Here is a 225,012-nt window from a genome sequence, read left to right on the forward strand (position 1 = left end):
GCGAGGGCGGTCACACCCCGGAAGTTTGCCGACTCCTCGTGCGCGGTAACGAATGTCCGATTTCCCGAACACCGTGCTCACAGCGCCGGAAAACCGCTGGTGCGTGGGACGAAACCTAGTGGCAACACAGCTGCTCCATCCGTTCACGTAGGTGAAACACGGCAGCTCTACGGATGAAACACCGAGTTAGGACCCTTCTGTTCAGGTCCATTTGCCGGAAGCGGCTGGGCCCGAGATGAGGAGGACATTAAGGTGGCTTTTCCACTTACCGGTGCACCGGATACCGGTGACACCGCTTGGATGCTGGCGAGTTCGGCGCTCGTGTTGCTGATGACGCCGGGCCTGGCTTTCTTCTACGGCGGCATGGTCCGGTCGAAGAACGTGCTCAACATGATCATGATGAGCATCAGCGCCATGGGCCTGGTCGGCGTTCTGTGGTCGCTGTACGGATACTCGACGGCCTTCGGCGACAACACGTTCGGCGTGATCGGTGACCCGACGCAGTTCTTCGGCCTGAAGGGCCTGATCGGCGGCAACTCCGTCGCCGAGGTCAAGGACGCGGCGGGCGCGGTCACCACCGACGCGGTGAACATCCCGCTCGCGGGCACGATTCCGGCGACCGTCTTCGTCGCCTTCCAGCTGATGTTCGCCATCATCACGGTTGCCCTCATCTCGGGTGCGGTCGCCGACCGCTTGAAGTTCGGCGCGTGGCTGGTGTTCGCGGGCATCTGGTCCACGGTGGTCTACTTCCCGGTCGCGCACTGGGTGTTCGACTTCGACGTCAAGGACGCCGACGGCAACGTCGTGCACGAGGGCGGCTGGATCGCCAACAAGCTGCTCGCGGTGGACTTCGCCGGTGGAACGGCGGTGCACATCAACGCCGGTGCGGCCGGTCTGGCCCTGGTGCTGGTGCTCGGCAAGCGCAAGGGTTGGCCGACCACCCCGTTCCGCCCGCACAATCTGCCGTTCGTCATGCTCGGCGCCGGTCTGCTGTGGTTCGGCTGGTTCGGCTTCAACGCCGGATCCGCGGTGACCTCCGGCGGCCTCGCTGGTTCGACCTTCGTCACCACCACCATCGCGACCTGCGCCGGGATGCTGGCCTGGCTGTTGGTGGAGAAGATCCGCGACGGCAAGCCCACCTCGCTGGGCGCCGCCTCGGGCATCGTGGCGGGTCTGGTCGCCATCACGCCGTCGTGTTCCTCGGTGAACGTGCTCGGCGCGCTCGCCATCGGCGTCGTCGCCGGCGCGCTGTGCGCCCTCGCGGTCGGTCTGAAGTTCAAGTTCGGTTTCGACGACTCGCTCGACGTGGTCGGCGTGCACCTGGTCGGCGGTATCGTCGGCACTCTGATGGTCGGTTTCGTCGCGGCGCCCGAGGCGGGTGCGGCCAAGACCGGCCTGTTCTATGGCGGCGGTTTCGATCAGCTGTGGCGGCAGGCGGTGGGTGCCGGTGTGGTACTTGCCTTCTCCTTCATCGCGACCCTGATCATTGCCTATATCGTGAAGTTCACCATTGGGCTGCGCGTGAGCGAGGAAGCAGAGTCGGTCGGCTTGGACGAGTCCGAGCACGCGGAAACCGCCTACGACTTCGCCGCTCTGGGTAGCACGGCACGTTCGGCCGTCAAGGAGGCATGACGAACATGAAACTGATCACCGCAATCGTCAAACCGTTCACGCTCGAAGACGTCAAGTCCGGTCTCGAGCAGGCGGGTGTGTTGGGCATGACCGTCAGCGAGGTCCAAGGGTACGGCCGGCAGAAGGGCCACACCGAGGTGTACCGCGGCGCGGAGTATTCCGTCGACTTCGTGCCGAAGGTTCGCGTCGAGGTCGTCGTGGACGATGCCTCCGTCGACAAGGTCGTGGAGGTGATCGTGGAGGCCTCCCGCACCGGCAAGATCGGCGACGGCAAGGTCTGGATCACTCCGGTGGAGGCGATCATCCGGGTGCGGACCGGCGAACGCGGCACCGACGCGCTGTAGCGGAAACGAGTCGAGCGGCGGCCCCGCTCCCACCGGAGCTCCCGGTCGGGGCGGGGCCGCGCGCATCAAATGGGCGGTGGGTTGTGGCTAGTCAGTACGAGCACGACGGTGATCCGAAGGTCACCGAACAAGGCAACGGCAAGGTGTCCAACGGGGCGGCCGACCTGGTCCGCGCGCGAACCCAACTGCTCGACGGCGGCCAGCCGCGCAATCCCCGGCTGGACGCGCAGTCGCTGCGCCAGGCGCTGGTCGACCTCTATGAACTCTGGCTCACCAGCAAGGGCGCCGAACTGGGCATCGCCCCCGACAGCGGTCTGGCCGTGGTGGCCGTCGGCGGCCTGGGGCGCGGGGAGATGCTGCCGTACTCCGATCTGGACCTGGTGCTGCTGCACGACGACGTCGACCCGGCCCGGGTGGCCGAGGTCGCCGACCAGCTCTGGTATCCGCTGTGGGACGCGCACATCAAACTCGACCACAGCGTGCGTACCGTTCCGCAGGCGCTTCGGGTGGCCGCGGACGATCTCATCGCCGCGCTCGGCATGCTCGAGGCCAGGCACATCGTCGGCGACCAGGAACTGAGCAATCTGCTGATCGGCGGGGTGCGCCGGGAGTGGCGCACCGGCATCCGCTCCCGCTTCGAGGAGCTCATCGCCCAGGCCAAGGCCAGATGGGAGCGCAACGGCGAGATCGCGCACCGCGCCGAGCCCGACCTGAAGAACGGGCGCGGCGGCCTGCGCGACATCCAGCTGCTGGACGCGCTGGCCATCGCCCAACTCACCGACGCCATGCCCGGATTGGGGCCGGACGTGCCCGGCGGCGGATTGAAGCAGGCGCACCGTCGGCTGCTGGACGTGCGCACCGAACTGCACCGTGTGGCGGGACGAGCCCGCGACCAGCTGCGCGCACAGGACGCCGACGAGATCGGCGCTGCCCTGCGCATCGGCGATCGGTTCGATCTGGCCCGCACACTGAGCGATTCGGCCCGGACGGTCAGCTACTCCGTGGACGTCGGGCTGCGTACCGCGGCCAACGCACTGCCCCGCCGGGGATTGGCGCGCCTGCGCCGGATGCCGGTGCGCAGGCCGCTGGACGAAGGCGTGGTCGAGCACGCGGGTGAGGTCGTGCTGGCCAGAGACGCCCGCCCGCAGCGCGACCCCGGGCTGATCCTGCGCGTCGCGGCGGCGTCGGCGCAGACCGGCCTGCCGATGTCGGCCACCACCCTCAACCGGCTCTCCGAGGACGCTCCCGAGCTACGCGAGCCGTGGCCCAAGGACGCCCTCAACGACTTGCTGGTCCTGTTGGGCGCGGGCCGCGGCACGATCGACGCGATCGAGGCGCTGGACCGGACGGGATTGTGGGGCAGGCTGCTGCCGGAATGGGGCGCCGTGCGCGACCTGCCGCCGCGCGATGTCCAGCACATCTGGACCGTCGACCGGCATCTCATGGAGACGGTCGCCTACGCGGGCGGGCTGAGCACCCGGGTCGCCCGCCCCGACCTGCTCGCCCTCGGTGCGCTGCTGCACGACATCGGCAAGGGTCGCGCGGGCGATCACAGCGTGGTCGGCGCGGAACTGGCCACCCATATCGGCCGCCGCCTCGGACTGTGGCCGTCGGACGTGCGCACGCTCAGCGCGGTCGTGCGCCATCACCTGCTGCTGCCGGAAACCGCGACCCGGCGCGATCTGTCCGATCCGGAGACGGTGCGGTACGTCGTCGAGGCGCTCGACGGCGATCCGCAACTGCTGGAGCTGCTGCACACCCTGGCCGAGGCGGATTCGCAGGCCACCGGTCCCGGCGTGTGGGGCGACTGGAAGGCGTCGCTGATCGGCGAACTGGTCCGGCGCTGCCGGTTGGTCATGGCGGGCGACCAACTGCCGACACCGGAACCGATCGCACCGGAATTGGTCGAGAAGGCCAGGGCGGGCGGTGTGCACGTCGATCTGCAGCCCGGCGAGAGCAAGCACACGTATGTGGTCACCGTCATCGCGCCCGACAGCTCCGGGCTCCTGTCCGACGCCGCGGGCGTGCTCGCGCTGCATTCGCTGCGCGTGCTGTCGGCCGCGCTCGGCGTCGAAGGCGCCTCCGCGGTGGACACCTTCGTCGTCGCGCCCAAGTTCGGCGATCCGCCGGACCCGGGGCTGTTGCGCCAGGAATTGATCCGAGCCACGGCCGGCGACCTGGATGTGGCGGCTGCGCTGGCCAAACGCGAGCGCGAGGCGGGCACGATCGGCCGGAGCCGGTACGCGCAGGCCCAACCCCGGGTGATCTGGTCGGACACCTCGGTACCGGGGCAGGTGATCCTGGAATTGCGCGCCGAGGACCGGGTCGGCTTGCTCAGCCGCCTGGCCGCGGAGCTGGCCGGCTGCGGAGCCGACGTCCGTTGGGCCAAGGTGGTCACGATGGGGTCCGCGGTGGTCGACAGCTTCTGCCTCGAGCTGGGCGCCGAGGACAGCCCCTCGCGCCGCGAAACGATCGAGAAAGCGCTTATCGCGGTGGTTCCCAGAACCGCGCCGAAACCGCCTGCTGACGGTGCTCGAGACTCGGAAAATGGTGATTAGCAGCACTTTTATCCGGTGATAAATCTGTTGCGCAATATTTGCTGCATCCCAACTCTCGTCTCGCGACCTGACCCTACGATCTAGAGCGTCCGGCTATCGCGAGCACGAGGGGAGCAGGTCGATGGCAATTGAAGTCGTTTCGGCATCCACGATGACGAGTGACGAGACCGCGCACATGGCGCGCTGCGTCGGCGGCGACCGGTGGGTGGTCTCCTGGCTTCCTGGTCGCACGCTGACCGGGCGACAGGCGGTTACCGCGATGACGATCGCCTCCACGGTCGCCACCTCGCCCATCCCGAGCAGGGCCGAGTGGGCCGTTCTCGACGGCCTGGCCCTCGAGCTGGGCCTGACCGCCAACGAGGCGGTCTTCATGGTGGCCGAGGAGAACCACGACTACCGCAAAACGGCCAGGCCGCGCCGTCGCGTGCTCGACTAGCGAGCCCGCCGCGCCGGGAAGGACGCACCGCCTGCGCGAACACGCGGGCGATCCCATTACCCTGGGAGAGAATGTGACGTCCCCCGAGATCAGGAGCGCGATCGGTGTTCGAATCCCTGTCCGACCGGCTTACCGGTGCCCTCAAGGATCTGCGCGGTAAGGGGCGTCTGTCACCGGCCGACATCGACGCCACCTGCCGCGAGATCCGCCTGGCCTTGTTGGAGGCCGACGTCGCGCTGCCCGTGGTCCGCGGGTTCATCGGGCGGATCAAGGAGCGCGCCAAGGGCGCGGAGGTCTCCGCGGCGCTGAACCCCGCCCAGCAGGTCGTGAAGATCGTCAACGAGGAACTCATCGGGATCCTCGGCGGCGAGACCAGGCGGCTGAACCTGGCCAAGAACCCGCCGACGGTGGTCATGCTGGCCGGTCTGCAGGGTTCCGGTAAGACCACGCTCGCGGGCAAGCTGGCCAAACTGCTGAAGGGGCAGGGCCATCAACCGTTGCTGGTGGCGTGCGACCTGCAGCGCCCCGGCGCCGTCACCCAGCTGCAAGTCGTCGGCGAGCGCGCGGGCGTGCCCGTCTACGCGCCGCACCCCGGCACCTCGATCGGTGGCGGTGAGAACCCGCTCGGCATCTCCGCCGCCGATCCGGTGAACGTGGCGCGCGGGGGTGTCGAAGAGGCGCGGCAGAAGCAGCACGACGTCGTCATCGTCGACACCGCGGGCCGTCTCGGCATCGATGAAGAGCTCATGCGCCAGGCCGCGGGCATCCGCGACGCCGTGCAACCGGACGAGACCCTGTTCGTGCTGGACGCCATGATCGGCCAGGACGCGGTCAACACCGCCGAGGCGTTCCGTGACGGCGTCGGCTTCACCGGCGTGGTGCTCACCAAGCTCGATGGCGACGCCCGCGGTGGTGCGGCGCTGAGTGTCCGCGAGGTCACCGGCGTGCCGATCCTGTTCGCCTCGACCGGTGAGAAGCTCGAGGACTTCGACGTCTTCCACCCGGATCGCATGGCCAGCCGCATCCTCGGCATGGGCGACGTGCTCACCCTGATCGAGCAGGCCGAGCAGGTCTACGACGCCAAGCAGGCCGAGGAGGCCGCCCGCAAGATCGGCAGCGGCGAGCTCACCCTCGAGGACTTCCTCGACCAGATGCTGGCCATCCGCAAGATGGGCCCGATCGGGAACCTGCTCGGCATGCTGCCGGGCGCGGGCCAGATGAAGGACATGCTCGCCCAGGTCGACGACAAGCAGCTGGACCGGGTGCAGGCGATCATCCGCGGTATGACCCCGGCCGAACGGGCGAACCCGAAGATCATCAACGCCTCGCGCCGCCTGCGCATCGCCAACGGTTCCGGTGTCCAGGTCTCCGAGGTCAACCAGCTCGTCGACCGCTTCTTCGAGGCCAAGAAGATGATGACGATGATGGGCCGCCAGATGGGGTTGCCCGGCGCCCGTCGCGGCAACGCGAAGAAGGGCAAGAAGGGCAAGAAGGGTGGTCGCGGCCCGACGCCGCCGAAGGTGCGCGGTGGTTTCCCCGGGATGGGCGGCATGCCCGGCCTGCCCGCGGGGATGCCCGACCTGTCGAACATGCCTGCCGGTCTGGACCAGTTGCCGCCCGGCCTGGAGGGCTTCGATCTCAGCAAACTGAAGTTCCCGAAGAAGTAGGCCACTTACGCCGCCCACGCTGTTCGTGGGCGGCGTGCCTGTGTGCCTCGCCGGTCGGTCGCCGTGTGCGCGGCGTCGCTGCCGCGTGGCCGTGCTTCGCGCGAAATATCCGATCCGGGAGTCGGACACCAGGTTGGCGGCCGCCGACGAATTCCAGGAGGGTGCGGTGCATCTGCGTGGTGTGGTTCTTCCCGAAGGCGAGGTGCGCGACCTCTGGGTGCGCGACGGCCTGGTGTCGTTCGAGCCCGTGCCCGGAGCCGAAACGCTGTGCGGCTCGGGCTGGATCGTGCCGGGACTGGTCGACGCCCACTGCCACGTCGGGATCCGGTACGGCGGGGGCCACGAGGACCACGCCGGCGCCGTCGCACAGGCCGAGACCGAGCGCGCCGCCGGTGCCCTGCTGCTGCGCGACGCGGGCTCGCCCATCGACACCCGGTTCGTCGACGACCGCGAGGACCTGCCGCGGATCATCCGCGCGGGCCGCCACATCGCCCGTCCGAAGCGTTACATCCGCGAACTGGGCATCGAGCTCGACGACGAACGTGACCTGCCGGAGATCGTCGCCGAGCAGGCCCGCCTCGGCGACGGCTGGGTGAAGATCGTCGGCGACTGGATCGACCGCTCGGTGGGCGACCTGCGGCCGTTGTGGAGCGACGCGATCCTGAAGGAGGCCATCGCCGCAGCGCACGCCAACGGTGCGCGGGTCACCGCACACGTCTTCGGCGAAGACGCGCTACCCGGCCTGATCGACGCCGGTATCGACTGCCTGGAGCACGGCACCGGTCTCACCGACGAGACCATCGAGATGATGGTCGAGCACGGCACCGCCCTGGTTCCCACCCTGATCAATATCGACACCTTCCCCGGTATCGCCGACAGCGCGGGCAAATTCCCCGTCTACGCCGCGCACATGCGCGATCTGCACCGGCGGGTGCGCGGCACGGTCGCCGCCGCGCACGAGGCGGGCGTGCCGATCTTCGCGGGCACGGACGCGGGCGGTTCCATCCGCCACGGGCGCATCGCCGACGAGATCGCCGCGCTCGGCGCCGCGGGACTGTCCCGGCACGACGCGCTCGGCGCGGCCTCCTGGCAGGCGCGCGAGTGGCTCGGGCGACCCGGCATCGAGGACGGTGCTCCCGCGGATTTCGTTGTCTACGAGGAGGATCCGCGTAGCCACCCCGAGACGCTCACCACGCCGTACGCCGTTGTGCTGCGCGGGCGCGTGTACGGCGGGCACGGTCCGGTCACCGGCCATAGATAACTCGGCGCCGCGGCTCACCCGCGCGTATCCGAAAGGGGCGTAAGGTCGGATTTCGTGACAATTCGCCTCGGATATCAGATGCCCAACTTCAGCTACGGCAAGTCGGTGCGCGAGCTGTTCCCCACGGTGATCGCGCAGGCCCGAGAGGCCGAAGCCGCCGGTTTCGACACGGCCTTCGTCATGGACCACTTCTATCAGTTGCCCGGCATCGGCACGCCCGACGAGCCGATGCTCGAGGCCTACACCGCGCTCGGCGGCCTGGCCACGGCGACGGAGCGAATCCAGTTGTCGGCGTTGGTCACCGGCAACACCTACCGCAACCCGGCGATGCTCGCCAAGACGGTCACCACGCTGGACGTGGTCAGCGGTGGCCGCGCGGTGCTCGGCATCGGCGCGGGCTGGTTCGAACTCGAGCACCGCTCCCTGGGCTACGAGTTCGGCACCTTCACCGACCGCTTCGAGCGGCTCGACGAGGCGCTGCACATCATCCAGCCGATGCTGCGCGGCGAGCGGCCCACCTTCCAGGGCAAGTGGTACCGGGTCGAGAACGCGATGAACGAGCCGCGCGTACGCGACGATCTGCCGATCCTGCTCGGCGGCAGCGGTGAGAAGAAGACCTTCGGCCTGGCCGCTCGCTTCGCCGACCATCTCAACATCATCTGCAACGCGTCCGAGCTGCCGCGCAAGATCGAGGCGCTGCGGGCGCGCTGCGCGGAGGTCGGCCGGGATCCGCGGACCCTGGAGACCAGCTACCTGTGCTTCGTCATGATGGACGAAGACGGTGACCTCGTGCGCAAGCAACAGCGGGATTACTTGAGCCGCATGGGTATCGACCTGTCGGCCCTGTCGGACGCCGAGCTCGCGCAGAGCCCGGCCGACCGCCAGTTCGTCGGCACACCGGACGAGGTTGCCGAACAGCTGCGGACCCGCGTTCTCGACCACGGCGTAGACGGTCTGATCATCAATATGGTGTTCAACGGGCACGAGCCGGGTGCGGTCGAACTCGCCGGGCGTACCTTCGCTCCCTTGGTGCGCTGACGAGCGCGAACCCGGCACGAATACCGTTGGCGCTGGTTATGATCGGGCAATGATAGCCCCTCCGTGGCGCGCGTCGTACGGTGTCGACGCGCCGTCGGTGCTGTTGTTGCTGGGAGTTCTCGCGGTCGGGTATCTTGCCGCCGCGCTGGTGGTGGCGCTGTTCCAGCAACTGCGCCCGAGCCTGCTGCTCCTGCTGATCGGCGTCGTGCTGGCCACGCAGTTCGGGCTGTTCCTGCAGGCGACCCGCCGGGGCAAGTTCCGGGTCTGGGCGCGCCTGCTCGACGACCTCGAACTGCGTGGCGACGAACGATTGCTCGACATGGGGTGCGGGCGCGGCGCGGTGCTGCTGGCCGCCGCGCGCCGCTTGCCCGCCGGGTGTGCGGTGGGCCTGGATCTGTGGTGCTCCGCGGACCACTGCGAGAACACCCCGGCCACCGCGGAGCGGAACGCGCTCGCGGAGAACGTCGCCGACCGGATCGAGTTGCGCACCGGCGACATGACCCGCATGCCGTTCCCGGACGGCGTGTTCGACGTCGTCGTCTCCAGCTTGGCGATTCACGACATCAAGACCGCCGAGGGCCGGGCGGCGGCGCTCCGGGAGGCGTGCCGCGTGCTGCGTCCCGGCGGCAAACTGGTCATCGTCGATATCGGCGACACCCGGGCGTACCGCGCCGTCCTGGCGGCGAACGGCGCGACCGCCCTCACCCTGCGCCCCGTGGGGTGGCAGATGTGGTGGGGCGGCCCCTGGGTCCCCACCCGTGCGCTCACCGCCACCGCTCCGGGCTAGCCGCATCGAGACGCCGAGCCTCACTCCATGGCGCGGGCGACGCCCGCGGCAACGAGTCGCAGCACCCGGAACACGCCGGGTACGACGTACTCGACGGCAGCCTCCTCGCCGGAGTTCGCTCGCGATGTCGCGGGTGATGCGGGCGGGTCGTGGCGGTGGCGTCGGAACAGTCGCATGCCTGGTTATGGCGGGTGGGCATCGTTGTGTGAACACGCACGCGATTTCTGGCGGGATCGTCCGGTCTGGCACAATGGACCACCGTCCTTCCGGACAAGTGTCAGCCCGTCTCCGGTTCCGTACCGCGCGGCGGTCACACACTCGAAAGCGCAAAACCGGGCTCGCAGACCATGCGGGTCGCCGAATTGCGTCGTGACCAACCAACGAAAGGCAGATCAGCAGTGGCTGTTCGCATCAAGCTCACCCGCCTGGGCAAGATCCGCAACCCGCAGTACCGCGTCGTCGTCGCGGACGCCCGCACCCGCCGTGACGGCCGGGCCATCGAGTCCATCGGCAAGTACCACCCGAAGGAAGAGCCCTCGCTGATCGAGATCAACTCCGAGCGCGTGCAGTACTGGCTCGGCGTCGGCGCGCAGCCGACCGAGCCGGTCCTCCAGCTGCTGAAGATCACCGGCGACTGGCAGAAGTTCAAGGGCATCGAGGGCGCCGAGGGCACCCTGAAGGTCAAGCCGGCCAAGCCGTCGAAGCTGGACCTTTTCAACGCCGCGCTGGCCGCCGCCGACAACGAGCCGGTCGCCGAGGCGGTCACCCCCAAGAAGAAGGGCAAGAAGGACGCCGAGGAGGGCGCCGAGGCTGCCGAGGCCGGCGAGTAATGAGCGGGCGATACCCGTCCATCCGATACCCGTCGCGAGCCGTGCGCAGATCGGCCCCGACGACGGGTGAGTTGCGTCGTGAGGTGATGGAGCAGTGAGCGCCGTCGTCGCCGATGCCGTCGAGCACTTGGTGCGCGGTATCGTCGCCAATCCCGATGACGTCCGCGTCGAGCTGATCACCGGCCGCAGGGGACGCACCGTCGAGGTGCACGTTCACCCCGATGACCTGGGCAAAGTGATCGGTCGCGGCGGACGTACCGCGACCGCGCTGCGCACCCTCGTCGCCGGTATCGGCGGCCGGGGCATCCGGGTCGACGTGGTCGACACCGACCAGTAGATGGAACTCGTCGTCGGGCGGGTCGCCAAGTCGCACGGCGTGCGCGGCGAACTCGTCGTCGAGGTGCGCACCGACGAGCCGGAGGCGCGTTTCGCGCCGGGCGTCAGGTTGCGCGGTCGGCTGCCGCGAGCGGCGGAGGTTCGCGAGTTCACCGTGGAGTCGGCCCGGGAGCACTCGGGCCGGCTTCTGGTGTTCCTGTCCGGTGTGACCGACCGCACCGCTGCCGACGCGCTGCGCGGCATGCTGTTCGTGGTCGACAGTGCCGACCTTCCGCCTTCCGAGGATCCGGACGAGTTCTACGACCACGAACTGGAGGGGCTGGAGGTACGGCTCACCGACGGCACCGTGGTCGGCTCCGTGCGCGAAGTGCTGCATTCCGCGGCGGGTGAGTTGCTGGAGGTGCGGGCCGCGGACGACGGGCGGGAGATCCTGATACCGTTCGTCACCGCCATCGTGCCCACGGTGTCCCTCGCCGAGGGCGTGATCGTGATCGATCCGCCCGAAGGTTTGCTCGACCCGGAATGACACGGTGGGCGTCCGACCGCGCGTCGCTCGCCCCGGCCGACGACCTGCGGCCCGGCGGCGCTAGGAGACAGTCATGAAACTCGACGTCGTCACGATCTTCCCCGAGTACCTGGAGCCGTTGCGCACGGCACTGCTGGGTAAGGCGATCGACAAGGGACTGATCTCGCTCACGGTGCACGACCTGCGCCGTTGGACGCATGACGTGCACAAGTCCGTCGACGATTCCCCGTACGGGGGTGGGCCGGGCATGGTCATGAAACCGACCGTGTGGGGCGACGCGCTCGACGAGGTGTGTCCCGATGACGCGCTGCTCGTGGTCCCCACGCCCGCAGGGGTGCCGTTCACGCAGGCCATGGCACACAGCTGGGCCGCCGAGCGGCATCTCGTCTTCGCCTGCGGCCGCTATGAGGGCATCGACCAGCGCGTCTTCGACGACGCCGCCCGCCGCGTCCGGGTGCTAGAGGTCAGCATCGGCGACTACGTGTTGATCGGCGGCGAGGCGGCCGTGCTGGTGATGACCGAGGCCGTGGTCCGGCTGCTGCCCGGTGTCCTCGGCAATCAGCAATCACATCAAGAGGATTCGTTCTCCGACGGGTTGCTCGAAGGTCCCAGCTACACCCGTCCGGTCTCCTGGCGCGGGTTGGACGTCCCGCCGGTCCTGCTGTCCGGCGACCACGCGAAGGTGGCGGCCTGGCGGCGCGAGCAATCACTCGCGCGGACCCGCGAGCGTCGTCCGGACCTGCTCGCGGACCACGGCACGGCCGGACCCGAGCGATAGACCGGAATCGCGTCGCTCGGCGCCCGGGTGGCACGTGCCGACCCGTAGGCGGCGCGGACCCCGGCCGCGCGATCCGGACGGTCGCGGGTCCGGCTGGGTTGTTCCCACAGTGCGCGGGCACGGGGCGGATCGCGGCCGAACGGGGTCCGGGGATGGTTCGAGGTGCCTGCCCAACCCGGTCGGCAGTGCTGCGCGAAGCGTGCGCTGGAGCGGGTCCGTCGCGCACTACGCTGAGTGAATGCCGGACACCCGCTCCGCGCTGCTCGATTCCGCGATCCGGCTGCTCGACGCGGGTGGCGTCGAGGCGGTGACCCTTCGCGAGGTCGGGCTCGGCGCGGGTGTGTCGCACAACGCCCCCTACAAGCACTCGCGAACAAGGAAGCGCTGCTCGCCGCGATCGCCGCGCGCGAATTGACCGAACGCGCGGCCACTCTGGCCGAACTCTCGCACAGCGGGCCGCGACTCCCGCCGCCGTACTGCGCGCAGTGCTGCACAGTTACATCGAGTGGGCACCGCGCCGTTCGCAGCGGCAGCCGGGCGTCGCGGGCCGTGCTCGGGCCTTCCCTCGGTGGACTGCAGCGGGGATCGTCAGGGCAGCAGACCATGGCGGCGGGCGGCCACCACCGCCTCGTGCCGGGAGTGGGCGTCGAGTTTGACCATCGCGTTGCGAAGGTAGCTCTTCACGGTCTCCGGGCCGAGTGAGAGTCGTTGCGCCGCTTCCTGGTTGGTGCAACCCAAGGCGATCTGGGACAGCACGTCGAGTTCTCGGCGGGACAGTTTCGGGCCGTCCGGCCGCGGGTCGCCGGTCATGACCCGGGTGAGGCGCTCGCATACCGCGTGCAGGCGTCCGCGCAGCCGATCGTCCTCGGTCGAGCGCGCCATGCCGCGCAGTTCGGCGTGGATGTCGCGGAGTTCCTCCGTGATCGCCGGTGCCGCGGCCGCCGACGGCGCGGTGGCCTCCAGCATACGCAGCCGACGGTCGACCTCGTCGCGAACGGCGATCTCGGTGGCCAGGCGGCGCCCGGCCTGCACGACCAGATCCGCGGTGCGGTCGCCCAGCGGACTCGCGCCGCGCGTCGCGGCGTAGAGCACCGCGCGGGAGCGCTGGTCCACCACCACGGGCACGGCGAGCACGGAGCGGATGCCCTCGCCGGAGACCGGCCCGTCGTAGTCGTGGGTGATCGAGGAGGCGCGGCGATAGTCGGAGACCGCGGCGGGCCGTCCGGAATCCATCACCCGTCCGCCCAGCCCGGAAGCCCGCACGACGGCCAGACCGCGCAGGCCGTTGGTCAGCGTGCCGACGAATTCCGACAGCAGCAGCGCGTCGCCGTGCACTTCGCCGCCGAACGCCACCGGCACGCCCGCCGCGCTCGCCACCCAGCGGATCTCGGCGCGCAGCGCGTCGCTGTCGCGCGGACGCAGCAGTGCGGTGTGGGTCACGAGACTCACCCCTTTTCGGGGGTAGTGGGCAGCGGGATGTGACCCACATCCTATTGCACACCCGGGTTGAGCTGGATCACAGAACGAGGAGAACTGAAGATGGGCACCGATCTGAATCAGCGGGTGCGCGAACTGCTGGACTGTTACGACCGCGCCGACGCGTCGGCGGCGGACCTGCTGTGTGATCGGCACCCGGCCGACCGGGTCGCCTTCACGATCGTCGAGGCCGACTTGTCCTCGACCGACCTCACCTACGGCGAACTACGCGAACGCTCCGCCCGCTTCGCCGACGCACTCGCCGGACTCGGCGTCGAACCCGGCCACCGGGTCGCCACGCTGATGGCGAAATCCGCGGACCTGGTGGTCGCTCTGCTCGGGATCTGGCGCCGGGGTGCGGTGCACGTTCCGCTGTTCACCGCCTTCGCTCCGCCCGCGATCGCCCTGCGGTTGAACGCCAGTCGCGCCTCGGTCGTCATCGCCGATGCCGATCAAGCGCCGAAGCTGGCGCCGGGACCCGATCTGCCCGACGATCCGTCCTGGCGGCTGATCGTCACCGGAGCGGAGGCGCCCGAAGGGGCGCTGCGGATGGACGAGTTGCTCCACGCTCATACGGCCACCTCTCCGCAGGCTCAGCCGATCGCGGTGGGCGGTGACGGACTGCTCGTCCAACTGTTCACCAGCGGCACCACGGGCACGCCCAAGGGCGTCCCGATTCCGCTGCGCGCGCTCGCCTCCTTCCACGCGTACCAGGAATTCGCGCTGGACGTCCGCCCCGACGACGTCTTTTGGAACGCCGCCGATCCGGGCTGGGCCTACGGGCTCTACTACGCCATCCTCGGCCCGCTGGCCACCGGCATCCGTAGCATCCTGCTGCACGCGGGCTTCTCGGCACCGCTGACCTGGCAGGTGCTGGAGACGTTCGGCGTCACCAACTTCGCCGCCGCCCCGACGGTATATCGAGCGTTGCGCGCCGACGGTGCCACGCCGCCCGTGCATTCCCGATTGCGCCGCGCCTCTTCGGCGGGAGAACCGCTGACCCCTGAAGTGGTCGCGTGGTCCGTCGAGTACCTCGGTGTCCCGGTGCGCGACCACTACGGCCAGACCGAGCACGGCATGGTTATCTGCAACGCCTGGCACGAAGACCTGGACACCGAGACCCCGGCCGGATCGATGGGTCGCTCGCTACCCGGCTGGACCTGCGCCGTGCTCTCCGACGACGCCGACACGATCGCTCCCACCGGCGAATTGGGCCGGGTCGCGATCGACACGGAACGCAGTCCGCTGCTGTGGTTCCTCGGCTACCTCGACGCTCCGGACCGCACCGCGCAGCGCTACACCGCCGACGGCCGCTGGTATCTGACCGGTGACGCGGGCTCACAGGACGCGGACGGCTTCTTCCGCTTCTCCTCCCGCGACGACGACGTGATCATCATGGCCGGCTACCGCATCGGCCCGTTCGAGGTGGAGAGCGTTCTGGTGCTGCACGAGCAGGTCGCGGAGGCGGCGGTGGTCGGCATGCCGGACGAACTGCGCGGCGAAGTGCTCGAGGCGTTCGTCGTGCTGCGTGACGGCGCCGTCGGCGGTGCCGAGTTGGAAGCCGAGCTACAGAGCCTGGTGAAGCGAAAGTTCGCGGCGCATGCCTACCCGCGCCGGGTCCACTTCGTGGCGAGCCTGCCGAAGACGCCCAGCGGCAAGGTGCAGCGGTTCGTGCTGCGGCAGGGCGGTGCCCGATGACTTCGGCCATGTTGCCCCTGCCCAGCTACGCCTCGGGCGTGTCGGACGTCGCGCTGCTCGGCGACACCATCGGCGGCAATCTCGATCGCGCGGTGGCGGCGTTCCCGGACCGGGAAGCCCTGGTGGACCTGCCGAGCGGACGGCGCTGGACCTATCGCGCTCTCGGCGCCGCGGTCGACGCCCTGGCCTGCGGCCTCGCCGCACAGGGCATCGGCAAGGGCGACCGGGTCGGCATCTGGGCGCCGAACCGCGCGGAATGGTTTCTGGTGCAGTACGCCACGGCGAAAATCGGCGCGATCCTGGTCAACATCAATCCGGCGTACCGCACCAGTGAACTGGAGTACGTGCTGTGCCAGGCGGGCGTGCGAATGCTCATCGCGGCCGAGCGGTTCAAGTCCTCGGACTACGTGGCGATGATCGAGCAGGTCCGGCCGAACTGTCCGGCGCTGACGCAGGTGCTCGTGCTGGGCACACCGGGGTGGGAGGCGCTGTCGGGCGCCGAGATCGACACCGATCGGCTCGTCGAACTGGGCGCGCGGCTTTCCGCCGACGACCCGATCAACATCCAGTACACCTCGGGCACAACCGGTTTCCCGAAGGGCGCCACGCTCAGTCACCACAACATCCTGAACAACGGCTATTTCGTCGGGGAACTGTGCGGATACACCGAGCAGGACCGGATCTGCGTCCCGGTGCCCTTCTACCACTGCTTCGGCATGGTGATGGGCAATCTGGCGAGCACCAGCCACGGTGCCGCTATCGTGATTCCGTCGCCGTCGTTCGATCCGAGAGCGGCCCTGGCGGCGGTCGAAGCCGAGCGCTGCACCTCTCTCTACGGTGTGCCGACGATGTTCATCGACATGCTCGCCGCGCTGGACTCGGCCGCCGCGGACCTGTCCACGCTGCGCACCGGGATCATGGCGGGCTCGCCGTGTCCGGTCGAGGTGATGAAGCGGGTGATCGACCGGATGGGCATGCGCGAGGTCTGCATCTGCTACGGCATGACGGAGACGTCTCCGGTCAGCACCCAGACCCGGCGCGACGACGGCATCGAACGGCGCACCGCCACCGTCGGCCGGGTCGGGCCGCACCTGGAGGTCAAGATCGTCGATCCCGCAACGGGTCTCACGGTGCCGCGCGGCGAACCCGGCGAGCTGTGCACCCGAGGCTATTCGGTGATGCTCGGGTACTGGGACGAGCCGGACAAGACCGCCGAGGCCATCGACGCCGCCCGTTGGATGCACACCGGCGACATCGGCGTGATGGACGACGAGGGCTATGTGGCCGTCACCGGCCGGATCAAGGACATGGTCATCCGGGGTGGCGAGAACGTCTACCCGCGGGAGATCGAGGAATTCCTCTACACCCATCCCGACATCCTGGACGCGCAGGTGATCGGTGTGCCGGATCCGAAGTACGGCGAAGAACTGATGGCCTGGATCCGGATGCGCGAGGGCGCAACGCCGTTGGACGCCACGGCCGTGCGCGACTTCGCCGCCGGCAAGCTGGCGCACTTCAAGATTCCCCGCTACGTGCATGTGGTCGAGGAATTCCCGATGACGGTCACCGGCAAGGTCCGCAAGGCGCAGATGCGGGAACTGTCGCGGCGGCTGCTCGGCCTGGACGACAGCTGAGACGAGGGAGGTTCACCTGGGTGTGGACCGCGTGTCAGGCGGCGACGGTAGTGTCTCCGACGTGACGACAGCGCCCGAGACTGCCAGTGCAGAGTCCACACCCGCCGTGCCACGCTCCGACACCGCGGGCCCAGCCAGCGTGAACCGTCGCATCGCCGAGGAACTCGCGGTGCGCGAGACCCAGGTGCGCGCCGCCGTCGAGCTGCTCGACGCGGGCTCGACGGTGCCGTTCATCGCCCGGTACCGCAAGGAGGTCACCGGCGGCCTGGACGACGCGCAGCTGCGCGTGCTCGACGAGCGTCTGCACTACCTGCGCGAACTCGACGAGCGCAGGGCCGCGATCATCGAATCGATCCGGGGCCAGGGCAAACTCGACGACGCTCTGCATCGGCAGCTCCTGCTCGCCGAGACCAAGGCCCGGCTCGAGGACATCTACCTGCCGTACAAGCCGAAGCGGCGCACGAAGGCGCAGATCGCGCGTGAGGCCGGGCACGAGCCGGTGGCCGACGCCCTGATCGAGGATCCGAACACCGACCCGGCGCAGTACACCGCCGAGCAACTCGACGGCGCGCGCGCCATCCTGGTCGAACGTTTCGCCGAGGACGCCGATCTGGTCGGCGAGTTGCGCGAACTGATGTGGAACCGCGGGCAGGTCACCTCGACCGTGCGCGCGGGCAAGGAGGAGGCGGGCGCGAAGTTCGCCGACTATTTCGAGTTCAGCGAGCCGTTCGACAAGCTGCCCTCCCACCGCATCCTGGCGCTGCTGCGCGGCGAGAAGGAGGAGGTGCTCACCCTGCACCTCGAACCGGACACCGAGGAGCCGCAGCCGGGCGAGCGCACCGTCTACGAGGGTCGTATCGCCACTCGCTTCGGCATCGCCGACCGGGGCCGCCCCGCCGACTCCTGGCTGCTGGACACGGTGCGCTGGGCTTGGCGGACCAAGCTGCAGGTCAGCCTCGGCATCGACACCAGGATGCGGTTGCGGCAGGCGGCGGAGAAGGACGCGGTCGACGTGTTCGCCGCGAATCTGCGCGATCTGCTGCTCGCCGCCCCCGCAGGCACCCGCACGACGATGGGTCTGGACCCCGGCTACCGCACCGGCGTGAAAGTGGCGGTGGTCGACGCCACCGGCAAGGTGGTCGCCACCGAGGTGATCTACCCGCACAAACCGCAGGGCCAGACCGAGAAGTCGCTCGCGGTGCTCGGCGCGCTGGTGGCCCGATTCGGCGTGGAACTCATCGCCATCGGCAACGGCACCGCCTCGCGCGAGACCGACGCCCTTGCCGCCGAACTGATCTCGCGCATCCCGGAGAACAAGCCCACCAAGATCGTGGTCTCCGAGGCGGGCGCTTCGGTGTACTCCGCCTCGGCCTACGCCTCGCAGGAGCTGCCCGAGCTGGACGTGTCGCTGCGCGGCGCGGTGTCGATCGCTCGCCGGCTGCAGGACCCGCTGGCCGAACTGGTGAAGATCGATCCGAAGTCCATCGGCGTCGGCCAGTACCAGCACGACGTGTCCGAATCGCTGCTGGCCCGTTCGCTGGGGGCGGTGGTCGAGGACGCGGTGAACGCGGTCGGCGTGGACGTGAACACCGCCTCGGTGCCGCTGCTGTCGCGGGTCTCCGGCATCGCCGGGTCGGTGGCGGAGAGCATCGTGGCGCACCGGGATCAGAACGGCCCGTTCCGCAGCAGGACCGCGCTGCTCGACGTCCCGCGGCTGGGCCCGAAGGCGTTCGAACAGTGCGCGGGCTTCCTGCGCATTCGCGGCGGCGACGATCCGCTGGACACCTCCGCGGTGCACCCGGAGGCGTATCCGGTGGTGCGGCGCATCCTCGAATCGACGGGACGCGGCATCGCGGAGATCATCGGCAACACCACGGCGCTGCGCTCGCTGCGCGCGGGCGATTTCACCGACGAGCGCTTCGGTGTCCCGACCGTCACCGACATCATCGCCGAGCTGGAGAAGCCGGGGCGCGACCCGCGTCCGGAATTCAAGACCGCTGAGTTCGCCGCGGGCGTGGAGAAAGTCGCCGACCTGAAGCCGGGCATGGTGCTCGAGGGCGTGGTGACCAACGTGGCCGCCTTCGGCGCGTTCGTCGACGTGGGCGTGCACCAGGACGGCTTGGTGCATGTCTCGGCCATGTCGCACAACTTCGTCAAGGATCCGCGCGAAGTGGTCAAGTCCGGCGACGTCGTGAAGGTGAAGGTGCTCGAGGTGGACGTCGCGCGCCAGCGCATCGGTCTGTCTCTGCGCCTGGACGACGAACCCGGCACGCCCGCCAAGGGCGGCGACAACCGGCAGCGCGGTCAAGGCGGCGGCCGGTCCGGTGGAGGCGATCAGCGGCAGCGGCAGAATGGTCAGAACAGGCAGCAGGGCCAGAACCGCAACCAAGGACAGGGGCGTGGCGGCAATCAGCGCAGGAACGCGCCGGCACCGAGCGGCGCGATGGCGGACGCCTTGCGCAGGGCGGGTTTCGGCCAGTAGCCCGGTCCGCGGGAGGAAGTAGCGGCCATGCGACGGTGGCTCCACGAGGACGTGATCGCCCAAGGGCGGCTGCCGTTGCTGTGCTTCCTGCTCGGATTCATCGTCGGATTCCTGTTCATCCGCCTCAGCGTCCGGCTGATCCGCGCGCGCGTGCGCTGGTGGCCGGGCAACCTGCGGGCTGGTGACACGCACATCCACCACATGGTGTTCGGGGTGATCCTGCTGCTGTCCTCCGGCCTCGGCATGGTCGCCCAGTACGAGAGCGCCGACACCGCCACGGGCAGCATCCTCGCCGCGCTGTTCGGCGTGGGCGCCGCTCTGGTGCTCGACGAATTCGCGCTGATCTTCTATCTGCGCGACGTGTATTGGGAGGAGCAGGGGCGGACATCGGTGGACGCGGTGTTCGTCGCGCTCGCCGTGACAGGATTGCTGCTGCTGGGCTTCCATCCGCTGTGGCTGCTGGACATCAACGATTTCCGGCGCGATCCGAGCCTGGAGGTCCGCTCCTTCGTCGTCGTGTTCGCCGTGGTCAACCTCGCTCTCGCCGCCATCGTGATCGCCAAAGGGAAGATCTGGACCGGCCTGTTCGGCATGTTCTTCCTGCCGTTGCTGGTCGTCGGTGCGCTGCGGCTGAGCCGCCCTGGCGCGCCCTGGGCGCGCTGGCGTTACGGTGACCGCAGGCGCCTGAGGTACCGGGCCATCGTCCGGGAACGGCGATACCGTCGCCCGGTCATCCGCGCCAAGATCTTCGTGCAGGATCTGGTCGCCGGAAAACCGGACGTCGAGCACGTCCGCAAGGCGGCGGAGGCGGAACTCACCCGCACGGTCGTGCCCGCCCCGCCCGCTCCGCACCGCGACCATTCGTTCTGGCACGCCGACCACGGCTCGCCGCGTACGCCCGGCCCGTCGCCCGCCCAGGACGCGATCTCCGGCGAACAGAACCGCTGACGAACGCTCAGCGGAGGGAAGGGATCGGCCGGGCAACGTGCCGTGCGCGGCGGGGGATGATCGGTTCCGCGTGCGATTGCCGGGAGCCTCTGTGTCGCGTAATCCGTAAATGGTTCTGTCGCAGGCAATTTTCGATCGACGGTGGCTATGCGTATACGTATACTGCGTTCATGTTGGATCCGCTCAGCCTTGCGGTCGGCGCCGGCCTCGTCGGTGTCGGCTGGGTATGTGGTCGATTCGTGCCTCGGCGAGGCCGGGCGGGGAAGGAGCTTCGCGCACGCTGCGGTTGTGGTCACGACCTGGCACTGCACGACCGCTCCTCGGGCGCTTGTCACGCCGAGATCTCCCGCAAAGGCATCCACGGCCTGCGCGAGTGGGTCGGTTGCAACTGCCGCCGCTACACCGGCCCGATTCCGCTCGAAGAAGTGTTCGCCTCGCCCATACTCCCGCCGGAGTCGTGAATCGATCGCACCGCCTCGGGCGTAACGTGAAGAGACCGCCGACTCGCCACCACCAGGGTCGATTTCTTCCACGGCGCGCCGATCTGGCACAATGCTCAGGTTGCCCTGGGTGGTTGTCGACCCGGCGCATCCCATTGATCGGAGCATGAACCGGCCGAGCACGCCAAGTGCCGCCAGGGTCCTCTGTTCGCGCGAAACCATAAGGATGGAAATGAACACCCTTGACTTCGTCGACGAGAAGTCGCTGCGCAGCGACGTCCCCGAGTTCCGGCCGGGCGACACGCTGAACGTGCACGTGAAGGTCATCGAAGGCTCGAAGGAGCGCATCCAGGTCTTCAAGGGCGTCGTGATCCGTCGCCAGGGTGGTGGCATCCGCGAGACCTTCACCGTCCGCAAGGTGTCGTTCGGTGTCGGCGTCGAGCGCACCTTCCCGGTGCACAGCCCGAACATCGACCACATCGATGTCGTGACCCGCGGTGATGTCCGCCGCGCCAAGCTGTACTACCTGCGCGACCTGCGTGGCAAGGCCGCCAAGATCAAGGAAAAGCGCTGAGCTAGCTTTTCGGCACAACAGATCTTCCTCAGCCCGGCATCGGACCTCGGTTTCGCTGCCGGGCTAATCTGTTCGGCGTGGCAGACGAAAGTGGGTCGGTATCGGTGTCCGAATCGGGCGACGAGAGTACGCGGGCGGGTCGCGCCAAGCGGCGATCGAAGAAGAAGCAGCGGCCGTTCTGGCAGGAATTGCCGATCCTCATCGTGATCGCCGCGGTGATCGCCGCGCTGATGGTTACCTTTGTCGGTCGGCCGTACGTGATTCCCTCGGAGTCGATGGAAACCACGTTGCACGGATGCGCCGGATGCACCGGCGACCGCATCTACGTGCAGAAGCTGAGTTACTACTGGGGTGACCCGCAACCGGGCGACGTGGTCGTGTTCGTCGGCCCGCCCTCGTGGAACACCCGCTACCAGTCGATCCGCTCGGACAATCCCGCGGTCCGTGGCGTGCAGAACTTCTTCTCCTTCTTCGGCTTGGTGCCGCCGGACGAGAACGATCTGGTGAAGCGCGTCATCGCGGTCGGCGGCCAGACCGTGGAGTGCTGCGACCCGCAGGGGCGGGTCATCGTGGACGGCAAGCCGCTGGACGAGCCGTACGCCCGGTACCTCGCCCCGTACGTGCCCGGCCAGCCCTACAACGCGTCCGGCGGCCGCGAGTTCAAGCCCGTGAAGGTGCCCGAAGGGCATCTGTGGGTGATGGGCGACAACCGCAACCAGTCCGCCGACTCCCGCGCCCACATCACCGACGAACTGCAGGGCACCATCCCCGTGGAGAACGTCCGCGGCAAGGCGGTGTTCAAGATCTGGCCGCCCGGACGGATCGGTCCGGTGCACTCGGAGAATCCCCAGCAGAACTGATCACGCGAGGCGCTGGATAATTGAACGGTGGGGCAAGGTCGAGTGCCGGTGGGTAACGGTTGGCCGCCGCGTGTGGTGATGCGCAGGGCCGGAGGATTGCGCACGCTCGAGGCGGCGTTGATCCGCAGTGGTCTGGGGCCGGTCGCGGGTGTCGACGAAGCGGGGCGCGGCCCCTGCGCGGGACCACTGGTGGTGGCGGCGTGCCTGCTGGCCCCGAAGGCCTACGACAGGCTGGCCGGCCTCGACGACTCCAAGAAGCTCACCGAGGCCACTCGCGAAGAGCTGTATCCGGTGATCGTCCGTCTGGCACTCGCTTATCAGGTCGTCGTGATCCCGGCCTGGGAGATCGACTCGATCGGCATCCACGTCGCCAATATCGAGGGGATGCGCCGCGCCGTGGCCGGGCTCCGGCGCACTCCCGGCTACGTGCTGACCGATGGGTTCCGGGTGCCCGGCATACCGGTGCCTTCGCTGCCGGTGATCGGCGGCGACGGTGCGGCGGCCTGCATCGCGGCGGCCAGCATCCTGGCCAAGGTCACCAGGGACCGCATCATGGTCGAGCTGGACGGGCGGTTCCCCGGCTACGGATTCGCCGCCCACAAGGGCTACAACACGCCCGAGCACACCGCCGCGTTGCAACGTCTCGGCCCGAGCAGCGAGCACCGGCGCTCCTGGCGCAACGTGCGCGAAGCCGCCGGGTTGCGCCCAGTCGCGGCGGCGGCCGATGTCGCGGACGCCGTACTGGCCGAGGGCTTGGACGAAGCGCTGTCGGAGCAGTTTCCGAACGGGCGTACGGCTGGCCGAGTAGCTACCGACGCAGCGCATGCGCGATGATGTCACCACACGACGCGATGCGGCGAGAAGGAGGACGTCCCACCCGATGAGTGCCGAGGACCTCGAGAAGTACGAAACCGAGATGGAGCTCTCGCTGTATCGCGAGTACAAGGACATCGTCGGTCAGTTTTCGTACGTGGTGGAGACCGAGCGCCGCTTCTACCTGGCCAATTCCGTGGAGCTGCGGCCGCAGAACGCGGACGGCGAGGTGTACTTCGAGGTGCGGATGAGCGACGCGTGGGTCTGGGACATGTACCGCCCGGCCCGCTTCGTCAAGCACGTCCGGGTCATCACCTTCAAAGACGTCAACATCGAGGAGCTGGAGAAGCCGGACCTGCGCTTGCCCGAGTGAGCCCGCCCGGCGTTCTGCACAGCGACTCGGTTATCAACAGGTTTTCCGATTCCCCAGGTCGGCGGCGCTGACCTGATCCGGCTGCGGCGCACGCTGGCCGGGTGACGGACAAACAGGCGCTCGGCGCGCACGGGGAGGAACTGGCGGCGCACTTTCTGCGCGCCGCGGGGATGGAAATCGTCGCCAGGAACTGGCGGTGCCGATACGGCGAGCTCGATCTGATCGCCCGCGACGGGGATGTGACCGCGTTTGTCGAGGTCAAGACCCGCTCCGGGTTGGGCTACGGCACACCCGCGGAGTCGGTCACCTTCGCCAAGCGGCAGCGGATCCGGCGGCTGGCGCTGCTGTGGCTGGCCGAGCAGGAGGGGCCGTGGCGGCGCATCCGGTTCGACGTGGTGTCGGTGCTGGTGGCGCGGGGGCGTACGCCGGTCATCGACCATCTCGAGGCGGTGTTCTGAATGGCGCTGGGGCGGGCGCACTCGGTCGCCGTCACCGGCGTGGACGGTCTGCTCGTCGAGATCGAGGCAGATATCGGACAGGGCCTGCCATCGGTCCACCTGGTCGGGCTTCCCGATACCGCGTTGCAGGAGTCCCGTGACCGGATCCGCTCCGCGGTGGCGAACTCGGGGGAGAAGTGGCCCGACGGCCGGGTGGTTCTCGCGCTGTCGCCCGCGACACTGCCGAAGCTGGGCAGCGTGTACGACTTGGCGCTCGCGATCGCCGTGCTGGACGCGTCCGGCTCGGTGCCCTCCGAACGGCTCGCGAAGACGGTGCTGCTCGGCGAACTCGCACTGGACGGACGGGTGCGGCGAGTGCGCGGCATCCTGCCCGCCGTGCTCGCCGCGCGCAGGGCGGGCTGGTCGACCGTCGTGGTGCCCGCGGTGACCCTGGCGGAGGCCGGGCTCGTCGAGGGCATCGGGGTCTTCGGGGCGCGCAGTTTGCGCGCGGTGGTGGCCTGGTTGCGCGGGGAAGGCGCGCTCGACGAGCCGGACGGCGACCTGCCGGACACGGTGCGCCACGGCGGCGATCTGAGCGAGGTGGTGGGGCAGGAAGAAGCCCGCTGGGCTCTGGAGGTGGCCGCGGCGGGCGGGCACCACCTGCTGCTCACCGGGCCGCCCGGCATCGGCAAAACCATGCTGGCCCAACGTCTTCCTGGGCTGCTGCCACCGCTCACGGAGACCGAGGCGCTGGAGGTCACCGCCATCCACTCCATGGCGGGCACACTCGCAGGCGATCACCCGTTGGTCACCGCGCCGCCGTTCGTCGCCCCGCACCACTCGACCTCGGTGACCGCGATGATCGGCGGCGGATCGGGGACCGCCAGGCCGGGCGCGGTCAGCCGAGCCCACCGCGGCGTTCTGTTCCTCGACGAATGTGCCGAGCTCGGCACGAAAGTGCTGGAAGCGATGCGAACGCCGTTGGAAGAAGGGGAAGTGCGCATCGCCCGGCGCGACGGTGTCGCGCGGTACCCGGCCCGCTTCCAGCTGGTGCTGGCGGCCAATCCGTGCCCATGTGCTCCGGCGCGCGACGTCGACTGCATCTGCGCGCCGCTGGCTCGCCGTCGCTATCTCGGCAAATTGTCCGGTCCGCTGATGGACCGGATCGACATCTGGGTGCGGATGCACGGGCAGTCCGGCGCGGCGTTCAGCACCGATGCGGCCGAGAGCAGCGAGGTGGTCCGCGGCCGGGTCGCCGTCGCACGGCGCGCTGCCGCCGCCCGGTGGCGCGAATACGGATGGCTCACCAACGCTGAGGTTCCCGGCCACATCCTGCGTCAACGATTCCGGTTGCCGCGCGAATCGCTCGCTCCGGTCGAGGCCGCGTTGCGTCTCGGTCGCATGTCCGCGCGGGGTGCCGACCGAGCCATCCGCGTCGCGTGGACCATATGCGATCTGCGCGGCGGCGAGCTGCCCTCGGCGCAGGACGTACTGTCCGCGTTGAACTTCCGTCAGCGGGGTGCGCAATGAGTGCGACAGTGCCGCCCGAAGGCGCGGCCGACCTGCCTGTGGCCGTCGATGTGCCTACCGCCGGGGATGTGGCTGGGGTCGTGGACGTGCTTGCGGGCGCGGACGTAGTTGCAGCCGATAGAGCGTGTGGGGCGGTCGATGTGCCTACTGCCGAGCGTGTGGCTGGGGTCGTGGATGTGCTTGCGGGCGCGAACGCAACTGCAGCCGACAGCGGGTGTGTGGCCGGCGATGTGTCCACCGCCGAGGACGGGCTTCGGGTTGCGGACGTGCTTGCGGGCGCGGACGTAGTTGCAGCCGATAGGGCGTGTGGGGCGGTCGATGTGCCTGCCGCCGAGGATGTGGCTGGGGTCGTGGATGTGCTTGCGGGCGCGAACGCAACTGCAGCCGACAGTGCGCCTGTGGCCGTCGATGTGCCCGCGGTGGTGGACATGCCTCGAAGCATTGATTTATCCGGCGTCGTGAATCTGCCAGCGATCGTCGGCGCCCCTGTGGTCTTCGGGGCAATGGCGGGGGCCCACATGCGCGCAGCCGCAGATTCGCCTGCAGTCGCCGAGGTGGTTGTTCCTTGTGTCGGACAGGCGCGTGAGGCCGTGGACGTGCCCGCGTCAAAAGATCTGCCTGCCCGGGCGGGTTTGTCCGTGGTTGTAGACGTGGCTGGGAATGCGGAAGGCCGCGACGTGGATGTGCCTGCCGTCGTCGAGGTGCCCGCGATGGTGGCGGTCTCTGGAGTCGGGGACTCGAGTGCAGGCGCGGATCGCTCTGTGCTCGCGGAGGTGGCTGCTACGGCGAACGTAGTACCGGTTGTCGAGACGCCGGCAGCGGCGGGCGTTCCTGGGGTCGTAGATGCGCCTGCGGTGGTTGGTGTGCCTGTGAGCGGGGCGGGATCGTCGTCCGGTGAATGCGACGACCCGCGGCTCGCGTGGGTGTATCTGTCGCGGGTGGTGCAGGGGCCGTGTGCTCCGCTGTCGGCGCTCATCGAGTCGGTCGGGGTTGTCGAGGCGGCCCGTGCCGTGCGGGAGTGCGCGTTGCCCGAGCCGCTTCGCGGGCCCACGGCGCAGCGGCGCGACATCGACCTCGCGGCGCGGGATCTCGAGACCGTCGAGCGGATCGGCGGGCGCGTGGTGACGCCGGACGATCCGGAATGGCCCGCATGGCGCATGCTCGGTCTCGCCCAGCTCGAGCCGGGCAAGGATCGCGACGGCGCGGTACCGCTGGTGTTGTGGGTACGTGGCCCGCGCTCGTTGCTGGAATCCAGTGAACGCGCGGTGGCGGTGGTCGGTGCGCGGTGCAGCACCGGCTACGGAAACCGGGTCACGGGGGAGATCGCGGGCGACCTCGCCGCGCAGGGGTGGACCATCGTGTCCGGAGCGGCGTTCGGTATCGACGGCATGGCGCACCGGGCAGCGCTGGCGGTGGAAGGCCCCACGATCGCCGTGCTGGCCTGCGGCATCGACCGGCCCTATCCGGTGCAGCACGAACGCCTGCTGGCCGATATAGCCGAATCAGGTTTGGTCGTCAGCGAATACCCGCCCGGCGTCACCGCACAGAAGCATCAGTTCCTGGCCCGGAACCGCTTGATCGCCGCTCTCGCCGACGGCGTGCTCGTCGTCGAGGCGGGCCTGCGCAGCGGCGCGCGCAACACCGTCAAATGGGCACGCCGCATGGGTCGTCCCGCCTTGGCCGTGCCAGGTCCGGTGACCTCGGCCGCTTCGGTGGGCTGTCACCGCATGATCCGCGACGGCGAAGCCCTGCTGGTGACCCGAGCCGAAGAAGTCGTCGACGAGGCCGGACCGTTGCGGCTGTCGATCCCCGTGGCTGCAGCGGGCGGCAATCCGGAGGATCAGCTGACCGGAGACGACGCGCTGGTCTTCACCGCGCTGCCGAGAATCGGCTCACGACTGCCACTGGAGGTCGCCCGGCAGTGCGGATTGTCGCTCCCGGTGGTCCGTGCGACTTTGTCCGCTCTCGAATTGGCGGGTCTGGTGTCCAGTGACGAAAGCGGTTGGCACCGAACGGTACGGGGTCGATGAGCGTGTTCGGCGCGGTCGCTTGCCATCCGGGCCACGGGTGGGGACGGTGGAGGCATGGAGGAACTGCCCGAAGATCTGGAAGCGCTGCTGACGGAGTACGGCAGGCATCTGCGGCTCGGGCGCAACCGCTCGGAGCACACGGTGCGCGCGTATCTGGGGGACGCGCGATCCTTGCTGGAGCATCTGTACGCGCGATCGGCGGATTCGGCGATTCGCGAACTGGACCTGATGTTGCTGCGTTCGTGGCTGGCCCGGCAAGCCGCCGCGGGTGCGGCGCGCACGACCGTGGCCCGGCGGGCGTCATCGGCGCGCACGTTCACGGCGTGGCTCACCCGGACCGGCCGGCTGCCTGTCGATCCCGGACTGCGTTTGGGGTCGCCGAAGGCGCATCGCGTGCTGCCCGCCGTACTCGGGCGGCAACAGGCGCTCGGTGCCATGGACGCGGCGGAATCCGGTGCCGCGCAGCGCGATCCGATGGCGCTGCGCGATCGGGCGATCGTGGAGTTGCTGTACGCCACCGGTATCCGGGTCAGCGAGTTGTGCGGGCTGGACATCGAAGACGTGGACCGCGAGCGGCGCGTGGTGCGGGTGCTCGGCAAAGGCAACAAGGAGCGCTCGGCGCCGTTCGGCACGCCCGCCGACGAGGCGGTAGGCAACTGGCTGCGCTACGGACGCCCCGCTTTCGCCACCGCGGACTCGGGTCGAGCGCTGCTGCTCGGCCGCCGCGGCAGGCGCTTGGATCAGCGCCAGGCCAGAACCGTTGTGCACGAGGTGGTCTCGGCCATCCCCGGCGCACCGGACCTGGCGCCGCACGGTCTGCGGCACACCGCAGCGACCCACCTCCTCGAGGGCGGTGCCGACCTGCGCGTGGTCCAGGAACTCCTCGGACACGCAAGCATGGCCACCACTCAGCTCTACACCCACGTCTCCATCGACCGTCTCAAGAAGGTGCACGACCAGGCTCACCCCCGCGCCTGACCCGCTCGTGGGGCGGTGGCGGCGACGGGGCGTAGTGCGTGCACGTTGGTTCCGCCGATACCCAAGTGATCGGTCCGGGTGAGGGCCGAGCGAACGAGTGCATGCAGCTCACCTTCGGCGACGCGGCGTCCATCGGCTTCGGCCCTTTGGGGTCACGCGGAGACGGCGGCATCTTGAAGGCGACGACAAATAGCCCGGCTGTCGACGCCAATCACGGCGTCGGCAACCGGTCGGGTGGCCGGGCACGCTGTCCTCCGGTACCGCCAGCGGGCGCGCACGTGCACAGTGCGCCCGGGCCCATGCTTTGGCCTGTTGGAGCGCGTGCGGCCCGTGGCGTGCCGCTGGGCCTGCCGGGAGGGCGGTGGTCCGTGTGTTGGCCTGCTGGAGCATGTGAGAGTGTGGGCGGCTCGTGGCGCGCCGCTGGGCCTGCTGGAGTGTGCGTGAAGGCGCGCGTCCGTGTGTTGGCCTGTGCTGGAGCGTGTGCGAGTGCTGGCGGCCCGTGCTGGCCATCCTGGAGTGTGCGTGGGGGGCGGCGGTTCGTGTGTTGGCCTGCTGGAGTGTCTGGGGGCGGCGGTTCGTGCGTAAGCCTGCTGGAGTGTCCGGGGGCGGCGGTCCGTGTGTTGGCCTGCTGGAGTGTCCGGGGGCGGCGGTCCGTGTGTTGGCCTGCTGGAGTGTCCGGGGGCGGCGGTCCGTGTGTTGGCCTGCTGGAGTGTGTGAGGGCGGCGGTCCGTGTGTTGGCCTGCTGGAGTGTGTGAGGGCGGCGGTCCGTGCTTTGCCCTGCCGAAGCGTGTGCGAGTGTGGGCGGCTGGTGCCCTTGGCTTGCTGGAGTGTGCGTGGGGGCGGCGGTTCGTGCGTGGGCCTGCTGGAGAGTGTGGGTGAGGGAGGCGTGGCCTGTGCGTTGGCCTACCGGAGTGTGGGCGGCCGATGCTCTTGGCCTGCTGGACTGTGCGAGTGTGGGCGGGGCCAGTGCCTTAGCCTGCCTGCCTGCCTGCCTGCCGGCGCGTGTGCGTGGGAGGCCGTGTGGGCTTTATCGAGTGAGCCGCATCCATTTTGCTCGTCGCGCCCCTGCGCAGTGCGGTCGCCGGTTCCGCCCAGGCGGCGCGCGCCGCCACTACGACACCCGGCACAGTCGCAGGCCGCGATCTCCCGGACAAGGGAGTGAGTGGACAAGCGACAACATCCGCGACCCGTCACGGGCTGACGTAGTAATGCACCCGCGCCTCTTGTCCACCCGAGGTATGCCAACCGCCGAGCCCGCTGTACACCTGCCGCCAACCGTGCCGCTCGTACATCGCAATCGCCGCCGCACTGTCGGAGGCCACGGTGAGTACAGCACGGTGCCCCAGGCTCGCGGCCATGCGCGCAGTCGCGGTCAGCAACTGCGAACCCACTCCAACCCGGCGCGCGGCCGGGACGACATACAGCCGGATCACCGAGACGACAGTCTCCGCGCCGACCGATTCGCGCACGACCTCCGGCATTCCGCCGCCCATGCCGAGTCCGGCGTGCCCGACCACCGCTCCGTCGTGTTCGGCAACAAGGGCCGCGAGGAGTTTGGGCGGCGAGAGCCAGCCTGCCGGGTTCGCAGGCCACACGTCCGGATACCGATCGCTGTCGTGGACGTGCCGCAGTGCCGCGGCGCAGGCGTCGAGATCACACTCGGTGCGCGGTCGAATGATGACGCTCATCTCGACCATTCTTACTGCCCCACGCTGGAGGCAGCATTATTCAGACCGATCGGTTGGATTTCCGTTCATTGTCGTGCACTGCGGTCCGGTACTGCCTCGCTCGCGCAGCGAAGTAGTCGAATACGCATGTGATCGGCGTTGAGAAAGGGCACCCTTGAGGTAGCGAATCAGTGCCCGCAGTTCACGGCGTACTTCGAGTGGGAAGACGAGCGATGTCTACGTCCAGCGGACCGGAGGCCCTGCGTCGCGAACTGTACCCACTGGTGGGGCAGTCCGCGTGGCGACGCTCGGCCATCGCTTCCGCCTCGCCGCAGCCCGCCGCACCGGACGGGGCGCGGGAGATCTCCCTCGACGGCGGCGCGTCCAGGATGACGATCGGGCGCTCCGTCGCCGCCGACATCATCGTGACTTCCGACCCGACCGTGTCCCGGCTGCACGCCATTCTCGAGCGGGTGGGCGGATGCTGGACCATCGTCGACGACGGATTGTCCAAGAATGGGACATTCGTCAATGGCGAACGTGTGGGCGGTCGGCGGAAGCTCGGTTCCGGCGACATGATTCGCGTGGGTCGATCGGTATTCGTCTTGCGGGTCGACGAGTCCTTCGACGAGGAAATGACTCTCGCCCATTCACCACTGCCGACCCGAAACTCCCTTACCCCGGCCCAGTACGTGGTTCTCGAGGCTCTGTGTCACCCGTACGACGCGCGCGACGCGTACTCGTACCCTGCCTCCAACCGGCAGATCGCGGACAATTTGTGTCTGAGTCTGTCCACGGTGAAGACGCATATGCGGGCGCTGTTCCGGATATTCCAGGTCGAAGCCTTACCCCCGAACCAGAAGAGGCTGTTCCTGGTCGAACGCGCTATCGAATTCGGCATCATCACCGACCAGGAGAGGTAAGGCTCCGGCTGGGAACGAAATGAAATCCGATCAGATCGGCTGAAAACCGGACCCTGCCCCGCCGCGTGCATTCACGTCCGCGACGACCGCGGTGATGTCGGCGCCGAGTTCCGGTCCGAGGCACGGCACCGCCAAGTAACCGTTGACCATGCCGACGAGCGTCGTTCCGACGACGAGCGGAGCGCCCGAATCTCCCTCGGCGACACATGTTTGGCTCCACGTCGAATTGCCGCCCGTCAACATATCGCCGTAGGCAGGCCCGCAGGTCCGGCCGGTGGTCCTGCCTTCCTTGCAGACGGTGTCCGGGAATCGAGCCGGCCCGCCCAGGCCGGTGATGGTGGTTCCGCCCACCTGGTTGACCGGCGTCACCTTCCCCGGATCGAATTCGATGACGGCGTAGTCCATGTCGTTGTTGGCGTAGACGATGGTGCCGAGGGTGCCGGCGTCGCGATCGTTCTCCGCGACGATGGCGGCATTCGCCCCACCACAATGCCCCGCCGTGAACCCGACCAGCCGACCACCGGAGTCGCGTCCGATCGTGGTCAGAGTGCAGATGTTCTGACCGCCGACGACGATGCCGGAGCCGCCACCCAGAACGGATGGCGTCGCGGCCTGCGCGGTCCCAGGTGCTCCGAACGGCGCTGTCAGCGCGGCGAATGCCGCCGCAGCGCCCACGAGTTTCCTGAACTTGGTCATCCGGTAATTCAACCGCACTTGTCCGTGCGTCACCGTCGATTCCCAGATGTTCACGTGGCAGGGATACGGCTCGAAACGAATTTCTTCATCGGGACGGGAATCGATGGTCAGAAGTGATGCGCCTCGGGTCTACGCCCGAGGCGCACTCGTGTTCGACGAGCTTATGACGAAACGCGATCAGGCGGCGCAAATGGCCACGGCAACCGCATTGGCCACCGGCGGAAGCAGCAACAGAGGAGCGCAGAAAATGCCCAGCGGCCAAATCAGGCCCAGTGTCGCGGGCTCGACCTGAACAGGTACCGGATGATCCGCCACTTGCACCGGTCCCGGTGCTACGTCCGGGGCTGCAGAAGCGAAACCTGACCCGAGGGCGATGATCGGTGCGAGCGCTACCGCCGCCGCCGTTACGCGCATTTTGTTCGTGATCATGATGTCTCCAGTGGTTGATTGCTTCACCAGCCCTCGTTTGTTGAAGGCCTCAGTGTGAACACACAATCAACTCTGCTCGGAGCAAGCGCGAGAGGCCATCAGCCTCCGGGTCGGAATCATTCATACCGGAGGAGGCGGAAAGACATCGGAATCGCTATTCTGCGCGAACCGAATGCGGCCGTCGAATCAGGCGGAGCCGCGCCGGACGGTGATCTCATCTGCCCGGCGCGGCCCGCCGAATCGATCAGCTGTGCGCGACTGCAGCGGGATCCGGCTGCTCGGCCGGTTGCGGACGCCGGGCGCGCAGCAGCACCGCGCCGAGCGCGGCGGCGGCGATGCTGAATCCGGCGCTGATCCACGCGCCCGTGGACATGGCGGCGGTGAAGGCGTCCTTGGCGGGCTCGACGTAGCCGAGCTGGAAGGCGGCGCCGATGGATTCACGCGCCGTGTCGGGCGCGTCGGCGGGCATGTTCGAGGTGAACACACCGGCCAGCACGCTACCGAGGACGGCGATGCTGATCGCCATGCCGACTTGCTGGATCGTGTCGTTCATCGCGGAGCCGACACCGGCGTGCTCCAGCGGAATGGCGCTCATGATGGCCGCGTAGGCGGCCGGACCCGCCAAGCCGCCGCCCACACCCATCACCAGCATGCTGACCAGCACCCAGAGATATCCGCTCCCGAGCGCGAGGATGCCGAAGGCCACTCCCATGACGAGCAGGCCGGACACGACGAGTGTCTTGTTGCTCAGCGTCTTGCCGAGCGTCGCGCCGAGGCCGTTGCAGACCGCGGCGGCCACGGCGTACGGGAGCAGCGCCAGTCCGGCCTTCATCGGGCCGTAGCCGAGTACGAACTGCAAGTACTGAGTGAGCATCAGCATGACCGCACCCATGCCGAAGACCATCAGCAACAGGGTGAAACAGGTACCGGTGAAATCGCGGCTGCGGAACACCGCCAACGGCAGCATCGGATGTGCCGAACGGCTCTCCCAGATGACGAAGGCGGTCGCCGCGACAGCGGCCAGCGCGAGCACGCCGAAGTTCCATTCCCGTTCGATGATCACGTAGACCGTGGCGCTCAGCGCCACGACGGACAGGACGACGCCGACGAGATCGACCGGTCGCTGCTCACCGGTGGTCTCCGGCATCAGCACGACGGCCGCGATGATCGCGAGCACCGCCACCGGGATATTGAGCAGGAAGACCGATCCCCACCAGTAGTGCTGGAGCAGGAAGCCGCCCAGCGTGGGACCGGCGACGATGCCGACCATGGAGACCGTCGACCACGCCGCCATCGCCGTGCGCCGTTCGTCCTCGGCGAAGCTGGTCATCAGGATCGACAGCGTCGACGGCATCAACAGCGACCCACCGACGCCCATCGCGACGCGGGCGGCCACGACCTGCCACGGTTCGGTCGCCAGTACGGCGGCCAGCGAGGCCATCCCGAACACGGCGAGCCCGGTGATCAGCGCTCGTCGCCTGCCGAACCGGTCGGACAAGCTGCCCGCGGTGAGCAGGAGCCCGGCGAAGACCAGCACGTAGGCGTCCAGGATCCACTGGACATCCGACGGTGTCGCGCCCAGTTCCCGGATCAGCGAGGGGATGGCGAGATTCAGCACGGTGCTGTCGAGCATCAGCACCAGCAAGGACAGACAGAGGACCCCCAGGACCCACCAGCGCCGGGGGTCTCGCACAATGTTCGATTCCACTCGCACAGCGTATGAGAAACTCGAACAGTGTGCGAGCGATTATAAGATCGTGTTGTGACCAAGCAGTTCGCGTCGGTATGGACCAAGCAGCCGCGCCAGCCCAAATCGCCCGGGCTGCGCCGCGAGCAGATCATCGCGGCGGCCGTCGAGATTCTCGACGCCGAGGGGCTGGAGTCGCTGAGCATGCGCAAGCTCGGCGCGAAACTGGGTGCGGGGGCGACCAGTCTCTACTGGCACGTCTCCAACAAGGACGAGTTGCTGGAATTGGTGCTCGACGAGTTCTGGGGTCTGGTCCGGACTCCGGAGCCCGAGGAGGCGTCCTGGCGTGAACTGCTGAACACCTTCGCCTACAACTTGCGCGCGTCCATCAGGGAGCACCCATGGATGGCGTCGCTGGTCGGGCAACTGCCGAGCATCGGCCCCAACTCGCTGCGTTTGAGCGATCGGCTGCGCCGCGCGTTCGTCCGGGCGGGTTTTCATGGCGTGGACATCTATCTGGCGAGCGGCACGGTGATGTGTTTCGTCTTAGGCCAGGTGATTCCGGAGATCGCATGGGACAAGGTGTCCGAGGGGATGGAGATCGACGCCGACGGCGTGCTGCGCGTGATGCAGGACGTGGCCGGCGACTATCCCGAGATGCTGGCGGACTATCGGGCGACCGTGCCGACCGACCAGGAGGCCGGGCGTGCGATGGCGTTCGACTTCGGCTTGCTCTGCGTCCTCGATGGCCTGGAAGCTCGCCTGCGCAACCTGCGGGAACCCGGGCAAGAGTCGCGGGCGGCGGGATCGCCCGTGGGTGACGCTGACCAAACGTGAAACAGGTTCTCGTTAGTTGAAACGGGCTGAGAATCGGGATTGTGCCGATAAATTGAAACGTGTTCTATAGACGTGATCCGGTACCGGATCGCGCATGGCCACGCGGCGCGCCCGAGCGCCGATGCGCAGAAAGGCGTCTGACGTGAGCACGCACACCGTTCTCGGCCGAGAGGTGCGCATGCCGGTCCGCATCCGGCTCGCGCACGCGTTCATGGCCACCTATCTGGTGCCCGCTGAACGGGCGCAACGCCTCATCGACTACTCCGGCTTGGGGATTCTCCGGCTCCCGGGCGGGCGGGCGATGTGCACGCTGGTCTTCGTCGACTACGTCGACGGCGATCTGGGTCCGTACAACGAGTTCGGCGTCTCGTTCATGGTGCGCCACCACACCGCGGGGGCGCCCTCCGGAATCGGCGACCTGCGGGCGCTGGTGACCGGGCAGGCCGGCGTGTTCATCCACAAGCTGCCGGTGGACGGCGAGTTCACTTTGGCCGCAGGGCGTGGCATCTGGGGCTTTCCGAAGGAACTCGCCGAATTCGTCGTCGATCACGACGGCCGGACGCCCAGCGGCGCGCTGCACCAGGACGGGCAGCTCATCGCCGATCTCACGGTGCGGCCGGGATTCGCGACCCCGAACGGTCGCGCCGCGGCGTCCTCGTTCGACGCCTACTCGCACATCGACGGCGTCACTCGCTGCACGCGCTGGGAGATGCGGCCTTCCGGCATGCGTGCGCGTTTCGGCGGGGCGGAGCTGACGCTGGGCGACCATGCGATCGCCGCGGAACTCCGGTCGCTCGGCCTGCCGCGGCGTGCGTCGATGTCGTCGTCCGTCTCGCGGCTGGCGATGACGTTCGAAGACGCGATCTCGATCTGACGTGCCTTCCGCATAACCACCCGGTCACGGGCGGGTGGGGTACGTGGACGGTCCGGCGCGGCTGCGGTTAGCCTGACTTAGCGGATAGTTTGCCAGCGCTCTAAGTTATGGAGTGTGCCCGTGATCGTCGCCGACCGGACCTGCGTCGCTGATGGGCGCTGTGAACAGCGGATATCGCACGATGTCGGGTGGCTTGCGCAAGTGATTTCCGGTACCGGATACGCGCCGAAACTCTGGTTGCTGAGTTATTCAGAAACGTTCGGGTCTTCGGCCTGCCGACCGGACCGCTCGATGGTCAGCGTGCTCGCCCGGACAAGATTCTCAGGACACGTGACGGAGTCGGTCGCGTTCCCGCCGCCGGTGATGGTGCGCCGCGAGCTGCCCCGATCCCCACTAGCGTGGTGTGTCGTGACCACCGTGCAGTCCGGCGTCCTCCTGCGCATCGGAACACCGCCTGGCGCAACGACATGCAGACCCGCGGGGCGCGAGCGGGTCGCCCTCGCGAGGCGCAGGTGGGCGGACGCCCGATGTCGTTCGACCCGAACCGAGGCGGCGTGACGCTCCCGAACCCGAACCCCGGAGCCGAAGGGGAAGAGGGTGAGGAGGAGCTCGACTACCGCTTCACGCTCGCCAACGAGCGCACCTTCCTGGCTTGGATGCGGACCTCGCTCGGACTGCTGGCCGGTGGCGTCGCGGTGCACACACTGGTTCAGTCGTTCCGGATCGCGGGATTGCGGCGCGCGATCGCGCTCAGCTGCCTGGTCTTGGCGGCGGTCGTCGCGATCGGCGCGTACGGGCACTGGCGGCGCATCGGCGTGGCCATGCGGCGCGGCGATCCGCTGCCGGAGACGGTGCTGGTGCCGATCCTGTCGGCGGGCATCGCGATCGTCTCGGTACTGGCGGCGGTGGCGGTGCTGCTGCGGTGAGCGCGCCACATCTATCCGCCGAACGCACCGCACTGGCGTGGCGGCGCACCGCCGTGTCGGCGATGGTCGTCGGCACGCTGTTCCTGCATCAGGCTCTCGGCAGCGGATGGCGTGCGGCCGCGGTCGCGCCCATCGGCGCCGCGATCGCGATGGCGGCGCTGACGGGGGCTTGTTATCTGCGCAACCGCGGTCTTCGCCGGGGCCGCTACGCCCACGGTGGTCGCGTCATCGCCGCGACGGCCACGGCCGTGGTCGTGGTCGCGCTGGCCGCCGCGGCGGCCGGTTCTCTCGAACCGCTGCCTTGACCGGGTAGCGGCCCAGCAAAGTTGGCCGAGACGACAGGAGGACGACAATGTGCACAGCGAGCGAGCCGAGCGGCTTCATCGTCGCGGAGCACGAGCGTGCGACCGCCGCGCTGCCATTCGCCGACACGACCGATCTGGCCGACGCCGATCGCGGCTTCATCGCCGCGCTGGAACCCGGGGTGGTCACCTCCGAAGACGGAACCGTCGTCTGGGACAACGACTCCTACTCGTTCCTGCGCGAATCCTGCCCGCCCTCGGTCCATCCGAGCCTGTGGCGGCAGTCCGGCCTCGCGGTGCGACAGGGGTTGTACGAGGTGTGCGCGGGCATCTATCAGATCCGTGGTTTCGACATCTCCAATATGACGCTGGTCGAAGGCGAGACCGGAATCCTCGTGATCGATCCGCTGATCTCGGTCGAGACCGCCGCGGCCGGTCTCGCGCTCTACCGCGCGCATCGTGGCGACCGCCCGGTGACCGGTCTGATCTACACGCATTCGCACGCCGACCATTTCGGCGGAGCCTGCGGCGTCATCACCGCCGAGGAGGTCGAGACGGGACGCTGCCCGGTGCTGGCGCCTGCCGGATTCCTGGAACACGCGGTGGCGGAGAACATCTACGCGGGCACGGCGATGGCGCGCCGTGCGGGGTACATGTACGGCGCCGTGCTACCGCGCGGTCCGCTGGGCGCGGTGGGCTCCGGGCTGGGCCAGACCACGTCGGTCGGCACGGTCACGCTGATCCCCCCGACCGTCGACATCACCGCCACCGGGGAAGAGAAGACGATCGACGGCATACGGATGGTCTTCCAGCTCACGCCCGGCACCGAAGCGCCCGCGGAGATGAATTTCCACTTCCCCGACCGTCGCGCGCTGTGCATGGCGGAGAACGCGACCCACACCCTGCACAACGTGCTCACGTTGCGCGGCGCGCTGGTGCGTGACGCGCATGTCTGGGCGAAATACCTGACCGAGGCGATCAACCTGTTCGCCCGTGACTCCGACGTCGTCTTCGCCTCGCACCATTGGCCGACCTGGGGCACCGACCGCCTGGTGGAGTTCCTCTCGCTGCAACGGGATCTGTACGGGTATCTGCACGACCAGACCGTCCGCCTGCTGAACCAGGGCTACGTCGGCGCGGAGATCGCCGAGCTGGTCGCCCTCCCGCCCGCCATCGAGGAGGCCTGGCACGCGCGCGGGTACTACGGCTCGGTCAGTCACAACGTGAAGGCTGTCTATCAGCGCTACATGGGGTGGTTCGACGGCAACCCCGCACATCTGTGGGAGCATCCGCCGGTCGAATCCGCTCGGCGGCACGTGGAATTCATGGGCGGTGCGGAGGAAGTGCTCCGCAAAGCGCGGGCCTCCTACGACGCCGGGGACTACCGCTGGGTGGCGCAGGTGGTCAACTATGTCATCTTCGCCGATCCGGACAACGACGCCGCGAAAGAATTGCAGGCCAGCACGTTCGAGCAACTGGGCTACGGCGCGGAGAACGCCACGTGGCGCAACTTCTATCTCAGCGGCGCCTACGAACTGCGCTACGGCTCGTTCGGCACGCCCACCAAGACGGAATCGGCCACCATGGTGGCGGCGCTGTCCGTCGACCAGATCTTCGACGCGCTGGCGTTGCGCGTCGACGGCCCGAAGGCGTGGAACCATCGGCTGGTGACGGACTGGATCCTCACCGACCAGGACCGCACCCATCGGCTCGAGTTGCGCAACGGCCGCCTCACCCACTTCGACGTCGCCCCGGGCATGTCCCTGCCGGAAGCCGATGCCACCTTCACGCTGGCCAAGGCAACACTGATCCGCGTGTTGCTGGCCGGCGACGACTTCGGCGTCGCCGCGGCCGCCGGCGACATCGTCATCGAGGGAGACGTCACCAAGCTCGCCGAACTGGTCGACATCTTCGACGCCCCGGACCCCGATTTCGCGATCGTCACACCATAGTTCGCGCTTTGCTCATCTCGCCTCGCGGCCGAAGAAATAGCCGACCACGATCCCGGCGAGGCCCGACACCGGCGCCAGATATTGCGTCAGTTCCTGTGCGGGCAGACCTTTGACGATGCCGAACATGACTCCGGCCACCGTGCCCGCCACCAGCGCGGCGGCGAGTCCTGCGCGGTAGCGCGCCTCCAGGATCTTGTTCTTCGCCTCCGCCTCTTCTTTGATCAGCTCGGTGCGGCGCGACTCCGCCTGCAGTTCATGGTCGCGCCGAGCTCGGTCGACGGCCTCGGTGTCGGCATAGGCCGATGCTTGGTATTCGCGCTTCGCCGTGATGTAGGTCATCATCTGGTCGAACGAAAGGGACTCGACGCCCATCAGTCGAGAAGATTCGATGATCTCCTGGATCTCGGCACGGCTGTCGAGTGCCTCGCCGTAAATGGGCGAGGCCGGATCGCTGTCCACAGGGAAATTCACAGGACCCTCGGCCATTTCGGGTTCGCCGGTCACCGGAACAGTATCGCCCCGTCGTCGCTGCCCTGCTGGTTGATCAAAAGTTCTGATACAAAGCCCTTTTCGGTTGTTCCGAACGTACGGCCGTTCCGTCATCGTTCAATCGGACGTCGGCAATGTCGCGAGGTATCGGCCCGCAACGAAGCGCTGGGTCAGCCGCATCACGGGTCCGCCGAGCCGGGTGTACCAGGTGGCTGGGCGGGAGAACGCGACGATCAGCCCGTACACCATGTCGTCGGCGGAGTCGTACTCGACCGCGAACAATTCTTCACCGGAGGCCGGGTGCCCGGGCAGGGTGCCGTAGGCGAAACCCCGCCGGTCGGGTTCGTCGAGGACGTACACCACCCGGCACGGAGCGGTGATCCCGAACGGCCCGACTCCGAGCCGCACGGTGACGGCGGTGCCGGGCTCGGCCGTCGGAGTATCGGCGGATCGGAAGATCCCGGTGCCCTTCTGCACGCGGTAGGCCAGAATCTGCGCCCCCGCCTGCTCGAACAGCGCGCGTCCCCGGCCGATGCGCCGCCGCAGCCGTAACCCGTGATAGCCCTCCGGCACGACACCCCGGGTCGCGCCGAGTTCGGAGTACGTGAACGGCTCCAGCCCATCCGCCATGTCCTGATCTTCGCCCTACGGCCTTCGGTCTCGCCACCTTCTGCCGCAGACACGCCGGTCCGGGGGCGCCGAGGCCGCCGACCGATGCGCTGCGACGCGGCGGATCGTCCGACGCTGGAACCAGGACGCACCGGCTTGAGCCGCAGGGGAGTGAGATGCAGAAGCCCGAGGGGGTCCAGATACTCACGGTCGCGGTGGAGACCGCCCTCGACGCGGGCTCCCCAGTGCAGACACACCGCCACGCATCCCAGGTGCCCCGACTCCAGCGTGCCGATCCGGGTACCTCGTCCGACCCGCCTTCCCACGGGGACTTCGGCGCGAACGGGCTCGTATGTCGTGCGCAGCCCGCCGGAGTGGTCGATGGAAACGACCGGCTTGTCGGCCACCGTTCCGGCGAAAATGATGATCCCCTCTCCCGCCGCGAGCACAGCTTGCCCCTCGGCGCCTGCCAGATCGATCCCCCGATGCCCCGGTAGCCAGTTCTGCGCGGGTTTGTCGAAGTGCCGAACCACCGCGGGGCGCGGCTGCAGGGGCCAGTCGAATCGCCCTTCGGGTCGGGCTGTCGCGGTCGGCGCCGCCGCGACGATTGCGGCGATGCCGAGAGCCAGCGCCGAAGAAGACCGCCTCCGCATCGCATTCGACCTGGTCATTCGCGCCGCGCCGGGAGGGCCGACTACGGCCCGCAGAGGGGTGCGGGCGGTGCGCACAGGTCGCTACCGGGGGCGGAACTCGTCTCATTCCGGTCGTCCTTACCGCCACCGAGTCCGGCTTGCCGGAAGGGCAGCGGCGCGCGACGCGGCAGGCCGGACAGAGACGGCAGGCAGACGGAGCCCGTGCAGGCCCCGAGCCCGGGTTTCGCGGCAGGCGTCTCGGCCCCGACCGGCGGCGCGGTCACAATGCCGAGCGCGAAGAACAGCGGAAGAAGAAGGGTTGTCGCGGTGGAGATCGGTTTCATGGCTCAACCCTTCCGCGGCTCCGGCGTCGCCGAGGGCTCGATCCGTGGAATGGGGATAACCCGCTCGACTGTGGAAAGCTGCCGTTCCGCCTGGTCGGAGGCTTCGGATCGGACCGATTTAGATCTGGTGCCCCGAGGTCGTAAACTGATCGAGCGGTCTGTGCGTGCATGGACCGACTTCGCGCGCCACCGTGCTTGTTCACAGCGGCGCTGTTCGAATCGAGCTCGAGACAATTGGGTTCGCGGCAGCGTGTTCGGAACAGGGAATCGCCGGCTGGTCCCCACCTTCGTGGTCGGGTCCGACGATTCGGTGGCGCCAGGGCAGCGGATCGCCGATTCGCTGCGTCAACCGGCAAGCGAAAGAGAGATACGGGAGCCATGGCTGTCGTAACCATGAAGCAGCTGCTCGACAGCGGCGCACACTTCGGACACCAGACCCGGCGCTGGAACCCGAAGATGAAGCGGTTCATCTTCACCGACCGCAACGGCATCTACATCATCGACCTGCAGCAGACGCTGACCTACATCGACAAGGCCTACGAGTTCGTCAAGGAGACCGTCGCCCACGGTGGCACCGTCCTCTTCGTCGGCACCAAGAAGCAGGCCCAGGAGTCGATCGCGGCCGAGGCGACTCGCGTCGGGATGCCCTACGTCAACCAGCGCTGGCTGGGCGGCATGCTCACCAACTTCTCCACCGTGCACAAGCGTCTGCAGCGCCTCAAGGAGCTCGAGGCCATGGAGCAGACCGGTGGCTTCGAGGGTCGCACCAAGAAGGAAATCCTCATGCTGACGCGTGAGATGAACAAGCTGGAGCGCACCCTCGGCGGTATCCGCGACATGCAGAAGGTGCCCTCGGCGATCTGGGTCGTCGACACCAACAAGGAGCACATCGCCGTCGGCGAGGCGCGCAAGCTGAACATCCCGGTCATCGCGATCCTGGACACCAACTGCGACCCCGACCTGGTCGATTACCCGATCCCGGGCAACGACGACGCGATCCGCTCCGCCGCCCTGCTGACCAAGGTCGTCGCCTCCGCGGTGGCCGAGGGCGTGCAGGCGCGCGCCGGTCTGTCCTCGGGCGACGAGAAGCCGGAGGCGGGCGCGGGCGAGCCGCTGGCCGAGTGGGAGCAGGAGCTGCTCGCGCAGGCCGCCCCTGGCGCCGAGGCCGCAGAGACCTCCGCCGAGGCCTGAGCGGACTCGTAACCAGCTGTTTCGGCGGCGATCACGAGCCAGTGCCATCGTGATCGCCGCTGTCAACATCCACACTTCTCCAAAGGAGGCTCGCCGAGAATGGCGAACTACACCGCTGCCGACGTGAAGCGGCTCCGGGAGCTGACCGGCTCCGGCATGATGGATTGTAAGAACGCGCTGGCCGAGACCGACGGTGACTTCGACAAGGCCGTCGAGCTGCTGCGCATCAAGGGCGCGAAGGACGTCGGCAAGCGTGCCGAGCGCACCACCGCCGAAGGCCTGGTCGCCGCCAAGGACGGCGTCATGGTCGAGATCAACTCCGAGACCGACTTCGTCGCGAAGAACGCGGAGTTCCAGCAGCTGGCCGAGCAGGTCGTCGCCGCGGCGGCGTCCGCCAAGCCGGGCGACCTGGACACGCTGAAGGCTCTTGACCTGGGCGGCAAGACCGTCGACGAGGCTGTGCAGGCGCTCGCCGCGAAGATCGGCGAGAAGCTCGAGCTGCGCCGCGTCATCTCGCTGAACGGCCCGGTCGCCACCTACCTGCACAAGCGTGCCTCCGACCTGCCGCCCGCCGTCGGCGTGCTGGTCGAGTACACCGGTGAGGGCGACGCCGCGGCCGAGGCCGCTCGCGCCGCCGCCATGCAGGTCGCCGCGCTCAAGGCCAAGTACGTGACCCGCGACGAGGTTCCCGCCGACCTCGTGGAGAACGAGCGCCGCATCGCCGAGCAGACCGCTCGCGAGGAGGGCAAGCCCGAGGCCGCGCTGCCGAAGATCACCGAGGGCCGGGTCAACGGCTTCTTCAAGGATGTCGTGCTGCTCGAGCAGCCGTCGGTCACCGATTCGAAGAAGACCGTCAAGGCTCTGCTGGACGAGGCCGGTGTCACCGTCACCCGCTTCGCCCGCTTCGAGGTCGGCGCGAACTGAGTTTCGCCGCACCTTCAGCGTGCAGGCCCCCCGCCGACCGAACGAACGCCGGTTGACGGGGGGCCTTCTGCTGCCGCTCCAACCGAATAAGGCAGGATAGATGCCGCTCTGCCTTGCTCTACGTCACAGGCGCCTGCCGTGAGCAACGAATCGCCGGAAGAACGACAATCCCTCGCCGAAGGAGACTGGAGACCCATGACGGACCCGGGGACCGATCGCCCAGGATATCGCCGGGTACTGCTGAAACTCGGCGGAGAGATGTTCGGCGGCGGGAAGGTCGGACTCGACCCGGACGTGGTGCAGACGGTGGCCGAGCAGATCGCCGAGGTGGTCGCCACCGGCGTCCAGGTGGCCGTGGTGATCGGCGGCGGGAACTTCTTCCGCGGCGCCGAACTCGAGGAGCGCGGCATGGAACGCGCGCGCTCGGACTACATGGGCATGCTCGGCACGGTGATGAACAGCCTTGCGCTGCAAGACTTTCTGCAGCAGCAAGGCGTGGACACCCGGGTGCAGACCGCGATCACCATGGGCCAGGTCGCCGAGCCCTACCTCCCGCTGCGCGCCAAGCGGCATCTGGAGAAGGGCCGCGTGGTCATCTTCGGAGCGGGCATGGGCATGCCGTACTTCTCCACCGACACCACCGCCGCGCAGCGCGCGCTGGAGATCGGCGCGGACGTGGTCTTGATGGCCAAGGCGGTCGATGGAGTGTTCACCGCCGACCCGCGCGTCGACGAGACCGCGACCATGTACACCGAGATCACCCACAAAGAGGTCATCGAGCGCGACCTCAAGGTCGCGGACGCGACCGCCTTCAGCTTGTGCATGGACAACCAGATGCCGATTCTGGTGTTCAATTTGTTGACCAAGGGCAATATCGCCCGCGCGGTCGCCGGTGAGAAGATCGGCACACTGGTTCGGTCCTGATACCCGCCGACCGCGGATCATGACATGACGACGCTGTGGAGGAAACGGTCGTGATTGAAGAAGCGCTCTTCGACGCCGAGGAGAAGATGGAGAAGGCCGTCTCGGTGGCGAAGGACGATCTCGGAACCATTCGCACCGGTCGCGCGAATCCGGGCATGTTCTCTCGGGTCGTGGTCGACTACTACGGATCGCCGACCCCGATCACCCAGATGTCCAGCATCACGGTGCCGGAGCCGCGCATGGTCGTGATCAAGCCCTACGAGGCGGCCCAGCTCGGGCCGATCGAGACCGCGATCCGCAATTCGGATCTCGGCGTCAACCCCACCAACAACGGGGACATCATCCGCATCTCGGTGCCGCAGCTGACCGAGGAGCGCCGTCGTGAGCTCGCCAAGCAGGCGAGAGGCAAGGGCGAGGACGCCAAGGTCGCCATTCGCAATGTCCGTCGCAAGGCGATGGACGAACTGGGCCGCATCCAGAAAGATGGCGAGGCGGGCGAGGACGAGGTCGGGCGTGCCGAGAAGGAGCTCGACAAGACCACCGCCAAGTATGTCGGCCAGATCGATGAACTGGTCAAGCACAAGGAAGCCGAACTGCTCGAGGTCTGACGCGGATCGGTCGGCAGGCGTGACCGGGCCCGGAGGAGGCCCAGTCACCGCGAGTGCCGCCCGTGACAGCGCCGAGGCCCGCCCGGGCGGGGGACGAACGGAACGACGAGTTGAGCGACGGGACAATCGTGGCCGAGAACGCCGCCGCGACCGGTGCGGCAGAGGAGCCGCCGGTGAACGGAACAGCCGATGCGATGCGACAGCACGCGCACGATGCTGGTGCTTCCGGTTATGAACCGTTAGGCGGTCCCGCGAATCCCGCCGCGGCGCACCCCGCTCCCGCCTCGAGTGGTTCGCGGGCGGGTCGCAATCTGCCCGCCGCGCTGGCCGTCGGCTTCGGCCTCGGCCTCTCGCTGATCGCGATCCTGCTGTTCGTGCCGAAGGTGTTCATCGGCGTCGCGGCGGCCGGGGTCGGCGTGGCCACCTGGGAGGTCGCCAAGCGCCTGCGCGAGGCCGATGTGCTCGTCCCGCGGATTCCGCTGATCGTGGGCGGCCAAGCGGTGTTCTGGCTGGGCTGGCCGTACGGCGCCAGCGGTGTCGCGGGCGCGTTCGCCGCGACCACGCTGATCTGCATGGCGTGGCGGCTGTTCGACCACGGCTTACGGACAGCTCCACGAAACTTCTTGCGCGACACCGCTATCACGGTGTTCACGCTGGCCTGGATTCCGCTGCTCGCCTCGTTCGCCACCCTGCTGCTGCTCGAGCCGGACGGCAACCTGCGGGTGCTGACCTTCATGATCCTGGTGGTCTGCTCCGACGTCGGCGGTTATGTGGCGGGCGTGCTGTTCGGCAAGCATCCGATGGTGCCCTCGATCAGCCCGAAGAAGTCGTGGGAGGGTTTCGGCGGCTCCCTGGTGTTCAGCGTGATCGGCGGTCTGCTCACGGTGACGCTCCTGTTGGACGCCAACTCGATGATCGGCGTCGTCCTCGGCGTCGGCCTGGTGCTGGTGGCCACTTGCGGCGATCTGATCGAATCGCAGATCAAGCGCGAACTCGGCATCAAGGACATGGGCACGCTGCTGCCGGGCCACGGCGGCATCATGGACCGCCTGGACTCCATGCTCCCCTCGGCGTTCGTCTCCTGGCTGGTGCTGTCCACGCTGCTGTGATCCGGCGCGTCAGACCTTCTTGGCCGCGCGGCGCAGCTGCAGGATGCGCACGCCGCCCACCGAGGCCATGACGAGCGCGCCGCCGATCATCGACAGCAGCACGGTGACGCCGAGTGGCAGCGAGAAGTCCCAGAAGAAGAAGTGCACTTGGACCTGCTCGAGGTTCTGCACGATGAAGATCAGCAACAGGACCAGGATCAAGACGCCTGCGACGAGTCCGGTCCAGGCGTAACCGGTGCGCGAGGCAAGAGACTTCTTGACCGGGACGGCGGGCGGAACGACCGGCGGGGCGCCCGGCGGCGTCGTGCGCTGACGCTGTGACAGGTCCGGATCCGGTTCCGGCGGGTGTTCGGCATGCGTGGACATATCTCGATCATGGCCGACGGCTATCACGCCCGCACGCATTTCCTCGGGACGAACCGGGCATGTCGAGACGTGCGTATGTGGTCGAGTGCGGGGGTGTCTGCCGCGGATGGGAGAATGGAACGATTATGACCGTCTCCCTGCCCCTGGTTTTCGACGCTCCGCGCCGTGGCATGCCGCCGCGTCATCTCGCCGACCTCGACGCCGATGGCAGGCGCGCGGCCATCGAGGAACTCGGCCTGCCGAAGTTTCGTGCCGATCAGATCGCCCGGCAGTACTACGCGCGATTGCAGGCCGATCCGGCGCGGATGACGGATCTGCCCGCCGCGGTCCGGGAGAAGATCGGCGAGGCGCTGTTCCCGCCGCTGCTCGACGTGGTCAAGCATGTCGCGTGTGACGAGGGGGAGACTCGCAAAACGCTCTGGCGTGCGGGCGACGGCACGCTGCTGGAAAGCGTGCTCATGCGCTACCCCGATCGCGCGACCCTGTGCATCTCCAGCCAGGCCGGTTGCGGCATGGCGTGCCCGTTCTGTGCCACCGGCCAAGGTGGGCTGAATCGCAACCTGTCCACCGCGGAGATCGTCGACCAGGTGCGTGCCGCGGCCGCCGCGCTGCGCGACGGGGAAGTGGCCGGTGGGCCGGGCAGACTGTCCAACATCGTCTTCATGGGCATGGGGGAGCCGCTGGCGAACTACAAGCGGGTGGTCGCGGCGGTCCGCCGGATCACTTCGCCCGCGCCGGACGGACTCGGTATCTCCCAGCGCAATGTCGTGGTCTCGACCGTGGGGCTGGCTCCGGCCATCCGCAAACTGGCCGACGAGGGATTGTCGGTGACGCTCGCGGTCTCGCTGCACACGCCCGACGACGAACTGCGCGACACCCTGGTTCCGGTGAACAACCGCTGGCCGGTCGCCGAGGTGCTCGACGCGGCCCGCTACTACGCCGACAAGACCGGCCGCCGCGTCTCGGTCGAATACGCGCTCATCCGGGACATCAACGACCATCCGTGGCGCGCGGACATGCTGGGCGAGAAGCTGCACAAGGCGCTCGGCTCCCGGGTCCACGTCAACGTCATCCCGCTCAACCCGACTCCGGGCTCCAAGTGGGATGCCAGCCCCAAGCCGGTCGAGCAGGAGTTCGTCCGCCGTGTCAACGCCAAGGGCGTGCCCTGCACGGTCCGCGACACCCGCGGCCAAGAGATCGCCGCCGCCTGCGGGCAGTTGGCCGCGGAGAACTGAAATACTCGGCTGCGCATGATGGGTGGCGGCATAGTCTCGCGCCGCCCATTGCAGGACCAGCGTTTCCCCGACGGAAGCGCTAGCCGCGGTTCTTCGCCGGACGGTTGGTGGCGGCGCGACGTTCGGCTTCCTTCGTCTTGATGCGCTCGTTCTCCGCGCGGACCGCGGCGTAGTTCTCCCGCTCGCGCACGAGCCACTCCGGCGGGTCGGCGAGCAGGGCGTCGATCTCGTCGACCGTGAGATGGTCGGAGACCCCGGCGCGGGTCAAGCCGGTGTTGGAGACGCCGAGTTTGCGTGCCACCACGTCGCGCGGGAACGGGCCGGTGCGGCGCAGTTCGGCCAGCCATTCGGGCGGATCGGCGCGCAGCGCGTCGAGCTGGGTGCGCGAGATCGGCGAGTTGCGGAACTCCTCGGGTGCGGCCGGAAGGTAGATGCCGAGCTTGTTCGCCGCCGTCAACGGCTTCATCATCTGCGGTTTCTTGTCCGGGCTCACCGACCCAGCTTACTGGGCGGCGCGGCGGGGCCCGACCGCGCGGTGGCATACGCTTCCACGAATGAGCCCGTTGGAGTCGATCGATGTCGTGCGCCTGCGCTGGTTCGTCGCGGTCGCGCAGGAGTTGCACTTCGCGCGCGCGGCGAAGTCGCTGCACATCTCGCGGCAGAAGCTCAGCCATACCGTCATCGACTTGGAAAACGAACTCGGCACAAAGCTTTTCGTGCCCGGCGCGCAACCGACCCAGCTCACCGACGACGGCCGCGAATTGCTGGAGCGGGCCCGCGAGATCATCGCGCGCGCCGAGTCGGCGGCGCAGCGGCACGAGCCGGAGGCATCGGCCGCCCTGCGGGTGGGTTTCGTGCCGGGCGTCACGGTGTCCAAATGGACCCGGATCTGGACCGAGCGGTTCCCGGACATCCCGCTCGAGGTGAGCGCGCTGGCGCAGGCGGATCAGGAGGCGGCGCTACGTGCGGGGAGCGTGGACATGTGCTTCGTCCGGCTGCCGATCGACCGCGAAGGCATGAGCGCGATCCCGCTCTACCGTGAGGTCCCGGTCGTGGTGGTGCAGAAGGAACACCCGCTGTCGGTGTTCGACGAGGTGCGCATGGCCGACCTGGCCGACGAGCGTCTCCAGGACACCTCGGACGTCGATGCGATCGGCGGCGCTCTGGAGCTGGTCGCGGCGGCCGGCGGCGCGGCGATCGTGCCGCACTCGCTCGCTCGCCTGCATCATCGCCGCGACCTCGTCTACCGTCCGATGCTCGACGTTCCCGACACGGAGGTCGCGCTGGCCTGGCCCGCCGGCCGCACCACGGATCTGGTCGAGGAGTTCGTCGGCGTCGTCCGTGGCCGTTCCGAGCGCAGTTCCCGCAGCCAGGCCCGAGCCGACAAGGACGAGTCGCGGAAGAAGCCCCCGGCCAAGAAGGTGGTCGGTCGTTCGGCCCCGGCCAAGAAGAAACCCGCCCGACGCCGCGGACGCTAGCGAGGGCGCGAACCCGGCCGGGTCCGCGCCGCCCGGCGATCAGCTCTTGCAGACTCGGTTCAGCTCGTCCGTCGCGGCGTCCATGCTCGTGACCTTGTCGTCGGTCAGAGCGCGGGCGTAGGCGGCGATGGCTTCCTTCTCCGCGCCGTCGGCCTGGATGGCCGAGAGCTTGGCGGCGAGGGACTGCTGCACGGTCGGGTCCAGGTTCCCGCCCGACTCGTCGATGGCGGCGTTGATCGCGTCGACGGCCGCGCCGCACGCCGGTGACTGGGCATACGCGGGCGCGGCGGGCGACAACAGCAGCGAGCCGAACGCACTCGCGGCGAGCAGGGCGGCCGAACAGATCTTGATCATTGCGTCCTAAGTAGTCGTGCGAACAGAAACCGAGGTCCGCGACCCGGCTGGGACGCGGACCTCGGACGCACACGGTACCGGGCCGCAGCCCGCCCGCGATACAGGACGAATGGAATTGTGCGAGAGGACTTTTCGGCTAGCGCGGCTTGCGCTGGAGCACCGAGTCGCGGATCAGGATGCCCGCGATCAGGACGGCGAAGCCGACGAGGAAGATGTCCTCGATCTTGCCCTTGTGGTTGCCGACCAGCATGGCCAGCAGGATCAGCGCGACGATCCAGCCCGCGATACGGAAGGTACGACGCGATTCGCCGCTCCAGCCCCAAGCGGCGGAGGGAACTTCGGCGGGATCCACGCGAGTGACGACGCGCTCGGTTTCGACGTGTTCGAGTTCCGTGGCGGCCACGATCGCTCCTTAGCTGTTACTTGTACCGATATTCCGGTACGCACTCGATGAGCTGCTGCCGCATATCGTGACATACGACGGTGCGTCGTTGTAAGTCGGCCCGCGCCGGTCGAACACGTTCCCCAGGTAGGACACAATGAAGGCGTGTCCGACATCGTGAGAGTCCTGCTGCTGGGCAGCACCGGATCCATTGGCACCCAAGCGCTCGAGGTGATCGCCGCCAATCCCGACCGCTTCGAGGTGGTCGGACTCGCCGCGCGCGGCGGCAACACCGAGCTGCTCGCCGCCCAGATGGCCGCCACGGGCACACGCAATGTGGCCGTGGCCGATCCGGCCGCGGCCCAGCGGCTGGACCTGCGGCTGGGCGGCCCGGGTGCGGTGACCGAACTGGTGCGCCGCACCGAGGCGGACGTCGTGCTGAACGCTCTGGTCGGCTCGCTCGGGCTGGAGCCGACCCTGGCCACCCTCCAGTCCGGTACGCGCCTGGCGCTGGCCAACAAGGAATCGCTGGTCGCGGGCGGCTCCCTGGTCACCCGCGCCGCGGTCCCCGGACAGATCGTCCCGGTCGACTCGGAGCACTCCGCGCTGGCACAGTGCCTGCGCGGCGGTCGCGCCGACGAGGTCGACCGGCTGGTGCTGACCGCCTCCGGCGGCCCGTTCCGCGGCTGGACCGCCGAGATGCTGGAGTCGGTCGAGCCCGCCGAGGCCAAAGCGCATCCCACCTGGTCGATGGGTTTGATGAACACTCTGAACTCGGCCTCGCTGGTGAACAAGGGACTCGAGCTGATCGAGACGCACCTGCTGTTCGGCGTGCCCTACGACCGCATCGACGTCACCGTGCACCCGCAGTCGATCGTGCACTCGATGGTCACCTTCACCGACGGCTCCACGCTCGCCCAGGCCAGCCCGCCGGACATGAAGCTGCCCATCGCGCTGGCGCTCGGCTGGCCGGACCGAGTGCCCGGCGCGGCCGCGGCCTGCGATTTCGGCACCGCGTCCACTTGGACGTTCGAACCGGTCGACAACGACGTCTTCCCCGCGGTCGAGCTGGCCCGCGCGGCCGGCGAGGCCGGCGGCAGTGTCACCGCGGTCTACAACGCCGCCAACGAGGTCGCGGTGCAAGCTTTCCTGGACGGCGCCATCCGTTTCCCGCAGATCGTCGGCACGGTGGCCGCCGCGGTGGAGGCGGCCCAGCAGTGGCGCGCGGAGCCGGAATCGCTCGACGAAGTCCTCGCCGCGGACACCTGGGCGCGGGAGTTCGCCGCCGCCCGGGTACGCGGCTGACGCCCTTCGGCGCCGGATCGGACGCGCGAAGCGACGGCGTCCTGGCACACTGAACACACAGGACAGAGCTTTGTCCCGTTAGGCGTACCTCCGCCTTCGCTCCGGCCATGCGCGAGTTGAAGACGGACTACGTCCGACAGCACCCATTAAAGTGGTCAGAGTGCTCGCGGCCAGGAGCGGACGCGCGCGTGCGGGATATTCGAGCTGCGCATACGCAGGAGGGCTGTAGAGCAAATGGTGTTCGCGTTGGGGTTCGTGCTGTTCGCGCTGGGCATCACGGTGTCGATCGCGCTGCACGAATGTGGGCACATGTGGACCGCCCAGGCGACCGGCATGAAGGTGCGGCGGTACTTCATCGGATTCGGGCCGAAGATCTTCTCGTTCCGCCGCGGCGAGACCGAGTACGGACTCAAGGCGCTTCCGCTCGGCGGTTTCTGCGACATCGCGGGCATGACGGCGCTCGACGAACTGCGCCCGGAAGAACTCGACCGCGCCATGTATCGGCAGGCCACCTGGAAGCGGCTGGTGGTGATGTCCGGCGGCATCGCGATGAACTTCGTCCTCGGCTTCATCTTGATCGTGGTGCTCGCTGTCGGCTGGGGGCTGCCCAATCTGAAGGAACCCCCCGCCACCGCGCTGGGGGTCATGAGCTGCGTGCCGCAAGGGAAGCCGGACGGCTCGTCCGAGTCCTGCACCGGCACGGGCCCGGCGCAGCGCGCCGGATTGCGGCGCGGTGACATCGTCAAAGAGGTGAACGGCGTCAAGGTGGACACCTGGCGGCAGTTCCAGGCCGAGACCCAGAAGCAGACCGGCCCCTTCACCTACCTCATCGAGCGCGACGGCAGCACCCTCACCATTCCGGTGACCCCGGAGCGGGTCGTGCGCTACCCCGAGGGCGGTGGCGAGGGCCGCGTGGTCGGCGCCGTCGGCGTGGCGCCCGAGCGCTACGACCCCGTGCAATACGACCTGCTGGGCGCTGTCCCCGCTGCCGCCGGGTTCACCGGCGACATGTTCCTGCGCACGGTCGACTCGCTGACCGAGATGCCCGCGAAGGTCTCCGCGCTGTGGAACGCGGTCACCGGAGGCGAGCGTGATCCGGAGACCCCGGTCAGCGTGTACGGCGCCAGCAAGATCGGCGGCGAGACCGCCGAACGCGGCCTGTGGAACGTCTTCATCCTGGTGCTGGCCAGCCTGAACTTCTTCCTCGGCATCTTCAACCTGCTGCCGTTGCTTCCCCTGGACGGGGGCCACATCGCGGTGGTGATCTACGAGAAGATCCGCAACACCATCCGCGGTTGGAAGGGACTCGCGCCGGGTGCGCCGGTGAATTACCTGAAGTTGCTGCCCGCGACCTATGTCGTCGTGGTGATCGGCGGTGCGTACATGCTGCTCACCCTGGCCGCCGACATCGTGAACCCGATCAAGCTGTTCTGACCGGCGCCGCCGATCAGGCGGTGTGACCGGCGACGTAGGGTGGGCGTCGCGCGCCACGGCTAGACTCGGCACCGAACCGGCCGGACACGACGAAAGTAGGCAGCCGAAGGTGACCAGCACAATCGGATTGGGGATGCCGACCGCCCCCGCGGCAGTGCTCGCTCCACGGCGTAAGACCCGCCAGCTGATGGTGGGCAAGGTCGGGGTGGGCAGCGACCACCCGATCTCGGTGCAGTCCATGACCACGACCAAGACGCACGATGTGAACGCCACCCTGCAGCAGATCGCGGAGCTGACCGCGTCGGGGTGCGACATCGTGCGGGTGGCCTGCCCGCGTCAGGAGGACGCGGACGCGCTGGCCACGATCGCCGCGAAATCCCAGATTCCGGTGATCGCCGACATCCACTTCCAGCCCCGCTACATCTTCGCCGCGATCGACGCCGGGTGCGCCGCGGTCCGGGTCAACCCCGGCAACATCAAGGAGTTCGACGGCCGGGTCAAGGAGGTCGCCAAGGCCGCGGGTGCGGCGGGCATCCCGATCCGCATCGGCGTGAACGCCGGTTCGCTGGACAAGCGGATGATGGAGAAGTACGGCAAGGCCACGCCGGAGGCGCTGGTGGAGTCGGCGCTGTGGGAGGCGAGCCTGTTCGAGGAGCACGGGTTCGGTGACATCAAGATCTCGGTCAAGCACAACGACCCGGTGATCATGGTGGAGGCCTACCGGCAGCTGGCCGCGCAGTGCGACTACCCGCTGCACCTCGGCGTCACCGAGGCGGGCCCTGCGTTCCAGGGCACGATCAAGTCGGCGGTCGCGTTCGGCGCGCTGCTGGCGGAGGGTATCGGCGACACGATCCGCGTCTCGCTGTCCGCGCCGCCCGCCGAGGAGGTCAAGGTCGGCGGGCAGATCCTGCAATCGCTGAACCTGCGCCCGCGCAAGCTCGAGATCGTGTCGTGCCCCTCCTGCGGGCGCGCGCAGGTCGACGTGTACACGCTGGCCAACGAGGTCACCGCGGGCCTGGAGGGCATGGCGGTGCCGCTGCGAGTGGCTGTCATGGGCTGCGTCGTGAACGGGCCCGGTGAGGCGCGCGAGGCCGACCTGGGTGTGGCCTCCGGCAACGGCAAGGGCCAGATCTTCGTCAAGGGCGAGGTCATCAAGACCGTTCCCGAGGCGCAGATCGTCGAGACGCTGATCGAAGAGGCGATGCGCATCGCCGAGGAGATGGGCGAGGACTCGGGCGCGGGCGAACCGGTCGTCACCGTCGGCTGAGGACGCGCCTAACCAGCGCTTTCGGCTTAGTCATACCGCATAGCGCCGGTTCGTGGCAGGCTGTCATCGTGCGGAGTCTGCTGGAGCCGGCGCGACGGGCCAAATACGCCCCTGCGCGGCAGCTCGCTAATCGGGATCTTGCTCAGGTGCTACGTGTGCTGGATGCGGATCCGGTCGCCTCGTGCATGGTCGCGGCACGCCTGCAAGAGTTCGGTTTGGACAACCGGTGCGGCCAAGGGGAGCTGTGGAGCAGGGGCGGCCCGTCGGAATCGCTGTGTTTCTCGGGTGCGAACCTGGTGCCGTTGCTGGGGGATCGTGGCGCACTGCGCGCGTTCGCCGACCGCGCTATGCGCTGGCCCCGCGTCTGTTCCTCGGTGGTCGGGCGCAGGGAACTGGCGTTGCCGCTGTGGGAGATGTTGACCGGGCACTGGGGTCCGGAACGTGAGCTACGCGGGGAACAACCGCTGCTGGCACTGGCCCAGCCACCAGTGGCCACGCCCGACGCGGAGGTACGCCGGGTGCGTCGCGACGAACTCGACCGCTACCTCTCGGCCGCGATCGCCATGTTCATCGAGGAGGTCGGCGTCGATCCGCGCGCGGGTGACGGCGGACGCGGCTATCGCCGCCGCATCCAGAGCTTGATCGAATCCGGCCGCGCCTGGGCTCGTTTCGAGGACGGGGAAGTGGTCTTCAAAGCGGAGGTCGGCTCGCTGTCCCGGCGCACGGGCCAGATCCAAGGCGTCTGGGTGCACCCGGATCATCGGGGGAAGGGGCATGGCACCGCGGGTACCGCGGCGGTCGCGAACGCCGTGGTCGCCTCCGGCCGCACTGCCAGCCTGTACGTGAACGACTACAACGCGATCGCTCGCCGCGCCTACAGCCGCGTCGGGTTCCGGCAGATCGCGACTTTCGCCACCGTGCTGGTCGACTGAGCGTGGCCGACTCCGCGGCGAATCCCGGAGTGCCGCAGGCGTTTGCCCATCAGTGACTATTACCATCGGTGCCGATGTCCACTCGGATGCTTCTCTCGGTCGCCGTCGCGGCCCTCACGGTGGCGGCCGCCGGTTGTGCGAGCAAGCCGCAGGGGCCGGTTCCCGTCGCGGACGCGTTCGTCAAAGCGTTCGCCGAGCACCGGGTCAGCGCCGCCGCCGACCTTACGAACCTGCCGGAAAAGGCAGACGCAGCATTGCGTTCCGCTTGGAATCAACTCCAGGCCGAACAGCTCACGGCGCGCACCGGTGCGGCGCGCGTGACCGGTGACACCGCGACCGTCGACTACACCTACGAGTGGCGGCTACCGAAGAACCGGACCTGGAAGTACTCGGGCCAGTTGCAGATGGGACGCAGCAACGGGCGCTGGATGGTCCGCTGGACCTCTTCCGACATCCATCCCAAACTCGGTGACACCCAGACCATGGCGTTGCGATCCGAGCCGCCGCCGCGGGCGCGGGTGAACGAGCAGTCCGGCAGCGACATCATGGTGCCCGGCAAGGTGTCCCGGGTCGCGTTCGTGGCGGCCGACGCCGCCGATCCGAAAAGTGTGGCCACCGTGCTCTCCGCCGCGCTGTACCGTTTCGACAAGTCGCTGACGCCGCAGTCGATTCTCGACGCGGCCGAGGCCGCGCACGGCGCCTACACGGTCGCGCTGCTCAACGATCTCGAATCCGCTGAGGTGACCACCGATCTGATCGGGTTGCCCGGCGTGACGTTGACCCAGCAGTGGGATCTGGTCGCCACCGATCGGGAGTTCGCGCCCGATCTGCTCACCCAGGTGCGTAAAACGGTGATCGCGGAAGTGGACGGCAAAGCGGGGTGGAGCGTGGTCACCTTGAACGCCAACGGCGCCGACACCGATGTCCTGATGGAGGTGCCCTCGCAACCCGCGCCGTCGTTCTCGCTCAGCGTCGACCGCAACGTGCAGAACGCCGCACAGCGTGCCGTGCAGGCGCGTACCGAGCAAACCATGATGGTGGTGCTGCGCCCGTCCACCGGCGCGATCCTGGCGGTCGCGCAGAACAAGGCCGCCGATCGAGATGGTCCCCTCGCGACGATCGGCCAGTATCCGCCCGGCTCGGTGTTCAAGACGGTGACCGCCGCCGCGGCCATGTCGAACGGCCTCGCGACCCCGGACACGGTGCTGCCGTGCCCCAGCCGAATTGTGATCGGGGAGCGGACCATCCCCAACTACAACCTGTTCACCGTCGGCAATGTGCCGATGTCCACGGCCTACGAGCGGTCCTGCAACACCTCGTTCGCCAAACTCGCCAGTGATCTGCCCGGTCCCGCGTTGCACGAGGCCGCCGCGAAGCTCGGTGTGGGACCCACGTATACGGTGGTGGGGCTGCCGACGACCACCGGTTCGGTGCCCGCCTCGGACGACCTGATCCAGCGCACCGAGGACGGCATCGGTCAGGGCAAAGTGGTGGTCAGCCCGTTCGGCATGGCGCTCATGGCAGCGACCGTCGCGCACGGCTCGGCGCCCGTGCCGTACCTGATCGCGGGGCGGCCCACCCAGGTCGATGGCGACCGTCCGCCCCTCGCTCCCGACGTCATCGAGGGACTGCGCACGATGATGCGCAAGGTGGTCCTGGGTGGTACGGCCGAGCGGATCGCCGATCAGGGCGAGGTCTACGGCAAGACCGGCGAAGCCGAAGTGGACGGCGGGTCGCACTCCTGGTTCGTCGGCTTCCGTGGCGACATCGCTTTCGCGACGCTGCTGGTCGAAGGGGGCAGTTCCGACAACGCCGTCGCGGTGACACGGGACATGCTGGCGGCGCTGCCACCCGGATACTGACGCATCGCCGCTCACACTGTCATTCACCGGAGGCCGGTCCGATCAGCAGATGCTCCAAGCTGACCGTGTGGTCGGAGTACTGGTCGACACCGATGACGGCGACGAAGTCGTGATCACCGGCACGCTGTTGCAGAGCCCCCCACGAGTGGGCCAGATACCACCCCGCTCCGGCGGTGCCTCGTGGACCCAAACCGCCGCAATGCATCCAGTAGCGGCCGGGATGCCGATCCGGGCTCGGGCGTACCCGGGCGACGACGCCGATGTTGCGGTCGTCGCCGGAGTCGTACCCGCTTCCGTCGGCCAGTCGCAGATGCACGGAACGGAAACCGTCCTCGGCGACGCTGTCGCGCACGGTGAACAGCGGACGCTCGACGGTGTCTAGATACAACCGCAGGCAGTCGTTGCCGGTCAGCCCGAAGCTGATGCACGGGCGGTCGCGGCGCGCGACGAGATCGCGGTCGCTGCGGACGTCGACCGGGATGCTGGTGTGGCGTTGCAGGAAGGAAAGCACATACAGCAATCCCCGCAGATCGTTCTCCGCCACCACCGACGGGAGGTCGACGTATCGGTTCCCGAACGCGCCGCCATGCTTCTGAAACACACGCTGCTGGCCGATGCCCGCCGCTCGAAGTGCTTGCGCGGCGGGCCGTGCCAACTCGAATGCCGAGTACACCAGCGTCGTTCCGTTGGTGATCATCTCGGCGCCGAGGAAAGCCTCGAGTGAGGCCTCGACGCCGGAGAATCCCGTCTCGTGCGAAGGGATGTCGACGGGTGCGGAGTTGGCCATCTGGAACAATCCCTCAACGGTCCAGCCCGGGAACATCCGCTCCAGCACTCGGCAGTGATAGTCGCGCGGCAGCCCGATCATGCGCCCGGACAACCACTGGTAATACTGCGCCTTCGCCGGCCCGTGCCCGGGCGGGATGGGCGGATCGAGCCGCGCCGCGCACCGGTCGTACGCGGCCAGAAAATCGTGATGACTCTTGAGATGCCGCTCCGCCAGCAGCATCTTGAGTACGGTCGCCAACGAAACCCCCTTAACCCCTGCAGCCTCCGTCCACGGTGGCGGAGACTCGTGTCGTAGTCGCTCGACCGCGACGAAGCTGGGCCGCCGGCAACAGCCTGCCGACGGCCCAGCCGCTTCAGCCGTCAGATGTAGGTGAACGCAAGACCATTACTGGTTCCTCCTGCAGTGGTGACGGTGAGTTGTACGGTGCCCGTTCCGGCGGGTGTGACCGCCGTGATCTGGAGCGCGGAGTCGACGGTGAACGACGCCGCCGGTGTGGCGCCGAAGTCGACGGAGGTTGCTCCGGTCAAATTCGTTCCGGCGATGACGACCGTCGTCCCGCCCGCCGCCGACCCCACGTTCGGCAGCGCCGTGATCAATGTGGGAACACCGAGGTAGGTGTAGGCGATTCCGTTGCTGGTACCTCCTGCGGTGGTGACGGTGACCTGTACGGTGCCGGTCCCCGCGGGTGCGACCGCGGTGATCTGCGTATCGGAGAGCACTGTGAACGAGGTGGCCGGTGTGCCGCCGAAGGTGACCGCGGTGGCGGTGGAGAGCCCCGTCCCGGTCAGGACGACGATCGTCCCACCGGCTTCCAATCCCACATTCGGCAGCACCGTGGTGAGGGTGGGGAGCGGAATGTAGGTGTAGGCCACGCCATTGCTGGTTCCGCCCGCTGTGGTGACGGTGAGTTGCACCGTTCCGGTTCCGGCGGGTGCGACGGCGGTGATCTGGGTGGCGGAGTCGACGGTGAACGAGGTCGCCGGTGTGGCACCGAAGTCGACCGCTGTGGCTCCGGTCAGCCCTGTGCCGGTGAGAACGACGATCGTACCGCCCGCTTCCACGCCCACATTCGGGACAGCTGCCGTCAGCGTGGGAACTGCGATGTAGGTGTATGGAAGGCCGTTGCTGGTTCCGCCGGATGTGGTGGCGGTGACCTGCACTGTACCGGTTCCGGCGGGTGCGACGGCGGTGATCTGCGTATTGGAGTCGACCGTGAACGAAGTCGCCGGTGTACCGCCGAAGTCCACCCCGGTGGTACCGGTCAGCCCGGTTCCCGTGATGACGACTGTTGTTCCGCCCGCGGCAGGTCCGATATTCGGGACCACCGTGGTGAGGGTGGGAACCGGAATGTAGGTGTAGGGCAGGCCGTTGCTGGTTCCGCCCGCTGTGGTGACGGTGACCGATACGGTTCCGGTTCCGGCGGGTGCGACGGCGGTGATCTGCGTATTGGAGTTGACCGTGAAGGAGGTCGCCGGGGTGCCACCGAAGGTGACCGCGGTAGCTGTCGACAACCCGGTGCCGGTGATGACGACCGTCGTCCCACCAGCTGCCACACCCGAATTCGGGACCACCGCGGTGAGGGTCGGGACCGCGACGTAGGTGTAGGCGACTCCGTTGCTGGTTCCACCGGGTGTGGTGGCGGTGACCGATACGGTTCCGGTTCCGGCGGGTGCGACGGCGGTGATCTGGGTGGCGGAGTTGACGGTGAACGAGGTCGCCGGTGTGGCACCGAAGGTGACCGCTGTGGCTCCGGTCAGTCCGGTTCCCGTGAGAACGACGGTTGTTCCGCCGGACACCGGTCCGACATTCGGGACCACCGTGGTGAGGGTGGGCACCGCGACGTAGGTGTAGGCGACTCCGTTGCTGGTTCCACCGGGTGTGGTGACGGTGACCGATACGGTTCCGGTTCCGGCGGGTGCGACGGCGGTGATCTGGGTGGCGGAATTGACGGTGAACGAAGTCGCCGGTGTGCCACCGAAGCTGACCGCAGTGGCTCCGGTCAGTCCCGTTCCCGTGAGAACGACCGTCGTTCCGCCCGACACTGGACCCACGTTCGGCACTACCGCTGTGAGGGCGGGAACGGCGATGTAGGTGTAGGCGACTCCGTTGCTCGTCCCGCCCGCAGTGGTGACGGTGACCGACACTGTTCCGGTTCCGGCGGGTGCGACGGCGGTGATCTGGGTCGCGGAGTTGACGGTGAACGAGGTCGCCGGTGTGGCACCGAAGGTGACCGCTGTGGCTCCGGTCAGGTTGGTTCCGGTGAGAATCACCGTTGTTCCGCCTGCGGCCGGTCCAGTGTTCGGGACCACCGTGGTGAGGGTGGGCACCGCGACGTAGGTGTAGGCGACGCCGTTACTGATTCCACCCGGTGTGGTGACCTTGACCGATACCGTTCCGGTTCCGGCCGGTGCGACGGCGGTGATCTGGGTGGCGGAATTGACGGTGAACGAGGTCGCCGGTGTGGCACCGAAGGTGACCGCTGTGGCTCCGGTCAGGTTGGTTCCGGTGAGAATCACCGTCGTCCCGCCGGTCACCGGCCCGGTGCTGGGGGCGATGCTCGTCAGCGTGGGCACCGCGGCGTAGGTGTAGGCGACTCCGTTGCTGGTTCCACCCGATCCGGTGACGGTGACCTGCACGGTGCCGGTCCCGGCGGGTGCGACGGCCGTGATCTGAGTCGGGGAGTTGATTGTGAAAAGCGTCGCGGTGCTGCCGAATCGCACCGACAGCGGGCCGGTGAACCCGGTACCGGTGATGATGACGCTGTTACCGCCCGCGGTGGGACCGGAAGTCGGCGAGATGGACGTGATCGTGGGGACCACGACATAGGTGTAGGGGACCGCGCCGCTGGTGCCGCCGGGACCGGTCACGGTGACCGGGACGATCCCCGTTCCGGCCGGGGTGACGGCCGTGATCTGCGTGTCGGAGACGACCGTGAAGGACGTAGCCGGTGTGCTGCCGAACGTGACCGCGGTGGCGCCGGTGAAGCCGGATCCGGTCAGAGTGACGGTCGTTCCGCCCGCGGTCGACCCCTGATTGGGAGTGATGCTGTTCAACGCGGGAACGGCGACATAGGTGTAGGGGAGCCCGTTGCTGGTCCCGCCCGAGTTGGTGACGGTGACCTGCACGGTGCCGACCGAACCGGCGGGGGCGACCGCAGTGATCTGGGTGGCGGAATCGAGCGTGAACGTGGTTGCGGTACTGCCGAATCGTACGGTGGTGGGACCGCCGAATCCGGTGCCCGTGATCGTGACGCTCGTACCACCGGTGGTCGGTCCCGATGTCGGGGACAGAGAGGTGATGGTAGGCATGGCGCTGCCTCCTTGTTTCCGTGGTGTTTGTTCCTCTGTCACCGGGGGCGCCGACAATTCCATGGCCCGGCTGGTTTCCATCTCACTCCGAGATACGGGGGCTGGCAACATGTCTGGAATCCGTTTTGGTCCGTTTTCGGATAGGTGCCGGCGTGTCTGTTTGCGAAGTGAACTACTTGGCACGCGTTGCGGCAGCGAAGTTTTCGGCGGCGACGCGACGCCGCCGATTATTCGCCGACGCGAAGCGGGTGGCCGGAGCGCGGAGAGCCGCGAACATTCGGCGACCACTGGAAAATGGCCTCGCGGTGTCCCGCTCGTCGAGCTCCTGTCCGCGTCACAGGAACAGTTCGGGCGGATCGTCGAATTCGATGCCCGCCTGCCGCACCCGGGTCACCATCTTCCGATCCCACTCGCGGTGTGCCCGCAGCGCCATGCGGAACTCGCCCATCTGCTCGGACATCTGCTGTGTCTGCGAAATGGCCAGGTCGCTGAGGACTTTCGCCGCGTCGGCCTTCGTCTTGGTCATGTTGGCGTCGACGTCGCCGCGCTTGAACCACGCCGTCACCGCCGCCGACAGCGCCGATGAGCTGGCGATGAGCACCAGCGCGGCGAAGAGCGGCGACTGCTGTACCAGGTTCATGACGCCTCCCTCACCTTCACCGCGTGCAACGTCCGCACGTCTTGCAGCACCTGGCGGCGCTTCCACAGGAACGCGACGCCCAGCGCGATCGGCAGCGGACCGCCGAGAAACGTGGCCGTGCCGAGGCTTCGGTTCTCGAGCTGCAACAGCAGCAGCTGCGCACCGAAGGCCACCAGGGACCAGCCGAGCGCCCCGAGACCGACCTGCTCGATCAGATACCCCCAGACGTGCCGGGCGAACAGACCGACCAGCGTCGTGGCGCAGCCGATCAGCATGAGAACCAGCCACAGTGTCCGGAGCCCCGACGGCATGGCCGCGGTCGCCGAATCAGGTGGCGGCCCGTAGACGCACTGCAAGAGCATCGAGGCGCCGAAGACAGCGCACAGCACCACCTCGAAGGGGTCGTGGCGGGTCTTCTCCTTGGTCGCTTTCATGCTGGTTCACCGCTGTCCGGTGGCGCCGGGCTGACCCGGTGGCGTGCCGACTCGACCGCGGGCAGGCCCAGCGCCGCCGCGATGATGGCGAGGACGAATCCGGAGAGGTCGGACGAGACAACGCCCTTGGCGACTCCGTACCCGATCAGCGCGACCAGCAGTGGGTACAACAATGCGCGGACGGGCTCGCTGTGCAGGAACGTGATTACTTTGTTCATCGGTTCTTTCCTTTCTTTCTTGCTGCGGCATCGACGGTGCCGCCGGCCGGTCTGGAAGCCCGATGACTGGAGAACTGTGCGCCGCACCCAGGTGTCGGGGTCCGTTGGGACACGGTCGCGAGTTCGGACCGTGTCGGTGTCGTGGAATCCACCCCGAGCGGGAACTAGTTGAACCCGTGTGCGGTGGAGGACGGTTCGTGATGCGATGCTGTCGCCCGCACCACCGCGATGCTGTCCACTCGAATGCCGGTCGCCACCGTGACACGAGAAGCCCGCGCGTGCCGTCCCGAAGACGGGGAGAGGAATGTAGGCATGGCGCTGCCTCTCTGTTTGCTGGTTCCTCCAAAGCGGGGGTGCCCGAAGCTGGTGTTGGATCGGTTAACTCCGTTATGCCCCAGGAACAGCGCGTCGGCAACGTGTAGGATGATCCGTTTTTGTCCGTTTTCCAGATTGTTGCCACGTGTTGACCAGCGCCGGGTACCGCGCCGGGAGCGCATCGTCGGGCCTTGCCCCGGAGTTGTTCTCGCCGACATGGCAGGCCGGGACTGTCGCCTTTGCTGCCGACTGTCCCTCCTGCGAACGGAATCCCGTCGCGCGCAGTCACTATCGGTGCCGGGCCGTTCCACGGCGCGTGGGCTACCGGGCACGTGGCCGGTGTCGGTCGCCGGTGTGAAGGAAGGATCCTGCTGTTGCGGGACGGTCTGCTCGAGAGGGACTGCGAGAAGCTCGCAGTGAATCAGGCGCTCAACGCGATCGGGCCGCCGCCGGATTCCCGGCGACGGCCCGTGGGCTGTCTCGATCAGACGTAGGTGTAGGTGACGCCGTTGCTGGTGCCACCCGAGCCGGTGACGGTGACCTGCACGGATCCGGTCGCACCTCCGGGAGCGATGGCGGTGATCTGCAACGCGGAGTCGACGGTGAAGGTCGTGGCGGTGCTGCCGAACCGGACGGTCAGCGGGCCGGTGAACCCGGTGCCGGAGATCGTGACGTTGTTGCCGCCCGATGCGGGACCCGAAGCAGGGGAGACCGCCGTGATGGTGGGCACCACGACATAGATGAAGGTGACCCCGTTGCTGGTGCCGCCCGGAGCGGTGACGGTGACCGACACGATGCCCGTGCCCGCCGGGGCGACGGCCGTGATCTGCGTATCCGAGTCGACGGTGAACGAAGTCGCCGGTGTGGTGCCGAAAGTGACGGCGGTGGCACCGGTCAGTCCGGACCCGGTGAGCGTGACCGACGTCCCGCCGGCGGTTGACCCCTGGCCGGGGGCGATGGAGGTCAAAGCCGGGACGGCGAGATAGGTGTAGGTGGCACCGTTGCTGGTTCCGCCCGAATCGCTGACCGTCACCTGTACCGCGCCGGCCGACCCCGCGGGAGCGACGGCCGTGATCTGTATGGCGGAGTCGATGGTGAAAGTCGTTGCGGTGGAGCCGAACCGCACGGTCAGCGGACCGGTGAACCCGGTGCCCGCGATCGTGACGCTGGTGCCTCCCGTGGTGGGGCCCGAGGTGGGTGTGATCGAAGTGATTGTGGGCACGGCGATGCCTCCTGGTTTCGTGGAGATTGTTTTCTCTACGCCGGGGGGAGGGCGCCCCGACTCACTCAGTGGCCCGGCTCTTTCCATTAGCGCCCACCGCCGCTACCTCGGCAATAAGTCAGCCACTCCGTTTTTGTCCGTTTTGAATCGGCGTGGGTTAGATGGCGCTCAGCAGAGTCCTAGTGGACCCAGCGACAGTTCCGAGGCGCCGGGGGCGCCACCGGTCTCCGACAGCATCTGTTTCGAGCCCGCTATCGTGGACCTCAACCGCGCTGTCGAGCGCGTTGCGTCGGAGGGGGATACGTTGACCGAGCGGAGCGGTGCCGGAATCGTCATGTGGGACAGGAGAGTCGGACTCGGCTGGGCTCCCACCGGCACGCTGGTTTGTCCTTCCCGTCGATCCGCGCAGGCAGGAACCGGAGCATGAACGGTCGGCCTCCACTGCTCCCGGCCGGTCCCGGGCGGGTTCTCGACGTCAAGGCCATCCTGGACGGAACCGTAGACATGAGCACCTACCGGCGCAAATACCTGGTCATCTGCGCACAGCCGCGACGCACTCTGGCATGGGACATGGGACTGACCAAGCCCGACCACAACGGAACCCTGTCGACTCTGACCGCCTGCATCGAATGGCTGGACGTGTACTTCGGCTGGGAACTGGTGAGCGTCTTCACCCGCCAGGTCGACAAGTACTACATCCACCACGCGATGCTGCGGCGTCGAGCCCCGCATCAGCAGATCTGAACCTCACTTCGCCGATCCCGCTGCGCTGTTCGGCGACCATGGTCGGTCGAAGAACGGTACAGCCGTCCGGCCCTACATCCTCCGGTCGGGGACGGTTCGTTCGGCGGCGATCCAGCGTCCGGTCGGCTTCATCGCCGCAAGGGCAAGAGCGATCAGCACGGGCGTCGCAAGGATGAGCAAAGCCGGTTTCCCCGTGTGGTCGACCATGGCGACGACGTAGATCACTCCGAGCACGGAATCGATGATCACAAGCACCCTACCGACTGTGGTGCGAAAGATCAGCAGGACCGCTCCGAGCACATAGAGGATGGCCGCGCCCCCGACCAACCCGAGGTTCAGGGCCATTTCGCCCGACCAGTACTTCCGGTTGTCGTATGCGAATGTGGCCCCAGAGAAGGTTCCGACGGCGCACATCAACCCAATGCTCAGTGTTATCGCAGCCGCGAAGATCGCGGTGGCGCCGCTGGGCGGGGGTGGTTCAGGACGGCCGAACCCCGGCGGCGGCAGCTCGCGGCTGACGCCGCCATACGGATACCCCATTGGAATCCCCCTTCTCTTTCGATCGGAAATCGCCTCACTGGTAGCTTCCACTGCCGAGTCGATCGCTACGACTTTGACACTCTTCTGGTCAGCTCGATGAGGAACTGAGCAGACTTATGTATGTCCTCATCCGTCAGATGCAGGATGCCATTCGCAGTTCGGGTTTCGGACTCAGTTATTCTCAGTTGACCATTCCAGTCTCCGATTCGGGTGGCAAAAACGACTTCGATACCGGGATTCTTCGTATCTGTACGCATATCCTGAACCCAAATCGATTCATTCAGTTCTGTCTTCTTCGTAAACCCTACGGCACGCTCAGTCGGGTCCAGGGCGTTCGGGGCATTCCGTAACGATATCCGGCCATTCGATCTCTGGCTCTCAGTGTTGATTACGGTGCAAATTCCGCCTGGCGAAATCGCTTCATTCAATCCGAAGAGCGGCACCGAATTCGTGCCAACTGCGCCCAGTTGTTTACCGAAGAAAGTCAGCAGCGAATCGCACAGACCGCCCTGTGTCATGGTCGTCAGCGGCTCCGGGTGCGGCGGCGAAGGTGAAGGTGAGAGTGACACGGAGCAGCCGGTTGTCAGCGCAGCAGCGATTGCGGCCACCGTAATAAATCGAAAGATCCCGATCATAGTTGGAGCTTCCCATCAGTTTTCAAGCCTGGTCTCGCTGTTCTTGAACTCCAGTGCCCAAGCCGTCGATACTGGCAGTCAATTCGAAGCGTGGACGAGTGGTGGGATCGTCACCGCGGCGCTCGCTCTACTTATAAGTCGCGAAACAGGATTCGTTTGCAATGGACGGTCACCGACTTTCCGGGTGGGCGGCTTCGAGGCGTTGGAGGACGGGGTGATCCAGACTCAGAAATGGCTGGCCCGGCCGGCGGGGTGGGTGGTCGGTGATGTCGTCAACCTTTCAGTTTTCGGATCATGTCGACGAGAAGCCGTGCGCCGACTTGGGTGCCTTGATCGTCACCATTCTTGAATCCCAATTTCCCCTCCCACCCGTCGATGTCGGCGATCAGTTCGAACCAGGGGCGTGCAGTGGCAGGATCCGCATAGTCTGGTATGGGCTTTGCAATTTCCGTGACACGAACCCCATCAACGGTCAAAGTTCGGGATGAATGCTCCACCTGTTGCGGGGACGTGATCGCATCGGCGGAATGCAGAAGAGAGACGTAACCCAAATAATTTTGGTCGGACGTCCGATAACTGCATCCATTGCCGAAACTGATCTTCTCGGTCATCGGCTTGGTGGCATCGACGCTGACTTCGATTTTATTGGCATCATATCTGGTGGCGAAGAACTGTCTCGGAAAATCGCACAGTTCCTGAATCGAATGGCTGCTCTCTGGCGTTATCTCTTTCTCTGGATGCGTGTGCGGAAGTAGGCCGCAGCCGGAAAGTAGCATCATCGGCATCGCGACCGCTGTAAGCCCAGATAGTTTCACAGTGCGGCCCACTCCGGTCCGGGGATTTCTGTGTCGAAATCTCTCGAGGAGCTCTGTGGCCATCGGTTGTCGTGAAAACCCTTCTGATTGGCTGTGGATTCCTGTATTCGGTTGATATTCTGTTTCTCGGTCAACAATGCCGCGAAGAGTTTCTTCCCGTAATCGACCGCTTTCTTGATGATTCCGCCAAGGGCGTCGATTGCCTCCGCGATTCCCCATGGTGCAGCGATACCTGTTGCGATCTTGGATATAGCCATGCCGAAGTCGACCAAGAATTCAACTATGTCCTGAACTATCGTCGAGTAGAACTCCCAGGCTGAATTCGCTACCATGCCTAGACTGTCGGCGACCTTATCGCAGATTGCTTTTGCCGAATCCATGGCGGTGTCCTGAAGCGTGCGTGCCGCGCCGTATCGAAGTGCGGCCCCACCCTGCCAGTAGCCCAGAACGTTGCCCTTATTGACTTCGTTGTTCTGGGCTTCACCGATCTTGGCTTTCAGCACAAGCCATTCTTCGCTCGTTTTTAAGAACGCGACGGGTGCTCGCATGCCTTCGATAGCATCGTGCAGGTTCGCCAGCAGTTCGCGAATCTTTGCCTTGATTTCCTCCTTATGTTCTTGCATGTAGCCTGTGAGGTCGTCGTGGGTAATCGCCCCGTAGGCGGCTCCGACGGCTCCGGTGATCGGTGAGAGGAGGAATGGGGTTCCTACGGCTGCTCCTTCCAGTGCCGCTGCTGCAGTCGCGGCCTTATCGAACGCGTCGTCAACTTTGGCGGGCTGGTTTCGTATCTCCTCGACCTTGTCGGCGAATTGGTCGAGTACAGTATTGATCTCGTCGAGACTTTTTGTAACTCCCACGATTATCCCTCGTCGAGTTTGATCAGAACGTTTGCAAAGTTTTGGTCGTGCTCCGCATACACTTTGGCAACGTGCGCGAGGACGTCTCCGATCGATTGTGTCTCAGCACGTCCCTCGGTCAGTCTGTCCTGCATGTATTGCGCGGCTGCGACCTGGGCGGTCCAAGCCTCCTGATACAAGGCCCATACGACTTCTCTATTACTGTCTCGGATTTCCTCTGCCTTTTGTGCGGCATCATCGAGGTGATCGGATGCACGTACCCAAGCATTGGAGGCGAAAACCAGCTGATTGAGATCCACCGAAAAATCGACCATCAGATACTCCTCATTAGGTACTTCTTGTACTCTTCGAGCTCGTATTCGAGTTCGTCGTCGGAGCGCTGGCCCCATGACCCATCTTCATGGAACTTTGGACGCTGACGGCGTATTTGGTCAGCGCAGTCAAGGATATCGTGGGCGATATACGATGGACTGACAGTTGCCGCCCAGTTGGAATCGATATCGATCCTGCTGATACGAGAGATGCTTGCTGTCACCGTAACAGAATGCGATCCGAAATCGGTCCATGGGCCCCGGCCAATGAATACGTCATGCCCCCGGAGAGCTCGCTCTACCGTCTCGAATTCTGTAAGCGTCTGTGTATCCAGCAGTGTGATCATTTGCGCACGACGAGAGGGGGATGCGCTCAGTGCGGCGAACTTGCCCTGGGCGATGATAGGTGCATCGTGGCGCCAGAGGGCGATGTAGTAGCAGGTCATCGCGGCGGCGGAGAGATCCGGTGGATCCAAGCGGGCGTGCAGGTTCCGGTCCGCGTCGACGGTGATGGGAAGGCGACCGTCATCCAGATTCATCGTGAAGAAACCCGCACCGATCAGGCGAATATCCACCTGCTCAGTCACCAATCCCACCTCGCATCGGGGGCATGTGCACTTCAGTCCTCACTGCGGCATCCTCTCCTCGGTGCTGTCGGTCGACCTACAGCGGTTCTCTGTACTACTTGGACGTCGGGTGACCGGGTTCGGTTCCAGTGGATCGCTACCAGTTTTCGGGGCGGGCGGCGGCGAGGCGTTGGAGGGCTTGGTCGATCCAGGTTGTGAAGTGGGTGGTCAGGTCGGTGGGGGTGGTGGGGCGGACGGTGATGTGGTCGGTGCGGTGTTCGGTGTAGCGGCCGTCGGTGGAGATGTCGTGCCACTGGAGGACTTTGGTGGGTTTGGTGTGGGTGTGCAGGGGGGCGGTGATGAGGACGGCGGTGCCGCCGCCGTCGACGGGGCGGCCGAGGAGGCGCTGGTATTGCTCGCGGGGGGTGTTGCGGGCGTTGTCCCGGAGGTAGGTGTCGCGGCGGGGGATCAGGTCGTCGGGGTGGAAGGTGGCGGGTTTCTCCGCACCGGGGGTGCAGGCGGGGATGGCGTTGACGAGACGTGCCGGGAGTTGTTCGGCGGGGAACATGCGGGCGCGGATCGGGCCGTGCTCGTGTTGGTTGCCCGCTTGGCTGAGGACGACGGCGCGGTAGCTGTCGCGGGCGCCGAGGATTCGGTACTCGCGGATGTCGTCGGGGCCGGTGCTGTTCTTGTGCTTGCAGGTGCCGCCGAGGATCTCGATTCGGAGATCGGAGTCGCCGAGGGTGTGGAAGGCCGCGGCGATCTCGTCCAGTTCGTCCGCGGTGTAGCGCTCCCATACGGCGGCGCGGTGGGCGGCGAAGTCGTCGCGGAAGGCGAAACGGCTGGTGTAGCGCAGTGGGCTGGGGATGCGATCGTGCGCGTCGCCGTACCAGAGAGCGGCGAAGTCGTCCGGTTCCCAGGTCCATTCAGCCATGTGAGGTCCAATCCGGCCGCGTCGGAGCGGCCAATATCCACGCACGCCCGCTACCAATGGCTGCGGGCGTGCGCCGAGTCGAGAAGTATGCGGCCGATCAGTCGGGCGTGCCGCCGATGACGCCATCCGGCAGAGTTCTCGGAGGCTCACCGAGCAGCTCGTCGGTGTTCTCCTGGGTGATCAGGTAGTCCGGTATTTTGTGCTCGGATTCGTCGTCCTTGCCGCCGCGAGAGCCGTGCGGCATCATGCCCGACGTTCCGCTCGTGCCTCGCAGACCTGAGGTGGTCCGCGCGGCGGCTGCCGGATTCACGGATGTGTTCGGCGTTCCCGGTGTGCCCGCGATGCTGCGGCCCGGTTGCGGCTGGTTCGTTGTGCCGGGCGTGCCGGGGCTGCCCGGTGTGCCCGGGCTGTGTGGGGTCGGGGTGCCCGTCGACGTGGTCTTAGTCGGGTCCGTGGTGGAGGCGGGCGTCGTCGACGTTGGGTCGACACCTGCGGGCTTGGTCGTGGTATCGGACGCCGTCGTGTCGGAGGATTGCTGATTCTGGGTCGACTCGTCGGTGGACTGCTGCTGTTCCTCGGTGCTCGCCGTATCGGGCTTGCCGTCGCCGTCCTTGTCGCCGGGAGTACCGGAATCGGTGCTGGTAGGACCGTTGCCGGAGTCGTTCGACGAGGGGCCCCCGCTACCGTCGCTGTGGTATCCGCCCGGAGGGGGCGCCGGGATGTCTACCGACGCGGTCGGGCCGACCGGAGTGGGCAGCACCGGAATCTTGCCGTCCATCTCGCTGAACGGTTGGACGTAGTATTCCTGCATCGCGACCCGCGCGGACTGCTCGGCCAGGAAGCGTTCGCTGGACAGATTCCAGCGCCTCGGATGGAAGATGCGATCCTCGAACGGGATATTGACGAGGTCGGGGATAGCCTTCTTCGTATCGGTGATTGCGGTGGCGGCGTCGCGAACGCGGTAGTACAGCTCCTCGAGTGATGTCGTCAGATTCTGCGCGTCGCTGGTGTATTTGGCGATGGAACTCTTGGACTGTTCCGCTGCGGGGCCGGACCAGGCTTGCGCAATGGAAGTCTGGATGGAGCGTGCGAAAGTTTCAACACCTCGCTCCCACTCGTTGCGAGCTTGCCAATATGTGTCAGCTTGCGTGAACGTGTTGGTGGGGTCGAGCGGCTTGAACGTGTCGTTGATGCGGGAGTGTTCCCAGCTGTCGGGGTGCTCACCACCGTTCGGGATGCGCTTGTTCTCGTAGCCGTTCATTTGTCGGTTCCATTCGGGAGCCTGGGCGGTGAGAACTGGACTCCGACGGGCGGGCGCTCGGGCAGGGTGGTGTTCAACCGGTTGAAATCTGCGGCAAAGTCACTGTCTACCTGCATGATTCGATCACGGGCGAGTCTATGCACCTCTTGGATGTCCTCGACGATCCGATAGTGATCTTCCATGATCTGATGGACGCTGTTCCGGTCCTCGGCCCCCCGAGCCTTCTTCTTGAATCTATCGACCAGGGTTTCTGCCGAGACCATGTCGGCGTTACCCTCGCCCAAGCCCCAGCGATCCTGCCCTGACACAAGTTCCATGGAAGCTTGGATTTTCCGAATGGAAATCTTGAAATACTCGCAGTCACGGTCTATGTAGATGAAGTCCTCTGCGGACATCTGGATACCTAGCTGGCCCTCTTGTGCGGCGTTCAAGATGTTGGCCATAGGCCGAGGCGGCTGCGCATTGTCGTCCCCCATGTACGGTTCCCTCCCGGTCAAATCGATCGCTTCGACGTATGTCAAACAGTGGCAGGCATTGTCGGCACTACCTTCTCCGCCAGAGTTTTCGCGAGCGCGCAGGAGTCGAGTTGGCCGGTCTTGCGATTCGACGGTGGGTTGCTGAGGAAGAATTCCAGGCTTCCGCCCTTCATCTCCACATTGATCGTGCATACGGCGTTGAGGTGCTCCTCGACCTGCCGTGTCGAGATCGCTCGGCGACCGCCGATCGCGTATTCGCGGGTATCTGCGAACTTCTTGTCCCGCACCATGTCAACGGTGAGATTCGTTGTGCGGATGGTCGGTACGTATCCATCAGGCTGCGCCCACATACAACCACGCCACTTGATTCCCCCCGATGCGTTGGCGTCCTTCTTATCCTTACTGCGCAGGTTCTCTGAATCGAGCACAGTTTGCGGGATGTCGGTGCACGGGTCGTAGCCAGTGGGTGCGTCAGGGGCGAAGCTCGGAAGGGCGGAGGAGATTCCGGTCGGTGAGGCATCATCATCGGCCGGACCACAGCCCGCCAGAACGAGTGCGGCACCGACGGCGAGGATGGTCAATTGCCGCGAAGTCCGCCCTGATGTCATTGGTTCCCCTCGCACCGGTTGTTCCTGGCCTCTCCAGGGCCGGACCGGCTCCTCCGCCCCCTGCAGTGAATGTTGACGCTACCGGCGGCGTTTCCGGGGTGCAAGCGACCTGACATGCATCACCTGCGAGGGACCCACCCTGGTTCAACGAGTGCCCCGGCCTCGCGCGAGCAAGAGGCCGGGGCATGGACGAGCGGCTGGGGTTACAACTGCGATGGGCCTAGTTCTCCGCTGGCTATGCGTGCGGTGAATGAGTCCCACCCGCGTGAGTTGAACACTAGAGCCGGTCCGGCGGCATTCTTCGAGTCGCGTACACCCACCGAGCCTCCCCGCAGGAACGCGACCTCAACGCAGTCTTTCTCGGCACTGCTGTAGCTGCTCTTGAACCAGTTGGCATCGGATAGGCTGGCGTTCACTCGGCGTACTCCTTCGCGATCTGGTCGATGAGAGTCCGGCTTCGCTCCTGGTCGAGTGCCGATCGCTGGATACCGGCGTACGTCTGGCGATACCGCCGGATCTCCTCGGGCTTCTCAAGATACAGGTCGCCCGTGAGCCCCTGCATGTAAACGACTGGCGGCTCGGCGAGGTGGGCGGTCGGGTGCTTGGGGAAGTCGAGCATTACAAACGAGCCGGCACCCAGGCCCGCGTACGCATGCGCTGCCAGGGGGACTACTCGCACTGAAACATTCGGTCGCTCACCGACACTCATCAGATGTCGAAGCTGCCGCTCCATGACTGAAGGACCGCCGATCGCGCGTCGGAGTGCGGATTCATCGACAACAGCCTCCACGAGTACAGGGTTGGAGTCGTCGTCCACGCGAGCCTTTCGCTGCCTGAACATCTCGATCCTTCGTTCGACTTCAGACCCGGGTATGGAGGGAAGGTCGACCCAGATAAGGGCCCGTCGATACTCATCGGTTTGCAAGAGTCCGGGCAGGAGGGTGGTCTGGTAAGAGACCAGACGCTTGGCAACTGCCTCCAGCTCCACAAAAAGGCTGAACTCCGCGGCGATGGTGTCACCGTATGCATGCCACCACCCCGTGTGTTTGGTCTCCTCGACCAGGTTGAGCAGGATAGCGGTGCGTTCTTCCGACGCGCCGTAGACCTGGCACAGCCGCTCGATGAACAGCGGATGCAGCCGGACCGGTTGCCCGGTCTCCATCCGCCAGAGGGTCTGCTTGCCCACGTCGATCGCGTCGCGGGCGTACTCCGCGCTGACGCCTGACTCGATCCGCAGCTCGCGCAGCTGCCGCCCCAGCATGCGGCGGGGGAGACTGGATCCGGTTGAACTCACGACGAAATCCCTTTCGTAGCCGAACTAGTGGTCGGGTACCTAACTGGAACCTTGTGGCGGGGGGCCTTGGAACCTGGGCCGTTTCCGCCCGATTCCACCACTGAGAACATTCCCGCCCAGCGATATCCGGTGCTTCACTGAACGCGCCCGGACCCAATCGAAGAAGTGCTGAAACCTTAACCGCGCCAACGGTTCCAGGTCCAGCGACCGGGATTTTCGCGTACCGAACTATGTGAATCGAGGCTGGCGAATGAATCATGCGGCATTCGCGGACACTCCCGCGTCCCGCTGCGCGTTTTACCGCCGCACCTGTGGGTTGCCCGCCGGTATACATCCGGAGATGGGCCGCATCGTCGTGAAGGCGGGCGTGGTGGGCGGGATCACGATGCCCGACAGGCTGGGGCAGCGCGTGCGCGACGACATGCTTTTCCGTGGCCAGGCGATCGGTCCGGTGATCGCGCATATCCGTTCTCGCCGATGGACTTTCCTGTGCCGGCCGGATCTACCCGACGACGTGCGGTTGTTCGCCGCGTTGTTCCGGATCGACGTTTCGATTGTGCCGTTCGGCAGTGAAATCGCGCTGCCGTCACCCGCCGACGCGAACGGCGTATTCCGCCGATGGGTGGTGGCGCCGCGGGACACGTTTCGTCCGTCCGGGATGGTGATCGTGAACTGCGTGCTGGCCCGCGCGGGTGGGAAAGGTGCGGTATGAGCGAAGGACTGCCGACGCGAAGTCAACTACTGCGCGCCTGTAGAGAAGACGTGCCGCCACCGGGACATCCCGTGCTGCTGCGGGCGCGCACCTTGGCTGACCTCCATATTCGCCGCATCCGGGTGGATGGGGAATGTAGTTGCGGCGGCGATGAGCGCCGGTCACGGCTGATTCGGGACATCGATCGCTGGGTCGAGGTTCGTTTGCCCACCGCGCGCGGCGGAGCCTATCTGCACACCGAATCGTTCGGCGAGGTGGTCGACCGCCTGGCGCGGCTGAGCGCGTACGCGCACGCGGCCATGGACGACGACCAGGAGTGGGACCTGTGGTTCGCGTGGGAGCGGCTGGCCGAATCGGCGGTCGCTTACGAAGACCTGGTCAGCGAGTTGAGCAGTGGGCGGCGCCGGTTGCCGAGCGCTTTCCGGCCCGGGTCAGTTCCGTAGCAGGGTGGCGGCGAGGTGATGTTGCAGTGGTTCGCCGACCGCCGCCATCCGAAGTGTGTAGTCGATGGTGTCGCCGGACAGGTGCAGCGATCGGCCGAGGGCGGTCACGAGTTTCGCCGTGCCGCTGCGCCCGAGGGCGGTGGAGTCCAATTCCATGCGCAGCGTGCCGTCCTCGACGGCGAGCGAGCCCTCGCAGATTTCCGTGATGCCGGTGGGATGGGCGAGGATCAATTCGACGCGGTCGGGGCGCGGGCAACGCAGATAGCCCGTCTCGGCGTGTAGCGGCCTGCCGTCGTCGGTGGCGCGGGTCTTCTGCCGGTAGGTGAGGAACGGGCGGCCGAGATGGCCGAACCGGATTTCCTCGACATAGCCGAACGGCTGAATGGTCGGGTATTCACCCTGCCCATTACCGCGCCACGTGCCGAGCAGTGGAGCGAGCGGAGCGATATCGGGGTGCAGGGCAATCGCAGGCTGGGGTTCGGCCACGGCGAACAGCCTAAACCCGTCCTCATCGAACCGTTCGGGTACTCCCGAATTTGCCGCAGGCTAAGGTTAGCTTCGCCTTATCACCAATGTGGCGTGGTCGGAAAGGAAACAAGAAGTTGAACGGACGCTGGAATGAGTCGCGCCGTGGCGGTACGCCCCGGTCGCGGACCCGAAGTGGTCTGCTGCGCGCGTCGGCGCTTGGCGTCGCGCTGGTCGTGGCGGCCGGCTGCTCGGACTCGAAGTCGGACGAGGTGCCCGCGCTCGACGGCAACAAATACGTCCAGACCAATCTCGCGGCCAACAACGCGGAGTACAAGGCGCAGTTCGTTTTCCCCGACCTGGTGAACGCCTGGGGGCTGGCCAACCGCCCCAAGGGCGCCGGTGGGCACTTCTGGGTCGGCGCGGGCGGCAAGTCGTTCCAGTTCGTCGGCGACGTGACCAAGTCCTCGGACGACAAAGTGCACAAGCTCTTCCAGGACCCGCTGAAGATCGTCACCATCCCCGGCGCCGACGCCGACACCTCGGACAAGAGCGCGGGCAAGACCACCGGCGTGGTGTTCAACCCGGCGCCGATCACCTCCGACCTGTTCGTCGTCCACGACCAGCCGGTGGAGGAGGAAGGCGGGCCGCTGAACGGTTCGGCGCGGTTCATCTTCGCCACCGACTCCGGCAAGATCTCCGCCTGGACCGAGCTGGGCTTCGAGGGCCGGATCGTGCGCCACGACGGCCCCGCCAACCTGGTCTTCGACGGACAGTCCCAGGGGATGCAGTTCTTCGGGATCGCGCTGGCTCCCTCCGGTGACAAGCTGCTGGCCGCGGATTTCGGCGCCGACCCGCAGGTGCGGACGTTCGACAAGAACTGGCAGCTGATCCCGACCACCGGCTTCGCCAACCCGTTCGCCACCGGCGACGCGATCGACCCGGCCGCGCCGGAAAAGGGCAAGAAGGCCAAGCCCGGCGATCCCGCGCCGTTCAACGTCTCGACCATCGGCAACCGGGTCTTCGTCGCCTATGCCACCACCCAGCCGGACGAGAAGGACGCGACCAAGTTCGATGCCGGTGAGGAGGACTCGCTGGACAAGGACAAAGAGGGCGGCAAGCCGGACAAGGGCAAGCTCGCCGAGTTCGACGCCAACGGCAAACTGGTGCGGATCATCGACGACGGCAAGCGCCTCAACGCCCCGTGGGCGGTGACGATCGCGCCGGACGGGTTCGGTCCGCTCAGCGGCAAACTGCTGGTCGGCAACTTCGGCGGCGCCGGGCACGTGCTGGCCTACGACGACACCACCGGCAAGTTCGCCGACTACCTGCGCGATGCCGACGGCAAGCCGGTCGCCATCGAAGGACTGTGGGCGCTGATGTTCGGCAACGGCGAGAGCCTCGGTGACGCCGACTCGCTGTACTTCACCGCGGGGCCGGACGACGAGAAGGACGGTCTGTTCGGCAAGCTTCGCTTGAAGTAGCCGCACTTCGCAGCAGCCCGCACCGAATCGGTGCGGGCTGCTCGCGCTTCAGCGGCCTCCGTTCGGGGCCGAGGCCCGGGGTTCGGTGCGCCGTTCGCGGATAGCCGACTCGACTTCGTCGACCGCCGTTCGGATCGTCGCCCCGTAGCCGTCGTCGGCGAGCGTGTGCAGACGTGTGCGAGCGGCATCGATTTCGCGCTGTGCGGCGTCGAACGAGCCGAGCCTGCGATAGTCGTCGGCGAGATTGAGGTGCAGCGACGGGTAGAACGCGGTCACCCGCAGTGATTCGTCGAAGGTTCGAGCGCGAGCGTCCGAAAGGCTGTCGGCGGCGTCCAGTGCGCGGATGTCCCAGGTGAGCGCTTCGGCGGCGTCGTCGTACAAGTCGGCCAGGTAGTGGGCGAGGGTGCACCGGTGCAGTGGGTCGCCCTGTGGGCCGAGCGAGGTCCATACGGCGAGCAGAGCTTCCCGCGCGTCGTCCGGACGGCCTTCGCGGCCGAGTGCGACGGCGCTGGTGATGGTGTTCATGGTGTGGTCGTGGGCCGGGTTCATTCGGATCTCCTTCAGGTGGGGGATGGATGCGGATCGTTTCGTGTGCGAGGCCGGATGGCCGGTTTCGGCGTCGGGCGGCCGATCGATCGGAAGTAGTGGCGGGCGCTTGCGATCCCGAGAAGGGTGATCGATCGGAAGTGGTGGCCGTGGGCGGGGCACCTGCGATTCCGGGATGGGCGATCGGATCGCGGTGCCGACAGGGCGGGAGGGACGCGGTTGTACGTGCCGCGCAGTGGTTTGCGCGGGTGATAGCCGTCGGCGCGGACGACTTATTCGGAGGTGTCGTGGTGGAGAGACCGGACCGGCATGGCCAGGGTGGTGAGGTCTCCGTCGGTGGCGGAGCGCAGCACCACCGGCTGATCGGCGGCGATGATGTCGAGCATGAGGTCGGGGCCGAGCGCGGTGTGGACGGCGGGCAGCAGTGTCGCGGGGTCGAACGACAGTGTGACGGCGGAGCCGGTCACCTTCGCGGGCAGGCTCTGCACATCCCCCGGCGCCGATACCGAGATTTCGGTCGGATCAATCGCGAATTGCAGTGCTTCATCCGATTTCTCGAGAACCCGCAGCATCAGATGCCGGGCGACGACCACTCTGGTGCGCACCGGTCCCAATCCCGCCAGCAAGGCGCGGTGGTCGGGGAAGGGAGCGTCGATGACTGCCAGTCGGTGTTCCGCGCCGCCTCCCGTCAGAAGCAGCCCGCCGCCGGACGGTGCGGCGACGACCTCGTCCATGCCGCGCAATCGGTCGGTGATCGACTCGAGCCCGTTCGAATCGAGCACCACGGACCACTCGCCGCCGTGCTGCCGGTTCGCCACCACGGTGCGCGTGGACAGCCGGTAGCGATCGGTCGCGGTCAGGGTTACCGCGTTGGCGCTCGCTTCCAGCAGAACGCCCGCAAGCACGGGTATCTCGCGGGTACGGGCCACCGCGGTGCGGACCTGGTCGAGCGCCTCGGCCAGCATCGCCGCATCGATCGCCACCTGCGTGCCGAGCGACTGTTCGACCACGGCGGCGACGCGCGCGGCCTCGTCCGCTCGCCGCGCCAGTTCCGCGACGTGACGATCGAGCAGGTGTCGTGCCCGGTCGGTGTCACCGGCGAGGATCTCCGCGATGGTGTCCAGCGGCAGATCGATCGAGCGCAGCTGCCGGATGAGCACTGCCCGCTCCCGCTGCGCTTCGGTGTAGTAGCGGTATCCGGTCAGCGGATCGACTCTGGCCGGAACGAGCAGGCCGCAGTCGTCGTAGAACCGCAGCGCGCTCGCCGTGAGCCCGCTGGCCCGCGCGAGCACGCCGATCGTGATCAACCCTGTCGACTCCGTACTCACCACCCGGCCATCATGGAGCCTCAACCAACTCGAAGGTCAACTTCCCGGGTGGGTCAACCAACCGCAGTCCATGTGTTCCGCTGCTGGAACGCGATGCGCACGCCGCTGAGCTGTGGAAAAAGCGGAAGTTTCCGCAGCCCGCCAGGGCGCAGTGTCCGCGACTCCGCAGTGCTGTCGGTGTTGCCCGCCGCAAATCAGGTGGTGCACAACCGCAGGACGTGGCAACTGGACGGGCAGACCGAGGCGCTCGACATCCGGCCGCGTATGTGCGCCGGCCACGTGAAAGCATCGACGAGCTTCAGCACTTGCGGCAGGATCGCGATGAACAGATCCGGCATCGGCGGCCGGGTCTCCGCCTTCGGGCGGCGTCGCAAGGGTTTCGCGCGACTGGTCGAGGTAGAGCACACGGCCGTCGCCTGTCACTCGGACGTGCGCTGAAAGAGGGGGCCAGGGGTGTGGGAAAACGCGCCGGTGAACGGTTCCTTCGTCCTGACCATGCTGTGATTCGCGTCTCACGCATACGCCACTCGCAGAACCGCGAACCGTCGAGCCTGGCGCGAGTCAGTCGGCCCCGGCCTCGATGGGGGTCACGCGCCAGCGGCGCGACCAGTCCCAGACCGATCCGAGTGCCGTGCCGAGTTCGGCGCCCGCGGTGGTCAGTTCATAGGACTTGTCGGGGTTCTTCGCGATCAAGCCCGCGGATTGCAGGTGTTGCAGGCGCACCGAAAGCATGCTCGAGGAGCAGTTGCCCATGCGCCGCCGCAGTTCGAGGAAGCCGAGGCGGTCGGGTTCCAATTCCCACAGGATGCGCAGGATCCAGCGTTGGCCGAGTAAGTCCATCGTGGCCAGTAACGGCGCGTTCGCCGGGTCGTCCCGCCCACGCGGCGGCTTGGGTTCGTTTGCGCTTCTCATTTAGAACCAGCATAGTGGTTCTGAATCAGAAGCACTGGCCCGGGTGCCGGGCGGACCGAAAGGGTGACGGTGGACGAGAGGACCGGTCGGCGAATCGTTCTGATCACGGGCGCCTCCCGCGGGATCGGCGCGGAGACCGCCCGGGTGCTCGCGGCGCGCGGCGACCACGTCGTGATCAACTACCGGGAGAAGGCCAGGCGGGCCGACGCGCTGGCGGAGTCGATCCGGCAGGCTGGCGGCAGTGCCGCCACTGCGGGCGCTGACATCGCCGACGCGGATTCGGCCCGGGCGCTGGTCGCCGGGGTCGCCGAGGAGTTCGGCCGTCTCGATGTGCTGGTGCTGAACGCGTCGGGTGGGCTGGAGCGCGATGCCCGGCCCGACTACGCCATGGCCCTCAATCGTGACGCGCAGGAACGGCTTGTGCGGCTTGCCCTGCCGCACATGCCTTCCGGTGCGCGGATCGTTTTCGTGACCAGCCATCAGGCGCACTTCCACGGCCGCAAGCCCGTCCCCGCCGACTACGTACCCATCGCCGCCAGCAAGCGCGCGGGCGAGGACGCGCTGCGCGCCATGATCCCGGAACTCGATGCCATGGGCATTGCCCTGCACGTGGTCTCCGGCGACATGATCGACGGCACGATCATCGTCCAACTGCTGGAACGCCGAAATCCCGACGCCGTCGCCGCGCGCCGCGAGCACGGCGACTTGCCCACGGTCACGGAGTTCGCCACCGCGGTCGCCGATGCCACCACCGCCACCGCTGACCCCGGCCACACCATCTACGTCGGCGGTCTGGATTATCTCGACGCGCAAGAGATCACCTCCTGAAGCGATTCCGATCCGCAGGCGTGGCGCATTCCGGCCGTGGGCGGCAACCGGCCACGCCACGTGTCGATCCCGCCGGGGGATAGAAGCGCTCCGGTAGTGCCCGGGAGAACCATCCGGAACGCGCGCTTCGAATTTCGCACCAATCCCATCAGACGCCAGCGCCTCGAGTGCGGAGACGCCCTGCGGCGCGAAAGCTGAATTGCCAGAGTCGAAGCGCTTGCCCATGTGTGACGAGGTCGCCCTTGCGTTCGGCCTTGCCTCATGAAGAAGTGCGGCGGTGCAGTGCCGATCCGAGCGCATGCGGGCGCGTAATTCGGTGGTGAGTTCCCGGTGCGGCTCGGACGATCGAGTGATGGTGGATTACCAGGGCACCGCTCTGCGGATCGGATGGGCCGAGGCGCCGGAGCCGGTACGGGCGGAAGTAGAGCGCGTACTCGGAGACGCCGTCCACACTGCCGAGGATCAGCGCGGAGGGTTCAGCCACGGTGTGGCAGCGCGCTTGCGCACCGTCGGCGGTGGTGCTGCCTTCGTGAAGGCGATCGAGGCGGAAGACGGTCTCGCGGTGATGTATCGGCAGGAAGCGCGGATCGCGGCTCGGCTCCCGGCGACGGTGCCCGCACCGCGATGCCGGTTCGCGACGGAGATCGCGGGGGTGGTTCGTCGCGGTTTTCGACGATGTCGAGGGAGCGTTTCCCCGACTCGGCGAGCCGGGGGAGTTGCGAGACACTCTCGAGCTGGTGACGCGATTGGCGACGGAGCTGACTCCGAGTCCACTGGCTGATGTGCCGACGGTTGCGGAAGCCTACGAACCGGAGCTGACCGGCTGGCGAACGTTCGTGACGGAAGGGCCTCCGGCGGACTTGGACAGTTGGTCGCTTCGTCACCTGACGAAATTGGCCGAGCTGGAAGCCGCGTGGCCGACGGCCGCGGAAGGAAACACTCTGCTGCACACGGATCTTCGGCCGGACAACATGCTGCGACGGCCCGATGGTGCGGTGCTGGCGGTCGATTGGGCGTGGGCTTGCCGGGGCGCCGCGTGGATCGACCTCGTCGCCCTCGCGCCGTCGATCGCGGCCGCCGGTGTGGATCCGGATCCGATCATCGCCACCCATTCAGTGACTCGCGACGTGGACCCCGTGGCGGTCGACGCTTTCGTCTGCGCGCTCGCGGGGTATTGGGCGGCGGCTTGCCGGAAGCCGGGTCCGCCGCGTTCGCCGCGGTTGCGTGAGCATCAGTCGAGGTTTGCCCGGCTCGCCGGAGCGTGGCTGGCGTGTCGTCTCGGCTGGCAATAATCCCAGGAGGTATGGCTCTATCGTCGAAAAACGCAAGGTCACTGGATGTTTGCCGAAGCTTTGGAGGGTGGTGTGTGACCGGATAAATCGGTCAATGGGCGTGTCGCGTGCGCGGAAGTGATCGAATTCGACGCGACCCGGACCACTCTCGGTCACGCTGGGCGTATGTGGATGTTCGGGCAGTGCCGGGACACCGGCGAGGCAAGGCATCGAGGGCGCGACCGAGACGCGTCCACGCTGGTCGGAATGGGGGTCCGGAGAATGGAACAGGTGTCCGAGGCCCGGGTGATTCCGGGCAAAGAACTCCTGCTGGCTGCCTTCCGGGGCTTGCCGCACATGGATCATCCGATGCTGGAAGCGGCCGGAGAACTGGCTCAGCTGCACCAGACACGCGAACGCACTCCCGCGAGCCGGTGCGACAAACTCGACCGGCGTCGAGTGCAACTCGTGCGCGGCATCGACCGCTGGGTCACCCTGGCGACGCCGATCCCGCCGCCGGCCGCGCCCGAACACGCCGAGACCGTGGGCCACATCGTCGACCGGCTGGCCATGCTGGCCGCTCAGGCGTTCGTGGCGCTGGCGCACGCGCCGGAATCGGTCTTCTACGACGCATGGGTCCGAATCGACGAATTGGCCGACGGTTACCAGGATCTCATCGACGACCTGCGTGCCGGAGCCAGACGACTACCCGACGGGCGCTACGACCGCTGGTAGCTACCGACCCCGCCCGAACAGCCGGAACGAGCGGCGGCGCCGACGTGGCAGAGTCGCGTACACCATGGTCATGTCGGCGAAGACCTCCGCCTCCCGCTCGCGATCGGCGCCGAACTCGGCACGGCCGAGGACGTGTTCGATCGATTGCGGCGAAATCGAGGGTAGGACGACGGCCAACGAGGGCGGCAACGGATCGCCGCGTTCTTGGTCGTTGTGGTGACCCAAGAGCATGTGACCGATCTCGTGCAAGATGACGTGATCGGCGTTGCGGCCGGTCGCCGCGGCGTCGTAGACGATGATGTCGTCGTGCTTGCGTGCCACCCACAAGCCGCCTCCGCCGCAACCCGTGTCCGCCAACATCGCCTTGGGCACCGGATGCAGGCTGATCGAGCGTCCGCGATGGGCGGCCACCGCGGCCAGGTAAGCGGTCAGATTCCACGGGTTCGGGAGGGGCACGGTCCGGGTGGCATCGCCGAAACGGGCTTCCATGCTGGTCATCGGCGCCCACCTTACCCATCGGTCGGCGACTAGTCATCTGCGGAATCCGGGCATACCGACAAAAGGTGATCCGCGGCGGGACAACGCGATCGGTCACTCAGCGGATGACCCGCTGTCCAAGGGTTGTGCCCGCATGGCCCGAATGGCCAGGTAGTTCAGGCCCCACAGTGCGACCCCGATGGCCAGCAGCACGCCGGCGATGGCGTACTGCGCCGGATTGCGGTCGGTGAAGGGTGTGACGAGAAAGCCGCAGCTGAGCGCGCCGACGACCGGCAGCGGCGTCGGCGTCTTGAAGTGCTTGTGCGACACAGGGTCTCGGCGCAACACCAGCACCGCGACGTTGACCACCGTGAACACCGCCAGCAGAAGCAGGGCCGTGGTGCCACCGAGTTCGGGTACCTCGCCGACGAACAGGATCAACCCCAGCGCGAGCAGCGTGGTGAAGACGATGGCGGTGACGGGCGTCCGGCGCCGCTGGTGCACGCGGCCGAACGGCCGGGGCAACACGCCTTGACGGGCCATACCGTAGATCAGTCGGCTGGCCATCAGCATGTTGATCAGCGCCGAATTGGCGACGGCGAACATGGTGATGTAGGCGAAGATGTGGGTCGGGAAGCTCGGCGCGCCGACCTGGACCACTTTTAGTAGCGGCGTGTCGCCTTCGCCGAGTTGGTCTGCGGGCACGAGTGCGACCGCGCTGATCGATACCAGGACGTAGATGAGCCCGGTGATGATCAGTCCCGCGAGCAGCACCTTCGGGAAGATGCGGGTGGGCTCCTTGCACTCCTCGGCCATGTTCACCGAGTCCTCGAAACCGACCATCGCGTAGAACGCGAGCGTGGTGGCCACGATGACGCCGCCGACCGCGTTGCGCTCCCCGGTGTCGAATTCGACGATGCGGGAGAAGTCGCCGTCGCCCACGCCCAATGCCCAGCAGCCGATCCCGATGACGATCAGCAGCCCGGTCAGCTCCACACAGGTGAGCACCACGTTGAGCTTGACACCCTCGCTCACCCCGCGCAGGTTGATCGCCGCCACCACGGCCATGAACAGCAGCGCGATCACTGTCACCGCGGTGCCGCTGCCGAGATCCGGATCGAAGGCCTCGGCGAAGTTGGCCGCGAAAGCCCGCGAGGCCGTGGACGCGGAAGTGATGCCGGAACTCATCACCGCGAAAGCGACCATGAACGTGAGGAAGTGGATGCCGAACGCTTTGTGCGTGTAGAGGGCCGCACCCGCGGCGTGCGGGTACTTGGTGACCAGCTCCAGATAGCTGAGACCGGTGATGAGCGCGACCAGGAACGCCACCAGGAAGGGCACCCAGACCGCCCCGCCGACTTCGTTGGCCACCTTGCCGGTGAGCGCGTAGATGCCGGTGCCGAGGATGTCGCCGACGACGAACAACAAGAGCAATCCCGGCCCCATTACCCGTTTGAGTTCGGGCCCGGAGTCGGACGTCGGATCGGCTGTGACTTCGGACATGCGTCCTCCCCTCGGCAGTAGGGCGAGGGTACCCATTCCGATGCGGAATAGTCGTGCACCGGGCCGTATTTCGCCTGGATTTCACCTGCCAGGGGCGGGCTGCTAGCCCTCCCGATCCATCTGCCCCGCGGCCTCCACGATCATGGCCGCGGAGTCGCGCGGGCTCAGCGCCATGGCGCGCAGCTGGTCGAAGATCACGCCGAAGCGACGGATCTCGGAGTGGCCCTCGATCAGCTCGTCACCCGCGATGCCCTCCACATAGACCAGCTCGGGATCGGCGGGGTCGGGGAAGTCCAACAAGGTGAACGAACCCGCCATGCCGGGGTGCGCGCCCGCGTCGAACGGCAGGATCTGCAGGATCACGTTCTTGCGCTTGATCTCTTGCAGCAGTCGCTCGAGCTGCCCCCGCATCACCGCGGGCCCGCCGACGGTGCGGCGGATAGCGGCCTCGTCCAGGACGACCCAGAGTTCGAGCGGGTCGTCCTTGGTCAGGTTGACGGCGCGATCCATCCTCGCCTTCGCCCTGCTCTCCATGACCGACGCCTCCAGCTTCGGCATGGAGGTGTCGATCACGGCGGTGGCGTACTCGTAGGTCTGCAAAAGGCCTGGAATGAACGAGGTTTGGTAGTGCCGCGCGGACAACGCCTCGGACTCGAAATTGATGTAGGCGGCGTAGACCTCCGACACGCTGCCCTCGTAGGCGCGTGACATGCCGGGCTTCAGCGCGTCGGACAGCAGCTCCAGCGCGTCCTCGCGCTGCTCGTCGCCGATGCGGTAGAGGTCGAGCATCGCCATGAGGGTGCGCCGCTGCGGCCGCGCCTGCGCGGTCTCGATCCGGTACAGCGTGGTGACGTTGATCCCGGTCTTCGCGCTGACCTCTTCTTTGCTGAGCTGAGCGTTCTCGCGCATCTCGTGCAGCATCGCCGCCAGCCGCCGCAACCGGACGGTCAGTACGGTGCGCTTGCCTGCCATCAGTCCAACCCCTTCGGTGTGCGCACTTGCTGGAACGTGTTCTGACGTTCGACCTCGAATGCGGCCTGCGTGCAGCGGATCTGTGCCTGGTGTGGGCACAGCAACAGAGACTACCTCCCGTGATGCACCTTATGGTCGGTGTTTTCGTGTGCGTTTACGGCCGCTGGGCGATATCGCGGGGCGAATCGGACCGACCGCTCGGTTACGGGGGTGTGTGGAGACTCGCCGAGCTGTGCGGAGCCGCTTTCCGGGCGGTGGGAACGCCACGCTCGAACGTGATCGCCGGACGACGCCGCGCGTCCGTGCGGGCCGGGAGAGGCCCGGCTGCCGCGCCTGGGCGACGCAACGCGGCCGGTGTGGATTCCGGCTCGGGGCGTGGGCAATAGCGCTGACCGCCCGGTATCACGCCCATTGCGGATTAATTGCCAATGCATTCATACATATGAACTAAGTCCATAGTGTCGAGCTAGAGGGCCTTTTCGTGATGATGCCGAAAGTTTGCCACAATTTGGTTTCATCTCGTGTTCCCGGCCGTGGCCCTCGGGCGCCGATGGATAATGACCGCGTGACGAGGATGGACGACCTCGCGCTGAGAAGCGCCTCCGCGATCGAGAGCGTCATCGCGGGCACGCCGCAGAGCGTGGGCAGCTTCCGCTTCTGGTTCGAGGATCAGCGATGGGAATGGTCGGACGCGGCGGCCGCGATATACGGCTACACCGAGGGGAGTGCGCGACCCAGTACGGAGCTGTTGCTGGCGCACAAGCATCCCGACGACCGCGCTCTCGTCGCCGAGTCCATCGCCTCCGCCGTGCGAACCGGTGAGCCGTTCTGCGGACGTCACCGCGTCATCGACACCGCCGGGCGCACGCACCACGTCATCGTCGTCGCCGATCGCATGCTCGACGACCAGGAGTCGGTGGTCGGCACCGCGGGCTATTTCATCGACGTGTCCGGCACACTCGAGGAGAACCGGCAGGAGATCCTCGACGACACGCTGCCCGAACTGGTGCAATCACGGGCGGTGATCGAGCAGGCCAAGGGTGTGCTCATGGTGGTCTACGGCATCAACGCCGAACAGGCCTTCCGGGTGCTGCAATGGCGCTCCCAGGAAACCAACATCAAGTTGCGGACCCTGGCGCAACAACTGGTCGGCGAGGTTCCCGCGATGGGTGGCGGTCCTGCGGCGCAACGGGCGCGCTTCGACCATCTGCTGCTGACCATGCACGACGTCCTGGCGTCGAAGTGAGCGCCGTACCGGTGACCGATACCCGATAGGCGGCCCTACGGGGAGGTCGCGTCCGGCGACATCGGCACGGAGCACCCTGCGCGTCCCGTACCGGCCGCTTGCCTCCATGCGCCATGTCGACTCTCGAGCCGTGGCGCCGCGCTGCGGACCGAGCTCCCGTTTGCCGCGGTGTCGCCGTCGAATACGCGATTTACCAATGCCATTCAGGGCGCGAGTGTTGCGTGATCTTCGCCCTTCGACCGGTCCCACTACCGATAAGTCGGAGACAATTCATTAGAAGTAACCATAGTGGGAGGGAGTCGTTGTGGTCAGTGAGTACACATCGGCACTCGAGCGGGAAATCGTCGACATGCGCGGGCAACACGAGATGTTGCTGCGGACCGGGCGGCAGTGGTCGTTGCGCGCGATGTTCGGCACACCCGACTGGGACATCATCGACTACTGCCGCGACTTCCGGCCCAATCGGTTCGGGGAGCAAGCCTGTGCGGAGGTGGAACGTTTCTGCCGCGAGCACGGCATCTGGCTCGAGCCCGCGGGCCCGCACTACAACAGCATGACGCCCTATCTGCACCCCGGCGCCGTCAGCGCCGAGCGGATGACGATCATCGGCCTGTACAACGCGATCCTGTTCTGGCTCAACGACACTGTCGGCCGGGAGAAGTTCGGGCACCTCGGCGACGACGAACAGCGACAGGCGCGGATGGCGATCGATCGGCTGTGCGCGCTCCTGTGCACGGGGTCGGCACCGGCGGACGCCACCCCGTTGGAGACCTCGACCTCGGCGTTCCTCACGATGCTGTCCGCCCGCGCGGACGCGGACTGGCTCGATCGGTTCATCGAAGCCACCGTCGCGCACCTGCGGCCCGCGATCCAGGACCAGAACGCCCGGGCGCGCGGTGGGTTGCTCAGCGTCGCGGAGTACATCGATCTGCGGGCTCAGGTCTCGGGTATGTATCCGGCGATCGCGCTGTGCGAGTTCGGCCGGGACGACTATCTGCCCTGGGAGCTGATCCGGCGGACGGGGCTGGCCGGGGATCTCCTCCGGCTGCGGGTGCTGACCGTCGAGATCGGCGCGTTGATGAACGACGTGTTCTCCTTCGAGAAGGAGTGCATCGTCGATCTGGCGGATTTCAACTTGATCCCCGCGGTGTTGCTGAACCACCCCGGATACTCGCTGGAGGACGCCGTGCGGGGCGCCACGGAGATCGTGCGCGCGCGCCTGGCCGAGTTCCGGGAACTGTGCGCGGTCGCCACCGAACGATGCGATCGACTGGCAGCCGCGGACGCCGCCTTGGCGTCCACCGTCGCGACCCACCTCGCCGATCTGGTCGCCTGCGTCCAGGCGACCTGGGTCTGGCAGGTGAAGACTCTGCGGTACAAGGGGGCGTCGATCTTCCGGGAGAACGGGTTGCAGTTATAGCTCCACTCTCACCATTCCTGGGAATGCTTCCAGGCGGCAGTACTCGACGGTCTCGAACATGTGTGGATACGATGCGTCGGGGGCTATCTCCGGCCTGAATGGTGAGGGGGTTGCGGTGGAACAGATCGAACTCGCCAGGATGGCGAACATGTGGTGGCGCGCTCTGCAGGCCGTCGCCGGTGGGTCCGCGTCTGTACCGGACCCCGAGCTCGCGCTACTCGGGATGGTCGAGGAGCTGGCTTCCGGCTTGGAAGCCGAACCCTTCGACGCGAGCGTCGGCAGGCGTGTCGGCGCGTCGCTGGCCTCCGCGGGACTCGACGACCCGGCCGTGCCCAGTACGTCGGCCCAGGTCCTGTACGGGCTGGCCGAACAGGCGACGGCCCCGGAGGCCGGCCGACGGCTCGCGGCGCTGCTCGCGGAGGTCGGTCAGGGATACGAAGCCCAGCGGCGCGCGAACGAGGACGCGCACCGATCCGATGACGAGCGGTTCCGTGTGGTGTTCGACAACGCGGCGATCGCGATCGCCATCGGTGACACCGACGGTACGTTGCTGGATGTCAACCGGGGTCTGGCCGAGATGATCGGAGTCCCGGTGGAAAGCTTGCGCGGGGTGTCGGTCTACGACTTCGCGCACCCCAACGACCGCGAGGGCATCCGCACGCTGGTGTACGAGAAACTGGTCCCGGCCGGTGCGGGCACGGTGAAACTGGAACAGCGCATCCGGCGCGCCGACGACAGCTACGGGTGGGCGTCGTTCGCCATCACCTTCGTCAAGGGCGCGGAGGGGCAGAGCGATTACCTGCTCGCGGTCGGCGAGGACGTCACCGAACAGCACCGGATGCGCGAGGAACTGCACCGGCAGGCCCGGCACGATCCGCTCACCGGGCTGCCGAACCGGCGGCATCTCATCGAACGGATCGACGCGATGATCGACGAGGCGCGCAACGGGGATCGGGCGGGATTGTGTTTCGTCGACATCGACCGCTTCAAGCACATCAACGACCGCTACGGCCACGGCACAGGTGACCAGATATTGACCGCGGTCGCCGGACGCCTGCAGGACAGTGTCCGCGGATCCGGGTGTCTGGTCGCCCGCATCGGCGGGGACGAGTTCGTCGCGCTGATCCCCCCGCCCGCCAGCGATCACCGGGTGGCCACCGTGGCGAACAGCCTGCTCGAGGCGCTTGTCGACCCGATCACGGCCGGTGACCGGCGACTACGCATGTCGATCAGCATCGGCGCGGTCGTCACCGCGGTCGCGGGCGCGGACGCCGAATCGCTGCTCGACGCGGCCGACACCGGCCTCTACCGGGCGAAGGCCGACGGCAAGGGCCGGTGGGTGTTGCACATTCTGGACACCGACACTTCGCTCGGTCCGCAACCGGTGTTGTGAGCGGCGGAAGCGATCCACCGCCCGTCGGCGCGTAACTGTCGCGGCCGAGCGATGTCCGGCGTCCGCGTTCGCGCAGAGGTATCGCGGGCGGGGGGTGGCGACTCAGGCGGCCGATGGCGCTCAGCGGGCCAGCAACCTGCGCAGAAACGCGGGCGGGATCATCGGTCGTTCCTCGTCCCAGAGGCCTTCGCGCAGGTCGTAGTCCAAGCTGTGCAGCAACGACATGATCCAGGGCCCCTCGTCGAGCAGCGGCCGGATGAGACCGGCATCGGCGTACCGGACCACCACCGGGGCCAGCTCGTCCTTGGCCGCTTCGGTCTTTCCCGCCGCCGCGAGGCAGGAGGCGAGCAGCAGCGATGCCTGTGCCGCGGCGCGGGGACGTCGATCGGGGTCGATCGAATCCCGCAGCTGACGGGCGCGCGTGGACGCGGCGGTCACCCTTTTGGCGGCCCCCGAACGCAGCAGCATGCGGATAGCGGAGTCCTCACGCATTTCCGCGGCCATCGTGGCGATACCGCCCTCTCCGGCCGGCGGTTCGGTGACGTAGGTGGCCGTCAGGCCCAGCCGGACCTGCTCGTTGGCCACGCGGGTGGCCAGGCGCGGCAGCTTCATGGCCCGCGCCAACTCGGCGCCTTCGTCCAGCCGTCGCGCGGCGGCGGCCAGGTCACCGCGCAGGGCTTTGATCCGCGCGCCGGTGGCGTAGTTGGCCATCAGCAGGTCGACCGGGCCGCCCTCGGTGCCGAGCCTGCCCGCTTCGTCCAGCAGGCGCTCGGCCGCGGCGAGCTGGTCGCGTTCGTAGAGCAGCTCGCCGAGCAGGGCGCCGGCCAAGCGAGCGGCATAAGACCGCGGGCCCGACGAGGTGGTGGATATCTCGACCGCCGTGCGGAAGCTGTGTTCCGCCGTGGCGATGTCGAGTTGTTCCCTGGCCGCGATGCCGACCAGGCAGTGGCTGTACATCAAGGTGAACGTGCTGCGGTTCTTGCGATAGAAGGGGGTGGCCCAGTCGTTCCACTCCCGTGCCCGCTCGTAGTCGAACTTGGTGATCGCGGAAAACGCGGCGAGGTTGGCGGCCGCGCACAGCGCCCACGGCCCCAACGTGTCGGCCCGGGCCAGGCATTTGCCGACCACGGCGTCCAGTCCTTCCGGGTGGTCGCCGAAGGCGCGCTCCACGCTCTCGATGAGGTCGGCTTCGAGCGCGACATCGGGATCTGCGGCGGGGTCGTTCTCCAGCGACGCCCGCACCAGCCGTAACGCGGCATGCAGTTCGGTGGGCCGCCGCAGCAGCACGTGCGTCCAGGCGACACCGACCTGAAGCATGGGGCGGGCGGCGGCGATGCCGGGCGGGAGCTTGTCGAGCAGTCCCAGGAACGTGGCGAGCTGCCCGTCCTGTACCAGAGCGCGGGATTTCGCCTCGAGGAGGTCGACGGCCATGTCGCCGTCGTCGGCGGCCAGCGCGTGGTCGATGGCCTCGCTGAGCATCCTGTTGTCGCCGAACCACGAGGCCGCCTTGCAGTGCAGTTCGCGCACGCGCTCGGGATGGTCGCGCTCGAGGCGCTGGCGCAGGAACTCCGCGAACAGATGGTGGTAGCGGAACCATTCGCCGACTTCGTCGACGCGGCGCAGGAACAGGTTGCGGCGTTCGAGATTCTCGAGGAGGGCCTGCCCGTGCGGGTCCCCGGTCAGCGCCGTGGCGAGGCCGCCGGAGATCCGTTCGGGAAGCGAGGTGGCGAGCAGGACCTCGCGCAGTTCGGGCTCGACGGTGTCGAGCACGTTCTCGGCCAGGTACTCCGCGATGGCGTGATGACGCCCGGACAGGTGAGCGATCAGCGAGGCCGGATCGGGATGCTCGCGCAGCGACAGCGAGGCCAGTTGCAAGGCCGCCGCCCAGCCCTCGGTGTAGTCGCGCAGCTCGGCGCTCTCGGTGTCGGCCAGGGTGAGACCGGTCTGCTCGGTGAGGAAGGCCCGCGCCTCCCCGGCGTCGAAACGCAGTGCGGCGGCGTCGATTTCGACGAGTTGGTGACGAACGCGCAGGGTGCCCAGCGGCAGGCCCTCCAGCGATCGGCTGGTCAGGATGATCTGCAGGTGCCGCGGCCCCTGGTCGATCAGGTAGAGCAGGGCATCGACCGCGGCGGGGTCGGTGATCCGGTCCCAGTCGTCGATCACCAGGGCGAACCGCTCGTCGCGTTCGTCGATGGCGTTGATCAGCGTGGTGAGCACGTAGCGCGCCGCGCTGGTGTCGCCCTCTTCGAGGACCGGGGCAAGGCCGGGCGCCAGCGCGGGGCTCACGCGGTTGAACGCCTCGATCAGGTGGGTCAGCAACCACACCACGTTGTTGTCGTCGCGGTCGACGTTCAACCAGGCCACGGCCACTTTCTCGGTGTCGGCGAGACGCTTGGCCCACTGGGCCGCGAGCGTGCTCTTGCCGAACCCGGCCGGGGCGTGGATGACGGCGAGGCGGGGCCGCGGCTCGGTCTGCAACGCGTCGATGAGGCGCTCGCGCTGGACCAGCGGCCGGGTGGACATCGCCGGGCGGAACTTGGTCTCGGGTGTCGGCGGCGTCTTGGGGTGGGGAGTGGGAAAACGCGCTGTGGCGGTGAGCGGCCGCGTGCTGAGGTCTTCGGGCGCGGGCTGCTCGCCGGTGGGCAGGGTCATGTGCTCGACCGGCATGTCGTTACCGCGCTGGATCTCGCGCAACATCTCGCCGAAGGCGGCGGCCGAGGGCGGACGATCCGCGGGATTGTGCGCCATGCTGGCCTCGATGGCGGCCGCGACCTCGTCGGGGATGCCGTCGAGCCGCAGGTCCGGCAGCGGATCGGCGGAGATGCGCAGGAACTGCGCGACGATCTGCTCACCGGAACGTCGCTCGTAGGCCGCGTGGCCGGTGATCATGGCGAACAGCGTCGCGCCGAGCCCGTAGACGTCCGAGGCCACGGACGGAACGCCGGAGCGCAGCACCTCCGGGGCGGTGAACGCGGGCGAGCCGGTCACCACTCCCGTGGTGGTCTCGAAACCACCTTCGACGCGGGCGATCCCGAAATCGGTCAGTTGAGGCTCGCCGTAGTCGGTGAGCAGCACGTTCCCCGGTTTGATGTCGCGGTGCAAGATCCCGGCCCGGTGCGCGGTCTCCAGAGCGCCCGCCAGCTTGACGGTGATCCCGATCGCCTCGGGCAACGGCAGAAAGCCTTCCCGGCGGATACGGTTCTCCAGCGAACCGTGCGAGTGATACGGCATCACCAAGTAGGGGCGTCCGCTGCGGGTGGTGCCCACTTGGAGGATCGGCACGATGTTCGGATGCCCGGACAGGGCGCCCATGGCCTGCTGCTCGCGCAGGAATCGCTCGACGTTCTCCGGCTCCAGATCCGGCCGGGCGGTGAGGACCTTGACCGCGACGCTGCGGTTCAACGCCCGCTGCCTGCAGCGGTAGACGACGCCGAACCCGCCTTTGCCGATCACTTCGGGGTCGTCGAGACCCGCGCCCTCCAGTTCCCGCTCGATACCTGGAGGTCGATCGTGCTGTGCGGCGAACGGGTCCGAACCTGCCATGGCCCTGCTCTTGTCGGCTGTCTGTGGTCCTGCGGTAGATACCCAGTTTATGCCCAGCGAACCCTTTCCCTGGTTATTACGTCTGATATAGACCATGAGGTGGGAGCGGTATTATCGCCGGTTTCGGGGGCGGGCGCGGTGTGGCTGACGCGACTCGGCAATATCTGTCCGTCGCGATGGAAGTCGCTGTCTCGCACCGTTTGTCGCGAAAGTCCCTTTCCACGGCGCGCGTCATAGCGGGGGTGCCCGGGGCGCTATGACGTATGTCAGAATCCGCGCATGACCATCGACGTCTGGGCGCAGCATCCGACTCGGCGATTCCTCGCCCACGACATGTTCGCCTCGCTGCGGCGGTGGACCGGGGCCGTGATACCGACCGACGAGATCCCGCTGTCGTTCACTCTCGACGCGATGGATGCCGCAGGCGTCGACCGAGCGCTCATCTCGGCGTGGCACGCGCCGGAAGGCGTCCTCATCTCCAACGACGAGGTCGCGGCCTGGGCGGCCGAGGCGCCGGAGCGCCTGCTCCCCATCGCGTCGGTGGATCTGCGCAGGCCGATGGACGCGGTACGGGAGCTGCGCCGCCGCGTGGACCAGGGCTTCAAGGGGCTGCGGGTGCTCCCGTGGCTGTGGGAAGTGCCCCCGACCGATCGGCGCTTCTATCCTTTGTTCGCCGCGTGCGTCGATGCGGGAATCCCGTTCTGCACGCAGGTCGGGCACACGGGACCGTTGCGGCCGTCGGAAACCGGGCGCCCCATCCCGTACATCGATCAGGTCGCGCTCGACTTCCCGGAGCTGACGATCGTCTGCGGGCATATCGGCTATCCGTGGACCGAGGAGATGATCGCGGTCGCACGCAAGCACGAGAACGTCGTCATCGATACCTCGGCGTACACGACGAAACGCCTTCCCGCGGAACTGGTGTCGTACCTGAAGTCCGGTAGCGGCCGCCGCAAGGTGTTGTTCGGTACGAATTATCCGATGATCTTCCCGCAGCACGCGCTCGACGGCCTCGCCGCGCTCGGCCTGGACGACGAGACTCGCGAGCTGTATCTGGGCGGCAATGCCCGACGCGTTTTCGGACTGGCCGGTTGACCGACTAGCGCGGCGGCGTGTCGGCGGTGTGTTGCGCGGCGTTCCGCGGCTGGGGGCCATAGGATTCCCCGGCGCGCATCGTGAGGAGGTCGAATGCTCTGGGTTGTACAGGTGTTCGCCGTCGCGGCCGCCTTACTCCATGTCGGCATCTTCGTCATGGAGTCTGTGCGGTTCGGCGACCCCAAGGTGTACCAGGGGGTATTCCGGGTTTCCGGAGCCGAACTGCCCGCGGCGCGGCCGTGGGCGTTCAATCAGGGTTTCTACAACCTGTTCCTCGCGGTGACGACACTGGTCGGCGTGGCCATCCTGCGGACGGTGCCCGCGGCGGGATGGGCGCTGGTGCTCGCCGGTTGCGGATCGATGCTGGCCGCGGCGGTGGTGCTGGTGGCGCACGACCGCCGGTTCGCCAGGGGCGCGGTGGTGCAGGGCGCCTTGCCCGCGCTGACGTTGCTCGCCGCCGTGACCCAGCTGTGAACGTGGCCGCGTAGTCGGCGAGCGGCTGAGGAGCGGTGCGACGCTTCGGTATCGGCGCGCGTGGCAAGGCGCCCGGCGAGGGGCTTCCCACGTCGTAAGGAAGATCGACAGCGCACTGTCGGCTACCGAAGGTGCACGGCAGTGGGCGAATTCGTGCGCACGGGCCGGCGACCGGCCGAGCGGGCGGCCGGAAATGGGGAACGAGTGGTGGTGCTCGTCATCGCCGAACCGGCGCCGGAAGCGCTCGATCGGTGAGCCGAAAAAGGTTGCGACCAGTCTGCTCTGGGCCTCCGCGCGCCGTATGGAGCCCTTGACCGCAGAAATGCAGACGCAATCTTGCGTTCTTGCATCTGTACGTGCATGATCCAGCTAGCCTAGTTGTGACAACCCATCCGATGGCCGGGATAACCGAATCGAGAGCCAATTATGTTGGTACAAAGAGCGTTGGGGTCGGGTCAACTCGGAGTGCGGGGGTGAGCGCGCCGACGGTCGGCGCCTTACCGACCGCGCCGCAGTTGTTGTGCGCTTTCCAGGGACGGCGTTTCCAAGACCGGGAACTGCTGCGGTCCGCACACGCACTCGCCGAGCTGCACCAGCGCCGCGCGCAGGTGGTGGACGCCGCACTCATCGCCGAAATCGACTGTCGGCGACTCGAACTGGTCGACGACATCAACGACTGGGTCGCGCAGGAGATCCCGCAGCATCGCAACGGCGCGTCGTTGCACACCGAAAGCCTCGGCGCCGTGGTGGACCGGATGGCGCGTAGCTGGGTGGATGCCAATCAGGTCATCCACGTCGAGGGCGGGCGCAGCGACAATACCCATAAACATTGGTACCAACTGGCCGAGCTCGTCGACGGGTACACTGACCTGGTAACCGACGTGGCCGGTGGCCGCCGCCGTTTGCCCGAACAATGAGTTCGTCGCGACGGTGGTCTCGTCCGCGGTAGTGACACTGCCCCGCAGCGTCACTCGTCCGAATGGCGACGTCCCGGCGCCGAGTCCCACGACCGGCGGCTCCAGCCGGGCGCTCATGTCGCCGGCACAGTGACGGCGGGCGCAACGGGGCGCCCCGCCCGGCGTGCCGCGTGGTCGACTGGCGCGGCACGCCCGTGACGGATTCGCCTGCGTGGCAATTATTCAGCGACTGCGACTCGGTTGGCCGCGCGCGCTGCCCGGCGGGCGCGGCGCCGGCGCAGATAGCGACGGATCCGGCTCGCGCAGAAATACACCAGCGCCAGACCGATGACGAGCAGCACCGCCGCGATCACCGCCGCCGCCAGAGGGTGGAACACGGCCAGGGTGACCACACCCGCGACGGTCACGTCCTCGGCGGTGCTGACCACGATGTTGCTGGCGGGCTCGGGCGAGGTGTTGACGGCCATGCGCGTTCCGGCCTTCACCAGGTGGCTCACCAGCGCGGCGGTACCGCCCACCGCACCCGCGGCGAGCTGCGGCAGCGAACCGTCCTGTCCGGCCAGGAGAGCCGCGACCACGGCGCCCGCGATCGGCCGCACCACGGTGTGCAGAGCGTCCCAGAACGAGTCGAGATACGGGATCTTGTCCGCCACGGCCTCGATCAGGAACAACGCTGCCGCCGCGATCAGGACATCGGTGCGCTGCAACCCTTCCGGTACCGAATCGGTGAATCCGAACCGGCCCAAGATCCCGAGCAGCAGGACCACCGCGTATGCGTTGACTCCGCTGGCCCAGCCTGCGGTGAAGATGAGAGGTAGTGCGGACACGCGCCCACGGTAGGGGGACCGGGAGTGCAGTGTCGGCGGCGTGATCTCATTGCCAGGCTGCCGAGCTGAGCAAGGGGGTGGACTCCGCTGCCCGCAGCGGCTACCGGGTTGGGGGCGGCCCTACATGCTCGACTCAGAGGCAGTGCATGCCCATTCCGCACGATCACGGACCGGCAGGCTAGCCGAGGTCCTTGCGGCCCTGCTCGATGAAGTCGCTGACCAAAGAATCGAGCTTGTTGATGAAATTCATGAGCACCGTATCGAGGGCGGCGCCGTCGAGCTTCCGTTCATCGCTGTCGGAAGGGGCCTCGGCCCTGACCGTGTATTTCTGTACGAAGGGCATGTAGTGCTTGTCCAGCAATTCTTTGGTCTCTTCGGGAAATTTGGCCAACAGGTGGATCATGTCTTCGCTGGATGTCATGGAGGCGATATAGAGAGTGGACAGGAACTTGTTCATGCGCTGACTGAACTCAACTGTCGCGGAGCGGAAGCCGTCGAGGTTGTCCACGCGAAGGAGACCGGCCATCTTTCCCGTCTGCTCCACGAAATTGAAAGTGCTCGAAAGAAATTCGTAGTATGACTTTTGGCGATTCTCGCGAGTCACCTGTATCAACGCTAGTTGCTGGTCTCTGTCCGCCTTGTTGACCGTGACGTACACGGCCGCCGACGCCGACACGATGCTGGAGATGAGCGCAGCGCACAGGGCCGCTATGAGCGCGTAGCGTCCACTTCTGGTGGTCGCGTCCGCGTCGCGCGGGTGCACGTCCTCTTGCGCGGCCGACGCGGTCGTGGAGTTTTCATCGGCCTGGTCGGGGGGGATCTCGGGCGACGAAGCCGCTTCATTTCTGTCTCGGTGCGGTGGAGAAGCTGGTTCAGTGGCCATTTTCACTCCCACCGGAAGAGGGCTTTCGGTCGACAGATGATCTTATGTGGATGGAGGACGTGGTCGGCGGAATTACTCGCTCGGGTGTCACCTATGCCGACGTGCCGGGGATGGCTCGTTCCGAGGGTGTGCCCTATGAGCACGGTGCCGTGGTCCGGCCCTGTTCCCGCAGGCCCTCGGCACCGCTGGGGTCGGCCGATTACGCTGTTCGCTATGTCTGTCCGCACCCGCAAGCCTCTCGTCCCCGGTACGTTGTCGCCCACCCGTGAAGTCCCGCGCGCCATCGAGCGCCCGGAATACGCGTGGAAGAAGACCGCCAACGAGGGACGCGAGCCCTGGGTGCAGACCGCTGAGACGATCGAGAAGATGCGCATCGCGGGCAAGATCGCCGCGCAGGCGCTGGAGGAGGCGGGCAAGGCGGTCGCCCCCGGTGTCACCACCGACGAGCTGGACCGCATCGCGCACGAGTACATGTGCGACCACGGCGCCTACCCGTCGACCCTCGGTTACAAGGGTTTCCCGAAGTCGTGCTGCACCTCGCTGAACGAGGTCATCTGCCACGGCATTCCGGACTCGACCGTGATCGAGGACGGCGACATCGTCAACATCGACGTCACCGCCTACATCGACGGCGTACACGGCGACACCAACAAGACCTTCCTCGCCGGTGACGTCGACGAGGAGGTGCGCCTGCTCGTCGAGCGGACCGAGGAGGCCACCATGCGGGCCATCAAAGCGGTGCGTCCCGGTCGGGCGCTGAACGTGATCGGCCGCGTCATCGAGTCCTATGCCAACCGTTTCGGCTACGGCGTGGTGCGCGACTTCACCGGCCACGGCGTCGGCCCGACCTTTCACAGCGGGCTCGTGGTGCTGCACTACGACCAGCCCGCGGTGGAGACCATCATCGAACCCGGCATGACGTTCACCATCGAGCCGATGATCAACCTCGGCGGCATCGACTACGAGATCTGGGACGACGGCTGGACCGTGGTGACCAAGGACCGCAAGTGGACCGCGCAGTTCGAGCACACCTTGGTGGTCACCGATTCCGGGACCGAGATCCTGACCCTCCCGTGACCGGGGGCCCGGCCGTGCGCCGGAAGACCGGCCCGCGATGAAGGGCGCTCTGCTGGTCGCGGGCACGACCTCGGACGCGGGGAAGAGCGTCGTCGTGGCCGGGATCTGCCGGATGCTGGCGCGGCGCGGCGTGCGGGTCGCGCCGTTCAAGGCGCAGAACATGTCCAACAATTCCGTGGTCACGCTCGACGGCGGGGAGATCGGGCGGGCGCAGGCGTTGCAGGCTCAGGCGTGCGGGCTGGAGCCCAGCGTGCGGTTCAATCCCGTCCTGCTCAAGCCCGGCAGCGACCGCCGTTCCCAGCTGGTGGTGCGGGGCAAGGCGATCGGCACCGTCGGCGCCGAGGACTACTTCCGGCATCGGCGGGAATTGCGCGATGTGGTCGCCGCGGAACTCGCCGCGCTGCGCGCCGAATTCGACGTGGTCGTCTGCGAAGGCGCCGGATCGCCCGCCGAGATCAACTTGCGCGCGACGGATCTGGCGAACATGGGCCTCGCGCGCGCGGCGGGACTGCCGGTGCTGCTGGTCGGGGACATCGATCGCGGCGGCGTGCTCGCCCACCTGTTCGGCACCGTCGCCATCCTGGAACCCGAGGACCAGCAACTGATCTCGGGTTTCATCGTGAACAAGTTCCGCGGCGCGGTGGAGCTGCTACAGCCGGGACTGGAGCGTCTCACCGAACTCACCGGTCGCCCGACCCTCGGTGTGCTGCCGTACGCCGAAGACCTCTGGATCGACGCGGAGGACTCGCTGGGCACCCTCGCCGACGCGCCGGTGGGCCGCCCCCTGCCGCCGGTGGGCGAGGAATGGCTGACCGTCGCCGTGATCCGGCTGCCGCGCATCTCCAACTCCACCGACGTCGAGGCGCTGGCCTGCGAACCGGGCGTCGCGGTGCGCTGGGTGATCGAGCCGTCCCGGCTGGCGAACGCCGATCTGGTGGTGCTGCCCGGCAGTAAGGCGACGGTGTCGGATCTGCGGTGGTTGCGGCGTACCGGCATCGCCGACGCGCTGGTGGCGCGCGCCGCCGCGGGCGGGCCGATCCTGGGCGTGTGCGGCGGATACCAGATGCTCGGCACCCGCGTTCTCGACCGCGTCGAGTCCGGCGCCGGTGCGGTGGACGGGCTCGGGCTGCTCGACCTCACCGTCGATTTCGCCGAGCCGAAGGTGTTGCGCCGCAGCGCGGGGCACGCGGCGGGCGTCGCCGTGCGCGGTTACGAGATCCATCACGGCCGCGTCACGCACCGTGGCGACCCGGCGTGGCTCACGATCGACGGCGAGCCGGAGGGCAGCGTCCGCGGCGCGGTGTGGGGCACCCACCTGCACGGGCTGCTCGAGTCCGACGAGTTCCGCCGCGGGTGGCTCCGCGCGGTCGCCGCCGCGGCGGGCCGGTCGGGATTCGCTGTGGCCGAAGATGTTTCGGTCGCGGGGGTGCGAGCCGCGCAACTCGATCTGCTGGCCGACCTGATCGAAGCTCACCTCGACCTCGCCGCGCTCGAGCGCCTGGTCGCCGAGGGCGCGCCCGCCGGTCTGCCGATCATGGCCACCGACGTGGTGCTCGCGAGCGACCGTATCGGTTGACGGGAGGCACCCCGCGCCTTACCTTGCAGTAAGGAATTCGGCTCCAGGTAAGGCTGGGTCGAGCGAGTGCGGTCGGGTGCGAGGATGATGGCGGCGGAGAAGAGACCCAACAGCCGAGGGGCCAATGTGGTGTCGGCGACGGTGACCAGTAAGGGGCAGATCACCATCCCGATCGACGTGCGTGTGGCGATGGGATTGCGTACCGGAGTGCGGGTCGCCTTCGTCCCCACGCCCAGCGGCACCTACGAACTGGTGCCCGAAACGCGCACGATCAAGTCGCTGAAGGGCATCGTGGGCTGGTCCGGCTCGCCGATCGGCCTCGCGGAGATGAACGAGGCCATCGCGGGCAACGTGGTGGAAGGGAAGGCGCAATGATCGGCCTGGACGCGAACGTGCTGATCCGCTACCTCACCCAGGACGACCCGGAGCAGTCCGCCCGCGCCAATCAGGTGATCGACGGGCTCAGCGAGAGCAAACCCGGCTACATCACGATGATCGTGCTCGCCGAGATCCACTGGGTGCTGCGCCGCGGCTACAAACAGGATCCCGAAGCGGTCACCGACGTGTTGCTCGGACTGCTCGATTCCAGCGAGATCGTGGTCGAGCGCGCCGACACCGTGCGCCTGGCGCTGCGCCGGGCCGCCGACGGCGCGGACTTCGCCGACGCGCTGATCCAGCAGCTCGGCCAGGAGGCCGGGTGTGACCTGACCGTCACCTTCGACCACAACGCAGGTGAGCGGGCCGGGATGCGCCTGCTCGCCTGATTCCGCCACCCCGGACCCGCCGCCACGGCGCCGCGAGCCGTGTAGCGTGAATCGGCATGGAATCTCGGCAGATCACGGTGGGTGACCGGGCGTGGACCGTGCGGATCGACGGACCGGAATCCCGGCACAGCGTGCTGCTGCTGCCCGACGCGGGCGAGCCGGCGGACGTCTTCGATCGGGTGTGCGCTCGCCTGCACACCTCGGATCTGCGCACCTTCGCGGTGGAGTCGATCGACGGCCTCGACGCGGCCGGTGTGACCGCGATCCTCGATGAGCTGGGGTTGCCGTGGGTCAACGTGGCCGGATGCGGCGCGGGTGCCGTGCTGGCCTGGCAGGCGTGCGCACACGGCTTCGGCCGCTTCCAGAGCCTGGTCGTGGCCGATCGCGGCCACCCGGCGACTCCCGGCGCCGACGGAACGGTGGTGGATGCGTCCACCGGTCCGGTCGAGGTGCCCACCACGCTCTTGGTGACCAAGAATCTGCCGCGCTCGGTGGCCGACACGTCGGGGCGGTTCGTCTACGGCGAATTCCGGGTGGTCGAGGTCGACGTCACCGACGTGGCCACCGAAGCCGACCACGAGCTGGCCACCGAGATCGTGCTACGCACCAGCCTCTGGTGACTTCGCGCCCTGGTAGTCCGCGAGCCAGTCGAGCCAGCTGTCGAGCTCGCGGAACGCCTGGGCCAGCGGTTCCGGGCCGGACAGGAACACGTCGTGCTTGGCGCCGTCGATCGGCACCATGTTGGTGCGGTCGCCAAGGCAACCCGACCAGCGCTGGATCTGTTTGACGTCGAGCACCGCGTCGGCCACGGCCACGGCGGGACCGTACTGTTTGGCGAACTTGGTCATCCGGGAGCGCAGGATCAGGGAGGGCACCCCGATGTCCAGGCCCTGGTGCAGCCGCGCGTGGCCGTTGCGGATCGCGCGCAGCCAGCCGAGCCGGACCGGGAAGCCCTGCAACGGCTTCCAGTCCAGGTTGTACTCCCACTCACCGGACGCCGAGTGGTGCAGGCTGTCGCCGTAGGTGCTGATCTTGCCGCCGGGCAGCTGGACCATCTTCCGGAACCGTCCCACGGCCTTGATGATCGGCGTTCCGATGCTCCGGTAGTACGCGGGACCCTGCAGGTCGAACCACGGGCTGTTGAGCACGACGCCGGTGATCCCCGCGGCGGCCGTGCCCTGGGCCCGATTGAGCCGGTCCAGCCAAAGCGACACGACCAGGCCGCCGGTCGAGTGGGCGTTGAGCACGACGGGAGCACCGGTCTCGGCCCGGACGATCCGCAGCGACTCCGCCAGCTCGCGGTCGTAGAAAGCGAGATCCGTCACATAGTGGGGGGTCTGCCCTTCACGCAGCGACCGCCCGCATTTACGCAGGTCGAGAGCATAGAACTGGAACCCGCGCGCGGTGAAGTGCTCGGCCAGGTGCTCCTGGAAGAAGTAATCGGTGAAGCCATGGACATAGAGCACCGCGCCCGCGGTCTGCTCGACGTCGCCGGACGGGACGTAGCGCACCAGCGTGGCGACCACCTCGCCCTCGCCGTCGGGGTCGGGACCGAGGTCCAGCGTGCGCTGCTGATAGCGCGGGCCAAGGACGTCGGGGCGCCAGCCTGCGCCATCCGGGGAGGTGCTGACCGGCTCGGCAAGCGACTGTTCGTTCGTCACGCGACCAATCTATTGGACAGTGTCGAACGCGGACAGTCCGCGGCCGCCGCCCGGCCGCCGAAGTGACGACCGTCTCTGTCGCATTCCGCACATTCCGCAGGTTCGCTGCGGGGTGGCGGCGTGGTGAGGTGCACAATTGGGCTTAGGTGAACGGCGGGTAACCTGACTCCCGCCATGCCGTTCGGAACCGGCGGACGCCGGAACCGAGCCACAACTACACCGTGCCCAGGCTGGTCCACCCGCCCGGTGGGCCCGCGCAGACAAGGAAGTCGATCTACCCGTGCCGAACGCTGCCATGACTGAAAAGACCGATGTAGTACTCATCGGTGCCGGCATCATGAGTGCCACCCTCGGCGCGCTGCTGCGGCAGCTGCAGCCGGACTGGTCGATCTCCCTGTTCGAGCGGCTCGACGCCGCCGCCGCGGAGAGCAGCGATCCGTGGAACAACGCGGGCACCGGACACTCGGCGCTGTGCGAGCTGAACTACAGCCCGCAGGCGCCCGACGGCTCGGTGGACATCACCAAGGCCGTCGACATCAACGAGCGCTTCCAGGTCTCCCGCCAGTTCTGGTCCTACGGCGTGGAGAACGGCATCCTGCGCGATCCGTCCGCCTTCATCAACCCCATCCCGCACGTCAGCTTCGTGCACGGCGCCGACAACGTGCAGTACCTGCGCAAGCGGTACGAGGCGCTGGCGCCGCACCCCCTGTTCGAGGGTATGGAGTACATCGACAGCCCCGACGAGTTCTCCCGCCGCCTGCCGCTGATGGCGCGCGGGCGCGACTTTTCCGATCCGATCGCGTTGAACTGGACCGACGGCGGCACCGACATCGACTTCGGCTCGCTCACCCAGGAACTGCTCGCCTACCTCGGCGCCTCCGGCGCCGACCTGGCCTTCGGGCACGAGGTGCGTGACCTGTCCAAGCAGTCCGACGGCTCCTGGCTGGTCACGGTCCGCAACGTACGCACCCGCGAAAGTCGCACGCTGATCAGCAAATTCGTCTTCGTCGGCGCGGGCGGCGGCGCGCTGCCGCTGCTGCAGAAGGCGAATATCAAGGAAGCGAAGGGCTTCGGCGGGTTCCCGGTGAGCGGTCAGTTCTTCCGCTGCGTGAACCCGGCGCTGATCAACCAGCACGAGGCCAAGGTGTACGGCAAGGCCGCGGTCGGCGCTCCGCCGATGTCGGTGCCGCACTTGGACACTCGCGTCATCAAGGGCAAGCCGGGCCTGCTGTTCGGCCCGTACGCGGGCTGGACGCCGAAGTTCCTCAAGGACGGCAAGAACACCGACCTGTTCAAGTCGGTGCGGCCGAACAACATCTTCTCGCTGCTCGGCGTCGGCGTCACCGAACTCGGCCTGACCAAGTACCTGATCAGCGAGCTGCTGAAGTCGGAGGCGGGCAAGGTGATCACGCTGTCGGAGTTCATCCCGCGCGCCGAGGCCAAGGACTGGGAGCTGATCACCGCGGGCCAGCGCGTGCAGGTGATCCGGCGCAAGGGCGCGGGTGGCGTGCTCGAGTTCGGCACCGCCGTGATCGCCGCCCAGGACGGCACGATCGCCGGTCTGCTCGGCGCGTCCCCGGGCGCCTCCACCTGCGTGACCGCCATGCTGGACGTGCTGCAGCGGTGCTTCCCGCAGGAGTACGCCGAATGGACGCCGAAGCTGAAGGAGATGGTGCCCTCGCTTGGCGTCAAGCTCTCGGAGGACCCGGCGCTGTTCCACGAAGTGTGGGATTGGACCTCCAAGGCGCTCAACCTCGTCGACGGCGGCGACAACACGCCGAGACGTGCAGGGGTCGCGGCGAACGCCTAGGTTGTGATAGCAAGGCGCGATGATGTCAACGGTTGCTCTCAAACGCTCCTGGGCGCAGGATCTCGATACCGCGACGCTCTACCAGCTGTTGAAACTTCGCGTCGAAGTCTTCGTCGTCGAACAGAAGTGCGCGTACCCCGAACTGGACGGGAAGGACCTGCTTCCCGAGACCCGGCACTTCTGGCTCGATGACGAGGGCGAGGTCATCGCCACGCTGCGGTTGTGCGAAGAGCACCGCGACGGTGTGAAGAGCTTCCGCATCGGCAGGCTCTGCACCGCGGTCCCCGCTCGCGGACACGGGTACACCACGCGACTGCTGCAGGCGGCGCTGGCCGAGGTGGGCTCGGCGACGGTTCGCCTGAGCGCGCAGAGCTACCTGATCGACCTGTACACCAAGCACGGCTTCAAGGTCGACGGCCCGGAGTTCGAGGAAGACGGCATCGCGCACGTGCCGATGCGCAGGGGAGGCGAGTAGCCACTCCGTCCGCCATTCGCACCCGCTCCGGAAGTCTCCGGGGCGGGTGCGGCGCTTTCGGGGCCCGCCCGCATCGGTTCTGAATCGAAGGGCCCTGTCGGATGTGTGCGGGCGCGCCCTTAGAGTTGGGGCGTGTCCCTGTCCCATGCCGAAACAGTGCCTACGTCCGATCAGCGCGGCCGAACACTTTCCACCTCGGACGGTGAGGCGGGATTTCCCTTCTCGGCGGTGGTCGGGCAGGAACGGCTGCAACTGGCGCTGATTCTCTGCGCGGTGCATCCCGGTATCGGCGGCGTGCTGGTGCGCGGCGAGAAGGGCACCGCGAAATCGACCGTGGTGCGCGCGCTGGCGCAGTTGCTGCCGCCGGTGGTGGACGAGACCGGCGCGCGGCCCGCTCGCTTGGTGGAGTTGCCGGTGGGCGCGACCGAGGACCGCGTGGTCGGCTCGCTGGACTTGGAGCGGGTGCTGCGCGACGGGGAGCAGGCGTTCCGTCCCGGCCTGCTGGCCGCCGCCCATCACGGTGTGCTGTACGTCGACGAGGTCAATCTGCTGCACGACCATCTGGTGGACGTGCTGCTGGACGCCGCGGCGATGGGCCGGGTGCACATCGAGCGCGACGGTGTGTCGCATTCGCACCCGGCGCGATTCGTTCTGGTAGGCACCATGAATCCAGAAGAGGGCGAGCTGCGTCCACAGCTGCTGGACCGATTCGGGCTGACCGTGTACGTGGCCGCCTCCCGGGACGTGGACGTGCGGATGGCGGTGGTGCGCCGCAGGCTGGACTACGAGGCCGACCCGGCCCGATTCGCCGCCGGGTACGCCGAGGCCGACCAGGCAGTGGCCGAACGGATTCTTGCCGCTCGCGACCGGCTGGGACAGGTGGCGCTCGACGATGTGGAGCTGCGCCGGATCGCCGCGCTGTGCGCCGCGTTCGACGTCGACGGCATGCGCGCCGACCTGGTCGTCGCGCGCACCGCGACAGCGCACGCCGCATGGCGCGGCGGCGACGCGGTGACCGAGGACGACGTGCGGGTGGCCGCCGAACTGGCGTTGCCGCACCGGCGCAGGCGCGATCCGTTCGACGAGCCCGGCATCAGCGAGCAACAGCTCGACGACGCCATGCGCGACGCCGCCGCGGAGGCGCAACGCGAACAGCCGTCGTCCGCGCAGCAGGACGCCGGGGAGGCCGACGGTGCGGTGACGGACGACGAAAGACGGGCTCGTCCCGGGGACGACCCGGACGACCCCCTACCGCCGGAGGGTCCGGGCGGAGGCCATGAAGACCCGTCGCCGCCGGACGGTCCGGGTGGCGGGCGCTCGGGTGAAGGTCGTACCGGCACACCGGTTTCCGCTGGTGCGCGGACACCGCGCTGGGAAGTGCCCGGAGTCGGCGATGGCGCTCCGGGGCGCCGCTCACGCGCGGAATCCCGGCACGGGCGAGCGGTGCGTTCCAGCACCGACACCTCCTCTGGGCTGCACCTGCTCGGCACCGTGTTCGCGGCCGCGCCGCATCAGCATGCGCGCGGGCGGGTCGCCGGGCCGTTGCGGCTGGCCGCCGAGGACCTCCGTGGTGCGTATCGGGAAGGCCGCGAAGGGAATCTGGTCGTGTTCGTCGTCGACGCCTCCGGCTCGATGGCCGCCCGCGACCGGTTGTCCGCGGTCACCGGCGCGGTCGTCACGCTGCTGCGCGATGCCTACCAGCGCCGCGACAAGGTCGCCGTCGTCACCGTGCGGGGTGCCGAGGCCGAACTCGTGCTGCCGCCCACCTCGTCGGTCGACATCGCGGTGCGCCGGTTGTCCGGGATGCGCACGGGCGGGAAGACGCCGCTGGCCGCGGGCCTGCTGAAGGCGCGCGAGATCGTGCTGCGCGAGCGGGTGCGGGATCCGCGCCGCAGGCCCATGCTGGTGCTGCTCACCGATGGTCGCGCCACCGGCGGCGCGGACCCGGTTCCCCGCGCCCGCGCCGCGGCCCGCTTGCTCGCCAGGGACGCGGTCACCTCGATCGTGGTCGACTGCGAACGCGGCATGATCCGCCTCGGTCTCGCCGCGGATCTGGCTCGCGACCTGCGCGGCGGATATCTGCGGTTGGCCGAGCTGACCGGCGATGCGGTCGCCGATGTCGTGCGGTCGAGTTCCGCACGCCCGAGTGGTGCGGTTCGAGCGGCGTGACCACGACTTTCGATCGGCGTGTCCGCTACGTGCCGCTCGGCGGCACTCGCCTGGTAGGCGGCGCGATCGGTCGAGCGAGCACGCGCCCGTTCGGTCCGGGCCGGTTGTGTGAGGTCGTGGCTTCCGACCTGGACACGCTGTAGGTCGAGAGCAAGGAGATTCGATGCCCAAGGGTGTTCCCGAGACCGTTCCCGACGACGGACTGACCACGCGGCAGCGGCGCAACCAGCCGGTGCTCGCCGTGCACACGGGGCCGGGCAAGGGCAAGTCGACGGCCGCGTTCGGGATGGCGCTGCGGGCCTGGAACCAAGGTTTCGACGTCGCGGTGTTCCAATTCGTGAAGAGCGCCAAATGGAAGGTCGGGGAGGAAGCCGCCTTCCGCGCTCTCGGCACACTGCACGAGCAGACCGGCGCGGGCGGGCCGGTCGAATGGCACAAGATGGGCGAGGGCTGGTCCTGGACCCGCAAGCAGGGCACCGAAGACGACCACGCCGCGGCCGCGCTGGCGGGCTGGCAGGAGGTCGCCCGCCGCCTGAGAACCGAACAACACCGCTTCTACGTCCTCGACGAATTCACCTACCCCCTCAAATGGGGCTGGGTGGACACCGCCGAAGTAGTCGAAACCCTCCGCACCCGCCCCGGAAACCAACACGTCGTCATCACCGGCCGCGACGCCCCCCAACCCCTCCTCGAAGCCGCCGACCTGGTCACCGAAATGACCAAACTCAAACACCCCATGGACGCGGGCCGCAAAGGCCAACGAGGCATCGAATGGTGATCTCCGCGAGTGGCACATGGCTGCGGCGAATCGCGAGAGGGCCGCACGAGGGTGTGCCACTCGTGAAGCGGAGGCGGGGATGAGAGCCGTTGTGGTGGCGGCGCCGGCGTCGGGGAGCGGGAAGACGACGGTGGCGACCGGTTTGGTGGGGGCGTTGCGGCGGGTGGGGCATCGGGTGGCGCCGTTCAAGGTGGGGCCGGATTACATCGATCCGGGATATCACGGGTTGGCGGCGGGGCGGCCGGGGAGGAATCTGGATCCGGTGCTGGTGGGGGAGGAACGGGTTGTGCCGTTGTACCGGCACGGCGCGTGGGGGTGCGATCTCGCCGTGGTCGAGGGCGTGATGGGGCTGTTCGACGGGCGGATCGATGAACACTGTTCCGGCGCGGTGGCGGAGGGTTCGACGGCGCAGGTCGCGGCTCTGCTCGGGGCGCCGGTGGTGCTGGTGGTCGACGCGCGCGGGCACAGCCAGAGCCTGGCGGCGCTGCTGCACGGATTCGCGACCTTCGACAGCGGCGTCCGGCTCGGCGGTGTGATCCTGAATCGGGTCGGCAGCGAACGGCATGAGCAAGTGCTGCGCGCCGCCTGCGATCGCGTCGGGCTGCCGATGCTCGGGTCGTTGCCGCGCCTGGCCGAACTCGAGGTGCCTTCCCGGCATCTCGGCTTGATCCCGGCCGTGGAACACGGTTCGGCCGCGACAGCGGCGGTGGCGGCGATGACGGACCTCGTCGCCGCGCATGTGGACCTGCACGCCGTCGCCGCACTCGCTCGCTCGTCGGTGGCGGGACCCGCGTGGGATCCCGCCGCGGCCGTGCGTGGGCTCGAAGGGATAGCGGACACCGCGGCGTCGCTCGGTGAAGCCGGTGACATGGCGGCGACGACATTTGTCGGCGGTGATCGGGACTCGCGCGTCTCCGCGGAGCCTGGTGGTATCTCGCGAGCCGACGAAAGCGCGGACGGCGCGATCGTCATCGGCGGACCCGCCGATCGGGAGGGTCCGCTGATCGCCGTGGCGGGTGGCCCGGCGTTCACGTTCGGCTATGCCGAGCACCGCGAGTTGCTGACGGCCGCGGGGGCACAAGTGGTCGTCTTCGATCCGCTGCACGACGAATTGCCCGCCGGGACAGCGGGAATGGTGCTGCCAGGTGGCTTCCCCGAGGAACACGCCGCGGAGTTGGCCGCCAATTCCGGCCTGTTGCGGGCGGTGGCCGAAGCTGCCCGCCACGGGATGCCGGTCCATGCGGAATGCGCCGGGCTGCTGTATCTGACCCGTTCGCTGGACGGGCACCCGATGGCCGGAGTGGTGGAGGCCGACGCCGCGTTCGGGCCGCGCCTGACGCTCGGTTACCGAGACGCCGTCGCGCTCGCCGACTCGCCGTTGTGGCGGGCCGGGGAACGGGTCCGTGGGCACGAATTCCACCGCACGCGCCTGGTGTCCGCGCCGCCACGGAATCCGGCGTGGGGATGGCGCGGAAGCGCGGGAGAGCGCGTCCAGGAAGGGGCGCTCAGCGGCAACGTGCATGCCTCGTACCTGCACACACATCCGGCGGGGAATCCCCAGGCGGTGCGGCGATTCGTGACGGAGACAGTGCGTTTCGCGAGTTCCCGTGCCGTCCGCTGAGGTAGTCGTCGGCATCGGCCTGCGACCGCGCACTTCGGCCCGCACGATTCGCGCTGCCCTGCACGAAGGCGTGGGCGACCATCGGATCGTGTGCCTCGCCACCATCACGCGGCGCTCCGCCGAACCCGGACTGCGCGCGGTCGCCGCTGACCTCCGGGTGCCGCTACGGTCCTACTCCGTCGACGAACTGGCGGCGGTCACCGTCCCGAACCCGGGAGACCGGACGCGTGCCGCCATCGGCACGGCCAGCGTCGCGGAGGCCGCGGCGCTGCTCGCCGCCCAAGGCGGGCCGCTGGTGCTGTCCAAGCGCGTCGTGCACGGCGTGGTGCTCGCGGCAGCGCTGTACGAGCGGTAGAGCCGTTCGACCATTACAGGGACTGACTTCCGCGCGATCGCCGCATGGATGCCCGCGGGCCGTCTCCTGGGCTCCCAACCGAGCGATGTGCACCGACCGCACCTCGTCAGCCACGCTGCGCCTGCGCGGCCGACCGCGCGAGTGGAACTCACGGATCGCGAGGTCCGCTCGCGTCTCGACGTATGAACGACCTCTGGACGGGGTCATCGGGATGGTCGCCCGCGGGCCGGTTACTGCGCGAACGCGGCGCTGGCGTCGCTGAACACTCGCTCCTGGCTGACGATCCCACGAGGTGCTCGGGATGCTGCTCCGGTGGCGAGGCGACCGCCGTCTCGGCCCGTTGACGCGGCGGCGCGCAGCACCACGCGAGGGCCGCTCCGGCCCCTGTTTCAGGGGGCGACCGAGCCCCAGTCGGCGAAGCCGGTGGGGTCGTGGCGGCCGATGCTGGCGTGCTCGAACAGGCCCCAGCCTTCGGCGTCGCCGCAGCGGGCGCGGGCGACGTGGTCGGTGACGCCGTAGGGGATGCGGGCGGCGATCCCAGGGTCGGTGAGGTCGTAGCGGCTGGAGGAGGACCAGTCGCGGCCTTTCCACTGGCCGTGCTGCCAGTCGGGATCGCCGCCGTAGCCGCACCCGACGTGCAAGGGAACGCCCGTGCCCGGCGTGATCTCGATCTCCAGGGGTTTGCCGTCCGGCGTGGTCAGCTCCAGTCGCGCCCCGACGGGAAATCTTGTGCCGGAACGATAGTCGATGGCGATGCGGGGCCAGCCGAGCTGTTCGGTGCGTCCGTCCGGCCAGATCCGGGTCGCGTCGTTGAGGGTGCGCCTGCCGTCCGGCTCTTCCTGCACGATGACCACGACGGCGAAGTCGTCGAACCGCAGCGGCACGTACAGCCACCAGAATCCGCCCGAGGGCTCGGCGGCCGCGCGTCCGGGCGGCTCGGTCTCGCCGACCGGGCGGATGCCCCACGAACGATCCCTGGTCCCGGTCCACACCGCCGGGTCGACCATGATGTCGTCGCCGTCCACGTGCAGCGTTCCCGCCCACGAGCCGACCTGCGCGAATCGGGACGCGTCGATGATCGGCCGGTTGCCCGCGAGGATCTGGTGCGGTTGTTCCTGCACGGCGGGGAAGGCCCCGGTCCAGGTCAGGTCGAAGCCGAGATCGTCGTGCTCGCAGACCACCCGGATGCGCCGCAGCGGTTCGATCACTTCGACGCGGTAGCCGCCGACGCGCTGGTCGAGGCTCCGGTCGCCGAGCGCGTCGGAGAAGCGCACCGCGCGCACCGTGTCGCCGCGCCGGACGGCGGCGTAGGCGTCGGTCACCCCGAGGTTGGGGTACACGCCGAGACCGGTGATCAGGAACGTGCCGCCGTCGCGGTCGTGCGCGTTGAAGTAGCTGCGGTCGTAGAAGTTCCGATCGCTACTGGCCACCCGGGCCAGCGACAGCGGGGTCTGGTGGATCGGGTACTCGTCCAAGGGCACAGGCATGATCAGTCCCATTCGTAGGTTCCGTCGAGCAGCGCTTCCAGGCTTGCCCGGTGCATGACGTAGTCGTCGCGGTCCGGCGTGTCGGTGTCCTCGCCGAAGTGGATCATCCTGCGTTTCACCCGCGCCATCACGATCGCGTGCCGCAGCGCGGCGTATACGAGGTAGAAATCGAGATCGCGCACCGTGTGACCGGTCAGCTCCTCGTATTTCGACACCACGTCGTCGCGGCGGAGGAAATCGGGGAGCCCCGGCTGCCCGAAGCGGGTGGCCAGGTCCTGGAAGAACCGGTGGATGAAGATCACCCAGCCCAGGTCGAGTTCCCGCGGCCCGAGGGCGGCCATCTCCCAGTCCAGCACCGCCACCGGGTCGAATTCGCGGTAGATGATGTTGCCCGGGCGGGCGTCGCCCCAAGTGAGCACATCCGGACCGGGGTCGGCGGGCCAGTGCTCCTCCAGCCAGGTGAAACTTCGCTCGATGAGCGGGATCTCGTAGCCGTCGTCCGCGAGCCCCCACCGGTACCAGGAGCGCTGCGCGGCGACGTGCCTGCGCAGCGAGTCACCCGGCCCGCTCAGCATCGGGAAGTGCGCCGCCGGGTCGGGGATGCCGTGGATCTTCGCGATCACCTCGACGGTGTTGTGGGTGAGCCGAAGGCGGTCGGCGGGATCGGCATCGAACAGCCAGCCGATGAACACGTACGGCGGGTTGTCCGTCGGCACCCTTCCGTCCACCCGGCGCATGACGAAGAACGGTGCACCGAGCGGCTTTTCGTCGTTCTCCAGCCAGCACAGGCCCGGCACCGGCACGTCGGTGGCCGCGGCGACGCCGGCCATCACCTGGTACTGGGTGGCCAGGTCGTAGGTCTCGAAGACCGGGAACGATCCGGTCTCGGGCGCCATCCGCGCCACGAACGACCCGCGCTCCGCCCGACCCCCGGCGGTCCATTCGGCGTCGAACAAAATCGAGGTGCTGGACATGCCGCCGGACTGCGGACGCGACAGATCCGAGATGCGCGGCAACTCGTCCGCGGCGACCTTCGCGTTCAGCCAGCGCGCCAAGTCCCCGGCGAGCGTGTCCAGGTCGCGTTCGCTGACGGTCAGCTGCTGTCGCTGTGCCGGGTCCGGATCGTCGGTCATCATTGTCCTCCTGACACGTGCGGCCCGGGTGCACCGCTGGCGGTGCGCCGGGATACGCGACTGTAACGCGTTCTAGTTATTGACGGGCCGGAACCGGGAACGAATCCCGGCGCCGCTCGGTGCGGCGGGCACGTAGGCCGAAAGAAGTACCCGGAAATCCAGGGTTTTCCCGGAGGTCATCCCATGACCTGGTCGGATACTTTCGGCTGGCCAATCTGTCGGCCTGCGAGGGGAGCGGTGTGCGTACCGTCGAAATGGAAGTCCTGACGAGCGGCGAGGCGCGAACCGGTGACGAGCGGCGGCCGTGGAGCCTGCCGACCCGGATCGCGTTCCGCTTCGTCTTCGCCTACTTCGGTCTGTTCTGCCTGCTGTTCGCCCAGATCCTCTTCGTCTTCACCGGGATACTGAGCAAGTGGCTGCCCGAGAGCGCGATCCTGTGGCAGATGCGCACGACGAGCCCGCTGGTCGGGTGGGTCGGCGAGCATGTCTTCGGGGTCGAAGCCGTCTTGCACGAGAATTCGGGCAGCGGCGACCAGGCCGCGATCTGGCTGCTGATCTTCTGCGAACTCGTCGCCGCGGCGCTGATCACGATCGTCTGGTCGATCCTCGATCACCGCCGCCGGGACTACACGGCACTGCGCAACTGGTTCCTGGTGTTCATCCGGCTGTGCCTGGGCGGCCAAATGCTCTTCTACGGTCTGGCCAAGGCGATTCCGTCGCAGATGCCCGCGCCTTCGCTGACCGCGCTGCTGCAACCGTACGGGACGATGAGCCCGGCGTCGGTGCTCTGGAACCAGGTCGGCGCCGCGCCCATGTACGAAATCCTGCTCGGTACGGCCGAGGTGCTCGGTGGCCTGCTGCTGTTCCTCCCGCGCACAGCGACGGCGGGCGCGTTGCTCAGTCTGGTGAGCATGGCACAGGTCTTCGTGCTGAACATGACCTACGACGTGCCGGTGAAGATCCTCTCGTTCCACTTGCTGCTGCTCTCGCTGGTGGTGCTGGCGCCGCAGGCCGGGCGGTTGGCGAACCTGCTCGTGCTGGAACGACCGTCCGAACCGGCCGCGCAGCCGCCGCTGTTCGGTTCCCGCCGCGCGAACCGGATCGCGGCGGCGGCGCAAGTGGCTCTGGGCCTGTGGGTGCTGATCGGCGGTGTGTACATCGGCTGGCACACCTGGCGCGAGTCGGGTGACGGCGCGCCGAAGCCCGCGCTCTACGGCATCTGGACCGTCGGCGAGTTCACCAGGGACGGGCAACCGGCGCCGCCGCTGCTCACCGACGAGGGCCGCTGGCGGCGGCTCGTCTTCGACCGCCAGGGCACGACCGTGCAGAAGATGGACGACTCGTTCGTGCCCGTCGTGGCGGTGGTCGACGAGGCCGCGCACACCATTGTTCTGTCGGAGGCTCCCCAGTCGGCAGGCGCTCCGCCCGCCCGCCTCGGCGCTTTCACCTTCGCCCGACCCGGCACCGACACGCTGTCGTTGACGGGTGAGCTGAACGGAACGCCGGTGACCCTGTCGCTGGACCGGATGGACCTGAATTCCTTCCCGCTGCGCGGCCGGGGATTCCACTTCGTTCAGGAATACCCGTACTTCCGCTGAAATCCCATACGGCCACGGCTCTTTTCGATACCTTCGGTCTGCATCGACTCGGACTGGAGGGCCGTCGTGACCGAAGCGATCCTGGATCGGACAGACGCCGCCGCTAGCGCGGAGGACGCCGGAGTCCGGCCGTGGAGCGGGGCGACCCGGGTGACGTTCCGTTTCGGCTTCCTGTACTTCGGACTGTTCTGCCTGGCGTATCCGTCGATCGTCCCGGAGTTCCTCGGACTGACGCGCGAATGGCTGCCGGACTGGGTGAACTACGGCGCGGCCCGCGCGCTGCGTCCGGTGGTGGAGGGGGTCGGGACGCGCGTGTTCGGCGCGTCCGTCGCGGCGAACACCGCTTCGATCAGCGGTGACCAGGCGTACTTCTGGGTGCTGGTGTTCGTCGTCCTGGTGGCCGCGGTGTTCGGAACCCTGCTCTGGAGCGTGCTGGATCGGCAGCGGCCGCATTACCGCGCCGTGCAACCGTGGTTCCTGCTGTTCGTGCGTTTGTGCCTGGCGGGGCAGCTGATCTCCTACGGCATGGCGAAGGCCGTCCCGACCCAGATGCCGCCCACACCGCTGAGTCGATTGCTCGAGCCCTACGGGAACTTCAGTCCGATGGCGGTGCTCTGGAACCACATCGGCGTGTCGCCGCAGTACGAGATCCTGCTGGGCTCGGCAGAACTGCTCGCCGGTGTGCTGCTGTTCGTACCGCGCACCGCGCTGGTGGGCGCCATGCTCGCCTTGGTATGCACGACACAGGTGTTCGTGCTGGACATGACCTACGACGTGCCCGCGAAAATCCTGTCGTTCCACCTGATGTTGCTGTGCCTGGTGCTGCTCGTTCCTGAGGCCGGGCGTCTGGCGAACGCGCTCGTGCTGGACCGGCCCACCGGGCGGTCGACGACACCGCCGTTGCTGCACTCGCCCCGGGCCCGTCGGATCGCGGCCGCGGCGCAGATCGCGCTCGGGGTGTGGCTGGTGTTCTCGAACGCCTACACCGGCTGGGAAAGGTGGAACGAAGAGGGAGCCGGGCGGCCGGAACCTCCGCTGTACGGCATCTGGGCGGTCACCGACTTCAGCGTGGACGGCAAACCGCTTCCACCGTTGAGCACCGATCAATTACGTTGGCAGAGAATCGTCTTCGACCGGGACGGGGCGACCGTGCAACGAATGGACGGTCAGTTGGTCCCGGTGCTCGCCATGGTCGATCCCGGCGCGCGCACGCTTGCCATGGCCGCGCCGCCGACGGCCGTCGGCGGGGGACCGCAACCGCTGGGCAGTTTCGGCTTCGACCGGCCCGCGCCCGAACGGCTGACCTTGACGGGCACGCTCGCCGGGCAGCCGGTCTCGGTGGCGCTGACCGCGGTCGCGCTCGAGGACTTCCCATTGCGCAGCCGCGGTTTTCATTGGGTGCAGGAATATCCGTATTTCCGCTGAGCCGCTCGCGGCTCGGGTCAAGCCTCGAGATCGTCGGCGAATCCGATGTCCTCGTGCCACAGCGCGGGATGCTCGGCGATGAAGCGGGTCATCAGGTCGATGCAGCGCCGGTCTTCCAGGACGGTGACGGCGACGCCGTGCCCGGCGAGCCATTCGTGCCCGCCGGAGAAGGTCTGCGACTCCCCGACCACCACCGAGCCGATGCCGAACTGACGGACCAGGCCGCTGCAATACCAGCACGGCGAGAGCGTGGTGACCATGATGGTGTCGCGGTAATCGCGACGACGTCCCGCCGCGCGGAAGGCGTCGGTCTCGGCGTGCATGCTGGGGTCGCCGGACTGCACCCGGCGGTTACGGCCACGCCCGAGCAGGGTGCCGCCCGCGTCGAAGAGGGCGGCGCCGATCGGGATCCCGCCCTCGGCGAGCCCGCGCAGCGCCTCGTCGTAGGCCACGTCGAGCAGTCGTGCCGGTGTCGGCTGCTTCATCGGTCCGCCTTTCCGAGCTGGACGACTACACCGCAACCTACCGCCGCGGACCGTCGAATCGCTTGTTACCGCTGGTCACAGTAGGTTTGCCCGGCCGCGCGGTCGTTGCGTCGTCCGTGCGGGCGTGCCGGTCGATTGCCGGTGCCCGACGGTCACGCCGTAGGCTCGAAACTTGTGCCGAACACGTCAGACGCAACGCAAGAGCAGCCCACCGGCGACCCGAACTACCTGGTCGGGCTCGATCTGCACGGACGGCGTGTCGTCGTGGTCGGCGGTGGGTCGGTGGCGCAGCGCAGGCTGGGCCTGCTGATCGCCTCCGGCGCGGACGTCCACGTCGTGAGTCGTGCCGTCACGCCCGCGGTCGAGGGAATGGCGAGCTCCGGGCAGATCACCGTCACGCTGCGCGATTACGCCGACGGCGACCTCGACGGCGCCTGGTACGCGATCGCGTGCACCGACGAACCCGAGACCAACGCGGCGGTGGTGGCCGAGGCGACCCGGCGGCGGGTCTTCTGCGTGCGGGCCGACACGGCACGGCTGGGCACGGCGGTCACCCCGGCCACCGCACGCTACGACGGGCTCACCCTCGGTGTGCTCGCGAGCGGGCAGCACCGGCGCTCGGCGGCCGTGCGCAACGCGTTGCTGGAAGCCCTGCAATCCGGTGTCGTGAGCGACGACTCGACGCCGATCGCGCCCGGTGTCGCCCTGGTGGGCGGTGGGCCCGGTGATCCCGACCTGATCACCGTGCGCGGACGGCGGCTGCTGGCCAGGGCGGATCTGGTGGTGGCCGACCGGCTCGCGCCGCCGGAACTGCTCGCCGAGCTCGGGCCCGAGGTCGAGGTGGTCGACGCCGCCAAGATCCCGTACGGACGGGCGATGGCGCAGGAAGCGATCAACAACGCGCTGATCGAAGGCGCGAAGGCGGGCAAGTTCGTGGTGCGGCTCAAGGGCGGCGACCCGTACGTGTTCGGGCGCGGGTACGAGGAGCTGGAGGCCTGTGTGGCCGCCGGGGTCCCGGTCACGGTGGTGCCCGGCGTCACCAGTCCCATCTCGGTGCCCGCCGCGGCGGGTATCCCGGTGACCCATCGCGGCGTCACCCACGAGTTCGTGGTGGTGAGCGGGCACGTCGCGCCGGATCACCCGGATTCGCTGGTGGACTGGCCCGCACTGGCCCGGCTGCGCGGCACCCTGGTGCTGATGATGGCGGTGGAGCGGATCGAACAATTCGCCGCCGCGCTGCTGGAGGGCGGTCGTCCGGCGGGTACCCCCGCCACCGTCATCCAGGAGGGCACGCTGCGCACGCAGCGCGTGCTGCGCGCCGATCTCGGCACGGTGGCCGCCCGGGTTCGCGCCGAGGGCATCCGCCCACCCGCGATCGTGGTGATCGGCCCGACCGCCGGTTTCTCCGCCGACGCGCTCGTTCCGCACGCCGACTCCGCGGCGGGCTAGCGTCCGCGGCGGTGCGGCGATCCGATTCCGCGAGACCATGGCCGCATCGACCGCCGCCCGTCCCGGTCGCGGTGGGAGGCCACCACCGTGCCGGTGGCCGCCCGCTGGATGCGCGCGTCGTCGCTCGCCGGGCCGGCGCCCGATCCTCCCCGCGACGTGCCGCACAGCAGGTCGCCCGGTCGACCGAGGGCCGGCAGTGGAGCGGACGAGCCGGAGACCTTTCGGCCCGCCCGGATCACCGGGCCAGCTCCCCGTCGTGCACCCGGCCGGGCCGGTGGGCGGACAAATACGGCAGCGGCATCAATTACAGTGACTCACTGTGCTTCGGAACCCCGCTGCGACGATGCAGTATCCAGTGACGCAGCGGGCCTTCGGGCTCGCGATCCTAGTCCTGAGCGGATTGCAGCTCATGGTCGTGCTCGACGGTACGGTCGTGATCTTCGCGCTGCCGCGGCTGCAAGAGGAAATGGGGTTGTCCAGCGCGGGCAGCGCGTGGACGGTGACCTCCTACGGGCTCACCTTCGCGGGTCTGATGCTGCTCGGCGGCAGGCTCGGTGACGCGTTCGGCCGCAAGCGCATGCTCGTGGTCGGTGTCGCGGTGTTCACGCTGGCCTCGCTGTTGTGCGGATTGGCGCAGAACCAGGCGATGCTGCTCGCCGCGCGGGCCTTCCAGGGCGCGGGCGCGGCCGTCGCGGCGCCGACCGCGTTCGCGCTCGTGGCGACGACCTTCGCGCCGGGCAAGGCACGCAACCAGGCGATCGCGATCGTCGGGTCGATGGTCGGCATCGGCTCCGTCGGCGGCCTCGTGGTCGGCGGCGCGCTGACCCAGTTGTCGTGGCGGTGGATCTTCCTGATCAACGTCCCGATCGGCGCGCTGATCATCCTCGGCGCGGCCTACAAGCTCGCCGACACCGAACATCACCGTTCGGCCCTCGACATCCCCGGCGCGGTGCTCGGCACCTTCGCCTGCGCGTCGATCGTGTTCGGCGCGACCGAGGGGCCGGAGATGGGGTGGGGGCACCCGGCGATCATCGGTTCGCTGATCGCGGGCGTCGTGCTGCTGATCGTCTTCGTGGCGCTGGAACGGCGGGTGGACGACCCGCTGCTGCCGTGGTCGCTGTTCGACAGCCGTGACCGCGTCGCCACCTTCCTGCTGATCTTCCTGGCCGGTGGCGTGCTGGGCGCGATGACCTTCTTCGTCGCCCAGTTCATGCAGAACGTCATCGGGTACGGGCCGCTCAAGGCGGGCGTCGCGGCGATTCCGTTCACCGTCGGCATCGGCATCGGCGGCGCGGTGGCCTCCAAGGCGGCGCTGTACATCGCGCCGCGCTGGCTGCTCGCGGGCGCGGCCGTGGTGCTCGGTGTCGGACTGCTGTTCGGCTCCACCCTCGACGGCGAGGTCATGTACTTCGCCACGCTGCTGCCGCTGCTGGTGGTGATCGGCTTCGGCGTCGGCATCGCCATGGTGCTCGCACCGCTGTGCGTGCTGGTCGGCGTGCCGCCCGCCAATATCGGCCCGCTGGCCGCGGTCGGGCAGATGTTCATGAACCTTGCCACCCCCGTGGCCATCGGCCTGCTCACCCCGATCGCCGCCTCGCGCACCCTCTCGCTCGGCGGCCGCACCGAGAAGGTGGCCGGGATGACGTCCGCGGAGATCGCCGCGCTCGGCAACGGCTACACCCTGGTGCTGTTCGTCTGCGCCTTCGCCGCGTTCGCGGCCGGGCTGGTCGCCCTGACCCTGCGCTTCACCCCGCAACAACTGGCCATGGCCCAGCACGCCCAAGAAGAAGCCCAGCAGGCCTGAACTCAGAACCTCCCAGCTACTCGACGGGGTGTCACGCGCACGATGACGCGCGGGCCGTCGTTGACGGAGGCGGGGTTGAAGTCCACGTACTTCTGTCCGGTGTACTTCGCCGACAGCTCGTTGGGCAGCGTCTTCTCCGGATCGGGCGTGAGGGTCGCGCTGCCCCGGATCTCCGCGTAGACGTACGGGTTGTCCGGCGGATTGATCAGCACGGTGATGCGCGGGTCGCGGGCGAGGTTCTTGCCCTGCTGGCGATCTGTCGTGGTGGAGAAGAGCAGGTCGTTGCCGTCGCGCTTCAGCCAGATCACGGTCAGGTGCGGCTGCCCGTTGGGGCCGATCGTGGCCGCGGTGGCGAAGACCTTCTCTTCGTCCAGGTACTTCTTCAGTTCGTCGGAGAACTCAGCGGTAGTGGTCACGCTCTGAGCGAACAGCGCCAGACGGCCCCGCATTCCCGTCGGCCGCGAAAGACGCTGTCACTAGACGGTGTGCCGGTCCGCCGCCGCCAACGCGTGGTCCAGAATCGCCAGCCCCTCCTTCGCCTCGGTCTCGGTGAGCACGCACGGCGGCACGACGTGCAGCCGGTTGAAGTTCACCAGCGGCAGCAACCCGGCCGCCCGGCATGCCGCGACCAGTTCGGTCATCGCCGGGCTCGAGCCGCCGTACGGTGCCAGCGGCTCGCGGGTTTCCCGGTCGCGGACCAGCTCGACCGCCCAGAACACGCCCAGGCCGCGCACTTCGCCGATGCTGGGATGGCGTTGCGCGAGTTCCCGCAGACCCGGTCCGAGCACGCGGGCGCCGATGTCGGCGGCGTTCTCCACGATCCGCTCCTCGCGCATCGCGGTGATGGTGGCCACCGCCGCGGCCGTGGCCAGCGGATGCCCCGAGTAGGTGAGCCCGCCGGGGTAGGCCCGGTCGGCGAAGGTCGCGGCGATGGCCGGACCGATCGCGACCCCGCCCAGCGGCACGTATCCGGAGTTCACGCCCTTGGCGAAGGTGAGCAGGTCCGGCACGACGCCGTCGAAATGCTCGAGGGCGAACCATTTCCCGGTCCGGCCGAAGCCACACATCACCTCGTCGGCGATGAACACGATCCCGTACGCGTCGCACAGGGCACGCACGCCCGCCAGGTATCCCGGCGGCGGGACCATGATGCCCGCGGTGCCGGGGACCGTTTCGAGCACGATCGCCGCGATCGTCTCCGGACCCTCGAACGCGATGGTCTGCTCGAGATGCGCGAGCGCGCGCTCGGCTTCCTCGGCCTCGGTGGTCGCGTGGAACTGGCTGCGGTACAAGAACGGTCCGAAGAAATGGACCACGCCGCTGTTGCCGTGGTCGTTGGGCCAGCGCCGCGGGTCGCCGGTCAGGTTGATCGCGGTCTCGGTGCCGCCGTGGTAGGAGCGATAACGCGAGAGCACCTTGTAGCGGCCGGTGTGCAGCCGCGCCATCCGCACCGCGTGCTCGACGGCGTCGGCGCCGCCGTTGGTGAAGAAGATCCGGTCGAGGTCGCCGGGGGTGCGCTCGGCGATGAGCCGTGCCGCCTCCGAACGGGCCTCGTTGACGTACTGCGGCGCGACGGTGCACAGCTTCGCCGCCTGCTGCTGCACGGCCGCGACGACCTTCGGGTGCTGGTGGCCGATGTTGGTGTTGACCATCTGCGAGGAGAAGTCGAGCAGTCGGTTGCCCTCGCCGTCCCACACGTAGCAACCCGCCGCCGCGGTGATCGTCATGAGGTCCCGATGCGCCTGCGCCGACCAGGAGTGGAAGACGTGCCTGCGATCGAGGTCGTTGGCCCGGTCGACCGCCGCCCGGGCCTTGCTTTCTGTCATCGCGTCCGCCTACCTGTTCCGGGGGAAGCCGAGGTTCAGTCCACCGTGGCTGGGATCGAGCCAGCGGGTGGTGACCGCTTTGGTGCGGGTGAAGAACCGCACGCCGTCGGCGCCGTGCGCGTGCGCGTCGCCGAACAGCGAGTTCTTCCAGCCGCCGAAGCTGTAGTAGGACATCGGAACCGGGATCGGCACGTTGATGCCGACCATCCCGACTTCGACCTCGTTGTGGAAGCGGCGCGCCGCGCCGCCGTCGTTGGTGAACAGGGCGGTGCCGTTGCCGTAGGGGTTGGCGTTGATCAGCGCCAGCGCGTCGTCGTAGCTGTCGGCGCGCACCACCGACAGCACGGGTCCGAAGATCTCGTCGGTGTAGACGCTCATGTCGGTGGTGACCCGGTCCAGAATCGTCGGACCGAGCCAGAAGCCGTCGGCCGCGCCGTCCGCATCGACGCCACGGCCGTCGAGAACCACCGTGGCTCCGGCGGATTCACCCGCCGCGATGTACTCGGCGACCCGGTCGCGGTGCGCCCGGGTGACCAGCGGGCCCATGTCGACGCCCCGGGTGCCGTCGCCGGTCTTGATGGTCCTGGCCCGCTCGGCGATCTTGCCGACCAGCGCGTCGCCCGCCCCGCCCACGGCGACCACCACGCTGATCGCCATGCACCGCTCGCCCGCCGAGCCGAACCCGGCGTTCACCGCGGCGTCGGCGGCCAGTTCCAGGTCCGCGTCCGGCAGTACCACCATGTGGTTCTTCGCGCCGCCGAGCGCCTGCACCCGCTTGCCCGCGGCGGTGCCGCGCTGGTAGACGTACCGGGCGATCGGCGTCGAGCCGACGAACGAGACGGCCTTGACGCCCGGGTTGTCCAGCAGTTCGTCGACCGCCACCTTGTCGCCTTGCAGCACGGTGAACACCCCCGCGGGCAGTTCGGCTTCGGCCCACAGCCGCGCCAGCCACAGCGACGGGGACGGGTCCTTCTCGCTCGGTTTGAGCACCACCGTGTTGCCCGCTGCGATGGCGATCGGGAAGAACCACATCGGCACCATCGCGGGAAAGTTGAACGGCGAGATGATCGCGACCGGTCCGAGCGGCTGGCGGATGGAGAAGATGTCGACCTTGGTCGAGGCGTTCTCGGTGTAGCCGCCCTGGAGTAGATGCGGTATGCCGCAGGCGAATTCGACTACTTCCAGGCCGCGGCTCACCTCGCCGACGGCATCGGCGACGACCTTGCCGTGTTCGGCGGTGATCAGCCGGGCCAGCTCCTCCTTGCGTTCGTTCAGCAGCTCACGGAACCGGAACAGGATCTGGGTGCGCCGGGTCAGTGAGGTGTCCCGCCAAGCCGGGAAGCCCTTCGCGGCGGAATCGATGGCCGCGCGGGTATCGGCGACGGTCGCCAGCGCGACCTGTCCGGTCACTTCGCCGGTCGCCGGGTTGGTCACCGGGGCCGTCGTCTCGCTGGTGCCCGCGAAAGCTTTGCCGTCGAGCCAGTGCGCGATGGTTTGCATGTCTCCTCGATTCGATCGGTGAGCATCGGCGGTGCCGTGGTTCCCGCCTGGACCGGATCGGGGGCGAGAACGCGGCCTGACTACCACTGTCCGGCATACACCCTTCTCGGTGTGCCGACGATCAGTAAGGAATTCGGGAGCGAGTATTACGATTCGTCAATGCTCCTCTCCGTCGCCGATGTGCTGGCGATGCCGGTGCTGCGTGCCGGTGAACCGGAGGTCGTCGGCGGGGGATCGCTGGCGCGGCCGGTGCGCTGGGTGCACGTGAGCGAGGTGGCCGACGTGGCGCCCCTGCTGGTCGGCGGCGAGCTGATCTTGACCACCGGGCAGCCCATGAGCCACGGCGATGCGGCGACGACGCGGTATCTGACCGCGCTGGCCGGTGCGGGCGTGTCGGGACTGGTGGTCGAACTGGGCGACCACGTGCCCGAGGTGTCGCCCGCTGTCGGGGCGACGGCCGACGCGCTGGGGCTTCCTTTGATCGCGCTGCACCGGGTGACCCGATTCGTGGAGATCACCGAGGCGGTGCACCGGGTGATCGTCGCCGAGCAGTACGCGGAAGTGGAGTTCGCGCGCACCGTGCACGAGACGTTCACGGAGCTGAGTGTGCGTCGCGCCGCGCTGGCCGAGATCGTGCAGACCGCGGCGGCGATGCTCGACGCCTCGGTGGTGCTGGAGGACCTGGCGCACCGGGTGCTCGCGCTGTCCGCGCGCCACGCGTCCGCCTCGGCGGTGCTGGAGAACTGGGAGGCCACCTCCCGCCTGCTGCCGGACGACTGGAACGCGGTGGCCGTCGGCCCGCACCCGCAGCGCTGGGGACGGTTGATCCTGCGCGCCGACGGCGTGCCGACCGCACGGGCGCGCATGGTGCTCGAACGCGCCGCCCAGACGCTGACTTTGCACCGCATGATCGAGCGGGATCGCTTCGGCCTGCACCGCCAGGCGCAGACCGGACTGATCGACGACTTGGTCAACGGCAGACTGGACGAGCGCGACGCCCTCGCGCGCGCCGCCGCGCTCGGGTTGGCTCGCCGTGCCGTCTACGTGCCGCTGGCCGTCGAGGTCGCCGCGGCGGCCGAGTCCGATCCGCTGGCGGGTCAGCGCCGCACGGCGGGCATCGTGGACGCGGTGACGCACGGGCTGGGGCTGGCCAAGGTGACCGCGCTGGTCGCCACCGAGCCGGGCGACCGGGTGTCGTTGATCGTCGCGCTGCCTCGGGCCGGTGATCCGGACGAGGCATTGGCCGCCGCGTGCGCCGCGATGCTCGGCGAGGTCCGGCGCGTCGACGGCGTGCGCGGAGTGGTGATCGGCGCGGGCGCGGTATCCGACACACTGCTGGACACCGCCCACGGCCTCCCGCACGCCGCGCACGTCGCGGAAGTCGCGCTCTCGCTGCGAACTTCGGCGTCTCGGCCGTTCTATCGCAGCGGCGACGTGCGGCTGCGCGGACTGCTGTCGCTGATCCGGGCGGAGCCGGGCGTGCAGCGCTTCGCCGAGACCGAGCTGAGCGCGCTGCTGCGCTACGACATCCGCCACGACGCGGATCTGACCCGCACGCTGCGGCAGTTCCTCGATCTCGCGGGCAACAAGACCGAACTCGCCCGCAGGCTCGGAATCAGCCGCCCCACCCTCTACGAACGGCTCGCCCGCATCGCGCGCATCCTCGAAGTCGATCTCGACGACGGCGAGTCCCGCACCTCCCTGCACACCGCGCTGTTGATCCGTGATCTGACGGCGGGTCCGGGTCAAGGGTGATCCCGGTCGCCACGCCGTTGTCGCGCGACCGCGGTTCGCGTGAGACTGGGCCCATGACGGTGGAGGAAGGTTTGCTGGCTCGCTGGATCGAGTTGGCGGGGGAACAGTTCGGCGCGGTGGGTTCGGAGCTGATCGATCGGTACCGGGAGCCGCATCGGCGGTATCACACGGTCGATCATCTGGCGGCGATGCTGTCGGTCATCGACGATCTGGCGCAGGACGCGCACGAGGTGGCCGCTGTTCGCTACGCGGCCTTCTTCCACGACGCGATCTATGCCGTCGATCGCGCCGACAACGAGGAGCGCAGCGCCGAACTGGCCGAAACGACGCTGTCCGCGCTGGGTGCGAGGGCCGAGTTGGTCGGCGAAGTCGGCAGATTGGTTCGCCTGACCGCGACCCACCGGACCGCAGCCGACGATCGCAACGGCAACGTGCTCTGCGACGCCGACCTGGCGATCCTCGCCGCCGACGCGTCGGGGTACGCCGCCTATACGCGGGCGGTGCGCGCGGAATACGCGCACGTCCCGGACGATCTGTTCCGCGCGGGCCGGGCGGCGGTGCTGCGGAAACTGGCCGAGCAGCCGCGGTTGTTCCGGACGCCCACGGCGCGGCGCCGGTACGAGGAGGCGGCCCGAGCCAACCTCGCGGCCGAACTCGCCGCGCTCACCACGGAACAGCCGGACGCGCTCAGGTGATTATCAGAAGTTCGGTGGCAGAGGCGATCTCGGCTCGCAACCCCGCTTTGGCCGCCACCCGTGCGACGCCCCGCACGTCGGCTGGTTCGGCTCTGGTGAGCACGAGGGCACGCGCCAGCAGACCCTTGTGGTGTTTGTTGAAATGACTCACCACCGTGCGCGACCCATCCGGATGCTCGGTGAGGACGTTGGCGGTGATCGCGCCGGGCACCCGCCCCAACTGCTGATAGGTGCCCGAGCGCAGGTCGACGACGAGTTCGCCCGCCGCCTCGGCGTGCAGCGCCGCCGCGAGCTCGTCGCGCCAGACGGCCGAAAGAGTAGGCAGCCCGGGTAGTTTCGAGCCGCCGGACAGACGGTACGCGGGAATCGGGTCACCGGCGCGGACCGCGCCGAACAACGCGGAGCCGATACCTAGCCGGGCATCCGCCTTGGCCCGCTGCGCCTTGGTGAACGAGCGCGCGTCGAGCGCGTCGTAGAGCACGCCGGTGTAACGCTCCAGCGCGGGCCGCGTCGGCGAGGTGCGCAGCGCGGCGTTGCGGGCGATCTCGCCGTCGGCCCCCTTGCCGAGGCCGAGCGCGTGCCGGGAGCGTTCCGGGTCGGCCGCCAGGCGCACCACTTCCTCGATCAGCCGGGCGCGCACCGCCGTGAGCTGCGGCATCGCCAGCGAGTCCAGGGTGAGCGGCGCCCCGGCGCCGCCGTCGGACTTGGTTTCGGAGGGAGGCAGCAGGACCAGCACGAACGAATACGGTAATGCGCTGGGACCTGCGTCCGGCCAGCGACTACCCTGTGCTTCCGTGATCACCCGCCTCTCCCGCCTGTTCCTGCGCACGCTCCGCGACGATCCCGCCGACGCGGAGGTGCCCAGCCACAAACTCTTGGTCCGTGCCGGCTACGTGCGCCGCGTCGCCCCGGGTGTCTACTCGTGGCTGCCGCTGGGCCTGCGTGTGCTGCGCAAGGTCGAGGACGTGGTGCGCGCGGAGATGGACGCGATCGGGGGGCAGGAGATCTCGCTACCCGCGCTGCTGCCACGCGAACCGTACGAGACCACCAACCGGTGGACCGAATACGGCGACGGCCTGTTCCGGCTGCGCGACCGCAAGGGCGCGGACTACCTGCTCGGACCCACCCACGAGGAGCTCTTCGCGCTCACCGTGAAGGGCGAGTACAGCTCCTACAAGGACCTGCCGGTCACGCTGTACCAGATCCAGACCAAGTATCGCGACGAGGAGCGCCCGCGGGCGGGCATCCTGCGCGGGCGCGAGTTCGTGATGAAGGACTCCTACTCCTTCGACCTGGACGAGGACGGCCTCAAGGCCAGCTATCACGCGCACCGCCAGGCCTACCAGCGCATCTTCGACCGGCTGCGGGTCAAGTACGTCATCGTGGCCGCCACCTCGGGCGCGATGGGCGGCAGCGCGTCGGAGGAGTTCCTGGCCGACAGCCCGGTCGGCGAGGACACCTACGTGCGCTGCCCGGAATCCGGCTACGCGGCCAACGTGGAGGCGGTGGTCACGCCCGCTCCCGAACCGCTGCCCATCGAAGGACAGCCCGAGGCGGTCGTGCACGACACCCCGGACACTCCCACCATCGCGACGCTGGTGGACTGGGCCAACGGCGCGGGCATCGCCGAGCGCTACGGCCGCCCCGTCACTGCGGCCGACACCTTGAAGAACGTGATGGTCAAATTGCGCCACCCGGACGGGAAGACCGAGATCGTCGGCATCGGCGTCCCCGGTGACCGCGAGGTCGACGACAAGCGCCTCGGCGCCTCGGTCGAACCGGCTGAGGTCGAGCTGCTCACCGAAGCGGACTTCGCCGAGAATCCGTTCCTGGTCAAGGGCTACATCGGCCCGAAGGCGTTGCAGGCCAACGGCATTCGGTACCTGGTCGATCCCCGCGTCGGCACCGGCACCAGCTGGATCACCGGCGCCGACGAGCCGGGCAGGCACGTCGTCGGCCTGGTCGCGGGCCGCGACTTCGTCCCGGATGGCACCATCGAGGCCGCCGAGGTCCGTGACGGCGACCCCTCGCCCGACGGGCGCGGCACCCTGGTGGCGGCGCGCGGCATCGAGATCGGCCACATCTTCCAGCTCGGCAACAAGTACACCGACGCGTTCGAGGTGGACGTGCTCGGTGAGAACGGCAAGCCGGTGCGGCTGACCATGGGGTCCTACGGCATCGGCGTCTCCCGCATGGTCGCGGTGATCGCCGAGCAGCAGCACGACGACAAGGGGCTGCGCTGGCCCGCGGCGGTCGCGCCCTACGACGTGCACGTCGTCATCGCGAACAAGGACGACGCGGCCCGCGCGGGCGCCGAAGAGGTGGTGTCCGGCCTGCACGCGCAGGGCTTGGACGTGCTCTTCGATGATCGCACCGCCTCGCCGGGCGTGAAGTTCAAGGACGCCGAGCTGCTCGGCATGCCGCTGGTGCTGGTGATCGGCCGCGGCTGGGCCGACGGCAAGGTCGAACTGCGCGACCGCTTCACCGGCGAGACCGAGGAACTGCCCGCCGCCTCCGCGGTGGAGGCGGTGGTGGCCAGAGTTCGCGGCTGACTCGTTTCCCCGAACGGCCCCCGGCAGAAAATGCCGGGGGCCGTTCGCTATCGGCACGAAGGCCGCAGGAGAATGCGCACGCGGGAACGGGGACGGTGTCCACCTACGCGACCGTAACCTGAATTCGCTGGTCACAGATCCGCAGACCTCGTCCACGCTGCTGTTACCCGCTGGTAAGTTAACCCGCATGACAAACACCGACGTGCGGTTGTTCAACCCCGCCACCTATGATCCGCAGCAGTTCGACGCCGAGACGCGGCGCCTGCTGCGCGCCACGATCGAGTGGTTCGAGGGGCGGGGCAAGCAGCGTCTGCTCGCCGACGACGCGAATGCGGTGTGGACCGCGGACTTCCTCGACTTCGTGAAGAAGGAGAAGTTGTTCGCCACCTTCCTGACCCCCGCGGCCTACGCGGACGGTGACCCGGACCGCCGCTGGGACGCCGCGCGCAACGCGGCGCTGTCGGAGATCTTCGGCTTCTACGGTCTGGCGTACTGGTACGCCGAGCAGGTGACCATCCTCGGTCTCGGCCCGATCTGGCAGAGCGACAACGAGGCGGCCAAGAAGCGCGCGGCCGCCGACCTGGCCGCGGGTGAGGTGATGGCGTTCGGTCTGTCCGAGCAGACGCACGGCGCCGACATCTACAACACCGACCTGGTGCTGACCCCGACCGAGCCGGGAAGCGCGGACGCCGAAGCCGGAATCCTCTTCCGCGCCAACGGCGAGAAGTACTACATCGGCAACGGCAACGTGGCCAGCATGGTGTCGGTGTTCTCCCGCCGCGCCGACCTCGAAGGCGCCGACGCGTACGTCTGGTTCGCCGCCGACTCCCGGCACGAGAACTATCGCCTGCTCGGCAACGTCGTGCACCAGCAGATGTACGTGAGCACCTTCCGGCTGGAGAACTACCCGGTGCGCGCAGAGGACATCCTGCACACCGGCCCCGAGGCGTTCTCCGCGGCGCTGAACACCGTGAACGTGGGCAAGTTCAATCTGTGCCACGGCGGGATCGGCATGGTCGAGCACTCCTTCTACGAGGCGATCACCCATGCGAACAACCGCGTCCTCTACGGCAACCCGGTCACCGAATTCCCGCACGTGCGGGCGAATTTCGTCGACGCCTACGCGCGCATCATCGCGATGAAGCTGTTCAGCGACCGCGCGATCGACTACTTCCGCGGCGCGAGCCTGGAGGATCGCAGGTACCTGCTGTTCAACCCGATGACGAAGTCCAAGGTGACCTCCGAGGGCGAAACCGTCATGACGCTGCTGCTGGATGTGCTGGCCGCCAAGGGATTCGAGAAGAACACCTACTTCGCCGAGGTGCAACGGCTGATCAGCACGCTGCCCCGGCTCGAGGGCACGGTGCACGTGAACGTCGGGCAGATCCTGAAGTTCATGCCCAACTATCTGTTCGACCCGCAGGACTACCCGGAGATCGGCACCCGGCAGGACGCGGCCGACGACGCGTTCTTTTGGCGCCAGGGCCCGGCGCGGGGTGCGGGCAAGGTGCGCTTCGCCGACTGGGCGCCGATCTACGACAAGCACGCCGACATCCCGAACGTGAGCCGGTTCTACGAGCAGGCGCAGGCGCTGCGCACGCTGCTGACCACGGCGGCACCGGACGCCGCGCAGCAGAAGGACCTGGACTTCATGCTGACCATCGGCCACCTGTTCTCCCTGGTGGTCTACGGCCAGCTGATCCTGGAGCAGGCCGCGATCACCGGCTTGGACCGCGACCTGATCGACCAGATCTTCGACTTCCAGGTCCGCGACTTCAACGGCTACGCCACCGCGCTGTACGGCAAGCCGTCGGCCACGCCGGACCAGCAGGGCTGGGCGGCATCCGCGTTGCGGCCGCCGGTCGCCGATCGCCCGCGCTTCGACCGGGTGTGGGCCGAGGTCGCGTCCTACGACGGCGCGTACGAGATGCGGCCGTAGGCCGGTTGTCGAGCGAACGGCGGCCCGGGGCGCCCGCGGCCGCCGTTCGCGTCGTCTCCTCTGCGGCGCATCAGATCTCGGGCAGTCGACCAGGTCGACGGGTCAGGCTTTGCCAGGAAACGCCACCGTGGGCGGATTCGCGCCGAGAATCGACTGCCACGCGGCCAGCCGGACGGCGGCCTCGGTGAGCGCTTCGACACCGGTGCGCCGGATGGCCATGGAGTCACCGCGCTCGACCACCGACCGCCAGGCCACGGCGGTGTCGGACTCGACCGTCACGGCCAGCTTGGCGGCCGAGATCGGATCGGTCACGGCGAACGGCACCGTGTAGGCCGCGTCCGGCGGCGGCACCGTCGCGCCGCCCAGAGCGAGGGCGTCCACCGTGGTGTCGCGGCGAGCCCGGTGCGCGGCGGTGTGCTCGGCGACCAGCCTGGTGCGCTCGGAGGAGGCGTAGGCGGCGATCACCCCGTAGGCGTACACCGCGCCGTATTCGGCGTTCAGCGCGCCGATGAGCGCTCGGCGTTCGTCCTCGGTCATGCCAGCAACACCCCCGTCTGCACCGCGCAGGCCGCGCTGATCGAAGCGAGCAGACCGGCCCGATAGCCGGTCAGGGCGCGGGCGAGTTCGGCCGCCGATTTCTGGGAGGCGGTGAGCTGCGTGCGCAGCGTCTCGACGCTCGGCGGCACGGTGGGCGGCACGGCGCTGCCCGAAGCCACGGCCGACGGGCCGGACGCACCGGCGCGGGTGCGGTGCGCCGGTTTGGTGCCGTCGGCGTAGACGCCGATCGCGCGGTCGATCTCGGTGCGCAAGGCGTCGGCGTGGGCGGTGCGCTCGGCCGCGATCGCCGCCAACGCGGCGTGCCGGTCGGGCGCGACGGCGATGGCCGCGGTCGCCGCCGCGGCGTCGGAGCGGGCCGCGACCTCTTGTGCGGCAAGCGGATCCGGCTCGTGGACCACGTCGTCACCGGTGCAGCCGACCAGCGCGCCGAGGGCGATCACCCCGGCCGTTCCGCCGCCGGCGAGACGTAGCGCGCTGCGACGATCCAGGGCGGCGCGGCGGGGCTCGTGCCGGTCGGAGGGCATGCCGGTAGTGCGCCCGGCACGCGGCGGGGCGGGAAGGCGGATGGGCACGGCACTATCGTGCCAGACTCGCGGGGCGTCGCCGGACGAGCATCGGCCGTGGCGTGCGGACTCCGAGACCGCTGGTCCTTTACACTCTCGTGGCGCGTTACGCTAGACCTTCGGTAGAGAAATTTCCCGCCGCGTCACAACTGAACCAGGAGCCGCCCACATGCCGATGCCGACCGAGGAAAGGGTGAGCCAGCTAGTAGCTGGTCTCGTCGAACGCCGAGGATTCGATCTCGAGGGCGTCGAGATCTCGACGGCGGGCACGCGCGTGGACGCGCAGGCTCGGGTGCAGGTGACCGTGGACCGCGACACCTCCGATCTGGACTCCCTGGCGACTCTGAGTACGGAGCTGTCGGCGCTGCTGGACGACGCGGGGGAGTTCGGCGAGACGCCCTACCTGCTGGAAGTCACGACCCCCGGGATCGACCGCCCGTTGACCGCCGACCGGCACTGGCGTCGGGCGCGCGGGCGGAAGGTGCGCGTGCGACTACGCGAAGGCGCACAGCCGCCGGAGGGGTCGGCGACCTTCGAGGCCAGGGTCGGCGCGCTCACCGGTGATTCGGTGGCGCTGGTGCTCGGCGGCAAACGCGACCCGCACCGGGTGACGGTCCCGCTCGCCGACATCGCCACGGCCGTCGTCCAAGTCGAGTTCTCCCCGCCGAGTGCTCGAGAGCTGGAACTCACGGGCGGAGTCGTTCCGGGGCGGCCCGCTCCGGGTGCGGACGACGCGGTGGCGGTCGAGGACGCCGCGCAGCTCCGAGGAACACCGAATGCACTGTCCGAATCCGTAACAGCGTCCGATTCGCCGACCGAAGGGATCGTGGAATGAACATCGAAATCGAAGCCCTGCGCGCGATCGTCGCCGACAAGGGGATCTCGATCGAGACCGTGATCTCCGCGATCGAGTCGGCGCTGCTCACCGCGTACCGCCACACCGAGGGCCATCAGCCCAACGCGCGCATCGACATCAACCAGAGGACCGGCGTGGTCCGGGTGATGGCGCGCGAGGTGGACGCCGACGGGAACGTGATCTCCGAATGGGACGACACCCCGGAGGGGTTCGGCCGGATCGCGGCGACCACCGCCAGGCAGGTCGTACTGCAGCGGCTGCGCGACGCGGAGAACGAGAAGTCCTTCGGCGAGTTCTCCACCCACGAGGGCGACATCGTCGGCGGTGTGGTGCAGCGCGACGCGCGCGCCAACGCCCGCGGCACCATCGTGGTGCGCATCGGCAGCGAACTGCACGGCGCGGAGGGCTTGATCCCGCCCGCCGAGCAGGTGCCCGGCGAGACCTACGAGCACGGCGACCGGATCAAGTGCTACGTCGTCGGGGTCTCCCGTGGGCCGCGTGGACCGCAGATCACGCTGTCGCGCACCCACCCGAATCTGGTGCGGCGCCTGTTCGCGCTGGAGGTGCCGGAGATCGCCGACGGCTCGGTGGAGATCGTCGCCGTGGCGCGCGAGGCGGGGCACCGATCCAAGATCGCCGTGCGCACCACGGTGCCCGGCGTCAACGCCAAGGGCGCCTGTATCGGGCCCATGGGACAGCGCGTGCGCAACGTGATGAGCGAACTGGCCGGCGAGAAGATCGACATCATCGACTACGCCGACGATCCGGCGACCTTCGTCGGCAATGCGCTCTCGCCGTCGAAAGTGGTTTCGGTCACTATCGTCGACCCGGAGGCAAGGGCGGCCCGCGTAGTGGTCCCCGATTTCCAGCTTTCCCTGGCGATCGGCAAGGAGGGGCAGAACGCCCGCCTGGCCGCGCGGCTGACCGGCTGGCGCATCGATATCCGCAGCGACGCCGCGCCCGACATGGGCGGATCCGTTCGGACGGAGGCGCATCGCAGTTGACCGGAGCCCGCCCGCGGAGTGCTCGGGATGACAGGTTCGTAACTTCCGCGGGGGAGGGGTTCGGCGTTCCGAGCGTGGCAGCGGTAGAGTGGTCCAAGGTTCAGTCCGAGTCTTCGGTTTCCATGCCCGACCGCACCACCGAGCAGCACCAGGCGCCCCGGCGCCGAGCGGCTCCGGTACGGACGTGTATCGGGTGCCGGAAGCGCGAGCTGGCCGTCGATCTGTTGCGGATCGTGGCTCGGGACCGTGAGACCGGAGACGGCTCCCACGTCATCGAGATCGTTCCCGATCCGCGGCGCAGACTTCCCGGACGGGGTGCCTGGCTGCACCCCCTTTCGGCTTGTCTGCGCGCGGCAGAGCGGCGCCGAGCGATCGGCAGAGCACTACGAGTGTCCGGACATCTGGATATCTCAGCCCTGGAGCATTACCTCGAGAACAGGCACGAGCACTCATGAGCACACCGTGAAGTACCAACGATGAACGTCCATCGGAGATAACCCGAGGTCGTGCGGGCCGCCGTCCCCAACGGTGGCGCTGCTCGGCCTCTCAGTGAGGAGAGCAGTGGCAGGCAAGGCCCGCGTGCACGAGTTGGCAAAAGAACTCGGTGTCACGAGCAAGGAACTACTCGCAACGCTCAAGGAGCAGGGCGAGTTCGTGAAGTCGGCGTCCTCGACGGTGGAAGCTCCCGTCGCCCGCCGGCTGCGTGAGTCGTTCGCGGCGAAATCCGCTCCGTCCAACGGCAACAAGCCGGGTGCACGCCCCGGACCGTCCGGTCGTCCGGCCCCCAAGCCCGCGGGCGGAGGCCCGCGTCCAGGTCCCCGTCCGTCGGCGCCCACTCCGGCGCCCACCGCGCAGGAGACCGCGGCCCCGGCCGCGCGTACCGGTGAATCCCCGGCCGTGAAGCCGGGCCCCGCCGCGCGTCCCGGACCGGCCCCGGCGCCCAAGCCCGCCGCCCGGGAATCGATCAACCCGCAGGCCGCCGCGGCTTCGGGCGCGAGCGCGAGTTCCGCGCCCGCCCCGGCCGGTCCGCGTCCGACGCCGGGCGGCCCGCGCCCCGGGCAGCAGCAGCAGCGTCCCGGCGGCCCCGGCCAGGGTGGACATCGCCCGGGTGGCGCGGCTCCCGGCCCGCGTCCTGGGCCGAAGACCCCGCGCGTCGGTAACAACCCCTATTCGTCGGCTCCCGAGCGTCCCGCGCCGCGTCCGGCCCCCGGTCAGGGTGGCCCGCGTCCCGGCCCGTCCCAGGGTGGACCGCGTCCCGGCCCCGCTCAGGGTGGCCCGCGTCCCGGTCCGTCGCAGGGCGGTCCGCGTCCCGGCCCCGCTCAGGGTGGCCCGCGTCCGGCGCCCGGCCCTGGTGGTCCGCGTCCCGGCGGACCGCGGCCGAGCCCCGGCTCGATGCCGCCTCGTCCGAATCCCGGCGCGATGCCGTCGCGTGCGGCGCGTCCCGGCGGCGCCGGAGGCCCCGGTGCGGGTCGTCCCGGTCGTCCCGGTGGCGCCGGTGCCGGTCGTCCCGGTGGCGGCGGTGGCGGTGGCTACCGCGGTGGCGGTGGCGGCGCTCCCGGTGCCGGTGCGGGTGCGCCCGGTGCCGGTGGTGCGGCCGGTGGCTTCCGCGGTCGTCCCGGTGGCGGCGGTGGCGGCGGCGGTCGTCCTGGCGGTCCCGGTGGCCGCGGTGGTGCGGCAGGCGCGTTCGGCCGTCCCGGTGGCGCGCCCCGGCGTGGCCGCAAGTCGAAGCGGCAGAAGCGGCAAGAGTACGACTCGATGCAGGCGCCCGCCGTCGGCGGCGTGCGGCTGCCGCGCGGCAACGGCGAGATCATCCGGCTCGCTCGCGGCGCGTCGCTGTCGGACTTCGCCGAGAAGATCGATGCGAACCCGGCCGCGCTGGTGCAGGCCCTGTTCAACCTCGGTGAGATGGTCACCGCGACCCAGTCGGTGAACGACGAGACCCTCGAGCTGCTGGGCAGCGAGATGAACTACGTCGTCCACGTGGTCAGCCCCGAGGACGAGGACCGCGAGCTGCTGGAGTCGTTCGACCTCACCTACGGCGAGGACGAGGGCGGCGAGGAAGACCTCGAACAGCGTCCGCCGGTGGTGACCGTCATGGGTCACGTCGACCACGGTAAGACCCGCTTGCTGGACACCATCCGCAAGGCGAACGTCCGCGAGGGCGAGGCAGGCGGCATCACCCAGCACATCGGCGCCTACCAGGTGCTCACCCACCTCGGCGACGAGGACCGGCTGATCACCTTCATCGACACCCCGGGTCACGAGGCGTTCACCGCCATGCGCGCCCGTGGTGCGAAGGCCACCGACATCGCGATCCTGGTGGTCGCCGCCGACGACGGCGTCATGCCGCAGACGGTGGAGGCGATCAACCACGCGCAAGCGGCCGACGTGCCGATCGTCGTGGCGGTCAACAAGATCGACAAGGAAGGCGCCAACCCGCAGAAGGTGCGTCAGCAGCTCACCGAGTACGGCCTGGTCGCCGAGGAATACGGCGGCGAGACCATGTTCGTCGACATCTCCGCCAGGCAGAACATCAACATCGATGCGCTGCTCGAGGCGGTCCTGCTGACCGCGGACGCGGCGCTGGACCTGCGGGCCAACCCGGACATGGACGCGCAGGGTGTGGCCATCGAGGCGCACCTCGACCGTGGCCGCGGCCCGGTGGCGACCGTGCTCATCCAGCGCGGCACCCTGCGGGTCGGCGACTCGATCGTGGCGGGAGACGCCTACGGCCGGGTGCGCCGGATGGTCGACGAGCACGGCGACGACGTCGAGGCGGCGCTGCCGTCGCGGCCGGTTCAGGTCATCGGCTTCACGTCGGTGCCCGGCGCGGGTGACAACCTGCTCGTGGTCGACGAGGACCGGATCGCCCGGCAGATCGCCGATCGGCGCAACGCGCGCAAGCGCAACGCGCTGGCCGCACGCAGTCGCAAGCGGATCAGCCTGGAAGATCTGGATGCCGCGCTGAAGGAAACCAGCGAGCTGAACCTGATCCTCAAGGGCGACAACTCGGGTACGGTCGAGGCCCTCGAAGAGGCGCTGCTCGGGATCCAGGTGGGCGACGAGGTGCGGCTGCGGGTGATCGACCGCGGCGTCGGTGGCGTCACCGAGACCAACGTCAACCTCGCTTCGGCGTCGAACGCGATCATCATCGGATTCAACGTCCGCGCCGAGGGCAAGGCGACCGAGCTGGCCAACCGCGAGGGCGTCGACATCCGGTACTACTCGGTGATCTACCAGGCCATCGATGAGATCGAGAAGGCCCTCAAGGGCATGCTCAAGCCGATCTACGAAGAGGTCGAGCTGGGGCGGGCCGAGATCAGGGCGATCTTCCGTTCGTCGAAGATCGGCAACATCGCCGGTTGCATGGTCACGTCGGGCTCGGTCAAGCGCAACGCCAAGGCGCGCCTGCTCCGGGACAACGTGGTGATCGCCGAGACGATGTCGATCTCGTCGCTGCGCCGGGAGAAGGACGACGTCACCGAGGTCCGCGAGGGCTTCGAATGCGGTATGACGGTCACCTACTCCGACATCAAGGAAGGCGACATCATCGAGGCCTACGAGCTGCGCGAGAAGCCGCGCGACTGATAGACCGAGACGAGTCCGGGCGCCGCGCGAAGTGCGCGGCGCCCGGCGGGTCTTCCTGACTGGGGAGGGTGTGGGTGTACCTGGGTGCACTGGAGTTCGACCTGCTGCTCGGCGATGTGCATTCACTGAAACAGAAGCGCTCGGTGATCCGGCCGATCCTGGCCGAATTGCAGCGTTTCGGTGTGAGTGCCGCCGAAGGCGGGGAACACGATCTATACCGTCGTTCGCTGCTGGGCGTGGCCATGGTCAGTGCGGGCATGGATCATCTGACCGAGGTGCTGGACAAATGTGAACGGCACGTCGCGGCCCGTCCGGAGTTACAGTTGCTGGCGGTGCGCCGCCGAATCTTCGGGCCCGAGGACTGACCGCGGCGCAGCGACGGAGCTCGGGTGGCGGCCGCGAGCCACGCTCCGACCGCCATCGAACAGAGTTGATAGTGAGGAGGAAACGGCCATGGTGGATCAAGCCAGGGCACGCCGACTCGCCAAGCGGATCTCCTCGATCGTCGCGACCGCGATCGAATACGAGGTGAAGGACCCGCGGCTGCGTTTCGTGACCGTGACCGACGCCAAGGTCACCGGCGATCTCCGGGAGGCGACGGTGTACTACACCGTGATGGGTGAAACCCTCGACGCCGAACCGGATTACGACGGTGCGGCGGCCGGACTGGAGAAGGCCAAGGGAGTTCTGCGCTCCAAGGTGGGCGCGGGAACCGGGGTGAAGTTCACCCCGACGCTGGCATTCGTACTGGACACCGTGCCCGACGCGGCACGGCAGATGGAGGAACTGCTCGCCAGGGCGCGGGCCGCGGACGACGAGGTCGCCAAGGTGGCCGCCACCGCCAGGCCCGCGGGCGACGCCGACCCCTACAAGATCGAACGCGACGCCGACGAGTGACATGCGGTAGTCGATGACGACGATGCGAGAAACGGCCGGCTTGGACACGGCCGTGGCGGCGCTCGACGCCGCGCGCTCGGTGACCATCGTCTGCCATGTGCAGCCCGATGCGGACACCATAGGAAGTGGTCTGGCGCTGGCGCTGGTGCTGCACCGGCGCGGCGTCCCGGTGCAGGTGTCGTTCGCCGAGCCGGCGGAATTGCCCGTATCGATGCGGTCGCTGCCCGGCGTAAGGCACCTGGTTGCGCCCGCCGAAGTGCGCGCCGAGGTCGACCTGCTGGTCGCGGTCGACTGCGGCAGCGCGGGCAGGCTCGGTGCGCTCGCCGACCGATTGTCCGATGCCGCAACGACACTGGTGATCGATCACCATCGGTCGAACACGCGGTTCGGAGCGATCAACGTGGTCGATCCCGCCGCGGAGTCCACCACGAGCCTGATCGCGCGACTGCTCGACGCGTGGGGTGTGCCGATCGATGCGGACGTGGCGCATTGCCTGTATGCCGGTCTGGTCACCGACACGGGTTCGTTCCGGTGGGTGCGGCCGGGTACCCACGAACTGGCAGAGCGGCTGCTGGCCACCGGAATCGACGGCGCGCATATCGCCCGCACCTTGATGGACACGCACCCGTTCGGATGGCTGCCCATGTTGGCGCGGGTGCTCGGGACGGCGCAGCTCGTCCCGGAGGCGCGCGGCGGCGTCGGATTGGTGTACGCGTTCGTGCGGCGCGACGACATCGACGATGTGCGTTCGGAGGAAGTCGAGAGCGTCATAGACATCGTGCGCACGACCGCCGAAGCGGGAATCGCCGCGGTGTTCAAGCAATCTCGTGTGGTGCCGGATCGGTGGACGGTATCGCTGCGCTCACGGGACAGCGGAGCGTGTGCGGGCGACGGGGTGGACGTCGCAGAGGTGGCCACGACACTGGGTGGTGGTGGGCATCGCTTCGCCGCCGGGTACACCGCACACGGCGCGCCCGAGGACCTGATCGGCGCGCTGCTGACCGCGCTCGGATGATCGTGTTCGATCATCGGCGAATGCCGGGTCGGCTCTCACCAAAACGTCCCGGTCCGACGGGTTTTCGAGTGCTGAGGCCGAATTCTTCGTCCGGACGGGTCCGCGGATCGACCGGGGCGGTGTGCGGATGCGGCGCACTCTCGGCGTGTGCGGGGCGCCCCGCGTTCGTGCCCGGTGCCCTGCGGGCGTTTGCCTGTCGAGTGGCGCTGGAAGTCGAGCCGGTTCGCCCGCCTCGCCATCCGAGCCTGGTTCGGCGTCGTGCCACACATCCGGAATCACCGGTGATGCGACCCTCTCCGCGACCGGAGCCGGACGCCGCCGAGTTTGTCGGTGGGCCGTGCCAAGGTGGGAGCCGGATCGCAACGACGGTGGTCTCGAAGGACGACATGCGGGGGAGGTGTTCGTGAGCGCGCAGGGTTGTAGTGGGGCGGATATCGGTGACCCGGTCCTGCGCGCGAGCGAGCCGGAAACCGTCGACCGGGCCGCCGCCGCCGGGCCCAAACGCATTCTCGGCCTCGCGTTGCCCACCCTCGGTGTGCTGGTCGCCGAACCGATCTACCTGTTGTTCGACCTGGCCGTGGTCGGCAGGCTCGGCGCGCTCGCGCTGGCCGGGCTCGCCGTGGGCGGGTTGATCCTCGCGCAGACGAGTTCGCAGCTGACCTTCCTGTCCTATGGCACCACCGCGCGCTCGGCGCGCCGTCACGGCGCGGGCGACCATCAAGGAGCCGTCGCCGAGGGCGTGCAGGCCACGTGGATCGCGGTGGCCGTCGGCGTCGCGATCCTGCTGCTGGTCCAAGCGTTCGCCGTGCCGGTGACCAGCGCCGTCGCGGGCAGTGGGGACATCGCGGCGCAGGCGCTGGACTGGGTGCGGATCGCGCTGTTCGGCGTGCCGCTGATCCTGATCTCCATGGCGGGGAACGGGTGGCTGCGTGGCGTCCAGGAGACGCGCAGGCCGTTGGTCTACGTCGTCGCCGGACTCGGGGTGTCGGCGGTGCTCTGCCCGGCGCTGGTGCACGGACTGTTCGGCGCACCGCGCCTGGGTCTGCCGGGCTCGGCCGCGGCGAACGTGGCGGGTCAGATCGTCACCGCGGTCCTGTTCCTGAACGCGCTGATCCGCGAGGAGGTTTCCCTCGCGCCGCATTGGTCGGTGATGCGTGCCCAGCTCGTCCTCGGACGCGACCTGATCGTCCGCAGTTTCGCCTTCCAGGCGTGCTTCGTCTCGGCGGCTGCCGTCGCCGCGCGTTTCGGCGCCGCGTCGGTGGCGGCCCACCAGTTGGTGCTGCAACTGTGGAACTTCCTGGCGCTCGCCCTGGACGCGCTGGCCATCGCCGCGCAGACGCTCACGGGCGCGGCTCTGGGCGCGGGTGATGCCACCGGCGCCCGAGGGATCGCCCGGCGCGTGACCCGCTGGTCGGAGATCTTCAGCCTCGGGCTCGCCGCCTGCTTCGCGGCGGGGGCGGTGGCGATCCCCGCGCTGTTCACCGATGACCCGGACGTGCTGGAGCGCGCGCACGTGGTGTGGTGGTTCTTCGTCGCGCTCATTCCGGTGGCGGGCATCGTCTTCGCGCTCGACGGCGTCCTGCTCGGAGCCGGTGACGCGGCCTACCTGCGCACCACCACGCTCGGAGCGGCCCTGCTCGGCTTCCTGCCCGCTATCTGGTTGTCGCTGGCCTTCGACTGGGGCGTCGCCGGAATCTGGTCCGGCCTCGCCGCGTTCATGCTGTTGCGGCTGATCGCCGTCGCGGGGCGGGCGCTGTCGGGCCGGTGGGCCCTGGTCGGCGCCGAAGTACCGAGGTGAGCGACACCCGGCTCGGCCGGTGCGCGCGAATCCGAAACGATGTGCCAAGGTAGGTGTGGTGATACCCAAGTTGATGGCGGTGAGCGACATTCATGTCGGGCACCAGGGGAATCGGCCGGTCGTCGAGCAGATCAAGGCGGACTCGCCGGAGGACTGGCTCATCGTGGCCGGCGACGTGGGGGAGAAGACCGAGGACATCCGGTGGGCGCTGGAGCTGCTGCGCCGCCGGTTCGCCAAGGTGATCTGGGTGCCGGGCAATCACGAGCTGTGGACGACGGCCAAGGACCCGGTGCAGATGGTCGGGGTGGCGCGCTACGACTACCTGGTGTCGATCTGCCGCGACCTGGATGTGTTGACGCCGGAGGATCCGTTTCCGGTGTGGCAGGGCGCGGGCGCGGAAGAGCACGGCGGAGCGGTCACGCTGGTTCCGATGTTCCTGTTGTACGACTACTCGTTCCTGCCGGAAGGAGCCACCACCAAAGCGGAGGGTCTGGCGATCGCGCGTGAGCGCAACGTGGTGGCCACCGACGAATTCCTGCTCTCGCCCGATCCGTACCTGACCAGGGACGCGTGGTGCCACGCCCGGGTACAGGTGACCAAGCGCAAGCTCGACGCGCTCGCCCCGGGCACCCCGATCGTCCTGATCAACCATTTCCCGCTGGTGCGGCAGCCGACCGACGTGCTGTTCTACCCGGAGTTCGCGCTGTGGTGCGGCACCGAACTCACCGCGGACTGGCACACCCGCTACAACGTGGTCTGCTCGGTCTACGGTCACCTGCACATCCCGCGGACCTCGCACTACGACGGCGTCCGATTCGAGGAGGTCTCGCTCGGCTACCCGCGCGAGTGGCAGCGCCGCGGCCTGCCCGAGCGATTGCTGCGCCAGATCCTGCCGACCCCGCAGTATCCGCCGGGCACGCTGAACAAGTGGGGCGGACACTTCCAGGTGACTCCCGAGATGGAAGCCGCCGCCGCGGAGATGCGCAGCAAAGCGCAGCAGCGGCGCGGGCTGGCGTAGTCCCACGCACATGGCGCTGCGATCCCACCCGGTGCGGCTCGACTACGCTCGTCGGTGATGATCGAGAACATTCTGCCCGCGAGTGTGGCCTCGGCCGAGTTGCTGGCGTACCCGGAGGATCTGCGGCCGCATCCGGCGGAGGAGCATCTCATCGCCAAGTCGGTGGAGAAGCGGCGCCGTGACTTCATCGGCGCGCGGCATTGCGCCCGCCTTGCGCTCACGCAACTCGGTGAGCAGCCGGTCGCGATCGGCAAGGGCGAGCGCGGCGCTCCGGTGTGGCCGCGCGGAATCGTCGGCAGCCTGACCCACTGCGACGGCTACCAGGCCGCCGCGCTCGGTCACAAACTGCGGTTCCGTTCCATCGGCATCGACGCCGAGCCGCACGCCACCCTGCCGGACGGCGTACTGGACTCGGTCAGCCTGCCGCCGGAGCGGGAATGGCTGAAGACCACCGAGTCCGAATTGCACCTGGACCGGTTGCTGTTCTGCGCCAAAGAGGCCACCTATAAGGCGTGGTTCCCGCTGACGCTGCGCTGGCTCGGCTTCGAGGACGCGCACATCACGTTCGAGATCGAGGACAGCTCCGCCGCTTCCGGGCGCGGCAGCTTCCATACCGAACTGCTGGTGCCGGGGCAGACCACCGACGGCGGCACGCCGCTGATCGCGTTCGACGGTCGTTGGCTGATCACCGACGGGTACATCCTGACCGCGATCGCGCACGTCTGATGGACGGACTCGGCGGGCTGCTCGTCATCGACAAGGCCGGTGGCTGGACCAGTCACGACGTCGTCGCGAAATGCCGGAAGCTGCTGCGCACCAAGAAGATCGGCCACGCGGGCACGCTCGATCCGATGGCGACCGGTGTGCTGGTGCTCGGCGTGGAACGCGCGACCAAACTGCTCGGCCTGCTCACCCTGACCACCAAGGCGTACACCGCGACCATCCGGCTGGGACAGGCGACCAGCACCGACGACGCCGAGGGCGAGGTGCTGGCCATGACACCGGCCGGTCATCTCGCCGACGCCGACATCGCCACGCGCACAGCCGAACTGACCGGGAACATCGAGCAGGTGCCCGCCACCGTCAGCGCGATCAAGGTGAACGGCGAACGTGCCTATGCCCGCCACCGTGCGGGCGAGGACGTGCAGTTGGCCGCCCGCCCGGTCACGGTGTCGCGGTTCGACGTGCTCGCGCGGCGCGATGTCGGCGATTTCGTCGACCTGGACGTGGTGGTCGAATGTTCCTCGGGTACCTACGTGCGCGCGCTGGCCAGAGACCTGGGCGCCGGGCTCGGCGTCGGCGGCCACTTGACCGCGTTGCGCCGCACCAGCGTCGGGCCGTTCACGCTCGAGCATGCACGCACCTTGGACGATCTGGCCGCCGCCGCTGAGTCCGGCGTGCCGCCACTGAGCCTCGATATCGATGCCGCGGTGCGAACGGCGTTCCCGCGCCGCGACATCGATGACAAGCAGGCCGACGATCTGCGCAACGGACGCTGGCTCGCTCCGGCCGGAATGCCCGGCGTCTACGCCGCCATCAATCCGGAAGGCCGCGCTATCGCCCTGCTCCGGGAATCCGGTAATCGCGCGTCCTCGGTGATGGTCGTCCGCCCCGCCAATCTCTGATCCCGGGCGATAGTGGTTGGCCACCTCGCGGCGCTCGCTCGGCACTGTGCAATGCTCGCACCTGCCCGTGCCGCAGGATTCGAGCCTCGTCTGCTGATTTCCGTGACCAGCTCCGGCCCGCCGAGGGCGTTCATCGCATAACCACCGCTGCAAGGAAATTCGCGCAGGAAAGTCGCCTGCGGCGGCCGTGGCCGGGTAGCGGGTCGCGGTGAGTCGGCGTTCAGGAGCCGATCTGGTGCCGGAGGCGTTGCACGGCGTCGTCCATGTGCTCGACGAGCAGAGCGCGGGCGCGCGCGGGGTCGCCTGCGCCGATCGCGTCGCGCAGGCCGATGTGTTCGCGGGACTGTTCCCGTAGGTCCGGATAGGTCGTCTGCAAGGCGCCCAAGCACATGCGCGTCTCGATCAGCAAGGTGCGAGCCGCGCGTACCAGCCGCGGACTGGCCGCACTCTCCACCAGCGCCTCGTGGAAGGCCTGGTCGGCCTCCGACACGCCGACCGCGTCGCCGCGTTCGGCGCACGCGATCATCTCCTCGACGCTGGGACCGAGCGCCTCGTAGGCGATCGGGCGGCGACCGTCCAGGATCAGCTCCAGTGCGCCGCCCTCCAGTGCCGTCCTGGCCCGGTAGATGTCGACGACGTCGTCGAGGCTCAGTTCGATGACGAAGATGCCGCGGTGGCGGATGCTGCGCAGCAGACCCTCGGACACCAAGCGCTGCATCGCCTCGCGCACCGGACCGCGCGAGACCGCGAACCGCGCCGCGAGGTCGGCCTCGCCGAGCTGCGACCCTGGCGCGAGACTGCCGCGCATGATCGCCTCGCGGAGCCGATCTGCGATCATCTCCGCGGTCGACTGCCGGTTCACCGGCTCGAAATCAACGACGGACATCGATCTGCCTTTCCGCGAACAAGGTCCCGAATCCGGGAACGACCGGCTCGGCGCCGGCCAGCCGCAGCCCTGCCCAGATCGTGACCTGATTGGCCGTCAGCACCGGTTTGCCCAGCGTAGCCTCCAGGTCCGGCAGCACCGCCACGGTGTGCATCGCGGTGTCGGGGATGAGCAGCGCCTCCGCGTCGGGATGGTCGTTGTCCGCCGCCAGCCGCAGCACCTGGGCCGGGGTGAGGGTGCCGACCTCGGCGGCGGTGTCGATCCCCGCGCTGGACATCGAGACGACGTCGATGCGCGCGTCGGCGAGGAACTCCACGAACAGCCGGGCGACCTCGTCGGGATAGCTGGCGGCGACCGCGACGGTGCGCAGTCCCAGCGTGTGCACGGCGTCGGCGAACGCGATGCTGGTGCTTGTCGCCGGGACGCCCGCGACCTCGGCCAGTGCGCGCACCTGATCGCGCGCGCCCTCGGGTCCGTAGACGAAACTGCCCGACGTGCAGGCCCAGACGATCGCGTCGGGGCGGTGCCGGGCGAGCAGTGAGGCGCCGAGGCGCAATTTCTCCGGGCTGCCCAGTTCGAGCAGTTCGGGGACGGCGTGCAGATCGGTGCCGTAGATGTGGGCCACCGGAAGGTGCGCGCCGAGCGCTGCCGCCGCGAGCGGGTAGTCGTCCTCGGCCGCGTGGTCGGGGTAGATGAAACCGACGGTGGGTGCGTGCATGTGATGTTCTTCCTTCAGAAAACGTTGAGCAGCCACTTGCCCGGGCCCATCATCGGGAGCTTCATCCGGCCGAGACATGCCCACATGGTGAGTTGGTTGGCGGTGAGCACCGGCTTGCCGAGGGCTTTCTCCAGCGGCTCGATCACGTCGTACGTGGGCAGGTTGGTACAGCTGACGAAGACGGCCTGGGCCTCGGGGTCGTCGGCGCCGACGATGCGTTCGGCGATCGTGCGATAGCTGACCTTCCAGATGCCGCCGCCGAGCCCGAGGTGATCGGAGCGGACCACCGTGCAGCCGGCTTCGGCGAGGAACTCGTGCAGCCGGTGGGTGAGGATCTCGTCGTACGGGGTCAGTACCGAGATCCGGGTGAGGTCCAGATGGCGGATCGCTTCGAGCAACGCGCCCGAGGTGGTGACCGCGTCCAGCGCCCCGGCACGGCAGATGGTGTCGCGCAACGACTTCTCGTAGGCGAGGCCTTTGATGAAACTGCCCGATGTGCACAGGTAGGCCACGACTTCGGGTTCCACGTGCAGGACGTTGCGGGTGGCCGCGGTGAGATGCGCCGCGTCGGAGACCAATTCGGCCATCTCCAGCGACACCGGAACCGGTTCGTAGGGGGTACGGGCCAGGTGCAGACTCACCTCCAGAGGCGCCCAGCGCCAGAGCTCTCGTTCGAGGGCGAGGTCGAACGGTGCGATGATCCCGATACCCCGTTGTGCAACGGGCCCTTCGAGGTCGGGAAAGCTCAAATCCACTACGGCCCCTCTCGCGCTCAGCCGGGACGACCTCCGAACACGATCGGATTGTTGACAATCATACGATGTGATCTTAGTGTGTCAATGTGGAACAGGGCCCGATTGTCGTCGTCCTGCACAGTGACAGTGTGCCCGACGACGAACGAATGGACCGAGTAGCAGGCCGCGCCACCATCCGGTACACCGAGGCGCCCGGGTTGGCGAACGCCCTGCGCGGAGCGGAGATCTTGTTCGTCTACGACTTTCGCACCCGGGCGCTGCCCGGCGCCTGGCATGCCGCCGACCGGCTGCGCTGGGTGCACATGGGATCCACCGGCGTCGATCCGGCGATGTTTCCCGAACTGCGGGCCAGTGACGTGGTCGTGACCAACACCAGAGGCGTCTTCGACGCCGCGATCGCCGAGTACGTGCTCGGGCAGATTCTCGGTTTCGCCAAGGACCTGTCCGGTTCGTTGCTGCTGCAACAACGGCACGAGTGGCGGCATCGGGAATCCGAACGGGTCGCGGGGTCGACGGCGCTGATCGTGGGCACCGGCTCGATCGGGCGTCATATCGCCCGATTGCTGCGCGCGGTCGGCATGACCGTGCGCGCCGTCGGCAGGCGGGAGCGCGCGGCGGACCCGGATTTCGGCGAGGTCACCACCGATCTGCACGCCGAACTGGCCCGCGCCGATTACGTCGTCGCGATCGCTCCGCTCACCGAGCGGACCAGGAACATGTTCGACGCCGCCGCCTTCGCCGCGATGAAGCCGCACGCCAGGTTTGTCAACGTCGGCCGCGGGGAACTCGTTGTGACCGACGATCTCGTCGCCGCGCTGCGCACCGGATCGATCGCCGCGGCGGCGCTCGATGTGGTGGACCCCGAGCCGCTCCCCGCCGATCACCCTCTGTGGGAACTGCCGAACGTCCGGATCACCCCGCACAACTCCGGTGACTTCATCGGATGGCGCACCGAGATCGTCGACGCGTTCACCGAGAACTTCGACAACTGGATCGCCGGACGTCCGCTGGACAACGTGGTCGACAAAAGGCTGGGGTACGTGCCCGGCTGAAGGAGCCCATCCATGAGCTACCCCGACAAGAACCAACCCACCGACCCGACCGCCATGACCGCGGTCGAGCTGGTCTCGGCCTACGCGGCGGGCGCGCTGTCGCCCGTCGAGGCGACCGAGGCGATCCTGCGCGCGATCGCCGATCGCGACGGCGCGCTCAACGCCTTCTGTCTGGTCGATCCCGATCGCGCGCTGGTGCAGGCGAAGGACTCCGAGGCGCGCTGGCAGTCCGGTCATGCCAGAGGGCTGCTCGACGGCGTGCCGATCTCGATCAAGGACGTCTTCCTGACCGAGGGCTGGCCAACCCGGCGCGGCTCCACGTCCATCGACCCGGCGGGACCTTGGCTGGTGGACAGTCCGGTGGCCGCGCGGCTGCGCGAGGACGGGATGGTCTTCCTCGGCAAGACCACCACCCCGGAGGTCGCGTGGAAGGCGGTCACCGACAGTCCGCTGGCGGGTGTCACGCGGAATCCGGCCGACCCGTCCACCACCGCGGGCGGCTCCTCCGGCGGCAGCGCCGCGGCCGTCGCCGCGGGCATGGGCCCGGTGTCGGTGGGCACGGACGGCGGTGGCAGCGTGCGCATTCCGGCCGCCTTCTGCGGCATCGTCGGGTTCAAGCCCACCTACGGCCGGATTCCGCTGTTCCCGGCCAGCCCGTTCGGTCCGCTGGCGCATGCGGGACCGATGACGCGCACCGTCGAGGACGCGGCGCTGCTGATGGACATCCTGTCGCTGCCGGATCCGCGCGATCCCACCGCGCTGGCTCCCACGCTCACCGCCTTCCGCGCCGAAATGCAGCGCGATGTGCGGGGATTGCGCGTGGCGTACTCACCTGCGCTCGGCTACGCCACGGTCGACCCCGAGGTCGCCGCGATCGTGGAAGCGGCGGTGACCCGGCTGGCCGACGCCGAACTCCAGGTGAGTGCCGCCGATCCCGGATTCGCCGATCCGCGCGAGGCGTTCGAGCTGCTGTGGGCGGCCGGCGCGGCCACCATGCTGTCCGGGTACCCGGAAGGTACGCGCGAACGGGTGGACCCGGGCCTGCGCGCGGTCTGGGAGCGCGGTGAAACCGTCACCGCCGTCGAGTATCTCGACGCGCGCAACGTCGCGGCCCAGATCGGCATCACCATGGGCGCCTTCCACAACGACTACGACATTCTGATCACTCCGACGGTGCCGATTCCCGCGTTCGAAGCGGGACACGACGTGCCACCGGGCAGCGGCCTGCACAGCTGGCCGGAATGGACGCCGTTCACCTACCCGTTCAATATGACCCAGCAACCCGCGATCAGCATCCCGGCGGGCACGACCCGCGCGGGTCTACCGGTCGGGTTGCAGATCATCGGCCCGCGCCACTCCGACGATCTGATCCTCGCGGTAGCCCGCTACGCCGAATTCGTGCTGGCTTCCTGAACGCGAATGGCCCCGCGGAAGACCGCGGGGCCACTCGTCACCGTCGCTCAGGCGCGGGCGAAGGCGAGCGTCTCGCCCTGCACACCGTGCAACCACAGCGTGTTGCAGGCCGCGGCCATCTCGGCGAGCCCCTCCTCGATGGTGGCGAACACATTGCCCGGCACCCACCCGAGGTCGCCGTTGATCAGCAGATTGTTGCGGCCGTAGAACAGCGCGAGATCGGTCGCCCCGCGCTCGTGCTCGGCCGCGGAACCGGGCTCGTAGCCGTAGGCCGGATTGCCGATCTCCCACGGCTCGAAGTCGAACAGGCACACATCGCCGGGGATGGGCGTGACCGTCGGATTCTCCCGATGCGGGGCCGCGCCGATGCGCGGGAGCAGGGTGTACACCTCGTTACGGGCGTACTTGGCGTGGAAGGCGTCGCCTTCCAGCGGCAGCGCGTTCCACACCGCGGCGCAGGTCTGCGGCGCTTCCTCGTCCAGCAAACGGGCGCGGCAGGTCACCGCGGCTTTGGTGAGCGTGATGGTGATGTAGCGGGCCATGCGGTCCTGCTTCCTGATCGGGCCCGCCGGGCGGGCACTGCGGACGGGTGGGGTGCGCGCTACAACTCGGCGAGCACCTCGGACCAGATCGCCAGAGCGTCCTCGATCTGAGTATCGGTCACGATCAGCGGCGGAATCATCCGCACCACGTTCATGTGCGCGCCGCAGGTCAACAGCAGCAGTCCCTTGTCCACCGCCGCGCGCTGGGCGGCCGCGGCGGTGGCCGTGTCGGGCTCGCCGGTGGCCGTGGTGAACTCGGCGCCCACGAGCAGTCCGAGGCCGCGGACGTCGCCGATCGCCTTGGTGGCGCTCTCGCGCATACCGCGCAGCAGTTGCGCCCCTCGGGTGGCCGCGTTGTCCACCAGCCCTTCGGATTCGATCACGTCGAGCGTGGCGATCGCCGCCGCGCACGCCACCGCGTTGCCACCGTAGGTGCCGCCCTGCGAACCCGGCCACGCCCGCGCCATCAGTTCGCGCGGCGCCGCGATGCCGGACAGGGGAAAGCCGCTCGCCAGGCCCTTCGCGATGGTGATCACGTCGGGCCGGACGCCGAAGTGCTGATGCCCGAAGAACTTCCCGGTGCGGCCGAAACCGGTCTGGATCTCGTCGAAGACCAGCAGGATGCCGTGCCGGTCGGCGCGTTCGCGCAGCCCGTGGAAGAACTCGGTGTTGCCGGGGACGTAACCGCCCTCACCGAGCACCGGCTCCACGATGAACGCGGCGGTCTCGGCGGGCGAGGTGAGCGTGGCGAACAAGTAGTCGAGTTCGCGCAGTGCGAAGGCGGTGGCCTCCCGCTCGCTCCAGCCATAGCGGTAGGCGGTGGGGAAGGGCGCGACGTGCACGCCCGGCATGAGCGGGCTGAACCCGGCCGAGAAGCGGGTGCCCGAGGTGGTCATGGTCGCGGCGGCCACGGTGCGGCCGTGGAAACCGCCGTGGAAGACGACGACGTTCGGCCGCCCGGTGGCCTGGCGCACCAGTCGCAGTGCGGCCTCGACCGCCTCACTGCCGGAGTTCGCGAAGAACAGCGTGTCCAGTCCTTCCGGAAGCACCGCGCCGAGCCGTTCGGTCAGCTCCAGCAGCGGCCGATGCAGCACGGTCGTGTACTGGCCGTGGATCAGCGAAGCGACCTGTGCCTGCGCGGCGGCGACCACTTTCGGATGGCAGTGGCCGGTGCTGGTCACGCCGATGCCGGCGGTGAAGTCCAGGTAGCGGCGTCCGTCGGTGCCGTAGAGGTAGCACCCCGCGCCGTGGTCGACGGTCACCGGAGTGGCCTGTTTCAGGATGGGCGAGAGCTCGGTCATGGTGGTTCGCCTCCCGGTGCGGGTGGGATGGAGGGCCATTGTCTATTGTCGGATTGTCGACAATATGCATAACATGGCCGCACGGGTCGCAGCAATGGCCGGACGCTGCGCGCTGCCGAAAGGAGCCACCGACCATGCTCACCGAAAGCGCGCTGAGCGCGCCCGAACGCGCCGCGATCGACACGGTGCCGCGCGGCTTGTTCATCCAGGGGCAGTGGCGGGCGACGACCCGCACGCTGCCGGTCTTCGATCCGTCGACGGGTGGACTGCTGTGCGAAGTAGCCGACGCGAACCCGGACGACGGTCGCGCGGCGCTGGACGCGGCGTGCGCGGCGCAGGCCGACTGGGCAGCCACCGCGCCGCGCGAGCGCAGCGATCTGCTGATGCGCGTGCATCGCGCGTTGCTGGCCGACACCGACCGCCTCGGGCTGATCGCGACGCTCGAAATGGGCAAGCCGCTGGCCGAGGCGCGCGGTGAGATCGCCTATGCCGCGGAGTTCTTCCGCTGGTTCGCCGAGGAAGCCGTCCGCCTGGACGGCGGGTACATGCCCGCGCCGACCGGCGGCTCGCGTTTTCTGGTGGCCCGGCAGCCGGTCGGTCCGAGCCTGCTCATCACGCCATGGAACTTTCCCGTCGCCATGGGCGCGCGCAAGATCGCGCCCGCGCTCGCCGCGGGCTGCACCTGCGTCGTGAAACCCGCGGAGCAGACGCCGCTTTCGATGCTGGCGCTGGCTCAGGTGCTGGCGGACGCCGGGTTGCCCGCCGGGGTGGTCAACGTCGTCACGACGGCGGATCCCGCCGCGGTGATGACTCCGCTGATCCTCGACGACCGCTCGCGCAAGCTGTCGTTCACTGGCTCGACGGCGGTCGGCAAGCAGTTGCTCGCGCAGTGCGCGCAGACGGTGATGCGCACCTCGATGGAACTGGGCGGCAACGCGCCGCTGCTGGTTTTCGACGACGCGGATCTCGACGAGGCGGTCGAGGGCACGGTGGCGGCGAAGATGCGCAACATCGGTCAGGCGTGCACCGCCGCCAATCGGATTCTGGTTCAGCGCGGCGTCGCCGAGGTCTTCGCGCGCAGGCTCGCCGAGCGGCTGGCTGCCCTGCCGATGGGCCGGGGCACCGAGCCGGACGTCGTGGTCGGCCCGCTGATCGATACCGAGGCCGTCGCCAAGGTGCAGCGCTTGGTCGACGACGCCCGCGCCCGTGGGGCCGGGGTGCTCACCGGAGGGGCGGCCTGGGACGGACCGGGCACTTTCTATCCCGCGACCGTCCTGGTCGACGTCCCCGACGACGCCGAGTTGTGCCACACCGAGATCTTCGGACCGGTCGCCGCGATCGGCGTCTTCGACACCGAGGACGAAGCCGTGCGCCGGGCCAACGACACTCCCTACGGGCTGGTGAGCTACGTGTTCACCGAGAATCTCCGGCGCGGACTGCGGGTGTGCGAGGCGCTGGAAACCGGGATGGTCGGCCTCAACCAGGGCGTGGTGTCGAATCCGGCCGCGCCCTTCGGCGGCGTCAAGGAATCCGGGCTCGGACGCGAGGGCGGGCTGACCGGGATCGACGAATTCCTGGAGACCAAGTACATCGGAGTGCGACTGTGAAGGAGTGCCAGTGAGCGAGTACCGCATCGCCACCATCCCGGGTGACGGGATCGGAGTCGACGTCACCGCGGCGGCGGTACGTGTGCTCGACGCCGTGCTGCCCGGTCTGGCATGGACCGAATTCGACTGGTCGTGCGAGAACTACGTGCGCACGGGCGCCATGATGCCGCCGGACGGCGCGCAGCGGCTCGCGGGCTTCGACGCGATCCTGCTCGGCGCTGTCGGCTTTCCCGGTGTGCCCGACCATGTTTCGCTGTGGGGCCTGCTGATCCCGCTGCGCCGCGCCTTCGGTCAGTACGTCAACCTGCGCCCGGTGCGCCTGCTGCCCGGCACGGAATCGGCACTGCGCGGCCGGACCGCCGACGATCTGGACATCCTCATCGTGCGGGAGAACTCCGAGGGCGAGTACTCGCGGATCGGCGGCATCCACAACGAGGGCCGCCCCGACGAATTCGTGCTCCAGGAATCGGTGTTCACCCGCACCGGATGCGAGCGAATCATCCGCTACGCCTTCGAGCGGGCCGCCGAGCGATCCGGGCGATTGTGCTCGGCGACCAAGTCGAACGGGCTCATCCATTCGATGCCCTACTGGGACAGTGTGTTCGAACGCGTCGCGACCGAGTATCCCCAGGTGCGGACGCGGCAGATGCACGTCGACGCGCTGGCCGCCGAAATCGTGCTGCACCCGGACCGGCTGGACGTGATCGTGGGCTCGAACCTGTTCGGCGACATCCTCTCCGACCTCGCCGCCGCGGTGACCGGCGGGCTCGGCTTGGCGCCGTCGGGCAACGTCAACCCCGAGCGCACCGGGCCCTCGATGTTCGAGGCGGTGCACGGCAGCGCGCCCGACATCGCCGGTCAGGGCATCGCGAACCCCGTCGCGCAGGTCCTCGCGGGCGCGATGCTGCTGGATCATCTCGGCGAGTCCGCCGCGGCGGCCGCGGTGGACCGAGCGGTGTGCGACGTGCTCGCCGCGGGGGAGGTCCGCACCCCGGACCTCGGTGGCACCTCGACCACCGACGAACTGGGCGACGCCATCGCTACCCGCGCGGCCGAGTTGGTGCGTCCCGCCCTCGGGGCCGACCTGGGCTGAGCCCGCGGCCGGAACCCTTGAAACCGGGGGTGTTCGGAAGCGGTCTGGGCGGGATCGTTTCGCCAGTTTTCGGGCCCGGGCTTCGCGGTGGTCATCCATCGCCGGGCTCGAGTCGTCGCGTGGCCGGCGGAGGGCTGCGTGACCCCGGTCCTGCGCCATGCCGTTACCCAGTGCGGCACCGATGGCACGCCCGGCAGCGTCCGAGCCCGACGCTGCCCGCCGCACCCGCTACCGCCGGTTCGGCGGAGTGGGCCTGATCTGTGGAGCCCCGGTCAGGCGGTGAGCCAGATGGCCTCGGCGGCGGGGCGCCCGAGGTCGGTCGGTGACTCGGTGGCGCCGATGCGGATGGCGATGGTGCCCGCGAAGTCGCGGCGTTCGACGACGGCGATGGCGGTGTCCAGGGCGATGCCGACCGAGTCGAAGTAGCGCAGCATGTCGGGATCGGCGTCGGAGATGCGCGCGACCCGGCCGGATTCACCGGCATGGAAGTCGCTGAGCTGGCGCGCGGGCGGGGTGGGCACCGCGCCGTCCACCGACGGGATCGGGTCGCCGTGCGGATCGCGATCGGGGTATCCGAGTTTGGCGTCGATCCGGGCCATCAGCAGCTCGGAGACCGCGTGCTCGAGCACCTCGGCTTCGTCGTGCACCTCGTCCCAGCCGTAGCCGAGCTCGTTCACCAGGAAGGTCTCGATGAGCCGATGCCTGCGCACCATCGCGACGGCGGCTCGGCGGCCCTCCGGGGTGAGGGCGATCGCGCCGTAGCGGGCGTGCTCGACCAACCCTTGGTCGGCGAGCTTGCGGACGGCTTCGGACACGGTCGAGGCCGATACGCCGATCCGTTCGGCGAGCAACTTGGTGGTCACCTTCTCCTGCGACCACTCCCGCGCCGTCCAGATGACCTTCAGGTAGTCCTGGGCGACCGAGGAGAGCACAGGCGCGATGGTCGCGGTACCGCCGTGCGCATCGCCCGGCGCCGGGGCGTCGGCCAACTCGCGTCGAGTGGCGATATCTCGTTTACCTGGCACATACCCGAGCTTAGGCACTGGCGCGCCGATACACACATCCTCGACCTGCCGTCGGCCGATCGACAGCGAATCGCTATTCGCCGTTCACCCATTTGGAAGCGGTGGACCGATGCCGGTCCGCCTGGGTCATACCGTTCTCGACAGATCCAGCGTGTTCCGATGCGCGGCCACGCCGTCGAATCGGCGACCGGCCAACCGGGCGGTCGCGGGCGCGCCGACCGGCTCGCCGGACAACTTGTAGAACGTCGCCGTGGCGCGTCCGGTGAACTCGTCGCCGGTCACGTCGAGTTCGAAGGCGACGATCCCTTTGCGGACTACGGCGGGGTCGGTGCGATCGACGGTGAACTCCAAGAAGGCGCCGGTGACCCGGTTGCCCGCGCCGTGCCAGGTGCCCATGCCGTTGCTGTCGCTCGTGGCGCGATTGCCGTGGTCGGGATTCGATTGCAGCATCGTGCCGCCAGGGTGGAACTGCATCACGTGGTAGCCGAACGGAGCGCCGTCGGCGCGAACCTCCCAGGTGCCGAGCACCGGATGCCGATCGCTCGCGCTGTGTTCGTCGCCGGCACGAGTTGGCCTCTGCGCGATCACGCTGCGCTGCCGCCTCCGGGCTTGACCACTCATGCCGTGTCCCCGCAGACGAACGCCAGTGCGGCGATGCCCCGATCGATGGCGTCGCGCGGCACGTTCGCGAAACTCAGCCGCATGGTGTTGCGGTGCTCGGTGATGTCGTCGGCGTAGAACGCGCTGCCGGGCAGGAACGCGACTCCGTGCCGCAGTGCCCGCGCCAGCAGCGCGTCGGCATCGAAACCCGGCGGCCCCTCGACCCACAGGAACATCCCGCCCTCCGGCTCGACCCACCGGAACCCAGCCGGGAAATGCCGCTCGAGCGCGACCGTCAACGCGTCCAACTTGGCCGAATAGGCGTCGACGACATGAGCGAGGTGCGCGGCCCCGTCCGGACTGCCGAGAAATTCGGCCGCAATCGCCTGGCAGTACGTCGAGGTCTGCATGTCGATGCCCTGCTTCAACGCGAGCACGGTCCGCAGCAGATCCGGGGGCATAACGGTGATCCCGACGCGGATCGCAGGAGCGAGAGTTTTCGACAGGGACGTGATGTACACCGAGTTGTCCGGCGCGAAAGACGACAACGCGGGCGGTGCCACACCGCGATAGCGCAGGTCGGTGTAGACGTCGTCTTCGATGACCAGCGTGCCGTGGCGGACGACGATCTCGGCGATTCGTTCGCGCCGATCGACGGGCATCGTCCGGCCGGTCGGATTCTGGAAAGTCGGCAGTAGGTAGACGAACGCCGCGTCGTATCGGGCCAGGGCTTCTTCGAGCGCTTCCGGAACGATGCCGAATTCGTCGGACGGCACCGCCACGACGGTCGCTCCGTGGCTGCGGAATTCCTTGACCGCCGGGCCGTAAGTGGGGGTTTCGACCAGAACCACGTCCTGCGGGTCGAGCAGCGCCAAACACACGTTGTGCAATGCGCCGGAGCCGCCGGTCGAGATATGCAGGCGCTCGAGCGTGCACTGAATATCGCGGCCGTGCAGAAGGTTTCGGGCTTCGTCCAACAGCGGAGCGAATCCCCGGGTCATGCCGTATTGGAGGACGGCGCTGCCGTATCTGCCGATGACCGTTTGCGCCAGCGTCGCCACGAGCTCGCTCGGCAGCAGAGCGGGATCGGGCGCTCCGACCGCGAAGGACACCACGTCGGGGCGGCCTGCCAGTGCCGCGAAGATATCGTCGATGGGACCGCTGGTCACCTCGGCCGCGCCGCGGCTGCGTTTGCCGACGGCCATGTCAGGCGCCGGCCTGCCCGCGCCGCCGCAGGCGGGCAACGGCTTCGGGCACGTGGGCGTCGTACTCCGGCGTCAGCACCACGTCGTCGTTGAACAGGGGATCGGTCCGCATTTCCACCGCGACCAGGTCCTCGGCATCGTCGAGGTTCACCGCCACGTGCACGACGCCGTCGGGGATGTAGATGAACTCACCGGGACCGTGGAAATAGGGCGTCAGTTCCGGGCCGATCAAGGTGGCCGCTCGCCCGCGCAGGCAAACGACGACGATCTCGCTGTGCGCGTGATAATGCGCTTTCGACATCGCTCCCGGGGCCATGTTGACCATGCCCGCCGAAATGCCGGTGGCGCCACAGGTTTCCGTGGTGATGCAAGGAATGAGGCGTTGTCGTTGCCGTCCGATTGTTTCGGCCGCATCGGACGGTTTGATCACACGCACGTGCTTGACTGCGCTTTTCATGGCTACTCCGGGGCATTCCGTCATCGACGAATTGGACGCTAGACCATTCCCGCTGCTGGTGAGACGAGCTTGCGGGCCCGTGGAAAACCCGGGGTATATCGGCGCTTTCGCGAATCCGTCCGGTTAGTTTCCGGTGCGCGAAGACTTCCGCGGCGATGTCGCCGACCCCGACGTAGCGGCCCCGTGGCGCGCCGTCGTGCGACGGCCACGGCGACCTGCCGGTTATCCCACCGCCGCGGTTGCGGCACGAGTCGTGCCGCGGTTCGGATGATCCGACCGGTTCGCGGCGCGGCCGCGCGGCGCACGACCTGCGCGCGGGGCCCCGGCGCGGTTCGCACTTCCACGTCGGCTCACGGCCGCGCAACCGTTGTGTGAGATCAGCACGCCCGAATACTGTTCGCTACCTGATTTGCGTAGGCTGCGCACTGTGCAGAGATGGCGAAGTCTCGACGAGGTGCCCGCGGACTGGGGGCGCTGTGTCCTCACGATCGGTGTGTTCGACGGTGTGCACCGCGGCCACGCGCAGCTGATCAGCCGGGCCGTGAAGTCCGCCGCCGCGCGCGGCGTGCCCGCGGTGCTGATGACGTTCGATCCGCACCCGATGGAAGTGGTCCGCCCCGGGTCGCACCCCGCGCAATTGACCACCCTGACCCGCCGCGCCGAACTGGCCGAGGAACTGGGTGTCGACGTGTTCTGCGTCATGCCCTTCACCCAGGAGTTCATGAAGCTGACTCCGGCGAGCTATGTCCACGACCTGCTGGTGGAGCGGCTGCACGTGGTGGAGGTGGTGGTCGGCGACAACTTCACCTTCGGCAAGAAGGCCGCGGGCACGGTCGAGACCATGCGCGAGCTCGGCAAGCGATTCGGTTTCGAGGTCGACGGCGTGACGCTGCTCGCCGAACACGCCGTGACCTTCTCCTCGACTTATATCCGCTCGTGCGTCGACGCGGGGGACATGGCGGCCGCCGCCGAGGCGCTCGGGCGTCCGCACCGGGTGGAGGGCGTCGTCGTACACGGTGACGGCCGCGGCAAGCAACTCGGCTTCCCGACCGCGAACGTCGCGCCGCCGATGCACGCCGCCATTCCCGCCGACGGCGTGTACGCCGGGTGGTTCACCGTGCTCGGCCCCGGCCCCACCATCGGCACCGTCACCCCGGGCGAGCGGGCCATGGCCGCCGTCTCGGTGGGCACCAACCCGACCTTCTCCGGACGCGCCCGCACGGTGGAGGCGTACGTGCTCGACGGCGAGGCCGATCTCTACGGTCAGCACGTCGCGGTGGACTTCGTCGAGCACATCCGGGGCCAGCGCAAATTCGACTCGGTGGACGAGCTCATCGAGTGCATGGGCCGCGACGTGGAGACCGCGCGCAAAATCCTCACCGCCGTCGACGCCCGCTGAGCGTCGGGAATTCCGAACCCGAGCGGATCGCTGTAGCGGCGGGTCTCGTGCTCGATCAGCGCGGGCGAGCGTCGTTGCCCGGATGGGACTCGGTCGGCCCGCGATTTCGGCGGGAAGATCCCGGTCCGGTAGGGTGGTCCCTCGGGTTTGCTGCGGTCCGCGGTGGCGCCCGCACCCGGGTAACCGGACATTCGAGCGCGGAACTGAGAAACAGGAGTGGATGCCCCATGGCACTGACCACCGAGCAGAAGTCGGCGATTCTCGCCGAGTACGGCCTGCACGAGAAGGACACCGGTTCCCCGGAGGCGCAGATCGCGCTGCTTTCCAAGCGCATCGCCGACATCACCGAGCACCTGAAGAAGCACAAGCACGACCACCACACCCGCCACGGCCTGATGGCGCTGATCGGTCGTCGCAAGCGGCTGTCGAAGTACCTGCAGGACAACGACATCAACCGCTACCGTTCGCTGATCGAGCGGCTCGGGCTGCGTCGGTAATTTTTTCCAGCGCCTGCGGCGCTGGGTGTTCGCGGCCCCTTCATGGCTCGCGTCCGGGCGACCGCTGCTGGCGACTTCGTCGCGGACGCAGCGATCGCTCGGACGCAAGCCGGGCCGTGAACCGCGCATGCTAGGTCTCGCTTCGCTCGAAAGACATGGTCGAGGCGAGTTGAGCGCGTGTTTTGCTGACGGTGCGGTCGTGTATGCCCGTCGTACGGGGCCGCGTTGTCGAGAGTTATCCGTCGGGGCTGCGGCGTCGGTTTGTTCGTTCGCCGTCTGGCGAGGTCGCGCCGATAGGTAGTTCACGCTCTGAACCCGCTGGTAGCCATTGCTCGTAGTGCTTTCGCTCTGCCCGATCGTGCAGGCCTACGTGCTCGTGAGGCGATCTGTCGTGGTTCATACGGACCCGACGCGGAACAGGTGGTTGTTGCGCCTGCCGCGTCAGAAATCAGGGGTATCGGTCCGGCCCTGCTTGCGCGGTTTCCGGCCGTGGCCACCGGGCAGCCGGTGCGCCGATGGACGGAGTGGTAGGCGGCTGCTCGACACGGGGGTGTCCGAGGCGGTCGCTGGTTCGGCCAACGGGGAGACGTACAATCGCACCGTTGGTTATATGTGTACAGGGGTGCGGATTGCCCCCGTCGCACGACAACATTGCACAGCCGTATGCACCCGTCGCGTGGCGTCGGTCTTCGGTAGTGGCCTATCGGCAGCGAGTTGGCGCCGTCGGGCTTCGATCGATGACCGCCTCCGCGTCGCCGTGTCCAAGGGGATTCGGCCGGGTGTGCGCGCCGCAGCCAGGAGGGTTGCCGCGCGTCCGTACCCGGTACGGCTGACGACAGCCGGATCGCGCCAGCGTGCGCTGGAGCCGGCGAAGACGAGAGGTTGAGAGAGAAGAATGACCGAAACAACTGAACGCAAGAGCTCGGCCGTCGAGGTCGAGCCGGGCGTGTTCGAATCCGTAGCGCTGATCGACAACGGCAGCTACGGCACCCGCACCATCCGGTTCGAGACCGGACGCCTCGCCAGGCAGGCCGCCGGTTCGGTCGTCGCCTACCTGGACGACGAGACCATGCTGCTGTCGGCCACCACCGCGGGCAAGCAGCCCAAGGACCAGTTCGACTTCTTCCCGCTGACGGTCGACGTCGAGGAGCGGATGTACGCCGCGGGCCGCATCCCCGGGTCGTTCTTCCGCCGCGAGGGCCGCCCCTCCACCGACGCGATCCTGACCTGCCGCCTGATCGACCGTCCGCTGCGTCCGTCGTTCGTCGACGGCCTGCGCAACGAGATCCAGGTCGTGGTCACCGTGCTGAGCCTGGACCCCAAGGACCTCTACGACGTGGTGGCCATCAACGCCGCGTCCGCGTCCACCCAGATCGCGGGCCTGCCGTTCTCCGGCCCGGTCGGCGGCGTGCGCGTCGCGCTGATCCACGACGGGGCCGGGTCCCAATGGGTCGCCTTCCCGACCACCGAGCAGCTCGAGGGCGCCGTTTTCGACATGGTCGTCGCAGGCCGTGTGGTCGACTCCGGCGACGTCGCGATCATGATGGTCGAGGCGGAAGCGACGGAGAACGTCATCGCGCTGGTCGAGAGCGGTGCGCAGGCGCCGACCGAGGCCGTCGTCGCGGAGGGCCTCGAGGCCGCCAAGCCGTTCATCGCCCGCCTGTGCCGCGCCCAGCAGGACCTGGCCGAGCTGGCCGCCAAGCCCACCGAGGAGTTCCCGCTCTTCCCGCCGTACGGGCAGGACGTGTACGAGGCCGTCGAGGGCACCGCGAAGCGTGAGCTGGGCGAGGCGCTGAGCATCTCCGGCAAGCAGGAGCGCGAGGAGAAGATCGACGAGATCAAGCTCGCCGTGCTCGACCGTCTGGCCGACGACTACGCCGGGCGGGAGAAGGAACTGGGCGCGGCATTCCGCTCCGTCACCAAGAAGCTGGTCCGCCAGCGGATCCTGTCCGACGGCTTCCGCATCGACGGCCGCGGGCTGGCCGATATCCGCGCGCTGTCCGCCGAGGTCGCTGTGGTGCCCCGGGCGCACGGCTCGGCGCTGTTCGAGCGTGGCGAGACCCAGATCCTGGGCGTCACCACCCTGGACATGGTGAAGATGGCCCAGCAGGTCGACTCGCTCGGCCCGGAGACCAGCAAGCGCTACATGCACCACTACAACTTCCCGCCGTTCTCCACCGGTGAGACCGGCCGCGTCGGTTCGCCCAAGCGCCGCGAGATCGGCCACGGCGCGCTGGCCGAGCGGGCACTGATCCCGGTGCTGCCCAGCCAGGAGGAGTTCCCGTACGCCATCCGCCAGGTCTCGGAGGCGCTGAGTTCCAACGGCTCCACCTCGATGGGCTCGGTGTGCGCCTCCACCCTGTCGCTGCTGAACGCGGGCGTGCCGCTGAAGGCGCCGGTCGCCGGTATCGCGATGGGCCTGGTCTCGGACACCATCACCAACGACCAGGGTGAGGAAGAGGTCCGCTACGTCGCGCTGACCGACATCCTCGGCGCCGAGGACGCTTTCGGCGACATGGACTTCAAGGTCGCGGGCACCCCCCAGTTCGTCACCGCGCTGCAGCTGGACACCAAGCTGGACGGCATCCCCTCGCAGGTGCTGGCCGGTGCGCTGAGCCAGGCCCACGACGCGCGCGCCACGATCCTGGACGTGATGGCCGAGGCCATCGCCACCCCGGACGAGATGAGCCCGTACGCGCCGCGCGTCACCGCGATCAAGATCCCGGTCGACAAGATCGGCGAGGTGATCGGCCCCAAGGGCAAGGTGATCAACCAGATCACCGAGGAGACCGGCGCCAACATCTCCATCGAGGACGACGGCACCGTGTTCGTCGGCGCGACCGACGGCCCGTCGGCGCAGGCCGCGATCGACGCGATCAACGCCATCGCCAACCCGCAGCTGCCGAAGGTCGGCGAGCGCTTCCTCGGCACGGTCGTCAAGACCACCGCCTTCGGCGCGTTCGTCTCGCTGCTGCCGGGCCGCGACGGTCTGGTGCACATCTCCAAGCTGGGCAACGGCAAGCGCGTGGCCAAGGTCGAGGACGTGGTGAACGTCGGCGACAAGCTGCGGGTGGAGATCGCCGACATCGACAACCGCGGCAAGATCTCGCTCGTGCCGGTCGAGGAGAACGCCGAGGAGACCGGCGACGACGCGGCCGATGCGGGTTCGGCCGGGACCGAGTAGTACTTGTCTCTGTGACGAAGAAGAAGACGACAACCCCTCTGCTCAGCACCGGGCAGGGGGGTTCGTCACTCGAGCTGCGGGCGGACTCGGACAGCGGCGTGCGGCGTACCGTACTGCCCGGCGGATTGCGGGTGGTCACCGAGCATCTGCCCGGGGTGCGCTCGGCGTCCGTGGGTGTTTGGGTCGGTGTCGGGTCGCGCGACGAGGGCCCGAGCGTCGCGGGAGCTGCCCACTTCCTGGAGCATTTGCTGTTCAAGGCGACGCCGACGCGGTCGGCCCTGGACATCGCCGAGGCGATGGACGCGGTCGGCGGCGAGCTGAACGCGTTCACCGCGAAGGAGCAGACCTGCTACTACGCGCATGTCCTGGACGACGACCTGCCCCTGGCGGTCGACATGGTCTCCGACGTGGTGCTCAACGGCTTGTGCCGGGCCTCGGACGTGGACGTGGAGCGGCAGGTGGTGCTCGAGGAGATCGCCATGCGCGACGACGACCCCGAGGACCTGGTCGGCGACTCCTTCTTGGCGGCGTTGTTCGGCGATCATCCGATCGGGCGTCCGGTGATCGGCTCGATCGAATCCATCGAGGGGATGCGGGCCGCGCAGCTGCGGTCGTTCCACCTGCGGCGTTACCGGCCGGACCGGATGGTGGTCGCGGTCGCGGGCAACGTGGAGCACGACCACACCGTGGAATTGGTGCATCGTGCCTTCGAGAACCGGCTCGACCTGGCGGCGGCGCCCGCCCGGCGGCGCGAGGGCCGGTTCCGCCCACACGGCGACCCGCAGCTGCACTGGAGCCATCGCGACAGCGAGCAGGCTCATCTGGTGTTCGGCGTGCGCGCCTTCGGGCGGCACGAAGGGGACCGGCGCTGGCCGCTGTCGGTGTTGAACACCGTGGTCGGCGGCGGGTTGAGTTCCCGTCTGTTCCAGCGCATCCGGGAGGAGCGCGGACTGGCCTATTCGGTGTATTCCAGCGTGGACACCTTCGCCGACACCGGAGCGTTCTCGGTCTACATCGGCTGCCAGCCGGAGAACCTCGGTCAGGTGGCGGCACTGGCCCGCGGCGTTCTCGAGGAAGTCGCAGCCGACGGCATCAGCGACGCCGAGTGCGCCCGCGCCAAGGGCTCGTTGCGCGGCGGGCTGGTGCTCGGTCTGGAGGATTCGGCCTCGCGTATGAACCGGTTGGGGCGCAGCGAACTCAGCTACGGCAACCACCGCACCGTATCGGAGACCTTGGCCCGCATCGACGCCGTCACGACCGAGGAAGTGTCGGCCGTCGCGCGGACCTTGCTGGCGCGGCCGTTCGCCGCGTCGGTCGCCGGACCGTACAAGCGCACCCGTGATCTGCCCGCTGCCGTCCGGCGGCTGGTGCCGAGCTGATCCGCACGCGGGCGCGGGGTTGCCGCTTGGCGGAGCATCCCCCGCCGCGATACTGTTTCGGCCGCCCGGCCGTCGGTTCTTCGCCGGAGGGCGCTGAACTCGATTGTCCGGGTGTCGGATCCGGCGATCTCTGGCAAGGAGTCGAGATGAACCGAACAAGTCGTGCCCTTCGCCTGCTCGGCGCGGTTTCGCTGCCCGTCGTCGTGCTGGCCGGGTGCGGCGGAACGGACGCGGACGCGGGCAAGCCGGGTGAGCCGACCGAGGCCGCACTGCGCACGGAAGCCACGAAGATGACCGAGGCGCTGGCGAGTCACGACTACGCCGCCGCGTACCGATTCCGTTCCGCGCGTTGCAGGCTCACGCTCAACGAGGACGACTACGTGGCGTCCATGGCGCAGCTGTACGACGGCCGGGACCTGAAGTCGAAGCCGTCGGAGATCACCGTCACCACGTCCGGATCGACCGGGACGGTCACGGTCAAGAATTTCGACGCCCGCGCCGCCCAGGACGACTCGAAGCCCAAAACCTGGACATTCGTCGACGGGCAGTGGCGCTTCGACAACTGCTGACCGCAGACCCGCTCGGCCGGGTCATTCCGGCCGGGCGCGGTTGGCGGCCGCCACGATCGTCGGCACCAGTCCGGGCAGAGCGGACTCGAGGTCGTCGGTGCGCAGACGCTGGCAGGTCTGGCCGTCGATGACCAGGCGCTCGATCACGCCCGCGTCGCGCAGGATCTTGAAATGGTGGGTGGCGGTCGACTTGTTGATCACCTCGTAGAGCGCGCCGCAGCGGACCGCCGTTCCCGCATTGCTGAGCCGGCGCACCATTTCCAGGCGCACCGGGTCCTGCAGCGCGCTGAGCACCGCGGGCAGGGTGGCCACCGGGGGCGCCTGCTGGTCCGCGTCTCGGACATCGACCATGATCTGGCTCACTCTCGGGTTTGATGATCGTCGTACCGGATGTATCGTCGACTGCTGTTCGATCATCATCAAACCTACCTGATCGGAGTTCCGATGGCAGCGACGATGGCGGTGGCCGTCGACGAGCAGACCTCACAGCGCTGGGCTTACGCCCTGGTGCTGGCGGCCAGCGGCGTGGCGCTGGGGGTTTCGGGCGTTCCCGCGCCGCTCTACGGCATCTATCAGAAACAGTGGCATCTCTCGCCGCTCACCACGACCATCGTGTTCGCGGTCTACGCGGTGGCCGCCCTTGGCGCGGTGCTGGTATCCGGGCGGATCTCCGATGTGGTCGGCCGGAAACCGGTGCTGCTCGGCGCCTTCGCCACAATGGTCGCCGGATTGCTGGTATTCGTGCTCGCCGACAGCGTGCCCATGCTGCTGCTGGCCCGTGCGCTGCACGGCGTCGCGGTCGGCTCGACCGTGGTCGCGGGCGCGGCCGCGCTGCTGGATCTGCGTCCGCACCGCGGCGCGCGGTCCGGGCAACTCAGCGGCGTCGCGTTCAACGTGGGAATGGCGGTGGCGATCTTGGGCTCGGCGCTGCTGGCCCAGTACGCGCCGCATCCGTTGCGGACGCCGTACGTCGTGATCACCGTCGTCTGCCTCGCGATCGGCGTCGGCGTGCTCGCGCTGCGCGAACCGCATTCGGCCCGGGTGGCCGGGCGCATCCGGATCGCGAAACCCGCCGTGCCGCCGGAGATTCGGGCCGACTTCTGGTTCTCGGCCATCGGCGTGATGGCGGCCTGGTCGGTGCTGGGCGTGCTGCTGTCGCTATACCCGTCGCTGGCCACGCAGCAGACCGGCATCCACAACTTGGTTTTCGGCGGCGCCGTCGTCGCCTCGACCGCCCTCTCCGGCGCCACCGCGCAACTGTTCGCGACCGGCGTGCCCGCTCGGCGGGCCGCGATCCTCGGCGACACCGGCATGGCGCTGGCGCTTGTGCTGACGGTGCCCGCGCTGGCCACACACAACTGGGTGGTGGTGCTCGCCGCGGGCGTCGCGCTGGGCGCGACCTTCGGACTCGGTTTCGGCGGATCGCTGCGCCACCTGTCGGATGTCGTGCCGCAACACAAGCGCGGCGAGACCATGTCGGCGTACTACTTGCTCGCCTATTCGGCCATGGCGCTGCCCACCATCGCGGCCGGTTGGGCGGCCACCACCTGGGGCCTGAGCACCGTGTTCCCGTGGTTCGTCGGTGTCGTCGCCGTCGCCTGCCTGATCGCGGCCGGCCTCGGCCTGCGCCGCGACCGGTCTGGGGTCGTACGGCCATAGCGGCGATTGGCTTTTTGCCACGAGTGTCCGCTAATGTTCTGTGTCGCATCACGGTCACCGCGATGCGAATGCGGATGTAGCGCAGCTGGTAGCGCATCACCTTGCCAAGGTGAGGGTCGCGGGTTCGAATCCCGTCATCCGCTCCACGAAATCACCCGGCCGCTCCGCTCCGCCGGGTTCACGCGATCACATCCAGTCGATGGTCACTCGCCATCCCCCGGTGGACCTGCTGTGCGGTACCGGCCAACCGGCGTAGAACGTGTATCAGTCGCCTGGTGAGCGGTTCCCCGGACTCGCGCGGGTGTGCACCGGTCTGTGGTCAGCGGTGATCGAGCAGATCATCGATATCGCGGACGACGTCTCGGGTCCGTACGCCCGCGACGAACGACACGTCGTGCGGGCAGCGGGGGAGTTCTTCGTCGGTGCAGTCGCGGTGGCAGAGCGGGCAGGCCGTGGTCCACGACATCAGCACCCGGTCACGGGCGCGGCCGAGCGGCCCGGCGTTGATCACGTTGCCGATCCAGAAGATGCCCACGGTCGGGGTACCGAACGCCCTGGCCAGATGACGGGGTCCGCTGTCGTTGCCCACGAAGATCGCACTGCGGGCCAGGACGCCGCACAGCGTGGGCAGCGGCGCGCCGATCAGCGTGCGGACCTGCCGGGTCCGCACGCCGTCGGACGATCGCGCGCCGATACGCCGGCGGAGGTCCTCGACGAGGTCGAGATCGGGCTCCGAGCCCAAGAGGACGACCGCCATGTCCCGGTCGAGGCAGTGACCGGCGACCTCGGCGAAGCGTTCCGGGGGCCATCGACGGCGGGGATCTCTGGCTCCGGGATGAACGGCCGCGACCGGCCCGTGCAGGCCGCGCAGGATCTCGGCGGCGGCGGAGCGATCCGCCGGCGTCGGCTCGAGGTGGGGTTCGAGCAGCACGGGCGCCGCGCCGGCCAGGCCGACCACCTCGAGCGCTCGCAAGGTCTCGTGCTGGTAGTAGCGGAACGGCAGCATGCGGGACAGGGGAGCGGCCCCTTCGGCGCGGGAACCCACCGTCCACCGTGGCCGCAAGCTGGTCAGGAAGGGATTCGACCACGCGCCTCCGCCGTGCAGCTGCACACCCAGATCGATCGGGCCCAACCGGTGCCCGCCCGCGCCTCCGTCGCTGCCCTCCCCGTCGACGACCACCACCTCGTCGACGGGGCCTGGCCGGTCGGCCAGCAGCGCGGCGTGCTCGGCGGAACCGAGCAAGATGATGCGGGCGCCGGGATACCTCGCCGCCAGCGCATGGATCGCGGGTAGGGCGAACAGCAGATCGCCGAGACCGCCGCCGCGCAGTACCGCGATGCGCCGCACATCGGGGAAGGTCTCGCCGAGCGAGCCGAGCACCGGACGAGAGGAGACGAGTTCCGCATCGATCGCGCTCGTCTGTCCCATGCGACCTCCTGTGGAGACGATCCGACGGCCCGGAACGAATGTCGTCGTTCTACCCGGGGTCCGACGGCACAAACCGCGCCGCATCCGAGACCGAATGTTTCGGCGCGGTCGGTCCGGGCATGTCCGCACGTGCGGGCTTCGCCGTGAGGCCCGGATCGGTAACTGCGCGTTCCATCCAATCGTCCTCGGCGAACGGAGACAGCAGTGCAGATCGTCACGGTGTCCGAGCACGCGGGCCCGGCGGCCGGATCCGGTGGCGACGGCCGTGGCGGGAGCGCCGCCGAAGCCCGGCACCTGTCGGCCGACTTCGGGTCTTCCCAGCTGGAGCAGCCGTGATGGCAGCGGGCGACCCGCTCGTCGTGATCGGCGACGCGCTGCTCGACATCGATGTCGAGGGCCGCGCCGACCGATGCAGCCCGGATACGACCGCTCCCGTCGTCGACGTCGCGCACCGGACGTTCCGCCCCGGTGGCGCGGGATTGGCGGCCCGGCTCGCCGCGGCGCAGGAGCGCGAAGTGGTGCTGATCGCGGGCTTCGCGGAAGACGAGGCGGCTGCCCGGCTGCGCGGGCTGCTGGACTCGCACGTGCGGGTCATCGCCCTTCCCCAGCGCGGTTCGACGGTCTGCAAGCAGCGAGTGCGGGCGATCGGCCCCTGCGCCCCGAACGGCCACGCCCGTGCCCGGCAGTCCCGGCGGCCCATCCTGATCACCAGAATCGACTCCGGCGCCGGGCAGGTCGGCGCCGACCTGCTTCCCGACGAGGCGGTCGCCGTGCTTGCGGCGGCGCGCGCGGTCCTGGTCTCGGACTATGGTGGCGGCGCCGCGGCCCACCCGCAGATCCGTGGGCTGCTGCGCGCCCACGCCGACCACGTTCCGATCGTCTGGGACCCCCATCCCCGCGGACCCGTACCGATCCCGGGCGCGGCCCTGGTCACCCCGAATCACGCGGAAGCGCTCACCCTGCTGTCCGGGCGGCTCGACGACGGACCTGACCTGTGGAGGCTCGCCAAAGGGTGGGCTGTCGGGGCGATCGCGGTGACCCTCGGAACGGAAGGGGCCCTGGTCTGCCTGCGCGCGTCGGGCAAACGCCTGCGCATCCCGCTTCCGTCCGTGGCAAAGGCGCCGGATGGCGCCGACACCTGCGGTGCGGGGGACAGCTTCGCCGTTGCCGCGGCAGCCCGCTTGGCCGAGGGGCGTGGACCGGAGAGCGCGGTGCGCCGCGCGGTGCTCGCGGCAGCCGAGTTCGTCGGGTCGGGGGCCGCCGCCGCGTTCTCGGAGACGGAAGCGGCGACGGTTTCCGGAGCGTCCGCCGCCTGGGACCGGCTGTGGACCTGATCCGCCTGCCTCGAAAACCTTGTGTGCCAAGCGATCACCCCGAAGTTCGGAAACCGAGTCCTGCCTCGCTTTTCCGGCGGTAACCGAACCTCCTCGTGCCCGAGCCCGACGCGGATGACATACTGGGTTCGCAGGTCACCGGCTGCCATCACGATGTGCGCGCGCCGGCCGTTGAGTCAACAGCGGATTCTCGGCCGAACGCGCCCGTGTCCGCGCGATCCCGTCGAAGGGATGGCGGCGGTGCCGTGGTGTCGCGGCCGCAAGCCCCTGTACCTCGGAGAGGCATTGCATTCATGACTCAACACGTGCAACCCCACATGTCCGACGTGCTCGCAGATAGCTCCATACCGTCGGACCAGCCCGCGGTGGGAAGCTTCCGGTTCTGGTTCGCCACCCGTCGCTGGGAATGGTCGGCCGAGGTGTATCGCATGCACGGCTACCGGCCCGGTGAGATCGAGCCCACCACGGAGTTGTTGCTGGCGCACAAGCACCCGGACGACCGCACGCACGTCGCCGAGATCATCGAGCGCGCCATCGACCGAGGGGAGACCTTCTCGAGCAGGCACCGGTTCATCGACCTGTCCGGTCAGGAACACACCGTGCTCGTCGTCGCCGACCGGATCCTGGACGACGCCGGCACCGCCGTCGGCACCTCCGGTTTCTACGTCGACCTCTCCGGCACCATCGCCGAAGCGCACCAAGCCATGCTCGCCGCGACCCTGCCCGGACTCTACGAGAATCGCGCGGTGATCGAGCAGGCCAAAGGGGTGCTCATGCGCATCTATCAGATCAGCGCAGATCAGGCGTTCCAAGTGCTGCGCTGGCGTTCTCAGGAGACCAACACCAAATTGCGATCGCTCGCCCAGCAACTGATCGCCGAACTTCCCCTCGTCCCGCCGCCACCTGCGGACCTGGTCGCCGCGTTCGACCACATCCTGCTCACCGTCCATCACCGGATACCGCCCGACTGATCGTGCGAGAGGCGGCCCCCCGGCGGTGCGGGCATTTCGTTTTTCGGACCGATGTTCCGTGGGACTTCGTCTAACGCGCTGACATGCACGTCGATGGCTGTCAGGCTCGAGCATGCGGTCTCGTGCCGACACCGGCCGCGGGAGGTGCGCATGACCTGTCAGTACGGCGTGAAAGGCATCCGGACCGCGGATGGTCTGCTCGTGGTGACGCACGGTGAACTGGACGCCGCGACCGCCGACGAGTGCTTCACCGCGATCATCGATGTCGTCGAAAACTACTGCGACACAACTGCGAATCTTACTTCGGTCGTGATCGACCTCTGCGAGCTGCGTTTCCTTTCCTGCGCGGGCGTCAGTATGGTGCTGCGGCTGGCGGGATGGGCTGCGCGATCGGGCATCTCGGTCGGCATGACCGTGCCCGAAGACGGCCCTGTGCGGCGCATCGTGGACGTCCTCGGAGTGGGACGGAGCGTGCCGGTCGTCGCGTGCCCGGCGCCTGCGGTACACGGCGGTGCCCACGACCCGCGTGAGTGCCGTACGTCCGGAGTTCCGCTCCGGCGGCGTCCGGCGCTGACCCGCGGTCCCGAGAACGCAGATCCACGCTGTCGGCCGTCCGATTTACGAATAAGACCGCCCACGAGCGCTTGAGGCAGCCGCCGGGCGGTACCCCGCGATCATCGCCTCGTTCACCACCGGTGAGCGCGTCGATCGCTGGAGAACGGGAATCGAGGAAGCTCATGTCATTGGCGACCGCGAACCACAGGACCGCCACACCCCGCCGGACGCGGCGCGGAACCGACAGCTACGACGGCATCGAACCGTGGCTGGAGAAACTGTCCGCGATGGACGAGAACGATCCCGAACGCTCGCGATTGCGGGAAGCGATTCTGCGGCGGTGTCTACCGCTCGCGGAGCACATCGCCCGTCGCTTCGTCGGTCGCGGGGAAAACTACGACGATCTGTACCAGATCGCGGCTGTGGGGCTGGTGCTCGCGGTCGATCGGTTCGACCCGGCGCGGGGACCGTCGTTCCTGTCGTTCGCGGTCCCCACGATCATGGGCGAGGTGCGTCGCCACTTCCGCGACCACAGCTGGGCGGTGCGGGTGCCGCGCCGGATCAAGGAGATCCAGTTGACCATCGGCCCGGCCGTGGAGCGGCTCTCCCAGCGCCTGGAACGGATGCCGACCGCTCTGGAGATCGCCGTGGAGTTGAACCTCGACCTGACGGAAGTCACGCAAGCGCTGCTGGCAGGCAACGCCTATTCCACGAACTCGATCGACGCCGTCGTCGAGGACGACGACACCGGCAGCACCTCGGTCCGGATCGCGGAGACCTTCGGCGAGGAGGACCCGTCCTACGAGTTGACCGACGAGGCCCTGGCGATCGCTCCGCTGCTCGCCGAACTGCCCGAGCGAGAGCGGCGCGTGCTGCACATGCGCTTTTTCGAATCGCGCACGCAAGCACAGATCGCCGCGGTGCTCGGCGTCTCGCAGATGCACATCTCCCGGGTGCTGGCGCGGACGCTCGCCGAGCTGCGCGAGCGCGCCATGCGGGACTGACCGCGGTCGCCCGGACTCGTCGCGGGCCGAAGGCCCCGCCGCGTCACGCGCTGAGCGTCGTGTGCGGGGGTCGGCCGTACGCGCCGCGATAGGCGGTCGCGAATCGTCCCGGGTGAGCGAAGCCCCAAGCTGCGGCGATGGAGGTCACTGTGTGCCCTTCGTCGGGCGAGAAGTCGCGCAGTTGTTCGTGCGCCCCGCGCAGGCGAAGCCGCCGCAGATACGCCATGGGCGTGGTGTCCAGATGGCGGCGGAACGCCAGTTGCAGCGCACGGGCGCTGACATAGGAGGCCGCGGCGATGTCGGCCACGCTGATGTCCTCGCACACATGTGCCTCGATGTACGCCACTGCGCGCCGCACGGTGTCGGGATGGGCGTCGTTGCGGTCGCTCGCCGTCGGATCCAGGTGTGCGGTGCTCGGCAGGGTGTGCAGCACGGTGGCGGCCAAGTACTGCACGGCGGTGGATGCGATCAGCGGCGCCTCACTGGCCACAGGATCCGCGGCGAGACCGCGCATATGCCCCAGCACGTCGGACAGATGCTTCGCCGCGACCGCGGAGACCGGGCGGTGACCCGTCAGGCGAACCGGCTCCAGGTCGTGCTCGGGGCTCGCGGCCGCCACCCGGGTCAGCAGCGCGGGATCGAACATCGTGATGCGGTAGCGGGCGTGGTGGACCACCCCGGAGTACGGCAGGTCCGGTAGCTCGAGCAGCCCGAGTTCACCGGGCCGGAAGAAGTCGGTGGTGCCGTCGGCATAGTTCTCTTCGATCGACCCCGAGTCCACCTCGCACAGGCAGATCTTGCCCAGCGGCTGAGCGTCGTACTTCATGTCGAAGCTCAGGTCGAGATCATCCAGGCTGACCGGACCGAGCATTTTCCGGGTGATGTCCGTGCGCACCGCCACACCGGTGCTGGTGCCGATCCGCATCCTGGTGTAGTTGGAATTGAGGAATTCCTCTGTGTCGCCCAAACTGTCGCTGTGGAAGGCCAATGACTCCATTGCTGCGACACTCCTGCTGTTTCGATAAGGCATCCCGCCCAGCACGTCGTAAAAGGTTTGTCGAGCGACTCCGCTTCGACGTACGGCCTGGTCACAACCGTGGTCGATTCAGGCGAGGCGCGTGGTTGGTGCCACCAACTGCGACGAGGCTCCGATCCCGCACGCACCGAGATGAGGTGAATACCCGCTCCGGCTGCGTTTCAACCGTCGGGAGACTCCTACTCTACCCGCCGCGCGGCGATCGCATCGGGCAGCTGGGAGGAGCACGGGCGGGTGGCGCGGGCATCGACGTGTTTCGTCCGCACCTCAGCGGCCACCCTGACCACGAAGGGCGCGGTGGCGTCCTTTGACAACGCCGTCCCGAGAGACGAGGAGGTCCTATGGTTTCGCAGGACACGATCGCGCAATTGCGCCAGGACATCACCACCGCCTCGGACGCGGGTGACGAGGCGAATGCCGAGCGCCTGCGCCGTGAGCTCGCCGAAGCGATCCGGGAAGCCGATAAGAGCGGCGAGACCGAGCAGCGGTGACGGATCGGCGGACGCGCAGGCCGGCTGCTGCCGGCCTGCGCGCCGATCATCCCGCGCTCTCCCGGTTCTCGAGGCCGACGGCGTCGGTGAGTTCGCGGCGGTGACGTAGGAGTTCGGGGTGCTCGGAACTCAGCTCGCGCATCAGATCGCCCAGCCCGTCGGCGATGGCGTTGAGCTTCTGCTGGATGGCGGCGTCGGAGCGGCTCTGGGTGTTCTGCAGCAACGCGACGAGCAGGAACGTGATGATCGTCGTCGCGGTGTTGATGACCAGTTGCCAGGTGTCGACGCTCGGCAGCAGGAAGATCGTCGGCGCCCACACCAAGACCAGGATCACACAGAAGACGAAGAATCCCGCTTTGGAGGCCAGTGCGCTGGCCGCTGTCGCGAAGCGGTCGAACACCGACAGTTTCCCCTTGATGTCCGACGGCATGGTGGCGGGCTTTCCGGCGACGGGGTTTTCAGTGCGCTGAGCCATGCGAATCCTCTCGAAAATGCCCGATCCAGACGGGCTTCGATTGACCTGACCGGACGGGTTCAAACGCCGTGTGCGGCGTGGCTGTGTCACCGATGCGCCGGCGCTTCCCCGCGAAACCCTTGCGGTTGTCGCTCATTCGTCCGGCTCGTCGCGCGGCGGCAAGTAGGGCTCGGCCTCCTCGGGGTGGCCGCCTGCGATGCTGCGCGCACGCGCGAGTTCGGCATCGAGTTCCGCCCCCAGCAGGATCGCGATGTTCGAGATCCACAGCCAGACGAGGAAGACGACCACGCCACCAAGAGAGCCGTAGACCCGGTTGTAGGAGCCGAAGTGGCCGACATAGAAAGCGAATCCCCAGGAGGCGCCCGCCCAGAGGAGAACGGCTATGGCGCTACCGGGCGTCAGCCAGCGGAATCCCGGCTGCCGCACGTTCGGCGCCGCCCAGTACAGCAGGGCGAAGACCAGACCGATCAGCGCCATCATCACCGGCCACTTGACGATTCCCCACACTGTGATCGTGGCGTGCCCGAGGCCGAGCCACCGTCCGATCTGCTCGGCCAGCGAACCGCTGACGACGACGCCGACGGTGCAGGCGCCCAGCAGGACCACCACCGCGGCGGTCAGGGCGACCCGCACCGGCACGGTCTTCCAGACGGGCCGCCCCTCCGCGATGTCGTAGATGGCGTTGGTCGCGCGCATGAACGCGCCGATATAGGCGGACGCGGTCCACAGCGCCGACGCCAATCCGAGCAACGCCAGCGGTCCGGCGGGTGCTTGCGCTTGCTCTATGTTGTTCACCGCGTCGACGAGCAGATCGGTACCGCTGCCCGGCGCGATCTCGCGCATGGTGTCGATCAGCGCCTTGGTGTCGTCGCGTCCCAGCATGCCCAGTCCTGCGGTCAACACGATCAACCCCGGAAACAGCGACAGCACGCTGTAGTACGTCAGCGCCGCGGCCCAGTCGGTGAGATTGTCCCTTTGGAACTCGCCGACCGACCGCTCGACCACGCCCCACCACGACCGCCACGGCAGATCCGCGGGCCCGCGCAGCCGGCGTCGCACCGCAAACCTCTTCTGCAATCCCTGCGCCACCCGCCTCACCTCCGCTCGCGACGGATACCCGGCAGGTGGGCTCCGAAACAGATTCGGAGGCAGTGATGTTCGATGATTTCGGCGCACTCGATGGGAGCTGGGCGCGGTGCGCGGAGGGCGGAAAATCCGTTGTTCCCCGTAGCACGGAACCGTAACGTCGCTCGAGTTTGTCCACCGATCGACCGAAGGAGACCCATCGTGGAACCCGTCACCGAACGCGACATCAGGTCGTCGTTCGTCAACTGTTCGAAAGGCGATGCCAAACGGCTGCCGGTACCCAAGGACCTGGACGAACGGCCCTGGGCGGATCTGGACTTCCTCGGCTGGAGCGATCCGTCTCTGCCCGGGCGCGGCTACCTGGTCGTCCCGCGGGACGACCGCTTGGTGGGCGTGGCGCTGCGCTATGCGACCGGCGGCACCGGCCGGGCGCAGATGTGCACGATCTGCCTGACCACCCATACCGGCGGCGGGGTCTCGCTGATGACCGCGCACAAGGCGGGCGAATCCGGCCGTAGGGGCAACTCGGTCGGCACCTACATGTGCACCGATCTCGCTTGCTCGCTGTACGCGCGCAACAAGAAGCGCCCCGCGCTCGGGAGCCGATACCGCGAGGACCTCACGCCAGAAGAGAAGATCGAGCGGGTGCGCGACAACCTGAACACGTTCCTGGCGAAGCTGTACGCCTGATTCTCGCGCCCATCCACCGGCAGCCCGTGCGCTGCCCGCCAGAACGGAGGTAGATGCCATGGGCCGACATTCGACAACCGCACTATCGAGCCACCTCGAGTCGCCCCACACCGCAACGGGACTCGGGGTGGCCGTGATTCCTCGCCGGTCGAGTCGGCCCGGTGCGCCCGGGTCGTCCCGTCCGGCGAGGAATCACCGCTCCGGAGATGCCGAGCGCATCAGCCCGTCGGTTCGTCGTGCGCGGGTTCCCACACCGCGCGCAAGCTGGGGGCGCCGGGGACCAGATCGGGCAGGTCGGGGATCGAGCCTGCCTCGGCGATGATCGGAGCGATGATCGCCGCGTGCTGTTCACGGGCCAGCCGAGCCGCCTGTTTGCCCGCTTCGGTGACCGAACGGCCCAGCTGTTCCGGTGTGCCGCGCAGCGCGGTCGGCGCGAACCGTACGTCGACGAGGACGCCCGCCGCGTCAACGGTCACCTCCACCGACTTGTCCGCCGACGCGGCCGTGCACCGCACGGCGGCCAGCTTGTCGCGCGCCTCCGACAGGTGGGTGCGCTGCTCGGCGAGCGCATCCAGGATGTGGTCCACCTGGTTGCGGATTCCGCTGTTGGCGGAGCGCAGCCCGTCGCGTTCCCACCGGTCCACCGGCACCGACCTCCTCGAGTCCACCCTGTTCCCGACCGTCGAACCGCGTCCGGGAACGAGGTCGAAATTGTCCGGCAGGCGGGACGCGAACGCATCGCGCGCATCCCGATGCTGGGAAGGGTCAGGTCGGTGCGGACTCGGTCTCGTGCACCGTCAGCCAGCGAACCGCGCCGGGGTCATCGGTGGTCAGCACGGCGGTCACCCGGCGGCTGGTGACGCTTCCGGCCGTCCGATGTGTCTCCAGGAATCGCACCACCGCGATGTCGCCGGAGCGCAGGAGTTCCTCGACTTCGGACACTTCGATCGCCAATCCTGGCAGAGCGTTTCGCGCGCCGCGGACACCCGCGAGCAACGCGCCGCGCCCGAGTACTTCGCCACCGGTCGTCACCATACTGAACCGCTCGTGCTGCGCCGCGGCGAATCGCTCGAACACCTCCGCCTGCGCTTGCGACCCGAGCCACGTGGCGAGGTCGGCGTGCAACCGCTCGACCGCATCCACCAGATCCACACCCATGCGCGGCATCGTACGCAGGCGGCGACCGACGTGGCGAGGAGCGGCGACCGTCCCATGTGCCCGGACCGCAGGGCGCGGTAGCGTCGGCGGCATGAAGATTCGTGGAGCGGTCCTGGAGCAGATCGCGGCGCAGGCGCCCTTCGCCGAGTCGGCGCCCATCACCGTGTGCGATCTGGAGCTGCGCGAGCCGGGGCCGGGAGAACTGCTGGTCCGGATCGAGGCGGCGGGGATCTGCCATTCGGACCTGTCCGTGGTGGACGGCAACCGGGTCCGGCCGGTGCCCATGCTGCTTGGCCACGAGGCCGCGGGCCGGGTGGAAGCGGTCGGTCCCGGTGACGGCGATATCGCGGTCGGGCAGCGTGTGGTCATGACGTTCCTGCCGCGGTGCGGTGAGTGCGCGGGGTGCGCGACCGACGGTCGCACGCCTTGCGTGCCCGGCAGCGTCGCCAACAACGCGGGCGAATTGCTCAACGGCGGCAGGCGGTTGTCCCGTGACGGCGCCGAGGTGCACCACCACCTGGGTGTGTCCGCTTTCGCCACCCACGCGGTGGTGGATCGCAGGTCGGTCGTGCCGGTCGAGGACGACGTGCCCGCCGAGGTCGCCGCCGTCCTCGGTTGCGCCGTGCTGACCGGCGGTGGCGCTCTGCTGAACTCGGCGCGACCCGGCGCCGGTGACCGGGTGATGGTCGTCGGCCTGGGCGGCGTCGGGATGGCGGCGGTGCTGGTCGCGGTGTCGCTCGCCGCCGAGGGACACGAGGTGATCGCGGTCGACACCGTGCCGGAGAAGCTGGCGCTCGCCCGGGAATTGGGCGTGCACGCGGCGTACACCCCGGCCGAGGTGGCCGAGCTCGGTGTGCAGGCCGAGGTGGTGGTCGAGGCGGCGGGCAACGTCCGTGCCTTCGAGACCGCCGTCGCCGCGACCGCTCCGGGCGGCACGACCGTGACGGTCGGACTGCCCGCTCCCGACGCCCGTGCCAGCATCTCGCCGTTGGCGCTGGTCGCCCAGGGGCGCTCCATCGTCGGCAGCTACCTCGGTTCCGCGGTGCCGTCGCGGGACATCCCCGAGTATGTCCGCATGTGGCGGGCGGGACGTCTGCCGGTGGAGCGGCTCGTCTCGGCGCACGTCGGGCTCGACGAAATCAACCGCGCCATGGACGAACTCGCCGCGGGCCACGCCTTGCGGCAGGTCATCGTCTTCGACTGACCCGGCGCGCCGCCGGAGCCCGCTCGACCGCGGCGTGCGGCGCGCGTTGCTCAACCGGCGGGCCGGTCCATCCGGTCGACGAATCGCTCCAGCAGGCGGGCGAACTCGGCGCGCTCGGCGGGGGTCCAATCGGCCATGGCGGCGGCCATGGCGGCGCGCCTGCCCGCTCTGGCCTCGGCCACCGCGTGGTTCCCGGCGGCGGTCAGGCGCAGGACCGAACGCCGTCCGTCGCGTTGATCGGCGACGCGTTCCAGCAGGCCGGAGGACACCGCCTGGGCTGCGAGGCGGCTGGCCCTCGGCTGATCCACGCCGAGCGCGGGAGCGAGCGCGCCGACCGTGTCGGCCGCGCCGTCGGCCACGGCGTCCAGCGCGCGGAACACCGCGACCGGAATCGCGCCGTCGCTCAGCGCACCGCGTGTCTGCCTGCGCCGGATCCGAACCATCGCCGCTTCGACGGCGACGGTGATCGCATCGTCCTCGTCCATTCGCTCACTTTGTCATGCCCGGAATTTATATGTAATACTACATGTAGTTGTTGACATGCATAGATTGGAAGTGGTCATGGCCGTTCATCGCCCCATCGGGTACTGGCTGGTGGAGCTCGATCGACTGATCAACTTGCGCTTCGACGAAGACCTCGCCTCGGATCGACTCACTCGCAGGCGCTGGCAGGTGACGCACTCGCTGGCCGACGGACCGCAGCGCGCCGATGACATCCGCCACGCGCTCGACACGTTCTGGACCGACGACTCCGAATGGCCGACCGAACTGGCCGGACTCGTCGCCGACGGGCTGGTCTCCGACGACGGGGGCGTGCTGTCGCTGACCGCTGAGGGCCGCATCACTCACGACCAGGCATTCGTTCGGATCGCCGAGCGTAGAAGGCAGTTCGCGGAGGGAATCAGTGACGAACAGTTCGCCGCGACCGTGCGGACCCTGCAGCGGATGGTCGAGAATCTCGGCGGCGCGCCGAACTCGGAGATCGGGGAACCGCAGCGGGCGCGATAGGCGGTTGCCGCCCTTTCGCGGGGCACTGTCGGGCGGCGGGCTCGCGGTGGGCCCGGCCCATTAGGCTGATCCCACCGGAAACGGAACGAGGAGGTGCGGTGGCCATTCGGGTCGGAGTGCTCGGAGCGCGAGGCAAAGTCGGACAGGCGATCTGCGCGGCGGTGACGGCGGCGGACGATCTGGAACTGGTCGCCGCCGTCGACAAGGACGATTCGCTCGACGGGTTCGTCGCGGCGGATACCCAGGTGGTCGTCGACTTCACCCACCCCGACGTGGTGATGGGGAATCTGAAGTTCCTGGTGGAGCACGGCATCCACGCGGTGGTCGGCACCACCGGTTTCGATGAGGCTCGCTTGGCGGAGGTGCGGAGCTGGTTGTCGGGTCGCCCAGAAGTCGGCGTGCTGATCGCGCCGAACTTCGCCATCGGCGCGGTGCTGACCATGCGTTTCGCCGAGCAGGCCGCCCGGTTCTTCGAATCGGTGGAGGTCATCGAGTTGCACCACCCCAACAAAGCGGACGCGCCGTCCGGGACCGCCTACCGCACCGCGGGCTTGATCGCCGCCGCCCGGGACGAAGCGGGCCTGAACCGCAGTCCCGACGCGACGACAACCGAGCTGGAGGGTGCGCGCGGCGCCGAGGTGGACGGGGTGCGGGTGCACTCGGTGCGGCTCGCCGGTCTGGTCGCCCACCAAGAGGTGCTGTTCGGCACGCAGGGTGAGACGCTCACGATCCGGCACGACTCGATCGACCGCTCGTCGTTCGCCCCCGGTGTGCTGCTCGGCGTGCGTGAGATCGCGAACCGCCCCGGCCTCACCGTCGGACTCGACCCGTTCCTGGACCTGTGAGCCGGCGGCGAGCGCCGCGGCGGGCTGGAGCGCGACCGTGAGCGGCTCGGAGCCTGCCGAGCGCAAGGGCAGCGGGGAAATCGTCAAGGTGGTCGCGCCGATCGCGGTGCTCATCGTGGTGCTCGTGTTCTATTTCCTGCTGCTCGGCCGGATCGCGTTCAGCCTGATCGGTTCGGGTGAGGTGGCGGCGATCGTGATCGGCGTCGGCGTGCTGATCCTGCCGCTGCTGGGCGTCTGGATCGTCGTGGCCACGGTGCGTGCGGCCCTGGCGCATCAGCATCTGGCGCGGCGCATCCACGACGAGGGCCTGGAACTCGACACCTCCGCGTTGCCGCGCCTGCCGTCCGGCCGCATCGAACGCTCGGCCGCCGACGAGCTTTTCGCGACGGTCAAGGCGGAGTGGGAGGCCGACCCGGACAACTGGCGCGTCTCCTACCGCCTCGCGCGCGCCTACGACTACGCCGGTGACCGCACCAGGGCCCGCGAGACCATGCGCCGCGCGGTCGCCTTGGAACGGCACGAGCGCGGCACCGACTGACGATCGCGCGGGCCGATACCATCGCAGGGTGGCCCGGTTGCTGATCATCCATCACACGCCGTCCCCGCACATGCAGGCGATGTTCGAGGCCGTCGTCTCCGGGGCCACGGACCCCGAGATCGAAAACGTGGAGGTGGTGCGCCGAGCCGCGCTGGCCGTCACCGCGTCCGACGTGCTGGCCGCCGACGGATATCTGCTGGGCAGTCCGGCGAACCTGGGATACATGAGTGGTGCGCTCAAGCACGCGTTCGACACGTTCTACTATCCGTGCCTGGACTCCACGCGCGGGCGTCCGTACGGCATGTATCTGCACGGCAACGAAGGCACCGAGGGCGCCGAGCGCGGGGTGGCGAGCATCACCACCGGACTGGGCTGGGAGCAGGCCTCCGCCGCGGTCGTGGTCTCCGGTCCGCCCGCCAAGGAGGATTTGCAGCGGTGCTGGGAGCTGGGCGCCACGCTCGCGGCCGGGCTGATGCCCTGATCCCCCGAATTCTGGTGTCTGACCATGGCGCACCATTGCCCGGCATACTGTCTGCGATGTTGTCGCGGTGGGGATGTGGACGAGTACCTCGGGATGGGAGAGCCAGGTGACCTGGGCCGAAGGGAGCGAGAACGCCCCGCGCCGAATCGGATTGGTCGAGGACCACGAATCGGTCGCGATCGGTCTCGCCGCGATGCTCGCGCGGGAAACGGATCTCGATCTGGTGCTGACCGCGGGCACCGTGCCGGAACTGCTGTCCGCCGCCGACGGCGCGCCGAAGCTGGATCTGGTGGTGCTGGACCTGCGGCTGGCCGACGGGTCCTCGCCCGAGGACAACGTGCGCGCCCTGCGTGACCGCGGCATCGAGGTGCTGGTCTTCACCGGCGCGGACAACGCCTTCCTGGTGCGGTCCGCCGCGCGCGCCGGGGTGCTCGGTGTGGTGCGCAAGTCCGAGGACGTGCCGACGGTCGTCGCCGCCGTGCGCCGTGCGGCCAGCGGCGAACAGGTGGTCACCACCGACTGGGCGGCCGCCATCGACGGCGATCCGCAGTTGTCCGACGTGGGCCTGAGCCCGCGCCAGGAGGAAGTGCTCACGCTGTACGCGTCCGGAGAGAAGGCATCCCGGGTCGCGCGGTTGACCGGCCTGTCCGAGCAGACGGTCAACGACTATCTCGGCCGGATCCGGCAGAAGTACGCCGACGCCGGTCGTCCGGCGCCCACCAAGACCGACCTCTACAAGCGGGCGGTGGAGGACGGGTGGCTGCCGGTTCCCGAGCGGCAGCCGCGCGGATGACCGCGTCCAGCATGCTGGACACTCCGTCGCACCCCCGTTCCCGCCCGCTCGACCGGCCGCGTGCGAGCCGTTGGCGTCGCGGAGTCGTCGCGCTGTCCAGGGAGAAGGTCTCCGAGGGCGCCGCCGATCGCATCCTGCGCCGGTTCGGTTTCGCCATCGGCATCGCCGGCGTGATCGCCGCGATCGTGGAACTGCCCGAGATCGCCGATCAAGGCCGTTTCGTGCCCGTTCAGTGGACGATCGTCGAGGTGGTGCTGGCGTTCGGACTGTTCCCGGTGCTCGCGGTCGTTTCGGTCGGTATGGGCCCGCGCGTGATCCAGCGGGTGGCCGGTGCGGCGGCGGTGAGTTTCCTCGGGGCGATGGCGGTGGTTCCGGTGGCGTACGCGGCGCCGAATGCCGAAGCGGCTTCGGTGTGGCTGTATCGGGTGTTGGCACTCGGCGTGCTCGCGGCCGTGCTCGCCTGGCGCCCACCGCTGGCCGTGGCCTACCTGGTGGTGGGTGCGGCGTTCAGCGCGCTGGCCAATCTGGTCGTGCTGCGGGAGACCACCGCACTCGCGCTGCTGGGCGATTTCGCCAGGGCGGCGGGACTGAGCGCGCTGTTCCTGTGGTGCGTGATCTATGCCAGGGCGGCGGCGGCCCGAGTGGATCGTGAGTCGGCGATCGAGAGCAGCCGCGCGGCGGCGGTCGCGGGCACGGCGGCCCGGGAACGGGAACGAGCGCGATTCGCCGCGCTGATCCACGACGCCGTGCTGTCCACTCTGCTGGATGCCTCTCGCACCGGGACCGAATCTCCGGTGCTGCGCCGCCAAGCTGAACGGACCCTGGAACAACTCGACGAGTGCCGGGGCGCCGAGATCGAACCCGACCGGCTGGACGCGCAATCCGCGATCGGGTTCCTGCGCTCGGCCGTGCACGAGGTGAACCCCGGTATCCGGTTCACCACGCGGCGCTGGGCCGGATTCGACGATCTGCACCTGCCGGTGGACGCCGCGAGCACGATCGCGGCCGCGCTGGCCGAGGCCGTGCGCAACAGCCTGCGGCACGCCACCGTCGTCGGGCGAGAGGTGCGCCGGACCGTCACTGTGACGATCAGCGCCGGCGGGATTCGCGTGGTGTTCCGCGACGACGGAGCGGGCTTCGACCTGAGCGCGGTGCCCGTCGATCGGCTCGGCATCTCGGTGAGCATCCTGGGCCGCATGCGTCAGCTGTCCGGCGGCGCCGGGTTCGTGGAATCCGAGCCGGGCGAGGGAACGACCGTGACGCTGGTGTGGGGCGGAAATGGCTGAGACGGAAACCGAATTCGGGTTGCGCGATCTGCTCGGGCTCCGCGACCGCGCGGCCTGGTTGTTCCTGGTCGTGCTCGAAGCGACCATCGTGCTGTACATGGTCCGGAACTTCTCGGAATCGCCGGTGGCCGCGGCGGTCGCGGCACTGGTCGTGCTGGCGCTGGCCGGTGTCGTGGTGATGGCGGCGCCCACCGACCCGCTGCCTTGGCCCGCGACCGTGTTCGTCGCCGCCTCCGGACCGCTGGCCACCACCCTGACCTCGTTCGATGTCGAGCACGGTTGGTCGAAGCAGGTGTGGACGGCGTTCGCCGCGTCCTACGTGCTGGCCGTGCTGGTGCTGCGCGGACGATCGGCCGCGGCCTGGCTCGGTGTCGCCGGCATCGGCGTGGTGATCGCCGTGGTCGGTGTGGTGGCGGGCCTGCGGGAGGGCGTCGTCGTCGGTTCGATCGTGCCGGTCGCCACGGTCGCCGGGGTTTCCCTGTTCGCGGCGATCATGCGGCCCACCCAGCGATCGCTGCGGCTGCTGCGCGACGAAGCGGCCATGCGCGCCGCCGCCGAAGCCGCCATGGCCGCGGAGAACTCCGAACGCACCCGTCAGCTGGCTCGGTTGGACGCGGTGGCGCGCCCGATCCTGGAACGCATCGCCGACGGCGACGAACTCACCGCCGCCGAGCGGGAACAGTGCAGGCTCCTGGAAGCCGAACTCCGCGACGGGCTTCGGGCCCCGCAGCTGGCCACCGACCAACTCAGCAGCGCCGCCCGCGGAGCGCGCTCCCGCGGTGTCGAGGTGATCCTGCTCGACGACGGCGGTTTCACCGGCGTCCCGCATCGGGTGCGCCAGCAGGTGATCGACGCCGCCACCAAAGAACTGGACGCCGCCAACGACGGTTCGGTCACCGTCCGCATCCTCCCGACCGGCCGCCGCATCCTGGCGACCGTCCTGGCTACCGCGTCGGACCGCGACCGCCGCACCGAGATCGACGCCACGGGCGCGGTCACGGTATCCACCTGACCTGTCGGTGCCCCATGGCATCGTTGTCGGTTATGCGGAAGATGGGTGCGGCGGCGGCGCGGCGAACGGCGTTGGCGGCGCAGGGCTTCGGGGCGCGCAAGCCCGGTCGGATCACGCGGCGGACGGTGCTCGGCGTGCTGGACCGGACGCAACTGCTGCAGCTGGATTCGGTGTCGGCGGTGGTGCGGGCGCATTACGCGCCGGTGTTCAGCCGGATCGGGCCCTACGACCGCACGCTCCTGGATCAGGCCGCGTGGAGCAACGGCTCGCGGCGGCCACGGTCGCTCGTCGAGTATTGGGCGCACGAGGCCGCGCTCATCCCGGTCGAGGACTGGCCGCTGCTGCGCTGGCGGATGCGGCGCTACGAGCACGGGCGCTGGTCCGGCATGCGCAAGGTGGTCGAGCGCAATCCGACCTTGGGCAAGGACATCCTGGACGTGATCACCGCGGTGGGCCCGGCCACCGCGGGTGAGGTGGAGCGTCACCTGGAGCTGGACAAGCCGCGGCCGAAGGGCTCCTGGTGGAATCTCAGCGATACGAAGATGATCTGCGAGCAACTCTTCGCGGCGGGCGCGCTGTCTGTGGCCACGCGTGTGGGGTTCACCAGGCACTACGACCTGACCGAGCGGGTGCTGCCCGCCGAGGTGCTGGCACGCGACGTCACCGAGCAGGACGCCGTTCGTGAGCTCGTGCTGCGTGCCGCCACCGCGCACGGCATCGGCACCGAAGCGGACCTGCGGGACTACTACCGCCTCCAACGCACCCAGACCGAACCCGCCATCGCCGCTCTGGTGGACGCGGGCGAGCTGATCCCGGTGGAGGTGGCGGGCTGGGGGAAACCGGCTTATCTGCGGGCGGGCACTCCCACGCCGCGTCGCATCGAAGGCGCGGCGCTGCTGTGCCCGTTCGACCCGCTCATCTTCTTCCGCGCCCGCACGGAGCGGATCTTCGACTTCCACTACCGCATCGAGATCTACACCCCGGAACACAAACGGGTGCACGGGTATTACGTCTTCCCGTTCCTGCTCGACGGCGAACTCGTGGGCCGCGTCGATATGCGGGCGGAACGCGCGAACGGCCGGTTGTGGGTGCCGGCCGCGTTCGCCGAGCCCGGCTACGACACTCCGGCCACCGCGCAGGCCCTCGGCGGCGCGCTGCGCGAGCTGGCGGACTGGCTCGAACTGGACGAGGTCGCGACAGGCGATCGCGGCAATCTCGCCGCATTGCTGTAGCGCGTTCGGGTCAGATGTCTCGTTTGGGCCCGTACCCGCGCATCTGATCGCGCAATGCTCCGTGGACGGCGCTCGACAGCCACGAGTTCAGGGACTGACCACTCTGTGCGGCAGCCTCTTCCGCACGCGCCTTCATCTGTTCCACCAGCCGCAGCGTGACCCTGCTGATGTCCCCGGTCATCTCCTCGAAGGAGGGGCTCTGCTCGCCCACCGTGCTCTTGCGCACATCGATGGAGGCGTCGGTGCCGTCGACCGAGACGTGCACCGTGCGGTCGCCGAGCGCGGCGCTGACCTCGGCGGCGAGGTCCGACAGCGCGGCGAGCAGCACCAAGCGGGCCGGGCCTTCCGTCGCCGCGGCCAGTGCGGCCGCCGTGGCCTGCGTCTTCTCGTCACCGAGCGCCGCGGCGGCGATCAGGCTCTCGCGCAGTTGGCCGGTGTATTTGTTCAAATCCATGATGTCAGTGTGATGTCATGAATGACATCGGGCAAGCGGCGAAATGACATCATCGCACCGTCGTCGATATGGATTCGCGTCCTTGTTGCGGCCTGATCGCCGACGACGGTGTCGAGGGCGTGTCCCCGACCGGGTAGCCTTTCTGACCATGAAGAACGGTGAATCGACGCCAACGGAGCTGCGTGCGTCCGGCACGGTAGGTGTCGCTATGGTGACCCCCTTCAGCGCCGACGGCAAGCTCGACGTCGATGCCGGGGTCGCGCTCGCGGCCCGCCTGGTCGACCGCGGCGTCGACCTGCTCGCGATCTCGGGAACCACCGGTGAATCGCCGACCACCACCGAATCGGAGAAGGCCGATCTGCTGCGCGCCATCGTCGACGCCGTCGGCAAGCGGGCGACCGTGATCGCGGGGGCGGGCACCTACGACACCGCCCATTCGATCGAGCTCGCGCGCAACGCGCAGCGGGCGGGTGCGCACGGTTTGCTCGTGGTGACGCCGTACTACTCCCGGCCCTCGCAGGAGGGACTGATCGCTCATTTCACCGCCGTCGCGGATGCCACCGATCTGCCGGTCACGCTGTACGACATCCCCGGACGGTCGGTGGTGCCGATCGCCAGCGACACCATCCGCAAGCTCGCCGAGCATCCGCGCATCGTCGCGGTCAAGGACGCCAAGGGCGACCTGAACATGGGCGCCGAACTCATCGCGAGCACCGGTCTGGCGTTCTACTCCGGTGACGACGCGCTCAACCTGCCCTGGCTGTCGGTCGGCGCGGCCGGATTCATCAGCGTCATCGGACATCTCGCGCCCGAACGGCTGCGCGCGCTGCTGGAGGCGTACACGGCGGGCGAGGTCGTGCGCGCCCGCGAGATCAACACCACGCTGCTGCCGCTGCACGCCGCGATGGCCAGGCTGGGCGGCGTCGCGATGAGCAAGGGTGGTTTGCGGCTGCTCGGCGTGGAGGTCGGCGAACCGCGCCTGCCGCAGCTGATGCCGACCGGTGAGCAGCTGGAAGCGCTCGCCGCGGACCTGCGAGTGGTCGGAGTGCTTTCGTGAGCGAGTCCCTACCCCGTCGCCGCCGTCGCGGCGCGTCCCGTCCCGCCGGAGCGCCCGCCCCCGCCGCACCGGCCGAGCAGACACCGCCGGAAACCGTCGCGCTGCCCGAACCGGCGCTCGACGAGACGACGGTGCCCGCCGTTCCAGCCGAGCGGCCCGCGCCCGTGCAGGCGCGTCGAGAGACCAGGACGCAGGATGCGGGATCCCGGCGAGCGGGCCGTGGACGGGGACAGTCCGGTGCGCGGCGGGTCGAAGAGCCTCCGGCGCAGGCGGATCCGATCGCCGCGCACGACCGGCTCGGCGCTCCGCCCGCCCTCCCCGAGAACGGCCTGCGCGTGGTCGCCCTCGGCGGCATCGGCGAAATCGGCCGCAATATGACGGTTTTCGAGTACGGCGGCCAACTGCTGATCGTCGACTGCGGCGTGCTGTTCCCGGAGGACCAGCAGCCCGGTGTCGACCTGATCCTGCCGGACTTCCGCCCCATCGAGGACCGGATCGCCGACGTCGTGGCCGTCGTGCTCACGCACGGGCACGAGGACCACATCGGGGCGGTGCCGTTCCTGCTGCGGCTGCGGCCCGACATCCCGGTCGTCGGCTCGAAATTCACCCTGGCGCTGGTCGCCGCGAAGTGCCGGGAACACCGCCTGCACCCGAAGCTCATCGAAGTGACCGAGGGGCAGCACACCGCGCACGGCCCGTTCGGCTGCGAGTACTTCGCCGTCAACCACTCCATTCCCGACGCGCTCGCCGTCGCCATCCGCACACCGGCCGGCGTCGCCCTGCACACCGGTGACATCAAGCTCGACCAGCTTCCGCTGGACGGGCGGCTCACCGACCTGGCCGGATTCTCCCGGCTCGGTGACGAGGGCGTCGATTTGTTCCTGGTGGACTCCACCAACGCCGAGGTCCCCGGCTTCGTCACGCCGGAGCGGGAGATCGGCGGCGTGCTGGACTCGGTGATCGGCAAGGCACGCGGCCGGGTCATCGTCGCGTCCTTCGCCAGTCACGTGCACCGCATCCAGCAGGTCGTCGACGTGGCCCAGAAGTACGGGCGGCGGGTGTGCTTCGTCGGCCGCTCGATGGTCCGCAATATGCAGATCGCCCAGGATCTGGGCTATCTCACCGTGCCGGAGGGCGTGGTCGTCGACCTCGACGTCGCCGCCACCTTGCCCGGCCATCGCTTGGTGCTGATCTCGACGGGTTCGCAGGGCGAGCCGCTGTCGGCGCTGTCGCGGATGGCGCGCGGCGACCACCGGCAGATCAACATCCGCCCCGACGACCTGGTGGTGCTGGCCTCCTCGCTCATCCCGGGGAACGAGAACTCGGTGTTCGCGGTGGTCAACGGCCTGGCTCGGCTCGGAGCCACGGTGATCACCCAACAGAACGCCAAGGTGCACGTCTCCGGGCACGCCTCGGCGGGCGAGCTGCTGTACCTGTACAACGCGGTGCGTCCGACCAACGCGATGCCGGTGCACGGCGAGTGGCGCCACCTGCGTGCGAACGCGGCGCTGGCGGTGGCGACCGGGGTGCCGCAGGAGCGGGTGGTGCTCGCCGAGGACGGCGTGGTGGTCGACCTGGTCGACGGCATAGCCTCGGTTGTCGGCCGGGTGCCGGTGGGACACGTCTACGTCGACGGGCTTTCGGTAGGCGACGTCGGGGAATCGACGCTGTCGGACCGGCTGGTGCTCGGCGAGGGCGGTTTCATCGCCATCACCGTCGCCATCGACGAGACCACCGGCAAGGCGGTGAGCACGCCGGAGCTGAGCGGACGCGGCTTCTCCGACGATCCCACCGCACTGGTCGATGCGGCCGAACTGGTGGAAGCCGAACTGCTGCGGCTGGCGGGCGAGGGCGTCACCGACACTCACCGCATCGCGCAGGGCGTGCGCCGCGTAGTGGGCCGTTGGGTGGCCGATACCTACCGTCGTCGTCCGATGATCGTGCCGACCGTGATCGGCGTCTGACCTTCCGCACAGCGAAAAGCGCCGGGCAGCCCAGCTGCCCGGCGCTTCTCACGCGGTAGCGGCTTACTCCTGGCAGGCCGCGGACTCGATCTTCGCGCTCTTGACGATGTTGCAGGCGAAGGTGTGGTCGACCTTCCACTGGCCGCCCTCGGACACGAATTGGATGAACGCGCTGTCCACCGGGGTGCCGTCGATGGTGACCTTGGCGTCGGCCTTGAGCTTGCCGTCCTTCGGGTCGCCCACGTTGGTGACCTCGACGGTGACCTTCTGCTTCTTCGCGGCGTCGACGAGGTTGGCGACCAGATAGGGATCCTGCTCGGCGGCCTGGATCCAGCTGATCTTCTCGGTGTTCGGCACGTTCGGGTCGAACGCCTTCTGCAGCCGCTCGTTGAGCTGCTGCGTGGTGGGCTTCGGCAATACGGGCGAGGACGGCGTGGTCGGCGCGGAACCTGCCTCCTTGTCGCCCTTGCCCGAGCCGCCCTCCAATTCACCTGCGGGGTGCCCGGGAGCGGCGCTGGTGCTCGGAGACGAGGAGTCGTCGTTGGAGGCGCAGGCGGTCAGCGAGCAGGCCAGTGCGGTGAGGACGACGGCCACGGTGGTCCGGAAAGTGCGGTGCTTCACGTTGTTTCCTTCTCGAATTCCGGGCGTCAGCCGTGGTTGGACGTGCAGTTCCAGTGCACGATGTAGGCATCGGAATCGTTGTGCGCCAAGGCCTGTCCCTGCGCGCTGCGCCGCGACGACGCGTACCCCCAGCTCCAGGTGCCGGTGCCGCTGGAGTACGCCACGGCGCCGCAGCCGTTGCGGAACCAGACCACCGACTGGCAATCCCCTGCGCCACAGGAGCTGATCGCGCGTTGCTCCGCGGCAGCCGAGTTCGGGTAGTCGTAGGAGTACCCGATCAGACCGGTGGAGGTGGACAGCGCGATCGCGCCGTAGTTGTTGGTGTAGGCATTCGCGGCGGGCGCGCTGACAGCCAGCGCGGCACCTACCGCCGCGAGCGCGGCCACACCGGTAGCAAACTTCTTCACGAGGATTTGCCCCTTCTTGTCATTGGCCCACGACCCGATGGACCGAGTGACAAGGTACAGAGCCGATTCTCATTACGCTAGCCGGAGATTTCCCGGCAGGGAGAGCCGCGAATGCCATGCTATGGATGCACGTCGATCGGCGTGGCGCCAAGTGTGGCCCACGGTCAGCTGCCTCGCAACACGGAGGCGGAACTCACGCTGCCTTTTTGCGCGGTGAAAACCGCTGAACCGCAAGGTCGTAACGATCCGGTTCCGGATGAGGCCGAGGTGCGGCAGTGCTTCGGTTTCCGCGGTCGGCCGCGCGCTGCGGTCAGATCCCGGTGCGGGATCGGCTGGTGGCGCGGCGGTTGCGGTGATCGCGGTGCGTCGCGCCGCGCGGCGGCATGGCCGAGCGGTCGGTATGTTCAGGGTGTGACTATGGCACAGCGGGAACGCCGGGGAATCGTCGAGGCGATGGAGGCCGCGGGACCGGACGCGCGGACGCTCTGCGGTGCGTGGACGGTGCGGGACTTGGCCGCGCACTTGGTGGTTCGCGAACGGCGGCCCGACGCCGCGCCGGGCATCCTGCTGAAGCCGCTTGCGGGGTATCTCGAGCGCGTGCAAGCGAAGGCGGCGGGCAAGCCGTTCCCCGAACTGCTGGAGCTGGTGCGTACCGGCCCGCCGTGGTGGTCGCCGCTGCGACCGGTCGACGCCGTGGTCAATCTGTCGGAGATGTTCGTCCATCACGAGGACGTGCGCCGCGCCGAGCCCGGTTGGCAGCCACGTGAACTGCCCGCGGCCGACGAGGAACAGCTGTGGTCGGTGCTGCGCAAGATGGCCAGGATGGCCTACCGCAAGGCGCCGGTCACGGTGGAGCTGGCGACGCCGGACGGCAGGCGCACGGTGGTGCGGTCCGCCGCCGAGGACGTCGTCACGCTGACCGGCAAGCCGTCGGAACTGGTATTGCATGCCTTCGGCCGGGACGAAGTGCGGCTGGAGACCGCCGGATCTCCCGAGGCCGTTCGGGCGGTACTCGAGTCCGACCGGTCGTTCTGATTTCCGCGCCGCCATCCCGTCGCGCGGGACCGGGGGATCGGCGAAAAGCCGCCAGAGGCGCAACGGCACCAGTGTTGCGGATGGTCCGGATGGGGCGATTGCGGCTAGCCTGGGGCCATGGCAGGTAAGTCCCGCAGCACCACGACCAGTCGGGCGCGGGCGGGATCGGCGCGGGGGAGGACCACTGCGGCGCGGTCTCGCGCGGCAACGCCCCGCACGGCCACGCCCCGCACAGCCACGCCCAGGGCGACCGCCACGCCTCGCCGACGCGCCACCGCCGCCCGGCGCCCGGCGCGCCGTCCGTCCGACACGGCTCCGCTGACGGTGATCACCCGGGGTATCGGCAGCGGCTGGACCATGCTGGCCCGCGGGCTCGGCGCCACCACACGCGCCCTGAGCCGTGCGGGCGAGATCGAACACGGACATCGGCGCGACGGCGTAGCGCTGGCGCTGATCGCGGTGAGCGCCGTGATAGCGGCGGCGGTCTGGTTGTCGGCAGGCGGTCCCATCGGCCACCTGGTCGAGGACGTGATCCGCGCGATCTCCGGATCGGCCTCCGCATGCCTGCCGTTCGTCGCCTCCGGAATCGCCGTCGTCCTGATGCGCACCGAACCGCACCCCGAGATCCGGCCGCGGCTGGTGCTCGGCGGCCTGCTGATCGGCCTGCCGGTCCTCGGGCTGTGGCACATCGCCGCGGGCGCCCCCACCGACGCGCACGGGCGTTCCCGCGCAGCCGGTTTCGTCGGCTTCGTGACCGGCGGGCCGCTGACCGACGGCCTCACCGCCTGGCTCTCGGTCCCGATCCTTTTGCTGGCCATCGTCTTCGGCGCGTTGCTGGTGACCGGGACGACGGTGCGCGAGGTCCCCGCCAAGCTGCGGCGCTACCTCGGCACCGAGACAGGTGGCGACGAATACGGCGAATTCGACGGCGAGCGCAGGGACTACGACCCGGCCGACTACGACGCCGACGGATTCCCGGTGCATCGCGCCACCGCCAAGCGGCGCGGTCGCACGCCCGCGGAGAACTACCCGCCCGACGAGTTCGGCGATCCCGACGCGGTCACCGAGTCGCTGGGCGAGCCCCCGCTGCGCGACGCCAAGCAGATCGGGGCCGAGGAACCCGCGCCGAAACCGAAGCCGAAGAAGCAGCGCCCCGCCGCGGTGGTGGAGGATCAGACGCCACCGCCGCCGAAGCAGCTGGAGTTCGTCACCGACCGTGAGGTCGAAGGCGACTACACGTTGCCGCCGTTGTCGCTGCTGACCGACGGGGATCCGCCGAAGAAACGCAGCGCCGCCAACGAATCGATGATCGAGGCGATCACCGAGGTGCTGGTGCAGTTCAAGATCGACGCCGCGGTGACCGGGTTCGTGCGCGGCCCGACGGTCACACGCTACGAGGTCGAACTCGGGCCCGGCGTGAAGGTGGAGAAGATCACCGCGCTCGCGCGCAACATCGCCTACGCCGTCGCGACGGAGAACGTCCGGCTGCTCGCGCCGATCCCCGGCAAGTCCGCCGTCGGCATCGAGGTGCCCAACGCCGACCGCGAGCTGGTCCGGCTGGCCGACGTGCTCAAGGCGCCCTCCACGCGTACCGACCACCATCCACTGGTGATCGGCCTGGGCAAGAACATCGAGGGCGAGTTCGTCTCGGCGAATCTGGCCAAGATGCCGCACCTGCTGGTCGCCGGTTCCACCGGTTCGGGCAAGTCCAGCTTCGTGAACTCGATGCTGGTGTCGCTGCTGCAGCGGGCGACGCCGGACGAGGTACGGATGATCCTGATCGATCCGAAGATGGTGGAACTGACGCCGTACGAGGGCATTCCGCACCTGATCACGCCGATCATCACCCAGCCGAAGAAGGCCGCGGCCGCCCTGGCCTGGCTGGTGGAGGAGATGGAGCAGCGCTACCAGGACATGCAGGCCAACAAGGTGCGCCACATCGACGACTTCAACAAGAAGGTGAAGTCGGGGGCGATCACCGCGCCGCTGGGCAGCGAACGGGTGTACCGGCCCTACCCGTACATCCTCGCCATCGTCGACGAGCTGGCCGATCTCATGATGACCGCTCCGCGCGACGTGGAGGACGCCATCGTGCGCATCACGCAGAAGGCTCGTGCGGCCGGCATCCACCTCGTGCTGGCCACGCAGCGGCCATCGGTGGACGTGGTGACCGGTCTGATCAAGACCAACGTGCCCTCCCGGCTCGCCTTCGCGACCTCCTCGCTGACCGACTCGCGCGTCATCCTCGACCAGCCCGGCGCGGAGAAGCTGATCGGCATGGGCGACGGCTTGTTCGTGCCGATGGGGGCGGGCAAGCCGACCCGGTTGCAGGGTGCGTTCATCAGCGACGAGGAGATCCACGGCGTCGTCGACTTCACCAAGAACCAGGCGGAGCCGGAATACCAAGAAGGCGTCACCGCCGCGAAGGCGGGCGAGAAGAAGGACGTCGACCCCGATATCGGCGACGATCTCGACGTCTTCTTGCAGGCGGTGGAACTCGTGGTCACCTCGCAATTCGGGTCCACCTCCATGCTCCAGCGCAAGCTGCGCGTCGGCTTCGCCAAGGCGGGACGGCTGATGGACCTCATGGAGACCCGGGGCGTGGTCGGCCCGAGCGAGGGGTCCAAGGCGCGCGACGTGCTGGTGAAACCCGATGAACTGGAAGGGTTGCTGTGGTCGATCCGCGGCGGCGGGGACGGCGGCGACTCCGACGAGTCGGAGTGATCCGGCTGGTTCCCTCGGCGAGATTCGAACTCGCATCTACCGGAATCTAGGTCCGGCGCCTCTACCGATTGGGCTACGAGGGATCGGTCGGGGTTCCGACCTGAAGGATTGGGCACGGACGGAGGGATTCGAACCCCCGGCCGGCGGTTTTGGAGACCGCTGCTCTACCGGCTGAGCTACGTCCGTTCGCACGAAAAAGGGGTCGCTCCTGGCGATTCGCCGCGGAGTGACCCCTTTCGACACGGTCTGCGAAAGACACGTTCAGGGGCGGCTCCGCGCGGCTCGCCAGGAGACGGACCAGGCCGATAGCGCGGCGCCGGTGCGCGAGACATCGCTCGGCGACACCTGTCGCTCCGCCGTCCCGGTCATCGTCTCGCCTTCCTGTGGTCTGATCTTCGCCGGCTCAGAAGGTAACACCGGATGTCGGTGTTGGGAACCGCTTTTCCCTAGCCGACGACCCTACCCGGTCAGTTCTTCCGTGCCTGAAGGGTATAGCTCAACGGTAGCCTTTCCGGGTGCCGGGTCAGCCGCCGTTCACCGTCCCGGCCCGTTGTCATCAGGCCGGGCAGCGCGTTCCACGGAACACTGCGATGTTCGACCAGGCCGGTCAGCGTGAGGTCCGCCGCGGCAGCGCGGTCACGACCTCGCCGAGAGGTTCCGTTCGTGTGGTGGTCCGGCTGAACCAGGCGTCGGTCTCGAAGTAGGCGGTGCGGTAGTCGTCGGCCACGAACGTCGACGGTGGCACGAACGGCCGGGTGAACGCATGTGGAATTATGGTCGGCAATCACCTCGCTATCGCGCAGCAACGGACAAATCGGGCATTATGGACATCATGTTCTTCGATCGGCACGCCGCATGCACGTAACCGCACTCGAATGGGGGATCACCGTCGTAGTGATCCTCGGCCTGTTCGTCTTCGACTTCTACGCCCACGTGCGCACTCCGCACGAGCCGACGTTCCGGGAATCCGGCTTCTGGTCCGGGGTCTACATCGGGCTGGCGCTGCTGTTCGGCGGCGTGGTCGCCTGGCAGTGGGGTTCGACCTACGCCGGGGAGTACTACGCGGGTTTCGTCACCGAGAAAGCGCTCTCGGTCGACAATCTGTTCGTCTTCCTGATCATCATGTCCACCTTCGCGGTGCCGCGGATCTACCAGCAGAAGGTGCTGCTGATCGGCATCGTGCTCGCCCTGGCCATGCGCGGCGCGTTCATCGCCGTCGGCGCGGCCGCGATCGGCGCGTTCAGCTGGGTGTTCTACCTGTTCGGCATGTTCCTCGTCTACACCGCGATCAAGCTGTTGCGCGAGAGCGGCCATGAGGTCGAGGTCGAGGAGAAACGAGACAGCCGGATCGTCGCGCTGGCCAAGCGGGTCCTGCCGACCACCGATGAATACGACGGCGACAAGCTGGTGACCAGGGTGGACGGACGCCGGGTGGTCACGCCGTTGTTGCTGGCGCTACTGGCCATCGGGTTCGCCGACCTGCTCTTCGCGCTGGATTCCATCCCGGCCATCTACGGACTGACCGAGCAGCCGTACCTGGTCTTCACCGCGAACGCGTTCGCGCTCATGGGCCTGCGGCAGCTGTACTTCCTGATCGGCGGATTGCTCGACCGGCTGGTGTACCTGTCCTACGGGCTGGCGGCGATCCTGGCGTTCATCGGCATGAAGCTGGTGCTGCACGCCCTGCACGAGAACACGTTGCCGTTCGTCAACGGCGGCGAGCACGTCGCGGTCCCGGAGATCTCCACGTCGGTCTCGCTGGGTGTGATCCTGGTCATCCTGGTGGTCGCGACGGTCGCCAGCCTGCTCCGTACGCGGGTCCGAGCGGACCGGTAGCCGCTCAGGGCGCGAAGGCGCCGAAGACGGGAGCCCATTCCACGGCGCGGACCTCGTCGATGAGGTTCGCGCGGGCGAACGGGTCCTGGGCGAGCAGGTCCTTCAGCTGTCCCGCGTCCGGCGAGCGGAAGAGCAGCAGCGCTCCGGACCCGTCCGGGTACGGACCGCTGCTCAGCAGGGTGCCCGACTCGAGCAGCCCGGCCAGCCAGGCTCGGTGCTCGGGTCGGTGGACGTCGCGGTCTGCGGCGGTGGCCTCGGAATAGGCGTAGTGGACGGCAAAGATCGGCACGGGTATCGCTTCCTGTGGGTTGGGCTCAGAGCGTCAGCAGCATCCGAGTATTGCCGAGAGTGTTCGGCTTCACATAGCTCAAGTCGAGGAACTCGGCCACGCCGGTGTCGTAAGAGCGACACATCTCGGCGTACACCTCGGCGGTGACCGGCGTGCCGTCGATCTCGACGAAGCCGTGCCTGCCGAAGAACTCCACCTCGAAGGTCAGCACGAACAGCCGTTCCAGCTCGAGCTCGCGCGCCACCGCGACGAGACGTTGCACGATGAGCTTGCCCACACCGCTGCCCTTGACGTCGGGATGCACCGCGACCGTGCGCACCTCCCCGAGATCGGCCCACAGCACGTGCAGCGCCCCGCAGCCGACCACGCGGCCGTCGAGTTCGGCGACCCAGAATTCCTGCACCGCCTCGTAGAGGGTGACCAGGTTCTTCTCCAGCAGGATGCGGCCGGCGTAGACGTCGACGAGGCGTTTGATCTCGGGCACGTCGGAGGTTCGCGCGCGTCGGACGACCGGGAGGGAGCTCTGCGCGGCCGAAGCCGCGCCCGGATACGCGTCGCTGGTCGAACCACCTAGTGGTCCCCGAGAGGTCATGGGGTGCACAGTAGTCGGCTCGGCTACCGATAGTCTGAACGTGTGCCGCAGATCCACTCGTCCAACTCACCGCATCGCGCCGGGCGGCGCGGCGGTCCGACGAGGCGGCCGTGAGCGAGCCGATCGCCGGTGAGGCGATGGCATGAGCGTGCAACCCGACGAGACGGACCGCCCCTGGAGCGCGCCCGCCCCGGTCCGTCCCGGCTTCGCGCCCGCGCAGGCCGAGAGCGGCCCTCCGCTGCTGAACATCGCGAACGTGCTCACCATGTTGCGCATCGCGATCGTGCCGCTGTTCGTCGTCGCGCTGTTCGCCGGAGATGGTCACCAGACCGGTTGGCGGATCGCCGCCGCGGCGCTGTTCGGCATCGCCGCGATCACCGACCGGTTCGACGGGCAATTGGCTCGCAAATACGGGTTGGTGACCGATTTCGGCAAACTGGCCGATCCCATCGCGGACAAGGCGCTGATCGGGTCCGCGGTGATCGGCTTGTCCGTGCTCGGCGACCTGGCCTGGTGGATCACGTTGGTGATCTGCGGCCGGGAGATCGGCGTCACACTGCTGCGTCTGATCGTCGTGCGGCGCGGAGTCATTCCCGCAGGGCGCGGGGGAAAGCTCAAAACACTGGTCCAGTCGGTGGCCATCGCCATGCTCTTGCTGCCGCTGTCGGGCTGGGTCGCCGGTATCGGCATGCTGCTGATGTATGTGGCGGTCGCGCTGACCGTGGCCACCGGCCTCGACTACGTCGGTCAGGCGGCCCGGGTGTGGTTCGCGGGCGGCCCGGGGCGGAACCGCGGCGCATGAGCGATCCGCTGGTCGCCGACGTGCCCGCCATCGATCTCGTTCGTGCGCTGGTGACTGTGCGGCAAACGGTAGCCACCGCGGAATCGCTGACCGCGGGTCTGCTCGCCGCGACCATCGCCGGGGTACCGGGCGCCAGTGCCGTGCTGCGCGGCGGGTTGGTGGTCTACGCCACTGACCTCAAGCACAGCCTCGCGGGCGTCGACGCGGAGGTCCTCGCGGCCGAAGGCCCGGTGGCGGCGAGCACCGCCGAACAGCTGGCCGTCGGCGCGCGCACGCGCTGCGGCGCGGACTGGGGCGTGGGGCTGACCGGCGTGGCGGGCCCCGATTCCCAGGACGGGCACCCGGTCGGCACGGTCTTCCTCGGACTGGCCGGTCCCGGGCACACCGAAGTGATGCGGTTGAAACTCCCCGGCGACCGGTGGACGATCAGAATCGGTGCGACGCGCACGGCGGTGGCGGAATTGCTGCGGTGTGTGCGGGAGGCGGGCACGGACCCGGCCGACCGCGTCGGGCGGAGCGGCTGAGGTGCTTCCGGCGGGAACCATCCACCCCGGTTCCGACGTTGTGCCAGAAAGAACGGCATGCGTGGGGTCGGCGATCGCGTCGGCCCCGCGACCGGGAGCGAAGGAGAACGAGATGACGCTGCTGCGAGAGGCGATCGGGGACAGTCTGCGGCGTGCGCGTCTCGCCCAGAGCCGGACCTTGCGCGAGGTGTCGACATCGGCGCGCGTGAGTCTCGGCTATCTCTCCGAAGTCGAGCGGGGTCGCAAGGAGGCCTCCAGCGAACTGCTTGCCGCCATCTGCGAAGCGCTGGACGTCCCGCTGTCGCGGGTGCTGTGGGATGTGAGCACGATCATGGCCGGTGTCGACGCGGCGACGGCCGGCGCGCCCGCGGACGAGGCCGCGGCCGCCGCGGCCGAGCCGGAGCGGACGGCGGCCGAGCCCGCCGCACAGGCCGAGTCCGCGTCCGCGGCGGCAACCATATCGGCCGACGCCGCGGCGCGGCCGCTGCCGCTGGCGGAGGACACCCGGATCGTCATCCCGGCTCCGCGATCGGACATGTTGGTCCTGGTGAAAGGTGCGTGACCGGCGACGAGTTGCGGCCATGGCGGCAACGCTGCGGGCCGGTGCGGAAAGCGGATAGATTCTCCGTAGGCGTCGGTTGGGCCGGGTTCGCCCGGCCCTGGTGCCACATGGTGGAGGATAGGCACATATCGGGTGCGTGACGGTCGCGCACTGGAGTCGCGCCGGAGCGCGGCATGTCAGATGGAGGCGGGATCAATCGATGGCTAATCCGTTCGTCAAGGCCTGGAAATACCTGATGGCCCTCTTCGACGCGAAGATCGAGGAGCACGCGGATCCGAAGGTCCAGATTCAGCAGGCTATCGAGGAAGCCCAGCGGCAGCACCAGGCCCTTTCGCAGCAGGCCGCCTCGGTCATCGGCAACCAGCGTCAGCTGGAGATGAAGCTGAACCGGCAGCTGGACGAGGTCGAGAAGCTCAACGCCAACGCACGTCAGGCCGTCCTGCTGGCCGATCAGGCCACCGCGGCGGGCGACACCGAGAAGGCGATCCAGTACACCAACGCCGCCGAGGCGTTCGCCGCGCAACTGGTCACCGCCGAGCAGTCCGTCGAGGACCTGAAGGTCCTGCACGACCAGTCGCTGCAGGCGGCCGCCCAGGCGAAGAAGGCCGTGGAGCAGAACGCGATGCTGTTGCAGCAGAAGGTCGCCGAGCGCACCAAGCTGCTCAGCCAGCTGGAGCAGGCCAAGATGCAGGAGCAGGTCTCCGCCTCGCTGCAGCAGATGGATTCGACGCTGTCGGCGCCCGGCAGCACGCCGAGCCTGGACGCGGTGCGCGAGAAGATCGAGCGCCGCTACGCCAACGCGCTGGGCGCAGCGGAACTCGCGCAGAATTCGGTGCAGGGCCGCATGCTCGAGGTGCAGCAGGCCAGCATCCAGATGGCCGGGCACAGCAAACTGGAGCAGATCCGCGCGTCCATGCGCGGGGACCAGTTGCCCGCCGGTGGCGCCCAGCCCGCCATCAATCCGGCACAGGCCGGTTCGGCACAGCCGCAGATGAACAAGGGACAGGCCGCGCAGCAGTAGCCGCCTCCGGGTGTTCGGCGAACACGTGTCGGTGGGGGCTGGTTCACTGGAGGACAAGGCGTGGGGACCCGACCGGCCGGCCGTCGGCCGAGTCGGGTCCCGGTCTGTCCGATGTGTGCAACCGGTGGGAGAGAAGGTATGAGCGGCAGTGCATTTCGCGAGCGTCGGCCCGAAACGCGGCGCCTGCGCGGGACGGCGATGATCCGGGCCCAAGCCGCGCTCGCGCCACAGCCGGGCAGCCTGCCGGACAGTCTTCGCGAAGTCGGTGAGAACGCGCTCGTCGCCGTGCGGCGCTGGGCCGATCCACGGGAGCGGGAGCTGCGCCGCCGCCGCAGGGCCCGCCGCCGCACCTTCCAGCTTGGCACGGTGTCCGGCCTCACCACAGTGGGAACCGTTGGCCTCGTCGCCCTTTCGGCGCCGGTGTGGGCCGTGGTCGTGGTCGGCGGCGGCGCGGTGGCACTGGTCACCGGCGCGGCGCTGAGCACTCGTCGCTATCTGCGACTGCGGGGAGCGCCGCTGCCGCATGCGGCGTTCCTCCCGCGTAAGCAGCCACCGGTATGGTCGAACGCCCGGCCGTCTATCGCGCGTCTGGTGCGCGCGGAGAAGGCCTTGCACGGCTTGGGCGTTCAGATCGCCCGCTCGCATCGGCTGCCCCCGGACGAACTGGCCGACATGCTCGAGACCGCCGCGTCGGGCGCGGCGGCGCTCCATGCGCTGGCTGCCGACATCACGGCGATGGAACAGGGGCTCGGGGCCATCGGAAGCGCGAATTCGCCCGCGGCGCTGGCGCTCACCGAGAACCTGCGGCTGATCCTGGCCAGGCTCGACGCGGGCGTCACGGAGTACGAGCAGGTGGTGGCCGCGGCGGGCCGGATACTCGCGGTGCCGGAGACCACCGTGATGCGGCACAACTTCGACACCATCGTGGCGGATCTGCGCCACGCCTCCGACCGGCTGGACGGATGGGCGCAGGCCCTCATCGAGGTGGCCGACAAATCGGTGCCCGCGTCGCCGCGGCCACCGATCTGATCCGGGCCGGTCAGCTCGGCCGGTCCCGGCGGCGAAGTTCCTCGGCCCTGGCCCGAAACGCCGCGCCGACGAGTTCGCGGCTCTCGGCCATGAGGTCGAGCACTTCCCACGAGGCTTTGCGGGCGGCCGATCCGACGATTCCCGCGATCGCCGAACCGTGCCGCCGGGCCGCGGCCGCGAGTTCCTGTGCCAGCTCGTTCGTCTGTTCCATCGGGGTCCCGGCCGTCAGAGGAGATTCAGTGCATGACTGTGTGCTGATTGGGGTGTCTGCGTCATTGGATCATCCCTTCCCTGTTGTCGCGCAGCGCCGTTTGGCGTTGAAGATCAGAGTACATCCGTGCACTGAAGTCGCATCGGTCTCGACCGCGCCGGGGGATCCGGCGCACGCCTGAGCGCTCGCGTCCGCATGGAGCGGTCGTGTGGGCGCGGCGCTCGAGCGGTCGGTAGGCTGCGGCGATGCGGTTTCTCTCGACTCGCGAACGCGACGGTGGGGTGATCGGAATGACGAGCAGCCTGGATCGCTGGCTGGTCGGCCGCAGTGCGCGCGTGCGTGCGACTCCGGCGGACCGGGCGTTGAAGGCATTGAGCACCGCCGCCGACAAGAGTCGCTTGTGGATGGCGCTCGGGGCGGTCCTGTTCGTCGCCGGAGATCGCTCGGCCCGGCGCGGCGCGGTGCGCGGGTTGCTCGCGCTGAGCATCGCCAGCGGCGTGGCCAACGGTGTGGCCAAGCCGCTGTTCCCGCGCCGTCGTCCGCCGGACGAATCCGTTCCGTTCGTGCGCAGGCTGGTCGCGCCGCCGGTCTCGTCATCGTTCCCCTCCGGGCACGCGGCCTCCGCCGCGGCCTTCGTGACGGGCTTGGCGCTGGAATCGCCCGCGGCGGCTGTCGCGGTGGCCCCGGTCGCCGCCGCGGTGGGATATTCGCGTGTGCACATCGGCGTGCACTGGCCCTCCGATGTGGTCGCGGGCGCGCTGTTCGGTAGTGCGGTCGCACTGGTCACTCGGCGGTGGTGGGCGGTGCGCGACGACGAACCCGCCGCGCTCGGTCCGGTCGAACACATCGACCCGCTGCCGAAGGGCGCCGGATTGCTGCTGATCGGCAATCCGCACGCGGGACCGGGCGATGGCGACGACGCGCTCGCCGACCTGCGTGAGCGACTGCCCGCCGCCGAGGTGCTGGAACTGGGCGGCGACGATTTCGAGGAGCGGGTCGACGAACTAATGAGGCGCGACGATCTCCGCGCTCTCGGCGTCGTCGGCGGGGACGGAACGGTGTCGGCCGTCGCGGAGTACGCGGTCCGTCACCGGTTGCCGCTGGCGGTATTCGCGGGTGGCACGCTGAACCACTTCGCCAGGGACGCCGGAGTGGAGCGGACCGACGTGACCGTCGCCGGGCTGGAAGCGGGCGAAGCGGTGCGGGTCGACGTGGCGGGTGTCTGTTTGGACGGCGCCGAGCAGCGCACCTTCGTGAACACCGCCAGTCTCGGCGGCTATCCCGATTTCGTCCGTGTTCGCGAGCGCTGGGAACGGCGGATCGGCAAATGGCCCGCGGCGGGAATCGCCATGGTGCGCGTGCTGTTCCGCGCCCAGCCGCTGCACGTCACCGTCGATGGCGCCCACACCGCGCTCTGGATGCTGTTCGTGGGCAACGGCACCTACCACCCGGCCGACCAGATCCCCATGTCGCGTCCGGAGTTGCGCGGCGGCACCCTCGATGTCCGTTACTTGCGCGCCGATGTCCCGTTCTCGCGGCTGCGGCTGGTCTTCGCGACGTTCACCGGCACGCTGGAGTATTCACCCACCTATCGGCACCGCAGGGTTTCCCGCGTGGATGTACGGGTCGCCGAGGAGGCGGTGTCGCTGGCCACCGATGGCGAGGTCGACCATCGCGGCAAGGACTTCCGATTCACCAGCGGACCGTCGGCGCTGATGCTGATCAAGCGTGGGCGCGCGGGGAACTCGCAGCGAAATACATAACGAATAGCTATCAGATAGCTGTGTCGTCGCTTCTGGCGCGGCGTGTCGGCGAATTGGGTACTGAGCCTGGTTTGGTCGAGGAATGCACGGGTAGTTGCCATCATGTAGCTGATCATTTCCGGTCTCGTCTGGGGCCGGGCACATGCACTACTGGCAGGAGCACGTCATGCTCGATGTTTCCTACCGTCGATCGCTGCTCGACCAGGACACGCAGCGGCTGGACGTCAGCCGGTATCTGACGTGTGACAGCGCCGAGGACCCGGTGCGGCTGTCGCGCAGAACGCAGCGCGTCGTCGCGAGCCCCGACGTCACGGATCGACCCACCAGCGATTGAACTGCTTTTCCCAGCACGCGCGGTGGACAGCCGCGTTCTGTCGAGCTGCGCATCGCACGGACGAACTGCGGAGGAACCCATGACTGAAATGCTGGAAACGCTCATCGGCAGCTCGGTGTACGGCCCCGAAGGCGAGAAGATCGGCAAGGTCAAACGGGTCTACGTCGACAACAATTCCGGATCGCCCACCTGGATCGCGGTATCCACCGGTCTGTTCAGCGCCGACGCGTTGGTCCCGCTTGCGGGCGCCGAGCATCGCCCCGAGGCGGCCGTGTTGCAGGTGCGAGTCGGTAAGGACGCGGTCAAGGCCTCGCCGCAGCTGGACCACAACGGGCAGATCAGCCCACAGGCCGAGCAGGAACTGTTCGACCATTATCAGATCGATCCGGATCAGTCCGCCTGGGATGTCTACGGCAGGCAGCCGGTGCCGCAGCCGCCGCGCACCCGCCCCGCGATGACCCGCCCGCCGGAGCGGCGGACCGGGGAGCCGGGAGGCGTCGCCACCGCGCGTATGCGGAACAATACGGGTCCGGACGAGGAGACGTTGCGGATGCCGGCGTCCGGCGATCGGTCGCGCATGGGCCTGGATCCGATGGTCGACCCCTACGCGGTCGACACTGCCGATCTCGGTATGCGGGAACCGGATGGCATGCCGCACGACGATCCTCTGGCCGGCGAGTTGCCGGACGCCGAGCCCCGCTGATCGGCTCGTCCTCGACGATGGTGTGCGCGTCCTCCGACGCGCACACCATCGTGGCGTGTTCGGGACGGGAGATCTTCGGTCGGCGGCGAAACCCCGATCGCCGCGCGACAAGCGGGGCGCCGGCCTAAGGGGGAACCCTGATTTACACCCCGAAATGCCTCCCCACCTGGTGATTTCCGCTGATCCAAGTGCCATGCTCGAAGCGGAAACCGACTTCTTGGAGGCATCGAAATGTTGTGGAAGATCATCGGCATCGTCGCGGTCGTCTGGATCGCGCTGGCCGTCATCGGCGCGCTGATCAAAGGCCTGTTCCCCATCCTGGTGATCAGCGCCATCGTGTTCGGGCTGTACCTGCTGTACAAGGCGGTCTCGGGCTCGGACAAGTCGACGGTGAGCAAGCTGTAGCGAGCGGTGCCGCGATGCGGGTGTGATCGACCCCGAAGGGGGTGTGGCAGGCTAGGCGGATGCGAGTAGCCGTCGTCGCAGGGCCCGATCCCGGTCACGCGTTCCCCGCTATCGCGTTGTGCTCGAAATTCCTGGCCGCCGGTGACGAGCCGGTCCTGTTCACCGGTCCGCGGTGGTTCGACGCCGCGCTCGCCGCCGGAATCGGGGTGCGCAGACTGAAAGGCCTGGCGCCGCGACCGGTGGACGACGACGCCGACGCCGGGCAGCGCATCCACGAGCGGGCCGCGCACATCTCTACCGAGATCCTGCCCGAATTGAGCGCCATGCTGCCCGAACTGGTGATCTCCGACGTGCTGACCGCGGGCGGCGGCATGGCCGCGGAACGGCTCGGCGTCCCCTGGGTTGAGCTGTCCCCGCATCCGCTGTACCTGCCGTCGAAAGGGTTGCCGCCCATCGGAAGCGGGCTCGCGCCCGGTTCGGGTCTGCGCGGTCGGGTGCGCGACGGCGTACTGCGCGGCATGACCGCACGCGCGCTGCGGAGCGGGCGTCGCCAGCGGGAGCGGGCGCGCGAGAGCGTCGGCCTGCCTGCGGTCGATCCCGGGCCCGCCGCGCGCCTGATCGCCACCCTGCCCGCGCTCGAGGTACCGCGCCCCGACTGGCCGGAATCCGCCCACGTGATCGGCCCGCTGCTGTGGGAGCCGACCGACGCGATCCTGGACCTGCCGCCCGGGGACGCGCCGCTGGTCATGGTCGCCCCCTCGACCGCGCACACCGGTGTGGCGGGCATGGCCGAGACCGTCCTGCGGGCGTTGGAGGGAACCGGTGTCCGCGTGGTCATTTCGATGCTGGACACGCCGCCCGCCGATCTTCCGCCATGGGCCACGGCGGGGTTGGGGCGGCAGGACGAACTGCTGACCCACGCGTCCGTCGTCGTCGGCGGCGGCGGTCACGGCCTGCTCGCCAAAACGCTGTCCGCCGGCGTCCCGATCGTCACCGTTCCCGGCGGCGGCGACCAGTGGGAGCTGGCCAATCGCGCGGCGCGACAAGGTAGTTCGATCGTCGTCCGGCCGCTTTCACCCGAGGCCGTCCGTGCCGCGGTCGGTGCGATCCTCGCCGACCCGCGCTACACCCGGGCGGCGAGGGAGGCCGCCGCCACGCGCGATTTCCCGGACCCGGTCGCCCTGTGCCACCAGGTCTGTTACGCCGTCCAACCCTGACCGGAGCGGGTGCCGGGCGTGCCCCTGACCAGCGAACGCGCGGGACGGGAGTAAGTTCGGGACGGTGCGGTTGACCGAGTTTCAGGAACTGTTGCACACCGAGTTCGGTGTGGCCCGCGGCGACGCCCTGCTGACCGACCACGTGATCCCGGCGTTGGGCGGGCGCACCGGCGCCGCCGCCATCGAGGCCGGAACCGATCCCCGCGACGTCTGGCGCGCCCTGTGCGCCGAATTCGACGTGCCGAGGACGCGCTGGTGAGCGCCCCCGGGCAGGTGGAGCGCGACGAGCCGCTGTACCGGTTCGACGAGCGGCAGCGGATGATCCCGCACGACCCGGAACGTTTGGCGGTCCGGGTGGCGCAGGCACACCCCGACGACTTCGCGAGCTACCGGCAGACCGGCATCGAGTTGATGCTGCTCGGCCGCTACGACGAGGCGCTCGACCACCTCGATCGCGCGCTCGAACTGGTGGACACGGAGCGGCGCCGGATCACCGTGTGGATCAACTTGGGCGACGTCTACCGCTATCGCGGCGACGCGGGCACCGCGGAGACGTTGTACCGCCGCGCCGTGGAACACGCGCGGGTAGCCGCGCCGGAGGTGCTCTCGTTCGCCGTGCAGCACCTGGGCAAGGCGCTCGCCGAACGGAACCACCTGGCCGAGGCGCGCGAACTGCTGGCCGAGGCGATGCGGCTGCGCGTGGCCGAGGGCGATCCCGAGGAGATCGAAGCCACCCGCACCGCGCTGGACACGCTGGGCGAGCTGCCGATTCCGTTGCCGCCCACCGTCGCGGCGCTGTTCGGCGAGGTGCCGAGCTGGTCGGACGAGCACGAGGGCATGAGCGGTGGCGTGGTGCGCGTCGACGGCGTCTACTGGCTCAAACGCGGTCCGAACGCCGTCGCCGAGTATCGGCGGCTCACCTGGCTGCGTGAGCGCGGGATCGCCGTGCCGGAGGTGACGGCGTTCGAGGACGACGTGCTGGTGCTCGCGGACGTGGGCGCGCCCAGCTTGTCGGCGGGCTCCGGCGGCGCTCACGCGGCCTCGATCGGCGCCGTGCTCGGCGCGCTGTTGCGCCGGCTGCACAGCATTCCGGTCGCCGAGTGCCCGTTCGACGGACGCCTGGACGTCGTGCTGGCGCGGGCGCGCCGCAACGTGGTCGAAGGTCTCGTAGACGCGGACGATTTCGACGACGACAACGCCGAGTCCACCCCCGCGGAGATCCTCGAGCGGCTGCTGGCACAGCGGCCGGAGCATGAGGATCTGGTGGTGGCGCACGGTGATTTCACCCCGCCGAACGTGCTGGCGAACGGCGTCCTCCTCGATGTCGGCGGGCTCGGTGTTTCCGACCGTTACCGTGATCTGGCGCTCGCCGTCCGCGACCTGCGCGCGGATTTCGGCGAAGCGGAGGTGACGGCCTTCTTCGCGGCCTACGGACTGGCCGAGCCGGACGAGAGCCGCTTGACGTATTACCGGCTGCTCGACGAGTTGTTCTGAGTCAGGGTTTTCGCGCGTAGTGCCGCGCCGCTTTGGTGCGGTTGCCGCAGGTGGCCATGGAGTGCCAGCGGCGGGTTCCGTTCTTCGAGGTGTCGTAGAAGAACAGCACGCACTCCGGATGCGCGCATTGGCGGATCCGATCGGGTGCGGTGCGCAGCAGCTCCAGCAGATTGTCGGCAGCCAGCCAGCCGGGCAACCAAGCTTGCTCCGGGACGTCCACCAGGTCGGCGGGCCCGGACGCGGTGAGCGCGCGGCGGACGCGGCCGTGTTCCAGCACGTCGTTGAGTCCGGCGGGGGAAGCGTGCACCACCACGTCGTAGATGGCGGTCCGGGCGGTCAGCACCGCGTTCAGGGTGGCTTCGTCGGCGGTCGCGCGATCGGTGAGGCCCGCCGACGCCAGCCAGGTGTGCAGGCCGGTGACATCGGTGAGCAGGTCCTGTGGTCCGTGCTCGATCCATCTCGTGTTCAGCAGATCGAGCGCCAGGGGTTCACCGAGGTGGGGGCGTGGATCGGGCATGCCCGAGGGTACCGAGTGGGCGCCGTCGTCCACGGCCGTCACCTCCTTTATAACCGTTGAAAATTATTTAGATGGTTGACACCATTGTTCCCGGGTCGGTACGTTCTAACCAGTGAAACCGCATAAGGCGGTTGAATCTTCCGAGGAGGAACTCATGACCACGGTTGCCGCGCCTCAGCTCAGCACCGGGCACATCGGCCTGAACGTCTCGGATCTGGATCGTTCGGTGGACTTCTACCGCCGGGCCCTTGGTTTCGAACAGCTCGCCGCGAGCGCCGACGAGCAGCGCCGCTGGGCCTTCCTCGGTCGCGACGGCAAGCTGGTGGTCACCCTGTGGCAGCAGAGCGGCGGCGCGTTCTCCACCGAAACGCCGGGGCTGCATCATCTTTCGTTCCAGGTCGACAGCATCGACGAGGTACGCGCGGTGGAACGGGTGCTGCGTGAACTCTCGGTCGCCTTCGCCCACGACGGCGTGGTGGCGCACGGCGAGGGCGTCGCCTCCGGTGGGATCTTCTTCACCGATCCCGACGGCATCCGGCTGGAGGTGTACGCGCCCAGTGGCGCGGAATCTGCTCCCGCGCCCAGCGGTGCGGCACCGACCTGCGGCTTCTTCTGATCCGGCCGCGTAGCGAAGGGAGTATCGCGATGGAGGCGTTCCACCGCGGGGAGGTCGCCGTGCAGCGCCGGATGGGGCAGGCGGACATCGCCGGACGGGTCGGTCGCATGATCCGCGCCGATATCCCCGCGGTCGCGGCCGATTTCCTGGCCGAACAGCGGATGGTGGTGCTCGCCGCCGCCGACGCGGCGGGCAGGCTGTGGGCGAGCGAGCTGGTCGGGCAGCCGGGATTCGTCCGAGCGGTGGACGACCGGACCATTTCGATCGGCACCATGCCCGCTGCCGCCGACCCGCTGCACGAAGCGCTGACCCGCCGGTCTCGCGTCGGCATGATCGCCCTGCAACCGCAGCGGCGCAGGCGGATGCGCGTCAATGGGAGGTCCGCGCCGGAGGACGCGGGCTTGCGCATCGTCACCGATCAGGTGTACTCGAATTGTCCCAAGTACATCTCGCGGCGGGACGTCGCGAGCTACTCGCCCGGCGCTACGACGCCCGCGGTGCGTCGCGGTGCCGAATTGGATGCCGAGCAGCGGTCCGCGATCGCCTCGGCCGACACGTTCTTCGTCGCGACTGCGGACGAGGAAGGCAACGCCGACGCCTCGCATCGCGGCGGGAATCCCGGCTTCCTGCAAGTGCTCTCGCCCACGCGGCTGCGCTGGCCGGACTATCGGGGCAATTCGATGTTCATGACGCTCGGTAACCTCGCGGTCAACCCCCGCTGCGGGATCCTGATCCCGGACTGGTCCACGGGCGCCACGTTGCAGCTCACCGGCACGGCCGAGTTGGTCTGGGCAGCCGAGACCTTCACGGCGGGCGCGCAGTGCTCCCTCGATTTCACCATCGAAGAGGTGGTCGAGCGATCCACGGGAGCGCTGCGATGGGGCCCTGCCGAACTTTCTCCCGTGAATCCCTGAAACTTCGAGAAAAGGAGTTGTCCCATGCGACCTCCGCTACCCCCGTTCGACGCGGAATCCGCCGAAGCCAAGGTGCGGGCTGCGGAAAACGCCTGGAACACGCGCGATCCCGAACGGGTCGCCGCCGCGTACACCGAAGATTCGGTGTGGCGCAATCGCGACGAGTTCTTCACCGGCCGTGACGCCATCGTCGAGTTCCTCACCAGGAAGTGGTCCATCGAGAACGGCTACGCGCTGCGCAAGGATCTATGGGCCTTCCACGGCAACCGCATCGCCGTGCGGTTCCAGTACGAATGGCACGACGAGTCCGGCCGGTGGTTCCGCAGCTACGGCAACGAGCAATGGGAGTTCGCGCCGGACGGGCTGATGTCCCGGCGTGAGGCCAGCATCAACGATGTCCCGATCGGGGAATCCGAGCGGCGCATCTTCGGGCCACGCGAGCCTGGTGACGAGTCGGTGCTGCCGCAGCGTTAGGGCCGCCGGGGCACGGGAAACGGCGGCGCCCGTCCGGGACGCCGCCGTCTCTTCGTGCCGGATCGCGATCAGGCGGCGAGGGCCTGCCGCTCGGCTTCGGGCGATCCGGCGTCCGCGCGCTTCCGGTGGAACAGTCCGAACGCGACCAGTCCGAATCCGATGCCCACCGCCGCCGCGATGCCGAACGCCGCGTCGAGCCCGGCGACGAAGTGCGGCGACGTCATCGGCTGCGCGGCGTCGGCCACCCCGCGGAAGACGGTGCCGAGCACCGCGACGCCGAGCGCTAGGCCCAGCTGCCGGGCAGTGTTCACCGCACCCGCGGCGGTGCCCGCTTGCTCCGGGGCGACCGCCGCCATGCCGACCGAGACCAGCGCGGGCGCGTTGACGCCGATCCCGATGCCGATCACCACGAATCCCGGGATCAGCGCGACCCAGGAGGACTCGGCGCCGACGCTCATCAGCAGCCAACTGCCCAGGCCGACCACCACCAACCCCGCGCCGATGGTCCATTTCGGCGCGACATCGTGCAGCAGCCGACCGAAGGCGCCCGCCACCACGAACGCGGTCGCGGCCATCGGGAGCATCGCCAGACCCGCGTGCAGGGGCGACATGTGCAGTTGCTGTTGCAGCCACAGCGAGACCAGAGGAGTGCTCGCGAACGCGGCGAACGTCTGTCCGGACGCGCCGAACAGGGTCGCGCCGAAATCGCGGTTGCGCAGCAGTGCCAAGGGGAACATCGGTGCGGCGCCGCGCGCTTCGACCCAGCCGAAGATCGCGGTCGCGGCAGCGCCCAGCGCGAACGCCGTCACCGCGGCCGCGTCCGTCCAGCCGTGCTCGCCGCCGCGGATGACACCGTAGGTGACCGCCGTCGCCGCGGTCGCGAAGGTCAGCATGCCCGGCACATCCACCGCTCGGCCCACGCGCCGCTGGACGGGCGGGAACACGGTGGCGGTCAGCCCGATCGCCAGCACGGCGACGGGCAGGTTGACGAAGAAGATCCAGCGCCACGACAACGCCTCGGTGAGCACGCCGCCGAGCACCACTCCGATGCCCGCCGCCGCGCCGGACACCGCGCCCCAGACGCCGAAGGCGACGCCGCGGTCACGGCCGGTGTAGGTGGCGTGCAGCAGCGACAGCGTGGTGGCGAACATGGCCGCGCCGCCGACGCCTTGCAACGCCCGCGCCGCGACGAGGGCCGCCGCGTTCTCGGCGACGCCGCACCCGAGCGACGCGATCGCGAAGACGACCAGTCCGGCCAGGTAGGCGTGCTTCGCGCCGACCCGATCGGCGAGCGAGCCGAGCACCAGCAGCAGCGCCGCCAGCGCCAAGGCGTAGCCGTCCACCACCCACTGCAAGCCGGACAATCCGGTGTCCAGATCGGCGGCGATATCCGGCAGGGCGACGTTCACGATGGTGACGTCGATGAGCAGCATCAGCGTGCCGAGGCACGCGGCGAACAGGGGGAGCCATTTCCTCACGGGAGCCTCCACGGCGGATTCGAATGATTTCGACGCCAAGCGTGCGGTAATCGGACGGATCCCCCTAGCCACAGCGGCAATTGCGTTAGATTCCTCCTGTGCGCGACGATGGCCCTAGGGAATCTTCCGATCTGGATGTCCTGGACAAACAGATCGTGCACGCGCTGGTTCACGACGCCCGGATGCCGTTCGCCCGGCTGGGCGGCGCTCTCGGCGTCTCCGAGCAGACGGTGGCGCGGCGTTACCGCGCGTTGCGGCAATGCGGCATCCTGCACGTGGCCGGACAGGTGAACGCGGCGCCGCTCGGTCACGCGCGCTGGGTGCTGCGCTTGAAATCGACACCGGACAAAGCGCTGCGGCTGGCCGAATCCCTGTCCCGATTCCCGGATCTGAGCTGGGTGACCCTGCTGTCCACCGGCTCCGAGGTGACCTGCGTGGGCAGGCCGCGCTCGATCGAGCGGCGCGACGCGCTGCTGTTGCAGATCCTGCCGCGCGCCCCGCAAGTGCTGGCGCTGACCGCGTACGAGGTCATCCATCGTTTTCCGCTCGACGAGGAGTGGCCGCGCTATCGGCACCTGCTCACCGCCGCCCAGCTCGACGCACTCGGCCCCGCCCGGCCCCGGACCGCGGACGCGGGACCGGACGCACCGGTGCACCTTTCGGCTGCCGACGAGGCGATGCTCACGCTGCTCGGCCGGGACGGGCGCGCTCCGTACGCCCAGCTCGCGGCCGAAACCGGGTGGACAGCGCCGCGAGTCGCGCGGCGCATGGCCGAGCTGACCGCGGCGGGCGTGCTGTACTTCGACGTCGATTTCGCGATCGAGCGGATGGGCTACGGCGTGCGCGGCGCGCTCTGGCTGCGCGTGCGGCCCGCCGATCTGGACGCGGTGGGGCGCGCGCTGGCGACGCACCAGGAGATCGTGTTCGTCGCCGCCACCACCGGGCCGTCCAATGTGTTCGCTTCGATCATCTGCCGCGACACCGCGGATCTCTACCGGTACGTGACCGAGCGCCTCGGCGCGCTGGACGGGATCACCGACGTGGAAGTGACGCCTTCCCTGCGCGTGCTCAAACAGGCGCAGACGCTGCTGGACACCGACCGGATCGCCCTGGTGCGCTGATCGCGCGGCGTTCGCCGGAGAGGGCGCGAGCGGTGCGCTGCGCGCCGGGCGCGTCGCTTGACTCGAACACCTGTTCGTCTAGGCTGGTCGCCAGAACTTGTCGGTGCCGCGCTCTACTGTAGGCGCCAACCACAGAACGAGACTTACCCGTCGAAAAGGGGAGCAGGACCATGGCACCACAGGCGTACGACCGGGACAAGGCGCTCGAACTCGCGCTGGCCCAGGTGGAGAAGAGCTTCGGCAAGGGCGCCGTCATGCGCCTCGGCGAGGAGGCGCGCCAGCCCATCTCGGTGATCCCCACCGGCTCGATCGCGCTCGACGTGGCGCTGGGCATCGGCGGCCTGCCGCGCGGCCGCATCGTCGAGATCTACGGCCCGGAATCCTCGGGTAAGACCACCGTGGCGCTGCACGCGGTGGCCAACGCGCAGGCCGCGGGCGGCGTGGCGGCGTTCATCGACGCCGAGCACGCGCTCGATCCGGACTATGCCCGCAAGCTGGGCGTCGACACCGACGCCCTGCTGGTCTCCCAGCCCGACACGGGTGAGCAGGCGCTGGAGATCGCCGACATGCTGGTGCGCTCCGGCGCCATCGACATCATCGTCATCGACTCGGTGGCCGCGCTGGTGCCGCGCGCCGAGATCGAGGGCGAGATGGGCGACAGCCACGTCGGTCTGCAGGCCCGCCTGATGAGCCAGGCGCTGCGCAAGATGACCAGCGCGCTGAACAATTCCGGCACCACCGCGATCTTCATCAACCAGCTGCGCGAGAAGATCGGCGTGATGTTCGGCTCGCCGGAGACCACCACCGGCGGCAAGGCGTTGAAGTTCTACGCGTCGGTGCGCCTGGACGTGCGGCGCATCGAGACGCTCAAGGACGGCAGCGACGCGGTGGGCAACCGCACCCGCGTGAAGGTCGTGAAGAACAAGGTCTCCCCGCCGTTCAAGCAGGCCGAGTTCGACATTCTCTACGGGCACGGCATCTCCAAGGAGGGCTCGCTCATCGACATGGGTGTCGAGCAGGGCTTCATCCGCAAGTCCGGCTCCTGGTACACCTACGAGGGCGATCAGCTCGGCCAGGGCAAGGAGAACGCCCGCAAGTTCCTGCTGGAGAACGTCGACGTCCGCGACGAGATCGAGAAGAAGATCAAGGAGAAGCTCGGCATCGGCGCCGACGTGACGGCCGATGCGGCCGCGGAGGTGCCCGCCGATTTCTGAGCCGACGCACAGCCGTCGCTCGCCCGGAACGGCTCCGGCCGATTCCGGGCGGCCACGGGCCGACGCGGTGCAGGAGATGCGGCGTCGGCTGGAAGAACTCTTGTCCGCTTCCGGTCCGCCAGACGGTGCCCGGTCCCGCGGACAGGACGCCGAGCTCGTCCGGAGGGCCGAAGGTGGTTCGGTTGCGCCGGACACCATGGGAACTCGGCCGGGCGCGTCCGATCCGCAGCGGGCGCGCCCGGCTGGGTCCCGTCGTGGTCCCCGGGGTGCGCGGGCGCGTATCGGCTCGCCCTCGGCCGACTCCGGTCTCACCGAAGGACCAACGGCCGATCCGGGAGCGGCCGGATCCGAAGCCGGAACGGTCGAACAGGCGAAGGAGGCGTGTCTCCGATTGCTCGCCGTTCGCGCCCGCAGCCGTGCCGAGCTGGCTCAGCGTCTGGCCGCCAAGGGGTACTCGGCCGAAGTGAGCGAACGGGCGCTCGATCGCCTCGGCGAAGTGGGTCTCGTCGACGACGCCGCCTTCGCCGAGCAATGGGTGCACTCCCGGCACACCTTCTCCGGTAAAGGCAAGCAGGCGCTCGCGCAAGAACTTCGGCGCAAGGGCGTCGCGCAATCGGATGCCGTGGCCGCCCTCGATGCCATCACCACCGACGACGAGGAAACCCGCGCCGCCGAGCTGGTCCGCCGCAAATTGCGCTCTCTGCCGCGAGATCTGGACCGGGACAAGATGATTCGCCGCCTCGTCGGCATGCTCGCCCGCCGTGGCTACGGTCAGTCCACGGCGTATCGGGTGGTCAAGGCCGAACTGGCCGATCAGGGGTTCGAGGGCGACCTCGACGAGACCATCGACTGAACTCGCCCATGCGGCTCCCGGCGATCGGGAGCCGTGCTTCATCAGGTCGAGGCGTTGTCGTATACCGGCGGCAGTCGAACCGCGCGAGTTGGTGGGAGTTCGTCGGCGGTACCGATCTCACCGGAATCGGCACCTGGTCACCGCTGCGAAGCCATGCGCGGTCGTGCAGGGGGGCGCGTACGGTTGGCGCGGACCGGATCCGGCCCGGTGGGGGAAGCCCTATCCCGCTCACAACTGCGCTCCACGCCGGTCGGCTGTGCGGGATACGGATGGTCGGTGTGCGGCTACTGCTCGGGGTACGGCCCGGCGCAGCCGCCGTGCTAGCGAAAACGCGGGCGACTACGGCGTTTTCGATCGGTTTGCTGATTGTCGCTGCTCGGACAGCCGATCGGGGCCCGGCCCGCGGCGGTCGAGGTCTGTACCCTTCGTACCGCCGCGGCGGAGGTGCAACGCTGCGCGGGTTTCGGGTGCGGCATCGTCGGTCTACACCTCTCCTGTATCGGCGGATAGACCGGCGGCCTCGATACCCGCCACGGCGGCGCGTTCGTCCTCCAAGGAAGTCGCGGCCCCAGTCGAACCGACCGCGCCGAGAATCCCGCCCGCCGAGTCCCGGATGAAGACACCGCCGGGGACATCGAGGATGTGCCCTTCGGCGAGCGCGGCCACCGACGTGAAGAAGGTCGGCGCGGCCGCCGCGCGGCGGGCGATCTCGCGGTTGGAGACGCCGAGGCCGAGCACGCCCCAGGCCTTGGCGATCGCGATCTGTGGTCGCAGGATGCCGGAGCCGTCCTGGCGTTGTAACGCGACGAGATGTCCGCCGGGATCCAGAACCGCCACCGTGAGCGGGTCGAACCCGTGCGCGGCGCCGTAGGCCAGCGCTTCGCTAACGATGAGCGTCGCGCGTTCCAGCGTGATCGAGGTCGTGGTAACCGTCATTTCCTACTCCTGTGTCGAGGACTTTCGGATTGCGTTGGCTACAGGTCAATGCCGCGAGCACGAGCCCCGCACCGGCGACCTGCGGCCAGGTGACGCGTTCTGTGCCGGCCGCGACGGCGAACACCGCCGCCGCCACCGGCACCGCGAACATGAAGACCATCGTTTGCGCCGACCCCACCCGCCGCACGCCCCAGTACCACGCCACGAGGCCGTAAATGGTCACGGCCAGCACGGAAAAGGCCAGTGATACCAGGGTTGTTCCGGAAAGTCTCGGCGCATCGCGCGGCGGTGCCAGTGCGGATGCCGCGGGCAGCAGTACCGCGGCGCCGATCACCGAGGCCCACGCCGTCACCCGCAGGGGGCTGTGATCGACCAGCAGGGGGCGGGTGACGACCGGGTAGGCGCCCCACAGCGCGGACGCGACCAAAGCGGCCAGATCCCCGAGCGCGCGGTTCGGCGCCGCGTGGCCCGCCTCGCGGCCGAGGACGACCAGGACCACGCCTGCCATCGCCACGCACGCGCCGATCAGCACGGCGGCGCGGACGGGCTCACCGCTCAGCCGCGCGAGCAGCGCGGTCCAGAACGGCGACAAAGCGATCAGGATGGCGGACTCGGTGACCGTGGTGAGCGCCACCGCGGCGCTGAAGGCCAGCTGATACGCCACGATGCCGAGCGCGGCCGACAGCGCCAGCCGCGGCCACCACCGGCGCGCGATGGCGGGCCTGCCCTCCACGGCGCACGCGAGGACCAGCAGCAGTGGCGCGGCCGCGGCGAAGCGGATCGCGTTGAAGGTCACCACGTCCAGTTCGCGCAGACCCCAGCCGGTGACCGTGTAGCTGGCGCCCCACACGGTGCTCACCGAGGCGAGCACCCAGGTCGCGCGATCAAGCCGCACGCGGCACGCTCACCTGATCCAGCACGTGGCGGACCGACTCCAGCGCCGATTGCAGCGCGCCTTGGATCCAGGCGTGCGCGACCGAGAGATGCTCGCCTGCGAAGAACACCCGCGGCGCCGGATGCGGATGCGGTGCGCCGATTTCCGCGAGGTAGCGCGCGTGCTGTCCCGGCGCCAGGTAGGCGAACGCCCCGCCGCCGATGCCGACCTGCTCGTCCCAAGCCCAGTGCACGACGTCGTCGACGACGGCGGTCAGGCCGGGATGCAGCTGTTCGAGCGAGGCGAGCACGATTCTGGTGCGGTCGCTCTCGGGCAGCGCCGCGAACCGCCGGGCGTTGTTCTCCCACAGGTAGGCCGCGGTGAGCACGGCCGGTGCGTGCGAGCGCTCGGGATCCGCCGCACTCCAGCGGGCCGACTCGGGGGCGAGCCGGGCGTTGTCGGACGGGTACCACACCTGCTGGATCGGCAGATCGGTGAAGCTGCCGCCGCCGAAGATCCCGTCGACGTGCTCCCAGTGCCGCGCACGGACGTGGACGAGGGTCTTCGTGCTGCTGGCGTAACTGATGCCGCGGATCGCCTGCCGCTGGGGCGCGGGCAGCGCGGGGGAGATGTCGATCTGATCCAGGCCGGGCGCGGGTACCGCGCAGATCACGAAGTCGACTTCGTCGGTGAACGCCGCGCCGTGCCGCTCGCCGCGCAACCGCACGCCGTCGCCGGTGACGTGCAGTTCGGTGATGCGGGTGGCCAGCCGCAGGCTGCCCGGGCGCAGCGCGTCGGTGAAACCGCGGATGAGCGCATCGGTGCCGTCCACCAGCTCCAGTTGGTCGACATTGAACAACCCGAAGTAATCCACGAGCACTTCCAGCAGCGAGGCGTGCTCGTAGTGCAGCAGTCCGCTGGCATGCCCGATCAGATCCCAGGCGTCCGGCGAGAGGCGTTGCCGGGTGAACTGCCACAGCGAGGTCGCCGCGAGCCGGTCCAGCTCCGGGTCGGCCACGTCACCGGCCAGCAGGGCCTTGCGCCGATGATCGCCGAGACCCTGCCAGGCGGCGCGCAGCAGCCGCTCGAGCACCAGTAGCGGGTCGGTGCGCTCGGCCTCCTCCAGCTGGTAGGCGGGCAGCACCTGTTCCACCTGGGACCTGCGCACCCGACGGCCCCGCAGCAGGTAGTACGCATCCGGATTCGCGTTGACGAAAGGCCTGGTGGCCAAGCCGAATTCGTCGACGTAGTGCAGCGTGCAGTGATGGTTGCCCGGGATCCGCATCGCACCGAGTTCACCGTGGGTGCCGTCCCAGAACCGCCAGGTGCGGACCCGCCCACCGGGACGTGCCGTGCGCTCGTAGACGGTCACGTCCAGACCGTGGCGTTGCAGCTCGTAGGCGGCGGCCAGACCGCTCGCGCCCGCGCCGATCACCGCGACCCGTGCGGGGCCCGCGTTCCCGGGGTGGCGCAGTTCGCCGGGGAAGGAGAAGGACTCGTCGAAGAGAAGGTCGGAGGTACGGCTGGTCATCGATCAACTCCCGCAGGTATGACGCGCTGATGACCGTCCCACCGGTCGAATACCGGGGATCGGCGTATGCCTACGAGATTGACGGGACGCCGCCGAGGGCACGAGTGTTGCGCTCAGCTCGAGCACAACACTCCGGCACCCGTGCGGTATTGCCGCACGCTAGCCAGTTCGCTTGCGCGGCAAGGTTTCCGCAGTCCGGCTCAGGGCTTCTGGCCGAGGTCGACGCCGGGCGCGGCATCGGTGATGACCGAGTCCGCGGCGAGGACCGCGCCGCCGCCCTTTCCGCGCTTGCGCGCCCGCAGCCGCCGTTCCAGCCTGGTCGCCACCAGCGTCAGCGCGCTGTTGAGCGCGATCATGACGATCGCGATGACGATCAGCGCCGGAATCGTGTTCTGTTCGGCCGCGCCGAGTTGCTGGCCGGAGCGCACGATTTCGACGTAGGTGATCTGGTAGCCCAGCGCCGAGTCCTTGAGCGCGACCACCATCTGTGAGACCAGCGCGGGCAGCATGGCCGTGATCGCCTGCGGCAGCAGGATCAACCGCATCAGCTGGTTCTTGCGCATGCCCAGCGCGACGGCCGCCTCGGTCTGCCCCTTCGGCAGCGAGCGGATGCCCGCGCGCACGATCTCCGCGATGACCGAGCCGTTGTAGACGGTCAGCGCCGTGACCACCGCGGCGAGCGCGAGATCCTCGGACTGGAACACGTCGTACTGGGAGTACACCGCGAACAGGAAGATCATCAGGATCAGCACTGGGATGGCGCGCGCCACCTCGACGACGGTGCCCGCGACCCAGCGCACCACGCGATGGTCCGACAGCCGCAAGACGCCGAAGATCATGCCGATGATCAGCGCGAACACGATGGACAGCAGCGCGGCGACGACGGTGCCGCGCAGACCGGGCAGCAGGTAGGTCGACCAGACCTCCGCCTCCAGGAACGGCTTCCACTTCTCCGCGGTGAATTGCCCCTTGTCGGCGAAACCGCGATAGAGCACCCAGCCCGTCGCGGCCACGGCGACCACGACCAGCAGCGAGTAGACGTTGTTGCGCAGCCTCGCCTTCGGGCCCGGCGCGTCGAACAGGACCGAAGCGCCTGCGCTCATCGGGACACCTCGTATTTCTTGGCCAGCCAGCCGAAGAACAGGCCGGTCGGCAGGGTCAGGATCACGAAGCCGAGCGCGAAGATCGCGCCGATCGCCAGCACCGCGGCCTCGGTTTCGGTCATCTCCGCCATCAGGGTCGCCGCTTCGGCGACGCCGATCGCCGAGGCGATGGTGGAGTTCTTGGTCAGCGCGATCAGCACGCTGCCCAGCGGGGCGATCACCGAGCGGAAGGCTTGCGGCAGCACGACCAGCCGCAGGTTCTGCAGGAAGCCGAATCCGAGCGAGCGGCCCGCCTCGGACTGGCCCATCGGCACGGTGTTGATGCCCGCGCGCAGCGACTCGCAGACGAAGGAGGCGGTGTAGATGCTCAGGCCGACGACCGCGAAGCGGAAGTTGTTCTGGGCCAGCGAGTTCGGGCCCTCGCCGGCGAGGCGCCAGCCCATTGTCGTGTAGAGGCCCAGCGACATGAACACGATGATCAGCGTGAGCGGAGTATTGCGGAAGATGGTGACGTAGGCGGTGCCGACCCAGCGGGCGACCGGCACGGGGGACACGCGCAGCGCCGCGACGACGGTGCCGAGGATCAGCGCGCCGACCGCGGACAGCACGGTCAGCTGGATGGTCACCCAGAAGGCTTCGAGGATTTGGCTGTCGTACCTCGAGATCAGGTCGAACACGGTGGACGCGTTCCTCCGATCGGGTCGCGATGGTCAGGGGAGGTGCGGCGGGTGGCCCGGCCCGGTCGGGGACGGGCCACCCGTGCTGAGGCGAACGGTGCGGACGCTCAGTACCGGTTCACCGTCGGCGGCTGCGGGGCCTGGTAGCCCGAGGCGCCGACGGTCGAGTCGAACGCCTTCTTCCAGGAACCGTCGGCGATCATCGCCTCGATCGCGTCGTTGATCTTGTCGCGCAGTTCCTTGTCGCCCTTCTTCGACCCGATGCCGTAGTTCTCGGTGGTGAACGGCTTGCCGACCACCTTGAACGCGCCGCTGCTCTGCGCCGCGTAACCGGCCAGGATGATGTCGTCGGTGGTCACCGCGTCCCAGGATCCGGCGCGCAGGCCCTCGAGGCAGAGCGAGTAGGTGTCGTTGGTCTGCAACTGCGTGTCGGGGAAGTTCTTCTCGATGTTCTGGGCTGGGGTGGAGCCCTTCACCGAGCAGACCTTCTTGCCCTTCAGGTTGTCCGGGCCGTTGATGTCGGTGTTGTCGGCGCGCACCAGCAGCGACTGTCCCGCGACGTAGTACGGACCGGCGAAGTCGACCTTCTCCTTGCGCTTGTCGTTGATCGAGTAGGTGGCGACGATGTAGTCGACCTGTCCGTTCTCGATCAGGGTCTCACGCTGCGGCGACGGCGCTTCCTTGAACGTGATGTCGTTCGGCTGCACACCCAGTTTCCCGGCGACGTACTTGGCCACTTCGACGTCGAAGCCGCTGTAGGACCCGTCCTTGTTCCGCAGGCCCAGACCCGGCTGATCGAACTTGATGCCGATGGTGAGCTTGCCGTCCTTGGCGTGCTCCAGGGCGGACTTGTCGCCGCCGCCGCCACACGCGGTGGCGGTCGCGGCGGCGAGTGTCAGGGCGATCGCCCCGACACCGATGCGCAGAGCGCGATTGATCCTCATCGAGTTCCTTCTCCCTATCCAGTGGGTGTGCTGGCCGCTGTGTCCGGCAGGTCAGTGGCTCAAGATCTTGCCCAGGAAATCCTTCGCTCGCTCGGACTTCGGGGCGGTGAAGAAGGTGTCCGGCGTCGCGTCCTCCACCACCTGGCCGTCGGCCATGAACAGCACCCGATTCCCCGCGCGGCGCGCGAAGCCCATCTCGTGGGTGACGACCAGCATCGTCATCCCGTCCTTGGCCAGCGACACCATGACCTCGAGCACCTCGTTGACCATCTCCGGGTCCAGCGCGGAGGTCGGCTCGTCGAACAGCATCACCTTCGGGTTCATCGCCAGCGCCCTGGCGATGGCGACGCGCTGCTGCTGGCCGCCGGACAGCTGCGCCGGGTACTTGTCGGCCTGATCGGCGATGCCGACCCGGTCGAGCAGCTCCATGGCGCGGGTCCGGGCGGCGTCCTTCTTGATCTTGCGGACCTTGACCGGCGCGAGCACGACGTTCTCGAGGATCGTCTTGTGCGCGAAGAGATTGAAGGACTGGAAGACCATGCCGACGTCGGCGCGGAGCGCGGCCAGCGCGCGGCCCTCGGCGGGCAGTGGGACACCGTCGATGGCGATGTCGCCGGAATCGATCGGCTCCAGCCGGTTGATGGTGCGACACAGCGTCGACTTGCCGGATCCCGAGGGGCCCAGCACGATGACGACCTGCCCTTTGGGGACCTCGAGGTTGATGTCCTTGAGTACGTGCAGGTCGCCGAAGTGTTTGTCCACTTTGCGCATCAAGATCATCGGTGGGCCGCTGGTGGCGGCGTTGACGGCCCCGGCAGAGGCGTCCCCGGTCGTGGCGGGCGCGGCGTCGTCGTCGGTCATGGTCATGACCTTAGGCAAAAATCGGAAATTTGCCCGACTTTCGGCGACACACCCTCTCGCCACGCCGATTCGACATGTGCGCGTAACTTCGCGGTTCCTCCGTCGTCGGCGGTGGACCGCCCCGAGCCTGCGTCGATGCCCGCGAAAGCCACCGGAGGCCGCCCCGTACCCTGGACGGGTGGATTCGATCGGACAGGCAGTGTTGTCTCCCGCGCCCGCCGAGGGCACAGCACGCAGTTACGAGGTCCGCACCTTCGGTTGCCAGATGAACGTGCACGATTCCGAACGCTTGTCGGGTTTGCTGGAGGACGCGGGCTACGTGAAGGCCGCGCCCGGCGCGACGGCCGACCTCGTCGTCTTCAACACCTGCGCGGTGCGCGAGAACGCCGACAACAAGCTCTACGGCACGCTCGGCCACCTCGCGCCGATCAAGGCGGGCCATCCGGGCATGCAGATCGCCGTGGGCGGCTGCCTGGCGCAGAAGGACCGCGACGTCGTGGTGCGCAAGGCGCCGTGGGTGGACGTGGTCTTCGGCACCCACAACATCGGTTCGCTGCCGGTGCTGCTGGAGCGGGCGCGGCACAACAGGGAAGCCCAGGTGGAGATCCTGGAGTCGCTGGAGGCGTTCCCGTCCACCCTGCCCGCCAAGCGCGAATCCGCCTACGCGGGCTGGGTTTCCATCTCGGTCGGCTGCAACAACACCTGCACCTTCTGCATCGTGCCGTCGCTGCGCGGCAAGGAGGTCGACCGCCGCCCCGGTGACGTGCTCGCCGAGGTGCGGGCGCTGGTGGATCAGGGCGTGCTCGAGGTGACGCTGCTCGGCCAGAACGTGAACTCCTACGGCGCCTCGTTCGCCGACCCGGACGAACCCCGCGACCGCGGCGCGTTCGCCAAGCTGCTGCGCGCGTGCGGACACATCGACGGCTTGGAGCGGGTCCGGTTCACCTCGCCGCACCCGGCGGAGTTCACCGACGACGTGATCGAGGCCATGGCCGAGACCCCGAACATCTGCCCGCAGCTGCACATGCCGCTGCAGTCGGGTTCGGACCGGGTGCTCAAGGCGATGCGCCGCTCCTACCGTAAGGCGCGCTACCTCGGCATCATCGACAAGGTGCGCGCCGCGATGCCGCACGCCGCGATCACCACCGACATCATCGTCGGCTTCCCCGGCGAGACCGAGGAGGATTTCCAGGAGACCCTGGACGTGGTCCGGCAGGCGCGTTTCACCAGCGCGTTCACCTTCCAGTACTCCAAGCGGCCCGGTACGCCCGCCGCCGACATGCCCGATCAGCTGCCCAAGGCCGTGGTCCAGGAGCGCTACGACCGGCTCATCGCGTTGCAGGAGGAGATCTCCTTGGCGGCCAATCGAGAGCTGGTCGGCACCGAGGTGGAATTGCTGGTAGCCGAGGGCGCGGGCAAGAAGAACGCCGCCACCGCGCGCATGAGCGGCCGCGCCCGCGACGGCAGGCTGGTGCACTTCCGCCCGGGCGGCACGGCCGAGCCGATCCGCCCCGGCGATCTGATCACGGTGGACATCACCGCCGCGGCGCCGCACCACTTGGTCGCCGATGCCGCGATCAAGACCCACCGCCGTACCCGCGCCGGTGACGCGCACGAGCGCGGCGTCACCCCGAAGACCGCGCCGATCGGCGTCGGGCTCGGACTGCCTCGCATCGGCGCACCCGCCCCGGAACCCGCGGCCGCGAGCTGCTCGACCGGCTGCGACGCATGACCGCGAGCCCGCAGGACAACGACGACGCCACCCGTGGCGCCGATGGATCTGTCCCCGCGTCCGGCGACGACCAGCGCGGCGCGTCCGCGGCCGACCGGGGGCGCGAGCCGGCGAGCCCCGACGCAGACGAACGAAACGAGGATTCCGTGAGCTCGGTCGAGAGCACCGCCGATTTCGAACAGTTCCGCGACGATCTCGACGCCGTGGAGCGCAAGATCGCCGGTGAGATCGATCCCGGCGTCCGCGCGATGGTCGTGGCAGGCGCGGTGTTCCTGCTGCTGGCCTCGCTGGTGCTGTCGCACGCCGGCGCGGCGCGCGGCTTCGACGTGCTGCTGAACACCGACGTCGCGCGGGCCGAGCACATCGGGCTGCCCTCGCGGATCTTCGTGTGGTTCGTCGTGGTGTTCGGTATCGGCTTCTCGATGCTGGCGCTGATGACCCGCCGCTGGGTGCTGGCTTGGGTCGCGGTCGCGGGCAGTGCCGTGGCGGCCGTGTTCGGCGTGCTGTCCATCTGGCACCGCCAGACGCCCGGGCTCGGCAACTACGTCGGCGCGGGCCCCGGCCTCGGCCTGATCCTCGGCGCGATCGTGACCGTCGTGCTCACCTTCCACTGGATCCGGGTGGTGTGGAGCCGCACCGCGCTGCACTTGGCCGCGGAGGAGCAGCGCCGCAACGCCGCCGCGGCGGCGGAGGAACGCGACCGTCGTCGGCTCATGGGCGATTCCTGACCGGCTCTTTCCATACGACAGCGGCCCGTCCCAGCCGGGAGGGGCCGCTGTTCGTTTCGATCGGGCCGATATCTCAGCGGTTGCTGACGGCGCCCTCGGCGGCCTCGGCCCACTCTCGCCACTGTTTGGCCTGTTCCAGCGCCTTCTCCGCGTCGCGAGCCTTGCCCGCGGCCTGCGCCTTCGCGGCCTGCTCCTCGAACTGCGCCACGCGCTCGCGGAACTGGGCGGCGCGGGCCATCGCCTCTGGGTCGGTGCGCCGCCACTGCGCGTCGACGGCGTCGCGCACACGCTTCTCGATAGCCCGCAGCTTGCCTTCCAGTTCCTGCATGCGCTCGCGCGGAACCTTGCCGATGGCGTCCCACTTGTCCTGGAGCTCGCGCAGCGCGCCGCGGGCCGCTTCCAGGTCGGCGGACGGATCGATGTAGGCGTAGTGGTTCAGCAGTTCCTCTTTGGCGGCCGCGTTGTGCTCGAACTCGGCGTCGCGCTCGGAGACCGCGGCGTTGCGCGCGGCGAAGAAGACATCCTGGGCGCTCTTGAAGCGCCGCCACAGCGCCTCGTCGGCCTCGCGCGGCGCGCGACCGGCGGCTTTCCACTCGGTGAGCAGATCGCGGAAGATGCCCGCGGTGGCCACCCACTCTGTGGAGCCGGACAGTTCCTCGGCCTGCACGCACAGTTCTTCCTTGCGCGCCTTCGCGGCGGCGCGTTCGCGATCCAGCTCGGCGAAGTGCGCGCCGCGGCGGCGGTTGAACGCCTCACGCGCCTTGGAGTAGCGCTTCCACAGCGCGTCGTCGACCTTGCGGTCCACGCCCCGGATGGACTTCCACTCGTCGAGGATCTCGCGCAACCGATCGCCCGCGGCCTTCCACTGGGTGGACTCGGCGGCGATCTTCTCCGCCTCGGCGGCCAGCGCCTCCTTGCGTTCGGTGTGCTCGTGCCTGGCGCGTTCCTTCTCTTCCTTGGCGTGCGCGGCGGCCTCTTCGGAGTGCTCGGCGATGGCCTGCAGGCGCCGGGCCAAGCCCTCGATGTCGCCGATGACGGCGGCGGTCGGCAGCGACTCGGCCAGCGTGACGGCGGCGGCCTTGGTCTTGCGTGCGTCCGCGCCCGCGGCCAACCTGGCCTCCAGCAGGGCGACCTCGGTGGCCAGATCGTCGAACCGGCGGCCGAAGTGGGCCAAGCCCTCCGCGGCGTCACCGGCCTGCCACGAGCCGATCTGGCGTTCACCCTCGGCGGTCTTCACCCACGCGGTGCCGTCTTCGTCGACCCGGCCCCACCGGCTCGGATCGGAGACGGTGGGCACGACGACGGGATGGGGATGCTGCTGGGCCGGGCCCGGGGCGGGTTTGACCGCGTGCGGTTTGGGCGGTTGAATCGAGCGGCCCGGTTTCGGAGCACCGGAAGAACGGGGCATCTTGCCGGGTCCGGCTTTCGCGGTTCCGTTGCTGTCGGTCATTTTTCCTCGTCCCTGCCGCGCGTCACGGCTGCCTGGTTACGCCCTAGCTCATTCCATTCAACCCGGTCCGAGCCCTTGTGACCATCGATCCATGCCTTCCCACGGAGGAATCCCGCGGATTCCAACCCCTGATGACCTGGGTTGTAGCTCCTCGAACACTATCAATCTCGGCGGTATTTACGGCAGAGACACTCGAAGCCGGCCGGTACCGGCAGTACCCGCAACGACTACGGTTACGACGTGTTCTCCGTCGCCGCCCTCGTTCCGTCGCCGCCCGTGCTGGTCCCCGAGTTGTGCGGTGGTGCGGCGGACACGGCGGGAGCAGGGGATTCGGATCCGCGCGCGGTGCTGCGGTCGGCCGTGCTCGACACCGTGCGCGCCTTCGCGTCCGTGACAGGCCACTGGACAGTGATCGGCGCCGATGCCGGTGACCGCACGTTCGGTCCGGAGACCGTCGGCACGTTCCGCGGCTTCGGCGTCGACGTGCGGGTCGGCCTCTCGAGTGCCGCCGTCGCCGGAGCGCGGCAGGCCGATGCCGGGTTGCCGCTGGCCGTACTGATCGGCGGGTGGCTACGCGGGCAGGTCGCCCCCGACGCGGTCGCCGAGGCGAGTGTCGTCGCCGCGGACGCGCCCGCGGAGCATTGCCGGGAGGCCGGGACGAAGCTGCGTGCCGAGCTGGACAGCGACGGCGAGCCGCGCGGTGTGCTGGTCGTCGCCGACGGCGCGGCGACGCTGTCGGTCAAGGCGCCCGGCTACCTCGACGAACGGGCCCGTCCGGTGCAGGACCGGCTGGACGACGCGCTGAGCGCGGGTGATCGCGCCGCGTTGCGGGCACTCGACTCCGGACTGTGTGCCGAACTGGGCGTGACGGGCCGCCCGGCCTATCAGGTGCTGGCCGGGCTGTTCCGCGCCGATCCGCTGGTCGAGACGCGCTACCGGGACGCCCCGTTCGGAGTCGGCTACCACGTGAGCCTCTGGCGGCCCGCGGGAGACGACGCGCCGTGACGGATTCCGGCATCACTCCGATCGCGGTCGTCGGCCCCACCGCCACCGGCAAATCCGATCTGGCTCTCGACCTGGCCGAACAACTCGGCGGCGAGATCGTGAACATCGACGCCATGCAGCTGTACCGCGGCATGGACATCGGCACCGCGAAGCTGCCCGTAGCGCAGCGCCGGGGCATCCCGCACCACCAGCTCGACGTGCTCGACGTGACCGACACCGCGTCCGTGGCCGCGTATCAGGCGGCGGCGAGCGCGGACGTCGTCGCGATCATGGGGCGCGGCCGGGTGCCCGTCATCGTGGGCGGCTCGATGATGTACGTCCAGGCGCTGTTGGACCAATGGGAGTTCCCGGCCACCGATCCGGCCGTGCGGGCGCGCTGGGAGGCGGTGCTCGCCGAGCGGGGCGTCGCGGCCGTACACGCGGCGCTGCGCGCGGCCGATCCGGTGGCCGCTGCCACCATCCTGCCCACCGACGGGCGCCGTATGGTGCGTGCGCTCGAGGTCGTGGAACTCACCGGACAGCCGTTCGCCGCCTCGGCGCCGACCATCGGGCAGCCGCGCTGGGGCACGATCGTCATCGGCGTCGACCGGGAGACCGCGGCCTTGGACGCGCGCATCGAGCGGCGCACCGCCGCGATGTTCGAAGGCGGGCTGGTCGAGGAGGTACGCGGCCTGATCGAGTGTGGCCTGCGCGAGGGCGTCACGGCCCGGCGGGCCATCGGCTACGCACAAGTCCTGGCCTATTTGGACAACGAATACGACCTGAACCATGCTCAGGAACGCACCCTGATCGGCACGCGGCGCTACGTGCGCAGGCAACGCTCCTGGTTCCGGCGCGATCCCCGGGTGCGGTGGGTGGACGGCGCCGCCCCTGATCCGGCCGCGACGGCGCTGGCCCTGCTCGACGAGAAAGAACGGACTCCGCAGTGACCCGACGTGTGAGCACGCGCAACGCCTCCGTCCAGGTGTGGCAGGCCTACCTCAACAACCGCACCAAGCGTCATCGCGACGGCCGTTTCCTGGTGCAGGGCGTGCGTCCGATCACGCAGGCCATGGCCAACGACTGGCCGCTGGAGACGCTGCTGTACCGGCTCGGCGGCCCCGAGCTGTCCAGCTGGGCGCGCGAAGTGCTGGACACCAGCGGTGTGCCACAGGTCGGCCTGGTGCCCGAGCTGATGGCCGAACTCGGCGAAAAGGCCGCCGGGATACCGGAACTGGTGGCGGTCGCGGAGTCGCGGCAGCCCGAACTGGAGGCCTTCGAGCCGGGTGAGCCGGGGGAGGACGCGCCGGTGGTCGTGGTGTTCGACCGGCCCAACTCGCCGGGCAACCTGGGCACGCTGATCCGCTCGGCCGACGCGTTCGGCGCCAGCGGCGTCATCGTCACCGGACACGGCGCCGACCAGTACGACCCGCAGGCGGTGCGCGCCTCGACCGGTTCGCTGTTCGCCGTGCCGGTGATCCGCGCCGCCGGGCCCGCGCAGGTGCTGGAGTTCCGCAACCGGCAGATCCGCCGCGGCATCCCGACCCGCATCGTGGGCACCGACGAGCGCGGCAGCCACGCCGCCTACGACTACGACTTCACCGACGCGACCATCCTCGTCATCGGCAACGAGACCAGCGGTATGAGCGCCGCGTGGGAGGCGGCCTGCGACGACATGGTGCACATCCCGATGGGTGGGACGGCCAGCTCGCTGGGGGCGCCCTCGGCGGCCGCGGTGGCGCTCTACGAAATTTCCCGGCAGCGCCGGACGTTTGCCAAATGACGACGAGAACAGGGAGACATCGCACGTGCCGGATATCGAGTTCACCAAGGGTCACGGCACCCAGAACGATTTCGTGGTGCTGCCCGACCCACAGGCCGGCCTCGCGCTGACGGCCGAGCAGGTCGGCGCGCTGTGTGATCGCAGGCGCGGCCTCGGCGCGGACGGCGTGTTGCGGGTCGCGCGGGCCGGTGCGTTGCAGGCCGCCGGTGTGCTGGCGGAGCTTCCGGAGGACGTGGGCGCCGACGACTGGTTCATGGATTACCGCAACGCCGACGGCTCGATCGCGGAGATGTGCGGCAACGGCGTGCGCGTATTCGCGCATTACCTGCACGCGGCGGGATTGGAAACCCGCGACAGCTTCGTGGTCGGCAGCCGCGCCGGGGCGCGCCCGGTCACCGTGCATGCCGGGAACTCGGTCACCGGGGACGTCACCGTCGGCATGGGCCGGGTGCGCGAACTCGGCCCGTCCACCGCGACCATCGCGGGCTGGGCGCTGCCCGGGATCGGCATCGATGTCGGCAATCCGCATTTGGCCTGCGTCGATCCGGGCATGTCCGTGGACGCGCTCGGCAAGCTCGACCTGACCGTGCCGCCCGGCTTCGATCCGGACCTGTTCCCACACGGGGTGAACGTCGAGATCGTCACGGCGCTGGACGCCGAGAGGTCGGTCGACATGCGGGTCTACGAGCGCGGTGTGGGCGAAACCCGTTCCTGCGGAACGGGAACCGTCGCCGCGGCCGCCGCGGCGCTGGCCGCCGACGGCTTCCGGATCGGCGCCGACTCCGGTCGGGTGACGGTCCGGGTGCCCGGCGGCGAACTGACCGTCGGGCTCGAGCGCGGCTCGGCATGGCTGCGCGGGCCGTCGGTCCTGCTGGCCTCGGGCCGCCTCGCCGGGTCCTGGTGGGACGGTCGGTAGCGGCATCGCCCCGATAACCGGGTGCGTGCTGCGGTGATGTCGTGGCAGCATGGATGATGTATGAGGAAGTCAGAGACGTATGAATTCACTCCGGCGGACGCGAACGATCGCGCCGCCGATGCGGCCGACGACGCGGTGTCCGGCGAAGACGCGGTGACCGGCGACGTCGTCGCCGAGCACCGGGCACGGATGCGGCGATCGGGTTGGTCGGCCGATCCGACCACCGGTGAACTGCAGTTGGAGGACCGCAGTTCGCTGCGCCGTGTTGCGGGCCTGTCCACCGAGCTCACCGACATCACCGAGGTCGAGTACCGGCAGCTGCGCCTGGAGCGCGTCGTGCTGGTCGGGGTCTGGACCACGGGGACCGCCACGCAGGCCGAGGCCAGCATGGCCGAACTCGCCGCGCTCGCCGAGACCGCGGGCTCCGAGGTGCTGGAAGCGTTGATCCAGCGCCGCGACCGGCCGGATCCGGCCACCTACATCGGCTCCGGCAAGGCCGACGAGCTGCGCTCCGTGGTGCTGGAGACCGGCGCGGACACCGTCATCTGTGACGGTGAGCTGACCCCCGCTCAGCTGACCGCCCTGGAGAAGGTGGTCAAGGTCAAGGTGGTCGACCGGACCGCGTTGATTTTGGACATCTTCGCTCAGCACGCCACCTCCCGGGAGGGCAAGGCGCAGGTCTCGCTGGCCCAGATGGAGTACATGCTGCCCCGGCTGCGCGGCTGGGGTGAGTCGATGTCCCGGCAGGCCGGTGGCCGCGCCGGTAGCAACGGCGGCGTGGGTCTGCGCGGCCCCGGTGAGACCAAGATCGAGACCGATCGTCGTCGCATCCGTGAGCGGATGGCCAAACTGCGCCGGGAGATCCGCGAGATGAAGACCGCGCGCGACACCATGCGGTCGCGCCGCACGTCCAGTGGCATCCCGTCCGTCGCGATCGTCGGCTACACCAACGCGGGCAAGTCGAGCCTGATGAACAAGCTCACCGGCTCCGGCGTGCTGGTCCAGGACGCCCTGTTCGCCACCCTCGATCCGACCACCCGCCGGGCCGAGCTGGACGACGGGCGCGAGGTCGTCTTCACCGACACCGTCGGCTTCGTGCGGCACCTGCCGACCCAGCTGGTCGAGGCCTTCCGCTCCACCTTGGAGGAGGTGACCGGCGCCGACCTGCTGGTGCACGTGGTGGACGGCTCCGACGCGCTGCCCGCCGAGCAGATCAAGGCGGTCCGCGAGGTGATCACGGACGTGATCAAGGAATCCGGTACACCCGCCCCGCCCGAACTGCTGGTGGTGAACAAGACCGACGCGATGGGGCCGACCGAGCTCACCAACCTGCGTGCGCTGCTGCCCGACGCGTCGTTCGTGTCGGCGCGCAGCGGCCGCGGGATCGATGGGCTGCGCGAGCGGCTCGCCGAGCTGCTCGGGGACTTGGACGTGGAGATCAGCGTGCTGCTGCCGTACACGCGCGGTGACCTGCTCGCCCGCATCCACGCCGATGGCCGCATCCTCGGTTCGGATCACGAAGAGGGCGGAACCCGCGTCCACGCGCGCGTCCCGCATGCTCTCGCCGCCGCCTTGTCGGAGTACGCGCACGCGGGCACGGCCGGTACGCAGGATTAGGTCGAGCATCTCACTTCCTGAGATGTGACGCTGTCTTTCCGCGCGCTGGTTCGCGGCGTATCCGTGCTCGCGGACCGCCGCTGAAGTGCGAGTTCGCGACAGGCTTGCCGGGACGGCGAACGAGCTGGTCGATCGACCGGATGTGCGTGTCGCGATGCGACGCGCACATCCGGT

At 68.6% G+C, this 225,012-nt stretch carries 230 protein-coding genes, 3 tRNA genes and 1 pseudogene; 146 read left to right on the forward strand and 88 right to left on the reverse strand.

All coding sequences use genetic code 11. The features are described from left to right. Positions 1-252 precede the first annotated feature (252 nt). The 8 genes from ABZ824_RS02755 to ABZ824_RS02790 all read left to right on the forward strand — a co-directional run bounded on the left by ABZ824_RS02755 (position 253) and on the right by ABZ824_RS02790 (position 9,723). Entirely contained in the window at positions 253-1,632 is a 1,380-nt protein-coding gene (locus ABZ824_RS02755; protein WP_355069874.1) for an ammonium transporter, read from the forward strand. A gap of 5 nt (positions 1,633-1,637) precedes the next feature. Beyond that, positions 1,638-1,976, forward strand: coding sequence for a P-II family nitrogen regulator (locus ABZ824_RS02760; protein ID WP_330249397.1), 339 nt, complete (start codon positions 1,638-1,640; stop codon positions 1,974-1,976). Between the two features lie 143 nt (positions 1,977-2,119). After that, complete coding sequence (locus tag ABZ824_RS02765; protein WP_356962428.1) at positions 2,120-4,534, forward strand: [protein-PII] uridylyltransferase; 2,415 nt, start codon at positions 2,120-2,122, stop codon at positions 4,532-4,534. Positions 4,535-4,655: 121 nt separating this feature from the next. Further along, on the forward strand, positions 4,656-4,970 hold the full coding sequence (locus ABZ824_RS02770) for a hypothetical protein (RefSeq protein ID WP_355069876.1): 315 nt from the start codon (positions 4,656-4,658) through the stop codon (positions 4,968-4,970). Positions 4,971-5,074: 104 nt separating this feature from the next. Then, on the forward strand, positions 5,075-6,637 hold the full coding sequence (ffh, locus tag ABZ824_RS02775) for a signal recognition particle protein (RefSeq protein WP_356961285.1): 1,563 nt from the start codon (positions 5,075-5,077) through the stop codon (positions 6,635-6,637). A gap of 166 nt (positions 6,638-6,803) precedes the next feature. Then, complete coding sequence (locus tag ABZ824_RS02780) at positions 6,804-7,898, forward strand: amidohydrolase family protein (protein ID WP_356962429.1); 1,095 nt, start codon at positions 6,804-6,806, stop codon at positions 7,896-7,898. 54 nt (positions 7,899-7,952) lie between these two features. Next, positions 7,953-8,936, forward strand: a complete 984-nt coding sequence (locus ABZ824_RS02785; RefSeq protein WP_355069879.1) for an LLM class F420-dependent oxidoreductase — start codon at positions 7,953-7,955, stop codon at positions 8,934-8,936. A gap of 49 nt (positions 8,937-8,985) precedes the next feature. Beyond that, complete coding sequence (locus ABZ824_RS02790) at positions 8,986-9,723, forward strand: class I SAM-dependent methyltransferase (protein ID WP_356961287.1); 738 nt, start codon at positions 8,986-8,988, stop codon at positions 9,721-9,723. Positions 9,724-9,743: 20 nt separating this feature from the next. Here the strand turns inward: ABZ824_RS02790 and ABZ824_RS02795 are convergent, their stop codons facing one another. Continuing rightward, positions 9,744-9,899 (reverse strand): hypothetical protein, encoded by a 156-nt coding sequence (locus ABZ824_RS02795; protein ID WP_356961289.1) that lies wholly within the window; start codon positions 9,897-9,899, stop codon positions 9,744-9,746. A gap of 222 nt (positions 9,900-10,121) precedes the next feature. Between ABZ824_RS02795 and rpsP the strand changes: the two genes are divergently transcribed. The 5 genes from rpsP to ABZ824_RS02820 all read left to right on the forward strand — a co-directional run bounded on the left by rpsP (position 10,122) and on the right by ABZ824_RS02820 (position 12,608). Next, a complete protein-coding gene (rpsP, locus tag ABZ824_RS02800; protein WP_355069884.1) occupies positions 10,122-10,553 on the forward strand; it encodes a 30S ribosomal protein S16 in 432 nt (143 codons plus the stop codon). Between the two features lie 94 nt (positions 10,554-10,647). Further along, positions 10,648-10,890, forward strand: coding sequence for an RNA-binding protein (locus ABZ824_RS02805; RefSeq protein ID WP_011210690.1), 243 nt, complete (start codon positions 10,648-10,650; stop codon positions 10,888-10,890). Continuing rightward, complete coding sequence (gene rimM / locus ABZ824_RS02810; protein WP_356961291.1) at positions 10,891-11,415, forward strand: ribosome maturation factor RimM; 525 nt, start codon at positions 10,891-10,893, stop codon at positions 11,413-11,415. Positions 11,416-11,488: 73 nt separating this feature from the next. Then, positions 11,489-12,193, forward strand: a complete 705-nt coding sequence (gene trmD, locus ABZ824_RS02815) for a tRNA (guanosine(37)-N1)-methyltransferase TrmD (protein ID WP_356961293.1) — start codon at positions 11,489-11,491, stop codon at positions 12,191-12,193. 238 nt (positions 12,194-12,431) lie between these two features. Beyond that, on the forward strand, positions 12,432-12,608 hold the full coding sequence (locus tag ABZ824_RS02820) for a TetR family transcriptional regulator (protein WP_356961295.1): 177 nt from the start codon (positions 12,432-12,434) through the stop codon (positions 12,606-12,608). A gap of 173 nt (positions 12,609-12,781) precedes the next feature. On the opposite strand, the gene ABZ824_RS02825 is transcribed toward ABZ824_RS02820, so the two are convergent. Then, the gene (locus ABZ824_RS02825; RefSeq protein ID WP_356961296.1) at positions 12,782-13,633 is read right to left on the reverse strand and encodes a LuxR C-terminal-related transcriptional regulator; all 852 of its coding nucleotides are present in this window, start codon (positions 13,631-13,633) and stop codon (positions 12,782-12,784) included. 99 nt (positions 13,634-13,732) lie between these two features. Between ABZ824_RS02825 and ABZ824_RS02830 the strand changes: the two genes are divergently transcribed. The 13 genes from ABZ824_RS02830 to ABZ824_RS02890 all read left to right on the forward strand — a co-directional run bounded on the left by ABZ824_RS02830 (position 13,733) and on the right by ABZ824_RS02890 (position 28,466). After that, complete coding sequence (locus ABZ824_RS02830) at positions 13,733-15,367, forward strand: AMP-binding protein (RefSeq protein WP_356961298.1); 1,635 nt, start codon at positions 13,733-13,735, stop codon at positions 15,365-15,367. Beyond that, entirely contained in the window at positions 15,364-17,001 is a 1,638-nt protein-coding gene (locus ABZ824_RS02835; RefSeq protein WP_356961299.1) for an AMP-binding protein, read from the forward strand. Before ABZ824_RS02830 ends, ABZ824_RS02835 begins: the two co-directional genes overlap by 4 nt. Before the next feature lie 106 nt (positions 17,002-17,107). Continuing rightward, positions 17,108-19,483 (forward strand): Tex family protein, encoded by a 2,376-nt coding sequence (locus ABZ824_RS02840; protein WP_355070988.1) that lies wholly within the window; start codon positions 17,108-17,110, stop codon positions 19,481-19,483. 27 nt (positions 19,484-19,510) lie between these two features. Beyond that, on the forward strand, positions 19,511-20,431 hold the full coding sequence (locus ABZ824_RS02845; protein ID WP_356961300.1) for a hypothetical protein: 921 nt from the start codon (positions 19,511-19,513) through the stop codon (positions 20,429-20,431). 170 nt (positions 20,432-20,601) lie between these two features. Continuing rightward, positions 20,602-20,892, forward strand: a complete 291-nt coding sequence (locus tag ABZ824_RS02850) for a hypothetical protein (RefSeq protein ID WP_355069896.1) — start codon at positions 20,602-20,604, stop codon at positions 20,890-20,892. A 211-nt stretch (positions 20,893-21,103) separates the two neighbouring features. Continuing rightward, entirely contained in the window at positions 21,104-21,445 is a 342-nt protein-coding gene (gene rplS, locus ABZ824_RS02855; RefSeq protein WP_014352079.1) for a 50S ribosomal protein L19, read from the forward strand. Between the two features lie 77 nt (positions 21,446-21,522). Then, the gene (gene lepB / locus ABZ824_RS02860) at positions 21,523-22,305 is read left to right on the forward strand and encodes a signal peptidase I (protein WP_355069897.1); all 783 of its coding nucleotides are present in this window, start codon (positions 21,523-21,525) and stop codon (positions 22,303-22,305) included. 48 nt (positions 22,306-22,353) lie between these two features. Continuing rightward, entirely contained in the window at positions 22,354-23,139 is a 786-nt protein-coding gene (locus tag ABZ824_RS02865) for a ribonuclease HII (protein WP_355070990.1), read from the forward strand. A gap of 46 nt (positions 23,140-23,185) precedes the next feature. Beyond that, positions 23,186-23,491 (forward strand): DUF2469 domain-containing protein, encoded by a 306-nt coding sequence (locus ABZ824_RS02870; RefSeq protein WP_011210678.1) that lies wholly within the window; start codon positions 23,186-23,188, stop codon positions 23,489-23,491. A 101-nt stretch (positions 23,492-23,592) separates the two neighbouring features. Beyond that, entirely contained in the window at positions 23,593-23,949 is a 357-nt protein-coding gene (locus ABZ824_RS02875; RefSeq protein ID WP_356961302.1) for a YraN family protein, read from the forward strand. After that, a complete protein-coding gene (locus ABZ824_RS02880) occupies positions 23,950-25,458 on the forward strand; it encodes a YifB family Mg chelatase-like AAA ATPase (RefSeq protein ID WP_356961303.1) in 1,509 nt (502 codons plus the stop codon). It begins immediately after the preceding gene. Positions 25,459-26,327: 869 nt separating this feature from the next. Further along, positions 26,328-27,488, forward strand: a complete 1,161-nt coding sequence (gene dprA / locus ABZ824_RS02885) for a DNA-processing protein DprA (protein ID WP_356961305.1) — start codon at positions 26,328-26,330, stop codon at positions 27,486-27,488. A 54-nt stretch (positions 27,489-27,542) separates the two neighbouring features. After that, positions 27,543-28,466: a tyrosine-type recombinase/integrase gene (locus tag ABZ824_RS02890; protein ID WP_356961306.1), complete on the forward strand. Its 924-nt coding sequence runs from the start codon at positions 27,543-27,545 to the stop codon at positions 28,464-28,466. 1,190 nt (positions 28,467-29,656) lie between these two features. Here ABZ824_RS02890 and ABZ824_RS02895 read toward each other — a convergent pair. After that, on the reverse strand, positions 29,657-30,154 hold the full coding sequence (locus tag ABZ824_RS02895) for a GNAT family N-acetyltransferase (protein WP_356961308.1): 498 nt from the start codon (positions 30,152-30,154) through the stop codon (positions 29,657-29,659). 212 nt (positions 30,155-30,366) lie between these two features. On the opposite strand from ABZ824_RS02895, the gene ABZ824_RS02900 reads away from it, so the two are divergent. Next, positions 30,367-31,056, forward strand: a complete 690-nt coding sequence (locus ABZ824_RS02900) for an FHA domain-containing protein (protein WP_355069905.1) — start codon at positions 30,367-30,369, stop codon at positions 31,054-31,056. A gap of 30 nt (positions 31,057-31,086) precedes the next feature. Here ABZ824_RS02900 and ABZ824_RS02905 read toward each other — a convergent pair whose 3' ends face one another. From ABZ824_RS02905 to ABZ824_RS02915, 3 genes are all read right to left on the reverse strand, one after another. Next, entirely contained in the window at positions 31,087-31,752 is a 666-nt protein-coding gene (locus tag ABZ824_RS02905; RefSeq protein WP_356961309.1) for a serine protease, read from the reverse strand. Between the two features lie 177 nt (positions 31,753-31,929). Then, on the reverse strand, positions 31,930-32,181 hold the full coding sequence (locus ABZ824_RS02910; RefSeq protein WP_039799516.1) for a hypothetical protein: 252 nt from the start codon (positions 32,179-32,181) through the stop codon (positions 31,930-31,932). 244 nt (positions 32,182-32,425) lie between these two features. Beyond that, positions 32,426-33,889, reverse strand: a complete 1,464-nt coding sequence (locus tag ABZ824_RS02915; RefSeq protein ID WP_356961310.1) for an MFS transporter — start codon at positions 33,887-33,889, stop codon at positions 32,426-32,428. Between the two features lie 54 nt (positions 33,890-33,943). Between ABZ824_RS02915 and ABZ824_RS02920 the strand changes: the two genes are divergently transcribed. The 5 genes from ABZ824_RS02920 (at position 33,944) to ABZ824_RS02940 (ending at position 38,759) form a co-directional block, all read left to right on the forward strand. Then, on the forward strand, positions 33,944-34,705 hold the full coding sequence (locus ABZ824_RS02920; RefSeq protein ID WP_356961311.1) for a TetR/AcrR family transcriptional regulator C-terminal domain-containing protein: 762 nt from the start codon (positions 33,944-33,946) through the stop codon (positions 34,703-34,705). Between the two features lie 142 nt (positions 34,706-34,847). Then, positions 34,848-35,579 (forward strand): acetoacetate decarboxylase family protein, encoded by a 732-nt coding sequence (locus tag ABZ824_RS02925; RefSeq protein WP_356961313.1) that lies wholly within the window; start codon positions 34,848-34,850, stop codon positions 35,577-35,579. Between the two features lie 527 nt (positions 35,580-36,106). After that, on the forward strand, positions 36,107-36,505 hold the full coding sequence (locus ABZ824_RS02930) for a DUF202 domain-containing protein (protein WP_355069913.1): 399 nt from the start codon (positions 36,107-36,109) through the stop codon (positions 36,503-36,505). Next, positions 36,502-36,810 (forward strand): DUF202 domain-containing protein, encoded by a 309-nt coding sequence (locus ABZ824_RS02935; protein WP_356961315.1) that lies wholly within the window; start codon positions 36,502-36,504, stop codon positions 36,808-36,810. Before ABZ824_RS02930 ends, ABZ824_RS02935 begins: the two co-directional genes overlap by 4 nt. Positions 36,811-36,857: 47 nt before the next feature. Continuing rightward, positions 36,858-38,759 carry an alkyl sulfatase dimerization domain-containing protein gene (locus ABZ824_RS02940; protein WP_356961316.1) on the forward strand — a complete coding sequence of 634 codons (1,902 nt, stop codon included), beginning with the start codon at positions 36,858-36,860 and terminating at the stop codon, positions 38,757-38,759. 12 nt (positions 38,760-38,771) lie between these two features. Here the strand turns inward: ABZ824_RS02940 and ABZ824_RS02945 are convergent, their stop codons facing one another. From ABZ824_RS02945 to ABZ824_RS02960, 4 genes and pseudogenes are all read right to left on the reverse strand, one after another. Then, positions 38,772-39,263 (reverse strand): hypothetical protein, encoded by a 492-nt coding sequence (locus ABZ824_RS02945; protein ID WP_355069918.1) that lies wholly within the window; start codon positions 39,261-39,263, stop codon positions 38,772-38,774. A gap of 102 nt (positions 39,264-39,365) precedes the next feature. After that, positions 39,366-39,878, reverse strand: coding sequence for a DUF1990 domain-containing protein (locus tag ABZ824_RS02950; protein ID WP_356961318.1), 513 nt, complete (start codon positions 39,876-39,878; stop codon positions 39,366-39,368). A 128-nt stretch (positions 39,879-40,006) separates the two neighbouring features. Next, a pseudogene (locus ABZ824_RS02955) lies at positions 40,007-40,528 on the reverse strand (M23 family metallopeptidase); the annotation flags it as partial. A gap of 23 nt (positions 40,529-40,551) precedes the next feature. Beyond that, positions 40,552-40,833, reverse strand: a complete 282-nt coding sequence (locus tag ABZ824_RS02960; protein ID WP_356961320.1) for a hypothetical protein — start codon at positions 40,831-40,833, stop codon at positions 40,552-40,554. A 378-nt stretch (positions 40,834-41,211) separates the two neighbouring features. Between ABZ824_RS02960 and rpsB the strand changes: the two genes are divergently transcribed. The 5 genes from rpsB (at position 41,212) to ABZ824_RS02985 (ending at position 45,589) form a co-directional block, all read left to right on the forward strand. Continuing rightward, the gene (rpsB, locus tag ABZ824_RS02965; RefSeq protein WP_355069923.1) at positions 41,212-42,024 is read left to right on the forward strand and encodes a 30S ribosomal protein S2; all 813 of its coding nucleotides are present in this window, start codon (positions 41,212-41,214) and stop codon (positions 42,022-42,024) included. Between the two features lie 99 nt (positions 42,025-42,123). Further along, complete coding sequence (gene tsf / locus ABZ824_RS02970) at positions 42,124-42,948, forward strand: translation elongation factor Ts (RefSeq protein ID WP_355069925.1); 825 nt, start codon at positions 42,124-42,126, stop codon at positions 42,946-42,948. A gap of 195 nt (positions 42,949-43,143) precedes the next feature. Further along, complete coding sequence (gene pyrH, locus ABZ824_RS02975) at positions 43,144-43,872, forward strand: UMP kinase (protein WP_039799499.1); 729 nt, start codon at positions 43,144-43,146, stop codon at positions 43,870-43,872. 50 nt (positions 43,873-43,922) lie between these two features. Further along, entirely contained in the window at positions 43,923-44,480 is a 558-nt protein-coding gene (gene frr, locus ABZ824_RS02980; RefSeq protein ID WP_355069927.1) for a ribosome recycling factor, read from the forward strand. Between the two features lie 110 nt (positions 44,481-44,590). Next, positions 44,591-45,589 carry a phosphatidate cytidylyltransferase gene (locus ABZ824_RS02985; protein WP_356961322.1) on the forward strand — a complete coding sequence of 333 codons (999 nt, stop codon included), beginning with the start codon at positions 44,591-44,593 and terminating at the stop codon, positions 45,587-45,589. A 9-nt stretch (positions 45,590-45,598) separates the two neighbouring features. Here the strand turns inward: ABZ824_RS02985 and ABZ824_RS02990 are convergent, their stop codons facing one another. Beyond that, positions 45,599-45,955, reverse strand: a complete 357-nt coding sequence (locus tag ABZ824_RS02990; RefSeq protein WP_355069930.1) for a lipopolysaccharide assembly protein LapA domain-containing protein — start codon at positions 45,953-45,955, stop codon at positions 45,599-45,601. A 125-nt stretch (positions 45,956-46,080) separates the two neighbouring features. Here ABZ824_RS02990 and rlmN point away from each other — a divergent pair, with 125 nt between their 5' ends. Next, positions 46,081-47,190 carry a 23S rRNA (adenine(2503)-C(2))-methyltransferase RlmN gene (gene rlmN, locus ABZ824_RS02995; protein ID WP_356961323.1) on the forward strand — a complete coding sequence of 370 codons (1,110 nt, stop codon included), beginning with the start codon at positions 46,081-46,083 and terminating at the stop codon, positions 47,188-47,190. A gap of 79 nt (positions 47,191-47,269) precedes the next feature. Here rlmN and ABZ824_RS03000 read toward each other — a convergent pair whose 3' ends face one another. After that, positions 47,270-47,683, reverse strand: a complete 414-nt coding sequence (locus ABZ824_RS03000) for a DUF5997 family protein (RefSeq protein ID WP_356961324.1) — start codon at positions 47,681-47,683, stop codon at positions 47,270-47,272. A gap of 61 nt (positions 47,684-47,744) precedes the next feature. On the opposite strand from ABZ824_RS03000, the gene ABZ824_RS03005 reads away from it, so the two are divergent. Beyond that, complete coding sequence (locus ABZ824_RS03005; protein WP_356961326.1) at positions 47,745-48,668, forward strand: LysR substrate-binding domain-containing protein; 924 nt, start codon at positions 47,745-47,747, stop codon at positions 48,666-48,668. Positions 48,669-48,707: 39 nt separating this feature from the next. On the opposite strand, the gene ABZ824_RS03010 is transcribed toward ABZ824_RS03005, so the two are convergent. Then, positions 48,708-49,022, reverse strand: a complete 315-nt coding sequence (locus ABZ824_RS03010; RefSeq protein WP_355069937.1) for a hypothetical protein — start codon at positions 49,020-49,022, stop codon at positions 48,708-48,710. A 136-nt stretch (positions 49,023-49,158) separates the two neighbouring features. Beyond that, complete coding sequence (locus ABZ824_RS03015; RefSeq protein WP_355069939.1) at positions 49,159-49,425, reverse strand: DUF2631 domain-containing protein; 267 nt, start codon at positions 49,423-49,425, stop codon at positions 49,159-49,161. 144 nt (positions 49,426-49,569) lie between these two features. Between ABZ824_RS03015 and dxr the strand changes: the two genes are divergently transcribed. The 5 genes from dxr to ABZ824_RS03040 all read left to right on the forward strand — a co-directional run bounded on the left by dxr (position 49,570) and on the right by ABZ824_RS03040 (position 56,204). Next, on the forward strand, positions 49,570-50,709 hold the full coding sequence (dxr, locus tag ABZ824_RS03020) for a 1-deoxy-D-xylulose-5-phosphate reductoisomerase (protein ID WP_356961328.1): 1,140 nt from the start codon (positions 49,570-49,572) through the stop codon (positions 50,707-50,709). 234 nt (positions 50,710-50,943) lie between these two features. Beyond that, entirely contained in the window at positions 50,944-52,143 is a 1,200-nt protein-coding gene (locus ABZ824_RS03025) for a site-2 protease family protein (RefSeq protein ID WP_355069942.1), read from the forward strand. A gap of 109 nt (positions 52,144-52,252) precedes the next feature. Next, positions 52,253-53,410 carry a flavodoxin-dependent (E)-4-hydroxy-3-methylbut-2-enyl-diphosphate synthase gene (gene ispG, locus ABZ824_RS03030; protein WP_355069944.1) on the forward strand — a complete coding sequence of 386 codons (1,158 nt, stop codon included), beginning with the start codon at positions 52,253-52,255 and terminating at the stop codon, positions 53,408-53,410. 68 nt (positions 53,411-53,478) lie between these two features. Continuing rightward, on the forward strand, positions 53,479-54,342 hold the full coding sequence (locus ABZ824_RS03035; RefSeq protein ID WP_355069946.1) for a GNAT family N-acetyltransferase: 864 nt from the start codon (positions 53,479-53,481) through the stop codon (positions 54,340-54,342). 74 nt (positions 54,343-54,416) lie between these two features. Then, the gene (locus ABZ824_RS03040; RefSeq protein ID WP_356961330.1) at positions 54,417-56,204 is read left to right on the forward strand and encodes a penicillin-binding transpeptidase domain-containing protein; all 1,788 of its coding nucleotides are present in this window, start codon (positions 54,417-54,419) and stop codon (positions 56,202-56,204) included. A gap of 19 nt (positions 56,205-56,223) precedes the next feature. Here ABZ824_RS03040 and ABZ824_RS03045 read toward each other — a convergent pair whose 3' ends face one another. From ABZ824_RS03045 to ABZ824_RS03070, 6 genes are all read right to left on the reverse strand, one after another. Then, positions 56,224-57,231: a hypothetical protein gene (locus tag ABZ824_RS03045; RefSeq protein ID WP_356961332.1), complete on the reverse strand. Its 1,008-nt coding sequence runs from the start codon at positions 57,229-57,231 to the stop codon at positions 56,224-56,226. A gap of 122 nt (positions 57,232-57,353) precedes the next feature. Then, on the reverse strand, positions 57,354-60,302 hold the full coding sequence (locus tag ABZ824_RS03050; RefSeq protein WP_356961334.1) for an IPT/TIG domain-containing protein: 2,949 nt from the start codon (positions 60,300-60,302) through the stop codon (positions 57,354-57,356). 334 nt (positions 60,303-60,636) lie between these two features. Continuing rightward, positions 60,637-60,942 (reverse strand): hypothetical protein, encoded by a 306-nt coding sequence (locus ABZ824_RS03055; RefSeq protein WP_356961335.1) that lies wholly within the window; start codon positions 60,940-60,942, stop codon positions 60,637-60,639. After that, positions 60,939-61,376, reverse strand: coding sequence for a hypothetical protein (locus tag ABZ824_RS03060; protein ID WP_355069954.1), 438 nt, complete (start codon positions 61,374-61,376; stop codon positions 60,939-60,941). The genes ABZ824_RS03055 and ABZ824_RS03060 overlap by 4 nt, the downstream gene beginning before the upstream one ends. Further along, complete coding sequence (locus ABZ824_RS03065; RefSeq protein ID WP_355069956.1) at positions 61,373-61,594, reverse strand: hypothetical protein; 222 nt, start codon at positions 61,592-61,594, stop codon at positions 61,373-61,375. Before ABZ824_RS03065 ends, ABZ824_RS03060 begins: the two co-directional genes overlap by 4 nt. A 799-nt stretch (positions 61,595-62,393) precedes the next feature. Further along, positions 62,394-63,131, reverse strand: coding sequence for an IPT/TIG domain-containing protein (locus ABZ824_RS03070; protein WP_356961338.1), 738 nt, complete (start codon positions 63,129-63,131; stop codon positions 62,394-62,396). Between the two features lie 423 nt (positions 63,132-63,554). Here ABZ824_RS03070 and ABZ824_RS03075 point away from each other — a divergent pair, with 423 nt between their 5' ends. After that, entirely contained in the window at positions 63,555-63,875 is a 321-nt protein-coding gene (locus ABZ824_RS03075) for a hypothetical protein (protein ID WP_356961339.1), read from the forward strand. A 72-nt stretch (positions 63,876-63,947) separates the two neighbouring features. Here the strand turns inward: ABZ824_RS03075 and ABZ824_RS03080 are convergent, their stop codons facing one another. From ABZ824_RS03080 to ABZ824_RS03135, 12 genes are all read right to left on the reverse strand, one after another. Further along, complete coding sequence (locus ABZ824_RS03080; protein ID WP_356961340.1) at positions 63,948-64,415, reverse strand: hypothetical protein; 468 nt, start codon at positions 64,413-64,415, stop codon at positions 63,948-63,950. A gap of 65 nt (positions 64,416-64,480) precedes the next feature. Then, on the reverse strand, positions 64,481-65,050 hold the full coding sequence (locus tag ABZ824_RS03085) for a hypothetical protein (RefSeq protein WP_356961341.1): 570 nt from the start codon (positions 65,048-65,050) through the stop codon (positions 64,481-64,483). A gap of 272 nt (positions 65,051-65,322) precedes the next feature. Next, a complete protein-coding gene (locus ABZ824_RS03090) occupies positions 65,323-65,835 on the reverse strand; it encodes a hypothetical protein (RefSeq protein ID WP_356961343.1) in 513 nt (170 codons plus the stop codon). A gap of 26 nt (positions 65,836-65,861) precedes the next feature. Continuing rightward, positions 65,862-66,722 carry a hypothetical protein gene (locus tag ABZ824_RS03095; protein ID WP_356961344.1) on the reverse strand — a complete coding sequence of 287 codons (861 nt, stop codon included), beginning with the start codon at positions 66,720-66,722 and terminating at the stop codon, positions 65,862-65,864. Between the two features lie 2 nt (positions 66,723-66,724). After that, positions 66,725-67,036 carry a hypothetical protein gene (locus ABZ824_RS03100; protein ID WP_356961345.1) on the reverse strand — a complete coding sequence of 104 codons (312 nt, stop codon included), beginning with the start codon at positions 67,034-67,036 and terminating at the stop codon, positions 66,725-66,727. Further along, positions 67,036-67,620, reverse strand: coding sequence for a hypothetical protein (locus tag ABZ824_RS03105; protein ID WP_356961347.1), 585 nt, complete (start codon positions 67,618-67,620; stop codon positions 67,036-67,038). The genes ABZ824_RS03100 and ABZ824_RS03105 overlap by 1 nt, the downstream gene beginning before the upstream one ends. Positions 67,621-67,756: 136 nt before the next feature. Further along, on the reverse strand, positions 67,757-68,533 hold the full coding sequence (locus tag ABZ824_RS03110) for an ESX secretion-associated protein EspG (protein ID WP_356961348.1): 777 nt from the start codon (positions 68,531-68,533) through the stop codon (positions 67,757-67,759). A gap of 97 nt (positions 68,534-68,630) precedes the next feature. Beyond that, positions 68,631-69,794 (reverse strand): hypothetical protein, encoded by a 1,164-nt coding sequence (locus ABZ824_RS03115; protein ID WP_356961350.1) that lies wholly within the window; start codon positions 69,792-69,794, stop codon positions 68,631-68,633. Next, entirely contained in the window at positions 69,791-70,270 is a 480-nt protein-coding gene (locus ABZ824_RS03120) for a hypothetical protein (RefSeq protein WP_356961351.1), read from the reverse strand. Before ABZ824_RS03120 ends, ABZ824_RS03115 begins: the two co-directional genes overlap by 4 nt. A gap of 41 nt (positions 70,271-70,311) precedes the next feature. Next, entirely contained in the window at positions 70,312-70,851 is a 540-nt protein-coding gene (locus ABZ824_RS03125) for a DUF3558 domain-containing protein (protein WP_356961352.1), read from the reverse strand. A gap of 230 nt (positions 70,852-71,081) precedes the next feature. Then, positions 71,082-71,294, reverse strand: coding sequence for a DUF397 domain-containing protein (locus tag ABZ824_RS03130; RefSeq protein WP_356961354.1), 213 nt, complete (start codon positions 71,292-71,294; stop codon positions 71,082-71,084). Beyond that, entirely contained in the window at positions 71,291-72,172 is an 882-nt protein-coding gene (locus ABZ824_RS03135) for a helix-turn-helix transcriptional regulator (protein ID WP_356961355.1), read from the reverse strand. The genes ABZ824_RS03130 and ABZ824_RS03135 overlap by 4 nt, the downstream gene beginning before the upstream one ends. A gap of 340 nt (positions 72,173-72,512) precedes the next feature. On the opposite strand from ABZ824_RS03135, the gene ABZ824_RS03140 reads away from it, so the two are divergent. Both ABZ824_RS03140 and ABZ824_RS03145 read left to right on the forward strand, forming a co-directional pair. Continuing rightward, the gene (locus tag ABZ824_RS03140) at positions 72,513-72,884 is read left to right on the forward strand and encodes a DNA-directed RNA polymerase subunit beta (protein ID WP_356961357.1); all 372 of its coding nucleotides are present in this window, start codon (positions 72,513-72,515) and stop codon (positions 72,882-72,884) included. Continuing rightward, complete coding sequence (locus tag ABZ824_RS03145) at positions 72,881-73,327, forward strand: DUF4254 domain-containing protein (protein ID WP_356961358.1); 447 nt, start codon at positions 72,881-72,883, stop codon at positions 73,325-73,327. The genes ABZ824_RS03140 and ABZ824_RS03145 overlap by 4 nt, the downstream gene beginning before the upstream one ends. Here ABZ824_RS03145 and ABZ824_RS03150 read toward each other — a convergent pair. Further along, on the reverse strand, positions 73,316-73,813 hold the full coding sequence (locus ABZ824_RS03150; protein ID WP_355069993.1) for a peroxynitrite isomerase: 498 nt from the start codon (positions 73,811-73,813) through the stop codon (positions 73,316-73,318). The genes ABZ824_RS03145 and ABZ824_RS03150 overlap by 12 nt on opposite strands. Before the next feature lie 179 nt (positions 73,814-73,992). On the opposite strand from ABZ824_RS03150, the gene ABZ824_RS03155 reads away from it, so the two are divergent. Then, positions 73,993-75,276 carry a TIGR03118 family protein gene (locus ABZ824_RS03155; protein WP_356962431.1) on the forward strand — a complete coding sequence of 428 codons (1,284 nt, stop codon included), beginning with the start codon at positions 73,993-73,995 and terminating at the stop codon, positions 75,274-75,276. 48 nt (positions 75,277-75,324) lie between these two features. On the opposite strand, the gene ABZ824_RS03160 is transcribed toward ABZ824_RS03155, so the two are convergent. Both ABZ824_RS03160 and ABZ824_RS03165 read right to left on the reverse strand, forming a co-directional pair. Next, positions 75,325-75,825, reverse strand: a complete 501-nt coding sequence (locus tag ABZ824_RS03160) for a hypothetical protein (protein ID WP_356961359.1) — start codon at positions 75,823-75,825, stop codon at positions 75,325-75,327. A gap of 269 nt (positions 75,826-76,094) precedes the next feature. After that, positions 76,095-77,153 (reverse strand): MerR family transcriptional regulator, encoded by a 1,059-nt coding sequence (locus ABZ824_RS03165; RefSeq protein ID WP_356961361.1) that lies wholly within the window; start codon positions 77,151-77,153, stop codon positions 76,095-76,097. A gap of 90 nt (positions 77,154-77,243) precedes the next feature. On the opposite strand from ABZ824_RS03165, the gene ABZ824_RS03170 reads away from it, so the two are divergent. Next, positions 77,244-77,588 carry a hypothetical protein gene (locus ABZ824_RS03170; protein WP_356961363.1) on the forward strand — a complete coding sequence of 115 codons (345 nt, stop codon included), beginning with the start codon at positions 77,244-77,246 and terminating at the stop codon, positions 77,586-77,588. 123 nt (positions 77,589-77,711) lie between these two features. Here the strand turns inward: ABZ824_RS03170 and ABZ824_RS03175 are convergent, their stop codons facing one another. Beyond that, positions 77,712-78,062, reverse strand: coding sequence for a helix-turn-helix domain-containing protein (locus tag ABZ824_RS03175; RefSeq protein ID WP_355070001.1), 351 nt, complete (start codon positions 78,060-78,062; stop codon positions 77,712-77,714). 63 nt (positions 78,063-78,125) lie between these two features. Here ABZ824_RS03175 and ABZ824_RS03180 point away from each other — a divergent pair, with 63 nt between their 5' ends. The 3 genes from ABZ824_RS03180 to ABZ824_RS03190 all read left to right on the forward strand — a co-directional run bounded on the left by ABZ824_RS03180 (position 78,126) and on the right by ABZ824_RS03190 (position 80,896). After that, positions 78,126-78,890: an SDR family oxidoreductase gene (locus ABZ824_RS03180; protein WP_356961365.1), complete on the forward strand. Its 765-nt coding sequence runs from the start codon at positions 78,126-78,128 to the stop codon at positions 78,888-78,890. A gap of 569 nt (positions 78,891-79,459) precedes the next feature. Then, positions 79,460-80,182 carry a phosphotransferase gene (locus tag ABZ824_RS03185; RefSeq protein WP_356962433.1) on the forward strand — a complete coding sequence of 241 codons (723 nt, stop codon included), beginning with the start codon at positions 79,460-79,462 and terminating at the stop codon, positions 80,180-80,182. A 270-nt stretch (positions 80,183-80,452) separates the two neighbouring features. Then, the gene (locus tag ABZ824_RS03190; protein ID WP_356961367.1) at positions 80,453-80,896 is read left to right on the forward strand and encodes a DUF4254 domain-containing protein; all 444 of its coding nucleotides are present in this window, start codon (positions 80,453-80,455) and stop codon (positions 80,894-80,896) included. Here the strand turns inward: ABZ824_RS03190 and ABZ824_RS03195 are convergent, their stop codons facing one another. The 3 genes from ABZ824_RS03195 to ABZ824_RS03205 all read right to left on the reverse strand — a co-directional run bounded on the left by ABZ824_RS03195 (position 80,897) and on the right by ABZ824_RS03205 (position 83,848). Beyond that, positions 80,897-81,394 carry a hypothetical protein gene (locus tag ABZ824_RS03195; protein WP_355070009.1) on the reverse strand — a complete coding sequence of 166 codons (498 nt, stop codon included), beginning with the start codon at positions 81,392-81,394 and terminating at the stop codon, positions 80,897-80,899. Positions 81,395-81,487: 93 nt separating this feature from the next. Beyond that, complete coding sequence (locus ABZ824_RS03200; RefSeq protein ID WP_355070011.1) at positions 81,488-82,876, reverse strand: APC family permease; 1,389 nt, start codon at positions 82,874-82,876, stop codon at positions 81,488-81,490. 102 nt (positions 82,877-82,978) lie between these two features. Further along, positions 82,979-83,848 carry a helix-turn-helix transcriptional regulator gene (locus tag ABZ824_RS03205; RefSeq protein ID WP_355070013.1) on the reverse strand — a complete coding sequence of 290 codons (870 nt, stop codon included), beginning with the start codon at positions 83,846-83,848 and terminating at the stop codon, positions 82,979-82,981. A gap of 574 nt (positions 83,849-84,422) precedes the next feature. Between ABZ824_RS03205 and ABZ824_RS03210 the strand changes: the two genes are divergently transcribed. The 3 genes from ABZ824_RS03210 (at position 84,423) to ABZ824_RS03220 (ending at position 87,907) form a co-directional block, all read left to right on the forward strand. Beyond that, entirely contained in the window at positions 84,423-85,094 is a 672-nt protein-coding gene (locus tag ABZ824_RS03210) for a PAS and ANTAR domain-containing protein (protein ID WP_356962435.1), read from the forward strand. Positions 85,095-85,398: 304 nt separating this feature from the next. Further along, positions 85,399-86,514, forward strand: coding sequence for a terpene synthase family protein (locus ABZ824_RS03215; RefSeq protein WP_356961369.1), 1,116 nt, complete (start codon positions 85,399-85,401; stop codon positions 86,512-86,514). 115 nt (positions 86,515-86,629) lie between these two features. After that, complete coding sequence (locus tag ABZ824_RS03220; RefSeq protein WP_356961371.1) at positions 86,630-87,907, forward strand: diguanylate cyclase; 1,278 nt, start codon at positions 86,630-86,632, stop codon at positions 87,905-87,907. 120 nt (positions 87,908-88,027) lie between these two features. On the opposite strand, the gene ABZ824_RS03225 is transcribed toward ABZ824_RS03220, so the two are convergent. Then, positions 88,028-91,450, reverse strand: a complete 3,423-nt coding sequence (locus ABZ824_RS03225; RefSeq protein ID WP_356961372.1) for a protein kinase — start codon at positions 91,448-91,450, stop codon at positions 88,028-88,030. A gap of 279 nt (positions 91,451-91,729) precedes the next feature. Between ABZ824_RS03225 and ABZ824_RS03230 the strand changes: the two genes are divergently transcribed. The 3 genes from ABZ824_RS03230 (at position 91,730) to ABZ824_RS03240 (ending at position 93,936) form a co-directional block, all read left to right on the forward strand. After that, on the forward strand, positions 91,730-92,545 hold the full coding sequence (locus ABZ824_RS03230) for an amidohydrolase family protein (RefSeq protein WP_356961373.1): 816 nt from the start codon (positions 91,730-91,732) through the stop codon (positions 92,543-92,545). 93 nt (positions 92,546-92,638) lie between these two features. Beyond that, positions 92,639-93,019, forward strand: a complete 381-nt coding sequence (locus tag ABZ824_RS03235; RefSeq protein WP_356961375.1) for a DUF1304 domain-containing protein — start codon at positions 92,639-92,641, stop codon at positions 93,017-93,019. 473 nt (positions 93,020-93,492) lie between these two features. Further along, the gene (locus tag ABZ824_RS03240) at positions 93,493-93,936 is read left to right on the forward strand and encodes a DUF4254 domain-containing protein (protein WP_355070027.1); all 444 of its coding nucleotides are present in this window, start codon (positions 93,493-93,495) and stop codon (positions 93,934-93,936) included. A 218-nt stretch (positions 93,937-94,154) separates the two neighbouring features. Here ABZ824_RS03240 and ABZ824_RS03245 read toward each other — a convergent pair whose 3' ends face one another. Continuing rightward, positions 94,155-94,763, reverse strand: coding sequence for a DUF4126 domain-containing protein (locus ABZ824_RS03245; protein ID WP_356961376.1), 609 nt, complete (start codon positions 94,761-94,763; stop codon positions 94,155-94,157). A gap of 178 nt (positions 94,764-94,941) precedes the next feature. Then, entirely contained in the window at positions 94,942-95,646 is a 705-nt protein-coding gene (locus tag ABZ824_RS03250; RefSeq protein WP_356961377.1) for a hypothetical protein, read from the reverse strand. Between the two features lie 213 nt (positions 95,647-95,859). Between ABZ824_RS03250 and map the strand changes: the two genes are divergently transcribed. From map to ABZ824_RS03275, 5 genes are all read left to right on the forward strand, one after another. After that, positions 95,860-96,723 (forward strand): type I methionyl aminopeptidase, encoded by an 864-nt coding sequence (map, locus tag ABZ824_RS03255; RefSeq protein ID WP_355070033.1) that lies wholly within the window; start codon positions 95,860-95,862, stop codon positions 96,721-96,723. A gap of 37 nt (positions 96,724-96,760) precedes the next feature. Further along, complete coding sequence (locus tag ABZ824_RS03260; protein ID WP_356961380.1) at positions 96,761-98,299, forward strand: cobyric acid synthase; 1,539 nt, start codon at positions 96,761-96,763, stop codon at positions 98,297-98,299. Between the two features lie 141 nt (positions 98,300-98,440). Continuing rightward, entirely contained in the window at positions 98,441-98,674 is a 234-nt protein-coding gene (locus ABZ824_RS03265) for an AbrB/MazE/SpoVT family DNA-binding domain-containing protein (RefSeq protein WP_355070037.1), read from the forward strand. Beyond that, positions 98,671-99,063 carry a type II toxin-antitoxin system VapC family toxin gene (locus tag ABZ824_RS03270; RefSeq protein WP_356961382.1) on the forward strand — a complete coding sequence of 131 codons (393 nt, stop codon included), beginning with the start codon at positions 98,671-98,673 and terminating at the stop codon, positions 99,061-99,063. Before ABZ824_RS03265 ends, ABZ824_RS03270 begins: the two co-directional genes overlap by 4 nt. A 56-nt stretch (positions 99,064-99,119) precedes the next feature. After that, positions 99,120-99,683 (forward strand): alpha/beta hydrolase, encoded by a 564-nt coding sequence (locus tag ABZ824_RS03275; protein WP_355070039.1) that lies wholly within the window; start codon positions 99,120-99,122, stop codon positions 99,681-99,683. Here ABZ824_RS03275 and ABZ824_RS03280 read toward each other — a convergent pair. Next, positions 99,663-100,724 carry an alpha/beta hydrolase gene (locus ABZ824_RS03280; protein ID WP_356961383.1) on the reverse strand — a complete coding sequence of 354 codons (1,062 nt, stop codon included), beginning with the start codon at positions 100,722-100,724 and terminating at the stop codon, positions 99,663-99,665. The two genes, ABZ824_RS03275 and ABZ824_RS03280, sit on opposite strands and share 21 nt — an antisense overlap. 295 nt (positions 100,725-101,019) lie before the next feature. Here ABZ824_RS03280 and mqo point away from each other — a divergent pair, with 295 nt between their 5' ends. The 7 genes from mqo (at position 101,020) to ABZ824_RS03315 (ending at position 107,932) form a co-directional block, all read left to right on the forward strand. Beyond that, positions 101,020-102,534: a malate dehydrogenase (quinone) gene (mqo, locus tag ABZ824_RS03285; protein WP_356961384.1), complete on the forward strand. Its 1,515-nt coding sequence runs from the start codon at positions 101,020-101,022 to the stop codon at positions 102,532-102,534. 19 nt (positions 102,535-102,553) lie between these two features. Further along, positions 102,554-103,009 (forward strand): GNAT family N-acetyltransferase, encoded by a 456-nt coding sequence (locus ABZ824_RS03290; protein WP_356961386.1) that lies wholly within the window; start codon positions 102,554-102,556, stop codon positions 103,007-103,009. A 156-nt stretch (positions 103,010-103,165) separates the two neighbouring features. Beyond that, the gene (locus tag ABZ824_RS03295; RefSeq protein WP_356962436.1) at positions 103,166-105,178 is read left to right on the forward strand and encodes a VWA domain-containing protein; all 2,013 of its coding nucleotides are present in this window, start codon (positions 103,166-103,168) and stop codon (positions 105,176-105,178) included. Continuing rightward, on the forward strand, positions 105,175-105,321 hold the full coding sequence (locus ABZ824_RS03300; RefSeq protein WP_356961388.1) for a hypothetical protein: 147 nt from the start codon (positions 105,175-105,177) through the stop codon (positions 105,319-105,321). The genes ABZ824_RS03295 and ABZ824_RS03300 overlap by 4 nt, the downstream gene beginning before the upstream one ends. Positions 105,322-105,341: 20 nt before the next feature. Beyond that, positions 105,342-105,956: a cob(I)yrinic acid a,c-diamide adenosyltransferase gene (gene cobO / locus ABZ824_RS03305; RefSeq protein WP_356961389.1), complete on the forward strand. Its 615-nt coding sequence runs from the start codon at positions 105,342-105,344 to the stop codon at positions 105,954-105,956. A 79-nt stretch (positions 105,957-106,035) separates the two neighbouring features. Further along, entirely contained in the window at positions 106,036-107,577 is a 1,542-nt protein-coding gene (locus ABZ824_RS03310) for a cobyrinate a,c-diamide synthase (protein ID WP_356961390.1), read from the forward strand. Next, positions 107,564-107,932, forward strand: coding sequence for a cobalamin biosynthesis protein (locus tag ABZ824_RS03315; RefSeq protein ID WP_356961391.1), 369 nt, complete (start codon positions 107,564-107,566; stop codon positions 107,930-107,932). Before ABZ824_RS03310 ends, ABZ824_RS03315 begins: the two co-directional genes overlap by 14 nt. 389 nt (positions 107,933-108,321) lie before the next feature. Here the strand turns inward: ABZ824_RS03315 and ABZ824_RS03320 are convergent, their stop codons facing one another. Both ABZ824_RS03320 and ABZ824_RS03325 read right to left on the reverse strand, forming a co-directional pair. Then, the gene (locus ABZ824_RS03320; protein WP_356961392.1) at positions 108,322-109,419 is read right to left on the reverse strand and encodes a hypothetical protein; all 1,098 of its coding nucleotides are present in this window, start codon (positions 109,417-109,419) and stop codon (positions 108,322-108,324) included. Positions 109,420-109,421: 2 nt separating this feature from the next. Then, on the reverse strand, positions 109,422-110,552 hold the full coding sequence (locus ABZ824_RS03325; RefSeq protein WP_356961393.1) for a phosphotransferase family protein: 1,131 nt from the start codon (positions 110,550-110,552) through the stop codon (positions 109,422-109,424). Between the two features lie 239 nt (positions 110,553-110,791). Here ABZ824_RS03325 and ABZ824_RS03330 point away from each other — a divergent pair, with 239 nt between their 5' ends. Both ABZ824_RS03330 and ABZ824_RS03335 read left to right on the forward strand, forming a co-directional pair. Next, entirely contained in the window at positions 110,792-112,150 is a 1,359-nt protein-coding gene (locus tag ABZ824_RS03330; RefSeq protein WP_356961395.1) for a DoxX family protein, read from the forward strand. 66 nt (positions 112,151-112,216) lie between these two features. Continuing rightward, a complete protein-coding gene (locus ABZ824_RS03335) occupies positions 112,217-113,575 on the forward strand; it encodes a DoxX family protein (RefSeq protein ID WP_356961396.1) in 1,359 nt (452 codons plus the stop codon). A 17-nt stretch (positions 113,576-113,592) separates the two neighbouring features. Here the strand turns inward: ABZ824_RS03335 and ABZ824_RS03340 are convergent, their stop codons facing one another. After that, a complete protein-coding gene (locus tag ABZ824_RS03340; RefSeq protein WP_355070998.1) occupies positions 113,593-114,036 on the reverse strand; it encodes a nucleoside deaminase in 444 nt (147 codons plus the stop codon). 198 nt (positions 114,037-114,234) lie between these two features. Here ABZ824_RS03340 and cobA point away from each other — a divergent pair, with 198 nt between their 5' ends. Both cobA and ABZ824_RS03350 read left to right on the forward strand, forming a co-directional pair. Further along, positions 114,235-115,509: a uroporphyrinogen-III C-methyltransferase gene (gene cobA, locus ABZ824_RS03345; RefSeq protein WP_355070063.1), complete on the forward strand. Its 1,275-nt coding sequence runs from the start codon at positions 114,235-114,237 to the stop codon at positions 115,507-115,509. Between the two features lie 343 nt (positions 115,510-115,852). Beyond that, positions 115,853-117,313 (forward strand): MFS transporter, encoded by a 1,461-nt coding sequence (locus ABZ824_RS03350; protein WP_355070065.1) that lies wholly within the window; start codon positions 115,853-115,855, stop codon positions 117,311-117,313. 2 nt (positions 117,314-117,315) lie between these two features. Here ABZ824_RS03350 and ABZ824_RS03355 read toward each other — a convergent pair whose 3' ends face one another. The 3 genes from ABZ824_RS03355 to ABZ824_RS03365 are packed head-to-tail and all read right to left on the reverse strand — an operon-like array spanning position 117,316 to position 120,639. After that, positions 117,316-117,729 (reverse strand): PPOX class F420-dependent oxidoreductase, encoded by a 414-nt coding sequence (locus ABZ824_RS03355; RefSeq protein ID WP_355070067.1) that lies wholly within the window; start codon positions 117,727-117,729, stop codon positions 117,316-117,318. Between the two features lie 60 nt (positions 117,730-117,789). Beyond that, the gene (locus ABZ824_RS03360; protein WP_356961397.1) at positions 117,790-119,139 is read right to left on the reverse strand and encodes an aspartate aminotransferase family protein; all 1,350 of its coding nucleotides are present in this window, start codon (positions 119,137-119,139) and stop codon (positions 117,790-117,792) included. Positions 119,140-119,148: 9 nt separating this feature from the next. Beyond that, on the reverse strand, positions 119,149-120,639 hold the full coding sequence (locus tag ABZ824_RS03365; RefSeq protein ID WP_356961398.1) for a CoA-acylating methylmalonate-semialdehyde dehydrogenase: 1,491 nt from the start codon (positions 120,637-120,639) through the stop codon (positions 119,149-119,151). A gap of 159 nt (positions 120,640-120,798) precedes the next feature. On the opposite strand from ABZ824_RS03365, the gene ABZ824_RS03370 reads away from it, so the two are divergent. Then, a complete protein-coding gene (locus ABZ824_RS03370; protein WP_356961400.1) occupies positions 120,799-122,394 on the forward strand; it encodes a PucR family transcriptional regulator in 1,596 nt (531 codons plus the stop codon). A 53-nt stretch (positions 122,395-122,447) separates the two neighbouring features. Continuing rightward, a complete protein-coding gene (locus tag ABZ824_RS03375) occupies positions 122,448-123,089 on the forward strand; it encodes a metal-dependent phosphohydrolase (RefSeq protein WP_356961401.1) in 642 nt (213 codons plus the stop codon). On the opposite strand, the gene yaaA is transcribed toward ABZ824_RS03375, so the two are convergent. Further along, positions 123,082-123,825, reverse strand: coding sequence for a peroxide stress protein YaaA (gene yaaA / locus ABZ824_RS03380; RefSeq protein WP_356961402.1), 744 nt, complete (start codon positions 123,823-123,825; stop codon positions 123,082-123,084). The two genes, ABZ824_RS03375 and yaaA, sit on opposite strands and share 8 nt — an antisense overlap. Before the next feature lie 58 nt (positions 123,826-123,883). On the opposite strand from yaaA, the gene ABZ824_RS03385 reads away from it, so the two are divergent. Then, positions 123,884-125,641 (forward strand): proline--tRNA ligase, encoded by a 1,758-nt coding sequence (locus ABZ824_RS03385; RefSeq protein WP_356961403.1) that lies wholly within the window; start codon positions 123,884-123,886, stop codon positions 125,639-125,641. A gap of 187 nt (positions 125,642-125,828) precedes the next feature. Continuing rightward, positions 125,829-127,580: an acyl-CoA dehydrogenase family protein gene (locus ABZ824_RS03390; RefSeq protein WP_355070079.1), complete on the forward strand. Its 1,752-nt coding sequence runs from the start codon at positions 125,829-125,831 to the stop codon at positions 127,578-127,580. A 102-nt stretch (positions 127,581-127,682) separates the two neighbouring features. On the opposite strand, the gene ABZ824_RS03395 is transcribed toward ABZ824_RS03390, so the two are convergent. Further along, positions 127,683-128,117: a ferritin-like domain-containing protein gene (locus ABZ824_RS03395; RefSeq protein WP_356961405.1), complete on the reverse strand. Its 435-nt coding sequence runs from the start codon at positions 128,115-128,117 to the stop codon at positions 127,683-127,685. After that, on the reverse strand, positions 128,114-128,710 hold the full coding sequence (locus tag ABZ824_RS03400) for a hypothetical protein (RefSeq protein ID WP_356961407.1): 597 nt from the start codon (positions 128,708-128,710) through the stop codon (positions 128,114-128,116). Before ABZ824_RS03400 ends, ABZ824_RS03395 begins: the two co-directional genes overlap by 4 nt. 160 nt (positions 128,711-128,870) lie before the next feature. On the opposite strand from ABZ824_RS03400, the gene rimP reads away from it, so the two are divergent. From rimP to truB, 11 genes are all read left to right on the forward strand, one after another. Further along, on the forward strand, positions 128,871-129,536 hold the full coding sequence (gene rimP, locus ABZ824_RS03405; RefSeq protein ID WP_355070085.1) for a ribosome maturation factor RimP: 666 nt from the start codon (positions 128,871-128,873) through the stop codon (positions 129,534-129,536). Beyond that, positions 129,533-130,561 carry a transcription termination factor NusA gene (nusA, locus tag ABZ824_RS03410; RefSeq protein ID WP_355070087.1) on the forward strand — a complete coding sequence of 343 codons (1,029 nt, stop codon included), beginning with the start codon at positions 129,533-129,535 and terminating at the stop codon, positions 130,559-130,561. The genes rimP and nusA overlap by 4 nt, the downstream gene beginning before the upstream one ends. Positions 130,562-130,683: 122 nt before the next feature. After that, positions 130,684-131,016 (forward strand): YlxR family protein, encoded by a 333-nt coding sequence (locus ABZ824_RS03415; RefSeq protein WP_355070089.1) that lies wholly within the window; start codon positions 130,684-130,686, stop codon positions 131,014-131,016. 106 nt (positions 131,017-131,122) lie between these two features. Further along, entirely contained in the window at positions 131,123-134,149 is a 3,027-nt protein-coding gene (infB, locus tag ABZ824_RS03420; protein ID WP_356961409.1) for a translation initiation factor IF-2, read from the forward strand. 74 nt (positions 134,150-134,223) lie between these two features. Continuing rightward, complete coding sequence (locus tag ABZ824_RS03425; protein ID WP_067810001.1) at positions 134,224-134,514, forward strand: DUF503 domain-containing protein; 291 nt, start codon at positions 134,224-134,226, stop codon at positions 134,512-134,514. 88 nt (positions 134,515-134,602) lie between these two features. Continuing rightward, the gene (gene rbfA / locus ABZ824_RS03430; protein ID WP_355070094.1) at positions 134,603-135,046 is read left to right on the forward strand and encodes a 30S ribosome-binding factor RbfA; all 444 of its coding nucleotides are present in this window, start codon (positions 134,603-134,605) and stop codon (positions 135,044-135,046) included. A gap of 13 nt (positions 135,047-135,059) precedes the next feature. Then, positions 135,060-136,061, forward strand: a complete 1,002-nt coding sequence (locus tag ABZ824_RS03435) for a bifunctional oligoribonuclease/PAP phosphatase NrnA (protein ID WP_355070096.1) — start codon at positions 135,060-135,062, stop codon at positions 136,059-136,061. 505 nt (positions 136,062-136,566) lie between these two features. Beyond that, complete coding sequence (locus ABZ824_RS03440; protein ID WP_356962438.1) at positions 136,567-137,859, forward strand: MATE family efflux transporter; 1,293 nt, start codon at positions 136,567-136,569, stop codon at positions 137,857-137,859. A gap of 58 nt (positions 137,860-137,917) precedes the next feature. After that, positions 137,918-138,877: a metallophosphoesterase gene (locus tag ABZ824_RS03445; protein WP_356961411.1), complete on the forward strand. Its 960-nt coding sequence runs from the start codon at positions 137,918-137,920 to the stop codon at positions 138,875-138,877. A 57-nt stretch (positions 138,878-138,934) separates the two neighbouring features. Next, on the forward strand, positions 138,935-139,603 hold the full coding sequence (npt, locus tag ABZ824_RS03450) for a 4'-phosphopantetheinyl transferase Npt (RefSeq protein WP_356961413.1): 669 nt from the start codon (positions 138,935-138,937) through the stop codon (positions 139,601-139,603). Continuing rightward, on the forward strand, positions 139,603-140,502 hold the full coding sequence (gene truB / locus ABZ824_RS03455; RefSeq protein ID WP_356961415.1) for a tRNA pseudouridine(55) synthase TruB: 900 nt from the start codon (positions 139,603-139,605) through the stop codon (positions 140,500-140,502). The genes npt and truB overlap by 1 nt, the downstream gene beginning before the upstream one ends. Positions 140,503-140,722: 220 nt before the next feature. On the opposite strand, the gene ABZ824_RS03460 is transcribed toward truB, so the two are convergent. Genes ABZ824_RS03460 through ABZ824_RS03470 form a run of 3 tightly spaced genes read right to left on the reverse strand, consistent with a single transcriptional unit; the run spans position 140,723 to position 142,861 of the window. Continuing rightward, positions 140,723-141,388, reverse strand: coding sequence for a GntR family transcriptional regulator (locus ABZ824_RS03460; protein ID WP_355070104.1), 666 nt, complete (start codon positions 141,386-141,388; stop codon positions 140,723-140,725). Continuing rightward, the gene (locus tag ABZ824_RS03465; protein WP_355070106.1) at positions 141,375-142,106 is read right to left on the reverse strand and encodes a maleate cis-trans isomerase; all 732 of its coding nucleotides are present in this window, start codon (positions 142,104-142,106) and stop codon (positions 141,375-141,377) included. The genes ABZ824_RS03460 and ABZ824_RS03465 overlap by 14 nt, the downstream gene beginning before the upstream one ends. Positions 142,107-142,120: 14 nt before the next feature. Then, positions 142,121-142,861, reverse strand: coding sequence for an Asp/Glu/hydantoin racemase (locus tag ABZ824_RS03470; protein WP_356961417.1), 741 nt, complete (start codon positions 142,859-142,861; stop codon positions 142,121-142,123). A gap of 86 nt (positions 142,862-142,947) precedes the next feature. On the opposite strand from ABZ824_RS03470, the gene ABZ824_RS03475 reads away from it, so the two are divergent. Both ABZ824_RS03475 and ABZ824_RS03480 read left to right on the forward strand, forming a co-directional pair. Continuing rightward, positions 142,948-143,913, forward strand: coding sequence for a D-2-hydroxyacid dehydrogenase (locus ABZ824_RS03475; RefSeq protein ID WP_355070110.1), 966 nt, complete (start codon positions 142,948-142,950; stop codon positions 143,911-143,913). Positions 143,914-143,925: 12 nt separating this feature from the next. Next, positions 143,926-145,326 carry an amidase gene (locus tag ABZ824_RS03480; RefSeq protein ID WP_356961419.1) on the forward strand — a complete coding sequence of 467 codons (1,401 nt, stop codon included), beginning with the start codon at positions 143,926-143,928 and terminating at the stop codon, positions 145,324-145,326. 47 nt (positions 145,327-145,373) lie between these two features. Here ABZ824_RS03480 and ABZ824_RS03485 read toward each other — a convergent pair whose 3' ends face one another. Further along, entirely contained in the window at positions 145,374-145,868 is a 495-nt protein-coding gene (locus tag ABZ824_RS03485; RefSeq protein ID WP_355070114.1) for a DUF3830 family protein, read from the reverse strand. 59 nt (positions 145,869-145,927) lie between these two features. Further along, on the reverse strand, positions 145,928-147,169 hold the full coding sequence (locus ABZ824_RS03490; protein ID WP_356961421.1) for an aminotransferase class III-fold pyridoxal phosphate-dependent enzyme: 1,242 nt from the start codon (positions 147,167-147,169) through the stop codon (positions 145,928-145,930). Positions 147,170-147,303: 134 nt separating this feature from the next. Here ABZ824_RS03490 and ABZ824_RS03495 point away from each other — a divergent pair, with 134 nt between their 5' ends. Next, positions 147,304-148,776 carry an NAD-dependent succinate-semialdehyde dehydrogenase gene (locus ABZ824_RS03495; RefSeq protein WP_356961423.1) on the forward strand — a complete coding sequence of 491 codons (1,473 nt, stop codon included), beginning with the start codon at positions 147,304-147,306 and terminating at the stop codon, positions 148,774-148,776. A 10-nt stretch (positions 148,777-148,786) separates the two neighbouring features. Beyond that, positions 148,787-149,869, forward strand: a complete 1,083-nt coding sequence (locus ABZ824_RS03500; protein WP_356961425.1) for a tartrate dehydrogenase — start codon at positions 148,787-148,789, stop codon at positions 149,867-149,869. 272 nt (positions 149,870-150,141) lie between these two features. Here the strand turns inward: ABZ824_RS03500 and ABZ824_RS03505 are convergent, their stop codons facing one another. The 4 genes from ABZ824_RS03505 to ABZ824_RS03520 all read right to left on the reverse strand — a co-directional run bounded on the left by ABZ824_RS03505 (position 150,142) and on the right by ABZ824_RS03520 (position 153,156). Next, on the reverse strand, positions 150,142-150,810 hold the full coding sequence (locus ABZ824_RS03505) for a metal-dependent transcriptional regulator (RefSeq protein ID WP_356962439.1): 669 nt from the start codon (positions 150,808-150,810) through the stop codon (positions 150,142-150,144). 210 nt (positions 150,811-151,020) lie between these two features. Continuing rightward, on the reverse strand, positions 151,021-151,515 hold the full coding sequence (locus tag ABZ824_RS03510) for a hypothetical protein (protein WP_356961426.1): 495 nt from the start codon (positions 151,513-151,515) through the stop codon (positions 151,021-151,023). Then, positions 151,512-152,699: a PLP-dependent aminotransferase family protein gene (locus tag ABZ824_RS03515; protein ID WP_356961427.1), complete on the reverse strand. Its 1,188-nt coding sequence runs from the start codon at positions 152,697-152,699 to the stop codon at positions 151,512-151,514. Before ABZ824_RS03515 ends, ABZ824_RS03510 begins: the two co-directional genes overlap by 4 nt. Position 152,700: 1 nt before the next feature. Continuing rightward, on the reverse strand, positions 152,701-153,156 hold the full coding sequence (locus ABZ824_RS03520; RefSeq protein WP_356961429.1) for a cupin domain-containing protein: 456 nt from the start codon (positions 153,154-153,156) through the stop codon (positions 152,701-152,703). A 427-nt stretch (positions 153,157-153,583) separates the two neighbouring features. On the opposite strand from ABZ824_RS03520, the gene ABZ824_RS03525 reads away from it, so the two are divergent. The 5 genes from ABZ824_RS03525 to ABZ824_RS03545 all read left to right on the forward strand — a co-directional run bounded on the left by ABZ824_RS03525 (position 153,584) and on the right by ABZ824_RS03545 (position 160,184). Then, a complete protein-coding gene (locus ABZ824_RS03525; RefSeq protein ID WP_355070128.1) occupies positions 153,584-154,555 on the forward strand; it encodes a bifunctional riboflavin kinase/FAD synthetase in 972 nt (323 codons plus the stop codon). 227 nt (positions 154,556-154,782) lie between these two features. Then, entirely contained in the window at positions 154,783-155,052 is a 270-nt protein-coding gene (gene rpsO, locus ABZ824_RS03530) for a 30S ribosomal protein S15 (protein WP_039799352.1), read from the forward strand. A gap of 895 nt (positions 155,053-155,947) precedes the next feature. Beyond that, positions 155,948-158,236, forward strand: a complete 2,289-nt coding sequence (locus ABZ824_RS03535) for a polyribonucleotide nucleotidyltransferase (RefSeq protein WP_356961432.1) — start codon at positions 155,948-155,950, stop codon at positions 158,234-158,236. 38 nt (positions 158,237-158,274) lie between these two features. After that, positions 158,275-159,615 carry a pitrilysin family protein gene (locus tag ABZ824_RS03540; protein ID WP_355071003.1) on the forward strand — a complete coding sequence of 447 codons (1,341 nt, stop codon included), beginning with the start codon at positions 158,275-158,277 and terminating at the stop codon, positions 159,613-159,615. 146 nt (positions 159,616-159,761) lie between these two features. Then, a complete protein-coding gene (locus ABZ824_RS03545; protein ID WP_356961433.1) occupies positions 159,762-160,184 on the forward strand; it encodes a hypothetical protein in 423 nt (140 codons plus the stop codon). 21 nt (positions 160,185-160,205) lie between these two features. Here the strand turns inward: ABZ824_RS03545 and ABZ824_RS03550 are convergent, their stop codons facing one another. Continuing rightward, positions 160,206-160,535, reverse strand: coding sequence for a helix-turn-helix domain-containing protein (locus tag ABZ824_RS03550; protein ID WP_355070134.1), 330 nt, complete (start codon positions 160,533-160,535; stop codon positions 160,206-160,208). 93 nt (positions 160,536-160,628) lie between these two features. On the opposite strand from ABZ824_RS03550, the gene ABZ824_RS03555 reads away from it, so the two are divergent. Beyond that, positions 160,629-161,843 carry an MFS transporter gene (locus tag ABZ824_RS03555; RefSeq protein ID WP_356961435.1) on the forward strand — a complete coding sequence of 405 codons (1,215 nt, stop codon included), beginning with the start codon at positions 160,629-160,631 and terminating at the stop codon, positions 161,841-161,843. A 70-nt stretch (positions 161,844-161,913) separates the two neighbouring features. Further along, positions 161,914-161,989, forward strand: a tRNA-Gly gene (locus ABZ824_RS03560). Positions 161,990-162,162: 173 nt separating this feature from the next. Here the strand turns inward: ABZ824_RS03560 and ABZ824_RS03565 are convergent. Beyond that, on the reverse strand, positions 162,163-163,272 hold the full coding sequence (locus ABZ824_RS03565) for a glycosyltransferase family 9 protein (protein WP_356961437.1): 1,110 nt from the start codon (positions 163,270-163,272) through the stop codon (positions 162,163-162,165). Positions 163,273-163,476: 204 nt separating this feature from the next. Here ABZ824_RS03565 and ABZ824_RS03570 point away from each other — a divergent pair, with 204 nt between their 5' ends. From ABZ824_RS03570 to ABZ824_RS03590, 5 genes are all read left to right on the forward strand, one after another. Next, positions 163,477-163,608: a hypothetical protein gene (locus tag ABZ824_RS03570; RefSeq protein ID WP_356961439.1), complete on the forward strand. Its 132-nt coding sequence runs from the start codon at positions 163,477-163,479 to the stop codon at positions 163,606-163,608. Then, entirely contained in the window at positions 163,608-164,606 is a 999-nt protein-coding gene (locus ABZ824_RS03575) for a PfkB family carbohydrate kinase (RefSeq protein WP_356961441.1), read from the forward strand. The genes ABZ824_RS03570 and ABZ824_RS03575 overlap by 1 nt, the downstream gene beginning before the upstream one ends. 293 nt (positions 164,607-164,899) lie before the next feature. Continuing rightward, on the forward strand, positions 164,900-165,577 hold the full coding sequence (locus ABZ824_RS03580; protein ID WP_356961442.1) for a PAS and ANTAR domain-containing protein: 678 nt from the start codon (positions 164,900-164,902) through the stop codon (positions 165,575-165,577). A gap of 150 nt (positions 165,578-165,727) precedes the next feature. Continuing rightward, positions 165,728-166,225, forward strand: a complete 498-nt coding sequence (locus ABZ824_RS03585; RefSeq protein ID WP_356961443.1) for an STAS domain-containing protein — start codon at positions 165,728-165,730, stop codon at positions 166,223-166,225. A gap of 89 nt (positions 166,226-166,314) precedes the next feature. Next, a complete protein-coding gene (locus ABZ824_RS03590; protein ID WP_356961445.1) occupies positions 166,315-167,136 on the forward strand; it encodes an RNA polymerase sigma factor SigF in 822 nt (273 codons plus the stop codon). 43 nt (positions 167,137-167,179) lie between these two features. On the opposite strand, the gene ABZ824_RS03595 is transcribed toward ABZ824_RS03590, so the two are convergent. Further along, positions 167,180-168,133: a helix-turn-helix transcriptional regulator gene (locus ABZ824_RS03595; RefSeq protein WP_356961446.1), complete on the reverse strand. Its 954-nt coding sequence runs from the start codon at positions 168,131-168,133 to the stop codon at positions 167,180-167,182. Between the two features lie 380 nt (positions 168,134-168,513). Here ABZ824_RS03595 and ABZ824_RS03600 point away from each other — a divergent pair, with 380 nt between their 5' ends. Beyond that, entirely contained in the window at positions 168,514-168,663 is a 150-nt protein-coding gene (locus ABZ824_RS03600) for a hypothetical protein (RefSeq protein ID WP_355070152.1), read from the forward strand. A 46-nt stretch (positions 168,664-168,709) separates the two neighbouring features. Here ABZ824_RS03600 and ABZ824_RS03605 read toward each other — a convergent pair whose 3' ends face one another. Next, complete coding sequence (locus ABZ824_RS03605; RefSeq protein WP_355070154.1) at positions 168,710-169,138, reverse strand: low affinity iron permease family protein; 429 nt, start codon at positions 169,136-169,138, stop codon at positions 168,710-168,712. Positions 169,139-169,270: 132 nt separating this feature from the next. Continuing rightward, positions 169,271-170,227: a YihY/virulence factor BrkB family protein gene (locus ABZ824_RS03610; protein ID WP_355070156.1), complete on the reverse strand. Its 957-nt coding sequence runs from the start codon at positions 170,225-170,227 to the stop codon at positions 169,271-169,273. A gap of 198 nt (positions 170,228-170,425) precedes the next feature. On the opposite strand from ABZ824_RS03610, the gene ABZ824_RS03615 reads away from it, so the two are divergent. Beyond that, complete coding sequence (locus ABZ824_RS03615) at positions 170,426-170,914, forward strand: FBP domain-containing protein (RefSeq protein ID WP_356961448.1); 489 nt, start codon at positions 170,426-170,428, stop codon at positions 170,912-170,914. Positions 170,915-171,132: 218 nt separating this feature from the next. On the opposite strand, the gene ABZ824_RS03620 is transcribed toward ABZ824_RS03615, so the two are convergent. Beyond that, positions 171,133-171,564: a YbaB/EbfC family nucleoid-associated protein gene (locus ABZ824_RS03620; RefSeq protein ID WP_356961449.1), complete on the reverse strand. Its 432-nt coding sequence runs from the start codon at positions 171,562-171,564 to the stop codon at positions 171,133-171,135. Between the two features lie 115 nt (positions 171,565-171,679). After that, positions 171,680-172,072, reverse strand: coding sequence for a DUF4440 domain-containing protein (locus ABZ824_RS03625; RefSeq protein ID WP_355070160.1), 393 nt, complete (start codon positions 172,070-172,072; stop codon positions 171,680-171,682). Positions 172,073-172,163: 91 nt separating this feature from the next. Between ABZ824_RS03625 and ABZ824_RS03630 the strand changes: the two genes are divergently transcribed. Further along, complete coding sequence (locus tag ABZ824_RS03630) at positions 172,164-173,276, forward strand: alcohol dehydrogenase catalytic domain-containing protein (RefSeq protein WP_355070161.1); 1,113 nt, start codon at positions 172,164-172,166, stop codon at positions 173,274-173,276. A gap of 50 nt (positions 173,277-173,326) precedes the next feature. On the opposite strand, the gene ABZ824_RS03635 is transcribed toward ABZ824_RS03630, so the two are convergent. Then, a complete protein-coding gene (locus tag ABZ824_RS03635; protein ID WP_356961451.1) occupies positions 173,327-173,761 on the reverse strand; it encodes a MarR family winged helix-turn-helix transcriptional regulator in 435 nt (144 codons plus the stop codon). A 55-nt stretch (positions 173,762-173,816) separates the two neighbouring features. Here ABZ824_RS03635 and ABZ824_RS03640 point away from each other — a divergent pair, with 55 nt between their 5' ends. The 8 genes from ABZ824_RS03640 (at position 173,817) to ABZ824_RS03675 (ending at position 180,471) form a co-directional block, all read left to right on the forward strand. Then, positions 173,817-174,284 carry a hypothetical protein gene (locus ABZ824_RS03640; protein WP_356961452.1) on the forward strand — a complete coding sequence of 156 codons (468 nt, stop codon included), beginning with the start codon at positions 173,817-173,819 and terminating at the stop codon, positions 174,282-174,284. Positions 174,285-174,382: 98 nt separating this feature from the next. Next, a complete protein-coding gene (dapB, locus tag ABZ824_RS03645) occupies positions 174,383-175,129 on the forward strand; it encodes a 4-hydroxy-tetrahydrodipicolinate reductase (protein WP_356961453.1) in 747 nt (248 codons plus the stop codon). Positions 175,130-175,166: 37 nt separating this feature from the next. After that, on the forward strand, positions 175,167-175,667 hold the full coding sequence (locus tag ABZ824_RS03650) for a hypothetical protein (RefSeq protein ID WP_356961454.1): 501 nt from the start codon (positions 175,167-175,169) through the stop codon (positions 175,665-175,667). A gap of 28 nt (positions 175,668-175,695) precedes the next feature. Then, the gene (locus ABZ824_RS03655) at positions 175,696-176,148 is read left to right on the forward strand and encodes a flavodoxin family protein (RefSeq protein ID WP_355070171.1); all 453 of its coding nucleotides are present in this window, start codon (positions 175,696-175,698) and stop codon (positions 176,146-176,148) included. Between the two features lie 73 nt (positions 176,149-176,221). Continuing rightward, complete coding sequence (locus tag ABZ824_RS03660) at positions 176,222-176,941, forward strand: response regulator transcription factor (protein ID WP_355071007.1); 720 nt, start codon at positions 176,222-176,224, stop codon at positions 176,939-176,941. Further along, on the forward strand, positions 176,905-178,227 hold the full coding sequence (locus ABZ824_RS03665) for an ATP-binding protein (RefSeq protein ID WP_355070173.1): 1,323 nt from the start codon (positions 176,905-176,907) through the stop codon (positions 178,225-178,227). Before ABZ824_RS03660 ends, ABZ824_RS03665 begins: the two co-directional genes overlap by 37 nt. Then, positions 178,220-179,239, forward strand: a complete 1,020-nt coding sequence (locus tag ABZ824_RS03670) for a hypothetical protein (RefSeq protein WP_356961455.1) — start codon at positions 178,220-178,222, stop codon at positions 179,237-179,239. Before ABZ824_RS03665 ends, ABZ824_RS03670 begins: the two co-directional genes overlap by 8 nt. Before the next feature lie 32 nt (positions 179,240-179,271). After that, the gene (locus tag ABZ824_RS03675) at positions 179,272-180,471 is read left to right on the forward strand and encodes a crosslink repair DNA glycosylase YcaQ family protein (protein ID WP_356961456.1); all 1,200 of its coding nucleotides are present in this window, start codon (positions 179,272-179,274) and stop codon (positions 180,469-180,471) included. Between the two features lie 10 nt (positions 180,472-180,481). Here ABZ824_RS03675 and ABZ824_RS03680 read toward each other — a convergent pair whose 3' ends face one another. Beyond that, positions 180,482-180,925: a hypothetical protein gene (locus tag ABZ824_RS03680; RefSeq protein WP_356961457.1), complete on the reverse strand. Its 444-nt coding sequence runs from the start codon at positions 180,923-180,925 to the stop codon at positions 180,482-180,484. Between the two features lie 148 nt (positions 180,926-181,073). Here ABZ824_RS03680 and dapA point away from each other — a divergent pair, with 148 nt between their 5' ends. Then, complete coding sequence (gene dapA / locus ABZ824_RS03685) at positions 181,074-181,982, forward strand: 4-hydroxy-tetrahydrodipicolinate synthase (protein WP_356961458.1); 909 nt, start codon at positions 181,074-181,076, stop codon at positions 181,980-181,982. Further along, a complete protein-coding gene (locus tag ABZ824_RS03690; protein WP_356961460.1) occupies positions 181,979-183,946 on the forward strand; it encodes a ribonuclease J in 1,968 nt (655 codons plus the stop codon). The genes dapA and ABZ824_RS03690 overlap by 4 nt, the downstream gene beginning before the upstream one ends. 63 nt (positions 183,947-184,009) lie before the next feature. On the opposite strand, the gene ABZ824_RS03695 is transcribed toward ABZ824_RS03690, so the two are convergent. Together ABZ824_RS03695 and ABZ824_RS03700 are read right to left on the reverse strand one after the other, a co-directional pair. Further along, a complete protein-coding gene (locus tag ABZ824_RS03695) occupies positions 184,010-184,567 on the reverse strand; it encodes a hypothetical protein (RefSeq protein WP_355070182.1) in 558 nt (185 codons plus the stop codon). A 26-nt stretch (positions 184,568-184,593) separates the two neighbouring features. After that, entirely contained in the window at positions 184,594-184,974 is a 381-nt protein-coding gene (locus ABZ824_RS03700) for a DUF4189 domain-containing protein (RefSeq protein WP_356961462.1), read from the reverse strand. Between the two features lie 411 nt (positions 184,975-185,385). Here ABZ824_RS03700 and ABZ824_RS03705 point away from each other — a divergent pair, with 411 nt between their 5' ends. After that, positions 185,386-186,009, forward strand: coding sequence for a TIGR03085 family metal-binding protein (locus ABZ824_RS03705; RefSeq protein ID WP_356961464.1), 624 nt, complete (start codon positions 185,386-185,388; stop codon positions 186,007-186,009). Positions 186,010-186,126: 117 nt separating this feature from the next. After that, positions 186,127-188,733, forward strand: a complete 2,607-nt coding sequence (locus ABZ824_RS03710; RefSeq protein WP_356961465.1) for a DNA translocase FtsK — start codon at positions 186,127-186,129, stop codon at positions 188,731-188,733. A 6-nt stretch (positions 188,734-188,739) separates the two neighbouring features. On the opposite strand, the gene ABZ824_RS03715 is transcribed toward ABZ824_RS03710, so the two are convergent. The 3 genes from ABZ824_RS03715 to ABZ824_RS03725 all read right to left on the reverse strand — a co-directional run bounded on the left by ABZ824_RS03715 (position 188,740) and on the right by ABZ824_RS03725 (position 189,478). Further along, positions 188,740-188,816, reverse strand: a tRNA-Leu gene (locus ABZ824_RS03715). Positions 188,817-188,846: 30 nt separating this feature from the next. After that, positions 188,847-188,919, reverse strand: a tRNA-Trp gene (locus ABZ824_RS03720). 421 nt (positions 188,920-189,340) lie between these two features. Beyond that, the gene (locus tag ABZ824_RS03725; RefSeq protein WP_356961466.1) at positions 189,341-189,478 is read right to left on the reverse strand and encodes a hypothetical protein; all 138 of its coding nucleotides are present in this window, start codon (positions 189,476-189,478) and stop codon (positions 189,341-189,343) included. Between the two features lie 110 nt (positions 189,479-189,588). Between ABZ824_RS03725 and ABZ824_RS03730 the strand changes: the two genes are divergently transcribed. After that, positions 189,589-190,569: a TerC family protein gene (locus ABZ824_RS03730; RefSeq protein ID WP_356961467.1), complete on the forward strand. Its 981-nt coding sequence runs from the start codon at positions 189,589-189,591 to the stop codon at positions 190,567-190,569. Positions 190,570-190,573: 4 nt separating this feature from the next. Here the strand turns inward: ABZ824_RS03730 and ABZ824_RS03735 are convergent, their stop codons facing one another. Then, positions 190,574-190,858, reverse strand: coding sequence for a YciI family protein (locus ABZ824_RS03735; protein WP_355070193.1), 285 nt, complete (start codon positions 190,856-190,858; stop codon positions 190,574-190,576). A gap of 25 nt (positions 190,859-190,883) precedes the next feature. Next, a complete protein-coding gene (locus ABZ824_RS03740; protein WP_355070195.1) occupies positions 190,884-191,450 on the reverse strand; it encodes an amino-acid N-acetyltransferase in 567 nt (188 codons plus the stop codon). Positions 191,451-191,592: 142 nt separating this feature from the next. Here ABZ824_RS03740 and pgsA point away from each other — a divergent pair, with 142 nt between their 5' ends. The 5 genes from pgsA to ABZ824_RS03765 all read left to right on the forward strand — a co-directional run bounded on the left by pgsA (position 191,593) and on the right by ABZ824_RS03765 (position 195,388). After that, the gene (gene pgsA / locus ABZ824_RS03745) at positions 191,593-192,252 is read left to right on the forward strand and encodes a CDP-diacylglycerol--glycerol-3-phosphate 3-phosphatidyltransferase (RefSeq protein ID WP_355070196.1); all 660 of its coding nucleotides are present in this window, start codon (positions 191,593-191,595) and stop codon (positions 192,250-192,252) included. Continuing rightward, positions 192,249-192,776, forward strand: coding sequence for a nicotinamide-nucleotide amidohydrolase family protein (locus ABZ824_RS03750; protein WP_356961469.1), 528 nt, complete (start codon positions 192,249-192,251; stop codon positions 192,774-192,776). The genes pgsA and ABZ824_RS03750 overlap by 4 nt, the downstream gene beginning before the upstream one ends. Before the next feature lie 112 nt (positions 192,777-192,888). Further along, the gene (locus tag ABZ824_RS03755; protein WP_356961471.1) at positions 192,889-193,338 is read left to right on the forward strand and encodes a helix-turn-helix transcriptional regulator; all 450 of its coding nucleotides are present in this window, start codon (positions 192,889-192,891) and stop codon (positions 193,336-193,338) included. A 199-nt stretch (positions 193,339-193,537) separates the two neighbouring features. Next, complete coding sequence (locus ABZ824_RS03760; protein ID WP_355070202.1) at positions 193,538-194,359, forward strand: PspA/IM30 family protein; 822 nt, start codon at positions 193,538-193,540, stop codon at positions 194,357-194,359. 138 nt (positions 194,360-194,497) lie between these two features. Continuing rightward, complete coding sequence (locus tag ABZ824_RS03765) at positions 194,498-195,388, forward strand: hypothetical protein (protein WP_356961472.1); 891 nt, start codon at positions 194,498-194,500, stop codon at positions 195,386-195,388. 10 nt (positions 195,389-195,398) lie between these two features. Here the strand turns inward: ABZ824_RS03765 and ABZ824_RS03770 are convergent, their stop codons facing one another. Further along, the gene (locus tag ABZ824_RS03770; RefSeq protein ID WP_067809022.1) at positions 195,399-195,599 is read right to left on the reverse strand and encodes a hypothetical protein; all 201 of its coding nucleotides are present in this window, start codon (positions 195,597-195,599) and stop codon (positions 195,399-195,401) included. 245 nt (positions 195,600-195,844) lie between these two features. On the opposite strand from ABZ824_RS03770, the gene ABZ824_RS03775 reads away from it, so the two are divergent. The 7 genes from ABZ824_RS03775 to ABZ824_RS03805 all read left to right on the forward strand — a co-directional run bounded on the left by ABZ824_RS03775 (position 195,845) and on the right by ABZ824_RS03805 (position 201,515). Then, positions 195,845-197,362, forward strand: a complete 1,518-nt coding sequence (locus ABZ824_RS03775; RefSeq protein ID WP_356961474.1) for a phosphatase PAP2 family protein — start codon at positions 195,845-195,847, stop codon at positions 197,360-197,362. Between the two features lie 166 nt (positions 197,363-197,528). Continuing rightward, positions 197,529-197,696 carry a hypothetical protein gene (locus ABZ824_RS03780; protein ID WP_355070207.1) on the forward strand — a complete coding sequence of 56 codons (168 nt, stop codon included), beginning with the start codon at positions 197,529-197,531 and terminating at the stop codon, positions 197,694-197,696. Between the two features lie 79 nt (positions 197,697-197,775). After that, on the forward strand, positions 197,776-198,399 hold the full coding sequence (locus ABZ824_RS03785; RefSeq protein WP_355070209.1) for a PRC-barrel domain-containing protein: 624 nt from the start codon (positions 197,776-197,778) through the stop codon (positions 198,397-198,399). 231 nt (positions 198,400-198,630) lie between these two features. Then, positions 198,631-198,804, forward strand: a complete 174-nt coding sequence (locus tag ABZ824_RS03790) for a hypothetical protein (protein ID WP_355070211.1) — start codon at positions 198,631-198,633, stop codon at positions 198,802-198,804. Positions 198,805-198,863: 59 nt separating this feature from the next. Next, the gene (locus ABZ824_RS03795; protein WP_356961475.1) at positions 198,864-200,021 is read left to right on the forward strand and encodes a nucleotide disphospho-sugar-binding domain-containing protein; all 1,158 of its coding nucleotides are present in this window, start codon (positions 198,864-198,866) and stop codon (positions 200,019-200,021) included. A 64-nt stretch (positions 200,022-200,085) separates the two neighbouring features. Beyond that, positions 200,086-200,280: a DUF3046 domain-containing protein gene (locus tag ABZ824_RS03800; RefSeq protein ID WP_355070215.1), complete on the forward strand. Its 195-nt coding sequence runs from the start codon at positions 200,086-200,088 to the stop codon at positions 200,278-200,280. Then, entirely contained in the window at positions 200,277-201,515 is a 1,239-nt protein-coding gene (locus tag ABZ824_RS03805) for a phosphotransferase (RefSeq protein WP_356961477.1), read from the forward strand. Before ABZ824_RS03800 ends, ABZ824_RS03805 begins: the two co-directional genes overlap by 4 nt. A gap of 1 nt (position 201,516) precedes the next feature. On the opposite strand, the gene ABZ824_RS03810 is transcribed toward ABZ824_RS03805, so the two are convergent. Then, positions 201,517-202,032 (reverse strand): CGNR zinc finger domain-containing protein, encoded by a 516-nt coding sequence (locus ABZ824_RS03810; protein WP_356962441.1) that lies wholly within the window; start codon positions 202,030-202,032, stop codon positions 201,517-201,519. Positions 202,033-202,186: 154 nt separating this feature from the next. On the opposite strand from ABZ824_RS03810, the gene ABZ824_RS03815 reads away from it, so the two are divergent. The 3 genes from ABZ824_RS03815 to ABZ824_RS03825 are packed head-to-tail and all read left to right on the forward strand — an operon-like array spanning position 202,187 to position 204,036. Then, positions 202,187-202,648 (forward strand): VOC family protein, encoded by a 462-nt coding sequence (locus tag ABZ824_RS03815; RefSeq protein ID WP_356961478.1) that lies wholly within the window; start codon positions 202,187-202,189, stop codon positions 202,646-202,648. 29 nt (positions 202,649-202,677) lie between these two features. Beyond that, complete coding sequence (locus ABZ824_RS03820) at positions 202,678-203,562, forward strand: pyridoxamine 5'-phosphate oxidase family protein (RefSeq protein WP_356961479.1); 885 nt, start codon at positions 202,678-202,680, stop codon at positions 203,560-203,562. A gap of 24 nt (positions 203,563-203,586) precedes the next feature. After that, positions 203,587-204,036, forward strand: a complete 450-nt coding sequence (locus ABZ824_RS03825; RefSeq protein ID WP_355070223.1) for a nuclear transport factor 2 family protein — start codon at positions 203,587-203,589, stop codon at positions 204,034-204,036. A gap of 68 nt (positions 204,037-204,104) precedes the next feature. Here ABZ824_RS03825 and ABZ824_RS03830 read toward each other — a convergent pair whose 3' ends face one another. Beyond that, entirely contained in the window at positions 204,105-205,514 is a 1,410-nt protein-coding gene (locus tag ABZ824_RS03830; protein ID WP_356961481.1) for an MFS transporter, read from the reverse strand. 98 nt (positions 205,515-205,612) lie between these two features. Between ABZ824_RS03830 and ABZ824_RS03835 the strand changes: the two genes are divergently transcribed. From ABZ824_RS03835 to recX, 3 genes are all read left to right on the forward strand, one after another. Further along, the gene (locus ABZ824_RS03835) at positions 205,613-206,635 is read left to right on the forward strand and encodes an Lrp/AsnC family transcriptional regulator (RefSeq protein ID WP_355070227.1); all 1,023 of its coding nucleotides are present in this window, start codon (positions 205,613-205,615) and stop codon (positions 206,633-206,635) included. Positions 206,636-206,805: 170 nt separating this feature from the next. Then, entirely contained in the window at positions 206,806-207,849 is a 1,044-nt protein-coding gene (recA, locus tag ABZ824_RS03840) for a recombinase RecA (RefSeq protein WP_039799269.1), read from the forward strand. 280 nt (positions 207,850-208,129) lie between these two features. After that, entirely contained in the window at positions 208,130-208,702 is a 573-nt protein-coding gene (recX, locus tag ABZ824_RS03845) for a recombination regulator RecX (RefSeq protein ID WP_356962442.1), read from the forward strand. A gap of 483 nt (positions 208,703-209,185) precedes the next feature. Here recX and ABZ824_RS03850 read toward each other — a convergent pair whose 3' ends face one another. From ABZ824_RS03850 to ABZ824_RS03880, 7 genes are all read right to left on the reverse strand, one after another. Next, entirely contained in the window at positions 209,186-209,638 is a 453-nt protein-coding gene (locus ABZ824_RS03850; protein WP_356961482.1) for a heme-binding protein, read from the reverse strand. After that, positions 209,586-210,533, reverse strand: a complete 948-nt coding sequence (locus ABZ824_RS03855) for a DMT family transporter (protein ID WP_356961484.1) — start codon at positions 210,531-210,533, stop codon at positions 209,586-209,588. The genes ABZ824_RS03850 and ABZ824_RS03855 overlap by 53 nt, the downstream gene beginning before the upstream one ends. Continuing rightward, the gene (locus tag ABZ824_RS03860; RefSeq protein ID WP_356961486.1) at positions 210,523-212,043 is read right to left on the reverse strand and encodes an NAD(P)/FAD-dependent oxidoreductase; all 1,521 of its coding nucleotides are present in this window, start codon (positions 212,041-212,043) and stop codon (positions 210,523-210,525) included. The genes ABZ824_RS03855 and ABZ824_RS03860 overlap by 11 nt, the downstream gene beginning before the upstream one ends. Before the next feature lie 200 nt (positions 212,044-212,243). Beyond that, complete coding sequence (locus ABZ824_RS03865; protein WP_356961487.1) at positions 212,244-213,146, reverse strand: amino acid ABC transporter permease; 903 nt, start codon at positions 213,144-213,146, stop codon at positions 212,244-212,246. Next, positions 213,143-213,823, reverse strand: a complete 681-nt coding sequence (locus ABZ824_RS03870; protein ID WP_355070237.1) for an amino acid ABC transporter permease — start codon at positions 213,821-213,823, stop codon at positions 213,143-213,145. Before ABZ824_RS03870 ends, ABZ824_RS03865 begins: the two co-directional genes overlap by 4 nt. A 107-nt stretch (positions 213,824-213,930) precedes the next feature. After that, on the reverse strand, positions 213,931-214,767 hold the full coding sequence (locus tag ABZ824_RS03875; protein ID WP_356961489.1) for a glutamate ABC transporter substrate-binding protein: 837 nt from the start codon (positions 214,765-214,767) through the stop codon (positions 213,931-213,933). 51 nt (positions 214,768-214,818) lie between these two features. Beyond that, positions 214,819-215,547, reverse strand: a complete 729-nt coding sequence (locus tag ABZ824_RS03880) for an amino acid ABC transporter ATP-binding protein (RefSeq protein WP_355071010.1) — start codon at positions 215,545-215,547, stop codon at positions 214,819-214,821. A 259-nt stretch (positions 215,548-215,806) separates the two neighbouring features. Between ABZ824_RS03880 and miaB the strand changes: the two genes are divergently transcribed. Continuing rightward, positions 215,807-217,360, forward strand: coding sequence for a tRNA (N6-isopentenyl adenosine(37)-C2)-methylthiotransferase MiaB (gene miaB, locus ABZ824_RS03885; RefSeq protein WP_356961491.1), 1,554 nt, complete (start codon positions 215,807-215,809; stop codon positions 217,358-217,360). Next, the gene (locus ABZ824_RS03890; RefSeq protein ID WP_355071012.1) at positions 217,348-218,088 is read left to right on the forward strand and encodes a hypothetical protein; all 741 of its coding nucleotides are present in this window, start codon (positions 217,348-217,350) and stop codon (positions 218,086-218,088) included. Before miaB ends, ABZ824_RS03890 begins: the two co-directional genes overlap by 13 nt. Before the next feature lie 73 nt (positions 218,089-218,161). Here the strand turns inward: ABZ824_RS03890 and ABZ824_RS03895 are convergent, their stop codons facing one another. After that, entirely contained in the window at positions 218,162-219,538 is a 1,377-nt protein-coding gene (locus ABZ824_RS03895) for a DUF349 domain-containing protein (protein WP_356961492.1), read from the reverse strand. A gap of 240 nt (positions 219,539-219,778) precedes the next feature. Between ABZ824_RS03895 and ABZ824_RS03900 the strand changes: the two genes are divergently transcribed. The 5 genes from ABZ824_RS03900 (at position 219,779) to hflX (ending at position 224,838) form a co-directional block, all read left to right on the forward strand. Then, on the forward strand, positions 219,779-220,543 hold the full coding sequence (locus tag ABZ824_RS03900; protein ID WP_356961494.1) for a hypothetical protein: 765 nt from the start codon (positions 219,779-219,781) through the stop codon (positions 220,541-220,543). Further along, positions 220,540-221,472: a tRNA (adenosine(37)-N6)-dimethylallyltransferase MiaA gene (miaA, locus tag ABZ824_RS03905; RefSeq protein ID WP_356961496.1), complete on the forward strand. Its 933-nt coding sequence runs from the start codon at positions 220,540-220,542 to the stop codon at positions 221,470-221,472. The genes ABZ824_RS03900 and miaA overlap by 4 nt, the downstream gene beginning before the upstream one ends. After that, positions 221,469-222,305 carry a TrmH family RNA methyltransferase gene (locus tag ABZ824_RS03910; RefSeq protein WP_356961498.1) on the forward strand — a complete coding sequence of 279 codons (837 nt, stop codon included), beginning with the start codon at positions 221,469-221,471 and terminating at the stop codon, positions 222,303-222,305. Before miaA ends, ABZ824_RS03910 begins: the two co-directional genes overlap by 4 nt. 34 nt (positions 222,306-222,339) lie before the next feature. Continuing rightward, the gene (dapF, locus tag ABZ824_RS03915; RefSeq protein WP_356962444.1) at positions 222,340-223,221 is read left to right on the forward strand and encodes a diaminopimelate epimerase; all 882 of its coding nucleotides are present in this window, start codon (positions 222,340-222,342) and stop codon (positions 223,219-223,221) included. Between the two features lie 189 nt (positions 223,222-223,410). Then, entirely contained in the window at positions 223,411-224,838 is a 1,428-nt protein-coding gene (gene hflX, locus ABZ824_RS03920) for a GTPase HflX (protein ID WP_355071016.1), read from the forward strand. The last annotated feature ends 174 nt before the right edge of the window (positions 224,839-225,012 follow it).

Source organism: Nocardia sp. NPDC047038 (assembly GCF_040644075.1).
Taxonomy (GTDB): Bacteria; Actinomycetota; Actinomycetes; order Mycobacteriales; family Mycobacteriaceae; genus Nocardia; species Nocardia sichangensis.

What these genes read in the sequence shown, in the direction of transcription:
- ABZ824_RS03395 (WP_356961405.1), bottom strand. Translation starts at nt 128,117, where the DNA reads ATGACCGAGGACGAACGCCGAGCGCTCATCGGCGCGCTGAACGCCGAA.
- rimP (WP_355070085.1), top strand. Translation starts at nt 128,871, where the DNA reads ATGCCGATGCCGACCGAGGAAAGGGTGAGCCAGCTAGTAGCTGGTCTC.
- ABZ824_RS03140 (WP_356961357.1), top strand. Translation starts at nt 72,513, where the DNA reads ATGGGCCGCATCGTCGTGAAGGCGGGCGTGGTGGGCGGGATCACGATG.
- ABZ824_RS03710 (WP_356961465.1), top strand. Translation starts at nt 186,127, where the DNA reads ATGGCAGGTAAGTCCCGCAGCACCACGACCAGTCGGGCGCGGGCGGGA.
- ABZ824_RS03085 (WP_356961341.1), bottom strand. Translation starts at nt 65,050, where the DNA reads ATGATCGGGATCTTTCGATTTATTACGGTGGCCGCAATCGCTGCTGCG.
- ABZ824_RS03780 (WP_355070207.1), top strand. Translation starts at nt 197,529, where the DNA reads ATGCTCGATGTTTCCTACCGTCGATCGCTGCTCGACCAGGACACGCAG.
- ABZ824_RS02760 (WP_330249397.1), top strand. Translation starts at nt 1,638, where the DNA reads ATGAAACTGATCACCGCAATCGTCAAACCGTTCACGCTCGAAGACGTC.
- ABZ824_RS03730 (WP_356961467.1), top strand. Translation starts at nt 189,589, where the DNA reads ATGCACGTAACCGCACTCGAATGGGGGATCACCGTCGTAGTGATCCTC.
- ABZ824_RS03675 (WP_356961456.1), top strand. Translation starts at nt 179,272, where the DNA reads ATGCGGAAGATGGGTGCGGCGGCGGCGCGGCGAACGGCGTTGGCGGCG.
- ABZ824_RS03080 (WP_356961340.1), bottom strand. Translation starts at nt 64,415, where the DNA reads ATGGGGTATCCGTATGGCGGCGTCAGCCGCGAGCTGCCGCCGCCGGGG.
- ABZ824_RS03895 (WP_356961492.1), bottom strand. Translation starts at nt 219,538, where the DNA reads ATGACCGACAGCAACGGAACCGCGAAAGCCGGACCCGGCAAGATGCCC.
- ABZ824_RS02930 (WP_355069913.1), top strand. Translation starts at nt 36,107, where the DNA reads ATGTCGTTCGACCCGAACCGAGGCGGCGTGACGCTCCCGAACCCGAAC.
- ABZ824_RS02910 (WP_039799516.1), bottom strand. Translation starts at nt 32,181, where the DNA reads ATGATCACGAACAAAATGCGCGTAACGGCGGCGGCGGTAGCGCTCGCA.
- ABZ824_RS03120 (WP_356961351.1), bottom strand. Translation starts at nt 70,270, where the DNA reads ATGGGGGACGACAATGCGCAGCCGCCTCGGCCTATGGCCAACATCTTG.
- ABZ824_RS02850 (WP_355069896.1), top strand. Translation starts at nt 20,602, where the DNA reads ATGTTGGATCCGCTCAGCCTTGCGGTCGGCGCCGGCCTCGTCGGTGTC.
- ABZ824_RS03160 (WP_356961359.1), bottom strand. Translation starts at nt 75,825, where the DNA reads ATGAACCCGGCCCACGACCACACCATGAACACCATCACCAGCGCCGTC.
- ABZ824_RS03545 (WP_356961433.1), top strand. Translation starts at nt 159,762, where the DNA reads ATGAACCGAACAAGTCGTGCCCTTCGCCTGCTCGGCGCGGTTTCGCTG.
- ABZ824_RS03005 (WP_356961326.1), top strand. Translation starts at nt 47,745, where the DNA reads ATGAGCCCGTTGGAGTCGATCGATGTCGTGCGCCTGCGCTGGTTCGTC.
- ABZ824_RS02950 (WP_356961318.1), bottom strand. Translation starts at nt 39,878, where the DNA reads ATGGCGGATGGGCTGGAGCCGTTCACGTACTCCGAACTCGGCGCGACC.
- ABZ824_RS02880 (WP_356961303.1), top strand. Translation starts at nt 23,950, where the DNA reads ATGGCGCTGGGGCGGGCGCACTCGGTCGCCGTCACCGGCGTGGACGGT.
- ABZ824_RS03250 (WP_356961377.1), bottom strand. Translation starts at nt 95,646, where the DNA reads ATGGCCACTGAACCAGCTTCTCCACCGCACCGAGACAGAAATGAAGCG.
- ABZ824_RS03225 (WP_356961372.1), bottom strand. Translation starts at nt 91,450, where the DNA reads ATGGCAGGTTCGGACCCGTTCGCCGCACAGCACGATCGACCTCCAGGT.
- ABZ824_RS03230 (WP_356961373.1), top strand. Translation starts at nt 91,730, where the DNA reads ATGACCATCGACGTCTGGGCGCAGCATCCGACTCGGCGATTCCTCGCC.
- ABZ824_RS03490 (WP_356961421.1), bottom strand. Translation starts at nt 147,169, where the DNA reads ATGACCGAGCTCTCGCCCATCCTGAAACAGGCCACTCCGGTGACCGTC.
- ABZ824_RS03770 (WP_067809022.1), bottom strand. Translation starts at nt 195,599, where the DNA reads ATGGAACAGACGAACGAGCTGGCACAGGAACTCGCGGCCGCGGCCCGG.
- ABZ824_RS03110 (WP_356961348.1), bottom strand. Translation starts at nt 68,533, where the DNA reads ATGGCTGAATGGACCTGGGAACCGGACGACTTCGCCGCTCTCTGGTAC.
- ABZ824_RS02795 (WP_356961289.1), bottom strand. Translation starts at nt 9,899, where the DNA reads ATGCGACTGTTCCGACGCCACCGCCACGACCCGCCCGCATCACCCGCG.
- ABZ824_RS03555 (WP_356961435.1), top strand. Translation starts at nt 160,629, where the DNA reads ATGGCAGCGACGATGGCGGTGGCCGTCGACGAGCAGACCTCACAGCGC.
- ABZ824_RS03750 (WP_356961469.1), top strand. Translation starts at nt 192,249, where the DNA reads ATGAGCGATCCGCTGGTCGCCGACGTGCCCGCCATCGATCTCGTTCGT.
- ABZ824_RS03765 (WP_356961472.1), top strand. Translation starts at nt 194,498, where the DNA reads ATGAGCGGCAGTGCATTTCGCGAGCGTCGGCCCGAAACGCGGCGCCTG.
- ABZ824_RS02990 (WP_355069930.1), bottom strand. Translation starts at nt 45,955, where the DNA reads ATGTCCACGCATGCCGAACACCCGCCGGAACCGGATCCGGACCTGTCA.
- ABZ824_RS03320 (WP_356961392.1), bottom strand. Translation starts at nt 109,419, where the DNA reads ATGCCTGTGCCCTTGGACGAGTACCCGATCCACCAGACCCCGCTGTCG.
- ABZ824_RS03260 (WP_356961380.1), top strand. Translation starts at nt 96,761, where the DNA reads ATGAAGGGCGCTCTGCTGGTCGCGGGCACGACCTCGGACGCGGGGAAG.
- ABZ824_RS03740 (WP_355070195.1), bottom strand. Translation starts at nt 191,450, where the DNA reads ATGACCTCTCGGGGACCACTAGGTGGTTCGACCAGCGACGCGTATCCG.
- ABZ824_RS03460 (WP_355070104.1), bottom strand. Translation starts at nt 141,388, where the DNA reads ATGTCCGTCGTTGATTTCGAGCCGGTGAACCGGCAGTCGACCGCGGAG.
- ABZ824_RS03145 (WP_356961358.1), top strand. Translation starts at nt 72,881, where the DNA reads ATGAGCGAAGGACTGCCGACGCGAAGTCAACTACTGCGCGCCTGTAGA.
- ABZ824_RS03435 (WP_355070096.1), top strand. Translation starts at nt 135,060, where the DNA reads ATGACGACGATGCGAGAAACGGCCGGCTTGGACACGGCCGTGGCGGCG.
- ABZ824_RS02820 (WP_356961295.1), top strand. Translation starts at nt 12,432, where the DNA reads ATGCCGGACACCCGCTCCGCGCTGCTCGATTCCGCGATCCGGCTGCTC.
- mqo (WP_356961384.1), top strand. Translation starts at nt 101,020, where the DNA reads ATGACTGAAAAGACCGATGTAGTACTCATCGGTGCCGGCATCATGAGT.
- recA (WP_039799269.1), top strand. Translation starts at nt 206,806, where the DNA reads ATGGCACCACAGGCGTACGACCGGGACAAGGCGCTCGAACTCGCGCTG.
- ABZ824_RS03485 (WP_355070114.1), bottom strand. Translation starts at nt 145,868, where the DNA reads ATGGCCCGCTACATCACCATCACGCTCACCAAAGCCGCGGTGACCTGC.
- ABZ824_RS03175 (WP_355070001.1), bottom strand. Translation starts at nt 78,062, where the DNA reads ATGAGAAGCGCAAACGAACCCAAGCCGCCGCGTGGGCGGGACGACCCG.
- ABZ824_RS03585 (WP_356961443.1), top strand. Translation starts at nt 165,728, where the DNA reads ATGACCTGTCAGTACGGCGTGAAAGGCATCCGGACCGCGGATGGTCTG.
- pgsA (WP_355070196.1), top strand. Translation starts at nt 191,593, where the DNA reads ATGAGCGTGCAACCCGACGAGACGGACCGCCCCTGGAGCGCGCCCGCC.
- rpsB (WP_355069923.1), top strand. Translation starts at nt 41,212, where the DNA reads ATGGCTGTCGTAACCATGAAGCAGCTGCTCGACAGCGGCGCACACTTC.
- dapA (WP_356961458.1), top strand. Translation starts at nt 181,074, where the DNA reads ATGAAGAACGGTGAATCGACGCCAACGGAGCTGCGTGCGTCCGGCACG.
- ABZ824_RS03790 (WP_355070211.1), top strand. Translation starts at nt 198,631, where the DNA reads ATGTTGTGGAAGATCATCGGCATCGTCGCGGTCGTCTGGATCGCGCTG.
- ABZ824_RS03865 (WP_356961487.1), bottom strand. Translation starts at nt 213,146, where the DNA reads ATGAGCGCAGGCGCTTCGGTCCTGTTCGACGCGCCGGGCCCGAAGGCG.
- ABZ824_RS03860 (WP_356961486.1), bottom strand. Translation starts at nt 212,043, where the DNA reads ATGACCAGCCGTACCTCCGACCTTCTCTTCGACGAGTCCTTCTCCTTC.
- hflX (WP_355071016.1), top strand. Translation starts at nt 223,411, where the DNA reads ATGCGGCGATCGGGTTGGTCGGCCGATCCGACCACCGGTGAACTGCAG.
- ABZ824_RS02890 (WP_356961306.1), top strand. Translation starts at nt 27,543, where the DNA reads ATGGAGGAACTGCCCGAAGATCTGGAAGCGCTGCTGACGGAGTACGGC.
- ABZ824_RS03075 (WP_356961339.1), top strand. Translation starts at nt 63,555, where the DNA reads ATGAACGGTCGGCCTCCACTGCTCCCGGCCGGTCCCGGGCGGGTTCTC.
- rimM (WP_356961291.1), top strand. Translation starts at nt 10,891, where the DNA reads ATGGAACTCGTCGTCGGGCGGGTCGCCAAGTCGCACGGCGTGCGCGGC.
- ABZ824_RS03370 (WP_356961400.1), top strand. Translation starts at nt 120,799, where the DNA reads ATGCTCCTCTCCGTCGCCGATGTGCTGGCGATGCCGGTGCTGCGTGCC.
- ABZ824_RS03580 (WP_356961442.1), top strand. Translation starts at nt 164,900, where the DNA reads ATGACTCAACACGTGCAACCCCACATGTCCGACGTGCTCGCAGATAGC.
- ABZ824_RS03235 (WP_356961375.1), top strand. Translation starts at nt 92,639, where the DNA reads ATGCTCTGGGTTGTACAGGTGTTCGCCGTCGCGGCCGCCTTACTCCAT.
- ABZ824_RS03825 (WP_355070223.1), top strand. Translation starts at nt 203,587, where the DNA reads ATGCGACCTCCGCTACCCCCGTTCGACGCGGAATCCGCCGAAGCCAAG.
- ABZ824_RS03290 (WP_356961386.1), top strand. Translation starts at nt 102,554, where the DNA reads ATGATGTCAACGGTTGCTCTCAAACGCTCCTGGGCGCAGGATCTCGAT.
- tsf (WP_355069925.1), top strand. Translation starts at nt 42,124, where the DNA reads ATGGCGAACTACACCGCTGCCGACGTGAAGCGGCTCCGGGAGCTGACC.
- rplS (WP_014352079.1), top strand. Translation starts at nt 21,104, where the DNA reads ATGAACACCCTTGACTTCGTCGACGAGAAGTCGCTGCGCAGCGACGTC.
- ABZ824_RS03850 (WP_356961482.1), bottom strand. Translation starts at nt 209,638, where the DNA reads ATGACGGTTACCACGACCTCGATCACGCTGGAACGCGCGACGCTCATC.
- ABZ824_RS02845 (WP_356961300.1), top strand. Translation starts at nt 19,511, where the DNA reads ATGCGACGGTGGCTCCACGAGGACGTGATCGCCCAAGGGCGGCTGCCG.
- ABZ824_RS03275 (WP_355070039.1), top strand. Translation starts at nt 99,120, where the DNA reads ATGGAATCTCGGCAGATCACGGTGGGTGACCGGGCGTGGACCGTGCGG.
- ABZ824_RS03100 (WP_356961345.1), bottom strand. Translation starts at nt 67,036, where the DNA reads ATGGTCGATTTTTCGGTGGATCTCAATCAGCTGGTTTTCGCCTCCAAT.
- ABZ824_RS03550 (WP_355070134.1), bottom strand. Translation starts at nt 160,535, where the DNA reads ATGGTCGATGTCCGAGACGCGGACCAGCAGGCGCCCCCGGTGGCCACC.
- ABZ824_RS03520 (WP_356961429.1), bottom strand. Translation starts at nt 153,156, where the DNA reads ATGAAAAGCGCAGTCAAGCACGTGCGTGTGATCAAACCGTCCGATGCG.
- ABZ824_RS03795 (WP_356961475.1), top strand. Translation starts at nt 198,864, where the DNA reads ATGCGAGTAGCCGTCGTCGCAGGGCCCGATCCCGGTCACGCGTTCCCC.
- ABZ824_RS03660 (WP_355071007.1), top strand. Translation starts at nt 176,222, where the DNA reads ATGTGGACGAGTACCTCGGGATGGGAGAGCCAGGTGACCTGGGCCGAA.
- rbfA (WP_355070094.1), top strand. Translation starts at nt 134,603, where the DNA reads ATGGTGGATCAAGCCAGGGCACGCCGACTCGCCAAGCGGATCTCCTCG.
- trmD (WP_356961293.1), top strand. Translation starts at nt 11,489, where the DNA reads ATGAAACTCGACGTCGTCACGATCTTCCCCGAGTACCTGGAGCCGTTG.
- ABZ824_RS03365 (WP_356961398.1), bottom strand. Translation starts at nt 120,639, where the DNA reads ATGCAAACCATCGCGCACTGGCTCGACGGCAAAGCTTTCGCGGGCACC.
- ABZ824_RS03350 (WP_355070065.1), top strand. Translation starts at nt 115,853, where the DNA reads ATGCAGTATCCAGTGACGCAGCGGGCCTTCGGGCTCGCGATCCTAGTC.
- ABZ824_RS02960 (WP_356961320.1), bottom strand. Translation starts at nt 40,833, where the DNA reads ATGAAACCGATCTCCACCGCGACAACCCTTCTTCTTCCGCTGTTCTTC.
- ABZ824_RS03060 (WP_355069954.1), bottom strand. Translation starts at nt 61,376, where the DNA reads ATGAAAGCGACCAAGGAGAAGACCCGCCACGACCCCTTCGAGGTGGTG.
- cobO (WP_356961389.1), top strand. Translation starts at nt 105,342, where the DNA reads ATGCCCAAGGGTGTTCCCGAGACCGTTCCCGACGACGGACTGACCACG.
- ABZ824_RS02870 (WP_011210678.1), top strand. Translation starts at nt 23,186, where the DNA reads ATGAGTGCCGAGGACCTCGAGAAGTACGAAACCGAGATGGAGCTCTCG.
- ABZ824_RS03635 (WP_356961451.1), bottom strand. Translation starts at nt 173,761, where the DNA reads ATGGACGAGGACGATGCGATCACCGTCGCCGTCGAAGCGGCGATGGTT.
- ABZ824_RS03880 (WP_355071010.1), bottom strand. Translation starts at nt 215,547, where the DNA reads ATGATCTTGATGCGCAAAGTGGACAAACACTTCGGCGACCTGCACGTA.
- ABZ824_RS03480 (WP_356961419.1), top strand. Translation starts at nt 143,926, where the DNA reads ATGAGCTACCCCGACAAGAACCAACCCACCGACCCGACCGCCATGACC.
- ABZ824_RS03195 (WP_355070009.1), bottom strand. Translation starts at nt 81,394, where the DNA reads ATGACCAGCATGGAAGCCCGTTTCGGCGATGCCACCCGGACCGTGCCC.
- rpsO (WP_039799352.1), top strand. Translation starts at nt 154,783, where the DNA reads ATGGCACTGACCACCGAGCAGAAGTCGGCGATTCTCGCCGAGTACGGC.
- ABZ824_RS03785 (WP_355070209.1), top strand. Translation starts at nt 197,776, where the DNA reads ATGACTGAAATGCTGGAAACGCTCATCGGCAGCTCGGTGTACGGCCCC.
- ABZ824_RS03810 (WP_356962441.1), bottom strand. Translation starts at nt 202,032, where the DNA reads ATGCCCGATCCACGCCCCCACCTCGGTGAACCCCTGGCGCTCGATCTG.
- ABZ824_RS03680 (WP_356961457.1), bottom strand. Translation starts at nt 180,925, where the DNA reads ATGGATTTGAACAAATACACCGGCCAACTGCGCGAGAGCCTGATCGCC.
- ABZ824_RS03640 (WP_356961452.1), top strand. Translation starts at nt 173,817, where the DNA reads ATGCATAGATTGGAAGTGGTCATGGCCGTTCATCGCCCCATCGGGTAC.
- ABZ824_RS03875 (WP_356961489.1), bottom strand. Translation starts at nt 214,767, where the DNA reads ATGAGGATCAATCGCGCTCTGCGCATCGGTGTCGGGGCGATCGCCCTG.
- ABZ824_RS02940 (WP_356961316.1), top strand. Translation starts at nt 36,858, where the DNA reads ATGTGCACAGCGAGCGAGCCGAGCGGCTTCATCGTCGCGGAGCACGAG.
- ABZ824_RS03565 (WP_356961437.1), bottom strand. Translation starts at nt 163,272, where the DNA reads ATGGGACAGACGAGCGCGATCGATGCGGAACTCGTCTCCTCTCGTCCG.
- ABZ824_RS03205 (WP_355070013.1), bottom strand. Translation starts at nt 83,848, where the DNA reads ATGGCAGGCAAGCGCACCGTACTGACCGTCCGGTTGCGGCGGCTGGCG.
- ABZ824_RS02900 (WP_355069905.1), top strand. Translation starts at nt 30,367, where the DNA reads ATGTCTACGTCCAGCGGACCGGAGGCCCTGCGTCGCGAACTGTACCCA.
- ABZ824_RS03625 (WP_355070160.1), bottom strand. Translation starts at nt 172,072, where the DNA reads ATGGGTGTGGATCTGGTGGATGCGGTCGAGCGGTTGCACGCCGACCTC.
- ABZ824_RS03775 (WP_356961474.1), top strand. Translation starts at nt 195,845, where the DNA reads ATGCGGTTTCTCTCGACTCGCGAACGCGACGGTGGGGTGATCGGAATG.
- ABZ824_RS03090 (WP_356961343.1), bottom strand. Translation starts at nt 65,835, where the DNA reads ATGCCGATGATGCTACTTTCCGGCTGCGGCCTACTTCCGCACACGCAT.
- ABZ824_RS03760 (WP_355070202.1), top strand. Translation starts at nt 193,538, where the DNA reads ATGGCTAATCCGTTCGTCAAGGCCTGGAAATACCTGATGGCCCTCTTC.
- ABZ824_RS02905 (WP_356961309.1), bottom strand. Translation starts at nt 31,752, where the DNA reads ATGACCAAGTTCAGGAAACTCGTGGGCGCTGCGGCGGCATTCGCCGCG.
- ABZ824_RS03755 (WP_356961471.1), top strand. Translation starts at nt 192,889, where the DNA reads ATGACGCTGCTGCGAGAGGCGATCGGGGACAGTCTGCGGCGTGCGCGT.
- ABZ824_RS03605 (WP_355070154.1), bottom strand. Translation starts at nt 169,138, where the DNA reads ATGGCTCAGCGCACTGAAAACCCCGTCGCCGGAAAGCCCGCCACCATG.
- ABZ824_RS02895 (WP_356961308.1), bottom strand. Translation starts at nt 30,154, where the DNA reads ATGAGCGTCATCATTCGACCGCGCACCGAGTGTGATCTCGACGCCTGC.
- ABZ824_RS03630 (WP_355070161.1), top strand. Translation starts at nt 172,164, where the DNA reads ATGAAGATTCGTGGAGCGGTCCTGGAGCAGATCGCGGCGCAGGCGCCC.
- ABZ824_RS03170 (WP_356961363.1), top strand. Translation starts at nt 77,244, where the DNA reads ATGCGCACGCCGCTGAGCTGTGGAAAAAGCGGAAGTTTCCGCAGCCCG.
- ABZ824_RS03050 (WP_356961334.1), bottom strand. Translation starts at nt 60,302, where the DNA reads ATGCCTACCATCACCTCTCTGTCCCCGACATCGGGACCGACCACCGGT.
- ABZ824_RS03670 (WP_356961455.1), top strand. Translation starts at nt 178,220, where the DNA reads ATGGCTGAGACGGAAACCGAATTCGGGTTGCGCGATCTGCTCGGGCTC.
- ABZ824_RS03510 (WP_356961426.1), bottom strand. Translation starts at nt 151,515, where the DNA reads ATGAGTGGTCAAGCCCGGAGGCGGCAGCGCAGCGTGATCGCGCAGAGG.
- ABZ824_RS03390 (WP_355070079.1), top strand. Translation starts at nt 125,829, where the DNA reads ATGACAAACACCGACGTGCGGTTGTTCAACCCCGCCACCTATGATCCG.
- ABZ824_RS03465 (WP_355070106.1), bottom strand. Translation starts at nt 142,106, where the DNA reads ATGCACGCACCCACCGTCGGTTTCATCTACCCCGACCACGCGGCCGAG.
- ABZ824_RS02830 (WP_356961298.1), top strand. Translation starts at nt 13,733, where the DNA reads ATGGGCACCGATCTGAATCAGCGGGTGCGCGAACTGCTGGACTGTTAC.
- ABZ824_RS03595 (WP_356961446.1), bottom strand. Translation starts at nt 168,133, where the DNA reads ATGGAGTCATTGGCCTTCCACAGCGACAGTTTGGGCGACACAGAGGAA.
- pyrH (WP_039799499.1), top strand. Translation starts at nt 43,144, where the DNA reads ATGACGGACCCGGGGACCGATCGCCCAGGATATCGCCGGGTACTGCTG.
- ABZ824_RS03200 (WP_355070011.1), bottom strand. Translation starts at nt 82,876, where the DNA reads ATGTCCGAAGTCACAGCCGATCCGACGTCCGACTCCGGGCCCGAACTC.
- ABZ824_RS03515 (WP_356961427.1), bottom strand. Translation starts at nt 152,699, where the DNA reads ATGGCCGTCGGCAAACGCAGCCGCGGCGCGGCCGAGGTGACCAGCGGT.
- ABZ824_RS03415 (WP_355070089.1), top strand. Translation starts at nt 130,684, where the DNA reads ATGCCCGACCGCACCACCGAGCAGCACCAGGCGCCCCGGCGCCGAGCG.
- ABZ824_RS03815 (WP_356961478.1), top strand. Translation starts at nt 202,187, where the DNA reads ATGACCACGGTTGCCGCGCCTCAGCTCAGCACCGGGCACATCGGCCTG.
- ABZ824_RS03115 (WP_356961350.1), bottom strand. Translation starts at nt 69,794, where the DNA reads ATGAACGGCTACGAGAACAAGCGCATCCCGAACGGTGGTGAGCACCCC.
- truB (WP_356961415.1), top strand. Translation starts at nt 139,603, where the DNA reads ATGGACGGACTCGGCGGGCTGCTCGTCATCGACAAGGCCGGTGGCTGG.
- ABZ824_RS03270 (WP_356961382.1), top strand. Translation starts at nt 98,671, where the DNA reads ATGATCGGCCTGGACGCGAACGTGCTGATCCGCTACCTCACCCAGGAC.
- ABZ824_RS03360 (WP_356961397.1), bottom strand. Translation starts at nt 119,139, where the DNA reads ATGACAGAAAGCAAGGCCCGGGCGGCGGTCGACCGGGCCAACGACCTC.
- ABZ824_RS03495 (WP_356961423.1), top strand. Translation starts at nt 147,304, where the DNA reads ATGCTCACCGAAAGCGCGCTGAGCGCGCCCGAACGCGCCGCGATCGAC.
- ABZ824_RS03010 (WP_355069937.1), bottom strand. Translation starts at nt 49,022, where the DNA reads ATGATCAAGATCTGTTCGGCCGCCCTGCTCGCCGCGAGTGCGTTCGGC.
- ABZ824_RS03575 (WP_356961441.1), top strand. Translation starts at nt 163,608, where the DNA reads ATGGCAGCGGGCGACCCGCTCGTCGTGATCGGCGACGCGCTGCTCGAC.
- ABZ824_RS03210 (WP_356962435.1), top strand. Translation starts at nt 84,423, where the DNA reads ATGGACGACCTCGCGCTGAGAAGCGCCTCCGCGATCGAGAGCGTCATC.
- map (WP_355070033.1), top strand. Translation starts at nt 95,860, where the DNA reads ATGTCTGTCCGCACCCGCAAGCCTCTCGTCCCCGGTACGTTGTCGCCC.
- rlmN (WP_356961323.1), top strand. Translation starts at nt 46,081, where the DNA reads ATGACCGTCTCCCTGCCCCTGGTTTTCGACGCTCCGCGCCGTGGCATG.
- ABZ824_RS02790 (WP_356961287.1), top strand. Translation starts at nt 8,986, where the DNA reads ATGATAGCCCCTCCGTGGCGCGCGTCGTACGGTGTCGACGCGCCGTCG.
- ABZ824_RS03820 (WP_356961479.1), top strand. Translation starts at nt 202,678, where the DNA reads ATGGAGGCGTTCCACCGCGGGGAGGTCGCCGTGCAGCGCCGGATGGGG.
- npt (WP_356961413.1), top strand. Translation starts at nt 138,935, where the DNA reads ATGATCGAGAACATTCTGCCCGCGAGTGTGGCCTCGGCCGAGTTGCTG.
- ABZ824_RS03040 (WP_356961330.1), top strand. Translation starts at nt 54,417, where the DNA reads ATGTCCACTCGGATGCTTCTCTCGGTCGCCGTCGCGGCCCTCACGGTG.
- ABZ824_RS03065 (WP_355069956.1), bottom strand. Translation starts at nt 61,594, where the DNA reads ATGAACAAAGTAATCACGTTCCTGCACAGCGAGCCCGTCCGCGCATTG.
- ABZ824_RS03025 (WP_355069942.1), top strand. Translation starts at nt 50,944, where the DNA reads ATGGTGTTCGCGTTGGGGTTCGTGCTGTTCGCGCTGGGCATCACGGTG.
- ABZ824_RS03600 (WP_355070152.1), top strand. Translation starts at nt 168,514, where the DNA reads ATGGTTTCGCAGGACACGATCGCGCAATTGCGCCAGGACATCACCACC.
- ABZ824_RS03055 (WP_356961335.1), bottom strand. Translation starts at nt 60,942, where the DNA reads ATGAACCTGGTACAGCAGTCGCCGCTCTTCGCCGCGCTGGTGCTCATC.
- ABZ824_RS03535 (WP_356961432.1), top strand. Translation starts at nt 155,948, where the DNA reads ATGACCGAAACAACTGAACGCAAGAGCTCGGCCGTCGAGGTCGAGCCG.
- ABZ824_RS03590 (WP_356961445.1), top strand. Translation starts at nt 166,315, where the DNA reads ATGTCATTGGCGACCGCGAACCACAGGACCGCCACACCCCGCCGGACG.
- ABZ824_RS02770 (WP_355069876.1), top strand. Translation starts at nt 4,656, where the DNA reads ATGGCAATTGAAGTCGTTTCGGCATCCACGATGACGAGTGACGAGACC.
- ABZ824_RS02835 (WP_356961299.1), top strand. Translation starts at nt 15,364, where the DNA reads ATGACTTCGGCCATGTTGCCCCTGCCCAGCTACGCCTCGGGCGTGTCG.
- ABZ824_RS03375 (WP_356961401.1), top strand. Translation starts at nt 122,448, where the DNA reads ATGACGGTGGAGGAAGGTTTGCTGGCTCGCTGGATCGAGTTGGCGGGG.
- ABZ824_RS03325 (WP_356961393.1), bottom strand. Translation starts at nt 110,552, where the DNA reads ATGACCGACGATCCGGACCCGGCACAGCGACAGCAGCTGACCGTCAGC.
- ABZ824_RS03310 (WP_356961390.1), top strand. Translation starts at nt 106,036, where the DNA reads ATGAGAGCCGTTGTGGTGGCGGCGCCGGCGTCGGGGAGCGGGAAGACG.
- nusA (WP_355070087.1), top strand. Translation starts at nt 129,533, where the DNA reads ATGAACATCGAAATCGAAGCCCTGCGCGCGATCGTCGCCGACAAGGGG.